Source organism: Phocoenobacter uteri (genome assembly GCF_900454895.1).
GTDB classification, from domain to species: Bacteria; Pseudomonadota; Gammaproteobacteria; order Enterobacterales; family Pasteurellaceae; genus Phocoenobacter; species Phocoenobacter uteri.
Genome location: NZ_UGTA01000001.1, coordinates 115343 through 346028, shown reverse-complemented (window position 1 = coordinate 346028; position 230686 = coordinate 115343). Strand labels below are relative to the sequence as shown.

The 230686-nt window shown below is 36.5% G+C and carries 204 protein-coding genes, 10 tRNA genes, 1 other RNA gene and 1 pseudogene (2 of these 216 cut by a window edge); 95 read left to right on the top strand and 121 right to left on the bottom strand.

The window, feature by feature from the left end:
- Window positions 1-145, top strand: partial view of a bifunctional 2-polyprenyl-6-hydroxyphenol methylase/3-demethylubiquinol 3-O-methyltransferase UbiG gene (ubiG, locus tag DYE60_RS01585; protein WP_115314880.1) — the end only. 566 nt of this gene lie to the left of the window's left edge; the window shows 145 of its 711 coding nt (coding positions 567-711); its start codon lies off the left edge, out of view; it ends in the stop codon at window positions 143-145.
- A gap of 61 nt (window positions 146-206) precedes the next feature.
- Here ubiG and DYE60_RS01580 read toward each other — a convergent pair whose 3' ends face one another.
- On the bottom strand, window positions 207-521 hold the full coding sequence (locus DYE60_RS01580) for a hypothetical protein (protein WP_218563608.1): 315 nt from the start codon (window positions 519-521) through the stop codon (window positions 207-209).
- A gap of 374 nt (window positions 522-895) precedes the next feature.
- Here DYE60_RS01580 and rsuA point away from each other — a divergent pair, with 374 nt between their 5' ends.
- Both rsuA and DYE60_RS01570 read left to right on the top strand, forming a co-directional pair.
- Window positions 896-1585, top strand: coding sequence for a 16S rRNA pseudouridine(516) synthase RsuA (rsuA, locus tag DYE60_RS01575; RefSeq protein WP_115316404.1), 690 nt, complete (start codon window positions 896-898; stop codon window positions 1583-1585).
- A 159-nt stretch (window positions 1586-1744) separates the two neighbouring features.
- Window positions 1745-2938 carry an aminotransferase class V-fold PLP-dependent enzyme gene (locus tag DYE60_RS01570; RefSeq protein WP_115314879.1) on the top strand — a complete coding sequence of 398 codons (1194 nt, stop codon included), beginning with the start codon at window positions 1745-1747 and terminating at the stop codon, window positions 2936-2938.
- 96 nt (window positions 2939-3034) lie between these two features.
- Here the strand turns inward: DYE60_RS01570 and lpxA are convergent, their stop codons facing one another.
- The 14 genes from lpxA to rpsB form a co-directional block, all read right to left on the bottom strand.
- Window positions 3035-3829, bottom strand: a complete 795-nt coding sequence (lpxA, locus tag DYE60_RS01565; RefSeq protein WP_115314878.1) for an acyl-ACP--UDP-N-acetylglucosamine O-acyltransferase — start codon at window positions 3827-3829, stop codon at window positions 3035-3037.
- A gap of 9 nt (window positions 3830-3838) precedes the next feature.
- Window positions 3839-4297: a 3-hydroxyacyl-ACP dehydratase FabZ gene (gene fabZ / locus DYE60_RS01560; RefSeq protein ID WP_172460404.1), complete on the bottom strand. Its 459-nt coding sequence runs from the start codon at window positions 4295-4297 to the stop codon at window positions 3839-3841.
- A gap of 28 nt (window positions 4298-4325) precedes the next feature.
- Complete coding sequence (gene lpxD / locus DYE60_RS01555) at window positions 4326-5354, bottom strand: UDP-3-O-(3-hydroxymyristoyl)glucosamine N-acyltransferase (RefSeq protein WP_115316402.1); 1029 nt, start codon at window positions 5352-5354, stop codon at window positions 4326-4328.
- A 15-nt stretch (window positions 5355-5369) separates the two neighbouring features.
- Window positions 5370-6041 carry an OmpH/Skp family outer membrane protein gene (locus DYE60_RS01550; protein WP_115314877.1) on the bottom strand — a complete coding sequence of 224 codons (672 nt, stop codon included), beginning with the start codon at window positions 6039-6041 and terminating at the stop codon, window positions 5370-5372.
- Window positions 6042-6126: 85 nt separating this feature from the next.
- On the bottom strand, window positions 6127-8520 hold the full coding sequence (bamA, locus tag DYE60_RS01545) for an outer membrane protein assembly factor BamA (RefSeq protein WP_115314876.1): 2394 nt from the start codon (window positions 8518-8520) through the stop codon (window positions 6127-6129).
- Window positions 8521-8565: 45 nt separating this feature from the next.
- Window positions 8566-9879, bottom strand: coding sequence for an RIP metalloprotease RseP (gene rseP / locus DYE60_RS01540; protein WP_115314875.1), 1314 nt, complete (start codon window positions 9877-9879; stop codon window positions 8566-8568).
- 17 nt (window positions 9880-9896) lie between these two features.
- The gene (locus DYE60_RS01535; protein WP_115314874.1) at window positions 9897-10766 is read right to left on the bottom strand and encodes a phosphatidate cytidylyltransferase; all 870 of its coding nucleotides are present in this window, start codon (window positions 10764-10766) and stop codon (window positions 9897-9899) included.
- A gap of 35 nt (window positions 10767-10801) precedes the next feature.
- Window positions 10802-11530: an undecaprenyl pyrophosphate synthase gene (locus DYE60_RS01530; protein WP_218563607.1), complete on the bottom strand. Its 729-nt coding sequence runs from the start codon at window positions 11528-11530 to the stop codon at window positions 10802-10804.
- Complete coding sequence (ispC, locus tag DYE60_RS01525) at window positions 11530-12720, bottom strand: 1-deoxy-D-xylulose-5-phosphate reductoisomerase (RefSeq protein WP_115314873.1); 1191 nt, start codon at window positions 12718-12720, stop codon at window positions 11530-11532. Before ispC ends, DYE60_RS01530 begins: the two co-directional genes overlap by 1 nt.
- A gap of 225 nt (window positions 12721-12945) precedes the next feature.
- Entirely contained in the window at window positions 12946-13503 is a 558-nt protein-coding gene (gene frr, locus DYE60_RS01520) for a ribosome recycling factor (protein ID WP_115314872.1), read from the bottom strand.
- Between the two features lie 173 nt (window positions 13504-13676).
- Window positions 13677-14300 (bottom strand): LysE/ArgO family amino acid transporter, encoded by a 624-nt coding sequence (locus DYE60_RS01515; RefSeq protein ID WP_115314871.1) that lies wholly within the window; start codon window positions 14298-14300, stop codon window positions 13677-13679.
- Between the two features lie 142 nt (window positions 14301-14442).
- Window positions 14443-15156, bottom strand: a complete 714-nt coding sequence (gene pyrH, locus DYE60_RS01510; RefSeq protein WP_115314870.1) for a UMP kinase — start codon at window positions 15154-15156, stop codon at window positions 14443-14445.
- Window positions 15157-15383: 227 nt separating this feature from the next.
- Entirely contained in the window at window positions 15384-16232 is an 849-nt protein-coding gene (gene tsf, locus DYE60_RS01505; RefSeq protein ID WP_115314869.1) for a translation elongation factor Ts, read from the bottom strand.
- A gap of 101 nt (window positions 16233-16333) precedes the next feature.
- Window positions 16334-17068 (bottom strand): 30S ribosomal protein S2, encoded by a 735-nt coding sequence (rpsB, locus tag DYE60_RS01500; RefSeq protein WP_115314868.1) that lies wholly within the window; start codon window positions 17066-17068, stop codon window positions 16334-16336.
- 376 nt (window positions 17069-17444) lie between these two features.
- Here rpsB and DYE60_RS01495 point away from each other — a divergent pair, with 376 nt between their 5' ends.
- Window positions 17445-18032: an opacity family porin gene (locus DYE60_RS01495; RefSeq protein WP_115314867.1), complete on the top strand. Its 588-nt coding sequence runs from the start codon at window positions 17445-17447 to the stop codon at window positions 18030-18032.
- 123 nt (window positions 18033-18155) lie between these two features.
- Window positions 18156-18725 carry an opacity family porin gene (locus DYE60_RS01490; protein WP_115314866.1) on the top strand — a complete coding sequence of 190 codons (570 nt, stop codon included), beginning with the start codon at window positions 18156-18158 and terminating at the stop codon, window positions 18723-18725.
- A 144-nt stretch (window positions 18726-18869) separates the two neighbouring features.
- Here DYE60_RS01490 and dnaE read toward each other — a convergent pair whose 3' ends face one another.
- The 10 genes from dnaE to nrfA form a co-directional block, all read right to left on the bottom strand.
- Entirely contained in the window at window positions 18870-22343 is a 3474-nt protein-coding gene (dnaE, locus tag DYE60_RS01485; RefSeq protein ID WP_115314865.1) for a DNA polymerase III subunit alpha, read from the bottom strand.
- 5 nt (window positions 22344-22348) lie between these two features.
- Window positions 22349-23416, bottom strand: a complete 1068-nt coding sequence (gene lptG, locus DYE60_RS01480) for an LPS export ABC transporter permease LptG (protein ID WP_115314864.1) — start codon at window positions 23414-23416, stop codon at window positions 22349-22351.
- Window positions 23417-23428: 12 nt separating this feature from the next.
- The gene (gene lptF / locus DYE60_RS01475) at window positions 23429-24517 is read right to left on the bottom strand and encodes an LPS export ABC transporter permease LptF (RefSeq protein WP_115314863.1); all 1089 of its coding nucleotides are present in this window, start codon (window positions 24515-24517) and stop codon (window positions 23429-23431) included.
- Window positions 24518-24741: 224 nt separating this feature from the next.
- Entirely contained in the window at window positions 24742-25794 is a 1053-nt protein-coding gene (gene nrfF / locus DYE60_RS01470; protein WP_115314862.1) for a heme lyase NrfEFG subunit NrfF, read from the bottom strand.
- Window positions 25791-26315 (bottom strand): DsbE family thiol:disulfide interchange protein, encoded by a 525-nt coding sequence (locus DYE60_RS01465; RefSeq protein ID WP_115314861.1) that lies wholly within the window; start codon window positions 26313-26315, stop codon window positions 25791-25793. The genes nrfF and DYE60_RS01465 overlap by 4 nt, the downstream gene beginning before the upstream one ends.
- Complete coding sequence (locus DYE60_RS01460; protein WP_115314860.1) at window positions 26312-28198, bottom strand: heme lyase CcmF/NrfE family subunit; 1887 nt, start codon at window positions 28196-28198, stop codon at window positions 26312-26314. Before DYE60_RS01460 ends, DYE60_RS01465 begins: the two co-directional genes overlap by 4 nt.
- Window positions 28199-28542: 344 nt before the next feature.
- Window positions 28543-29505: a cytochrome c nitrite reductase subunit NrfD gene (nrfD, locus tag DYE60_RS01455; RefSeq protein WP_115314859.1), complete on the bottom strand. Its 963-nt coding sequence runs from the start codon at window positions 29503-29505 to the stop codon at window positions 28543-28545.
- The gene (nrfC, locus tag DYE60_RS01450; RefSeq protein WP_115314858.1) at window positions 29505-30182 is read right to left on the bottom strand and encodes a cytochrome c nitrite reductase Fe-S protein; all 678 of its coding nucleotides are present in this window, start codon (window positions 30180-30182) and stop codon (window positions 29505-29507) included. Before nrfC ends, nrfD begins: the two co-directional genes overlap by 1 nt.
- A gap of 11 nt (window positions 30183-30193) precedes the next feature.
- A complete protein-coding gene (gene nrfB, locus DYE60_RS01445) occupies window positions 30194-30805 on the bottom strand; it encodes a cytochrome c nitrite reductase pentaheme subunit (protein ID WP_115314857.1) in 612 nt (203 codons plus the stop codon).
- 99 nt (window positions 30806-30904) lie between these two features.
- Window positions 30905-32404, bottom strand: a complete 1500-nt coding sequence (gene nrfA, locus DYE60_RS01440; RefSeq protein WP_115314856.1) for an ammonia-forming nitrite reductase cytochrome c552 subunit — start codon at window positions 32402-32404, stop codon at window positions 30905-30907.
- Between the two features lie 382 nt (window positions 32405-32786).
- On the opposite strand from nrfA, the gene DYE60_RS01435 reads away from it, so the two are divergent.
- Together DYE60_RS01435 and DYE60_RS01430 are read left to right on the top strand one after the other, a co-directional pair.
- Window positions 32787-34262: a leucyl aminopeptidase gene (locus tag DYE60_RS01435; RefSeq protein ID WP_115314855.1), complete on the top strand. Its 1476-nt coding sequence runs from the start codon at window positions 32787-32789 to the stop codon at window positions 34260-34262.
- A gap of 239 nt (window positions 34263-34501) precedes the next feature.
- Window positions 34502-36454 (top strand): bifunctional 2',3'-cyclic-nucleotide 2'-phosphodiesterase/3'-nucleotidase, encoded by a 1953-nt coding sequence (locus tag DYE60_RS01430; protein ID WP_115314854.1) that lies wholly within the window; start codon window positions 34502-34504, stop codon window positions 36452-36454.
- A 67-nt stretch (window positions 36455-36521) separates the two neighbouring features.
- Here the strand turns inward: DYE60_RS01430 and DYE60_RS01425 are convergent, their stop codons facing one another.
- Window positions 36522-37310 carry a MipA/OmpV family protein gene (locus tag DYE60_RS01425; protein ID WP_115314853.1) on the bottom strand — a complete coding sequence of 263 codons (789 nt, stop codon included), beginning with the start codon at window positions 37308-37310 and terminating at the stop codon, window positions 36522-36524.
- Window positions 37311-37709: 399 nt separating this feature from the next.
- Between DYE60_RS01425 and DYE60_RS01420 the strand changes: the two genes are divergently transcribed.
- Window positions 37710-39209 carry an aminoacyl-histidine dipeptidase gene (locus DYE60_RS01420; RefSeq protein ID WP_245942665.1) on the top strand — a complete coding sequence of 500 codons (1500 nt, stop codon included), beginning with the start codon at window positions 37710-37712 and terminating at the stop codon, window positions 39207-39209.
- Between the two features lie 66 nt (window positions 39210-39275).
- On the opposite strand, the gene DYE60_RS10365 is transcribed toward DYE60_RS01420, so the two are convergent.
- The 6 genes from DYE60_RS10365 to metN form a co-directional block, all read right to left on the bottom strand.
- Window positions 39276-44138, bottom strand: a complete 4863-nt coding sequence (locus DYE60_RS10365; RefSeq protein ID WP_172460346.1) for a YadA-like family protein — start codon at window positions 44136-44138, stop codon at window positions 39276-39278.
- Complete coding sequence (locus DYE60_RS01410; protein WP_115314850.1) at window positions 44131-45282, bottom strand: hypothetical protein; 1152 nt, start codon at window positions 45280-45282, stop codon at window positions 44131-44133. Before DYE60_RS01410 ends, DYE60_RS10365 begins: the two co-directional genes overlap by 8 nt.
- Entirely contained in the window at window positions 45272-45487 is a 216-nt protein-coding gene (locus tag DYE60_RS10405; RefSeq protein WP_115314849.1) for an ESPR domain-containing protein, read from the bottom strand. The genes DYE60_RS01410 and DYE60_RS10405 overlap by 11 nt, the downstream gene beginning before the upstream one ends.
- A 439-nt stretch (window positions 45488-45926) precedes the next feature.
- Entirely contained in the window at window positions 45927-46748 is an 822-nt protein-coding gene (locus DYE60_RS01400) for a MetQ/NlpA family lipoprotein (protein ID WP_115314848.1), read from the bottom strand.
- Window positions 46749-46799: 51 nt separating this feature from the next.
- Window positions 46800-47477, bottom strand: a complete 678-nt coding sequence (locus DYE60_RS01395; RefSeq protein WP_115314847.1) for a methionine ABC transporter permease — start codon at window positions 47475-47477, stop codon at window positions 46800-46802.
- A complete protein-coding gene (gene metN / locus DYE60_RS01390; protein WP_115314846.1) occupies window positions 47467-48510 on the bottom strand; it encodes a methionine ABC transporter ATP-binding protein MetN in 1044 nt (347 codons plus the stop codon). The genes DYE60_RS01395 and metN overlap by 11 nt, the downstream gene beginning before the upstream one ends.
- A gap of 159 nt (window positions 48511-48669) precedes the next feature.
- Here metN and DYE60_RS01385 point away from each other — a divergent pair, with 159 nt between their 5' ends.
- The 3 genes from DYE60_RS01385 to glnS all read left to right on the top strand — a co-directional run bounded on the left by DYE60_RS01385 (window position 48670) and on the right by glnS (window position 53228).
- Window positions 48670-50499, top strand: coding sequence for an ATP-binding protein (locus tag DYE60_RS01385; RefSeq protein WP_115314845.1), 1830 nt, complete (start codon window positions 48670-48672; stop codon window positions 50497-50499).
- Window positions 50500-50809: 310 nt separating this feature from the next.
- Complete coding sequence (locus DYE60_RS01380) at window positions 50810-51373, top strand: integrase (protein ID WP_115314844.1); 564 nt, start codon at window positions 50810-50812, stop codon at window positions 51371-51373.
- A gap of 187 nt (window positions 51374-51560) precedes the next feature.
- Entirely contained in the window at window positions 51561-53228 is a 1668-nt protein-coding gene (gene glnS / locus DYE60_RS01375; protein WP_115316400.1) for a glutamine--tRNA ligase, read from the top strand.
- 88 nt (window positions 53229-53316) lie between these two features.
- On the opposite strand, the gene DYE60_RS01370 is transcribed toward glnS, so the two are convergent.
- Genes DYE60_RS01370 through DYE60_RS01360 form a run of 3 tightly spaced genes read right to left on the bottom strand, consistent with a single transcriptional unit; the run spans window position 53317 to window position 54969 of the window.
- Window positions 53317-53697, bottom strand: coding sequence for a hypothetical protein (locus tag DYE60_RS01370; RefSeq protein WP_115314843.1), 381 nt, complete (start codon window positions 53695-53697; stop codon window positions 53317-53319).
- Between the two features lie 29 nt (window positions 53698-53726).
- Window positions 53727-54632 (bottom strand): EexN family lipoprotein, encoded by a 906-nt coding sequence (locus DYE60_RS01365; protein WP_115314842.1) that lies wholly within the window; start codon window positions 54630-54632, stop codon window positions 53727-53729.
- Window positions 54633-54642: 10 nt separating this feature from the next.
- Window positions 54643-54969: a hypothetical protein gene (locus DYE60_RS01360; protein ID WP_115314841.1), complete on the bottom strand. Its 327-nt coding sequence runs from the start codon at window positions 54967-54969 to the stop codon at window positions 54643-54645.
- A 65-nt stretch (window positions 54970-55034) separates the two neighbouring features.
- On the opposite strand from DYE60_RS01360, the gene DYE60_RS01355 reads away from it, so the two are divergent.
- From DYE60_RS01355 to DYE60_RS01335, 5 genes are all read left to right on the top strand, one after another.
- The gene (locus DYE60_RS01355; RefSeq protein ID WP_115314840.1) at window positions 55035-55304 is read left to right on the top strand and encodes a helix-turn-helix domain-containing protein; all 270 of its coding nucleotides are present in this window, start codon (window positions 55035-55037) and stop codon (window positions 55302-55304) included.
- 133 nt (window positions 55305-55437) lie between these two features.
- Window positions 55438-55866: a ribosome-associated heat shock protein Hsp15 gene (hslR, locus tag DYE60_RS01350; protein WP_115314839.1), complete on the top strand. Its 429-nt coding sequence runs from the start codon at window positions 55438-55440 to the stop codon at window positions 55864-55866.
- Window positions 55863-56756 carry an Hsp33 family molecular chaperone HslO gene (gene hslO / locus DYE60_RS01345; RefSeq protein ID WP_115314838.1) on the top strand — a complete coding sequence of 298 codons (894 nt, stop codon included), beginning with the start codon at window positions 55863-55865 and terminating at the stop codon, window positions 56754-56756. The genes hslR and hslO overlap by 4 nt, the downstream gene beginning before the upstream one ends.
- A gap of 279 nt (window positions 56757-57035) precedes the next feature.
- On the top strand, window positions 57036-58316 hold the full coding sequence (pepB, locus tag DYE60_RS01340; RefSeq protein ID WP_115314837.1) for an aminopeptidase PepB: 1281 nt from the start codon (window positions 57036-57038) through the stop codon (window positions 58314-58316).
- Between the two features lie 11 nt (window positions 58317-58327).
- Entirely contained in the window at window positions 58328-59239 is a 912-nt protein-coding gene (locus DYE60_RS01335) for a LysO family transporter (RefSeq protein WP_115314836.1), read from the top strand.
- 99 nt (window positions 59240-59338) lie between these two features.
- Here DYE60_RS01335 and upp read toward each other — a convergent pair whose 3' ends face one another.
- From upp to rplM, 3 genes are all read right to left on the bottom strand, one after another.
- Window positions 59339-59965, bottom strand: coding sequence for a uracil phosphoribosyltransferase (upp, locus tag DYE60_RS01330; RefSeq protein ID WP_115314835.1), 627 nt, complete (start codon window positions 59963-59965; stop codon window positions 59339-59341).
- Between the two features lie 118 nt (window positions 59966-60083).
- Window positions 60084-60476, bottom strand: coding sequence for a 30S ribosomal protein S9 (rpsI, locus tag DYE60_RS01325; RefSeq protein ID WP_115314834.1), 393 nt, complete (start codon window positions 60474-60476; stop codon window positions 60084-60086).
- Window positions 60477-60492: 16 nt separating this feature from the next.
- Entirely contained in the window at window positions 60493-60921 is a 429-nt protein-coding gene (gene rplM, locus DYE60_RS01320) for a 50S ribosomal protein L13 (RefSeq protein ID WP_115314833.1), read from the bottom strand.
- A gap of 295 nt (window positions 60922-61216) precedes the next feature.
- Here rplM and DYE60_RS01315 point away from each other — a divergent pair, with 295 nt between their 5' ends.
- Window positions 61217-61660, top strand: a complete 444-nt coding sequence (locus tag DYE60_RS01315; protein WP_115314832.1) for a Z-ring associated ZapG family protein — start codon at window positions 61217-61219, stop codon at window positions 61658-61660.
- 316 nt (window positions 61661-61976) lie between these two features.
- Here DYE60_RS01315 and DYE60_RS01310 read toward each other — a convergent pair whose 3' ends face one another.
- The 6 genes from DYE60_RS01310 to pheS all read right to left on the bottom strand — a co-directional run bounded on the left by DYE60_RS01310 (window position 61977) and on the right by pheS (window position 68438).
- Complete coding sequence (locus DYE60_RS01310) at window positions 61977-63419, bottom strand: DNA recombination protein RmuC (RefSeq protein ID WP_424450105.1); 1443 nt, start codon at window positions 63417-63419, stop codon at window positions 61977-61979.
- A gap of 57 nt (window positions 63420-63476) precedes the next feature.
- The gene (locus DYE60_RS01305) at window positions 63477-63899 is read right to left on the bottom strand and encodes a SoxR reducing system RseC family protein (RefSeq protein WP_115314831.1); all 423 of its coding nucleotides are present in this window, start codon (window positions 63897-63899) and stop codon (window positions 63477-63479) included.
- A 303-nt stretch (window positions 63900-64202) separates the two neighbouring features.
- Window positions 64203-64703: a C40 family peptidase gene (locus DYE60_RS01300; RefSeq protein ID WP_115314830.1), complete on the bottom strand. Its 501-nt coding sequence runs from the start codon at window positions 64701-64703 to the stop codon at window positions 64203-64205.
- Window positions 64704-64737: 34 nt separating this feature from the next.
- Window positions 64738-65025, bottom strand: coding sequence for an integration host factor subunit alpha (locus DYE60_RS01295; protein ID WP_115314829.1), 288 nt, complete (start codon window positions 65023-65025; stop codon window positions 64738-64740).
- 15 nt (window positions 65026-65040) lie between these two features.
- Window positions 65041-67428 carry a phenylalanine--tRNA ligase subunit beta gene (pheT, locus tag DYE60_RS01290; RefSeq protein ID WP_115314828.1) on the bottom strand — a complete coding sequence of 796 codons (2388 nt, stop codon included), beginning with the start codon at window positions 67426-67428 and terminating at the stop codon, window positions 65041-65043.
- A gap of 20 nt (window positions 67429-67448) precedes the next feature.
- Window positions 67449-68438: a phenylalanine--tRNA ligase subunit alpha gene (gene pheS, locus DYE60_RS01285; RefSeq protein ID WP_115314827.1), complete on the bottom strand. Its 990-nt coding sequence runs from the start codon at window positions 68436-68438 to the stop codon at window positions 67449-67451.
- Window positions 68439-68734: 296 nt separating this feature from the next.
- Between pheS and DYE60_RS01280 the strand changes: the two genes are divergently transcribed.
- Window positions 68735-68811, top strand: a tRNA-Val gene (locus DYE60_RS01280).
- A gap of 159 nt (window positions 68812-68970) precedes the next feature.
- Here the strand turns inward: DYE60_RS01280 and DYE60_RS01275 are convergent.
- Entirely contained in the window at window positions 68971-69696 is a 726-nt protein-coding gene (locus tag DYE60_RS01275) for a TerC family protein (protein ID WP_115314826.1), read from the bottom strand.
- A 12-nt stretch (window positions 69697-69708) separates the two neighbouring features.
- A complete protein-coding gene (mutH, locus tag DYE60_RS01270; protein WP_172460403.1) occupies window positions 69709-70380 on the bottom strand; it encodes a DNA mismatch repair endonuclease MutH in 672 nt (223 codons plus the stop codon).
- A 158-nt stretch (window positions 70381-70538) separates the two neighbouring features.
- Here mutH and rhlB point away from each other — a divergent pair, with 158 nt between their 5' ends.
- Entirely contained in the window at window positions 70539-71753 is a 1215-nt protein-coding gene (gene rhlB / locus DYE60_RS01265; RefSeq protein ID WP_115314824.1) for an ATP-dependent RNA helicase RhlB, read from the top strand.
- Window positions 71753-72331, top strand: a complete 579-nt coding sequence (locus tag DYE60_RS01260; RefSeq protein ID WP_115314823.1) for a 5-formyltetrahydrofolate cyclo-ligase — start codon at window positions 71753-71755, stop codon at window positions 72329-72331. The genes rhlB and DYE60_RS01260 overlap by 1 nt, the downstream gene beginning before the upstream one ends.
- 38 nt (window positions 72332-72369) lie before the next feature.
- On the opposite strand, the gene DYE60_RS01255 is transcribed toward DYE60_RS01260, so the two are convergent.
- The 5 genes from DYE60_RS01255 to DYE60_RS01235 form a co-directional block, all read right to left on the bottom strand.
- A tRNA-Asp gene (locus DYE60_RS01255) sits at window positions 72370-72446 on the bottom strand.
- A gap of 100 nt (window positions 72447-72546) precedes the next feature.
- The gene (dnaQ, locus tag DYE60_RS01250) at window positions 72547-73311 is read right to left on the bottom strand and encodes a DNA polymerase III subunit epsilon (RefSeq protein WP_115314822.1); all 765 of its coding nucleotides are present in this window, start codon (window positions 73309-73311) and stop codon (window positions 72547-72549) included.
- Window positions 73312-73345: 34 nt separating this feature from the next.
- On the bottom strand, window positions 73346-73594 hold the full coding sequence (yfaE, locus tag DYE60_RS01245) for a class I ribonucleotide reductase maintenance protein YfaE (protein WP_115314821.1): 249 nt from the start codon (window positions 73592-73594) through the stop codon (window positions 73346-73348).
- Complete coding sequence (nrdB, locus tag DYE60_RS01240; RefSeq protein ID WP_115314820.1) at window positions 73594-74724, bottom strand: class Ia ribonucleoside-diphosphate reductase subunit beta; 1131 nt, start codon at window positions 74722-74724, stop codon at window positions 73594-73596. The genes yfaE and nrdB overlap by 1 nt, the downstream gene beginning before the upstream one ends.
- A gap of 305 nt (window positions 74725-75029) precedes the next feature.
- Complete coding sequence (locus DYE60_RS01235) at window positions 75030-75968, bottom strand: AraC family transcriptional regulator (protein ID WP_115314819.1); 939 nt, start codon at window positions 75966-75968, stop codon at window positions 75030-75032.
- A 198-nt stretch (window positions 75969-76166) separates the two neighbouring features.
- Between DYE60_RS01235 and DYE60_RS01230 the strand changes: the two genes are divergently transcribed.
- The 7 genes from DYE60_RS01230 (at window position 76167) to DYE60_RS01200 (ending at window position 84689) form a co-directional block, all read left to right on the top strand.
- Window positions 76167-77066 carry a substrate-binding domain-containing protein gene (locus tag DYE60_RS01230; protein ID WP_115314818.1) on the top strand — a complete coding sequence of 300 codons (900 nt, stop codon included), beginning with the start codon at window positions 76167-76169 and terminating at the stop codon, window positions 77064-77066.
- A 90-nt stretch (window positions 77067-77156) separates the two neighbouring features.
- Window positions 77157-78644 carry a sugar ABC transporter ATP-binding protein gene (locus DYE60_RS01225; RefSeq protein WP_115314817.1) on the top strand — a complete coding sequence of 496 codons (1488 nt, stop codon included), beginning with the start codon at window positions 77157-77159 and terminating at the stop codon, window positions 78642-78644.
- A complete protein-coding gene (locus DYE60_RS01220) occupies window positions 78644-79633 on the top strand; it encodes an ABC transporter permease (protein ID WP_115314816.1) in 990 nt (329 codons plus the stop codon). The genes DYE60_RS01225 and DYE60_RS01220 overlap by 1 nt, the downstream gene beginning before the upstream one ends.
- Window positions 79634-79668: 35 nt before the next feature.
- The gene (locus DYE60_RS01215) at window positions 79669-80748 is read left to right on the top strand and encodes an alcohol dehydrogenase catalytic domain-containing protein (protein ID WP_115314815.1); all 1080 of its coding nucleotides are present in this window, start codon (window positions 79669-79671) and stop codon (window positions 80746-80748) included.
- 79 nt (window positions 80749-80827) lie between these two features.
- Entirely contained in the window at window positions 80828-82315 is a 1488-nt protein-coding gene (locus DYE60_RS01210) for an FGGY-family carbohydrate kinase (protein WP_172460345.1), read from the top strand.
- A 15-nt stretch (window positions 82316-82330) separates the two neighbouring features.
- On the top strand, window positions 82331-83923 hold the full coding sequence (locus DYE60_RS01205) for a xylulokinase (protein ID WP_115314813.1): 1593 nt from the start codon (window positions 82331-82333) through the stop codon (window positions 83921-83923).
- Between the two features lie 34 nt (window positions 83924-83957).
- The gene (locus DYE60_RS01200) at window positions 83958-84689 is read left to right on the top strand and encodes an SDR family oxidoreductase (protein ID WP_115314812.1); all 732 of its coding nucleotides are present in this window, start codon (window positions 83958-83960) and stop codon (window positions 84687-84689) included.
- 354 nt (window positions 84690-85043) lie between these two features.
- On the opposite strand, the gene DYE60_RS01195 is transcribed toward DYE60_RS01200, so the two are convergent.
- The 7 genes from DYE60_RS01195 to mfd all read right to left on the bottom strand — a co-directional run bounded on the left by DYE60_RS01195 (window position 85044) and on the right by mfd (window position 89304).
- A tRNA-Leu gene (locus DYE60_RS01195) sits at window positions 85044-85130 on the bottom strand.
- Window positions 85131-85159: 29 nt separating this feature from the next.
- Window positions 85160-85235: transfer RNA gene (locus DYE60_RS01190), tRNA-Gly, on the bottom strand.
- Window positions 85236-85266: 31 nt separating this feature from the next.
- A tRNA-Leu gene (locus DYE60_RS01185) sits at window positions 85267-85353 on the bottom strand.
- 29 nt (window positions 85354-85382) lie between these two features.
- Window positions 85383-85458: transfer RNA gene (locus DYE60_RS01180), tRNA-Gly, on the bottom strand.
- A gap of 38 nt (window positions 85459-85496) precedes the next feature.
- Window positions 85497-85583: transfer RNA gene (locus DYE60_RS01175), tRNA-Leu, on the bottom strand.
- Between the two features lie 28 nt (window positions 85584-85611).
- A tRNA-Gly gene (locus DYE60_RS01170) sits at window positions 85612-85687 on the bottom strand.
- A gap of 143 nt (window positions 85688-85830) precedes the next feature.
- Window positions 85831-89304 carry a transcription-repair coupling factor gene (mfd, locus tag DYE60_RS01165; RefSeq protein WP_115314811.1) on the bottom strand — a complete coding sequence of 1158 codons (3474 nt, stop codon included), beginning with the start codon at window positions 89302-89304 and terminating at the stop codon, window positions 85831-85833.
- Window positions 89305-89423: 119 nt separating this feature from the next.
- Between mfd and udk the strand changes: the two genes are divergently transcribed.
- A complete protein-coding gene (gene udk, locus DYE60_RS01160) occupies window positions 89424-90077 on the top strand; it encodes a uridine kinase (protein WP_115314810.1) in 654 nt (217 codons plus the stop codon).
- A 66-nt stretch (window positions 90078-90143) separates the two neighbouring features.
- Here the strand turns inward: udk and DYE60_RS01155 are convergent, their stop codons facing one another.
- Complete coding sequence (locus tag DYE60_RS01155; protein ID WP_115314809.1) at window positions 90144-90665, bottom strand: gluconokinase; 522 nt, start codon at window positions 90663-90665, stop codon at window positions 90144-90146.
- A gap of 274 nt (window positions 90666-90939) precedes the next feature.
- On the opposite strand from DYE60_RS01155, the gene DYE60_RS01150 reads away from it, so the two are divergent.
- From DYE60_RS01150 to glnD, 15 genes are all read left to right on the top strand, one after another.
- Window positions 90940-91950 carry a TRAP transporter substrate-binding protein gene (locus tag DYE60_RS01150; protein ID WP_115314808.1) on the top strand — a complete coding sequence of 337 codons (1011 nt, stop codon included), beginning with the start codon at window positions 90940-90942 and terminating at the stop codon, window positions 91948-91950.
- Between the two features lie 60 nt (window positions 91951-92010).
- Window positions 92011-92541, top strand: coding sequence for a TRAP transporter small permease subunit (locus tag DYE60_RS01145; RefSeq protein ID WP_115314807.1), 531 nt, complete (start codon window positions 92011-92013; stop codon window positions 92539-92541).
- Window positions 92534-93859, top strand: a complete 1326-nt coding sequence (locus DYE60_RS01140) for a TRAP transporter large permease (protein WP_115314806.1) — start codon at window positions 92534-92536, stop codon at window positions 93857-93859. Before DYE60_RS01145 ends, DYE60_RS01140 begins: the two co-directional genes overlap by 8 nt.
- Window positions 93860-94036: 177 nt before the next feature.
- Window positions 94037-94690, top strand: a complete 654-nt coding sequence (gene ccmA / locus DYE60_RS01135) for a cytochrome c biogenesis heme-transporting ATPase CcmA (protein ID WP_115314805.1) — start codon at window positions 94037-94039, stop codon at window positions 94688-94690.
- A complete protein-coding gene (ccmB, locus tag DYE60_RS01130) occupies window positions 94680-95345 on the top strand; it encodes a heme exporter protein CcmB (protein ID WP_115314804.1) in 666 nt (221 codons plus the stop codon). Before ccmA ends, ccmB begins: the two co-directional genes overlap by 11 nt.
- Before the next feature lie 12 nt (window positions 95346-95357).
- Entirely contained in the window at window positions 95358-96089 is a 732-nt protein-coding gene (locus DYE60_RS01125; protein ID WP_115314803.1) for a heme ABC transporter permease, read from the top strand.
- An 89-nt stretch (window positions 96090-96178) separates the two neighbouring features.
- Window positions 96179-96376 carry a heme exporter protein CcmD gene (gene ccmD / locus DYE60_RS01120; protein WP_115314802.1) on the top strand — a complete coding sequence of 66 codons (198 nt, stop codon included), beginning with the start codon at window positions 96179-96181 and terminating at the stop codon, window positions 96374-96376.
- Window positions 96373-96891 carry a cytochrome c maturation protein CcmE gene (gene ccmE / locus DYE60_RS01115; protein WP_115314801.1) on the top strand — a complete coding sequence of 173 codons (519 nt, stop codon included), beginning with the start codon at window positions 96373-96375 and terminating at the stop codon, window positions 96889-96891. Before ccmD ends, ccmE begins: the two co-directional genes overlap by 4 nt.
- The gene (locus DYE60_RS01110; protein WP_115314800.1) at window positions 96888-98831 is read left to right on the top strand and encodes a heme lyase CcmF/NrfE family subunit; all 1944 of its coding nucleotides are present in this window, start codon (window positions 96888-96890) and stop codon (window positions 98829-98831) included. Before ccmE ends, DYE60_RS01110 begins: the two co-directional genes overlap by 4 nt.
- 47 nt (window positions 98832-98878) lie before the next feature.
- Window positions 98879-99421 carry a DsbE family thiol:disulfide interchange protein gene (locus tag DYE60_RS01105; RefSeq protein ID WP_115314799.1) on the top strand — a complete coding sequence of 181 codons (543 nt, stop codon included), beginning with the start codon at window positions 98879-98881 and terminating at the stop codon, window positions 99419-99421.
- Window positions 99421-99888, top strand: a complete 468-nt coding sequence (locus DYE60_RS01100) for a cytochrome c-type biogenesis protein (protein WP_115314798.1) — start codon at window positions 99421-99423, stop codon at window positions 99886-99888. Before DYE60_RS01105 ends, DYE60_RS01100 begins: the two co-directional genes overlap by 1 nt.
- A 3-nt stretch (window positions 99889-99891) precedes the next feature.
- A complete protein-coding gene (gene ccmI / locus DYE60_RS01095; protein WP_115314797.1) occupies window positions 99892-100770 on the top strand; it encodes a c-type cytochrome biogenesis protein CcmI in 879 nt (292 codons plus the stop codon).
- Window positions 100771-100901: 131 nt separating this feature from the next.
- Complete coding sequence (locus tag DYE60_RS01090; protein WP_115314796.1) at window positions 100902-101813, top strand: OmpA family protein; 912 nt, start codon at window positions 100902-100904, stop codon at window positions 101811-101813.
- A gap of 56 nt (window positions 101814-101869) precedes the next feature.
- On the top strand, window positions 101870-102775 hold the full coding sequence (locus DYE60_RS01085) for a hypothetical protein (RefSeq protein WP_115314795.1): 906 nt from the start codon (window positions 101870-101872) through the stop codon (window positions 102773-102775).
- Window positions 102776-102859: 84 nt separating this feature from the next.
- Window positions 102860-105421, top strand: coding sequence for a bifunctional uridylyltransferase/uridylyl-removing protein GlnD (gene glnD, locus DYE60_RS01080; RefSeq protein WP_115314794.1), 2562 nt, complete (start codon window positions 102860-102862; stop codon window positions 105419-105421).
- Between the two features lie 38 nt (window positions 105422-105459).
- Here the strand turns inward: glnD and DYE60_RS01075 are convergent, their stop codons facing one another.
- A complete protein-coding gene (locus tag DYE60_RS01075) occupies window positions 105460-106533 on the bottom strand; it encodes a PhoH family protein (protein ID WP_424450104.1) in 1074 nt (357 codons plus the stop codon).
- 225 nt (window positions 106534-106758) lie between these two features.
- Window positions 106759-107598 (bottom strand): 23S rRNA (adenine(2030)-N(6))-methyltransferase RlmJ, encoded by an 840-nt coding sequence (locus DYE60_RS01070; protein ID WP_115314792.1) that lies wholly within the window; start codon window positions 107596-107598, stop codon window positions 106759-106761.
- Between the two features lie 61 nt (window positions 107599-107659).
- On the opposite strand from DYE60_RS01070, the gene ampD reads away from it, so the two are divergent.
- Window positions 107660-108211 carry a 1,6-anhydro-N-acetylmuramyl-L-alanine amidase AmpD gene (gene ampD / locus DYE60_RS01065; protein WP_115314791.1) on the top strand — a complete coding sequence of 184 codons (552 nt, stop codon included), beginning with the start codon at window positions 107660-107662 and terminating at the stop codon, window positions 108209-108211.
- A 347-nt stretch (window positions 108212-108558) separates the two neighbouring features.
- Here ampD and DYE60_RS01060 read toward each other — a convergent pair whose 3' ends face one another.
- From DYE60_RS01060 to DYE60_RS01050, 3 genes are all read right to left on the bottom strand, one after another.
- A complete protein-coding gene (locus DYE60_RS01060; protein WP_115314790.1) occupies window positions 108559-109299 on the bottom strand; it encodes an MIP/aquaporin family protein in 741 nt (246 codons plus the stop codon).
- 9 nt (window positions 109300-109308) lie between these two features.
- Complete coding sequence (gene glpK / locus DYE60_RS01055) at window positions 109309-110802, bottom strand: glycerol kinase GlpK (protein WP_115314789.1); 1494 nt, start codon at window positions 110800-110802, stop codon at window positions 109309-109311.
- Window positions 110803-110864: 62 nt separating this feature from the next.
- The gene (locus DYE60_RS01050; RefSeq protein WP_115314788.1) at window positions 110865-112427 is read right to left on the bottom strand and encodes a glycerol-3-phosphate dehydrogenase/oxidase; all 1563 of its coding nucleotides are present in this window, start codon (window positions 112425-112427) and stop codon (window positions 110865-110867) included.
- Between the two features lie 311 nt (window positions 112428-112738).
- On the opposite strand from DYE60_RS01050, the gene proC reads away from it, so the two are divergent.
- Window positions 112739-113557 carry a pyrroline-5-carboxylate reductase gene (proC, locus tag DYE60_RS01045; RefSeq protein WP_115314787.1) on the top strand — a complete coding sequence of 273 codons (819 nt, stop codon included), beginning with the start codon at window positions 112739-112741 and terminating at the stop codon, window positions 113555-113557.
- The gene (locus DYE60_RS01040) at window positions 113554-114696 is read left to right on the top strand and encodes a 3-phenylpropionate MFS transporter (protein WP_115314786.1); all 1143 of its coding nucleotides are present in this window, start codon (window positions 113554-113556) and stop codon (window positions 114694-114696) included. The genes proC and DYE60_RS01040 overlap by 4 nt, the downstream gene beginning before the upstream one ends.
- Before the next feature lie 68 nt (window positions 114697-114764).
- On the opposite strand, the gene DYE60_RS01035 is transcribed toward DYE60_RS01040, so the two are convergent.
- On the bottom strand, window positions 114765-115991 hold the full coding sequence (locus DYE60_RS01035; protein WP_115314785.1) for a uracil-xanthine permease family protein: 1227 nt from the start codon (window positions 115989-115991) through the stop codon (window positions 114765-114767).
- Window positions 115992-116199: 208 nt separating this feature from the next.
- On the opposite strand from DYE60_RS01035, the gene dapA reads away from it, so the two are divergent.
- Complete coding sequence (gene dapA / locus DYE60_RS01030) at window positions 116200-117099, top strand: 4-hydroxy-tetrahydrodipicolinate synthase (protein ID WP_172460402.1); 900 nt, start codon at window positions 116200-116202, stop codon at window positions 117097-117099.
- Window positions 117100-117233: 134 nt separating this feature from the next.
- Here the strand turns inward: dapA and ssrS are convergent.
- Window positions 117234-117413: non-coding RNA, 6S RNA (gene ssrS, locus DYE60_RS01025), on the bottom strand.
- Window positions 117414-117481: 68 nt separating this feature from the next.
- Window positions 117482-117793: a cell division protein ZapA gene (locus tag DYE60_RS01020; protein ID WP_115314783.1), complete on the bottom strand. Its 312-nt coding sequence runs from the start codon at window positions 117791-117793 to the stop codon at window positions 117482-117484.
- 69 nt (window positions 117794-117862) lie between these two features.
- Here DYE60_RS01020 and DYE60_RS01015 point away from each other — a divergent pair, with 69 nt between their 5' ends.
- A complete protein-coding gene (locus tag DYE60_RS01015; RefSeq protein ID WP_115314782.1) occupies window positions 117863-118414 on the top strand; it encodes a UPF0149 family protein in 552 nt (183 codons plus the stop codon).
- A gap of 179 nt (window positions 118415-118593) precedes the next feature.
- On the opposite strand, the gene DYE60_RS01010 is transcribed toward DYE60_RS01015, so the two are convergent.
- The gene (locus DYE60_RS01010; RefSeq protein ID WP_115314781.1) at window positions 118594-119493 is read right to left on the bottom strand and encodes a viperin family antiviral radical SAM protein; all 900 of its coding nucleotides are present in this window, start codon (window positions 119491-119493) and stop codon (window positions 118594-118596) included.
- A gap of 206 nt (window positions 119494-119699) precedes the next feature.
- On the opposite strand from DYE60_RS01010, the gene DYE60_RS10175 reads away from it, so the two are divergent.
- The gene (locus tag DYE60_RS10175) at window positions 119700-119849 is read left to right on the top strand and encodes a hypothetical protein (protein ID WP_172460344.1); all 150 of its coding nucleotides are present in this window, start codon (window positions 119700-119702) and stop codon (window positions 119847-119849) included.
- An 83-nt stretch (window positions 119850-119932) separates the two neighbouring features.
- Entirely contained in the window at window positions 119933-120856 is a 924-nt protein-coding gene (locus DYE60_RS01005; RefSeq protein WP_115314780.1) for an NYN domain-containing protein, read from the top strand.
- A gap of 245 nt (window positions 120857-121101) precedes the next feature.
- Here the strand turns inward: DYE60_RS01005 and DYE60_RS01000 are convergent, their stop codons facing one another.
- Window positions 121102-122646 carry a CAP domain-containing protein gene (locus DYE60_RS01000; protein WP_172460343.1) on the bottom strand — a complete coding sequence of 515 codons (1545 nt, stop codon included), beginning with the start codon at window positions 122644-122646 and terminating at the stop codon, window positions 121102-121104.
- A gap of 93 nt (window positions 122647-122739) precedes the next feature.
- A complete protein-coding gene (gene rng, locus DYE60_RS00995; RefSeq protein WP_115314778.1) occupies window positions 122740-124215 on the bottom strand; it encodes a ribonuclease G in 1476 nt (491 codons plus the stop codon).
- 175 nt (window positions 124216-124390) lie between these two features.
- Between rng and ycaO the strand changes: the two genes are divergently transcribed.
- Both ycaO and DYE60_RS00985 read left to right on the top strand, forming a co-directional pair.
- The gene (gene ycaO, locus DYE60_RS00990) at window positions 124391-126154 is read left to right on the top strand and encodes a 30S ribosomal protein S12 methylthiotransferase accessory factor YcaO (protein ID WP_115314777.1); all 1764 of its coding nucleotides are present in this window, start codon (window positions 124391-124393) and stop codon (window positions 126152-126154) included.
- A gap of 56 nt (window positions 126155-126210) precedes the next feature.
- A complete protein-coding gene (locus tag DYE60_RS00985) occupies window positions 126211-127260 on the top strand; it encodes a hypothetical protein (protein ID WP_218563606.1) in 1050 nt (349 codons plus the stop codon).
- A 45-nt stretch (window positions 127261-127305) separates the two neighbouring features.
- Here the strand turns inward: DYE60_RS00985 and hda are convergent, their stop codons facing one another.
- The 4 genes from hda to DYE60_RS00965 all read right to left on the bottom strand — a co-directional run bounded on the left by hda (window position 127306) and on the right by DYE60_RS00965 (window position 130544).
- Entirely contained in the window at window positions 127306-128019 is a 714-nt protein-coding gene (hda, locus tag DYE60_RS00980) for a DnaA regulatory inactivator Hda (RefSeq protein ID WP_115314775.1), read from the bottom strand.
- Between the two features lie 97 nt (window positions 128020-128116).
- Window positions 128117-129367 (bottom strand): lipoprotein-releasing ABC transporter permease subunit LolE, encoded by a 1251-nt coding sequence (gene lolE / locus DYE60_RS00975; protein ID WP_115314774.1) that lies wholly within the window; start codon window positions 129365-129367, stop codon window positions 128117-128119.
- Window positions 129367-130050 (bottom strand): lipoprotein-releasing ABC transporter ATP-binding protein LolD, encoded by a 684-nt coding sequence (gene lolD / locus DYE60_RS00970; protein WP_115314773.1) that lies wholly within the window; start codon window positions 130048-130050, stop codon window positions 129367-129369. Before lolD ends, lolE begins: the two co-directional genes overlap by 1 nt.
- Window positions 130051-130229: 179 nt before the next feature.
- On the bottom strand, window positions 130230-130544 hold the full coding sequence (locus DYE60_RS00965; RefSeq protein WP_115314772.1) for a surface lipoprotein assembly modifier: 315 nt from the start codon (window positions 130542-130544) through the stop codon (window positions 130230-130232).
- 160 nt (window positions 130545-130704) lie between these two features.
- Here DYE60_RS00965 and metG point away from each other — a divergent pair, with 160 nt between their 5' ends.
- The 7 genes from metG (at window position 130705) to arcA (ending at window position 137017) form a co-directional block, all read left to right on the top strand.
- A complete protein-coding gene (metG, locus tag DYE60_RS00960) occupies window positions 130705-132762 on the top strand; it encodes a methionine--tRNA ligase (RefSeq protein WP_115314771.1) in 2058 nt (685 codons plus the stop codon).
- Between the two features lie 11 nt (window positions 132763-132773).
- Complete coding sequence (ftsB, locus tag DYE60_RS00955) at window positions 132774-133061, top strand: cell division protein FtsB (RefSeq protein WP_115314770.1); 288 nt, start codon at window positions 132774-132776, stop codon at window positions 133059-133061.
- Window positions 133061-133750, top strand: a complete 690-nt coding sequence (gene ispD, locus DYE60_RS00950; RefSeq protein WP_115314769.1) for a 2-C-methyl-D-erythritol 4-phosphate cytidylyltransferase — start codon at window positions 133061-133063, stop codon at window positions 133748-133750. Before ftsB ends, ispD begins: the two co-directional genes overlap by 1 nt.
- On the top strand, window positions 133743-134219 hold the full coding sequence (ispF, locus tag DYE60_RS00945; RefSeq protein WP_115314768.1) for a 2-C-methyl-D-erythritol 2,4-cyclodiphosphate synthase: 477 nt from the start codon (window positions 133743-133745) through the stop codon (window positions 134217-134219). The genes ispD and ispF overlap by 8 nt, the downstream gene beginning before the upstream one ends.
- 9 nt (window positions 134220-134228) lie before the next feature.
- On the top strand, window positions 134229-135485 hold the full coding sequence (gene nadR / locus DYE60_RS00940) for a multifunctional transcriptional regulator/nicotinamide-nucleotide adenylyltransferase/ribosylnicotinamide kinase NadR (protein WP_115314767.1): 1257 nt from the start codon (window positions 134229-134231) through the stop codon (window positions 135483-135485).
- A 15-nt stretch (window positions 135486-135500) separates the two neighbouring features.
- Window positions 135501-136181, top strand: coding sequence for a metallophosphoesterase family protein (locus DYE60_RS00935; RefSeq protein WP_115314766.1), 681 nt, complete (start codon window positions 135501-135503; stop codon window positions 136179-136181).
- A gap of 122 nt (window positions 136182-136303) precedes the next feature.
- Window positions 136304-137017, top strand: coding sequence for a two-component system response regulator ArcA (gene arcA, locus DYE60_RS00930; RefSeq protein WP_115314765.1), 714 nt, complete (start codon window positions 136304-136306; stop codon window positions 137015-137017).
- A gap of 23 nt (window positions 137018-137040) precedes the next feature.
- Here arcA and DYE60_RS00925 read toward each other — a convergent pair whose 3' ends face one another.
- Together DYE60_RS00925 and ruvC are read right to left on the bottom strand one after the other, a co-directional pair.
- Complete coding sequence (locus DYE60_RS00925; RefSeq protein ID WP_115314764.1) at window positions 137041-137844, bottom strand: TatD family hydrolase; 804 nt, start codon at window positions 137842-137844, stop codon at window positions 137041-137043.
- Between the two features lie 2 nt (window positions 137845-137846).
- Window positions 137847-138425, bottom strand: coding sequence for a crossover junction endodeoxyribonuclease RuvC (gene ruvC, locus DYE60_RS00920; protein WP_115314763.1), 579 nt, complete (start codon window positions 138423-138425; stop codon window positions 137847-137849).
- Between the two features lie 211 nt (window positions 138426-138636).
- On the opposite strand from ruvC, the gene rlmN reads away from it, so the two are divergent.
- The gene (gene rlmN, locus DYE60_RS00915; RefSeq protein WP_115314762.1) at window positions 138637-139815 is read left to right on the top strand and encodes a dual-specificity RNA methyltransferase RlmN; all 1179 of its coding nucleotides are present in this window, start codon (window positions 138637-138639) and stop codon (window positions 139813-139815) included.
- A gap of 28 nt (window positions 139816-139843) precedes the next feature.
- Window positions 139844-140410 (top strand): type IV pilus biogenesis/stability protein PilW, encoded by a 567-nt coding sequence (gene pilW / locus DYE60_RS00910; protein ID WP_115314761.1) that lies wholly within the window; start codon window positions 139844-139846, stop codon window positions 140408-140410.
- An 8-nt stretch (window positions 140411-140418) separates the two neighbouring features.
- On the opposite strand, the gene DYE60_RS00905 is transcribed toward pilW, so the two are convergent.
- Window positions 140419-140823 carry a DUF2251 domain-containing protein gene (locus DYE60_RS00905; RefSeq protein ID WP_115314760.1) on the bottom strand — a complete coding sequence of 135 codons (405 nt, stop codon included), beginning with the start codon at window positions 140821-140823 and terminating at the stop codon, window positions 140419-140421.
- 77 nt (window positions 140824-140900) lie between these two features.
- The gene (locus DYE60_RS00900; protein WP_115314759.1) at window positions 140901-142292 is read right to left on the bottom strand and encodes an MATE family efflux transporter; all 1392 of its coding nucleotides are present in this window, start codon (window positions 142290-142292) and stop codon (window positions 140901-140903) included.
- A gap of 196 nt (window positions 142293-142488) precedes the next feature.
- Between DYE60_RS00900 and rpsF the strand changes: the two genes are divergently transcribed.
- From rpsF to typA, 8 genes and pseudogenes are all read left to right on the top strand, one after another.
- Window positions 142489-142854 carry a 30S ribosomal protein S6 gene (gene rpsF, locus DYE60_RS00895; protein ID WP_115314758.1) on the top strand — a complete coding sequence of 122 codons (366 nt, stop codon included), beginning with the start codon at window positions 142489-142491 and terminating at the stop codon, window positions 142852-142854.
- A 1-nt stretch (window position 142855) separates the two neighbouring features.
- A pseudogene (gene priB / locus DYE60_RS00890) lies at window positions 142856-143204 on the top strand (primosomal replication protein N).
- Entirely contained in the window at window positions 143179-143406 is a 228-nt protein-coding gene (gene rpsR, locus DYE60_RS00885; RefSeq protein WP_005598105.1) for a 30S ribosomal protein S18, read from the top strand. Before priB ends, rpsR begins: the two are co-directional and overlap by 26 nt.
- Window positions 143407-143422: 16 nt before the next feature.
- Window positions 143423-143872 carry a 50S ribosomal protein L9 gene (rplI, locus tag DYE60_RS00880; protein ID WP_115314756.1) on the top strand — a complete coding sequence of 150 codons (450 nt, stop codon included), beginning with the start codon at window positions 143423-143425 and terminating at the stop codon, window positions 143870-143872.
- A gap of 243 nt (window positions 143873-144115) precedes the next feature.
- Window positions 144116-144310, top strand: coding sequence for a hypothetical protein (locus DYE60_RS00875; protein WP_115314755.1), 195 nt, complete (start codon window positions 144116-144118; stop codon window positions 144308-144310).
- A gap of 569 nt (window positions 144311-144879) precedes the next feature.
- Window positions 144880-144955 (top strand) — tRNA-Gly (locus DYE60_RS00870).
- Between the two features lie 5 nt (window positions 144956-144960).
- A tRNA-Cys gene (locus DYE60_RS00865) sits at window positions 144961-145034 on the top strand.
- Between the two features lie 214 nt (window positions 145035-145248).
- Window positions 145249-147081 carry a translational GTPase TypA gene (gene typA, locus DYE60_RS00860; RefSeq protein WP_115314754.1) on the top strand — a complete coding sequence of 611 codons (1833 nt, stop codon included), beginning with the start codon at window positions 145249-145251 and terminating at the stop codon, window positions 147079-147081.
- Window positions 147082-147704: 623 nt separating this feature from the next.
- On the opposite strand, the gene DYE60_RS00855 is transcribed toward typA, so the two are convergent.
- Window positions 147705-149018: an NCS2 family permease gene (locus DYE60_RS00855; RefSeq protein WP_115314753.1), complete on the bottom strand. Its 1314-nt coding sequence runs from the start codon at window positions 149016-149018 to the stop codon at window positions 147705-147707.
- 296 nt (window positions 149019-149314) lie between these two features.
- Between DYE60_RS00855 and DYE60_RS00850 the strand changes: the two genes are divergently transcribed.
- Both DYE60_RS00850 and DYE60_RS00845 read left to right on the top strand, forming a co-directional pair.
- A complete protein-coding gene (locus tag DYE60_RS00850) occupies window positions 149315-150364 on the top strand; it encodes a GMP reductase (RefSeq protein WP_115314752.1) in 1050 nt (349 codons plus the stop codon).
- Window positions 150365-150591: 227 nt separating this feature from the next.
- Window positions 150592-151182, top strand: a complete 591-nt coding sequence (locus DYE60_RS00845; protein WP_172460342.1) for an opacity family porin — start codon at window positions 150592-150594, stop codon at window positions 151180-151182.
- A 79-nt stretch (window positions 151183-151261) separates the two neighbouring features.
- On the opposite strand, the gene DYE60_RS00840 is transcribed toward DYE60_RS00845, so the two are convergent.
- The 10 genes from DYE60_RS00840 to DYE60_RS00795 all read right to left on the bottom strand — a co-directional run bounded on the left by DYE60_RS00840 (window position 151262) and on the right by DYE60_RS00795 (window position 160572).
- A complete protein-coding gene (locus DYE60_RS00840) occupies window positions 151262-152125 on the bottom strand; it encodes an acyl-CoA thioesterase (protein ID WP_115314750.1) in 864 nt (287 codons plus the stop codon).
- Window positions 152126-152180: 55 nt separating this feature from the next.
- Window positions 152181-153332, bottom strand: a complete 1152-nt coding sequence (mnmA, locus tag DYE60_RS00835; RefSeq protein ID WP_115316398.1) for a tRNA 2-thiouridine(34) synthase MnmA — start codon at window positions 153330-153332, stop codon at window positions 152181-152183.
- A gap of 4 nt (window positions 153333-153336) precedes the next feature.
- Window positions 153337-153582, bottom strand: coding sequence for a (Na+)-NQR maturation NqrM (gene nqrM / locus DYE60_RS00830; protein ID WP_115314749.1), 246 nt, complete (start codon window positions 153580-153582; stop codon window positions 153337-153339).
- A 19-nt stretch (window positions 153583-153601) separates the two neighbouring features.
- Window positions 153602-154645 (bottom strand): FAD:protein FMN transferase, encoded by a 1044-nt coding sequence (locus DYE60_RS00825; RefSeq protein ID WP_115314748.1) that lies wholly within the window; start codon window positions 154643-154645, stop codon window positions 153602-153604.
- Window positions 154646-154767: 122 nt separating this feature from the next.
- Window positions 154768-155994: an NADH:ubiquinone reductase (Na(+)-transporting) subunit F gene (nqrF, locus tag DYE60_RS00820; protein ID WP_115314747.1), complete on the bottom strand. Its 1227-nt coding sequence runs from the start codon at window positions 155992-155994 to the stop codon at window positions 154768-154770.
- Window positions 155995-156006: 12 nt separating this feature from the next.
- Complete coding sequence (gene nqrE / locus DYE60_RS00815; protein ID WP_115314746.1) at window positions 156007-156603, bottom strand: NADH:ubiquinone reductase (Na(+)-transporting) subunit E; 597 nt, start codon at window positions 156601-156603, stop codon at window positions 156007-156009.
- Window positions 156604-156605: 2 nt separating this feature from the next.
- Complete coding sequence (locus DYE60_RS00810; protein WP_115314745.1) at window positions 156606-157232, bottom strand: NADH:ubiquinone reductase (Na(+)-transporting) subunit D; 627 nt, start codon at window positions 157230-157232, stop codon at window positions 156606-156608.
- Window positions 157232-158005 (bottom strand): Na(+)-translocating NADH-quinone reductase subunit C, encoded by a 774-nt coding sequence (locus DYE60_RS00805; protein WP_115314744.1) that lies wholly within the window; start codon window positions 158003-158005, stop codon window positions 157232-157234. Before DYE60_RS00805 ends, DYE60_RS00810 begins: the two co-directional genes overlap by 1 nt.
- Complete coding sequence (locus DYE60_RS00800) at window positions 157998-159230, bottom strand: NADH:ubiquinone reductase (Na(+)-transporting) subunit B (protein ID WP_115314743.1); 1233 nt, start codon at window positions 159228-159230, stop codon at window positions 157998-158000. Before DYE60_RS00800 ends, DYE60_RS00805 begins: the two co-directional genes overlap by 8 nt.
- Window position 159231: 1 nt before the next feature.
- Complete coding sequence (locus tag DYE60_RS00795; RefSeq protein WP_115314742.1) at window positions 159232-160572, bottom strand: Na(+)-translocating NADH-quinone reductase subunit A; 1341 nt, start codon at window positions 160570-160572, stop codon at window positions 159232-159234.
- A gap of 369 nt (window positions 160573-160941) precedes the next feature.
- On the opposite strand from DYE60_RS00795, the gene nfuA reads away from it, so the two are divergent.
- Window positions 160942-161523 (top strand): Fe-S biogenesis protein NfuA, encoded by a 582-nt coding sequence (gene nfuA / locus DYE60_RS00790; protein WP_115314741.1) that lies wholly within the window; start codon window positions 160942-160944, stop codon window positions 161521-161523.
- Window positions 161524-161606: 83 nt separating this feature from the next.
- Here nfuA and DYE60_RS00785 read toward each other — a convergent pair whose 3' ends face one another.
- The 7 genes from DYE60_RS00785 to lepB form a co-directional block, all read right to left on the bottom strand.
- Window positions 161607-162449, bottom strand: a complete 843-nt coding sequence (locus DYE60_RS00785; RefSeq protein ID WP_115314740.1) for an undecaprenyl-diphosphate phosphatase — start codon at window positions 162447-162449, stop codon at window positions 161607-161609.
- A gap of 1 nt (window position 162450) precedes the next feature.
- Window positions 162451-163272 (bottom strand): pyridoxal phosphatase, encoded by an 822-nt coding sequence (locus DYE60_RS00780; protein ID WP_115314739.1) that lies wholly within the window; start codon window positions 163270-163272, stop codon window positions 162451-162453.
- Between the two features lie 18 nt (window positions 163273-163290).
- On the bottom strand, window positions 163291-165009 hold the full coding sequence (recJ, locus tag DYE60_RS00775; RefSeq protein WP_115314738.1) for a single-stranded-DNA-specific exonuclease RecJ: 1719 nt from the start codon (window positions 165007-165009) through the stop codon (window positions 163291-163293).
- Window positions 165010-165160: 151 nt separating this feature from the next.
- Window positions 165161-166129 carry a tRNA dihydrouridine(20/20a) synthase DusA gene (gene dusA / locus DYE60_RS00770; RefSeq protein WP_115314737.1) on the bottom strand — a complete coding sequence of 323 codons (969 nt, stop codon included), beginning with the start codon at window positions 166127-166129 and terminating at the stop codon, window positions 165161-165163.
- A 101-nt stretch (window positions 166130-166230) separates the two neighbouring features.
- The gene (gene era, locus DYE60_RS00765; RefSeq protein ID WP_115314736.1) at window positions 166231-167136 is read right to left on the bottom strand and encodes a GTPase Era; all 906 of its coding nucleotides are present in this window, start codon (window positions 167134-167136) and stop codon (window positions 166231-166233) included.
- A gap of 20 nt (window positions 167137-167156) precedes the next feature.
- On the bottom strand, window positions 167157-167837 hold the full coding sequence (gene rnc / locus DYE60_RS00760; RefSeq protein ID WP_115314735.1) for a ribonuclease III: 681 nt from the start codon (window positions 167835-167837) through the stop codon (window positions 167157-167159).
- 12 nt (window positions 167838-167849) lie between these two features.
- Window positions 167850-168854 carry a signal peptidase I gene (lepB, locus tag DYE60_RS00755; RefSeq protein ID WP_115314734.1) on the bottom strand — a complete coding sequence of 335 codons (1005 nt, stop codon included), beginning with the start codon at window positions 168852-168854 and terminating at the stop codon, window positions 167850-167852.
- A gap of 314 nt (window positions 168855-169168) precedes the next feature.
- Here lepB and rlmKL point away from each other — a divergent pair, with 314 nt between their 5' ends.
- From rlmKL to betA, 9 genes are all read left to right on the top strand, one after another.
- Window positions 169169-171316 carry a bifunctional 23S rRNA (guanine(2069)-N(7))-methyltransferase RlmK/23S rRNA (guanine(2445)-N(2))-methyltransferase RlmL gene (gene rlmKL / locus DYE60_RS00750; protein ID WP_115314733.1) on the top strand — a complete coding sequence of 716 codons (2148 nt, stop codon included), beginning with the start codon at window positions 169169-169171 and terminating at the stop codon, window positions 171314-171316.
- A 265-nt stretch (window positions 171317-171581) separates the two neighbouring features.
- A complete protein-coding gene (locus DYE60_RS00745) occupies window positions 171582-172397 on the top strand; it encodes a transferrin-binding protein-like solute binding protein (RefSeq protein ID WP_115314732.1) in 816 nt (271 codons plus the stop codon).
- A gap of 63 nt (window positions 172398-172460) precedes the next feature.
- Complete coding sequence (locus DYE60_RS00740; protein ID WP_115314731.1) at window positions 172461-173270, top strand: Slam-dependent surface lipoprotein; 810 nt, start codon at window positions 172461-172463, stop codon at window positions 173268-173270.
- A gap of 63 nt (window positions 173271-173333) precedes the next feature.
- A complete protein-coding gene (locus DYE60_RS00735) occupies window positions 173334-174224 on the top strand; it encodes a transferrin-binding protein-like solute binding protein (RefSeq protein ID WP_115314730.1) in 891 nt (296 codons plus the stop codon).
- Between the two features lie 63 nt (window positions 174225-174287).
- The gene (locus tag DYE60_RS00730) at window positions 174288-175034 is read left to right on the top strand and encodes a transferrin-binding protein-like solute binding protein (RefSeq protein ID WP_115314729.1); all 747 of its coding nucleotides are present in this window, start codon (window positions 174288-174290) and stop codon (window positions 175032-175034) included.
- Between the two features lie 124 nt (window positions 175035-175158).
- A complete protein-coding gene (gene uriH, locus DYE60_RS00725; RefSeq protein ID WP_115314728.1) occupies window positions 175159-176106 on the top strand; it encodes a uridine-preferring nucleoside hydrolase UriH in 948 nt (315 codons plus the stop codon).
- 161 nt (window positions 176107-176267) lie between these two features.
- The gene (betI, locus tag DYE60_RS00720) at window positions 176268-176852 is read left to right on the top strand and encodes a transcriptional regulator BetI (protein ID WP_115314727.1); all 585 of its coding nucleotides are present in this window, start codon (window positions 176268-176270) and stop codon (window positions 176850-176852) included.
- A complete protein-coding gene (gene betB / locus DYE60_RS00715; protein WP_115314726.1) occupies window positions 176849-178312 on the top strand; it encodes a betaine-aldehyde dehydrogenase in 1464 nt (487 codons plus the stop codon). The genes betI and betB overlap by 4 nt, the downstream gene beginning before the upstream one ends.
- Before the next feature lie 13 nt (window positions 178313-178325).
- Window positions 178326-179996, top strand: coding sequence for a choline dehydrogenase (gene betA / locus DYE60_RS00710; protein WP_115314725.1), 1671 nt, complete (start codon window positions 178326-178328; stop codon window positions 179994-179996).
- Window positions 179997-180068: 72 nt separating this feature from the next.
- Here betA and DYE60_RS00705 read toward each other — a convergent pair whose 3' ends face one another.
- From DYE60_RS00705 to asnA, 12 genes are all read right to left on the bottom strand, one after another.
- Window positions 180069-180740 carry a thermonuclease family protein gene (locus DYE60_RS00705; protein WP_115314724.1) on the bottom strand — a complete coding sequence of 224 codons (672 nt, stop codon included), beginning with the start codon at window positions 180738-180740 and terminating at the stop codon, window positions 180069-180071.
- Window positions 180741-180858: 118 nt separating this feature from the next.
- Window positions 180859-181701 (bottom strand): S-formylglutathione hydrolase, encoded by an 843-nt coding sequence (gene fghA / locus DYE60_RS00700; RefSeq protein WP_115314723.1) that lies wholly within the window; start codon window positions 181699-181701, stop codon window positions 180859-180861.
- Window positions 181702-181764: 63 nt separating this feature from the next.
- Entirely contained in the window at window positions 181765-182877 is a 1113-nt protein-coding gene (locus tag DYE60_RS00695) for an S-(hydroxymethyl)glutathione dehydrogenase/class III alcohol dehydrogenase (protein ID WP_115314722.1), read from the bottom strand.
- Window positions 182878-182899: 22 nt separating this feature from the next.
- Window positions 182900-183175, bottom strand: coding sequence for a formaldehyde-responsive transcriptional repressor FrmR (gene frmR, locus DYE60_RS00690; RefSeq protein WP_115314721.1), 276 nt, complete (start codon window positions 183173-183175; stop codon window positions 182900-182902).
- A 138-nt stretch (window positions 183176-183313) separates the two neighbouring features.
- On the bottom strand, window positions 183314-184573 hold the full coding sequence (gene tilS / locus DYE60_RS00685; protein ID WP_115314720.1) for a tRNA lysidine(34) synthetase TilS: 1260 nt from the start codon (window positions 184571-184573) through the stop codon (window positions 183314-183316).
- A gap of 158 nt (window positions 184574-184731) precedes the next feature.
- Window positions 184732-185460 (bottom strand): 3-oxoacyl-ACP reductase FabG, encoded by a 729-nt coding sequence (gene fabG / locus DYE60_RS00680; protein WP_115314719.1) that lies wholly within the window; start codon window positions 185458-185460, stop codon window positions 184732-184734.
- A 15-nt stretch (window positions 185461-185475) separates the two neighbouring features.
- The gene (fabD, locus tag DYE60_RS00675; protein ID WP_115314718.1) at window positions 185476-186417 is read right to left on the bottom strand and encodes an ACP S-malonyltransferase; all 942 of its coding nucleotides are present in this window, start codon (window positions 186415-186417) and stop codon (window positions 185476-185478) included.
- Between the two features lie 183 nt (window positions 186418-186600).
- The gene (gene asd, locus DYE60_RS00670; protein ID WP_115314717.1) at window positions 186601-187491 is read right to left on the bottom strand and encodes an archaetidylserine decarboxylase; all 891 of its coding nucleotides are present in this window, start codon (window positions 187489-187491) and stop codon (window positions 186601-186603) included.
- 418 nt (window positions 187492-187909) lie between these two features.
- Window positions 187910-188410 (bottom strand): PTS glucose transporter subunit IIA, encoded by a 501-nt coding sequence (gene crr / locus DYE60_RS00665; protein ID WP_115314716.1) that lies wholly within the window; start codon window positions 188408-188410, stop codon window positions 187910-187912.
- A gap of 79 nt (window positions 188411-188489) precedes the next feature.
- Window positions 188490-190217 (bottom strand): phosphoenolpyruvate-protein phosphotransferase PtsI, encoded by a 1728-nt coding sequence (gene ptsI / locus DYE60_RS00660; protein WP_115314715.1) that lies wholly within the window; start codon window positions 190215-190217, stop codon window positions 188490-188492.
- Window positions 190218-190289: 72 nt separating this feature from the next.
- Window positions 190290-190547, bottom strand: a complete 258-nt coding sequence (locus DYE60_RS00655) for an HPr family phosphocarrier protein (protein WP_115314714.1) — start codon at window positions 190545-190547, stop codon at window positions 190290-190292.
- Window positions 190548-190833: 286 nt separating this feature from the next.
- Entirely contained in the window at window positions 190834-191826 is a 993-nt protein-coding gene (gene asnA, locus DYE60_RS00650) for an aspartate--ammonia ligase (RefSeq protein ID WP_115314713.1), read from the bottom strand.
- Window positions 191827-192128: 302 nt separating this feature from the next.
- Here asnA and thiP point away from each other — a divergent pair, with 302 nt between their 5' ends.
- Window positions 192129-193709 (top strand): thiamine/thiamine pyrophosphate ABC transporter permease, encoded by a 1581-nt coding sequence (gene thiP / locus DYE60_RS00645; RefSeq protein ID WP_115314712.1) that lies wholly within the window; start codon window positions 192129-192131, stop codon window positions 193707-193709.
- Complete coding sequence (thiQ, locus tag DYE60_RS00640) at window positions 193706-194347, top strand: thiamine ABC transporter ATP-binding protein (RefSeq protein WP_115314711.1); 642 nt, start codon at window positions 193706-193708, stop codon at window positions 194345-194347. The genes thiP and thiQ overlap by 4 nt, the downstream gene beginning before the upstream one ends.
- Before the next feature lie 54 nt (window positions 194348-194401).
- Here thiQ and grcA read toward each other — a convergent pair whose 3' ends face one another.
- The gene (gene grcA / locus DYE60_RS00635; protein ID WP_115314710.1) at window positions 194402-194785 is read right to left on the bottom strand and encodes an autonomous glycyl radical cofactor GrcA; all 384 of its coding nucleotides are present in this window, start codon (window positions 194783-194785) and stop codon (window positions 194402-194404) included.
- Window positions 194786-194976: 191 nt separating this feature from the next.
- Here grcA and ung point away from each other — a divergent pair, with 191 nt between their 5' ends.
- Window positions 194977-195648 carry a uracil-DNA glycosylase gene (gene ung, locus DYE60_RS00630; protein ID WP_115314709.1) on the top strand — a complete coding sequence of 224 codons (672 nt, stop codon included), beginning with the start codon at window positions 194977-194979 and terminating at the stop codon, window positions 195646-195648.
- 110 nt (window positions 195649-195758) lie between these two features.
- Here ung and sixA read toward each other — a convergent pair whose 3' ends face one another.
- On the bottom strand, window positions 195759-196262 hold the full coding sequence (sixA, locus tag DYE60_RS00625; protein WP_115314708.1) for a phosphohistidine phosphatase SixA: 504 nt from the start codon (window positions 196260-196262) through the stop codon (window positions 195759-195761).
- A gap of 128 nt (window positions 196263-196390) precedes the next feature.
- On the opposite strand from sixA, the gene pyk reads away from it, so the two are divergent.
- The 4 genes from pyk (at window position 196391) to DYE60_RS00605 (ending at window position 200956) form a co-directional block, all read left to right on the top strand.
- Entirely contained in the window at window positions 196391-197833 is a 1443-nt protein-coding gene (gene pyk, locus DYE60_RS00620) for a pyruvate kinase (protein WP_115314707.1), read from the top strand.
- A 56-nt stretch (window positions 197834-197889) separates the two neighbouring features.
- The gene (locus DYE60_RS00615) at window positions 197890-198918 is read left to right on the top strand and encodes a glycosyltransferase family 9 protein (protein WP_115314705.1); all 1029 of its coding nucleotides are present in this window, start codon (window positions 197890-197892) and stop codon (window positions 198916-198918) included.
- A 145-nt stretch (window positions 198919-199063) separates the two neighbouring features.
- Window positions 199064-199387: a thioredoxin gene (gene trxA / locus DYE60_RS00610; RefSeq protein WP_115314702.1), complete on the top strand. Its 324-nt coding sequence runs from the start codon at window positions 199064-199066 to the stop codon at window positions 199385-199387.
- Window positions 199388-199483: 96 nt separating this feature from the next.
- On the top strand, window positions 199484-200956 hold the full coding sequence (locus DYE60_RS00605) for an aminoacyl-histidine dipeptidase (protein WP_115314700.1): 1473 nt from the start codon (window positions 199484-199486) through the stop codon (window positions 200954-200956).
- A 61-nt stretch (window positions 200957-201017) separates the two neighbouring features.
- Here DYE60_RS00605 and DYE60_RS00600 read toward each other — a convergent pair whose 3' ends face one another.
- From DYE60_RS00600 to malE, 9 genes are all read right to left on the bottom strand, one after another.
- Window positions 201018-201332, bottom strand: coding sequence for a PTS sugar transporter subunit IIB (locus DYE60_RS00600; RefSeq protein WP_115314698.1), 315 nt, complete (start codon window positions 201330-201332; stop codon window positions 201018-201020).
- A gap of 132 nt (window positions 201333-201464) precedes the next feature.
- Window positions 201465-204035 (bottom strand): DNA mismatch repair protein MutS, encoded by a 2571-nt coding sequence (gene mutS, locus DYE60_RS00595; RefSeq protein ID WP_115314696.1) that lies wholly within the window; start codon window positions 204033-204035, stop codon window positions 201465-201467.
- 157 nt (window positions 204036-204192) lie between these two features.
- The gene (locus tag DYE60_RS00590) at window positions 204193-205392 is read right to left on the bottom strand and encodes a hypothetical protein (protein ID WP_115314694.1); all 1200 of its coding nucleotides are present in this window, start codon (window positions 205390-205392) and stop codon (window positions 204193-204195) included.
- Window positions 205393-205427: 35 nt separating this feature from the next.
- Window positions 205428-206378, bottom strand: coding sequence for a hypothetical protein (locus DYE60_RS00585; protein WP_115314692.1), 951 nt, complete (start codon window positions 206376-206378; stop codon window positions 205428-205430).
- Between the two features lie 23 nt (window positions 206379-206401).
- Window positions 206402-207805: a surface lipoprotein assembly modifier gene (locus DYE60_RS00580; RefSeq protein WP_115314690.1), complete on the bottom strand. Its 1404-nt coding sequence runs from the start codon at window positions 207803-207805 to the stop codon at window positions 206402-206404.
- 278 nt (window positions 207806-208083) lie between these two features.
- Window positions 208084-210099 (bottom strand): 4-alpha-glucanotransferase, encoded by a 2016-nt coding sequence (gene malQ, locus DYE60_RS00575; RefSeq protein ID WP_424450094.1) that lies wholly within the window; start codon window positions 210097-210099, stop codon window positions 208084-208086.
- A 10-nt stretch (window positions 210100-210109) separates the two neighbouring features.
- On the bottom strand, window positions 210110-211000 hold the full coding sequence (malG, locus tag DYE60_RS00570) for a maltose ABC transporter permease MalG (RefSeq protein ID WP_115314688.1): 891 nt from the start codon (window positions 210998-211000) through the stop codon (window positions 210110-210112).
- 12 nt (window positions 211001-211012) lie between these two features.
- On the bottom strand, window positions 211013-212569 hold the full coding sequence (gene malF, locus DYE60_RS00565; protein ID WP_115314686.1) for a maltose ABC transporter permease MalF: 1557 nt from the start codon (window positions 212567-212569) through the stop codon (window positions 211013-211015).
- Window positions 212570-212640: 71 nt separating this feature from the next.
- The gene (gene malE / locus DYE60_RS00560; RefSeq protein WP_115314684.1) at window positions 212641-213825 is read right to left on the bottom strand and encodes a maltose/maltodextrin ABC transporter substrate-binding protein MalE; all 1185 of its coding nucleotides are present in this window, start codon (window positions 213823-213825) and stop codon (window positions 212641-212643) included.
- Between the two features lie 322 nt (window positions 213826-214147).
- On the opposite strand from malE, the gene malK reads away from it, so the two are divergent.
- The 5 genes from malK to DYE60_RS00535 all read left to right on the top strand — a co-directional run bounded on the left by malK (window position 214148) and on the right by DYE60_RS00535 (window position 220981).
- On the top strand, window positions 214148-215263 hold the full coding sequence (malK, locus tag DYE60_RS00555; protein WP_115314682.1) for a maltose/maltodextrin ABC transporter ATP-binding protein MalK: 1116 nt from the start codon (window positions 214148-214150) through the stop codon (window positions 215261-215263).
- Between the two features lie 61 nt (window positions 215264-215324).
- Entirely contained in the window at window positions 215325-216524 is a 1200-nt protein-coding gene (locus DYE60_RS00550) for a maltoporin (protein ID WP_115314680.1), read from the top strand.
- Between the two features lie 118 nt (window positions 216525-216642).
- Window positions 216643-217515, top strand: a complete 873-nt coding sequence (malM, locus tag DYE60_RS00545) for a maltose operon protein MalM (RefSeq protein WP_115314678.1) — start codon at window positions 216643-216645, stop codon at window positions 217513-217515.
- Window positions 217516-217530: 15 nt separating this feature from the next.
- Complete coding sequence (locus DYE60_RS00540; RefSeq protein WP_424450103.1) at window positions 217531-219573, top strand: alpha-amylase; 2043 nt, start codon at window positions 217531-217533, stop codon at window positions 219571-219573.
- Between the two features lie 97 nt (window positions 219574-219670).
- Window positions 219671-220981: a Na+/H+ antiporter NhaC family protein gene (locus DYE60_RS00535; RefSeq protein ID WP_115314674.1), complete on the top strand. Its 1311-nt coding sequence runs from the start codon at window positions 219671-219673 to the stop codon at window positions 220979-220981.
- A 238-nt stretch (window positions 220982-221219) separates the two neighbouring features.
- On the opposite strand, the gene DYE60_RS00530 is transcribed toward DYE60_RS00535, so the two are convergent.
- A complete protein-coding gene (locus DYE60_RS00530) occupies window positions 221220-223691 on the bottom strand; it encodes a TonB-dependent receptor (protein WP_115314672.1) in 2472 nt (823 codons plus the stop codon).
- A 288-nt stretch (window positions 223692-223979) separates the two neighbouring features.
- Between DYE60_RS00530 and pgtP the strand changes: the two genes are divergently transcribed.
- Window positions 223980-225308: a phosphoglycerate transporter protein PgtP gene (pgtP, locus tag DYE60_RS00525; RefSeq protein WP_115314670.1), complete on the top strand. Its 1329-nt coding sequence runs from the start codon at window positions 223980-223982 to the stop codon at window positions 225306-225308.
- 123 nt (window positions 225309-225431) lie between these two features.
- Complete coding sequence (gene malT, locus DYE60_RS00520; RefSeq protein WP_115314668.1) at window positions 225432-228131, top strand: HTH-type transcriptional regulator MalT; 2700 nt, start codon at window positions 225432-225434, stop codon at window positions 228129-228131.
- A gap of 44 nt (window positions 228132-228175) precedes the next feature.
- On the opposite strand, the gene DYE60_RS00515 is transcribed toward malT, so the two are convergent.
- Window positions 228176-230686 carry the 3' portion of a type I restriction endonuclease subunit R gene (locus DYE60_RS00515; RefSeq protein ID WP_115314666.1) on the bottom strand. 654 nt of this gene lie beyond the right edge of the window, so 2511 of the gene's 3165 nt are visible here — the last part of the coding sequence; its start codon lies off the right edge, out of view; the stop codon is at window positions 228176-228178.

Below are 230686 nucleotides of genomic sequence, written 5' to 3'. Positions count from 1 at the left end.
GCCAGCTGAATTATTGAACTGGTGCGATCAAGCAGAATTAAATTGTAATGAAATGGTGGGATATCATTTTAATCCCTTAACCGAAAATTTTTGGCTAAATAACGATGTAAGTAGCAATTATATTGCGATGTTTAGCTGTTCATAATAGTAAACTGCGAATAATTGAGCACATTTATTCGCAGTTTAACCGTCTGTTTTTTCTCTTTTTAATCAATAAAAAATTGAATTGCTTTGTTAAGTGAGGCTATTTTTTCTTTGTCTTTATCTAGAATAGCCTGCTGTAATAACCCTGTTAATATAGCATTACGTGCTTTTTCAGGAATAACGCAAGGACTTAAAATTCCGTGAGAATTAGGATAAGTACCATACCAATGTACACCTAATGACTTTTCATTCTCATAACTATGTTTATGATTATAGTACCCTGCAATTAACGTAAATCCCTCATCTTCATAAATTTCTTCTGGTGTGTCATTTTCCATTCCAGAAACCCAGTAAGAAACCATTTTATATTCTGTCATTATTTTTCTCCTTATGTTAGTGAAGTGATTATTGTCAAATAATCTTTATATTCTCTTTGATTTATATAATACGTTCCATTTGGAAAAATATTACAAAATCAATAGAACTAATAACAGCCTATTATAGTGCAAAAAAAAAACAGCTATGCAAGAGGATTTTCTTAAAAAATGAATAAAAATAAGTAACAAAAAATCATTCGAAATAATATGATTGCACTCCATAGTTTTTTACGTACAATACCTGCACGTGAAACTAGGAATAGATGCAAAAACGAATAAAGATTGAAAAGATAAGCTTTATTGATAAGAAACAGATAACGCTTTATTTTTTATTTCCTGTCGTTATCACTATATTAAATTACTGAGAGAAAATGATGCGTTTAGATAAATTTATAGCAGAACAAACGGGATTAACTCGTTCCCAAGCAGTCAAAGCCTTAAAAAATGGCTGGGTTACTGTGAATGAAAAAATAGTTAAAAGTGGCTCAACTAAAATAACGCCACAAGATTTAGTGACCTTTGATGAAAAGCCATTGCAATGGCTAGAAGAAGGGCAATATTTTATGCTCTACAAACCACAAGGTTATGTTTGCTCAAATGATGACAGTGAATATCCAACGGTTTTTGACTTCTTTGATTATCCTTTAAAAGGTAAACTCCATTGTGCTGGGCGTTTAGATGCAGATACGACTGGACTTGTACTTCTAACTGATGATGGGCAATGGTCACACCGTATTACTTCACCAAAATACGAATGCGAAAAAACCTATTTAGTCACCCTTGCTGATCCTGTTGAGCCTTTTTATGAAGAGCAATTACAACAAGGTATTATGCTACGTGGCGAGAAAACACCAACCCTGCCAGCAAAATTGGAAATTATTGATGATTACAATGTGAATTTAACCATTTCAGAAGGGCGCTATCACCAAGTAAAAAGAATGTTTGCAACATTAGGAAATAAAGTGGAATTTTTACATCGCTGGCGAATTGGAAATGTGATTCTTGATGAGGCACTTCAAGAAGGTGAATTTAGAATGCTAACCCCAGATGAAATCTTAGATTAACCTTTTAATCCCACCATTTTTATATTAAATGGTGGGGTTTATTCCATCCAAACTATTTCTCCCCATTTTTATTCTTCATTACAAGCTAAAATTTTAATAAAGATCACCACTGAAATAGTGTAAAATTAAGTAATAATTTTATAATTAGAAGATACCTTAATGATCAATATTTTATTTCGTTCTCACTTCCCTTTTTTTGAAAATCAGCCTGAATGGGCTTATTTAGACTCGGCTGCGACCACATTAAAGCCCGATGTATTAGTCAATGCGACGCAACAATTTTATGCTTCCGCAGGCTCAGTTCATCGTAGCCAATATGATTTAGTACAAAGCAATGCTTATGAATTAGCAAGGGATTTGGTGGCAAAACGCTTTAATATTGAAGATCGACGTGCCGTTATTTGGACAAGCGGTACGACCCATTCCATCAATTTAGTCGCAAATGGTTTAATGGATAGCATTCAGCCTGACGATGAAATTATTGTCTCCGTAGCAGAACATCACGCTAATTTTGTGCCGTGGCAACAACTCGCCTTGCGAACAGGGGCAAAATTGATTGTGTTACCAGTCGATAAAAATTATCAAATCAAAGAGAAAGAATTAAAACACGCCTTATCGGATCGTACCCAAATTGTCGCCTTTAATTTAGTCTCCAATGTCACAGGTGTACGCCAAAATGCTGAAAAATTGATTCCACTTATCCGCCAATATTCCAAAGCAAAAATTCTGTTAGATATTGCCCAAGCGGTATCCAGTGAAAAGGTTGATGTACAAGGTTTAGATGCCGATTTTTATGCTTTTTCAGCCCATAAAATGTATGGTGCAACAGGTGTCGGGGTACTGACGGGGAAATTGCAAAGTTTAGAAAAAATCAGACCGCTTATGTTTGGGGGAAAAATGTTACAGCAGGTCAATGAACAACATCTTACCCTTGCTGACATCCCCTACTGTTTTGAAGCTGGTACGCCAAACATTGCTGGAATCATTGGTTTTGGAGAAGTATTACAATGGTTGGAACAGTGGGATTTTGAAGCGTTAAACGATCATCTTTATTCTTTAGCAAAACAATTTCACAAGCGGTTAAATTCTTATCCAAATTTGCAAATTTTACGTGGTAAAGAGATCACGCCTATTATTAGCTTTAATGTGAAAGGCGAACATCACGCTGATATTGGGACAGTACTAACAGAAAGCAAAATAGCGATTCGCAGTGGTGAACATTGTGCAAAGCCTTATTTGAATTATTTGCAAGAAAGCGGAACGGTGCGAGTTTCGTTAGCCCATTACAATTCTCAACAGGATATTGAGCAATTTTTTAAGGCATTAGATTTAGCGTTGGAATTATTTTCGTAGCGACAAGGCACGCCTTGTCAAAAATCTATCAGATTTTATAAAAATAGGCATAAAGGACAAAAAAACGACAGGGCATACCCTGTCGTACGATATTTATTAACGAATAATGCCTCGTGTAGAGCGTTTGAAAAAGTTTAAGAATAAACTCACTGCGGCTTCTGTTTTAGCATAATGTTCAATATCAGGTAGTGCTTCTTCGATGGTTTTACCACTGCGATAAATCAATTTATACACATTACGAATAGCGTGCATTGTTGGTTTTTCAAAACCACGACGTTTTAAGCCTTCAAAGTTTACCCCAAAAGGACGAGCGTGGTTGCCTTGAGCCATCACATAAGGTGGGATATCTTGGGTTACGATTGAGCCACCGCCTAACATTACGTGTGAACCAATCACTACAAATTGATGAATAGCAGACATTCCACCTACAATCACAAAATCATCTAGCACAACGTGTCCACCTAAGGTGGCATTATTTGCTAAAATGCAACGATTGCCGATTTCACAATCGTGAGCAATGTGGGTATTTACCATAAACAAGTTATCATTACCAATTTTAGTAATACTCCCGCCTTGAACTGTACCACGATGGATTGTCACACTTTCACGAATGCGGTTACGATCCCCAATGATCGTTTTTGTTGGTTCATCCGCATATTTAAGATCTTGGTTTTTCTCACCAATCGTAACAAACTGATAGATCTCATTTTCCTTACCAATTTGAGTACGTCCGTTGATCACCACATGAGAGTGAATTTTGGTTCTAGCACCAATCTCTACATCTTTACCGATAATAGAAAATGGACCAATCTCAACTTCCTTGCCAATCACAGCCCCTTCTTCAATAATTGCTAAAGGGCTAATTTTGGCGGTTGAATGAATTAATTGCATAGATACTCCTTATGATTTGCGTCTAGCACACATCAGCTCTGCTTCACATACGACTGTGCCATCCACGGTAGCCACACCATTAAAACGAATAACGCCACGCATTTCTTTAATTACTTCGATATGTAATTTCATTTGGTCACCAGGTAATACAGGCTTTTTAAAGCGTGCATTATTGATGCCTGCAAAATAGAAAATTTCGCCACCTTCTAATTGATGTGTTTTAAATGCCAATACCCCCATCGTTTGTGCAAGAGATTCCATAATCAATACACCAGGAAAAATTGGTAATTCAGGAAAATGTCCTGTAAAACACGGTTCATTAACACTGATATTTTTAATGGCAGTAATCCACTTCCCTTCTTCAAAATCTAATACGCGATCGACTAACAAGAAAGGATAACGATGTGGCAAAAGTGCCATAATTTCAGTGGTTTCAATTCTTCTAGGTTCTCTTGATTGTTGTTCTATATCCAACTCTACATTCCTCTTAAAATATTTACTTCTGTACTAATTTTTTTTCTAATTGTTTTAATCGTTTATTCATTTCATCAATATTCATTGTTAACGATGCCGTTTTACGCCACGCTTTATTTGGTTGCGCAGGAATACCCGATGAATAAACGCCTTTTTCTGTGATTGGTTTAACGACCATACTCATCCCTGTAATAGATACTCCATCACAAATTTCCATATGTCCGTTAATTGTACTCGCTCCGCCAATTAAGCAGTAGCGTCCCACTTTTAAACTTCCCGCTAAAATAGCACCACCTGCGATAGCTGTGCCTGTTCCAATGTGTACATTATGAGCAATTTGGCATAAATTATCAATAATCACATTATCTTCAATCACGGTAGAATCTAACGCACCGCGGTCAATACAAGTGCAAGCACCAATTTCGACATTATTACCAATAATTACGCCACCAGTTTGTGGAATTTTAATCCATTTTCCCTTGTGGTTTGCATAACCAAACCCATCGCTACCAATCACTGCAGATGATTGAATTAAGCAGTTTTGACCGATTTGTACATTATGATAAACCGATACATTTGCCCAAAGTTGTGTGCCTGAACCAATTTTAGTCTTTTTACCAACAAAACAACCTGCACCAATCACCACATCATCGCCAAGTTCAACATCATCTTCAATAACGGCATTCGCACCAACAGAAATATTGTTACCTAATTTTGCCGTTGCGGAAATCACTGCAGTTTCTGAAATATTATGAGCAGCTTTTGGCGTGCTATCCATATATTGTGCTAACAACGCATAGCTTACATAAGGATTCTCAACAATAATTAAATTTTGGTTTTCATTACAAAATTCAACATCATCTTGACTTACAATAATCGCCCCTGCTTGACACTCTTTTAACTGTTTACGGTATTTAGGGTTTGAAATAAAGGTAATTTGTGATGCTGTTGCACAATTTAAAGGTGCAATTTCTGAAATCACCAAATCGGCGTTCCCTCTAAGAGAACCGCCGATTTGTGTTGCTAAATGACCTAAAAGAAATTTATCCATCAATGTCATTCTCAATTATTTTGCTTCTGGTTGAGCTTGCGGAACAACGCCACCTACAGCTTTTAACACTTCATCACTTAAATCATTTTCTTGTTCAGTCGTAAACATAACAGCACTGCTGTCTAAAACGATATTGTAGCCTTTGTCTGTTGCGATTTCTTTTAATTTATCGTCAATTTGTTTCACTACTTGACCACGAACTTTCGCTTCCTCCATCGCTAATTTACGACGAGTCTCTTCCGCTTTTTGTCTAAACTCAGCCACTTTTTTACCAAATGCCATTCTTTTTTCTTGGAAAGCAGCCATTTTTTGTTGGAATTTATCCGCAATTTTGCTGATTTCATCTTGGCGTTTTTGAATATCTTTACTACGTAAACGAGGTGCATCTTTCTTTAATTTTTCAGATTTTGCTTGAATTTCCTTCACTACGCCATCTTCTTCTTTTTTTAATTTATCGCCTTCTTCTACAAGTGCTTTTTCTTCACCTGCTAATTTTTTCTCAATTTCAGCAAGTGCATTTCTTTCCTCTTTCACTCCTTTTGCAAAATCAGAAGAAGCAGAAAATAGCGGATGATTTTGAATCACAAACTCAGGTGTGATAAATCCAATTTTGTTGTCTGCTACTGCGATATTACTCGCTAATGCTAAACTAGTTACGATCGTTGCAATTTTAAATACTTTTTTCATTGTTTATTTTCCTTAAAAAATTAAAATTATTATTAAGCGGTCGTTTTTTGCAAATTTTTTACAAAATTTAACCGCTTATCTTCATTTAGAATGAACCACCAATGCTAAATTGGAATTGCTCTACGTCATCATTTTTATACTCACGCAATGGTTTTGCATAAGACAATAACAATGGACCAATTGGCGAATTCCATTGTAAACCAATACCTGCTGAAGCTCTAAAACGTTTATAGTCTCCATAATCTGGCTGTTTTAATTGTTTGCTTAGCTCTATATCTTTTCCTTTCCAGTTTGTATTCCAAACTGTACCAATATCCACAAATAATGATGTTCTTACTTTGTGTTGATATTTTTCAGCAACAAACGGGGTTGGCATAATTAACTCTAAATTCGCCACCGCTAATGCATTACCACCAATAACATCACTAGAAGGTTGATATTTTGAACCTTTTTCTTTAATGTAAATAGCATTCGGCCCTATTGAACCATAAGAGAATCCTCGAACAGAACCAATTCCACCTAAATTGTAAGTTTGGAAGAATGGTAATTCTTTACCACTCATACCATTTCCATAACCTAATCTAACACGTGAATTGATCACCCAAGAATGCTCTCTATTTAATGGATAATAATAAGATGCTTTTGCACTTAGTTTATAATATTTGTTATCTGAACCAGGTATAGTGACATTACCACCTAAACTTGCTTGTAAACCTTCTGTTGGCATAAAACCACGATCTAAACTATTATAGTTCCAACCAAATTTAAAGTTAAAGTCTGTCGTTTTGATTTTTTTATACTCTTCAGACATCGCTGGAATTTCAATATCCATCGCTTTAACATATTTTTCACGAGTATATTCACGACCTACATTTTGGATCTTGTCATTTACAGCACCTAAACCAAGATAGTAACTGTTATATTCATCAACTGGGAAGCCTAATGTGCCGTCAATACCGAAAGTTGTACGCTTATATTTTGATGATGAGTTCATTTTAGAGTAATCATAGTTACTATAATAAACACTACCACCTAAACTTACGCCATCTTTTGTGAAATAAGGTTCATTATAATCAACGCTAAATGTTGTACTATAATCGTTACGCACTCCATTCAAACCAATACTCGATCCCATTCCTAAGAAGTTATCTTGTTTAATTCCTGCTTGGTAGCTAAATCCACTGCCTGAACCGTAACCAATACCAAAGTTGATACTACCCGTATTACGTTCTTTGATTGAATAAATGATGTCTACTTGGTCAGTCGTATTTGGTACATTAACCATTTTCATATCCACAGATTCATAGAAACCTGTACGTTCTAAACGTGCTTTACCAGTTGATGCGGCGGTTGTTGATAACCAAGCACCTTCTTGTTGACGCATTTCACGACGTAAGGTTGAATCCGCTGTTACATCATTACCTTCAAAACTAATTTTACGCACATATAAACGTTTACCAGCTTCTATAATGTAAGCAACCGCAACCGTTTTTGCATTTTCATTAAACGATAATGACATTTGCACCTGTGCTGCACCATAACCATTTTCACCTAAGGTATATTCTAATTTTTCTTTAAGTGCATCAAGGTCTTTAGCACGGAATAAATCGCCTGGTGTATATTCCATTACAACACGCTTTAATTCTTTGTTTAGGTTTGCCATATCACCAATTAAACGGACACGGCTTACTTTATACTGGCTGCCTTCACTAACTTTATAAGTTAGTTTTACATCTTTCTTGCCATTGGTAAAATCAGTTTTTACGTCATTGATTGTAAACTTCACATAACCTTGATTTAAATAAAAATTACGCAATGTATCAACATCTTTTTTCAATGCTTGTTGCTCATATTTACTGCTTTGGAAAATATTCCACCAAGATACATCTGGCTGAATATCTAATTTTGAAATTAACTCATCTTCATCAAAAGCTTTATTACCTTTAAAATGAATTGCTTTTACATAAGAAACTTCATTTTCTGTGATCACTAACTTCACATCAACTTGTCCATTACTCAATGGCTTAATAACAGAGCTGATTTTTGCACTATAACGGCCAATAGAATGATAGTGATTGACTAATTCTTGTTTGAATTCTTCTAATTTTTTAGGATCGAAAAATTCACCCTTACTAATTAAATTCGTTTTTAAATTTTCTTCTAATGCCTTAGTTGGAACAGCTTTATTACCTTCAATTTTAACGTTGGCAATAAGTGGTCTTTCAACAACATTGATAACAATAGCATCACCATCTCTCTTTGCAGAAACATCATCAAAACGTTTTTGAACAAAAAGTTGCTGCACAATCTTAGTAAGATCATTATCTGTTACACGTTGTCCTACCTTAATAGGTAATTTTGAGATAATTGCCGCTTTAGACTCATCAAAAGCACCATTAACACGAATATCTTTTACAACAAATGGCGAAGCAATAACGCCATTTGCTAGCAAAAGACTAGAAAGTAATATTTTTTTCATCATAAATTCCTATTTTTTGTAAAATCTTAATAAAATATGACCGCTTTAAAAATGCACTAAGTCATTAAATAACGCAAATGCCATTAACCCTAATACAAAAAGCATTCCTATTTGTTGAAATGCCTGCTGTATTTTCTGTGATACTGCTTTACCTCGAATTGCTTCAAGGCTTAATAAAATAAATTGTCCACCGTCCAACGGTAGTAAAGGAAATAAATTCATCACACCTAAATTCACACTAATCAAAGCCATAAAACTAAGGTAATAAATAATCCCTGTTTCTGCACTAGCAACTGCACCTTTTGCCATTGATATCGGACCACCCATATTTTTTATCGATAGATCCCCTGTTATCAAATTACCAATAAATTGAATAACAGTATGAATAAGTGAAGCGACTTTTTCTCCAGCTTTTCCTAGTGCCGTAAGAATATCATATTTTAATTCAGTTCGGTACTTTTGAGCTAAAGGTTTGAATTCCGGCACGATGCCGATACGATATTTTTTATTTTTTTTATCTTGTCTTGGGGTTAATTCAACATTAAAAATCGTATGTTGTCGTTCAATTTGTAACTGTAATCGCTGTCCGGTTTGCACCATTTTAATTAAATTTATCCAATCAAAAGGTTGCTGATTTAGGGTTAAAATCTTATCACCCTTTTTTAAACCCGTTTTTTCAGAGACAGAATCTTTGACGACAGTTTTAATTATTGGTTCAACCACCGATCTTTTAGGAACAATCCCCAAAGTCGTAAGCGGATTATCTTCATTACCATCAAATTGCCACTGTGATAAATCTAACTGAAAACGTTGTGGATATTGACTATCAATTAAATGCCCTGAAACCTCAACATTTGACGATCCCACATTGCCAATAAAGGCTAACGCCACTTCTTCCCAATCTTGTACATTTTTGCCATCAATTTGAGTAAATTCAAATTCTGTCGGTACATTTGCCGTTGCGACAATACTATTCGGCACAACTTCGCCCACCACTGGTTTTACGGTTGGCACACCTGAAACAAACACCACCCAGTAAGCAAAAATCGCAAAAATAAAGTTAGCAACAGGACCTGCTAAAATGATTAACATTCTTTGCCAAACGGTTTTATTATCATAACGTTCGTGCTCAGCAAAGCCCTCTTCATCATTGAGCATTTTAACATAACCACCAAGCGGGATTAACGACACAACCCACTCCGTGCCTTTTTTGTCGGTTCTTTTCCATAGCACTTTTCCAAAACCAATAGAAAAGCGTAGCACTCGTACGCCACAAGCACGAGCAACTACAAAGTGACCGTACTCGTGTACCGTCACTAATACACAGATTAAAAATAGAAAAGACAATGTCGCTGTCACAATTTACCTACTTAATCCTATAAAAAGAACAAAAATGCCATTGCAAAAAATGGTACGGCAGCAGTTAAACTATCAATACGATCTAAAATCCCGCCGTGTCCCGGAATTAAATTACTGCTGTCTTTCACGCCCGCTTGACGTTTAAACATACTTTCCGTTAAATCCCCAAGAATTGAGATCGCAACGGTAAGGATAGAAACGGCAATAAAGGCAGCCATATTTAATTTAGCACTTAACATATCACTCGGATTCACTTGCAAGAAGACAAATGACACCACTCCAGCAGTCACTAAACCGCCAATCGCCCCTTCAATGGATTTACCTGGTGATACTTTTGGGGCTAATTTATGTTTACCAAAGGCACGTCCAAAGAAATACGCCCCTGAATCTGCCGACCAAACCAAGACTAAAACATAAAGCAATAAAAATGCCCCTTGATAAGGATTTGAATGGTAGTGATAGAAACGTAAGGCAGGCATTGCGATTAAAAATGGTACTAAGGTTAAAAAACCAAAAATAAATTTAGCACTGATTGATTTCGCCCAGAAACGTGCTGTTTTTGGATAACCGATCACTAAAAACAGGGCGACTAACCACCAAATAACGCCCACAAAAAGTAATGGCGTGGTGACATCGTTAAGGAAGTCCGCTTTTTTAATGGAATACGTCCCCGCCATTATCGGAAATAATAAAATACCTAAGGTCACTAATGCGACAATTATGCGTCCAATAGAGCGTTTAATGCCCGCAAATTGTGCCCATTCCCACATTCCTAATACGACTAAAACTGATATCGCCAAAAAGAAAGGCAGTGGTGAAAGAAAAAACAATCCCAATAAGGCTAATGGAATCATAATAAGTGCAGAAAGTACTCGTTGTTTAAGCATTGTGTTTCCTTAATTTTTTAATAGTTTGCATAGATTTAACAGCCACCAAAACGACGTTCACGCTGTTGGTAAGCCATTATCGCTTGTGCAAAAATTTCATCGTTAAAATCTGGCCATAATACAGGGGTAAAAAACAGCTCAGCATAAGCAATCTGCCACAATAAAAAATTACTGATCCGTTGTTCGCCACTAGTTCGAATCAACAGATCCACCTGCGGTTGTTGCTCAGTAATTAAATTCTGTTGTAACTGTTGTTCGGTAATCTCATCTAAACTGATCTCGCCTAATTTCACTTGTAATGCGAGTTTTTTCGCCGCCTGAGTAATATCCCACATTCCGCCATAATTTGCGGCAATATTAAGAATTAAACCGTCATTATTTTGGGTTAACTGTTCTGATTCAATAATTTTTTGTTGTAACTCATCACTAAATGCCGATTTATCACCAATCACCTTCAAACAAATATTATTTTTATGTAACTTTTTCACTTCACTGTTCAAAGCTTTCATAAAAAGTGACATCAACGCCGACACTTCATCTTGTGGGCGACACCAATTTTCGCTACTGAACGCATAAAGTGTTAGCACCTTAATTTGATGACGAGCTGCAAAATTCACCGCAGATCTGACCGCTTTCATCGCATTTTGATGACCAAAAACTCGCAGTTTTCCCTGCTGTTTCGCCCAACGTCCGTTGCCGTCCATAATAATCGCAACGTGTTGTGGCATTCTGTCTAAGTCAAAACCTACATCTAAGTCATTCATTATATTTGTAATATCTGTTGTTGTGCCAGCTCTCGTGCTAGCTTATCTATATGTAATACGTCCACAATTTCAGTGATTTTTACAGGTGCCACATTCTCAACGACCGAACGATTAACTTGCTCAATATCTGTAAAACGAATTTTATTATTCAAAAATGCGTCCACCGCGATTTCATTCGCCGCATTCATCGCTGTTGTGGCATATTGCCCTTCTCTAAATGCATCAATCGCTAATTTTAAGTTTGGGTAACGGGCAAAATCTGGTTCGATAAAAGTTAATTCTTTGAGTTTAAAAAAGTCCAGCGGTTCAACGTTAGAATAGATACGCTCAGGATACGCCATTGTGTGAGCAATCGGGGTTCGCATATCAGGATTTCCCATTTGAGCAATCACACTGCCGTCAATATAACGCACCATTGAATGAATAATGGATTGTGGGTGGATAATAATTTCCATCTCATCTTCGCTGGCATTAAATAACCAACGTGCCTCAATATATTCCAAGCCTTTATTCATCATCGTCGCTGAATCAACGGAGATTTTTTGCCCCATAGACCAGTTCGGGTGTGCGACAGCCTGTGCAGGCGTAATACTTGAAAATTCACTTAATGGCTTAGTTCTAAATGGACCGCCTGATCCCGTTAAAACAATTTTACTGATCCCAAGATCCGCCAACGGACAAAATCCGATTTGATTTTGTGCTTGTGGCGGTAAAGATTGAAAAATCGCATTATGTTCACTATCCACAGGCAACAATTTTGCCCCTGATTTTTTCGCCTCATCAATAAAAATCTGCCCACAGGTGACCAATGATTCCTTATTCGCTAACAACACTTGCTTACCTGCTTTTACCGCAGCAAGGGTCGACAACAAGCCCGCAGCCCCAACAATCGCCGCCATAACCATATCCACATCAGCGTGAGCCGATAATTCACAAATCGCTTGGCTACCCGCCAACACTTCGGTTTTAATTGAATGGGATTGCAAAGCGATGTTTAATTGTTGAGCGGCATTTTCATCGTCTAAAGCGACAAATTGAGGTTGGAATTTTAAGCATTGTTCAAGCATTAGCTCAACATTTCTGCCTCCCACAAGGGCAAAAATTTGATAACGCTCTGGGTTACGTTCAATCACAGAAAGCGTGCTTTTTCCGATCGAACCAGTTGAACCTAAGATAGTGATTTTTTTCATTGTTTTAATTTTAAATGTAGGGGAGCATTAGCAAACGTGTTTGCGTATATGCTCCCGCTCGTTAATCTACATTTTTCGGGAGGATATGCCATTTGCTACGCTCATTCAATCCTCCCCTACGGAATAATTTTTCTTATTAAGTTATTAAGCGGTAAGATTTTATATAAAATTTGCAAAATTCAAAAAAATTGCAAAAAATCACTAAAATCTGACCGCTTCAAAAAATTAGAAATCTAATAATTCTTTTTCTTTACCTGCTAACACTTCATCAACTTGTTTAATGAACTGATCGGTAATTTTTTGAATTTCGTCTTGTGCTTTACGCTCTTCGTCTTCGCTGATTTCTTTATCTTTTAATAACGCTTTGATTTTATCATTCGCATCACGACGCACATTACGTACCGCCACTTTACCTTGTTCTGCTTCGCCTTTTACGATTTTAATTAAATCACGACGACGCTCTTCTGTTAATGGAGGAAGTGGTACACGAATGGTTGTGCCCGCGGTTACAGGGTTTAACCCTAAATCTGAACTCATAATCGCTTTCTCAACGTCTGCAATTAAACTACGATCAAAAACGCTTACAGCTAAGGTTCTTGCGTCTTCTGCTACCACGTTTGCTAATTGACGAAGTGGTGTTAATGCACCGTAGTAAGACACTTGGATACCGTCTAATAAAGCAGGTTGAGCACGACCTGTACGCACCTTAGAAATGTGATCTTTAAACGCTTCTAAGCTTTTAGTCATACGTTGTTCTGCATCTTTTTTTATTTCAGTAATCATTTAATAATCCTTTTTGATAAATAGCTAAAAAATTACCGTAGATTGTACCGAATTCACCTTAATTTTCCTAGCGTTATTTTTGTAACACGACTAAAAACAAGTATAAATTTACAGCTTTTATTTCTAATAAATATAAATAAATCATTTACTTTATCAAATCATCTTTTTTATATTTAACTCAATGAATAATAAGCAAATTTAACCAATTGATAAGAAATAGAGAACATAATCACCGCAATAACAAGATCCAAAATTTTCCACATATATGGCTTAGCAAATAAAGGAGTTAATTTTTTACTCCCATAACCTAATCCGAAAAACCATATCAGCGAGCCGAGTAATGAACCAATTAAAAAATAAATTTTTTGTGTGAAATTAAGGTTTGCTGCAATACCACCTACGATGACAATAGTATCCAAATACACGTGCGGATTAAGCAATGTTACGGCTAAGGTGGCAGTAATCATCTCTTTTCGAGTACTTTTTTTCTTATCTGCGATCACTCGCATTGATTTATTCTGACAAGCGCTTTTCAATGCGGATAACCCATAACAAAATAGAAAAAGAGCACCGAGTAACGATAGCCCTAATTTCGCAATAATACTATCAATGATCAGCTTACCGATACCCAAAACACCTATACTTATCAATATAACATCACATAAAAAACATACTGAAGCGATGGTAAAAATATGATTGTTGCTAATTCCATTTTTCAAAATAAAAGCATTTTGCGCACCAATAGCAATAATTAACATTGCTGAAGTTAAAAAACCAGTGATTAAAATATCCAACATACCACTCTCATTTTTCAAAAAATAATGCACTAACACTAATCACAAAAAATAGAAAAATCAACTAAATTAAAAAATAAAACAGCCCTAGATATTAGACTATCTAGGGCTGTTAAAAATAAAGTATGTGTGCTAAAAAACGTAATTAAGCAATAGTTGTACCTTCTTCCGTACCTAAAATTACTTTTTTCAATGCACCAGCTTTACCCATATTAAATACACGAATCGGCATATTATGATCACGAGCTAATGTGAAAGCGGCAAGATCCATTACCTGTAATTCTTTCTCAATTACTTCTGCATAAGTTAATGAATTCAATAATTTTGCATCAGGATTTTTAGCAGGATCGCAATCATATACGCCATCCACTTTTGTTGCTTTCAATACAACATCTGCTTCAATTTCAATACCACGCAAGCACGCTGCTGAATCTGTGGTAAAGAATGGATTACCTGTACCCGCAGAGAAAATCACCACGCGTCCCTCACGCAGCATCTTGATCGCTTCAGACCAGTTATAATTATCACAAATACCATTTAATTGGAATGCAGACATCAATTTTGCATTCACATCATTACGGTGCAAAGAATCACGCATTGCTAAACCATTCATCACTGTTGCAAGCATTCCCATATGATCGCCTACTACTCGATTCATTCCAGCTTGTGCTAATTTTGCACCACGAAATAGGTTTCCACCACCGATTACAACACCAACTTCAACGCCCATCTCAATAAGTTCTTTAATTTCAACGGCCATTCTATCTAAGATAGATGGATCGATACCAAAGCCTTCTTCGCCTTGTAGAGCTTCCCCACTTAATTTTAATAAAATTCTTTTGTAAATTGGCTGATTCATACCTACCTCTTCTATACTCTCTAACAAATTTAAAATACTAAATACATAGAAACAGGGCTTCCCCTGTCTCTACAACTCCGAAAAAATATTCTGATAAGCGGTCTGATTTTTTTCAAAATTTGCAAATTTTTACTTAAATATAACCGCTTATCATAAAATTCTATTTTTAGAAAAACAAAAATCTAAACAAATAAAAGGCGAACATTTTGTCCGCCTTTTTTGAGCAATTATGCCTTAGCCATTGCTGCAACTTCTGCTGCGAAGTCTGTTTCTTGTTTCTCGATACCTTCACCCACTTCAAAACGGATAAAGCCAGAAACGTCTGCACCTTTTTCTTTTAATAAATCGCCAACTGATTTAGAAGGATCCATAACAAAAGGTTGTCCTGTTAATGAAACTTCACCAGTGAATTTCTTCATACGACCTTCAACCATTTTCTCAGCGATTTGCTGTGGTTTACCAGATTGCATTGCGATATCAATTTGAATTTGACGTTCTTTTTCAACAACTTCTGCTGGAACATCTTCAGGTTTAACAAACTCTGGACGGCTTGCTGCAACGTGCATTGCGATATGTTTAACTAACTCTTCATCTGCGTTTGTCGCTGCAACGATAACACCGATTTTAGCACCGTGTAAGTATGAACCTAAAACGTCACCTTCGATAGTTGCGATACGACGAATATTCATATTTTCACCGATTTTAGCAACTAATGCTGCACGTTGTTCTTCAAATTGAGCTTTTAGCACTTCAACGTCAGATACTTTGTTTGCGATTGCATAATCAGCGATTTCATTTGCTAAGCCTAAGAAACCAGCGTCTTTTGCAACGAAGTCTGTTTCACAGTTCATTTCAAGAGCGATAGCGAAGTTACCATCAATACGGTTGATGATTACACCTTCTGCTGCAACACGACCTGCTTTTTTAGCCGCTTTTGCTTGACCAGATTTACGCATATTGTCGATTGCTAATTCAATGTCGCCATTCGCTTCAACTAATGCTTTTTTACATTCCATCATACCAGCACCGGTACGATCACGAAGTTCTTTTACTAATGATGCTGTAATTTGAGCCATTTTTTTAATCCTCGTTATAAATAAGTTAAAATAAAGCAGGGATAACGCCCTGCTTCACTAATGTATTAAAGACTAGTGTTTAGGGCCAGTCTTTTGATGAATTACTCTGCCGCTGCTTCTGTTTCAGCGTTAAAAGTTTCTTCACTTACTTTTTCTTGTCCACGACCTTCTTTAACCGCTTCTGCTGCCGCTGTTAAGTAAAGTTGGATTGCACGAGTTGCATCATCATTTCCTGGAATGATGTAATCAACACCATCTGGATCAGCGTTAGTATCTACGATAGCAAATACTGGAATACCAAGATTGTTCGCTTCTTTAATTGCGATATGTTCGTAGTCTGCACCGATAACAAAGATTGCATCAGGAAGACCCGCCATATTTTTGATACCACCTAAGCTTAATTCTAATTTTTCAAGCTCACGAGTACGCATTAACGCTTCTTTTTTAGTAATTTTTTCAAATGTACCGTCTTGGGTTTGTGCTTCTAAATCTTTTAAACGTTTGATTGATTGACGAACAGTTTTCCAGTTAGTAAGCATACCACCTAACCAACGATGATTTACATAGAACTGTTGGCAATCTAATGCTGCTGCTTTAACCGCTTCACCTGCTGCACGTTTAGTTCCTACGAAAAGAACTTTACCATTGTTATGTGAAATACGAGTTAATTCGTTTAATGCTTCATTGAACATTGGTGCAGTTTTTTCAAGGTTTACGATGTGAACGCCGTTGCGTGAACCAAAGATGAAAGGTTTCATTTTTGGGTTCCAGTAACGAGTTTGGTGTCCGAAGTGAACGCCAGCTTTTAGCATATCTAGCATAGAAACTTGTGCCATAAGATTTTTTCCTTTAAATTGTTTGTTCTATATTTATGTTATAGAACGGGGTTTAGCCTCCACATATTCTAATAATCTGACATCAAAAAGCCTTTAATCACTTTTTTCAGCACCCCAATTATTAACGATAAATATGTGTGTGATTTTGAATTAAAAATAAATTTGTTTTGTTTGTTTTTTGAACGAATATTTTCGCACACAAAAAACGCCGTATTTATACCAAAGTTTGAAGAAAATTACTAGTATTTTTTTTATGGGAAATAAAATAATTTCACTCGTCTGACCTTTTAAACAACCATAATAATTTTATTGCCTTTCGTTTTTTTAAGCTCATAATATGCCCGCTTTTTAATTATATCAAACAAGGAGTAAATAAATGAAAAAAGCGTTATTAGTTTCTACACTATCCTTAGCATTGATTGCACCTGTGATGGCACAACAAGGATTTTATATTCAAGGAGATTTAGGTTATTCATCACTAAAATTTGGTAACAATAAAATAAAAAAATCAACTGGATTTTCGCCTCGCCTGAGTGCTGGTTATAATTTTGGCGATGTTCGTCTCGCTGTGGATTACACGGGTTATAATTACAAAAACAAATATAAGTCTAATAAAAATGTCTCAAAAAAAGACAGATATATTGATATAAATCGTAGCTTTGGATTATCTGCTATTTATGATTTTGATATGGGTTCAGCAATCAAACCTTATGTAGGTGCAAGATTAGCTCTCAATCATTTAAAATTAGATGGTAAAAAAATATCATCAAATAAAAAAGAAACAATAAAAGGTAGTTCATCTAAATTAGGTTTAGGTGTCGTAGTTGGGGCAAGTTACAGCTTAACAAAAAAATTAGATCTTGATGTTGGTTACCACTATAATCGTTGGGGTAAATTCAAGTCTATTGATAATGTTAAACCAATCTCTCACGAATTCTCAACTGGTTTACGTTATACATTCTAATTGTTCTATTATAGCCTCACAATTTGTGAGGCTTGATCTATTTTTATTTAAAAATCTGTTACTCTTTTATTTTTTTAGGCAAATAATATGGATGCTTTTTAACTTTTACACAGGAGTATATAAATGAAAAAAGCATTATTAGTCACTACCCTATCTTTAATCTTTGCTACCTCAGCAATGGCTCAAAATAATTTTTATGTTCAAGGCGACTTAGGTTATGCCAAAGTAACCGACGGAAAAGATCCTATAAAAGGTTTCTCACCACGTCTAAGTGCTGGTTATGATCTAGGCGATGTTCGTTTAGCGTTGGATTATACGCATTATAAAGGTAAGAAATTTATAGATCAGGATAGATACTCAGTTGAAACATCAGATGTGAAGTTCAATAGCATCGGTTTTTCTGCTATCTATGATTTTGATCTTCAATCGCAAATCAAACCTTATGTTGGCGTGCGATTAGGTTTAAATAAAGTAAAAATTAATGCTGAACTAAAAGCTCCAAATTATTATGAAAGCGATAAATTCAGCAAAACCAAAACAGGTTTAGGTATTTTATTCGGTGCAAGCTATAAAGTTGTACCTAATTTAGAATTAGATGCAGGCTACCGCTACAATTATTGGGGCAAATTTGCAGATGATGCTTTCAAAATTAAATCTCACGAATTCTCAACAGGTTTGCGTTATTCGTTCTAATATAATGAAAAACTAGATAAGAAAAAGGACTAACTTCTCAATAGAAATTAGTCCTTTATATTTTACGGGAAAAAGATAAAAAGAGTAGTTAATACCTTAACGCTATTCAGCTTTATTTCATACTAACTTTCAGTGGTTGCTAATTTAAAACTCCAATTCAACGGCATTTTCGCCAAGTAGTGCTTCTAATTTCTCAATCATTTCACTCTGTGGACTAACACGCCATTGCACCCCACCTTTTAGCAAGGCTCTTGCTTTAGGGCTTTGGTAATAGAAATGCAGCGGTAATGCCCCTTCTTTATGCGGCTCAATAATTTGGGTTAATTTTTTGATAAAATCTGGCGTCAGCTGATCTTGATTGATGGCTAGAGCTAAACTTTTTGCATAGCGAGAACGTGCAGCATCCAAGCTCATCATTTCTCGAACTAACATACGGAAACCACCGCTGAAATTATCCATTTGGATCGAGCCTGTGGCAATCACAATGGTGTCTTTTTCTAATAAATGCCCATATTGCTCTAAGGATTCAGAGAATAGCGTTAAATCTAATTTTCCCGAACGATCTTCAATAGTCGCAATGCCAATTCGGCTGCCTTTTTTCGTGGTTGCGATACGACAATCCATAATTAACCCTGCCACTGTCGCTGTTTTCCCCCTTTGGGTTGGCTGTAGTTCATTTAAACGTACAGGTGCATAATGAGTTAGCTCTTTCACAAAACGAGCCACTGGGTGTCCACTGATATACAAACCAAGCGTACTTTTCTCGCCATCTAAAATGACTTGTTCTGTCCATTTTGGTGTGTTTGCATAGGCATTTTGCACTTCTTCTGGGGTTTCGGTTAAAACTCCAAACATATCATCCTGCCCTAAAGCTTCCATTTTACTGTGCTGATCCGCCGCTTTCAGTGCATCTTCTAAGTTTTTCATCAGAGCTGCACGATGTGGACCTAAGTGATCGAACGCACCAGACATTATCAAGGCTTCAAAAGTACGACGGTTGATTTTTTTGAGATCGATACGAGCCGTTAAATCAAAGAGATCTTTAAAAATCCCGCCTTTTTGACGTGCTTCAAGTAACGCATCAACAGGACCTTCGCCAACCCCTTTAATTGCCCCTAATCCGTAAACAATTTCGCCTTTTTCATTCACACTAAAACGGTGTTTTCCCGCGTTTACATCAGGAGGAACAACGGTTAAGCCCATATTGATACATTCATCGTAAAAACCGACTAATTTATCCGTATTATCCAGCTCTGAACTCATTACTGCTGCCATAAATTCCGCAGGATAGTGAGCTTTCAGCCATAAGGTTTGATAAGACACTAACGCATAAGCAGCGGAGTGAGATTTGTTAAAACCATAGCCAGCAAATTTTTCTACCAAGTCAAAGATTTTCATCGCCAACTCGCCATCAACGTTATTTTTTTCTGCTCCCTCTTTGAAAACAGAACGTTGTTTTGCCATCTCTTCTGGCTTTTTCTTACCCATTGCACGACGTAATAAATCCGCACCACCAAGCGTATAACCTGCTAGCACCTGTGCAATTTGCATTACTTGTTCTTGATATAAAATAACGCCGTAGGTTGGCTCTAAAATCGTTTTTAAACTCTCGTGTTGATATTGTGCGTCAGGATAAGAGACCTCTTCTCTGCCGTGTTTACGATCAATAAAGTTATCCACCATTCCCGATCCCAAAGGACCTGGTCGGAATAAGGCTACCAATGCGATAATATCTTCAAAACAGTCTGGTTTTAAGCGTGAAATCAAGTCTTTCATTCCACGAGATTCCAACTGGAAGACTGCGGTAGTTTGAGCTTTTAACAATAAATCAAAGGACGCTTTATCATCAAGAGGAATACTTTCAATAAAAATCGGTGCTTTACCCTCTTTTTGTAAGCGAGCATTTACCATCTCTAACGCCCATTTGATAATGGTTAAGGTACGCAAGCCTAAGAAGTCAAATTTAACCAAGCCTGCGTATTCCACATCATTTTTATCAAAATGAGTAACAGGGTGCTGACCTTCATTATCACAATATAATGGTGAGAAATCGGTAATTGAAGTCGGTGCAATAACTACACCACCCGCGTGTTTTCCTGCATTTCTGATCACACCTTCTAGCTTGCGAGCCATATCAATAAGCGATTTTACTTCTTCATCGGCTTCATAAAGTTCAGGTAACTTTGGTTCAGCTTCAAAAGCTTTGGCTAAGGTCATACCCGGATCAGGTGGAATCAATTTAGAAATACGATCCACAAAACTATAAGGGTGTCCTAACACTCGCCCTACATCGCGGATTACCGCTTTTGCCGCCATTGTTCCAAAGGTAATAATTTGCGATACCGCTTGTGCACCGTACATTTGTGACACGTGTTCGATCACGCGATCTCGCCCTTCCATACAGAAATCAACGTCAAAGTCAGGCATTGAAACACGTTCAGGGTTTAAGAAACGCTCAAAAAGTAAATCAAATTCAAGGGGATCAAGATCGGTAATTTTTAACGCATAAGCAACTAATGAACCCGCACCTGAACCACGTCCTGGACCAACTGGCACGCCATTATCTTTTGACCACTGGATAAATTCCATTACGATCAAGAAGTAACCCGGAAAGCCCATTTGGTTGATTACATCAAGTTCAATTTGCAAACGTTCATCATATTCTGACCGCTTCTCAGCTCGCTCTTTTGGATCAGGGAATAAAAAAGCTAGACGATCTTCTAAGCCTTCTTGTGATTTTTTTACTAAAAAATCCTCAGGTGTAAGATCGCCCGTTGGAAAGTTAGGTAAAAAATACTCGCCCAAACGAATAGTCACATTACAACGTTTTGCAATATTTACGGTATTTTCAACCGCTTGTGGTAAGTCTGCAAACAACTCACACATTTCTTGTTCGGTTCTAAAATACTGTTTTTCTGAATATTTTTGCGGACGTTTTGGATCATCTAAAGTATAAGCGTCGTGAATAGCAACACGGATCTCGTGAGCCTCAAAATCGTCTTCTTTTAAAAAGCACACATCATTCACTGCGACCAGTGGAATTTGGTGTTTTTGGGAAAATTTTATTGCTGATTGAATATAACGTTCTTCATCCGTTCTTGCCGTGCGACATAACGCTAAATAATAATGATTTGGAAAATAACGCTGATAAAACGCCACTTTCTGCTCGGCATCTTGTTCATTTTCTTTAAGTAACGCTTGCCCTATATCACCATTTTTTCCGCCAGAAAGCACAATAATGCCTTCATTTAATTCTGCTAACCACTGTTTTTCAACGATAGGAAATTCAAAATAACCTTGCTGATAAGCTTTGGAAATTAACAGCGTAATATTTTGATAGCCCGTGTTATTTTTAGCTAATAAAGTGAGTTCACTATATTCTTCGGAGTCTGGGGTTTCACGAATAAGCACATCAGCCCCAATAATCGGTTTAACCCCTGAGCCTAATGCCTCACTGTAAAATTTCACCAAGCCACAGAAATTAGAAAAATCCGTTAAGGCAATAGCTGGCATATTGTTGCTAACACAGTTTTTAATTAACGGTTTAACCTTTGCTAAACCGTCAATCATTGAAAAATCACTGTGTACACGTAAATGAATAAAACGAGGATCTGCCATTGTTTCTAATCTCTTTTCTTAGTTAAAAGCCACCAAACGATGGTTACACATAAAATACTCGGCAACAACGCCCCAAACATAATCGGCATCCAAGGCACAACCAAACTTAAATTTCCAAACACGATATTCGCAACATAAAATCCAAAGCCTGCAATCACGCCCACCATAATTTTTGCCCCTGTGGTACTACTTCGTAAAGGACCAAAAATAAAAGACATCGCCAGCAACATCATTACCGCCATAGAAAGAGGCTCAAAAGCTTTACGCCAAAAGGTAATTTCAAAGCGTTTTGAATCCTGCCCTGTTTGCTTTAAAAATGCCACATAATCTTTTAATTCAGAAAGAGAAAGGGATTCCGCTTTTAATGACACTACGCCCAATTTACTCGGTGTAATGCTCGTTTTCCACAGCTTTGTTTTTTCTTTATTTCGCACAATGCCATTTTGGGTAATCTCTGCTTTTTCAATATTATTTAGCACCCAATGTTGTTTATCAAACACTGCTTTTTTGGCTTTCAGCACCGATTTTAAATTTCTGTTTTCAAACTCATAAATCAAAATATTACGCAAATCTTTATCGGTGTGAATACGTTGAATATAGACAAATTTATTATTATCTTTTGCCCAAAAACCACGCTTCGTCGCCAACATTGTGCCGCCTGTTTGAGCCACAGAACGCATATTTCTAGCAAATTGTTCCGTTTGAGGCACACCCCATTCGCCCATAATCATCGTGATTAACACCAATGGAATAGCCGTTTTCATTACCGCCACACCGATTTTAAAACGAGAAAATCCTGAGGCTTGCATCACCACCAATTCACTACGACTCGCAAGTCCGCCAAGTCCAACTAATGAACCTAATAAAGCAGCGATAGGAAAGAAGGTTTCAATATCACGAGGAATCATCAAAATGGTATAATAAGCCGCGTGCCAACCGTCATAATTACCTTGCCCCACCGCTCGGAATTCTTCCACAAATTTAATGATTGCACCTAATCCAACCAACACAAAAAGAGTAAGTAAAATAGCGGAAAGAATGGTTTTTCCAATATAGCGTTCTAATACATTCATTTTTATTTTTCCTTACCCTTTGATTTTTAAACGATGACGCAATGCGATAAAGCCTTTGGTATCCCACATATTCAAGACCGAACCAAACAGCAAAAAGCCGACAGAAACCAGTGGCATTAACAAGTTAATATTCAAACTGCCTGACGCCCCTGCCGATTTAAGGGAACTTTGTAATAAAAAGTAGATTAAATAGAGCAATAATGCGGGCAATAATTTTGCAAAACGCCCTTGACGAGGGTTGACACTGCTCATCGGCACTGCTAATAACGCCATCAACGGTACAGCAAAAATCAATGCAAAACGCCATTGTAATTCAGCTTGTGCTTTTGGGGATTCGTCTTTGACTAACTGGCTAAAGCTCGCTTGGCGAACTTCATCATCTTTAGCATCAATATCTTTATAACCTAAATAGGCTGAATATTGCTTAAAACTGGTTACTTTGAAATCAGCATTCTGTGGAGTGCCTTCAAAACGCGTACTATTTTTTAACATCAATACCTGATCGCCATTAGGCAAGCCTGTTAATTTTCCCGATTCTGCCGTCACCACTGACGGACGATTATTCTTTTTCTGGGTTGGCTGGAACACAAAAATATCATTGATACTATTACCTTTGATATTATCAATATATAAAACATAGCCCCCCGCAGACATAAATTGCCCTTCGGATAATGCGGAAAAACGAGGATTAACTTCGGCTTCAGCTAATAATTCGGACTGCTTTGCCATCGCCCAAGGGGTTACCCAAAATGCGTTATAAGCAGCAATCGCCGTAGTAAATAACGACAGGAACAGCGCTGATTTTACTAGCACGCTTGACCCAACGCCACAGGCTCGCATAACCGTAATTTCACTTTCCGCATAAAAACGCCCTAGCGTTAAAAGTAATGCCACAAAAAGCGATAAAGGTAACATCAACTGTGCCATTGTTGGCATTCCAAGCCCGAGCAAATGCACGACTAAATCGGTCGGAACTTTGCCACTGACCGCAGAGCTTAATACTCTAACAAGTTGCTGACAGAAAAAGATCAGCAATAAAATAAAAAGAATAGCAATCTGGCTTTTAAAAATTTCTTTGGTTAAATATCGGCTAAAAATCACAATAGTTATCTCGTTTGAATAATTTATGGTTACAATAAGCGGTCATATTTTTTTCTCTTTTTGCAAATTTTTTATTAAATTACACCGCTTATAGCCACAAAAAAATCATTTCATCACATTGAATAAAAGTAAATCCTGTAATAAATTATCTTTTCGCAGACTAGATCGAACAATGATACCATTTTACCATTCAGATTCAACAATGAAGTGCAAGGTTTTGAATATTATCTCGCTTTTCCTAATAAAAATTCAGCGGTTTTCATTCGCTCAATCACGGCTTTGCGATCTAAATTAGAATGATTGCTGTCGAGTAGTTTTTGCCATAATTCTAAGGCTTGTGGATAGTCTTTTTTGATAAAATAATCATTGGCAAGTAGAGATAAACTTGATAGCTCGTTTGGGTCAAGTTGTAATGCTTGCTCAATCAATGTGGCGACTTCTGGGGTTATTTTATTATGATGTTTGTAATAAAGCGTAGTTGCCATCAAGCCTAAAATATAGGCTTTTGTGCCTTCTAATTTTTCAGCATAAGAATAAGTTATCATTGCATCATCAAATTGATTTAGTGAGCTGTATGCCTGCCCTAATTCTATCCATTTTTGGCTATCATTAGGGTTTTGGCGTAACGCATTTTCAATCGTTTTGATGTAATGTTGTTTGGTTTGTAACGGCGTATTGCGTATCAAGGTCGCTTTTTGTTGGATAAATTTATCCGTTTCTTGCTCGGCGATATTGTAACGATCAAGGCAAAAATAAAGCACTGATGAGATCAACACTATACCACAAAACAATCCCATATATACCCATAATGAACCTTGCTTATTAGAAGGTAAATGAGTCACTAAACTTGCCTGTGCGGTAGTGATTGGCGATGTTGGGGTTATGTCTTGTTTTGACTTTCGGAATACTTGAAAAAGTAAAAATCCTATCGCTAGCAAAAGCAAAGCAATAGGCAAGCCCCACAATAAAAGGGTGGTGTATTTAAAAGGCGGTTTATACAGCACAAAATCGCCAAATCGCTGTGTCATTATTTGAATAATTTCATCATCGGATTTGCCTTGATTAACCAAATTATAAACTTCAATTCTTAAATTATAGGCAATGTCTGCGTTGGACTCGACCAAGTTTTGGTTCTGACACTGTGGACAACGCAACGATTTTGCGAGAGCAACGGCTCTGGCTCGTTCCTGTTCGCTATGAAATTCAAAGGTATCCACCATTTTGGCGACACTGGTTTGAAATAATAATATCGCAATAATCAAAAAAAGTTTTTTCATTGGTTAGCCTTATGTTGCTTAATCAGTGGCAAGAAATCCTGTTGCCAAACATCCATTGTTAATTCGCCACTATAACGTAGCTTGATTATCCCTTTGTTATCAATCAGATAAGTTTGCGGCGTAGCATTAACCCCAAGTTTATTCGCAAAAGTACCATCTTTATCATACAGATTAAAAATAAACGGATTTGCAAATTTTTGTAAAATTCTGACCGCTTGTTCTCGGTTATCTCGGTAATTTAATCCCACAATCGGCACACCTGTTTGAGCAATTTTTTTCAGAGTCGGTAACTCTTGCTTACAATAGTTACACCAACTTGCCCACACGTTGATAAGATAAAAAGTAGTCGGCATATCTTGATTGCCAAATTGCTTGCTTTCGTCCATTAACGCCACTTGATTAAACTGCGGTAAGGGTTGGTTTATTGTGGCTGGATTTTTGTTATTGTTTATCGCACTAAGTAACACGCCGATAAACAATACCAGCAACAATAAAGGTAAAAATATCAATGCTCTTTTCATTCTTTCTTTAACCTAAATCTTGTAAAAATCTCGCTGAATAAATGCCAGCACACGCCAAGTGCCATCAATATTCCGCCAATCCAAAGCCAAACAACAAAAGGTTTATATTGTAATTTAAAGGTAAATTCGCCTTTGCCCAGTTTATCCCCCATTACGATATAAATATCCCCTAAGTAGCTACGGTCTAGCCCAACTTCTGACATTTGGGTATCCGTGACTGCATAAAATCGCTTTTCTGTCACGAGCTTTGCTATTTCTTGCTTCTCTTTATAAACAATAAAATGGGCTTGTTCGCTAGTATAATTCTGACCGATTTCATTGCTAAATCGTGCATATTCAAAAGTCATTCCATTAAAGATTATTTCTTGTTGTGGAGCGAGTTTAACGCCTTTTTCAAGACTAAAATACCCCATCATTGTCGCTCCAAAAATCGCCAGTGCCACACCGCAGTGTGCTAATACAAAAGGGATTTTTGATAGGTTAAATTGTAAAATCGTGGTAAACAAGAGATAAAATGCAACACAAATAAAGCAAATTGCCACAAGGCTGATGTTTACTCTCTGAAAATATAATAATGTACTATTTAAGACGACAAAGGTTGCAACAAGCGATAACAATAGAATGATAATATGTTTATATTTATTGTTTTTAAAGGTAAACAGACAAATCATTAACACGCAAACCAAGCCGATTAACGGGAAAAAGAGTAAGTTAAAATAAGGCGCGCCAACGGAAATCGTTCCCCAGTTCATCACAGTATAAAACATCGGATAAAATGTGCCGATAAACACCACAAAAGTTGCAAGGCTGATAATGATATTAAAAATCAAGGTCATTCCTGTGAGAGAGCTTAATTTAATCGGATAATTTGTATTTGTTGGTTTTATTCTGACCGCATAAATCGTAAAAGAAATCAGGGTTAAGGTTGAAAACAGTAGCAACAACGCTAAGCCTTTATTACCCGTTGAAGTAAAGCTATGCACTGAGGTTAAAACGCCCGAACGTACAATAAACGTGCCAAGTAGCGTTAAAGAGAAACATAATAATGAGAGAATGATCGTCCAGTGGATAAATATCCCTTTTTTGTGATTGATTGAAAGTGTATGCAATAACGCAATGCCTAATAACCACGGCATTAAGGACGCATTTTCAACAGGATCCCAAAACCACCAACCGCCCCAGCCTAATTCGTAATATGCCCACCACGCACCCAGTAAAATACCTAAGGTTAAAAATCCCCACGCTATTCTGACCCACGTTTTCATCAAACGGATAAACTCAGCGTTAAATTTATTGGTTATCAAGGTTGCCATTACTAAGGCAAAGGTTACCGCAAAGCCGACATAACCAAGATATAGCAAAGGTGGGTGGAAAATCAGCCCAAGATCTTGCAACATTGGATTGAGATCGCTCCCTTCCATTGGAATCGGAAATTCTCGCTCAAATGGATTGGAGTAAAAAATTAAAAAGAGTGAAAAACAAAATGTGATAAACCCTAAAATAGCAAGGGTGTGAATAACAAGTTCAGATTTATTATTGCGGTTAGACAGTGAAAAAACCGTTGTCCATAAATTTAACGCAAAAAACCAAAACAGCATTGAGCCATTATGTCCGCCCCAACTTGCTGCGATTTTATAAAAAGTTGGTAATTGTGAATTGGAATGGGTTGCGACATAAAGCAGTGAAAAATCATCAATCGCAAAGCTGTACGCTAAAATGGTGAAAGAAAGCGTAATTGAGAGAAAAGCAAAATAGCTTAGCTTAGGCGTTGCATTTACAAAAGATGATTTTTGGGCATATAACCCCATCGCTGGAATAATTGCTAAAAATAAATTTGAAATACTAGCAATGATCAATAATAAAAATCCAACTTCTGGTAACATTTATGCTCTCTGTGGTTATAAAAAGTAAAAGTATAGTAAATTAAATTGAAATCAGCATTATAAATTCAATCTAGTTGCTGATTCGTAGGGGCGACATTAGCAAGCTTGCTTGCGTATATTCGCCCGTTGCTCGATACCAAATTTACCTAATAAAATCTAAAAAATAGCGGTCAAATAAAAGAAATAATTTCCAATATATTCTTAGCCCGTGCATTCGGAAGCATATACGTAAACTGCGTTTACTAATGCTCCCCTACAATATAAATCTCAATTTAATTTACTATAATATAAAATAAATAAACCTATCATATCTAAAAGAATGATAGGTTTATACTATTTTTAATTTATGCTAAGGTCATTTGACCTGCATATAAAATAAAGAAACGTAAACAAAGCACGCCTAACAGAGTTAAGCCTGTGGTTAAGTAGATAAATTTACGTTGATGTTTTAGTTTTTCATTCGCAATTAAGGTTAAACTTAACGGCAAAATTAAACCAATTCCTACCACACCGCTCCAAAATACATAAGACCAGAATCCACCACCAATGGCTGTGTACATTGATACGGTTTTTTGTCCGCCACCAAGATATAAACCAAAGAAAAAGGCAAACAATAAGAATAGCTCGCTACATACCACTGGAAATTCAAGGGAATGTAAATAGCTCATTGCTTTTGAGGTTGTTTTTTCTTTCGTAAATAATAGGGTAAATAGCATAATCGCCGCAATACCTGATGATGTTCCTGAAATTAAGAACAAAATTGGTAACACAGGATTATTCAACATTGGATAGCTGACTAATGCAGATAATAAGAACCCTGTATATGCCCCTAATGCGATACTAACCAATAATAAAATGGTTTCAATCACTGAATTAAATCTAGCAAAGAAATCAATCGCCTTAGCTACAAAATTTTCTAATTTAGGAACGATTTTTCTCACGATAGATAAAATCAGATCTTTAAAGATAATCGCAATCCACAAACATAGCATTGCCATATACACTTGGAATAACATTACCCCAATAGACATTATTGAATGCGGTTGATAATTAAACATTAAATACCAAAATGTCCACGGACGCACTAAGTGGAAAATCAATAAAATTAACCCGATCATTATGGTTACAGGGGCTAAAATCGCATTACAACGTAAAATATTACTTTCTGCTAAATTTTCGCCTAACAAACCACGACGTTTTAATAAGATTGAAATCATCGTTCCGCCAGCTGAAATACCTAATAAAAATAGGTAAATTGCGATACTTTCGCCCCAAACAAGTGAAGGGAAATGAAATGGACTACTCATTATTTTATCTCCCCATATTTACTTGGTACGTGGTATAAATTAGGTTTTGTACCTAAGGATACTTTTGTACGATAAGTTGGCATTGTTTTTAATTTCATTGAAATTTCACTGTTCGGATCATTCACATCGCCAAAGGTTAATGCTTTTGTCGGACAGCTTTCAACACAAGCAGGTAATTTACCCTGTGCTAAATTTGTATCACGACAGAAGTTACATTTATCAATGGTTTTCGTGATTGGATTAACGTAACGTACACGATAAGGACAGGCAGCCACACAATATTGACAGCCGATACATAAATCTTTGTTTACATCAACAATCCCCGTTTCTTTCTCAACAAATGATGCACCTGTTGGGCAAACTGAAACACAAGGTGCATCAGTACAGTGTTGGCAAGATTGTCTGAAAAAATCATATTTCACATCAGGAAATTCGCCGCCCACTTTGGTACGGAAAATTTCTAAACGAGAAACGCCTTCTGGCACGTGATTGGTTTCACGGCAAGCATCCATACAAGCGGTACAACCGATACATTTTTGTTCATCGTGTAACATTGCATAGCGTATTGGCTTGCCCGTTTCTTTCTTTTGTTTACTGGGTAACGTGGCAACTACGCTACTGGTTACCAGTAACGCTCCCACGCCTCCCATAAATTTTCTGCGAGAACATTCACTCATTTTCTGCCCTCTCAATGTGATTTCAACGGTGCGTGCTGAATTGTCGTACGCTGTTGCTGTTGTTTACTATGACAACTCACACAAAGTTTAACTTGTGCTTTTTTCTCAATGCCAACCATTGCCTCTTTTTCAGGGTGCAATGTATGACAAGCTGCACAAGGTAATTTCATTGCGTGAACATCGTGAGCCCATAATTTTTCACGTAATTTATCTGGATTATGGCAAGCAAAACAGACCTGATTTTGCTCTTCAACGGTGTACATTGTTGATGCTTTATTTTTCTGTGAGAAAATATCAGATTGAAAACGCATTACATCTTTCACACCTTTACGGTGATCTTCTGATATATTGCCGTGACAGCTTACACAAGTGATTGGTTTACCTGAATTAGGGCTTACTTGGGATAAATGCTTACCGTGAAATTTTCCTAAATGAAATTCCCCACCATTTTGGGTTTCATTGCTATCAAATTTATGACATTTCGCACAATATTGATTTGGATCTCGCTGATTTTCAAGCTGTGGCTCAAAACTCAACGATTCACTTGCATAAGCAGGCAAAACAAAAAGTAATAATGTTACACATACTATTTTTTGTAGAAAGTATTTTAAATTAAAAGTCATTTTTATTACCTCAATGTTGAATTTATATATCGCACCTTTATTCTCTAAATAACGATTAAATTATTATTTAATCGTAATAAAAGTGCGATTCCTTTTACATTATTTCGCTGGTGGCAATGTATCAATTAGGCCATTTTCCAACGCTTTTTTATTCCATTGAGGGATAACTTCTTTTAAGAACGCTGCTTTTTTCGCACGTTGTTTTTCAATATCAATACCCATTGCTTTCCACGCTTGTTCTGCGGTATCAATGTTTGGAATTTGAATTGGCAATTCAACACCGTGTTTAGTTAAAACAACTGCTAAGGCACTTCTTGCATCAGCAACACGATCTAAGCCAGAGCTGATTACTTTCAATAACACATCAGGAGCGTGCATATGACCACCGTGACTTGCTGCTGAGTAATCCCAACGCCATTGAGCGTGTCTAATTGCTTGTAATGCTTCTTTCATTTCTTCTTCTGTTGCACCCACTTCCCACGCTTTTTTCGCTTCAAAGTGTGCTTTCACAAGTTGATCTTCTAATTTAATTCTTGATTCTTGAACATCGTGTTTACGTGATTTCACGATAGCTTGTAATTTTTCTTTACTTTGATCGTGACAGTTTGCACAAGTGCTTTCAAAGGCATCAAATGGATTACCAATTTGATGGTCGGTATATACTTTACCATCTGCACCTTTCACTTTAGGCATATGGCAATCGATACAAGTTACACCATTTTTACCGTGCATACCCATTGACCAAATTTCAAAATCTGGGTGCTGTGCTTTTAACATTGGTGCTTTTGAAATAGAGTGCGTCCAGTCTTTGAATTTAATGTCATCATAGTATTTTTCCATGCTATCTACATCTGTACCATTAAACCAAGGGAACACAACGTTATTTACTGCTTTTGGATCAAAATAATATTCAACGTGACAGTTAGCACATACTGCGGTGCGTTTGCCGTCTCTGTCTAATTTATCAAAATCTTGACCAATCACCTCTAATGCACGTAAAACGTGTGGACGAGCAATATTTAAACTTGGTTTACCTTCGGCAAATTCCTTAGAGCGAGTGTCGTGACAGTCTGCACAACCCACAGAGTTGACGATTTCACTCCCCGCTTTGAACCATTTTCCTGAAAAATATTCTTTTTCACCCCATTTAGCAATTAAACGTGGTACATCAGGACCTTTACAGGTCCAGCAAGACATTGGCATTGGACCATCTTTGTCTGAACGAGGTGCACCTGTACGCAAAATATTACGCACATCTGTTACCGTATAAAAGTGACCACGAGGTTTGTTATATTCGTGAGAGAATAAATAACCGCCCCATAAAACAATCATTCGAGGATCTTCTTCAATCGCTGGAGTCGCTTCGGTGCTTTCTGAAGTTTTGTACCAAGAATTGTATTGTTTAGGATATTTTTCAGCAAACTGCTCATTTTTTGCTTGAATTTGAATGTCATTCGCTTTCGCGAGTTCTTCTGCTGGAACAGGTTTTTTACCACTTTTTGTCGTATATTCTGAATCTGCTGCAAAAGCATTCTGCATAGAAAAGAAAGTAAACCCTGCAATCGTTAATGTTAATAACGATCTTCTAAGTTTAGTCATAATAATCACCCCATAAAAAATTTTATATAAAACAACAATGAGAAAAATTCTCATTAAAAACAAATAGATAACCTATTTCAAATATGATAAATAAATTACTAATAAAATCATCTAGTATCTAAAAATAAATGCCCTTTTATTGTTCTATATCAGTTTTTAAGCGGTTTTATTTCTCAGCCGAGCAAAAACACATCAAAACAAGATGATAATTTATAATAAAACCGATGATAATAATTACGCTTTATGATGAAAGTAAAAGGGAAACCTTGTACTTATCCCTTAAATTATTCATAATAAAAATCGCTAAGATTCATTTTCTACTTGCAATTTAGTATAAAAAGAATACTTTTACTTCCGAACAAAAATAAATAAGGAAAATACAATGAAATTTCATTCAGAAAGCTTAAATGTTACTCAAAAAACCGACTGCCTTGTGGTTGGAATTTATGAAAATGCGGAATTCTCAGTAAATGCTGAAAAAGTCGATCAAGCAACAGCTCACTATTTATCTGATTTACTTAAAAGTGGCGATTTTAAAGGAAAGCTGGCTGAAACATTGCTTGTTCATACCCCAAATCAACCTTTTACTCGCCTATTATTAGTGGGTTGTGGTAAAAAAGCCCCTTTAAATGAAACCCAGTACAAAAAAATCATTAAAGCGGTTGTACAAACCTTAAAAAGCACCACTGCACAACATATCCATTTATTATTAAATGATATTGAAATCAAAGATCGTAATGAATATTGGGCGGTACGTTTTGCGATTGAAAGCATTTCAGAAGCCTTATACGACTATGATGAATTCAAAAGCACCAAAGCAGAACCAACGCAATTAGCAAAATTCTGTTTTAACAGTGAAAATCTCGCTGAAACAGAAAAAGCGATTCAACACGCACAAGCGGTCGCATTAGGGGTAAAATTTGCAAAAAATGTCGCAAACTGCCCACCAAATGTGTGTAACCCAGCCTACCTTGCAGAATTAGCAAAAGGATTAGACAGCGAATATTCTCAAATCAGTACTACTATTGTTGATGAAACCCAAATGGCAGAGCTAAAAATGAACAGCTATTTAGCCGTTTCTCGTGGTTCTGAAAACCCAGCTTATATGTCAATTATCGAATATAAAAATGCCCCAAATCCTGACGCAAAACCTATCGTGTTAGTGGGTAAAGGTTTAACTTTTGACTCAGGCGGTATCTCAATTAAACCTTCTGCGGCAATGGACGAAATGAAATACGATATGGGCGGTGCGGCATCGGTTTACGGTACAATGAAAGCTGTTGCTGAATTGCAATTACCGATCAACGTTATTGGTGTATTAGCAGGATGTGAAAATATGCCTGATGGCAAGGCTTATCGCCCGGGTGATATTCTAACCACAATGTCAGGAAAAACCGTTGAAGTATTAAATACGGATGCCGAAGGTCGCCTTGTACTTTGTGACGCATTAACCTATGTTGAACGTTTTGAACCTGAATGTGTGATCGACATCGCAACCCTAACAGGTGCTTGTGTGGTTGGTTTAGGTCACGTAAATACTGGCTTGATCTCAAAAGACGATCAATTTGTGGATCAACTACTTAACGCCTCAAAACAAGCTCACGACTATACTTGGCGTTTACCGATGAATGAAGAATATCAAGATGATTTAAAATCTAACTTTGCGGATTTGGCAAACGTGGGTAGCCGTGCGGGTGGTGCAATCACAGCGGGAATTTTCTTGTCTAACTTTACCGAAAACTACACTTGGGCTCACTTAGATATCGCGGGAACAGCGTGGCAATCAGGTGCAGCAAAAGGGGCAACAGGTCGCCCTGTACCACTTTTAACCCAATTTTTAATCAATAAAGCACAATAAACCTTGCTTATTTTCCCCTTAAAATTGTTCTAATTTTGAGGGGATAGCAACAAAAATAACAACATACCACCTTGAAATTGCTATATTTTTACCCTTCTTAACAACTATTTTTTAATTTTGTGATCTTTCTCACACAATCTTATATAGAAAAGATAGCTTTTTCCCTTATTTAAAGTATAAAATCCTCTCCTGAATTCAATTCACCCTTTTTTATCCTCAATGTTTGATACGGAGAAGTTATGAAAACAACATTAAAACCATTAGCCCTAATAACCCTTGCGATGTTTGGTACAGCCTACGCTGAAACCTTAGATTTGCGTATTATCGAAACAACGGATTTACACACCAATATTATGGACTATAACTATTATCGTGATCAGCCAGCGTCCGATCTTGGTTTAGTTCGTGCTGCTTCTTTAATTAAACAAGCTCGCAGTGAAGTTGCAAACAGTGTACTTGTTGATAATGGCGATTTATTGCAAGGTAGCCCAATGGGGGATTATGTTGCGGCAACAGGCGTGAAAGAAGGTTCTATCCACCCAGTTTATAAAGTGATGAACGAACTTAATTATGACGCAGCAAATATCGGTAACCACGAGTTTAACTATGGTTTAGATTATTTAATGAACTCTCTAAAAGGGGCAAACTTCCCTTATGTGAACTCAAATGTATTTGACGCAAAAACAGGTAAGCACTTATTCACCCCTTATGTTATCAAAGAACATAAATTTAAAGATCAAAAAGGCAATGAACAAACCGTTAAAATCGGTTATATCGGTTTTGTACCACCACAAATTTTAGTGTGGGATAAGAAAAATCTAGACGGCAAAGTGACCGTTAAAGATATCAAAGAAACCGCCGAAGAATTAGTACCAAAAATGAAAGCCGAAGGTGCAGATGTCATTATCGCTATCCCACACTCTGGTGTTTCATCACAAAAACATTCTCAAAAAGCAGAAAACTCAGCGGCATACCTTGCTGACGTAAAAGGCATTGACGCGATCACATTCGGACACTCTCACGCGGTATTCCCAAGTGCTGATTTTGCTAACATCCCAAATGCAGACATTGAAAAAGGCACAATCAACGGCGTACCTGCTGTAATGCCAGGACGTTGGGGAAGCCATATTGGTGTGGTTGATTTAACTCTTTCTAACGATTCAGGCAAATGGGAAGTGAAAGACGGAAAAGCAACAACACGTGCGATTTACAATAAAAAAGAGCGTAAAGCATTAGTAGAAGGCGAACAGCATTTACGTGACGTGATTGCAGAAGATCACAAAGGCACGCGTGATTTCGTAAACCAACCAGTGGGCGAATCTGACGCACCAATGTACTCTTTCTTAGCCCTTGTACAAGATGATCCAACAGTTCAAATTGTCAACTTAGCACAAAAAGATTACGTTGAACGCTTTGTTCAAGGCGATGCAAACTTAGCAAATATCCCTGTATTATCAGCGGCAGCACCGTTTAAAACTGGTGGACGTAAAAACGATCCAACCAACTATACCGAAGTAGAAAAAGGTAAATTAACATTCAGAAATGCAGCGGATTTATACTTGTATCCAAACACCTTGACCGTATTAAAAATTAACGGTCAAGAATTAAAAGAGTGGTTAGAATGCTCTGCGGGTATGTTCCACCAAATCGATCCAACCAATAAAAATGAGCAAGCACTGTTAGATTATGACGGTTTCAGAAGTTATAACTTTGACGTGATTGACGGCGTGAATTATCAAATTGATGTAACGCAACCAAAACGTTATGACGGAAATTGCAAACTTCAAAATGAAAATGCACAACGTATTGTAAACCTGACTTATAAAGGTAAAGCGATCGATCCAAAACAAGAATTCTTAATGGCAACCAATAACTATCGTGCCTTTGGTGGAAAATTTGCTGGAACGGATAAAGCACACCTTGCATTCTCATCACCTGATGAAAACCGCACAGTGGTTGCTGACTACATTCGTCGCGTATCAAAAGAGAAAGGTCAAATTTCGCCATCAGCAGATAAAAACTGGAGCTTTAAACTTATCAACACACCTGATTTAAAAATTATGGTAGAAAGCTCACCAAGTGAAAAAGCAGCGAAATTCATTGAAACTAACAGTCGTTACCCAATGAAACAAATGGGAACAGATGAAAATGGTTTTGCTCGCTACTATATTGATTTAAGTCGTGAAAAATAAAACTAAATTTATCTCAAATTGATAATAATAAGGCATCTTAATGATGCCTTATTTTTTATACCTATTACTAAAAACTATACAAATAGCTCACACCTACTTGATAAATATGATCAGCTTCAACCAAAGGACTCTTCTTGATCTTATCAGAAAGTTTTTTGTAGTCTAACGAGCTAACAATCATTGAATGATCATTGATAGGATAAATAGCTGAGACTTGAGCCACACTGCTCCAACTTCCTTTTGCATTGTACGCTTTTCTATGCACTGTCGCTTCACTGTCTGCCACACCATAACGATACTGACTCAATTTATCATTTTCATATTCAGCACCAACCTGCCCTTGAAGTATCATTGAACCGATGGTAACAAACTGGCTTACCCCCAGAGTTGTTCCCCAGCCTTTATGGCGATGAGAAATATCTTTAGAAACTCGCATTCCTAAAGTCAATATATCACCGATTTGATAACCTGCCTCAAGACCAAAATCCACATAGCTTTTACGTTTTAAACCCTCAAATTTATCATTCTTAGGAAACTCCATACCCGCTTGGTAAGAAATATGGGTAGATAATTCAAAATCATCATTTCCAATCATATCGCTAAAATCATAACCAACGCTACTCGTATCTATAAAAAAATTATTCCAACTCATCGTTCCAGTAAATTGTGGTTTGAACTTTGCTTTTTTCTTATAAGGCGAATTTTCAGATAATACGCCCGCACCGACCATAAAATGAATGCCATCATCATTATTGGCATTTAATAGTGGATTTTTAGCAATAACTGAAGTTGAAAGAGAGGCAAATAAAGTAGTGACAAATGTTGCTTTTAACAAAGCAGAATGTTTTCTTTTCAAGGTATACTCCTTATACAAATGAATGAAATCCAAACATAAAAATAAGCGTCATATTTTGCAAATTTTCACAAAAAAATGACCGCTTAGGATAGGAATTATATTCTTTTTCACTCACCATAAAAAACAAGTCCGACGAGCTATCCTCGTAAATTGCCGTAATTTTGCATACATACCCTCTTAGCGAATAATTCGCTCTCCACTCCATCAATTCAGGGCAACGGCTTTTCATATAGACCAAATATTATGACAAAATTAAAATCATATATTAGTGCGAGAATTTGCAAATTTTCATAAAAAAATGACCGCTTCGGAACAAATTATATTGTTTTACCACAATGATAAAACGGTTCTATTTTATAAAATATTGACTATAATCCTTGTTATCCAACGCTTCTAATAATGAGAAATATTATGCATCACAACATCAAACAGACAGACATAGCCAAGCTTCAGCCAACCTTGCTCTGGCAATGGTTTGACCGCATTTGTGCGATTCCCCACCCCTCCTATTATGAAGAACAACTTGCTTGTTTTATTGTTGATTGGGCAAAATCTCGTTCGCTTTTTGTGGAGCGTGATGAAGTCGGAAATGTGCTGATCCGTAAACCTGCAACGCAAGGAATGGAAAATCGCCAAACGGTGATTATTCAAGCTCATATTGATATGGTGCATCAATCCAATGACGGCACAAATCACGATTTTCACAAAGACCCTATTCAGCCCTATCTTGATGGCGACTGGGTAACCGCCCAAAATACAACCTTAGGAGCTGATAATGGCATTGGTATGGCATCCTGTTTAGCGTTGTTAGAAAGCACCGATATTGCTCACCCCAACTTGGAAATTTTGCTGACCGTAGAAGAAGAAACCTCAATGCGAGGGGCAATGCTATTGCGTAAGGATTGGTTACAGGGGGATATTTTAATCAATACTGACACCGAAGATATTGGCGAAATTTATATCGGCTGTGCGGCAGGCACAAACGTGAGTTTTAATATTCCTCTTCAATACGAAACCAATCGATTTGATGATGGGATTCAGCTTTCTCTCAAAGGGCTAAGCGGTGGGCATTCAGGCTTTGATATCCACACCACAAAAGCCAGTGCGATTAAACTAATGGCTCGTTTTTTAATGGCATTAAAACAGCATTTTGATTTTCAACTTATTGATATTCAAGGAGGAAATGCTCATAATGCGATACCTCGTGAAGCGGTGATTTTTTTAGCATTTTTTGCAAAAGATCGAAAAAAAATGACCGCTTATATCAAAAATTTTGAAGCTATGTTACAAAAAGAGCTTGCGATTGCTGAGCCTAAGTTACATTTTCTCATTGAAGAAATATCGTCTAAAACACAAAGTAAGCAAATATTTACATCTAATTCAACGCACAATGTAATCCACGCATTAACACTGTTACCCAATGGCTTAATACGTAAAAGTGATCATTTTGACGGTGTAACAGAAAGTTCATTAAGTACTGGCGTGTTAAAAACTGAAAATAATCAAGTTTGTGCGATTATTCTGATTCGTACTTTGTTTGACAGTGGTCGATTGGAAATTCAAGACAAGCTACAATCCTTAGCAGAATTAGTCGGGGCAGAACTGGATTATTTTGGACATTATGCAGGTTGGACACCCGATCTTAATTCCAATATCACTAAAATAACCAAGCACGTTTATGATAAATTACTCGGTGATGAGACAAAAATAAAAGTGGTTCACGCAGGCTTTGAATGTGGCTTTTTAAAACAAAATTATCCGCATATTGATATGGTTTCCATCGGCCCAACCATTCGCTACCCTCACTCGCCTGATGAAAAAGTGCATATTCCATCAGTCAAAATTTATTGGGAATTATTAGTTAAATTGCTTGAAAATATACCGTTAAAATCGAACTAAAAAATAATCCCCTCCGAAACCAGAGGGGATTAGCTCATAAAATAAGAGACTATCTTACTTTTTTATTTACCATTGGTATCCAGCACCGAATGTTGCACCAACATCTCCGCTAGAGCTTGAGTTGATCGATCCTTTAATGATCCATTTACCACTATCTGAAATAGTTGAAAGACCAATTGCAAGACCGGTTTCACCTTTATAAGTAGATCCAGCAGCTGACACCATACTATGACCCGCTAGGTAAGCCTGAGGTAATCCCGCTGTTGCCATTGCAGATGAGATACCAGCCTTCGTATATTTTTCAATACTACCGACTTTATTTTCGATATTTGTGATTGACTCCTTAACTTCATTAAGTTGAGAAACATTCACTGCATCGCCAGGTGCTTGACCTCTCGCCACGCCTTGGATTCTATTGCCCCCCATATTGATATTCATCTTAACCCCTTCTTTAACAGTTATACTATTTTTAGAAAGAGTAATAGCACCATTGCCTTTGTTACCAATACGACCAATAGAGATCTTATCAAACTCAACTCTTGATGACGCAGATGTAACTAATGCCGAATTGTGTCCTTTCAGTTCGGTTAGGAATTCATCTTCTGACTTATTCGCATTACCGGCTTTGCCTTTCCAAATCTCATAAGCAGATTTACCATCTTTTCCATTAACGCCATCCTTACCGTCTTTACCTTTTAATTCAGCTAGGAATTGCTCTTCTGATTTACCAGCGTTGCCTGCTTTTCCTTTCCAAATTTCGTAGGCTGACTTACCGTTTTCTCCGTTAACGCCATTTGATCCATCTTGACCTTTCAACTCAGCGAGGAATTGCTCTTTTGATTTACCAGAATTACCGGCTTTCTCTTTCCAAATTTCATAGGCTGACTTACCGTTCTGTCCGTTAATGCCGTTTGAGCCATCACGTCCATCTTGACCTTTCAATTCAGCGAGGAATTGCTCTTCTGATTTACCAGCGTTACCTGCTTTTCCTTTCCAAATTTCATAGGCTGACTTACCGTTCTGTCCGTTAACGCCGTTTGCACCATCACGTCCATCTTGACCTTTCAATTCAGCAAGGAATTGCTCTTCTGATTTACCAGCGTTACCTGCTTTTCCTTTCCAAATTTCATAGGCTGACTTACCGTTTTCTCCGTTAACGCCATTTGATCCATCACGTCCATCTTGACCTTTCAATTCAGCTAAGAATTGCTCTTCTGACTTACCAGCATTGCCTGCTTTTCCTTTCCAAATTTCATAGGCTGACTTACCGTTTTCTCCGTTAACGCCATTTGCTCCATCACGTCCATCTTGACCTTTTAATTCAGCTAAGAATTGCTCTTCTGATTTACCAGCGTTGCCTGCTTTTCCTTTCCAAATTTCATAGGCTGACTTACCGTTCTGTCCGTTAACGCCGTTTGAGCCATCTTGACCAGCTGCTCCGGTATCGCCTTTTTCACCTTTTAATGAAGCAAGGAAATCTTCTTCTGATTTATTGGTGTTGCCATTTTTAGCTTTCCAAATTTCGTAAGCAGATTTACCGTTAGTTCCTGCTGTACCATTTTGACCATCACGTCCGTCTTGACCAGCTGCTCCGGTATCACCTTTTTCACCTTTTAATGAAGCAAGGAATTCTTCTTCTGATTTATTGGTGTTGCCATTTTTAGCTTTCCAAATGTCATAAGCAGATTTACCGTCTTGTCCATTAGTTCCAGCTGTACCGTTTTGACCGTCACGTCCATCCTGACCAGCTGCTCCAGTATCGCCTTTTTCACCTTTTAATGAAGCAAAGAAGTCGTCTTTGGATTTACGCTCATTACCTTTTTTATCTCTCCAAATTTCATAAGCGGATTTTCCATCACGTCCATCACGACCATTTGCACCAGCTTGACCTGTTTCACCAGTATCACCCTTGTCACCTTTTAATGAGGCTAAGAAGTCGTCTTCCGATTTACCCTTATTGCCATCTTTTTTCAACCAGATATCATAGGCGGATTTACCGTTTTGACCATTTTGTCCATTTCCAGCAACACCATCTTGACCATCGCGTCCGTCACGTCCCGCAGGTCCTCTTTCGCCAGTATCTCCTTTTTCACCTTTCAATGAAGCAAGGAATTGCTCTTTTGACTTATCAGTATTACCAGTTTCCTCTTTCCAGATGTCATAGGCGGATTTACCATCTTGTCCAGCAGCACCGTCTTGTCCAGCAGCACCGTCTTGTCCATCACGACCTGCTTGACCAGCTTCACCAGTATCACCCTTGTCACCTTTTAGTGAGGCTAGGAAGTCGTCTTTGGACTTACGCTCATTACCTTGTTTATCTCTCCAAATTTCATAAGCGGATTTTCCATCGCGTCCATCACGTCCGTCACGACCATTTGTACCAGCTTGGCCAGTTTCACCAGTATCGCCTTTTTCACCTTTCAATGAAGCAAGGAATTGCTCTTTGGATTTATCTCCATTACCTGCTTCCTCTTTCCAGATGTCGTAGGCGGATTTACCGTCTCGTCCGTTAGTACCGTCTCTTCCTGCTGTACCATCTTGACCATCTCTTCCTGGTGCACCGTCACGTCCGTTTTGACCTGGATCGCCTTTTTCACCTTTTAATGAGGCTAGAAACTCATCTTCCGATTTATCATTATTGCCATTTTTGCCTCTCCAAATTTCGTAGGCAGATTGGCCATTTTGTCCAGCAGCACCGTCACGTCCGTCACGACCAGCTTGACCAGTTTCGCCAGTATCACCTTTGTCACCTTTCAATGAAGCGAGGAAATCGTCTTCTGACTTACTGCCATTGCCGTTTTTCTCTCTCCAGATATCATAGGCGGATTTGCCGTTTTGTCCGTTAGTACCGTCTCTTCCTGCTGTACCAGCTTGACCATCTCTTCCAGCTGCTCCGTCACGTCCGTTTTGACCTGGATCGCCTTTTTCACCTTTCAATGAAGCGAGGAATTCTGCTTTTGATTTACTATCATTGCCAGTTTCCTCTTTCCAAATGTCGTAAGCGGATTGACCATTTTGTCCGTCAGCACCGTTTTGTCCAGCAACGCCATCGCGTCCGTCACGTCCAGCTTGACCTGGATCACCCTTGTCACCTTTAAAATTCGGATCATTTTTTAGTGCCTCTTTATCAAGCGTAATTAAAGCAATTTCTTGATCATCTTTAATTTTTTTCTCAACTTTTAAGCCGTCACCAAAATCAAAGGCTAGTTTTTTCAAGTCGAAATCACTCACTTTTTGACCTTGAGTATAAGTATCACTTGAAGAATGACCGCCACTAAAGAATGGTACAGAAGAGAGGGCTAAAATAGAATCTTTATTAAACTTGATCGCATCGTGAATGGTGGTTTGTCCTGTATCACCAATATTGTTGAAAGTCAGTATGCCGCCTTCACCTAACTGAGTATTTCCACCAAAAATAGTTTTGACAGAATTTGCCACGTTTCCGATCACTTTTTGGGTAGCAAACAGTTGTGAACCATTGATTGCATCGGTTGACTCAGCTGAAATAGCCCCCGCTGCCACATTCACAATTTGTTTTTCTTTTCCTTTTTTACCAATAGAAAGCACGCCATCAGGTTCGCCGGCAAAAGTGCCATATTTGATGCCCTCTACGGTAACCTCATTCACGTCTGCAAATGCTTTTGTTTCGGCTTCACTACCCAGTGCCACCGATTTAGCGTGGTTAGCCACAGCATCAAAACCTAGTGAAAGGGTTTTATCTTCAAGAGCTTTAGCACGATAACCCACAGCCACCGCTTCTTCACCCATCATTTTTGTGTTGAAGATGAAATTAGCAAGTTCTCCTAATGGATTAGGCATACTATCAAACAGTTCATCCAAAACCGCCATCGTTTCATCCGAAACACGACCATATTCTAAACCCAATGCCATATCTTCTGTCACTTCTGTACGAAGTGAAATACCTTTACTTGCAACAAATGCATCAATGATTTTTTTAAAGGTACCTGGTTGCCCCAATACATCTAATATACCGAGCTTAGCATCCCATCTTCCAGAGCTAACGATAAAATTAGCCAATTCTTTATTTACTTCTTCAGGAGTCGGTAAACCTAACTTATCAGATAGGTTTTTCAATATAGCTATTACTTCCTCGTCAGCCTCAAGTGTATAGGCATTCAAAGACATCTCATCTGTTACTGGCACATCAAGTGAGATACCTTTGCTTGCAGCAAATTCGTCAATAATTTTTTTAAATTCACCTTTTTTACTAAGTACAGATAATGCACCTGCATTGCTTATCTGCTTCGGTAGTAGAGAGCCGACAATTGGTGAATAACTTTCCATTTCTAGATATTCCATTAAGTTGTAATAAAACTCAGGAACTGATTTAGATAGCTCCTCAATCACAGCTCTAGATCCTCCCTGAAAAGTTTGTGCATGAAGGTCTGCAGACATCTCATCATTCAGTGGTGTCTTAAGTTCAATACGCTTCAGTGTCGCAAACTCCTCAATGATTTTTTTAAATTCACCTTTTCGAGTGAGTGGTTCCAATAAATCAATACCTTTGTCATATGTTTTTTGACTATTAAGCATAAAAACAGACAGCTCTCTCAGTAGAGGTTTATCTAGCTTCTGTTCTAACTCCCAGAATACCTCTTCTGCCCCATCTTCAGACTTACGCTCATGAACGTCAATAGCCATACTTTCTGTTACACGGTGTTCAAGTATAATGCCTTTACTTGCAGCAAAATCTTCAATAATTTCTTTAAATACGCCTCTTTGACTCAATCCACCCAGAATACCAAACTCAGTTTTAGGTGATGTTATTTTACCTGCGACTGTCTCAAGACCTAAAGCAATTGAACCGGGAGTATAAGCTGTTCCACCTTTTTTGATTGAGTGAAATATTTGATCAGCATGGTATCTGGGGTCAACATAGCCCCCCAAACCAGCAATAGCTCTATGCATTATCACCGGTGGTGCAGGCATAGGTATAAGAACACCAATCCCCCCCCCCCGCAATTGATCCTGAACCAATAGCAAGGGAATGTGCCCCAAATGCCGTTGAAGTATCCCCTAATGCTTCAGTTGAATGCCCTAATGCTGTAGAAACATCCCCTCCTGCGATAGTTTCTACTCCACTTGCTGTAGAAGCTGTTCCATAAGCAAGAGACTCCATACCTCTTGCTATTGATGCTCTGCCTACTGAAGCGGAGGCCTCTCCTATTGCCATTGAGTTGTGGCCAAAGGTTGTTGCCCAATTTCCCATCGCCATAGAATAGTCACCTAACGTTCTAGCATGCAATCCTGTCGTCATTGATGCTTCCCCCCACGCACTAGTATCAAAACCCGCTGCTAAGGTATATAAACCACCAGCAAGTGTCTGTTTCCCTATTGCGGTAGAAGCATGAGCAGCGGCTCTTGTTCGTATCCCCATCGCCGTAGCAGCTGAAGAATCAGCAAAGGTGCTTTCCCCCATAGCAACAGCATAGGAACCACTTGTTCTATTCCCTACGCCACCAAGTACTGCAGAATATGCCCCAGTTACTACATTTCCTGCACCACCGCCAATAAAACCGCCACCACCAGTTTTAATTATATTGTTGTATCCTCCAACAATGGTTGAACCAACATTTTGAGTATAAATTGATTGGTATCGTGGTCGCAGAGGATCATACTCATCAAAGAGTAAATTTCCCATATCATCATATTCGAAGATGTCAGTAGTACCAATATAAGGTTCATCTCCGTCACGTATTAAATTTTTATTACCACCACCAATAAAAGAATATTTTCGGGATATACTATTGTTCATCCCTCCCACAATGGCAGAAGATCGACCATCAATCTGAGTGATTTTATGTGTTTTTTCCCCACCAAGTATCGTCGAATCTTGATCACCATCGTATGTATATGCGTGAAACTGAGAGTGTGGGTTCACAATAGCAATCATTGTAGGATCGGATAGTTCGAGGTTACTGGCTAGTTTTACTAGTTTTTCTAATTGTTCTTTTACTTGTTCAAGCTCCTGAACTTTTGCTTTAAGTGCATTTAACTCGGCTTGCTCATCATCAGTAAGCGTCGCCATCGCCGTGCCTGCACTAAACAGCATTGATACAATTAACGCAATTTTTGTAAATTTTGGAAAAAATGTAACCGCTTGTGTGGGTGAAGAATGAGAAGATGAGGAAGTTTGAAGATGAGGAAGTTTGAAGATGAGTTGATGTTTGAGATTTTGTTCTGCCTCTTGTTAATTCCGAAACAGCTATAAAGGTTTGAGTGGTTTTATTAAAAATCACTTTATATATTTTATTCATATTATTTTATCCTTATAGAAAACCCTCTCCTGAGAATAAAAAAACTCAAATAAATCCATTTAAAAAATTGAGATCTTTAGTTATAAAGACAATATAAATTATAATTATAAATAAAATTTAGTAAAGATAATCCTTTGAATATAAACAATAAAAAATAAATAAATATTCATTTGAAAATCAAAAAACATACAAAAAAGTTATTATTATTTTGCCGTTTTTTCTATATTTTTTCTTTATGAAAAATAAGGTGAATATTGTTAATACAAGGTTATTAAAAATTGCTTGTTATTATAAATTTTTTCTTTATATTAACCTATTCTTTTGAAGAAAGTAGATGATTGATAATTAAATAGAAAAATGGTCAAAAATTGATTTTTGACCATTGAAATATAAAAGATGATTCTATGCTTTCAACAGAAAATCTCTTATTTGTAAAAAACTAGTTCCAGCCTTTCGCTACGCCATCTTTGAAGAATTCACGTGCTTTGTTATACACTTCTTCGGTTTGGTAGGCTTTGACAAAATCTTGCACCGCTTTGCTGTCTTTGTTGTCCGTACGAGCAACCACAAGGTTTACATAAGGCGAATCTTTCCCTTCAACAAACACACCGTGATCCTGTGCGTTTAAGCCGATTTGCAATGCGTAACCGCTGTTGATAATGCCTAAATCCACATCATCTAATGCACGAGCCGCCAAAGAGGCATCAACTTCTTTAATTTGTAGATTTTTAGGATTTTCAACGATATCGTTTGATGTCGCAAATAAATTGGTGTTGTCTTTTAATTTAATTAAGCCTTGTTTTTCTAATAAGATCAACGCACGAGCTAAGTTACTTGGGTCGTTTGGTACAGTTACCACCGCTCCGTCTTTTAACTCAGCAAGGGTTTTCACTTTTTTAGAGTAACCCGCTAGCGGATAAACAAAGGTATTGCCGACTGCCACCAAATTATTTAAGCCTTTTTCCTTAGATTCTTTCTCTAAGTAAGGTTTATGCTGGAACGCATTTGCGTCTAAATCGCCTTTTGACGTTGCAGTATTTGGTAAAGCGTAATCATTGAATAAAACAAACTCAACATCTAAGTTGTATTTTTCCTTAGCCACTTTTGCAGCCACTTCCGCCACTTCGTGTTCAGGACCTGACATTACGCCTACTTTAATAGTGTTGCCCTGTGCTTGCTCTGATTTTTTCTCATCATTACACGCTGTTAATGCAAAAACAGATACTAATGCTGCTACGCCTAAAACTTTTGAAATTTTCATCATTTCTCCTTATTGTTTTTTATGATTTTATGTTGTGTTTTTGTTTGATAATTAGCGATGATCGACTTTTTCAGCTAAACGATCGCCGAGTTTTTGACTGATCATTACGATTAACACGATAATGATGGTCGCCAGCCATTTTACGTAGATCATATTTCTATGCTCTCCGTAGCTGATAGCAAGGTTGCCTAAGCCACCACCGCCCACAGCCCCAGCCATTGCAGAATAACCAATTAACGACACTAAGGTTAAGGTCACGCCATTGATTAAACTTGGCAATGATTCTGGTAAATAGAATTTTGTTACCACTTGCCAATTTGTTGCCCCCATTGATTTTGCGGCTTCCGTTAAGCCTGCTGGCACTTCTAATAATGAATTAGCCGTTAAGCGTGCAAAAAATGGAATGGCTGCCACACTCAGTGGCACGATTGCTGCCGTTGTGCCAAGCGTGGTGTGAACCACCCAGCGAGTAAAAGGCAACAAGACGACAAGTAAAATAATAAACGGAATTGAACGCCCAATATTGATAACCACATCAAGCACTTTGTTTAACAGTGCATTTTCTAAAATCTGTTCTTTGCCCGTTAAAAAAGCTAAAAATCCCAGTGGTAAGCCCACAATAATCGCGATTGCCGTTGAAACAAAGCCCATATAAATGGTTTCAAAAGTTGAGCTTGCCACTAATTCCCACATTTTTGGGGTTAATTCATTTAAAAAATCATTCCACATAACCGAGTACCTCAACTTTGACTTTATGTTCTCTTAAAAATTCTTTTGCTTGTAAAATTTTCTCGTGTTCGCCCACAACTTCGGCAATCACAAAACCAAATTTCACCCCACCAGCGTAATCAATTTGTGACATTAAGATACTAAAATCGATCCCAAATTGTTTAGAGGCTTGTGAAAGCAACGGTGCATCAATGGATTTCCCTGTAAATTCAAAACGAATAATCGGTTCTGATTTATCATCAGGGTTTGGGTGTAATCTGTCCAAATATTCCTGTGGCAATTCATTATGAAAGGTTGAAGCAATAAAGCGTTTTGCCAATGCCGTTTTTGGATTAGAGAACACTTCACTTACTGTGCCTGTTTCAATCAATTCGCCTTTATCAATCACCGCCACACGATCACAAATACGTTTTACCACTTCCATTTCGTGGGTAATCAATAAAATGGTTAGCCCTAAACGTGTGTTGATCTCTTTTAATAATTCTAAAATGGATTGTGTCGTGGCTGGATCTAACGCACTGGTTGCCTCATCACATAATAAAACTTCTGGATCATTAGCTAACGCACGAGCAATCGCGACACGTTGTTTTTGCCCACCCGATAAATTGCTTGGATACGCCTCTTTTTTATCCGCCAAGCCCACTAATTCCAACAGATCGTTTACTTTATTTTTAATCTGATCTTTTGAAAGATGACTTAATTCCAACGGCAATGCCACGTTTTCAAACACGGTACGAGATGACAATAAATTAAAGTGTTGAAAAATCATCGCAATTTTACGGCGAGCTAAAATCAGCTCTCTTTCTTTTAATTGGGTTAATTCTTTATCGCCAATCACAACCTTGCCACAAGTTGGACGCTCTAATAAGTTTACGCAACGAATAAGGGTACTTTTCCCCGCACCTGATGAACCAATCACGCCATAAATCGTGCCTTTTGGGACATTCAGCGTGACATCATTTAAGGCTTTTATGGTTTTTATGGTTTTTCCTTTGACCTCAAATTCTTTGCTGACATTTTCCAGTGTTATCATAATTTTGCTTTCCTAAACCTGAATCGTTGAATAGCATTCTAGCCGTCTAGATTGCTAAATGTCAATACTAAAATATTCTTTTTTTATAAAATTTTTTAAATTCAAAAACTAACCTTGATTGTGATAAACTTTGCCCATCTCATTTTAGTAGGAAAAACAATGACAAACATCAGACATTACAACCAAAGATATATTAACTGGGTATTACGATTAGGGCGTGTAAAATCTGCTATTCTCGGCTTTTTCGTTCTCGCCGTTTCTGCCATTTTTGTACAATGCTTGCTGAGTATGGTTTTTACTGGGCATATCAATCCGCAAGATATTCTGCGTTCAATTATTTTCGGTTTAATTTCTGCCCCTTTTGTACTCTATTTTTTCAATTTAATTGTGGAACGCCTTGAAAAATCACGTATAAAATTAGAACGATCTTTTCACGATCTTTCTATCTATAAAGAAATCATTGAAAAAAATAATCAACATAAAACCGAACTAATGGCAACCATCAGCCACGAATTAAGAACGCCTTTAAACGGCATTATTGGGCTAAGCCGAATTCTGTTAGAAAGCAATCTAACCAAACAACAACACGATTACATTCAAACCATCAACATTAGTGCGATCTCGTTAGGGCATATTTTTAGCGATATTATCGACCTTGAAAAAATTGACAGCCAACGTATTGAGCTATCGCCAACCCAAGTCGCTTTTTCAGATATTATCAATAATATTACCCACTTTGCTAAAATTATGGCGGGGCAAAAAAAGATTAAATTTCAGATTAGTTATGATGATGACTTGCCTGAATTTATTACTGTTGATAACACACGTTTAAGTCAAATTTTGTGGAATTTAGTCAATAATGCCGTCAAATTTACCCCACCAAATGGCGATATTCATTTAACGATTTCTCGCCAAAGTGCCAATAAATTTAGTTTTAGCTTAAAAGATTCAGGGGTTGGCATTCCAAAAGCAGAACAGAGCAAAATTTTCACGATGTTCTATCAAGTCCAAAGTTGCGATAAAAAAGCACAAGGAAGCGGCATCGGTTTAGCGATTTCTAAAACGATCGCGCTGCTAATGAATGGCGATTTAACCGTTGAAAGTGAAGAAGGCAAAGGGGCGACCTTTACGCTATCAATCCAAGCGGAAGAAACCACAATGCAACAAACCCAAAATATTCAGCACCATAATTTACGCGTACTATTAGTTGAAGATATTGAGGTGAATGTCGTGGTTGCTCGTGCCGTATTGGCTAAATTTGGGTGTCACGTTGATGTGGCGATGTCAGGGGCAGAAACCTATCCTCTCATCAAACAGAATAATTACGATCTGATTTTACTTGATATTCAACTGCCCGACACCACTGGCTTTGACATTGCAAAAAATCTGATTGATGATTATGAAAATGACAAAATGGATTACTTGCCAATTTTGGTTGCTTTAACCGCAAACGTGATGCATACCAAAGAGGAATATCAGCAAAAAGGAATGGACGATGTGTTGCGTAAACCGCTTTCTATTGAAGATTTATCACACTGTTTAAACACTTACTTTGCGGATGATTTTTTGCAAAATGATCATAAAATTGAACCGCTTATCGAACAGAAACCAACACAAGAGTTATGTTTTGATCCGCTAATTTTACAAGAGTTTTTAGATATTATGGGCAAAAATGCACTGCTTAAAAATATTGATTTATTCAGTGAGCTAATGCCAAATTATATGCAAAACCTCACGAATTATCATCAAGCGTGGTTAAACACAAATACCGCAGAAAGTAGAAAATTCATCACCCAAGAAGCCCATAAAATCAAAGGGGCGTTATCTTCTGTCGGATTATCAAAACTCCAAGAAATCGCCCAACTTTCCCAAGTGGATACTGGCGATCAATGGGAGCAAAATATCGAAAATTGGATTAGCACGTTAAATTCTCAATGGCAAACAGACTTAAAAGAAGTCAAAGTTTGGATTGGTGGGAAGGAAAAATAATAAGAACATAGAGCATTATCTTAATAAAATTCATACAAATTAGTAATAAAAACACTGTTGCCGAATTGTTTTTTTTTTGTACAATTCTGCTGGTTTTATAAAAACCATTTTTATTAACTATTTTTTATTAAGGAGCTTTTATGACTAATAAAACTGGACAAAGTAACCCAAATTGGCCTAGCCGTACTGGTAATCCTTCTGGTGGTGGTAGAGGAAATAATCCATCTAAAAAATAGAAATTATGGCGAAGAGATAGTGCAATAGTGCTATCTCTTTTTATTTAATTTAAAATTTGAAGAGGTTTGAATTTATGAAAAAATGGATTGTATATTTAAGCATATTTTTTACAGTAGGTTGTGCTCGTTTACCTGTTGCATCTTATACTCCACAATATGAAGGCATTACAACCAAGATAAATGGACAAGCTAATATTGGTGTATTTAGCTATATTCCTTTTGAACAAGGTAGAGTTAGAAGTAATCAAATTGAAAATACAGCAGTAGGTAATATATATTTAGAAGGAAATATTGCTGAATTAGTTCAACGAGGCACTTTTATTGAATTAGAAAGATCAGGAGTTGAATTTGGTAAAGGAAATCTAACAATAGTTGGAAAAATAAAAAAATTCAAAGCTGATGATCTTGGGTTCAATGTAGATTGGAATTACACAATCAATTATAAGATTATTGATCAAAATAGTACAATCAAATTAGATAAAGATTATATGGCTGATCCTTTGAGAGTAAGTAAATTTACTATAACTTTGCAATCTATTATCAATGACGTAAATAAATTGATTTATAGCGGATATAAAAAATTTATTGATGATCCTGATGTAAAAATTTTGTTATCTAAACCTAACAAAATGAAATAACTAATTATAAAAAAGTGAGTTTGGCATAAGCTCACTTTTTTATTCCTAAAAATTTGCAAATTCTCCCCAAAATCCAACCGCTTATTTTACGGATGGATTGAGTTAATTCCTAAATTGTGTAAAATAACAAGATTACTATTTTTTTACTATTTTTTAAGGCAAGGTTACCCAAATGAGCAATGAAGAGATGAGCAACGAAAGTTTAACAGCGGAAACAAATACAAGAGCAAATTTTATTACCCATATTATTGATGAAGATTTAGCGTCAGGCAAACATACTCAAGTTCATACTCGTTTTCCACCAGAACCAAACGGTTATTTACATATCGGTCACGCAAAATCGATCTGCTTAAACTTTGGGCTTGCTCAGGATTATAAAGGGTTATGTAATCTACGTTTTGATGACACAAACCCAACCAAAGAAGATGTGGAATATGTGGATTCAATCAAAGAAGATGTGGAATGGTTAGGTTTTAAATGGCACGGTGATATTCATTATGCGTCAGATTATTTTGATGCTCTTTATGGCTATGCGATTGAATTGATCGAAAAAGGTTTAGCTTATGTTGATGAGTTATCGCCTGATGAAATGCGTGAATATCGTGGTACATTAACCGAAGCAGGTAAAAATAGCCCATACCGTGATCGTAGCGTAGAAGAAAATTTAGCCTTATTTGAAAAGATGAAAAACGGTGAATTTGCCGAAGGTAAAGCGTGTTTACGTGCTAAAGTGGATATGGCATCACCATTTATGGTTATGCGTGATCCTGTGCTTTATCGTGTGAAATTTGCAACCCACCACCAAACAGGCGATAAATGGTGCATTTATCCGATGTACGATTTTACTCACTGTATTTCTGATGCGATTGAGCGTATCACACACTCAATTTGTACCCTTGAATTCCAAGATAACCGCCGTATTTATGACTGGGTGTTAGAAAATATTTCAATTGAAAGACCGCTACCTCATCAGTACGAATTTTCTCGTTTAAATTTAGAAGGTACGCTAACCTCAAAACGTAAATTATTAAAATTAGTGGAAGATAAAATCGTGGACGGTTGGGACGACCCTCGTATGCCAACCATTTCAGGCTTACGTCGTCGTGGTTATACCCCTGCTTCATTGCGTGAATTCTGCCACCGCATCGGTGTAACTAAACAAGATAACGTGGTGGAGTACAGTGCGTTAGAAGCTTGTATCCGTGATGATTTAAACACCAACGCACCACGTGCAATGGCGGTTATCAACCCAGTTAAAGTCATTATTGAAAACTTTGAGGGCGATGAAGAAATCTTAAACGCACCAAACCACCCACAAAATGAAGAAATGGGTAGCCGTGAAGTGCCATTCGGACGTGAGCTTTATATTGATGAAGCAGACTTCCGTGAAGAAGCAAACAAAAAATATAAACGCTTAGTGTTAGGCAAAGAAGTGCGTTTACGTAATGCCTATGTAATTAAAGCAGAACGTGTTGAAAAAGACGAAAACGGCAACATTACTACCATTTTCTGTACTTACGATCCTGAAACCTTAGGCAAAAATCCAGCAGACGGTCGTAAAGTGAAAGGTGTAATCCACTGGGTAAGTGCAACCAACAACAAACCTGCTGAATTCAGAGTTTATAATCGCTTATTCACTGTGCCGAATCCAGGTGCAGAAGAAGATGTGAATGCAGTTTTAAACCCTGAATCATTAGTGGTAAAAAATGGTTTTGTTGAGAAATCATTAGCGGACGCAAAAGTGGGCGTAGGTTATCAGTTTGAGCGTGAAGGTTACTACTGCTTAGACAGTAAAGACAGTTCACAAGATCATTTAGTATTTAACTTAACAGTGAGCTTAAAAGAAGGATTCTAATTCTTTTTTAACAATGATTAAAGCGGTCATATTTTGCAAATCTTTTACAAAATATGACCGCTTGTTTATTGAATGGCATTAACAAATTTTACTCTGATTTTGCTAATTCTTTTTCTTGCTTGGAGTGATAGAAATAAAGATAAGCCAAGCCGATTGGAGCAATCGCAAATGAAAAAGCCCAGCAAATAAACATTGTAATAAATTTAATAATTAGAAATAGTTTAATATCTGTAAAAAAAGCATTTTCGCCCATAATATAGTTGACCGCACTCTCATAAACAAAACGAGAATAAGGATAAAGTATATTTAAAACCAAACAACCAATAGTACTTGCAATAATTTGATCCATTTTTCCTGTTGAAAATACACCACTTCCCAACATCACACAAAAAATCAAACCAAATAAAAATTGTCTGATGTAGTAAGCTCGTGATAATCCACCAAATGTTTTTGATAAAAAATTGCTCATAATTTTCTCCTATTTTTTAAAGTAAAAAGTTAATCCATCAAAGTTTTAAAATTATCAAAAGGTAAGCCCAATTTGAGACGAGCCAAATGTGCTTGGGGGCAAGGATAATTTTCCGCTATTTCCGCTCGTTGTTTATAAACTTTATAGCTATCACCAATCTTGGCAAGTTTTGTCACGCATTGATTGTAATCTTTCTTTAAGGATTCATAATTTTTAACATATTGATCTATAATCATATTTTCTTTTTCTCTTGCCACCTCTTCGAGCGTTGAACAAGCGTCATAATATTGAGAGCCATAGTTACAATATTTATTACTTTGACGATGTAATTGATCAAAATCTAATGCTGAAAATTCCACCTTACTCTGCTCTTTCACGGCTGATTTCCAAATATCACAAGCTGAATAACGTCTTTGATCTTTTGAACAATACGCTTTCTTTGAGGTAACTAACTGCTCTAATGAATTTTTTAATAATTCCTGTTTACCTTGCTCTGCTTTTTCATCATATATTTCTTTAAAAGCTCGGCATTCATAATTATTAGGGGCAATAAAAAATTTCTTCGCACAATCGCTATTCACATATTGATAAGCGGTCTCTTTCCAATCTAAATTTGCAAATTTTTTATCGAGCTGTTTACGAGCTTTGGAAACTTCAGCTTTCTGTAATGCCTCTTCTTCCAAACGTTTTTTTTCCGCTTGAATTTTGCGATCTTCACGAAGTGCTTGTTCAGCTGCTACACACTCTTTATCTTTTCCTACGGCTTCAAACTTTTCCTGATCTCTTGAAGACATTGCTTCAAACATCCGTTTTTCACACTGTTTAAATTTAGTTTTCGCATCATCAATATGAGATAAATAATAAGCTTTATCCTTTTCAGAACAACCAGTAAGCACCAATGTTGACAAACCCAAGAATAAAATTGATTTTTTCATCGCTTTCTCCCTAACAACGTCCCGCTGCACGTAATAACGCATTACAGTTTGAATTATGCTTTTGTTTTACACTACGACTTCCCGAGCAAATTGCATCAGACGACACAACACCTGCTACTGTTGTGATGTAGCACTGATAAGATTTTCTCCCTACACTCGCCACAAAACGAATATCATCAATCCCACCATTACGGTGGGAGATTTTGACTTTATCACTTGTGGTGTTTAAAGCGAAAGCAGCTTTATCTTGTAGTGACTGATCAGAAATGATCGTGTTTCCGATTGTTCCACAAGCCGTTAGCATTGAAATTGCTGTAAGTAACGCTAATTTTTTCATAAATTCTCCTTATGATTTTTGCACCTAAAACAGGTGCGTTTTAACTTGAACCTAAAATAGGTGCAATGAAAAAATTACGATCATCTATACATTCTTACGAGCAACAATGGTTACGGGAATTATTTACCGACCAGAGAAAACAGCTCGGTCTTTCACAACGTGCATTAGCAGAAAAAATGGGCGTGGTTTATTCTTTGATTGGAAAAATAGAAACAGGGGATCGCCGCTTGGATATTATTGAGTTTATTCAATATTGTGAAGTGTTAGAGCTTGACCCTAAAAATATCATTGATAAACTAACCCAAATCTTAAATAAGCCAACAACGAAAATTTAGTTCCTGTTTTATCGGCAGTTAAGCGGTAGAATAAAGATCAAAATTTACAAATTGTCTGATTTCTAATAAGATCCCAAAACGATTGATTCTGATAACTAACACGATACTTTTACATTATGCTATATGGACAATTATGAGAAAAGCACAGCAAAAACAGAAAAAAGGCAGAGAAATTCCTGATGAGATCCGCTTAGATAAATGGCTTTGGGCGGCACGTTTTTACAAAACTCGAACCATCGCAAAATCGATGATCGAGGGCGGGAAAGTGCATTATAATGGGCAACGGATTAAATCGAGCAAAGCTGTGGAGATTGGTGCAAAAATCATTTTACGTCAAGGTAATGATGAAAAAGAGGTAGAAGTGCTTGAAATCAGCGATCAGCGAAAAGGTGCACCAGAAGCCCAAAAATTGTATCAAGAAACAGCTCAAAGTATCGAAAAAAGAGAAAAAATGGCATTGGCTCGAAAAATGAATTATCTTTCAATGCCACACCCTGACAGACGCCCTAACAAAAAAGAGCGTCGTGATTTAATTAAATTCAAACACTCGGAGATAGAATGACTTTAACACAACAAGATTATATTCAAGATAATGATAAACTTTATCGCTATTTATTCCAAAATCGTGCCGTGCGTGGGCAGTGGTTACGTTTAAACAATACTTTTACGGAAACCCTAAACACCCACCATTATCCAAAGCCAGTCCAAAATTTATTGGGCGAAATGTTGGTGGCAACCAGTTTATTTACAGCAACATTGAAATTTGAAGGAACGATTACCGTTCAAATTCAAGGCGGCGATGGAGCTTTAAAATTAGCGGTCGTAAATGGCAACGACAAACAACAAATGCGTGCCTTAGCACGTGTGGACGGCGAAATTGCTGACGATGCAACGTTGCAACAAATGGTTGGCGAAAAAGCAGTATTGATTATTTCTGTAATTCCTGAAAATGGCGAGCGTTATCAAGGTGTTATCGCATTAGATAAACCAACAATCACAGAATGCTTAGAAGAATATTTTACACGTTCAGAGCAACTGCAAACCCAGTTAATTATTCGTGTTGGCGAGTTTAATGGTCAAGCAGTCGGTGCCGGAATGTTACTTCAAATTATGCCAGATGGCACAGGTACACCTGATGATTTTGATCATCTAGCCACCCTAACATCAACCATTAAAAATGAAGAAATTTTTGGGCTACCAGCACAAGAATTATTATTCCGTTTATACCACGAAGAAACCGTTGAAGTATTCGAACCACAAAGCGTCAGCTTTAAATGTGGCTGTTCAAGAGAGCGTTCTGGCGGTGCATTATTATTAGTATCTGATGAAGAAATCTCAGAAATGCTCGAAGCCAAACAAGGCGTAATCGATATGCAATGCGAATGCTGCGGCACACAATATTTCTTTGATGAAAAAGCGATTAAAGAATTAAAACAGCAAGCGAGCGAGTAATTATTATTTTAAAGTACTGTAGGGGAGCATTGAGTGAGCATAGCGAATGGAATATACTCCCGTCAATCATAGCATTAGATTTTTTCTAAATTGAAGTATCGAGCAACGGGAGCATATACGCAAACAAGTTTGCTAATACTCCCCTACGTTAATGAACAAATAGAATAATAAGTAAATGAGTAATTATTATTTTAAAATATTGTAGGGGAGCATTGAATGAGCGTAGCGAATGGAATATGCTCCCACCATATCTGCTAGGAATATAAAGGGAGGGGAACAATGAATATTTATTTATCACAAGATGTCGCACCAGAACAATGGGGCAATAATGCGTTAGTATCCTTTAATGATAAAGGGGCGACAATTCACTTGAAAAAAGACGCTTTAACGAGCATTCAACAGGCAGCGAGAAAAATTAAAAATCAAGGTATTAGCCTTGCGATGTTAATGGGCGATGAGTGGAAATTAGAAGAATGTTGGGCATTTCAACAAGGTTTTGTGAGTGTTAAAAATAAAGGCGAAATTCAGTTCCCTGAACTTGTTGAACAAGAACAACAAGAATTAAACGCACGCATTAAATGTAGCCAGTTTACCAAAGAGATCATCAATGCCCCTTCTGATGTGGTTACTCCTGAAGTTTTGGCAAGCAAAGCGGTTGAATTTATCCAAGAAATTGCAAATCCAGAGAATGTATCTACAAAAATTATTTGTGGCGATGAACTGAAAACACAGGGCTATCAAGGCATTTGGAATGTCGGTAAAGGGGCGGTTAATCAACCTGCGATGTTGCAACTAGATTACAATCCAACAGGCGATGAAAAAGCCCCTGTCACAGCGTGTTTAGTAGGTAAAGGAATTACGTTTGATACAGGTGGTTACAGTTTAAAACCGAGTAGTTCAATGGAAACAATGCGAACCGATATGGGGGGAGCGGCCTTAGTCACAGGGGCGTTAGGATTAGCTATTTCTCGTGGTTTGAAACAGCGTGTAAAACTCTATTTATGCTGTGCTGAAAACTCAATCAATGGTCAAGCAATGAAATTGGGCGACATTATCCATTATAGTAATGGCGTGTCTGTGGAAGTGTTAAATACTGACGCCGAAGGACGTTTAGTGTTAGCGGACGGTTTGATTGAAGCGGATAAGCAAAATCCAAGCTATATTATTGACTGTGCGACACTAACAGGTGCAGCAAAAGTGGCAGTGGGCAATGATTATCACAGTGTGTTATCGATTGATGATAATTTAGTTGAAAAATTATTCGATTCAGCGAAAATAGAACACGAGAAATTCTGGCGTTTACCTTTTGAAGAATTCCATCGAAATCAGACCGCTTCCTCTTTTGCAGATATTGCAAATGTGGGCTCATTACCTGCTGGTGTTGGGGCTGGGGCGAGTACAGCGACCGCATTCTTATCTTATTTTGTGAAAGATTATGCTCAAAACTGGCTACACATTGATTGCTCAGCCACTTTCCGTAAATCGCCAAACGATTTATGGGCAACCGGGGCGACTGGCATTGGGGTAAAAACGCTAGCAAATTTATTGTTGAAATTATAGTGAGCTAAAAAATGTTATACGGTTTATCTATTGTCTTTTTTCCACTTTTCTTTGGCTATTTAATTAAATTTAACCAAGCTGAAAAACTGGTGATAATAAATCGTATTTTAATGACCTGTCTTTATTTTATTCTATTTTTTATGGGCTGTTCACTTGGACAGCTTGATAATCTTACTACCATTTTACCCCAAATTGGTTACACCGCTTTTATGATGAGTGTAATCGTTCAAGGTTGTAACATTACTTGTTTATTACTCTTTGAATTTTTAATGCCTTATCGCCTAGAAATTCAAAGTAATGAACCACTTCCTTCTCGCTTAAAACTGCTCTTTGAATCAAGTTTACTCTGTTCAATGGTGTTACTGGGCGGAATTGTTAGTTTTCTATTAAAAGATTTCATCACATTTTCATCGCATTTAAGCGTCTATCCTTTGGTTATAATGATTTTCTGTGTAGGCATTCAGCTTAGAAACAGTGGCATTCCACTAGCAGAAGTTTTTATGAATAAAAGAGGTATTCAACTGTCTATCGTGATGCTGATTAGTGCGATGATAAGCGGTGTAATTATTGCTACTTTTTGCAATTTTTCATTGATAAAAGGCTTAACCTTTGCGTCAGGCTTGGGCTGGTATTCCCTTTCCAGCACCTTAATTGGCGATACTTGGGGAGCAATCGCTGGTTCAACCGCTTTTTTCAACGATCTTTCTCGTGAGCTTTACTGTTTATTTACTATCCCTTTCTTTATGTCACGCTTTCCTTCTACTGCTGTGGGATTAGGGGCGGCGACGTCTCTTGATGTCAGTTTACCAATAATCCAAAAATCAGGTGGCACACAAGTTGTTCCGCTAGCGATTAGTTTTGGATTTATTATCAACATTGCCGTGCCACTTCTTCTTTCTTTTTTTATTGGACTCAGTCAATAAAAAGCGGTTTAATTTTTATTAAAATTTGCAAAAAGAATAAAAAATTTAACCGCTTATAATTATAGTTTTGTTAATTTTAATTTATGGTAATTATTGAGATTATTTTGTACCAAAAATCTTATCACCAGCATCTCCAAGACCAGGAATGATATATCCTTGCTCATTTAGATGATCATCAATAGAAGCTGTATAAAGCTCAATATCTGGGTGTGCTTTTTCAAGAGCTGCGATTCCTTCTGGCACAGCAACTAAAACCAATACTTTAATATTTGTACAACCAGCTGCTTTTAGCAAATCAATAGTAGCAATCATTGATCCACCTGTTGCAAGCATAGGATCAACTACAATTGCTAAACGCTCACTCACATCATTTGTTAGTTTTTGAAAGTAAGGAACTGGTTCTAAGGTTTCTTCATTCCGATACATTCCTACAACACTGATTCTTGCACTTGGCATATGTTCAAGCACACCGTCCATCATTCCAAGACCAGCACGTAAAATAGGGACAACTGTTACTTTTTTACCTTTAATGCGATCCACTTCTACATCGCCATTCCAACCATCAATGGTTACTTTTTCAGTTTCTAAATCCGCTGTTGCTTCATAAGTAAGTAAACTACCAATCTCTGTAGCAAGTTCACGGAAATGTTTAGTGTTTACGTCTGCTGCACGCATTAAACCTAATTTATGTTTAACGAGTGGGTGTTTGACTTCAACAATTTTCATAATTAACCCCTTTGGTTTAGATAATATTCGGTTGGATATTTTAACAGATTTTTTACATAAGAAAATAAAGATATAAAAAAAGCAGAGATTTCTCTCTGCTTCGAAAACGAAAATAATATTAACGTTTTGAGAATTGTGGACGACGACGTGCTTTGCGTAAACCCACTTTTTTACGTTCAACGCAACGAGCATCGCGAGTAACGAAGCCTGCTGCACGTAATGCTGGGCGTAAAGACTCATCATATTCCATCAATGCACGAGTGATACCATGACGGATCGCACCTGCTTGACCAGAAATACCACCACCTTTAACAGTAATGTAAAGGTCTAATTTATCAGTTAATTCAACTAACTCTAATGGTTGACGAACAACCATACGTGCGGTTTCACGACCGAAATACACGTCTAATGAACGGTTGTTGATTTCAATTTTACCGCTGCCCGGTTTGATAAATACACGAGCTGAAGAGCTTTTGCGGCGACCTGTGCCGTAGTTTTGATTCGCTGTCATTTTCTATGCTCCGTGATTAAATGTCTAAAACTTGTGGTTGTTGTGCTGCGTGGTTATGTTCAGAACCTGCATACACTTTTAATTTACGATACATTGCGCGACCTAATGGACCTTTTGGCAACATACCTTTAACCGCAATTTCAATCACAGCTTCAGGACGACGTTGAATCATCTCTTTGAAGGTAGCTTGTTTAATACCACCTACATAGCCAGTGTGCCAGTAGTAGATTTTATCGCTTTCTTTTCTACCTGTTACTGCCACTTTGTCTGCATTGATTACAACAATGTAATCACCTGTATCCACGTGTGGAGTATATTCAGGTTTATGTTTACCACGAAGACGGCGAGCAATTTCAGTCGCTAAACGACCTAATGTTTTGCCTTGTGCATCTACTACATACCAGTCACGTTGTACTGTTTCTGGTTTTGCTACAAAAGTTTTCATTTATTTAATACCAATATTATTTAATAGTTATTAACCCAATACTCAACATGAGTATTACCTAGTAGTTCAAACATAACCCCTTCGAGTTTGTTTCAACAAAAGCTTACTTGGCGGGAAAACCAAGCAAAAACAGGGTTTGTAAATTGTACAGATTTTAGTGACAAATCTCAACAGATATTTTATTTTTGTGGGTAATGTCACAGAATTAAAGATAAAATCTTCATTTTAGGGAACAAATTATGTTATTGTAGCGTCTGTATTGCAGTTTTTATTTATTCAAATTGAGGAGACACCTATGCAAAACTGGACAAACGAAATGTGGACAGCTGTTGTTATTGCTTTTATTATTGGTCTAATTATTGGCTATGTTGTATTAGGCTTAACAAAAGGCAGTGTTAAAAAACATGTTAAACTCGAAAAAGAGTTTAAAAAAGTAAAAGCAGAAAAAGAAGTTCAGAAACAGCACCTAGAGGCTCATTTTTCTGAAAGTGCTGTTCTTTTATCAACTCTTGCTAAGGATTACAAAAAATTGTATACCCACTTAGCAGAAGGTTCAGAAAAATTATTACCTGAAGCTCATAGTATTGAACTTTTTAATCAACTACAATTAGAAAATGATAAAAAAGAAGAGCAACCAGCAGAAACTAAAGTTGAAGCCGAGATTGAGGTTGATCAGAAGAAAGATGAAATAGATACAGCAACGGTTGTTGAAGAAAAATCTGAAACTCCCGCTAAATAAATATTCTTAATATTGCTATGATTATTTATAAAGGTCTGTAATTTTTGCAGACCTTTCTTTTTCTTGAAAGATACTCTAACTATCTCTAATTAAATATATCTTTTCCCAATAAGCTCACGGAAGTCAGCTAAAAGCTTTAATATCATATCTAAGTGAGGCTAACAATAGTTGCTTCACATTTTCAAGTAAATTGGTAAAAATCAACAAATAATTAACCGCTTAGTTTCTTGCCACTTAATCTTTTCATTCGATAATGTAAAATAAAAAAGTTGGCAGAAATATAAACTCTCACCAACTTTTTACATATCTTATAACGTTACAATTCAGCTCGATGTCCTATCTCTTGCTGTTCAATCAACAACTCCAAGCGCGCTGTATCAAAATCATTATTTAGTGGTTCTAGCTGCATTGGTTCTTTTTGCAGAGCTTTGGTTGAAAGAGTTTGAAAACGCTCTACTTTACCCACTAAACCTTGTTGACCAACCACTGCAGTAATAGCACTATTATAATGCTTATTCACAGTCGTTAAGGTTTTTCCTAAGCTATTTAAACGGTCTGCTATCACACAAACTTGATTATAAATATCGCCTGCTTTTTCACTGATTTCGCGAGCTTCCACATTACCTCGTTCAATTCGCCACAAATTCGCAACGGTGCGTAGAATTGGCATTAAGGTTGTATGAGAAACTAAAATCACGTTGCGTTCATAACCATAGTTAAAGAGTTGTGGATCGTGTTTCATTGCTTCAATATAAGCAGGTTCAACAGGCACAAACATCAGCACAAAATCAGGGCTTTTTATACCTAATAACTGGCTATAATTTTTCTTAGATAAACCATCAATATGGGTTCTTAATGAACGGCAATGTTCATCAAGGGCTTGTGAAATAGCAAAGTTTTCCGTCGATTTAACCGCTTTATCATAAGCCACTAACGAGACTTTACTATCTAAAACTAAATGCTTATTATCCGGTAATTTAACCACAAAATCAGGAGCAAAGCGTTTGCCTTCTTCATTGTGATAACTTTCTTGGGCAAGATAATGCTCTTGTTTCAAAAGTCCCGCTGATTGTAACGCACTCTCAAGCTGAATTTCGCCCCAGTTCCCTGCAACTTTATTATTCCCTTTCAACGCCGTCGTTAGATTCTGTGCTTCTTGAGACATAGAAAGCCCGATCTCTAATACACGTTTGATCTCTAACTCTAAATTCGTATTGCCTTTCAGTGCTTCGCTATGCACTTCATTGACACGTTTTTGGAATTGATCAATCTGTTCTTTGAAAGGTTTCAAAAGTAAATTGATCGATGATTGATTAGTTTCATCAAAAGATTTTGTTTTTTCATCTAAAATCTTTTGAGCTAAATGCTGAAACTCTACATTCAATTGCTGTTTTACTTCCACAAAATTACGTTGTTGCTCTTCGAAATTCGCTTGTTTTTCGTGTAATGTGGTTCGTAATTGTGTCAGCTCTAACTGCGTTTGCTTTAATTGAGAAGACAATAATGCATTTTGTTTTAGCCCATCTAAAATCGAGTTGTCACGTTCTTTAACACGCTCAAGGGTTGCTTCTAGCTTAGTGCTTTGCTGAATACCCCACTGCTCTAAATTGGTTTTTTCATCAACTAAATTATCATATTTAGATGATATTTCATCTAACTGTTGTTGAAGACTATTTCTAGAAAAAAATAGCCAGCTAATAATTAAAACAATGATAATAAGAATGGCACATACGCCATAAAGTGTTTCTGTATTCAAAATAAGATCCTTTAATAAAATAAGTGTTGCGATTATACCTAACAAAAGCACAATTTTATGCTAAATTTTTCTTAAAAAAGTAACTTGATAATCATTATGTCTATCAAATTTCTGCTTTATTAACCAAAAGCTACTTAAAGTAGTCAAAAATGAACACAATGCAACCAGAAGTTCATTTGCAAAAAGTTGTGAAAATCCGACCGCTACACAAATTAACACGAAAAGTGGTAGGCCATATAGCCAAATAACTCCCGCTAAAAGAGTCGCTTCTTTCAACCCAATTTGGACAATATCACCTTGTTTTAATTCTTGGTTTACATCAATTTCCAACAGAATTTGATTTTTTTTGCCCGTTAATTCAGAGAGTGATTGTGTACCACAACCATTTTTAGCAGAACAGCCACCACATCCTGATTTTGAATAACACTCAATCAAAGCCTTGCCATTACTATATTTCAAAACCGTTGCTTGTTCAATTAACATCGTTTTCCTTAAAAAGATATCATAATAAATTAAAACCGAAGAATTAAGTATTACTGATTTTATCAGTAAGCTAAGTAGACACCTACAATATTTTAGTAATAATTTCAATTTATTATATTGAAAAATCTCACATCCTAAAAACAAAAAAAGCCCCTAAACTAAGGGGCACTCGGAAAGCAAATTATGAAAAGGTTGTTAAACACAACACTTATTTTTTATGCTCATAAGATAAAATAAATCTAACTATTTTTCAAACACTTCTGTTATAAAATATTCAATTTTGTGAGCTACTTCATACTTTTGCTATAAACGTCGAGCTTGCCAATATACTTTTTTCCAATATGGAGAATTCAAGTTTGAATAAGTCACCCCTTTTTTAGATGAGGCGTGCAAAAAAACACCATTTTTTACATAAATCCCAACATGATTTCCAAAAGGTCCTCGCCCTGTTTTAAAGAAGACTAAATCGCCTGCTTGCAGATTATGTTTAGGAATATAAAAACCTTGCTTGGATTGTGCAACAGTTGTTCTTGCAATACGCAATCCAAAAAGATCTCTGAATGTAACCAAAGTGAAACCTGAGCAATCAACACCTCGCTTACTCATTCCACCTAGCTGATAACGTGTTCCTTTCCAACTATTATATTGTTTAATAAGGTTCGGAATCGTAGATGATGAACGATTCAGATGTCCATTTCTAGACTCAGAATGATAACCTGATGTTGAACATCCTGTTAAAAACAGAACTAAATAACAGCAAACTACACCTAAAAAAAGGAACTTCCTATGTTTGTAAAATACCATTATTTAATCCTATTCATTATCATTCTTCGTTATTCTAATTGACCTTTTCAATACGATCTTTTAATTTCTGACTTGGTTTAAACACCACCACTCGTCGAGCAGAAACAGCAACATCTTCCCCTGTTTTAGGGTTGCGTCCTGGACGAGCTTTCTTTTCTCGTAGTTGGAAATTACCAAAACCAGATAATTTAACCTCTTCACCTTTTTCCAAAGAGGCTCGAATTTCTTCAAAAAATAGCTCAACAAACTCTTTTGCCACAGCTTTATCTAAATCAAGCTGTTCAATAAGATTTTCTGTTATTTCAAATTTGGTTAGCGTCATACGTTATTCCTCAAACTAATCTCTCAAATATGCTCTAAAACATTGTTCAAGTTCGCTCAATACAGATTTAATTACAGTATTGATCTCTTCTTCTTCAAGGGTTTTTGAAGTATCTTGAACAGTTAAGCTAATTGCTAAGCTCTTCTTATCGCTACCAATATTTTCACCTTGATAAACATCAAAAAGATTTACCGCAATTAGATTCTCTCCACCTGCTTTTTGACAAGTAGATAAAATATCTGCCACAGCCACATTACGATCAACCACAACCGCAATATCACGTTTATTTGCTGGGAATTTAGAAATTTCTTTCGCTTGTGTAACCGCACGCTCATCAATCGCTGACCATAAAATTTCAAATACGACTGCTGTACCTGAAATATCTAATTTTTGTGCAACTTTTGGGTGTACTGTACCGATAAAACCCACTTCTTTTTCATCAATTAAGATCGCTGCTGATTGACCTGGATGTAATGCGTCATAGGTTTTAGCCACAAAACGTACTGATTTCGCTTTATTTGTTAGAGATAAAACTCGCTCTAAATCGCCTTTTAAATCAAAGAAATCAACGTTATCTGATTTACCCGTCCAGTGTTCATTATGTTTTGCACCTACAATAACCGCCGCTAACATTTGTTCTTGGCGAATACCCATTTCCGCATTTTCATCAGGCACAAAACGTAAACCAGTTTCAAATAAACGTACTCGGCTTTGCTGACGTTTTTGGTTATAAACGACCGCTTCTAACAAACCACTTAACAACGATAAACGCATTGCTGACATATCCGCTGAAATTGGATTAGGTAACACAATAGATTCTTGATTTGGGTGTAATAACGCCTGTGTTTTTGGATTAACAAAACTATAAGTGATCGCCTCTTGGTAATCGCTGTCCACTAATGCCATTTTGACACGCATTAAATCTAAGTTCGCTTCACGGTGTTCATTCATATTTAAGTGTGCTAACGGTGCATTATTTGGAATGCTGTTATAACCGTAAATGCGAGCCACTTCTTCAATTAAATCTTCTTCAATTTCAATATCAAAACGCCAGCTACAAGCGGTCACTTTCCATTCATTATTTGCAAAAATTGGCGATAAACCTAAACGCGTTAAAATATCAGTGACGGTTTCATCAGGGATATGATGACCTAATAAAGCGTCTAACTTTTCACGACGTAACGTCACTTGATTTGCTTTTGGTAAATGCTCATCACTTTTCGCTTCCACGATTTCGCCCGCTTCACCACCACAGATTTCTAATAATAATGCGGTTGCACGTTCCATTGCATTGCGTGTATTTTCAAAATCCACACCACGCTCAAAACGGTGCGAAGAATCCGTATGTAAACCATATTGTCTTGCACGTCCTGCAATGGCCAATGGTGCAAAGAATGCTGCCTCTAAAATAATATCTGTTGTCGTATCACTTACGCCACTTTCTTTACCACCGAAGATCCCCGCCATTGCAAGCGGTTGATTTTGATCGCAAATTAGCAAGGTATTTTCTTTTAATGCAACTTCATTACCGTCTAATAACACTAATTTTTCATTTTCTTTTGCTAAACGTACTTGAATTGGTGCGTTCACTTTTGCCATATCAAAGGCGTGCATTGGCTGACCTAATTCTAGTAACACAAAGTTTGTGACATCAACCACAGGATCGATAGAACGCATACCACAACGGCGTAATTTTTCTTGTAACCAAAGTGGCGATTGTGCGTTTACATTCACATTTTTAACCACACGAGCTAAATAGCGTGGGCAAGCCTCTGGATTGTGAATTTCTACGGCAACTTTATCTGAAATTGTTGCTGAAACTGGCTCAAATGTTGGTGCAACCATTTCTAACTGATTTGCAACCGCCACTTCACGTGCAATCCCTGAAATACTTAAACAATCCGCACGATTTGGCGTTAAGCTGATTTCAACAATACTATCTTCTAAATCTAAATATTCACGGAAATCTTTACCGATAGGTGCGTCTGCTGGCAATTCAATAATACCATCTTGCTCAACTTTAATGCCTAATTCAGTGAATGAACAAAGCATTCCTTCAGACGGTTCGCCACGTAATTTGGTTTTCTTAATTTTGAAATTACCTGGTAAAACTGCACCATCAACAGCACAAGCCACTTTTAAACCTAAACGGCAGTTTGGTGCACCACACACGATGTCTAATAAACGCTCGCCACCCACATTTACTTTGGTGACACGTAATTTATCTGCATTTGGGTGCTGACCACATTCAACCACTTCACCCACAACAACGCCTGAAAAGGTATCTGCAACCGCCTCAACGCCGTCCACTTCTAAACCAAGCATTGTGATTTGATCGCATAATTGTTCCGTTGTAATCGCTGGATTTACCCACTCACGCAACCAAGATTCATTAAATTTCATTATTCTTTCCTCATCCTATCTTATTTGTAATCAAATTGTTTTAAAAAACGTAAGTCATTCTCAAAGAATGCACGCAAATCGGTCACGTTATAACGCAACATTGCTAAACGCTCAACCCCCATACCCACAGCAAAGCCTGAGTACTCATTCGGATCGATACCTACATTTTTCAACACATTAGGATGAACCATTCCACAACCTAACACTTCTAACCATTTACCATTTTTACCCATAACATCCACTTCTGCCGAAGGCTCTGTGAATGGGAAAAAAGATGGACGGAAACGTACTTCTAAATCTTCTTCAAAGAAGGCACGCAAGAAACTATGTAACAAACCTTTTAATTCAGTAAAATTCGCTTTTTTGTCCACAAATAATAATTCGATTTGATGGAACATTGGTGTGTGCGTTTGATCGTAATCATTACGATACACGCGACCCGGTGCAATAATGCGAATTGGTGGCTGAGTTTGTTCCATTGAACGAATTTGTACACCTGATGTTTGTGTTCTTAACAAACGTTGTGCGTCAAACCAAAATGTATCGTGATCCGCACGTGCAGGGTGATGTTTTGGAATATTTAATGCATCAAAGTTATAATAATCTGATTCAATTTCAGGACCATTTTCCACAGAAAAACCTAAATCCGCAAAGAATTTGGTCACGCGATCAATCGTGATAGATACAGGGTGTAAACCACCAAGTTCTGTTTTACGACCCGGTAAACTCACATCAATACTTTCACTAAATAATTTTGCATTTAATGCTTCGGTTTCTAATGTCTCTTTTTTCGCATTTAATGCGGCTTGTGCTTGTTGCTTCGCTTCATTGATTTTTTGCCCTACTTTTGGACGATCTTCTGGTGAAACATCACGTAATCCTTGCATTAACGACGTAAAATGCCCTTTCTTACCAAAATACTCTACTCTAATATTTTCAAGACTTGTAACATCTTGTGCAGATTCCACCGCTTGTAACGCTTGATCTACGATCTTTTCTAGGTTTTGCATCCCTATCCTCTATAATTTGCTTTTAAAATAAAAATAACCATCAAAATGGCATAAACACCTGAAATGATAATACTTTTAAGCTATAAAGTAAATGTGAAGAAAAGGATAAAATAAAGAAAAACCCTATTTAAAATAAGTGAAATTTGAATCAAAATAAAGACTAATTAAAGCAAATTCGTTTTTATTTTAAGCAGTTACATATAAATAAGCGGTTAAATTTAAAAAAATTTTTACAAAAAATTGCATCATCGTATTTTTATGATAAAATACGCCACGTTTTCAAAGCATATAAAAATGCGACCATAGCTCAGTTGGTTAGAGCACTACCTTGACATGGTAGGGGTCGGTGGTTCGAGTCCACTTGGTCGCACCATTCCTGTTTATTTTCTCCTTACATATAATCTAAAAATCAATTCATTGATCTATAAAATACTTATTTAAATATCTTATTTATGCTATTTGTAAATTACACACATAAAAAAACCAGATATTCTTTTTCATTTAATATCTGGTTGTAAATATGCGATATGATTTACTTATTCTTTTCCATATTTTTTCGCATTTTAATATTCAATAATTCCACAATTACTGAGAAGCCCATTGCTGTGTAAACGGCGATTTTTGGAATGTGGGTTTCAAAGCCTTCACCGACTAAAGCAATTCCAATTAAAATCAAAAAAGCTAAGGCTAAATTTTTAATAGTTGGATGGCGATCTACAAATTCACCAATTGTATTTGCAGCAAGCATCATTATTCCTACCGCAATGATAATCGCTAGCACCATTACTGGAATATCATTTGCCATTCCTACAGCAGTGATCACAGAATCCAGCGAGAACACAATATCAATCACGGCAATTTGAAAAAGAGTCATTACATAATTAGCTGTACGTGCTTTAATCGACGTCTCGTGATGTGACTCGCCTCTAATAGCCTCTTTCAATTCACTTGCACTCTTAATAATAAGGAAAAATCCCCCTAAAATTAAAATTAGATCGCGTCCTGAGATCTCGTTGCCTAATAATGAAAATAATGGATCAACTAAGCGAGCCATCCACGCAAGAGAAAGCAACAGCAAGATCCTTGTGATCATTGCTAAACCAAGCCCTAAAATACGTGCTGATTTATGCTGATGTTGCGGTAATCTTGATACTAAAATTGTAATTACAATAATATTATCAATCCCTAATACAATTTCTAGCCCTGACAGAGTTAATAATACAATCCACGCTTCTGGATTTACTATCCATTCAAACATATCTATTCCTTTTTAATTAAAAAATTGCTGTAAAATTTTTGAAGTAAATTCTTTTCGAAGATAAAATCCCAAAGGCAGAGATTGTACCTGTTCTCCCTCTTGATTAAAAGCATTTGCAAGAGAACGGCTGTTTTTTCCTTTGGGACGAAGCTGTAAAACCTCACCTATTTTTGCATTGATTTCATTTAATCTCCCCAGTACGATCAATTCCATCAATTCTTCCCAATCTTGTTGTAATTGTTGCTCTTGTTCTGGCGTTGGTGACCATAAAATCGGTTGTCCAATACGACGTTCACTTAATGGAATTTGTCGCTCCCCTTCCACTGGAATCCATAACACTCGCTGTAATTTATGGCGAACGTGAGAGCCTTGCCAAGTAATACCACTATTTTGAGTAAGTGGCGCAAGGCTAACAAAAGTAGTTTCTAAGGGCTGTCCTTGACGATTGATAGGTATTGTTTTTAACTCTATTCCTAAATGTGCAAAGTCCTGTTCAGCTTTACTACCCGCTTTTGCACCGAGAGCAGTTTCTATCAGCATTCCAACCCAGCCTTTATCACGACGTAAATCTGGAGGAACAATAATATTTAAAGATTCTGCGATCTCGCCTAAGCTAAATCCTGATAACCATTGTGCTTTGGATAATAAGACTGTTTCCGTTTCTGAATATGTTGTTAGTTGTATCATTTTTATTGTTTAAAATAGGATGTTTTTCATAATATATCACGCATAATGAAATAGAATTCTACTAAAATTCCTTTATTTATGGTATCTTTTACACAACTTTATCTTACCTACAAGCGGTAAGATTTATTTTAAAATTTACAAATTTGAGAAACATAATGTCAAAACACCTTACAGAACAACAATTTAAAGATCTTTCTATTCATCAAGATGTGCTAAATGCACTTGATAGCAAAGGCTTTAATTTTTGTACCCCTATCCAAGCCCAAACACTTCCTCATACGCTTTTAGGAAAAGATATCGCAGGGCAAGCTCAAACCGGTACAGGTAAAACAATGGCGTTTTTAGTTGCTACTTTTCATCATTTACTGAGCAACAAAACGAAAACCAAACCTAATCAGCCAAGAGCGTTAATTTTAGCTCCAACTCGTGAACTTGCGGTTCAAATTGGTGCTGATGCTGAAATTTTTGTTAAAAATTGCCATTTAAACGTGGCTCTTGCTTATGGTGGTGATGGCTACGATAAACAGGTAAAAGCGATTGAACAAGGCGTTGATATTTTGGTAGGAACAACTGGACGTGTGATTGATTATGTTAAACAAGGCATCATCAACCTTGAACAAATCCAAGTAGTTGTTTTAGATGAAGCAGATCGTATGTTTGATCTTGGTTTCATCAAGGATATTCGCTATTTAATGCGTCAATGCCCTGCTCCAACACAACGCTTAACAATGCTGTTTTCTGCAACACTTTCTGAGCGTGTTCGTGAGCTAGCTTACGAAGATATGAACGAAGCAACTTATATTGAAGTTGAACCTTTACAACGCACAGGACATCGTATTAAAGAAGAATTATTTTATCCATCAAATAAAGATAAAATGGCACTACTTCTAACTTTAATTGAAGAAGAATGGCCAGATCGCTGTATCGTGTTTGCAAATACAAAACAAAAATGTGAAGACGTATGGCGTTTCTTAAAAGCAGATAAACACCGTGTTGGCATTTTAACAGGCGATATCGCACAGAAAAAACGTTTAGCACTACTAGAAAGCTTTACAAATGGTCAGCTTGATATCCTAGTTGCAACAGACGTCGCAGCTCGTGGTTTACATATTCCAGAAGTTACTCACGTCTTTAATTATGATTTACCTGACGATTGTGAAGACTATGTACACCGTATCGGTCGTACAGGTCGTGCTGGGGAAAGTGGACATTCAATCAGTTTTGCTTGTGAGCGTTATGCAACAAACTTAACCGCGATTGAAAACTATATTGGACACGCAATTCCTGTGAGCCAATATGATGTTGAAGCATTATTACCTTTGCCAAAACGTCCTCGTCCACAACATTATAATAAAAACCGTAGAAGATAATTAGATTGCAAGAAAGCATTCAATCACAACGCCAACAGCTGCGTCAAATAATGCGAAACAAACGCCTGAATTTATCAGAACAAGAGCAAATTCAGGCTTCAAACTCTATTATCGTCCCTGCAATGGCGTTAATAGAAAAATATAAAGCGACTAACTTCGCTTTTTATTTACCTTTCAATAATGAAATATGCCCTCTCCCTTTAATAAATGAACTCTCTGCACAACAGAAACAGATTTACCTTCCCGTATTGCATCCTTTTTCGAAAGGAAATCTACTTTTTATTCGCTATGATAATTGCAAAAAGTCACTAAAATTAAACCGCTTTGGTATTTTGGAACCCGTATTAAACGTGCAAAAAATCTTACCGTTAAATCAACTAGATATAATTTTCACCCCTTTAGTTGCTTGTGATAAATCAGGTAATCGCTTAGGAATGGGGGGAGGTTTTTATGATAGAACTCTTGCACAAACTTCATCAAATTTAATTAAAATTGGATTAGGATATAAATTTCAACAAGTAGATAAATTACCAGTAGAACACTGGGATATGCCATTAGATTATATTATTTTAGGATAACAAAAACCTCTGATAAAAATCAGAGGCTTAAAATTTGTTGGCGGAATGGACGGGATTCGAACCCGCGACCCCCTGCGTGACAGGCAGGTATTCTAACCAGCTGAACTACCACTCCGCTGTGAACGAGGCATATAATAATGATTTATAGTTTATTCGTCAAATATTTTTTTATAAAACAACATCAAATGTTGTTAAAATAAACAATATGATAACTTTTAATTCAGTTTGTCTGAACTCGTCGCAATTTCAGATAACCAAATGCAATTTCCTTTCGATTTTTTATCAATCAATTTTAAATACTCTAAATGAGCTTGTTGCTCTTCTGCTGTGGGCTTTAAAAGAATTAAATCACTCGTATTAAAATCCATTGGAATAGCTAAAACTTCATCTACTACCTGCTCTTTTACTTCATCAGAATCGCTTAATAATGCAATTTGCCCGCCCGTCATCATTAAATAAACATCAGCAAGAATTTCCGCATCCAATAATGCTCCATGAAGAACACGCTTGGTATTATCAATGCCTAAACGAGAACATAACGCATCTAAATTATTACGCTTACCTGGATACATCTTTTTTGCCATTAGCAATGTATCCGTAACCTCACACATCTCAGCAGTTTTGGGTGGAGGATTTTTTAAGAATGAAAACTCATGATCCATAAAGCCCACATCGAAGGGAGCGTTATGAATCACAAGTTCTGCACCTTTAATAAAATCAACAAATTCATCAACTATTTCAGCAAAAGTTGGCTTGTCTTTTAAAAATTCATCGGTAATACCGTGAACTTTAATCGCTTCTTCTTCAACGGCACGAGGTGGCTTGATATAAACGTGGTAAGTTCGACCAGTTAATCGTCTATTGATAACCTCAACTGCACCAATCTCAATAATATTATGCCCAATATATGGTTTGCCATCAAAGTTCATACCTGTCGTTTCAGTATCAAGTACCACTTGTCTTTGAATTGGTTGTTCCATTGTTCTATCCTAATAGTTATTTAACGAATAATAATTAAAACTCAATCTCTAAATCCTGCTCTACCTGACAACAACAAGTTAAAATTTCATGTGACTGTATCATTGCTAAAGGGGGCTGTTTGTAGGAAACACGCCCACTTTTTAAAGTTACTTTACACGCACCGCAAAAGCCCATGCGACATTGATAGCGAGGATAAAAGCCATTTTTTTCTAAGGTTTCAAGTAAAGAATTATCCGAGCTATGTTTTAAGGTCGTTTGGCTTTTAATTAACTTGATTTGCATTATAGATCGAAATCGCCAAAATCTTGTGTATCCACTTTTGCGTCAATTTGCCCAACTAAGTAAGAACTTACCTCAACTTCTTGTGGTGCAACTTGCACATTATCTGATACTAACCAAGCATTGATCCAAGGAATTGGGTTTGAACGTACTTTAAACGGCAGATCTAATCCAACCGCTTGCATACGGATATTCGTAATATATTCCACATATTGCACTAAAATATCACGGTTTAAGCCGATCATTGAACCATCTTTAAATAGATAATCCGCCCACTCTTTTTCTTGTTCTGCAGCGGCAACAAATAAATCATAAGCTTCCTGACGGCACTCTTTGGCAATTTCTGCCATTTCAGGATCATCTTCCCCTGACGCCATAATATTTAAAATTTGCTGTGTGCCTGTTAAATGTAACGCTTCATCACGTGCGATAAATTTAATAATTTTTGCATTTCCTTCCATTAACTGACGCTCTGCAAAAGCAAATGAACACGCAAAAGAGACATAAAAACGAATCGCTTCTAATACATTTACGCTCATCACACAAAGATAAAGTTGTTTTTTCAACGTACGCAATGAGATCTTATGATCCTTCCCATCCACTTTATAAGTACCCGCACCATACAAGCTATAAAGTTGCGAATCGCGGATTAAATTATCGTAATAAACTGAAATATCTTTGGCACGCTTAATGATTTCTTCATTGGTCACGATATCATCAAAAACAACGGAAGGATCATTCACGATATTACGGATAATATGGGTATATGAACGAGAGTGAATCGTTTCTGAGAATGTCCACGTTTCGATCCACGTTTCTAATTCAGGAATAGAAACCAAAGGCAATAGTGCCACATTTGGGCTACGTCCTTGAATAGAATCTAATAAGGTTTGATATTTTAAATTACTGATAAAAATATGTTTTTCGTGTTCTGGTAATGCCGCATAATCAATACGATCCTGCGATACATCCACTTCTTCTGGACGCCAAAAAAATGAAAGTTGTTTTTCAATTAACTTCTCAAAGATTTCATATTTTTGCTGATCATAACGTGCAACATTAACATTTTGACCAAAAAACATTGGTTCTTTTAATTGATCATTTTTATTCTGTGAAAAAGTAGTATACGCCATAATTATTCCTATGAAATGTTGAAAAGTGGGTTATTTTATAAAAAGTATTGTAAAAACAAAGCGCTATATAAGCGGTCATTTTTTACTAAAAATTTACAAATAAAAAATGACGTGGCTTGAATACCACGTCACTTTGATTTTTGTCTATTCTAAAAGATCAGACTGACTAAATCAAATCATTAAGATAAGATTTTAAACAATAGGGCTGCGATGACACCGCCCACAATTGGTGCTGTTAATGGCACGATACCATAAGCCCAATCTGGTTTTGCACTAATAATATTCCTTAATATCCTAAGAACTTATTATGTATCTAATTGTTTTCCTAATTTATCAATCTCTAAAATATTTTTATAGAATTCTTTTGGTGAAAGATTAAAAAACCCCTTAACATTTCTAGAAAAATTTTTATAGTTGCTATAGCCTGCTTCTTCTATAATTGATGTCAAACTCATATTAGGATATTTAACAATATAATTCATTGTTAAAACTAATTTTTGTAATAAAATAAATTGATGTATAGATATATATAAATAATTTTTAAAATAACGTTGCATTGTTTTATCATTACAATTTTGAGCATTTAATAATTCAATGATATTTTTTATTGGCAGTTTAATATTTTTACGTATTAATTTTATTGTATTTAATAAAGCATCTAGCTTTATTTCCGTACTACTATAATCAGCTATATTATGATATGAATAATATCTCTTATTATTATCCTTTAACATCATCAAAGAAATTTGTATAAACGAGGATAGCATTGACATAAAAGTAAAACCATCAAACTGAAAACATTCCCGATCTAATGTATAAGAAATTGATAATACTTGCTTAAGTGTTTGTGGAGAAATTGTTAAATGAGATTCATTTTTACTAAGTAACTTCAGTTCACTTAACAGCCCCTTTATATGAACTAAGTTATTACTAAGATATTCCTCATTAAACACAATATTGAATAATAGCATTCTATGAGTAAATACATACCCATGAGGAGTTGAATTTCCAATAAAAGCAGCATCACCTAATGTCAATAGATCAAACATTCCTCTATGATAGTGGATACAAAATCCCTGCCTAACAATTGCAAACTCCTTAAAATCAATATGCTTATGTAATTGATAAACTGGGTGGTCTTTCCACCATTCAATTATAATAGGAGAATTAGGTTCTCTTTTAAAAACTTCTTCACGCACTAGTTTTTTTGGAGGTAATTTTAAAAAATCATTAAAATCGAACACCTTTATCTCCTATATTCTGATATTTATCATACTGTTATGTATTTTAGCGTACTGGACATAAAAAGACAATTAAATGTATATAATGTCCTAAATAAGACTTTAAAAAACATAAATATTTATTAATAATTAGCTTGTGTTCAGAATTATAGAGCACATCACAACGATTATGTAAATCTAAGATTATATAGGAGAACTATTATGAAAAAGTTAGTACTATCCACTCTTATTGCAGCAAGTTTTTTCAGTGTTGCTTCATTTGCCAAACCTCTTAAAGTAGGGGTATCTTTTCAAGAAATGAATAATGAATATTTTGTCGTAATGAAAGAGGCACTAACTGATGCCGTAAATTCTATTGGAGGGCAATTATTCATCACTGATGCAGCCCACGATATTGTAAAACAAAATAATGATGTTGAAGATCTAGTGAGTAAAGGTATTGATATATTGATCCTTAATCCAACTGACTCTGAAGGTGTTAAAAATGCAGTTGAATTTGCAAAAGCAAAAAATGTTACTGTTATCTCTGTAGATGCTCAGGCAGCAGGGCCAATAGATTCTTTTGTAGGTTCAAAAAACTATAATGCAGGTGTACTTGCTTGTGAAGCCCTCTCTAAAGAAATAAAAGGAAAAGGTGAAGTCGCAATTTTAGATGGTATTCCGGTGGTGCCAATTTTGGAACGTGTAAGAGGCTGTAAAGATGCATTAGCAAAACACCCTGACATTAAATTAGTTGATATTCAAAATGGAAAACAAGACAGAACTGTCGCAATGGGGGTTACTGAGAATATGATTCAAGCACATCCTAATTTAGCAGGTGTTTTCAGTGTTAATGATGGTGGAGCTATGGGATCTTTAGCTGCTATTGAAGGTTCAGGTAAGAATATTGTATTAACGAGTGTTGATGGTGCATCTGAAGCAATTGCTGCAATCTTAGAAGGTGGTCCATTTAAAGCTACTGCGGCACAATATCCTAGAGATCAATTAAGACTTGGATTTGCTATAGCGTTAGCTAAACACTGGGGAGCCAATGTACCTAAAGCAATTCCTGTTGATGTAAAATTAATTGATAAAACAAATGCAAAAGGATTTTCTTGGTAGTTATATAATTTAATATTTTTTAACATAAGTGCCAAGATTTTAATGGGCTTGGCACTTCCTTAAATTTCATAATTCAGAAAGGTTTTATTTATGTTAGAAATGAAAAATATTACAAAACGTTTTCCTGGCGTAACCGCTTTAAGTAATGTTTCTTTAACCCTAAAACCTGGTGAAATACATTCAATAGTTGGAGAAAATGGTGCTGGGAAATCAACATTAATGAAAGTATTAAATGGTGTTTATCAGGCATCTGAAGGGAATATTTTAATTGATGGAAAAATTGTTACTCCGAGAGGAACTAGAGATGCTCAAAAACTGGGCATAAATATTATTTTCCAAGAATTTAGTTTAGTTCCTTACCTCAATGCAGTTGAAAATATTTTCTTAGGTCGAGAAATAAGAACTATTGGAGGCTTCTTAAATAAACGAAAAATGCAACAAATAGCACAACAAACGCTAAATAATATCAATGTTAGTATTCCTCTTAATGTTCCGATAACCCACCTAAGTGTCGCTGAACAACAATTTGTAGAAATAGCGAAAGCATTAGCCTTTGATTGTAAATATTTAGTATTAGATGAGCCTACCGCAACATTAACTCCTAAAGAAGCAAATAAATTACTTTCGGTAATGAGAAGATTAAAAGAAAAGAATATTGGTTGCTTTTATATTTCTCATCATTTAGAAGAAGTTTTTGAAATTTCAGACTGTATTTCCTGTTTGAGAGACGGAGAATATATCGGTACATATCCTACGGCTGACATCAGTGAAGATGAGATTATTACTCATATGGTTGGTCGTTCTCTGGAACACTCTTATCCACCAAAACGTACTCAAGATTTAACTCAGAATCCTATTGCATTAAATGTCAAAAAGCTAGTAGATATCAACGGTAATGAGAATTCCTTTGAGTTTCATGTTGGTGAGATTGTAGGTATTGCGGGGCTTGTTGGTTCTGGTCGTACAGAAATGTGTAAAGCTATTATAGGTGCATATCCTTATAAACATAAAGATATTTATTTAGATGGAGAACCTATCAATTTCACTCATCCAGCTGATGCTTTGGAGCAAGGTGTTGGTTATTTATCGGAAGATAGAAAAAAACATGGATTATTTTTAAATTTTAGCATTAAAGACAATATTACCATTTCTTCATTAAAATCATTACTGAACAAAAGTTATTTTGTATCAAAGAAAAAAATTGAAGAAAAAAGTTTAGAGTATGTTAAACAATTAGGTATAAAGACTCCCTCTATAGACAAGGTTGTTAGTGAACTTAGTGGGGGGAATCAGCAAAAAGTGATTATTGCTAGATGGTTATTAACACGCTCAAGATTACTTTTCTTTGATGAACCCACTCGTGGTATTGATGTTGGTGCTAAACTTGAAATTTATAACACAATTCAAACATTGGCTAATTCTGGGGTATCTGTTGTGGTTATATCTTCAGATCTCCCTGAAATAGTTGGTATAAGTGATCGTGTCTTTGTTATGCGAGAAGGTAAGATTACAGCAAATTTAGTCGGAGATGATATTAATCCCGAAACTATCATGCAATATGCAACAGGAGGAAAATAATGGAAAATAAATCATCTATTCTACATGTATTTAGTAAACGCTCAGAGTTTATTCCACTTGTAGGACTCATTTTACTGATTATCATAATGTCATTTCTTATTGATAACTTCTTTGCTTGGCAAACATTTGTCAATATATCTAGACAGGTATCTGTTAATGCTATTATAGCAGCAGGTATGACTTTTGTTATATTGACTGGAGGTATTGATTTATCTGTAGGAGCAGTAATGGCTTTTGCTGGAACTATTCTAGCAAGCGTAGTGATTCATTTTACACCCGAAGTTAATGCAGGTGATACATCTATAATAACTGTTTTATTGCTTGGTTGGCTAGGGGCTATCTTAGTTGGAATTATTTGTGGTGCATTCAATGGATTCTTCGTGGCACGATTTAAATTACCTGCAATTATTGTTACTCTGGCTGTAATGACTGCTGTTAGAGGTGTTTCATTAACTTATACCGGTGGTTATCCTATGCCAATGGCAAGAATGTTTTCTGCATTAGGCCGTTCCGACTTTCTAAGTATTCCAATACCGGCATGGATTATGTTTGCTGTATTTTTACTTAGTTATATTTTATTAAATCAATTGAGATTAGGGCGTTATATTTATTCTGTTGGTGGTAATGAAGATGCTGCAATTTTATCTGGTATTCGAACAAAATGGATTCATTTCTTTGTTTACGGTTATTGTGGGTTTACAGCAGCTATAGCAGGTATCATTTCAACATCTAGAGTTTCATCTGGACAGCCTGCTTCAGGTGTTGGGTTTGAGCTAGATGCAATCGCAGCTGTAGTATTAGGAGGAACTAGTATTATGGGAGGAAAAGGTTCAATAATAGGAACGCTTATCGGAGCATGTATATTAGGTGTACTTAATACTGGACTAAATATTTGGGGAGTTCCGCCTTATCCTCAAAGTATTATTAAAGGCGGAATTATTTTGGGTGCTATATTAATTAGCGTTTTTCAAAAACAAAGTAAAAATTAACCTATATTCCTTCAATATACAATAGGAGTAATAAAATGTCAGAAAAAATGAAAGGTGTTGTGTGTTATGGTCCAAGTGATTATCGTCTAGAAAATAATATCCCAAAACCAAAAATTGGACCAGGAGAAGTTTTAGTCAAAGTTAAATCTTGTGGAATTTGTGCGGGAGATATTAAAGCATGTGCTGGAGCACCGATGTTTTGGGGAAATGGTAATCTAGAAGATAGTTGGGTTAAAACACCAGTAGTTCCAGGCCATGAATACTGGGGGATTGTTGAAGCATTAGGTGAAGGAGCAGCTGAACTACACAATATTGAAATTGGTGATCATGTTATATCTGAACAAATTGTACCTTGTAGAAAGTGTCGTTTTTGTCGCAGTGGAAAATATTGGATGTGTGAAACACACAATATTCGAGGTTTCCAAAAAGATGTTGCTGATGGTGGTATGGCTGAATATATGAAATTTTATGCTCATGATTATGTTCATAAAATCCCTAAAACGATGTCATTAGAAGATGCAGCATTATTAGAACCAATGGCTTGTGCTATACATGTTGTTCGTCGAGCAAAAATAGACTGGGCTGACATTGTAGTTCTCGCTGGTGCTGGACCACTAGGTTTATGTATGGCTCAATTAATACCATTACTAACACCGAAGAAATTTATTGTCATTGATATGGATAATGAACGGCTTAAACTTGCTAAACAATTTGGTGCAGATCTAACTTTAAACCCTACAACAGATAATGTACAAAAAATTGTTAAAGATCTAACCGGAGGGTATGGCTGTGATGTTTATATTGAAGCAACAGGTAATCCAAAAGCTGTAACTCAAGGTTTAGAAATGATCAGAAAATTAGGTCGTTTTGTAGAATTTAGCGTATTTAGTCATGAAACAACTACTGACTGGTCTGTCATTGGAGATCGCAAAGAGTTAGATATTATGGGGGCTCACTTAGGACCTTATGCTTATGATGTTGCTATTGACTTATTTGATCGGGGATTAGTTACCTCAAAAGGAATAGTTACACATCAATATTCTTTAGATGATTATAAGGAAGCTTTTAAAATGGCTGAAAAACTTGAATCAATTAAGGTATTGTTGAATCCATAATATTGATACTAGTAGGTTGAGTTGAGCTTGACCTACTAATTTTATTATTAAATAAATAATAAAAGTAATGGAGAAAAGTATGTACTATTTAGGTATAGATATTGGCGGTACCATAACTAAAGCAGGGCTTTATACCTCACAGGGTAAAGAAGTTATAGTTTCAGAAAGAAGCAATAATATTTTTACACAACATCCGGGTTGGGTAGAACGTGACTTATATGATTTCTGGGATAGCGTTTGTTGGTGTATCCAGAATTGTATTAATAAGTCAGGCATCAAAAATACTGAAATTAAGGGGTTGGGGTTTTCTGCTCATGGTAAGGGCTTATACCTTATAGATGTAGAAGGTAATCCTGTACGAAAAGGAATAATTTCTAGTGATACTCGAGCAATATCAGTTGTAAAAGAATGGGTTAAACAAGGTATTGATAAAAAGACATACAAGCTTGGAAGACAACAACTTTGGACAGCTCATCCAGTTTCCTTATTAGCGTGGATTAAAGAGAATGAACCCGAGAATTATCAAAAAATTGATACTGTATTGATGGCTCATGATTATATCCGGTTTAAATTATCTGGTAAAAAATATGCTGAAATTACCAATATTTCAGGAAGTAATGCTTATAATATTAATCAAAATTCTTATGATAAAAATATGTTAGATCTATTTGGATTAAAAGATGCCATATCTTTTTTTCCACCTATTATTTCATCATTTGAACAGGCTGGCACAGTGACCACTGAAGCAGCTCAATTAACAGGGTTGGCAAAAGGTACCCCATTATATGGTGGTTTTTTTGATGTTATCGGTGGAGCTATTATTTCAGGTGTTACTAATGAAGAAATATTAAACATAATTGCAGGAACTTGGGCTATCACAACTCGAATAAAAAATAAAATTATTGATAATGAATATCCATACATTTGGGGACGTTACGCTCTAAATAATATGTTTTTTGTACATGAAGGTTCACCAACTTCTGCTAGTAATTTACAATGGTTTATTGATAATTTTATGGAGCAAAACAATAATATATTCTCTGAGATTGAATCGTGTTTAAATAAACTAGAAGAAAATAATGATAACTTATTCTTTTTTCCATACTTATATGGTTCTAATATATCTCTAGATTTAAAGGGACAATTTTATGGCATACAAGCACATCATAAAAAAGAACACTTTCTTAAAGCTATTTATGAAGGTGTTGTCTTATCATATTTAATACATCATGAACGTATTATTACTTTAGAACCAGCTATAAAGAAAGTCCGTTTTACGGGCGGTCCTTCTAATTCAAAATATTGGATGCAACTATTTTGCGATGCGATAAATATACCTATTGAAACGATTGAATTACAACAACCAGGATGTAGTTCAGCAGCTTTCTGTGCAATTGTAGGGAGCCAACAAGAAAGATCTATAGAACAATTATTGAATGATTTTCAACCTTCGTATACATATTACACACCTAGTATAAACCGACATAGAATTATTCAAAAACGATTTGAAAAATATAAAATCATTGGCAATTCACTCGCTGATATTGCTCAAAAATTACAAAAATAATATAGGAGAAATAAAATGAGCAAGATAACAATTACAACAGGAAAGGCTGTTCTTGGTATTGAATTAGGTTCAACCCGAATTAAGGCAGTTTTAATTGATGAGGAATATAAACCCATCGCAACAGGAAGTTTTAGTTGGGAAAATCAGCTAATAGATGGAATTTGGACATATTCTTTAGAAAAGATCTGGTTAGGAATACAAAGTGCATACAAAGATCTTACTTTACAGGTATTTAATGAATATGGTATTTACATTGAAACATTAAAATCAATTGGTATTAGTGCAATGATGCATGGTTATATGGTTTTTGATAAAAATAATGAGTTATTAGTACCATTTAGAACATGGAGAAATACCATCACATTACAAGCAGCAGAAGAATTAACAGAACTCTTTAATTACAATATTCCACAACGTTGGAGCATTGCTCACCTTTATCAATCTATGCTCAATAAAGAACCACATATTAAAGATATTGATTATCTTACTACACTTTCTGGTTATATTCATTGGATGTTAACGGGTGAAAAAAAATTGGGGATTGGTGATGCCTCAGGAATGTTTCCCATTGATACACAGAAAGGTAATTACTATGCAGATATGATTATGAAATTTAATACATTAGCAAAAAAACAGTCATTAACTTGGGAACTAGAAAAAATTCTTCCTCAAGTCATGTGTGCTGGTGAACCTGCTGGCGTATTAACAATGAATGGTGCAAAATTATTAGATATAACAGGACATCTTAAATCTGGTATTCCAATGTGTCCACCTGAAGGAGATGCAGGAACAGGAATGGTTGCAACCAATAGTGTGGCTCAAAGGACTGGTAATATATCGGCTGGTACATCTATTTTTGCTATGATAGTTCTTGAGAAAGAGTTAAAACGAGTACATCCTGAAATAGATATGGTAACCACTCCTGCGGGAGATTTAGTTGCTATGGCTCATGCTAATAATTGTAGCTCTGATTTGAATGCTTGGGTAGGAATTTTTAAAGAATTTTGCCAACTTAAAGGTGAAGATATTGATGATGCAACATTATTTAATCTATTATTTAAATCTTCATTGAATGGTGATTCGGACTGTGGTGGTCTATTATCATATTGTTTCTTATCAGGAGAAAATATTTTACCATTTGATGAAGGAAGACCTATCTTTGCACGTTTACCTAATAGTAAATTTACATTAAGTAATTTTATTCGAACTCATTTATTTTCCACATTAGCAACCACAAAAATTGGTTTAGATATATTGTTTGATGAAGAACAAGTGCATTTGGACAAAATCACAGGACATGGCGGTATTTTTAAAACTAAAGATGTTGCTCAAAAACTTATGGCAGCAGCTTTTAATACCCCTGTTTGTGTGATGGAAAATGCAAGTGAAGGTGGTGCATGGGGAATTGCTATTCTATCTGCTTATATGTCAGAGAAAAAAGAAGATGAAACCTTAGCTTCATTTTTATCGGAACGTGTATTTATACAATCAAAACAATCTACTATACAAACCGACCCATCTGATGTTACTGGATTTAATATATTTTTGAAACGATTTAAAGATAGTTTAGCGATTGAAGAGAGTGCAATTAAAACGCTAAATAAATAAAGTTACCTATCAATATCATTAAAGGAGAAATATTATGTCAAATACTATGCAAGGCAAAAATATTGCAATTACAGGTGCAGCGTCTGGTATCGGTTTAGCTTGTGCAACTATTTTAATTGAAGAAGGTGCAAAAGTTGTTCTAATTGATAGAGCAGAGGAGCAATTGCAAAAAATTTGTAAAAATTTAGGCGATAATGCATTTCCATTTGCGATTGATTTATTTGATGGACCTAAGGTATCTACTATGTTGCCTAAAATTGAAGAGTTAGTCGGTGGTCCTTTGGATGCATTTCATGCAAATGTCGGATCCTATATAGGAGGTGCTGCTGCAGAGGGAAACCCTGATGAATGGGATCGTATGTTAAACTTAAATATTAATACAACATTTCGATGTGTACAAGCCGTTCTCCCTGCAATGATAAAGAGACGTAAAGGTGATATTATATTTACTAGCTCTATTTCTGGTGTTGTACCAGTCGTTTGGGAGCCAATATATACAGCATCAAAATTTGCAATACAAGCTTTTTTACACAGTACCCGTCGACAAGTATCCCAATATGGAATCCGTATGGGGGCGGTATTACCAGGTCCAGTAGTTACAGCTTTACTTGATGATTGGCCTAAAGCAAAAATGGAAGAGGCATTAGCTAATGGCTCATTAATGCAGCCTCGAGAAGTTGCTGAGGCTGTTTTATTTATGCTTACACGTTCTCCAAGCGTAGTTGTTCGAGACTTGGTCATCTTACCAAATACTGTTGATTTATAATCTATAGTTTCATAAAAATTGAGGTATAGTAATAAAATGAGTTGGTTTTTATTATCTCATTGATAATCGCCAACTCTTTTTATTAAAAAATCTTTTATAAAATAATGTAATGATTCTTTATCAGCCCATTACCATATATAATATTCGTTTAATAGTCTAAATAAACTTTCTAGTTCATTTATCACTTTTTCCCTACCTAATTAAGGGAGACCTTCAAAAAATAAATGGTAGATAACTATAAGAAATAATAAATCTGTTATAAGAAAGTATACAAGATAAATTTTAGGTAATAAAAAAGCACCTTAAGGTGCTATCTTCTTTTCTATAACCTTTCGACTTCAAATAGGTTATGAATGGTGCCCGAGGGCGGACTTGAACCGCCACAGCCCGAAAGCCGAGGGATTTTAAATCCCTTGTGTCTACCGATTTCACCACTCGGGCAATGCTTTGAAACTATCTCTATAAAAGAGTGGAGCGGGAAACGAGGCTCGAACTCGCGACCCCGACCTTGGCAAGGTCGTGCTCTACCAACTGAGCTATTCCCGCAATATTTTAAATTTGGTTTTGTGTTTTAAAATGGTGCCCGAGGGCGGACTTGAACCGCCACAGCCCGAAAGCCGAGGGATTTTAAATCCCTTGTGTCTACCGATTTCACCACTCGGGCAACGCTTTAAAACTATCTCTATAAAAGATTGGAGCGGGAAACGAGGCTCGAACTCGCGACCCCGACCTTGGCAAGGTCGTGCTCTACCAACTGAGCTATTCCCGCAAAACTTTTATTTGGTACGCTTTTATAAGTATTTTAAATGGTGCCCGAGGGCGGACTTGAACCGCCACAGCCCGAAAGCCGAGGGATTTTAAATCCCTTGTGTCTACCGATTTCACCACTCGGGCAACGCTTTAAAACATCTCTATAAAAGATTGGAGCGGGAAACGAGGCTCGAACTCGCGACCCCGACCTTGGCAAGGTCGTGCTCTACCAACTGAGCTATTCCCGCTAAAAAACGCCACTTATTCAGTAGCGTTTCAATGACTGCGTATTTTAGAGATTTCTTGTTTGATGTCAAATGCTATTTTTGATTTTTTTTTTGTTAGCCTAAGGTTTAGTCAATTTTTGCAAAAAATAGATAAAATTATACCGCTATTTGTTCATTATGCTACTAAGTAGCTGACTAACGAAGGCTAATCTCTCATTTGGTTCTGTTAATTTTTTCTTAAATTTAAACTTAAATGGCCCATCAAATTGGTAAATTTCTTTATGTTCTTGTATCAATTTTAAGAATTTCATTGGATCTGGCGTGGCATTTTCTTTAAATTCTAAATAACCGCCGTTTATTCCTGCATCCACTTTTTTCAATTCAAGCTGTTTTGCGATATGGCGAAGCTGAGTGATTTCAAATAAATTCTTGGTCGCATTTGGTAGCAATCCAAAACGATCGATCAGTTCTATTTTGAGATCTTTTAATTCTCGGCTATTTTCAGCACTGGCAATACGTTTATAAAAAGATAATCGCATATTTACATCTGGCACATAATCATCAGGTAGCAAGGCGGAAATTCGCAATTCGATTTCAACTTGTTGTTGCGTAATTTCATCTAGGGTTGGTTCTCGCCCATTTTGTAGGGCTTGCACCGCATTTTCAAGTAAATCCATATACAGAGAAAAACCGATGGAGCTGATTTGTCCACTTTGCTCGCTCCCAAGCAATTCCCCCGCCCCACGGATTTCTAAATCTTGGGTAGCTAACATAAAACCTGCCCCTAAGCTATCTAATGTTTCCAATGCCTCTAAACGTTTCTTGGCGTCTTTGGTTAAGGTTTTAATCGGTGGTGTTAATAAATAAGCATAGGCTTGATGGTGCGAACGCCCTACTCGTCCTCGTAATTGATGAAGTTGGGCTAAACCAAATTTATCGGCACGTTCAATAATAATGGTATTCGCCGTTGGAACATCAATCCCTGTTTCGATAATGGTTGAGCAGACAAGTACGTTAAAACGTTGATGATAAAAATCACTCATCACACGTTCTAGCTCACGTTCTCGCATTTGTCCGTGTCCGATCACAATGCGTGCTTCAGGAATTAACTCTGCTAATTTATCGGCACAATTTTCAATGGTGGCAACATCATTATGTAGATAATACACTTGTCCACCACGTAAAATTTCACGTAATACCGCCTCTTTGATCACACTCTCATCATTTTGGCGTACAAAAGTTTTGGTACTCAAACGACGAGCGGGTGGGCTTGCGATAATAGATAAATCACGAATACCATTAAACGCCATATTTAAAGTACGTGGAATCGGTGTCGCTGTTAGCGTTAAAATATCCACATTGGCACGTAACTGTTTAATCTTCTCTTTTTGTCGAACCCCAAAACGGTGTTCCTCATCAATGATCAGCAAGCCAAGATCCTTAAATTCAACATCATTTTGCAATAATTTATGGGTGCCAACTAAAATATCTACTTGCCCTTCTGCCACTTTTTCCAAGACCGCTTTTTGCTCTTTTGCGGTTTTAAAGCGAGAAATCATTTCAACATTAACAGGAAAATCGGCAAAACGATCTTTGAAATTTTCAAAATGTTGTTGAGCAAGTAAGGTTGTTGGCACTAATACCGCCACTTGTTTGCTGTTCATTACCGCTAAGAATGTGGCTCTCATTGCCACTTCTGTTTTACCAAAGCCCACATCACCACACACTAAGCGATCCATTGCTTTTGGCTGACACATATCGCTGATAACCGCATTGATCGCGAGTTGTTGATCTTCGGTTTCTTCAAAAGGAAAAGTGGCACTAAACTGCTTATAAAGGTCTTTATCATATTGATATGCAAATCCTTTTTTAGTTTCTCGTTTTGCATAAACATCAAGTAATTCTGCCGCTACATCACGAATTTTCTCAGCCGCTTTTTGACGTGATTTCGCCCAAGCTTCACTGCCTAATTTATGCAATGGTGCGTTATCATCGGTTCCGCCAATATAACGGCTAATTAAATGCAATGATGAAACGGGCACATACAATTTAGAATCGCCTGCGTATTGCAAAATCAGGTATTCTGCGGTTATGCCACCCGCGTCTAAGGTAACTAAGCCATTGTAACGACCGACCCCATTTTCTAAATGTACAACAGGTTGTCCGATTTTTAGTTCGGCAAGGTTACGAACGACAGTATCAGGATTGACTGTGCTACGCGTTTTTTCTCGGCGTGCTTTCTGATGAACTTTTTCGCCGAGTAGATCCGTTTCGCAAATTATTGCTAAAAATTGACCGCTTGTATTTTCACTGTTTTTTTGTTCTAAAATAAAACCCTGATCCAATGAACCAATCATTAAGCTAAATGGTTCGCTGATTTCATCAAGGGAAGAAATCTGTTTTGGTTTGATATTTAACGGTGCAATCAAATCGAGTAAAGTTTCACGTCGTCCCTGTGTTTCCACTGAAAAGAGAATCTTGCCGTTAAAATTCGTGTAGAAATCTTCAAAATTTTTAAAGATATTTTTTTGGCTAGACGTTATCGCAATATCCGGTAAAGCGGTCACATTTGCATTAGTTTTTGCAACTGATTGACGGATTTTTTCTGTGGTTAGCGTTAAACGTGGATAATTTTTTAAATGACGGTTGATCTCGTCCATTTTAAACCACAATTCGCTCGGTTCAAGTAATGGTCGCATTGGATCAACCCGATGATTTTCAAAACGATTTTGGGTATCCTTTTGAAATAGTTCTGCTTTTTCAGCGATTTTATCAAAGGTAATAAACAGGCTATTTTTTGGTAGATAATCAAAAAGTGACGCCATTTCTTCAAAAAAGAGGGGCTGCCAATATTCAATCCCGGCATTTAATACGCCTTTGCTCACTTGCTGATAAATATGCTCTGGCTCTCGGCGAATTTCTGCAAAGGTTTCTCGGAATTTTTTTCTAAAAAATTCAATGCCTTGTTCATCGGTTGGAAATTCATGGGCTGGCAATAAATCTATTTTTTCAATTTCTTTAATCGTACGCTGAGTATCCACATCAAAGGTGCGGATAGAATCAATTTCATCATCAAAAAAATCTAATCTAAATGGCTCATCACTTCCCATTGGATACAGGTCAAGAATTGAGCCTCGCACCGCATATTCGCCATATTCTAACACCTGTTCCACCGCACGATAGCCTGCATTTTCTAGCTGTAAGCGTAATTGGTTAATAGAAAAACGGTCGCCTTTTTTGATTAAAAAGACATTATTTCCTAAATAACTTGGTGGGCAAATTTTTTGTAGCAAGGTGTGGATAGGCAGTAAAAAAATCTGTTTGTTGCCCTGTTGCAGTTGGAATAATGCGGATAAGCGATTGGAAATAATTTCTTGGTGAGGTGAAAAATTATCATAAGGCAAGGTTTCCCAATCAGGAAAAAGCTGAACAGGTAGCGAACTAAATTGGGGCAATGCACTTTCTAAGCGTAACGCTGTTTGAATATCCGGTGTCACCACCACGCTCACGCCATCAAATTGCTGTGCGGATTCTGCAATCGCAAGAGTATCAGAATGCCCGATCAGATTGCCCAGCGTTTGATGATCTTGGTGTTTTTCGGTAATTTTAGGTAGCTTAAAGTGTAGATTAAATGTCATAGCGGTACGATTTTGTTAAAAATTTGCAAATATTTTACTAAACTACGCTATATCTATCCACAAAAGAACTCATTTTGCGTTATAATCTTAGAAATTTTAGCTACAAAACGGATATACCTATGTCAAATTCAACTCAAAAATCTTCTTGCATCGTCATTGCGATTGCAGGAGCTTCCGCTTCAGGAAAGAGTCTTATCGCCTCTACTATCTACAATGAATTAAAAGCCGAGCTTGGCATTGATGATATTGGCATCATTTCAGAAGATGCTTATTATCGTGATCAAAGCCATTTAGAAATGGAAGAGCGTATTAAAACAAACTATGACCACCCAAATTCGATGGATCACGAATTACTTGTTGAACATCTGCAAGCATTAAAATCGGGGAATGCGATTGAAATTCCAGAGTATAGCTATGTAGAGCATACTCGTCTGCCAACGGTTCGTGCTTTTGAGCCAAAACGCGTGATTATTCTTGAAGGGATTTTATTACTTACGGACGAAAAAATTCGTAATGAAGTAGATATGTCAATTTTTGTGGATGCACCTTTGGATATCTGTTTTATTCGTCGTTTAAAACGTGATATGGAAGAGCGTGGACGTACAATGGATTCGGTCATTTCACAATATAACAAAACTGTTCGTCCAATGTTCTTACAATTTATCCAACCTTCTAAACAATATGCGGATATTATTGTACCAAGAGGCGGAAAAAACCGTGTCGCGATCAATATCTTAAAAGCCCAAATCAGACAATTATTAGGTCAAAAATAAGAAAGTAAGCGGTTATATTTTTCCAACTTTTTACAAATAGTGTGAATTTTTATTCACACTATTTTTTTATATAAAAGGTTTGATTTTTTCCACACACGCTTTGACGACCTCATCAAAACTTGTATCAATATTGATATGTAAAACATCCTTTTCATCAGATGAAGGCACTTCCAAAGTAGAAAATTGACTTTTTAGCATATCCGTTTTCATAAAATGCCCTTCTCTTTTTTGCATTCTCTCTAAAATCAGTTCAAAGCTACCCGATAAGAAAATAAATTTAATATTTTTATTTCCATCACGGATTAAATCTCGATACTGTTTTTTTAAGGCTGAACAAATGATAATCCCCTTTTCTGATTTTTGCTCAAGACTAAATGCGGCATCGCGGATACGCTCTAACCAAGGTGCTCGATCAAGATCATTCAGTGGTTGACCTTCTCGCATTTTTATTATATTTGCTCTTGGATGCAGATCATCACCATCAATTAACTTTAAGCCGAGTTGTTGTGCAACAGCCGTTCCAACACTGGTTTTTCCGGTGCTAGAAACCCCCATTAAAATAAAACTTTTCCCTGTGTTTGACACCATTAACCTCCTAGAATTAGAAATTCTAAAAATATTCTACCCCTTTATGTTATCGGTAACAAGACATAACAGAGTAAAAATGCCATTTTTATTCAGGTTTTTAGATGAAAAATTCCTTATTTCATGATAAAAATCTTTATTTGTGAACTATGTCACAAATTTTAAAAATAGCATTTGCAACAAATGATTGTTACTGGTAACTTTAAAATAACAGAAGTAAGAATAATGACTTATTATTGCTTACTTTCTTTTCATCACTTTCATTGAGGGTATTCTTATGAACAAAAAGTTAATTTCTCTTTTAGTTGCTGGTGCATTTTCACTTTCCGCGTTATCAGCGTCAGCAATTACATTAAAAATGCAATCATCAGATCCATCTGGTGATCAAAACTTCCAAATTCAGAAAAAATGGGTAGAGAAACTAAAAAAAGACTCTAACGGTGAAATTGAAATTGATTTATTGCCAGCTGGAAGCGTGGTAAAACATACGGAAACCTTAGATTCTATCAGAATGGGGATCATTGATGGTCATGTCACAGCATTGAGCTACTTCTCAGGAAAAGATCCTGCATTTGGATTATTAGGTAATATGGTAGGGGCTTGGTCTGATACCTCTCAATTATTAGATTATATGAATAATGGTGGTGGTAATGAATTACTTACCGAATTATATAAACCTTATGGCGTGAAATTTGTAGGGGCTTCAACAACGGGTGTGGAATCTTTTGTTTCAAAAGTACCACTTAATGGCGTTGAAGACTTAAAAGGCTTGAAATTACGTGCGCCTGAAGGTTTAATTCAACACGTATTTGCAGCAGCGGGAGCAGCACCTGTTAATTTACCTGGTTCAGAAGTATTTACGGGATTAAGTAAAGGTGTGATTGATGCAGCCGATTATACGGTATTCTCAACTAACCATAAAAATGGGTTAAATGATATTGCACCACACCCTGTTCAACCTGGTTTCCACTCATTGCCTTTAATTGATGTATCTATCAGTCAGAAAAAATGGGATGAAATGACAAAAGAGCAACAAGCATTGTTAACCCAGTCAGTTAAAGACTTTGCAATTGATATCACTTCAACCTTGAAAAAAGCTGACGATGAAGCGGTTCAAGAAGCAATGAAGAATCCAAAAATCACCATTCATAACTGGTCACCAGAAGAACGTAAAAAATTCCGTGCAATTGCAAAAACACAATGGGAAAAATTTGCGAAAAGTTCGCCAAATGCACAGAAAGTGTATGACTCTGTGACAGCATATCTAAAATCAAAAGATTTGTTGTAAACGCTTAATATATAAAGTGGGAGATAACTCTCCCACTTTTAGACTATTAGGAATAATATTATGGAAAACACGCCTGAAATTAAAACTCGTTTAGATAAAGTGATTGAATGGATTGGGGAAAAGCTCAGTCTTATTTTTTTATTTATTGTCGCCATCACTTTTCTTGAAGTTTTTCTTCGCTATGTACTAAATTCGCCAACGATTTGGGTTCACGAAACCGCCATATTTTTGGGTGGTTCTCTCTTTATTTTTGGTGGTGCTTACGCCCTTGCCACCGATAAACACGTTCGTGTTGTGCTGATTTATGATAATGTCACCACAAAAACCCGCCACTGGCTTAATATTTTTCATCATATTATGGGGTTAACGTTTTCATCAATGATGACTTGGGCGGCGTATAAAATGGCAAAAGAATCTTGGATAAAACCTTGGGGCGATTGGCAATTAGAAACCTCAGGCACAGCGTGGAATACCCACTTTCCCGCCTATTTAAAAGCCATTATTCTGATAACAATGATCATCGTTTCAATCCAATTTATTCTAAAACTTATCGCTGAAATACGTTTATTACTTGGAGGTAAAAATGTTTGATTTAGCCTCACTCGGATTAGGTTATGGTAGCCTGTTAATGTTAGTAATGATGATTGGATTATTACTAACAGGGATGCAACTGGCTTTTGTCACTGGTTTTGTTGCGTTATTTTTCCTCTTCGGTTGGTTTGGTATGGACGCTGTGCCATTGATTACCAGCCGAATGTACAGTTTTGTAACGGATTTTGTTTTCCTTGCTGTGCCAATGTTTGTGTTAATGGCTGCAATGCTCGACCGCTCTGGTATTGCTCGTGATCTTTTTGACGCAATGCGATTATTTGCAAAACGCTTACGTGGTGGTTTAGCGATTCAAACATTAGTTGTTGCCGTCATTTTAGCGTCAATGTCAGGAGTGATCGGTGGCGAAACAGTCCTACTTGGTATGCTTGCCTTACCACAAATGCTTCGTTTAGGTTATGATAAAAAATTAGCCATCGGAACCTGCTGTTCAGGTGGTGCATTAGGTACGATGTTACCGCCAAGTATCGTGTTAATCATTTATGGTTTAACTGCCAGCGTTTCTATCGGCGATCTCTTTAAAGGTGCATTTATTCCAGCACTTATTTTAGCCTCATTCTATATTATTTACGTTTTAGTACTTTCTTACTTAAAACCACAGCTTGCCCCCTTACCGTCAGCAGAAGAAGTAAAAGCAAACGAAGAGCAACCCGTTAATTATTTTAAAGCCTTATTCTTCCCTATTCTCTCTGTTGTAGTCGTTTTGGGTAGTATCTATGGTGGAATTGCGTCCGTTACTGAAGCCTCAGCACTGGGAGTGGTAGGTATTATGATCAGTGCGTTAATTCGTGGCGAATTAAGCAGAGAAATGTTAAAAGAAAGTGCCTTAGCCACAATGCGAACTTGCGGAATGATCATCTGGATTGGTATTGGTGCAACCGCATTAGTCGGTGTTTATAACTTAATGGGCGGCATTAAATTTGTAGAGCAAACCATTCTTGCATTAAGTAATGGTAGCCCGATTGGCACATTGCTAATTATGATGGTTATCTTACTTGTGCTTGGAATGTTCCTTGACTGGGTGGGGGTCGCACTTTTAACAATGCCAATTTTTGTACCTATTATTACAGGACTTGGTTATGATCCCGTTTGGTTCGGCGTGGTATTTTGTATGAATATGCAAGTTTCCTTCTTATCACCACCATTTGGACCTGCGGCGTTTTATCTAAAATCCGTCGCACCACCGGATATTTCATTAGGGTTAATTTTTAAATCACTAGTACCATTTATCGTACTACAAATTATTGCCTTATCGTTGTTAATTATCTTCCCTGATTTAGCGATTTGGTGGAAACAATAAAAAACAAAAATGGCGAATTGATTTCGCCATTTTTTATTACTCTAAATTAGTTCAATAAATATAATAAGTTAACGCCTCTTTTTACAAAATAATCCCGATAAAAAAATCCTATAACGTATCACTAAGCCTTACTTTTTGATAAACTAGCGGGATTTTGATAAAACACCTATTTAATAAATGATAAATAATCGATTAAAAGTAGTACAACTCACTTGTCAGCGAGGCAATAAAATATTATTCAGCAATTTAGATTATTGTTGGAAGTCTGGCGATTTTGTGCAGATTGAAGGGCATAATGGGATTGGAAAAACCAGTTTATTACGCATTTTAGTCGGACTGGCTCAACCGTTAAGCGGTCAAATTTTTTGGAATAATTGCGAAATTAAAAAAAATCGTGAAGAGTATCATCATAATCTGCTCTATTTAGGACACCTTGCAGGAATTAAGCAAGAATTGACAGCTTGGGAAAATTTACAATTTTATCAAAAAGTGACAGATTGTAAGCAAGGTGATGATATTTTGTGGGATGTTTTACAAAAAGTTGGTTTGTTTGGGCGAGAAGATATTATCGCAAGCCAACTTTCAGCAGGGCAACAAAAACGTATTGCATTAGCGAGATTATGGTTATCCAATGCTCCGTTGTGGATTTTAGATGAACCTTTTAATGCGATTGATAAACAAGGTGTTCAAGTTTTAACGCAATTATTTGAGCAACATACTCAGCAAGGCGGAATCGTGATTTTAACCAGCCATCAAGAAATTCCGAGTGAAAAATTAAAAATACTTCGATTAGAAAAGTATAAATATCAGGATAACAATGATGATATTTAATCAAATTATAAAAAGAGAATTACAAATCGCAATGCGAAAACAAGCAGAAATTTTAAACCCATTATGGTTTTTTCTGATTGTTTTAACCTTATTCCCACTCACTGTGGGGTCAGATCCTGTATTGCTTTCAAAAATAGCCGCTGGTATTGTATGGGTGGCTGCGTTGCTTTCAGCGTTGCTCTCTTTTGAACGCTTATTCCGAGATGACTTTATCGACGGTTCATTAGAGCAAATAATGTTACTTTCTCAACCGCTACCTATCATCGTTTTAGCAAAAGTGATCGCCCATTGGTTATTAACAGGTTTGCCCCTTATTTTATTATCACCGATTGCCGCTTTGCTACTCTCTCTGGAAGTGAATGTTTGGTGGGCGTTGGTGCTCACATTATTAGTCGGCACCCCTATTTTAAGCTGTATTGGTGCGATAGGTGTCGCCTTAACTGTGGGATTAAGAAAAGGTGGCGTGCTATTGAGTTTACTGGTTTTACCGCTGTTCATCCCTGTGTTAATTTTTTCATCATCAATATTAGACGCGGCAAATTTACAGTTGCCTTATCACGGACAACTTGCTATTTTAGGTGCCTTTTTGGCGATCGCAATGACCTTATCGCCCTTTGCTATTGCAGCATCATTAAGAATTAGTTTAGATCAATAAAGGAAAGAAAGAATGTGGAAATGGTTACATCCTTACGCTAAATCAGAAACGCAGTATCATTTATGTGGAAAATTTATTCCATTTTTTGCTGTGTTAAGCGTTATTTTATTAGCCGTAGGCATAGTTTGGGGACTGGCTTACGCACCTGCTGATTATCAGCAAGGAAATAGTTTTAGAATTATGTATATTCACGTCCCAAGTGCGATTTGGTCAATGGGTGTTTATGGTTCAATGGCAATCGCAGCTATCGTGGCATTGGTTTGGCAAATCAAACAAGCCCATATTGCGATGATCGCAATGGCTCCCATTGGGGCTGTTTTAACCTTTATTGCACTGGTGACAGGTGCGATTTGGGGCAAACCAATGTGGGGAACTTGGTGGGTGTGGGACGCTCGCTTAACCGCTGAACTTATTTTATTTTTCCTTTATATTGGCGTTATTGCACTTTATTCTGCTTTTCAAGACACCAATGTCGGTGCAAAAGCTGCAGGAATTTTATGTATTGTTGGCGTGATTAACTTACCCATTATTCACTTTTCAGTAGAATGGTGGAATACATTACATCAAGGTGCGAGTATCACAAAATTTGAAAAACCGTCTATTGCTGCACCAATGCTAATGCCACTTATTTTATGTATTTTTGGTTTTATGACTCTTTATATTTGGTTTAGCTTAGTGCGTTATCGAGTAGAATTAGTCAGCAATGAACGCCATCGCCCTTGGGTACAAAATTTAGTAAAATAAGCGGTCATATTTAATCAAAAATTTACACATTTTTATAATTTATATTGTAGAGACAGGGAATGCCCTGCCTCTATGTAGTAGGAGCAACAATGTTTTTTCAATCTTGGAGTGATTTTTTCAATATGGGGGGCTATGGTTTTTATGTCTGGCTCGCTTATGGGATTTCTTTTGTGGCAATTTTAGCCTTAGGTGTACAAAGTATGACGAGCAAAAAAGCCTTATTTAAAGAAATAAAACGAGAACAACAGCGTAAACAACGCCAACAAACAGCAAGAGGAAGTTTATGAACCCGAGACGTAAATCCAGACTAACTATCATTATTTTTGTGCTATTAGGTGTAACCATTGCATCAACCTTAATGCTTTACGCATTACGCCAAAATATTGACTTATTTTATACACCATCAGAAGTGATTTATGGTAAAAATAATGACGCTTCAACCAAACCAGAAGTAGGACAACGTATCCGTGTGGGGGGAATGGTTGTTGTTGGCACGGTTGAGCGTGATAATAATAGCTTAAAAGTAAAATTTGATTTGAACGATATCGGTCCATCAATTACGGTAAAATATGAAGGAATTTTGCCTGATTTATTCCGTGAAGGGCAAGGTATTGTGGCACAAGGGGTATTAGTTGAACCAAAAGTATTACAAGCGACCGAAGTGCTTGCAAAACACGATGAAAACTATGTGCCACCAGAGTTAGGCGATCAAATGAAAAAAGTCCATAAACCAATGGGCGTATCAAACTTAACAGGTGAAAGCGAAAAAGATCGTCAGCAATTAAAAGAAGGTTCTCAATGATCGCTGAGTTAGGAAACTATACGTTATCGCTCAGTTTAGCGATTTCATTATTATTAGCCATTTTCCCTCTATGGGGAGCAGAAAAAGGCAATGCTCAGCTAATGGCGTTGGCTCGTCCAATGGCATACAGCTTATTTTTAAGCTTAACCTTATCTTTTGGAGCATTATTCTATTTATTTGCGACCAATGATTTCTCAGTGCAATATATCGTAAACAATTCCAATACGAATTTACCTTTGGAATACCGTTTATCCGCAGTGTGGGGATCTCACGAAGGCTCACTATTATTATGGATTTGGTTGCTTTCTCTTTGGAGTACAGCGGTTGCCTTTTTTAGCAAACCGTTACCCCAAGAAGCTGTTGCTCGTGTGTTAGGTATTTTAGGTATTGTCGCGATTGGATTTTTAATCTTTGTATTATTTACCTCAAATCCTTTTGATCGTACCTTCCCTGATTTTCCAGTAAATGGACGAGAGTTGAATCCTTTATTACAAGATGTTGGCTTAATTTTCCACCCGCCATTGCTCTATATGGGCTATGTGGGATTCTCGGTTGCCTTTGCCTTTGCGATTGCGTCATTGATGACAGGACGACTTGATACCGCTTGGGCAAGATGGTCTCGCCCTTGGACAATGGCTGCGTGGATTTTTCTTACATTAGGAATAGTGTTAGGTTCTTGGTGGGCATACTACGAACTTGGCTGGGGTGGCTGGTGGTTTTGGGATCCAGTTGAAAATGCCTCGTTAATGCCTTGGCTTGCAGGAACGGGATTATTACATTCTCTGGCAGTAACAGAAAAACGTGGTTCATTCAAAGCGTGGACAGTGTTACTCGCAATTTTAGCGTTCTCACTCTGTTTATTAGGCACATTCCTTGTGCGTTCAGGCATTTTGGTTTCCGTACACGCCTTTTCATCAGATCCTACTCGTGGGCTATATATCCTTGCTTACTTAATAGTGGTCATTGGTGGCTCGCTTGGATTATATGCTTATAAAGGCAGTCAAATTCGCTCACGTGATAATGCGGAACGCTATTCTCGTGAAACAGCTCTCTTTTTGAATAATATTTTCTTAATGACCGCATTAACAGTAGTCTTTCTTGGCACATTATTACCCCTTGTTCATAAACAATTAGGACTAGGCTCGATTTCAGTTGGTGCACCGTTCTTTGATCAAATGTTCTTATACATTATGATTCCATTTGCATTGTTACTTGGTGTAGGACCGTTATTAAAATGGCGACGTGATCAATTCTGTGCAATTCGTAAACCTGTGATAATTAGCTTGATAATTATGCTAATTTCAGGATTTATTTTACCGCTTGTGTTACAAAATAAAATCACAGTAACCGCAGTAATCGGCACAATGATCGCCGTATTCATCGTGCTATTAAGCCTATATGAATTACAGCAACGCTCAACCCACAGACACAGCTTTTTTGTTGGAATGACAAAACTTTCTCGTTCTCACTGGGGAATGTTATCCGCTCACTTAGGTGTCGCAATGACGGTTTGGGGAATTGCATTTAGCCAAAATTACAGCGTTGAACGTGATGTGCGAATGAAAGTGGGAGAAAGCGTACAAATCGCCGATTATAACTTTACCTTAAAAGGCATTTCAGACGCTAACGGTGCAAACTATATTGGCGGTAAAGCTCAAATTGATATTACAAAAAATGGACAACCTGAAACAACATTATTCGCTGAAAAACGTTTTTATACGGTCAGCAAAATGTCAATGACAGAAGCGGCAATAGATTGGGGATTTAGCCGTGATCTATACGTTGCATTAGGCGAACAGCTTTCAGATGGTGCGTGGGCATTGCGTTTATATTACAAACCATTTATCCGTTGGATTTGGTTTGGTGGCGTATTTATGGCTCTTGGTGGCATTCTTTGTATTTTTGATCGCCGTTATCGTTTTTCTCGCTTAGTAAAATAAATGTAGGGGCGTATTGCATACGCCCAAATATAATGTAGGTTAATTTTATGAATAAAAAACTTTATATTCCTTTGATCGTTTTTTTAGTCTTGATAATTGCTTTTTTTGTGCAATTACAACGTAATGCACAAGGCAATGATCCACGAGCCTTAGAAAGTGCCTTAATAGGCAAGCCTGTGCCAGCAAAAACCTTAGCGGATCTTTTTGAAGATAAAAATCACGATAATACGTTATTTAAGCAAGGCAAACCGCTATTAGTGAATGTGTGGGCAACGTGGTGTCCAACTTGTTATGCAGAACATCAATATTTAAACGTGTTGGCAAAACAAGGGATTAACATTATTGGTGTAGATTATAAAGATGATCCTAAAAAAGCACAGCAATGGCTAAGAAAATTGGGGAATCCTTATAAAACTGTCGTAAAAGATGAAAAAGGCTCATTTGGATTAGATCTCGGGGTTTACGGTGCACCAGAAACCTTTATTGTGGACGGCAACGGCATTATCCATTATCGTCATACAGGCGATGTTAATCCAAAAGTTTGGCAAGAAAAATTACAACCCATTTATAATAAATTAATTGAAAAATAATGAAAAAAATACTCTATTTATTCCTTTTTTGTTTTAGCCTTTCAGCTTTCGGTGCGATTGACGCACTTGATTTTTCATCGGCACAACAAGAAGAAGATTATCATACGCTTACTCAACAACTGCGTTGCCCACAGTGCCAAAATAATAATATTGCTGACTCTAATGCAACCATTGCGGTGGATATGCGAGCTAAAGTGTTTGAGCTACTACAAGAAGGCAAACAAAAACAAGATATTATCGGCTATATGGTAGAACGTTACGGTAATTTTGTCACTTACGATCCGCCAATGACGACGGCGACGGCGATCTTATGGATTGCTCCTATGATACTAATTTTGTTTGGTCTTTTCTTTGTGATAAGCCGTCGTTCAAAAAAAGTAGCAGTACAAAAAATTGCAAAAAATGAAGAAAATCTTACCGCTTCGGAACAACAGCGTTTAGAAGCGTTACTCAAAAACAAGGAATAACAAATGACATTTTGGCTAATCGCAATTCTGATAACCTTGATTATTGGCATTGTCGCCTTTTATCCTTTTTTTCGCTACACACTGAAAAATAAAGGAATTGATCGTAACGAATTAAATAAAGCCCTTTATCTTAATCGCGTGCAAGAACTAAAAGACGATGAAAATCAAGGCTTAATAGAAAATAGTACACAGGTTAAAACAGAGCTACAACAAGCATTATTACAAGATATTCCTGAACAGGAAGAAATCCGAGAAAATAAAAAAAGTTTTGGCAAAATTTGGGGCGTTTCAGGTTTTTTAACCTTGCTTATTATTGCTGCCTTAGGTTATCTCAAAGTCGGTTCGTGGCAACAACAAATGATGTTAGAAAAAACTTATCAAAAATTGCCTTATTTTTATAGCCGCTTACAAGACGAAACCAAGCCAATGGATCAAAGTGAATTACAACAATTTACGATTGCGTTACGTCTAAAATTGCAAAAAGATCCAAAAAATGCACAAAATTGGTGGAAATTAGGCGAGATTGCCTCATTACAGGAAAACGGACAGCTTGCGTTTGATAGCTTTGCACAGGCACATAAACTTGACCCAGATAATGTAAGATATAAAATTGCTTACGCACGCTTCTTGCTTTTCTCTCGCGAGCAAATTGAAAATATGCAAGGTAGAAAATTATTAAAAGAAGTATTGCGAGTAGAGCATACGAACCTTGACGCATTAAGTTTACTCGCCTTTCACTATTTTGAAAAAGAAAATTATGAAAGAGCAATCGCAACTTGGGCGATGATGTTACAACTTATCCCACAAGATGATCCAAAAGCTGAAATTCTAGAAAAAAGTATTTTAATGGCGAAAGAACAGTTAGATAATAAGGCAAAATAAGCGGTTAAATTTAATAAAAAATTTGCAAAAAGTGATCAAGATCACAAAGTCTATTTTTTGTTATTTACAACATTATTTTTATGTTACAATCGGAAATATTTTCTTATAATTTACAATAAATAGGTTATTTTATGAAAAAAATTATTGCATTAGGACTCACTCTTCCTTTGCTAGCAGCTTGTGTTTCAAGTGATTTGAAATCAAGTGCTAATGGAAAATTAGAACAATGGACAACCTTTGATGGAAAAACTGTCCCAATGGCTAAAATGGGAGATAAACAATCATTAGTTTATTTTTTCAGAGAAAGAGGGGCGTTTGAAGGACCTGCAGTAAACGTATTTATTGATGGCGATTATTTTGCTTCAATTTTAGATGGTAGTTATCGTGGCTCTTTGGTCTGCTCAACAGGTGAAAAATTATTACCTACTTTCTCTCATAAAGATCGTTTTGCTGCTCGTGATACAGGCATTGATTATAATTTTGTCTCAGGCACAACGGAATATATCAAAATTCTCCTCAATGATAAAAATCAACCTATCTTTCAGCGAGTATCTGAATCAGAAGGAAAAAATGCCATTCAAAATTTAAGACGTGTTTCTCAAACATTATCAAGAGTTAAAAATAATGGCTTATGTGACCAACCTGTTTTGGGTAAATTAACATTAGAATCAGGTTCATTATTTGCGTTTAATCGCTTTGATTATAACAATATGTTGCCAAAAGGACGTGAAGAAATTAAAGCACTTGGACAGAAAATCAATTCAGATAAATTTAAGATTACCAGCTTAAAAATTCTAGGGTATACCGACCCAATGGGTTCAGAAAGCTATAACTTAACGCTATCAAAACGTCGAGCAGAAACGGTAAAACAAGCATTATTATCATCAGGCGTAAAAGCGAAAATTGATCTTATTGGCTTAGGCGAGAAAAACTTACTAGTTCGAGATTGTTTACAACGATTCCCACACGATAGAAAACAACGTATGCTATGTAACCAACCAAACAGACGTGTTGAAGTCGTTGTTTACGGTTATCAAAAGTAATTCAATACCAATAATCTATTAAACTAAAATTTACATTTTTTATAAAGGAACAAGAAATGAAAAATATTCAAATCAAACTTAAAGATAGCGAAAAAGTAGTCGAAACTTTTGATTTAGTTGATGGCGAGTTATTGATTCTTGATGCTCAACGAGGAGTGAATTATGAATTACTTAATACTCTTAGTGGTTTAGCTCCGCAAAATATTATTACTAAACGAATTGACCAAGATTTGCTTATTATTCTAGATGAAGGAGAAGGCGGTGGCTCTCCTGATGAAATTGTTCCTGATGTAGTAATAAAAGGTTATTACGGTGAAATGCAAGGTGAAGCTGGTAATACTGATGCAACGGGTGTTTTAGTTGGCTTGCACCAAAATGGTAAATATTATGCTTATATTCCTGAATCATCAGATCCAACCAATGCTGTCAGTGTATTAGAAGATAATATGGCTGAACCACAAGCGATTGGTGGACAAGAAATTGAGAATGGAACATTCACTTTCTCGCCTTGGTATGTATTATTCGGTGCTACCGCTCTTTATATTTTAACAGCGGATGATGATTCTAGTGGTGCAACAGCTGAGCCTAACCCAATGGATTATTCTATTGGTGGTGATGACATTGTTATTTCAGATAATAAAGCAACAATTACTGAATCAGGAAAATTAGATTTATCATCTGAAAATATTCAAACCAAACTTCACGGAGCTGACATTCTAGATTTAACACAAAATAATGTATCAGTGAAAGATTTAATTATTGATAATGCAATTATTGACAAACTTGTTGGTAAAGATGAAGGATTAGTTATTAACGCTGATGATAATGATATTGTGAAAGTTAAAGGTGGCGTATTTCTAGGCGATGTTGAAATGGAAGGTATAACCTACCATCAATATGATTTAAACGGCGATAAAATAGAAGATCTACTCATCTCTGGTATTACACCTGAGATTATCTAATCAAGTAAAAATACACCAACGAGGCTTTATGCCTCGTTTTTTATAATTTGCAAAAAGTTATTAAAATTTAACCGCTCTTTTCATATGAACATAACGAACCTCAGACAGCAACTTGCCGCATTTAATCAAAGCCAACAAGATACTTTTTTACAAGTAGAAACCCTAACTCTTATTCATCAACGTAGCGATTTTTATGATCGGTTATTATTAGATTTGTGGAAACATTTTGGATTTGATCAAAGGAATGATCTGACTCTTATTGCTGTTGGCGGTTATGGTCGCCGTGAAATGTTTCCACTATCTGATTTAGACATTTTAGTACTAACGCAATCGACCTTAGATAATGACACGCAGGCTCGATTTAACCAATTTTTCACCCTGCTTTGGGATCTAAAACTACAACTTGGTTCAGCAATTCGTACCTTAGATGAATGTGTTGATATGGGAAAAGCCGAAATCTCAGTGGCGACAAATATGCTAGAAGGACGCTTTTTAGTTGGAAATAGCCGTGCATTTTACGATCTTTTAGAACATATTCATCAACCTGACTTTTGGAAAACTGACGATTTTTTACAAGCTAAAATAGCCGAAAAAAAACAGCGTTATGCTCGTTATCACAATACTAGCTACAACCTTGAGCCTGATTTAAAACATAGTCCAGGAGGACTACGAGATTTACATTTATTGATGTGGGTAATGCTTAGACATTATGGTATTTATTCATTATCAGAACTCTTTGAACAACAGCTACTTTTTGCAGAAGAATACGCTGAATTGCAACAAGCCCAAGCCGTTTTATTCAAAATGCGTTTTGGATTACATTTACAGCTTAAACGCTACGATAACCGTTTGAGATTTGATCGACAATTAGTATTAAGTGAACGCTTAGGCTATCTAGGGGAAGGTAATAAACCCGTCGAGACAATGATGCGAGACTATTTTCAAGCGACACAATCCATCGCTCAGTTAAGCTATTTATTATTAGCTAACTTTGAAAAAATCGTACTGAAAAAAGAAAAACGTACAGGTGAGAAAACCCCCTTAGATCGCTATTTTTATTTACAAGATAATATTATTTCAGCACAGAAAAATTACCGCTGTTTTAACGATGATCCCAGTTCTATTTTAGATCTATTTTATCATTTAACCCAATATCCGCAGGCAAAAGCCAGTGTGTCCGCATTAAGATATCTACGTCTAGCTATTGGAAAATTAACATTTTCGCTCAGTGAATTACCCCAAGCAAGAAAACGCTTTATTGAGCTATTTTCCCAACCTAATTTTGTCGCCAGAGCAATCAAACCAATGCACTATTTTGGGGTACTCAAAGCCTATTTACCACAATGGAAAAATATTACAGGGCTAATGCAATTCAATATGTTACATATTTATACTGTTGATGAACACACTGCTCGAGTAATGCAAACCTTAGAAAATTTATTGAATACGAATAATGAAAGCTATTCACTCTGCTCTCAGTTATTCAATAATTTTGATGACCGAACCATTATATATCTCGCTGCGATGTTCCACGATATTGCCAAAGGACGCGGTGGTAGTCATTCTGAGAATGGTGCTGTTGAAGCTTATCAGTTTGCAAAGTTACATCATTTAAGTGAAGAACAAGCTAAATTTATAGCGTGGCTAGTCTCTGAACATTTAACGATGTCCATGACAGCACAACGAAGAGATATCTATGCTCCTAATGTCATTATAGAATTTGCAAAAATTGTCGGAAATCAGACCGCTTTATCCGCATTATTATGCTTAACTTTTGCAGATATATCCTCAACAAATAAAACCTTTTGGAATAAATGGAAAGAGCAACTTTTCACACAACTGTTTTATGCCACTCAATCCCAGTTACAACGAGGAAAAGAAAAACCCGTAGATTACAAGCAATTAGGATTATCTAACCGTAACAGAATCAGTGAAAAATTATCTGAATACTACACTGAGAATCAAATCATACAAATCAATGATTTTTGGGATAATTGTCCCCTCAGTTACTTTATTCGCCATACTCCAGAGCAACTGGAGTGGCATATTCAAGGGTATTTAGAAGCTAAAATCCCACAAATATTTGTGTTAGTCTCAAGTGATGAGCAACAAAATTTAACACAACTTTTTGTACATTGTCTGGATATGCCAAAGTTATTTTCGACTATCGCACAATTATTAAGCCAAAAGAAAATATCTATTTTAGAAGCTCAAATTTTAACAAATAATAGACTAGTCTTTGATAGTTTTGTTATCGCAGAATATAACGGACAATCACTATCAAAAATACGCTGTGAACAACTACAACAAGCCCTATTTAAGCTTTTAACACAACCTCAAACACCATTTAAATTGATAAAAAAATCAATGAAATTTACACCATTTAATAAAAAAACAATCATCACATTTTTAGAAAATGCTCGTTTGGATCAAACTGAATTTGAATTTAAAACCCTTGATCGAGAAGGGCTGCTTGCACATATTAGTGAGATTTTTAATGAACTTAATTTACAATTATTAAATGCAAAAATAACCACTATTGGCGAACGTGTGGACGATTTTTTTGTGGTTTCTACACAGGAAAATAGAGCCTTATCAGAAGAACAAAAGCAACGCCTAAAACAGCGATTACTGGAAGAATTCTAATCAGACTTTATTTCGGTTATAAGTAATATTTACGGAATTTAGCTAAGCTTAGCTTGTTCCAACATCAATTTTTCTTGTTCTAAAACTAATTTTTCACGCTGCTGTTCTATTTGTTTTTGAGCTTTATATTCTGCCTTACGTCTTTCATCCTCTGCTTCCCATTCTTCATAAGCACGTACTACTTTGGCAGCCACAGGGTGACGAACCACATCGTGACTATCAAAGAAATTAAAGCTTAAATCTGGCACATTGCTCAACACCTCTTGAGCATGTTTCAAACCTGATTTTTGGGAACGCGGTAAATCCACTTGGGTGATATCCCCTGTGATTACCGCTTTGGAATTAAAACCAATACGGGTTAAAAACATTTTCATCTGCTCAATGGTGGTGTTTTGACTTTCATCTAAAATAATAAAAGCATCATTTAAGGTACGACCACGCATATAAGCAAGAGGGGCAATTTCAATGATATTTCGCTCCATAAATTTTTGGGCTTTTTCAAAACCAAGCATTTCAAATAAGGCGTCATAAAGCGGACGTAAATATGGCTCAATTTTCTGCCCTAAATCACCGGGTAAAAAACCGAGTTTTTCCCCCGCCTCAACCGCTGGGCGAGTTAATAAAATACGACGAACCTCCTGACGTTCCAACGATTCCACCGCAGCAGCTACCGCCAAAAAGGTTTTTCCCGTTCCCGCAGGACCAATTCCAAAACTGATATCGTGAGTTAAAATATTATGTAAATAACGTTGCTGATGCTCGCCTCTTGGTTTGATCACACCACGTTTGGTTTTAATCGCAATATTGCCAATACTACTTTTTTTCTCGCTTTTTTTATCTGTGGAATTTTGTAGTAACATTCGGCTTTCTTGGATCATCAAATGCACATCTTCAAGATCCAATAATTTCACTTTCCCTTTAATCGGAGCGGTTTCGTTATATAATTTTTGCAATAATTTTGCGGTGTTTTGCAACACAAAATCTGCCACAGGATCTTCATCGTCAGGCTCAATCACAAATTCAAAGCCATTACGACTAATAATCACATTAAAACTTTCTTCAATTAAATCTAAATGATCATCAAATGCACCACAAAGTGATTGTAAACGCATATTATCTTGTGGCTCTAAAATTAAATTAACCTGTTCCAATGTTGTTCCTTAAATGTGTTTTTTTAATTAACGTAGGGGTGGATTGAATGAGCATCGCGAATGGAATATCCACCCGTTACTCAATATAAAATTTAACCAACACAAAATAAAACCTAAAATATAGCGGTTAAATAAAATGAATAATTTGTAAATTATTTCAGAAATATAACCGCTTGCTTTCAACTCTTATTCAGGGGTAATCCAACTTACTTTAAAACTCCCTGTTCCTTCTGGTACAAGGGTTTTGGTTAAGTAAGGGAGGATTTTCTTCATCTGTTTTTCTAACTGCCAAGGTGGATTGATCACAATCATTCCACTTGCTGTCATTCCACGTTGATCCGAATCAGGACGCACCGCCAATTCAATTTGAAGAATTTTACGAATACCGCTTTCTTCTAATCCTCGCACCATTTTTCTGACGTGCTGACGCATTACCACAGGATACCAAATCGCATAACACCCTGTCGCAAAACGTTTATAACCTTCACGGATCGCACGCACCACTAATTCATAATCTTCTTTCAATTCATAAGGAGGATCAATTAACACCACGCCACGTCTTTCTTTTGGTGGCAAGGCGGCTTTTAATTGCTGAAATCCGTTATCACGTTTAGTCACTACGATTGCATTTTTTGCAAATTCATTGCGTAATAACGGATAATCGCTCGGGTGTAATTCTGTTAATAAGGCACGATCTTGCGGACGAAGTTGTTGTACAGCAAGCAAAGGTGAGCCTGTATAAAAACGTAATTTTCCTTTATTGATTTTTTTGATCTCGGCAATATATTTTGCCACTTCCTCAGGAAGATCATCACGATCCCAAAGTCTTGCGATCCCTTCAATAAACTCCCCTGTTTTTTCCGCTTCACGGCTTAATAGACTATAACGTCCTGCACCTGAGTGGGTATCTAGGTAGAAAAAAGGTTTCTCTTTCTTTTTAAATGACTCTAAAATAAGGGTTAAAACGATGTGTTTTAGTACATCAGCGTGATTTCCAGCATGAAAGCTGTGTCGATAACTTAACATTTTGATTCTCTTTTATATAAAATAGACGACATTTTAACGTAATATAAGGTAAATTTATACAATGAAATCGGATTTAAAAATAGAAAATGGCTGGCTTGCGGATACCAAACGAGTGATTTCACCTCACTTTTCCCCTCGTCCTGACACAAATGATATTTCATTGCTTGTGATCCATTATATTAGCCTTCCCCCTGAGCAATTTGGGGACGATTTTATTGATCGTTTTTTTGAAGGGACGCTTGATCCAAATTTGCACCCTTATTTTGAAGAAATTAAAGATTTAAGGGTTTCCGCTCATTGTTTAATCAATCGTAAGGGTGAAATTACGCAATATGTTAATTTTAATGATATGGCGTGGCACGCTGGGGTATCGAACTTTCAAGGACGAGAAAAATGCAATGAATTTTCGATTGGCATTGAATTAGAAGGCAGTAACGAACAACCTTTTACAGAATTACAATATCAAAGCCTTGCAAAATTAACTCAAACTATTCAGCAGAGCTATCCAAAAATCGTAAAAGATCGTATTGTTGGACACTGTGATATCGCCCCAGAAAGAAAAATCGATCCAGGACAATATTTTGATTGGGATTATTATAAAGGTTTGTTGTAACCTATTAGGTTATAAAAAACACACGTAACTATAAGCATAGAAATAGAACAATATATTCATTTTTAGCATCTTCCACTCAAACTAAATCTCTGAAATATCTTGATTTAAAAGGAACAAGCTATAATAATGGTGATCATTTTTATTCTGTGAAAAAGTAGTATACGCCATAATTATTCCTATGAAATGTTGAAAAGTGGGTTATTTTATAAAAAGTATTGTAAAAACAAAGGGCTATATAAGCGGTCATTTTTTACTAAACATTTACAAATAAAAAATGACGTGGCTTGAATACCACGTCACTTTGATTTTTGCCTATTCTAAAAGATCAGACTGACTAAATCAAATCATTAAGATAAGATTTTAAACAATAGGGCTGCGATGACACCGCCCACAATTGGTGCTGTTAATGGCACGATACCATAAGCCCAATCTGGTTTTGCACCTACTTTTTTGCTTAATAATGTTAAGACTATGCGTGGTCCGCCATCACGAGCAGGGTTAATTGCATAACCTGTGGTTCCGCCTAAACTTAAACCAATAACCCAAACTAAAATCGCAACAGGTAATGCACCGATTGAACCTAAACCGATTGGTGCGGCTGTTTCAACATTTGGTAAGGTCACTGATGCCCCTGTAATGTAGAAGATAACGAACATCAATACAAATGTGCCGATAACTTCATTCATATAGTTCACTTTAATATTACGAATGGCAGGCTCAGTTGAGAAGCACGCACGTTTTGCCCCTTCATTATCCGTTGCTTTGAAGTGATCGATGAAGAAACAATAGACTAATGTCGCCCCAATCATTGCACCAATAAATTGTGCGATGATATAAGGTACAACGCTTGCCCAAGAGAATAAACCCGCAACAGCTAAACCAACCGTTACCGCTGGATTCATATGTGCACCTGAGTATGGTCCTGCAACCACAACCCCAATAAACACCGCAAATGCCCAAGCGGTGGTAATGACCATCCAGCTTCCGCCACCGGTTTTAGTGTCTTTTAAAACACAGTTTGCAACCACGCCGTTACCGAGTAAAATCAATAAGGCTGTGCCGACAATTTCTGCAACAAATGGACTCATAATAGCCTCCTATTCTTCAATCCAGTGACGCGCAGCATTTACTGCTTTGTGCCAATATTTCAACATATGATCAACTTTTTGTTGTTCTAATTCTGGGTTGAATACACGATCTTTTTTCCATTGTGCTGAAATATCATCGGTATCTTTCCAGAATCCCACCGCTAAACCTGCAAGGTAAGCCGCACCAAGCGCTGTGGTTTCTAATACTTGTGGGCGCACCACATTAAATTGGAAAATATCTGATTGAATTTGCATTAATAAGTTACTTGCTGCTGCACCACCGTCCACACGTAATTCTTTGGTTGCAACGCCTGAGTCTGCTTCCATTGCTTTTACAATGTCATATACTTCAAATGCAATACCTTCTAAGGTTGCACGCGCAATGTGAGCGTCTGTTGTTCCACGCGTAATACCAATAATCGTACCACGAGCGTATTGATCCCAATATGGCGCCCCCATACCTGCCAATGCTGGAACGAAGTAAACTCCGCCGTTATCTTCTACCATTGAGGCTAAACCGTTGATTGCATCAGCAGTACGAATTGAGCGTAAACCATCACGTACCCATTGAATTGCAGCACCACCAACGAACACACCACCTTCTAGTGCGTAAGTAGTTTTACCGCCAATTTGCCACGCCACTGTGGTTAATAGGTTATTTTTAGATTCAACTGCTTCTTCGCCTGTGTTCATCAATAAGAAACAGCCTGTTCCATAAGTGGTTTTAACCATCCCTTTTTGGGTACACATTTGACCGAATAATGCTGCTTGTTGGTCGCCCGCAATACCTGCAATAGGCACTTTTCCACCTGGAATGTAACGAGAATCTACATAACCATAAATTTCACTGCTTGATTTTACTTCTGGTAATAATGATTTTGGAATATCAAATAATTTTAATAATTCTTCATCCCATTGCATATCGTGGATATTATAAATCATGGTACGGCTTGCGTTGGTGACATCTGTAATATGAACTTTTCCTTCGGTTAAACGCCACACTAGCCAAGAATCCATTGTACCAAATGCTAATTCGCCTTTTTCTGCACGTTCTCTCGCACCTTCAACATTATCTAATAACCATTTAATTTTACTTGCAGAGAAATAAGCATCAATTACTAAACCTGTTTTTTTACGAATCACTTCGCCATATTCTTCTTTTAAAGTATCGCAATAACGAGCGGTACGACGGTCTTGCCACACGATTGCACGTGCAATAGGTTCACCGGTTTTTCTATCCCAAATCATAGTGGTTTCACGTTGGTTTGTGATCCCCACAGCAGCAATTTCATCTTCCTTAATTCTTGCTTTTGTCATCGCTTCACTCATTACAGAAATTTGGGTACTCCAAATCGCTTCTGGGTTATGCTCTACCCAACCACTTTGTGGAAAATGCTGTGTAAACTCTTTTTGAGCAACATTTACAATTTCGCCACTGTGATTGAAAATAATCGCACGAGATGAGGTTGTACCTTGATCTAAAGCAATAATGTATTTTGACATACTGTACTCCTATGTTTGAGATTGAATAAAAAGGGCTAACAAAATGTCAGCCCTAAATTACATTATAATAAGTATTGTTTAACTAATTGAGTAAACGCACTTACTTCTTGGTTTACACGTTCTTCACTCCAACCTAAATGTGTAGCCATAAACTCAGCTACGCTTTGAGCTACTTCTCCTGCTGCACGAGCGTCAAGGAAAAGTAAACGTATACGTCTTGCTAACACGTCTTCCAACGTGGTTGCTAATTCATTATCCATCGCCCATCTAACTTGTGCGTAGGTATAAGGGTGATCTTTATGGATCAGTGCTGCATATTTTTCATCACTTTGTGCTAATGCTTCGATTTCTTTCGCATCCGTTCCATAAGGAGAAAGATGGGAATCATCTAAGTGAATATTTTTATCATACCCGTGCAAGCGTAAATCAACGGTTTTACAAGGTTTTGCAAAAATTAGACCGCTTTCAATTGCTGCATCCACAGTATCTTCCGCCATTTGACGGTAAGTTGTCCATTTACCCCCAAGAATATGCACAAGCCCTGAATCAGACACTTCTACTTTATGGCTACGAGACACCTCTTTAGTTGATTTACCTTCTTCTTTTGGTGCGGCAAGTGGACGCAAGCCAGCAAACACACTGCGTACATCTTCACGTGTTGGGGCTTTGGTAAGATAATCTTTTGCCGTATCTAAAATAAACTGTACTTCTTGATCGATTGGTTTTGGCTCATAATCGGCATCTTTCACTAAAGTATCTGTTGTTCCAACCACAATTTTATTATGCCAAGGCACAGCAAATAACACACGACCATCGCTTGTTTTTGGTACCATTAACGCATCATCATTTGGTAAGAAATCACGATCTAAGATAAGATGGATTCCTTGACTTGGTACGATACGGGCTTTACTACCGGGTTCGTCCATTGCCATAATATCATTCGCAAATACACCTGTTGCATTCACAACGGCTTTTGCTTTTAAGGTATATTCTTTACCGCTAATCGTATCTTTACAACAAACCCCGCTTACTTTGCCCGCAGCATCTTTTTGTAAATCTGTCACACGGCAATAATTTAATACTGTACCGCCATTATCGACAATAGATTGTGCTAATGTTGTTGCTAAACGAGCATCATCAAACTGACCATCGTAATAACAAACACCTGCATTTAATTTGCTTTCTTTCACCCCTTTTAAGCGTTTACGAGATTCACCTTTTGAGACATAACTCGTGCGACCAATACTTAATTTACCCGCCAATAAATCATAAATCATTAACCCAAAAGTATAGTAAGGTGCTGTCCACCATTTTTCACCCGGAATAATAAAAGGCTGTGTTTTAAATAAATGCGGTGCATTTTGTGCTAAACGACCACGCTCTCTCAATGCCTCACGAACTAAAGCGACATTACCTTGTGCTAAGTAACGCACCCCACCGTGTACTAATTTGGTTGAACGGCTTGATGTTCCTTTCGCAAAGTCATTTGCTTCTAATAATAATGTTGAATAACCACGAGTAACGGCATCTAATGCAACCCCTAATCCTGTTGCACCACCACCGATAACAATCACATCCCAAGCATCCTTATTTTCAATATTTTGTACTAGATCTACTCTTTTCATAATTTCATTCTCCAAAAACAAATAATCTCTAAGTGATAAAATATGCCATAAAAAAAACAAAAACAACCTTCTTTTTTCGTTTTTGTGACATTTATCGCAATTTTTTGAGCGAAATAGAAAGTAAAGTTAAACATAAATGTGATAAAAGAATATTTAGTATCAAATTTAAAATAACCTTTTTATTTCTTTTTCCTGTTAATCTAATGGAGAATATTCCTTTTTAAAATTGATTGTTCACGACACATTTTATTCGCTTTTTTTTACAAAAATGCTAATATTCGCAAAATTCAAACTTGCAGAAAAAGGATGTTATGAAAGATAAAAAAATAGCCTTTATTGGGGCTGGAAATATGGCTTTTGCGATAATTTGTGGCTTAATAAAAAAAGGCTTCTCGCCTGCTCAAATTATCGCTTGCAATAAAAGCAATCAAACTCGTCGCCAAGAATTATCTGAGTTAGGGATAACCGTTAATTTAAGTAATAAAGAAGCAGTTAAACACGCGGATGTTATTATTCTTGCCGTTAAACCGCAAATGATGAGCGATGTGTGTAGTGAATTTTCAGAAATTGATTTTTCAGATAAATGGATTATATCTATTGCTGCTGGCATTTCAATTCATCGTTTGGAAACCCTATTACCAAGTGCAAAAAATATTATTCGAACAATGCCAAATACACCTGCTTTAATCGGGGAAGGGGTAACTGGATTATTTGCAAAATCTCATGTAAATCTAACCGCTAAACACTTTACGGAAACCTTAATGAATGCGGTGGGTAAATGTTATTGGGTTGAAGAAGAATGTAAGTTAAACCAAATTACAGCAATCACAGGCTCAAGCCCAGCATACTTTTTTAGCTTTATGGAAGCAATGCAACAATCAGCTATCCAAATGGGATTTAGCGAGCAAGATGCTCGTGATCTCGTGCAATCAGTAGCACTTGGGGCAACAAAGTTAGTTGCACAAAATCCTGATGTTTCCCTTTCTCAATTAAGAGAAAATGTAACGTCAAAAGGGGGAACAACCGCAGAAGCACTGAATGTATTTAATCAACATAACCTTACTCAAATTGTGAATGAAGCAATGCTTGCTGTTATTACGCGAGCAGAAGAAATGGAGCAATCATTATGATGAAACTTTCGCCTTTTCAATGGACATCTTTTAACTTTTTCGGCTATTTCTGCACCTATGGTGTGCTGATGCCATTTTTTCCTATCTGGTTAGAATACAATGATTATTCCAGTGAAATTATCGGTTTTTTACTTGCTTCTGGTTATCTTTTCCGTTTCTTAGGTAGCATTGTAACACCTCAAATCGTCACTCGCCCTAGCCGATTATTAAATGTAGCACGACTATTATCCGTGTTAATGTTAATCGCTTGTATTTTAATGGCATACACTGTTAGCTCAATCTGGTGGTTATTGCCTGCTTTCGCTTTCTTCCATATCGTAAATGGTGGTGCGATGACAATCGGTGATGCAATTGCCTCTACGTGGCAAAAACAAGTGGGAATCGATTATGGTAAAAGCCGTTTATTTGGCTCTATCGCTTTTGTCGTTGGGTCGTTGACAACTGGATATATCGTAGGTTGGTTTGGTGAACAAACTATCATTTGGTTAATGACAGGCTTTTTTGTGTTTCTGTTAAGCGGTCAAATTTTAGGAACAAATTGCAATTTTGTCGATCCTGAAAAAAGTAAAACCACATCAAAAATAAGTTATATATCTTTATTAAAAGATAAAACTATTTTGAGAATGTTGATTGCAACCTCGCTTATTCAAGCTGCCCACGCAACATATTACACATACAGCACATTATACTGGAAATCACAAGGTATCGATCCGCAAACAGCAAGTTTATTATGGGGATTATCTGTTGCCTCTGAAGTGGCCATATTCTTTATCTCTGGCAAATTATTTGCGAATAAAAAAATACATCATTTAATTATAATTGCAACCACGCTGGCAATTATCCGTTGGGTTTTATATGCCTCAACCGTTGCGATACCATTATTAGCATTAGGACAGATTCTTCATGCCTTCACCTTTGGATTAGCTCACTTTGCAATGATTCGTTATATTTCAAACCAAGATTCAGAATTGATTCCTAAATTACAGGGCTTATATTTTGGTTTAGGATTTAGTGGTGTCACTGCGTTATTTACGCTCTTCGCAAGTTTAACTTATGGCTACTCGCCAAGTTTAAGTTTTCTTTTGATGGCTCTTTTGGTTGCACCTGCGATTATTGTTGTGCCTAGATTGAAAAACTAAAAAATGCAAAAGGACGCTTCATCAAATAAAGCGTCCTTTTTTGTAAATTTTAATAAAAATTTAACCGCTTACTCTTCTGATTTAGAAGTCTCTTTCGGTAATAATAAATTCATTAAAATCGCTACAATCGCACATAAGCTGATGCCTTTTAATGAGAACATCCCCACATCAATTAACATTCCGCCAATACCAAAAGTCATCACAACAGACACAATACATAGATTACGGGCTTCGCCTAGATTAACTTTGGCACGAATTAAAGTACTCATTCCCACCGCTGCGATAGAACCAAATACTAACATCATTATTCCGCCCATCACAACATTTGGGATAGTCTGTAAAAATGCCCCAACTTTACCACAGAAAGAAACCGCGATAGCCCAGAATGCAGCCCAAGTCATAATTTTAGGATTGAAGTTTTTCGTTAGCATTACTGCTCCTGTTACCTCAGCATAAGTGGTGTTTGGTGGGCCACCTAAAAATGCTGCGGCTGATGTTGCTACACCATCACCCAACAACGTGCGATGCAATCCTGGTTTTTCTAAATAATTTTTCCCTGCAACTGAACTAATTGCCATAATGCCACCCACGTGTTCTACGGCTGGGGCAAGTGAAATAGGAAGTAAATATAAGATAGCTTCCAACTTAAATTCTGGTGTCGTGAACTCTGGTAAGCTAAACCATTTTGCATCAATAACTGGCTGAAAATCTACTAATCCCATAAAGATAGAGAGAATATAACCTACAACGATAGCAAACAAAATAGGAACAAGTTTCATCAATCCTTTTGCAAATACGGCAATCACTAAAGTCGTAACTAGGGTAACCATTGAAACAATCACAGCTTGCTCATAAGGTACGTTACTGGTTTTACCAATCGCCATATCAACCGCCACAGGTGCTAATCCTAAACCAATAATAATAATGATCGGGCCAACAACAACTGGAGGAAACAGTTTATCTAAAATAGCTGCGCCTTTAAATTTTACTAAAGCACTTAATAAAAAATAGGTGAGTCCAGTAAAAACTAGCCCACCCATTGTTACAGAAATACCCCATTGCTGTACGCCATATTGTATTGGGGCAATAAAAGCAAAGGAAGAAGCAAGAAAAATCGGAACTTGACGTTTAGTACAAAGTTGGAAAAGAAGTGTGCCGACGCCAGCGGTAAGTAATGCGGTGTTAGGGTTAAGCCCTGTAATCAATGGCACAAGAACCAATGCCCCAAAAGCAACAAATAACATCTGTAAACCAATGAATGATTGCTTTGCAGGGCTAATATTTTCAGTTGTCATAATATCTCCGAAGTTAAAAAATCTGGAAAATTATACAGAACTGACACAATTACGCAAACGTTTTCGTTTGTTAGGGATAAATTTTTTGTAAAGATTAAATGATATAACGCATAAAAAGATCAAAAATCACTTGCATATTCCCCCTAATTTTTGGCAAGCTAGCCTCAATTTTATGCCAAACACATTCTAATATTAAAAAGCAGGAGTCATAACAATGAATGCACCTTTATTTTGCGGTAGTATCACCGCCCTCATCACCCCAATGAAAGCAAACGGCGACGTTAATTTTGATGATTTACAAAAATTAGTTGAATACCATATTCAATCTGGTACTGATGCCATCGTCGCAGTCGGCACAACAGGCGAATCCCCAACGCTAAATATCAAAGAACACATCGAGGTTGTTAAAAAAACCGTTGAGTTTGCACAAGGAAAAATTCCTGTCATCGCAGGGGCTGGTTCAAACTGCACTCGTGATGCAATGGCAACCGCAAAATTACTAGAAAATATTGATATTATCGGTTGTTTAAGTGTTGCACCTTACTACAATAAACCAACCCAAGAAGGTTTATATCAACATTATAAAACTATCGCAGCAAACACTGATTTTCCTCAAATTTTATATAATGTACCAGGTCGAACTAGTAGTGATATTCTGCCTGAAACAGTAGCACGTTTGGCAGAAATTCCCAATATTATCGGAATTAAAGAAGCAACAGGCGATGTAAGTCGTTTAGCTAAAATAAAATCCCTTGCAGGCGAAGATTTTATTTTCCTAAGTGGCGATGATGCGACAGGCTTTGAAACAATGAAATTAGGCGGACAAGGTGTCATTTCTGTAACCAATAATATCGTTGCCAAAGATATGGCGATTATGTGCGAATTAGTTCGTGAAGGGCGAATCGAAGAAGCGGAAACGATCAACCAACGTTTAATGCCATTGCATAAAAATCTTTTTGTAGAATCTAATCCAGTGCCAGCAAAATGGGCTGCACACAAATTAGGATTGATTAGCGATCCAAGTGTTCGCTTACCGCTTGTACCACTTTCAGAAAAATCACAAGAAATTATGCTAGATTCATTAAAACAAGCAGGGTTGCTCGACTAATTTATTTTATCTTCTCAGAATAAAACCACTTTTGACTTCATCCTTAAAAGTGGTTTTGCTTTTTGTAAAACAAAATTTACCTTAAAAGCAATATATGAATTTTTATTGAAAAGTGACAAAAGGAAAGAAAGTTGAAAGTACCCGAAGTGCCGTTACCGGAGTGGTCCTGAACCATAAGGTTCAAGGGAGTCAAAATAATTATTTTTAGGCTTCTCGAACAAGCGAGCATGCTCACCAATAATGGAATTTCAGACTCAAAAGGTTTTAGATATCGGCTCAGGGACGTAACCAGCGAGCGAACACCTCAGGTAGTGCAAATACTAACGGAATTTTTTAAATATTCCTAGTCTTTATTGTTCTAATTTACTAATTTTTCGCCTTTTTAAGGATTTATTTGCTCTTCGTCATTAAATTTTAAATTTCCTAACGACGAATCTAGTTTTTTCAAGCAAGAAACTAACCCTTCTTGCACTTCATTACTTTTCTCTTTTTCCTGTGCTAATTCAAATTGTAGATTTAATGCCACAATCGTTAATATCTTTTCAAGCTGAATAATTTTCGATTCTTGTTTTAGTTTTGCAACTCGTTCTTCTAGCAGTTGTGCATATTCAAATAGTGATTCTTGTTGTTGCTCTGGACAATAAAGTTTGATTGATTGTCCTAAAATTTGAATTTCAATATTATTCTTTGGCATAAATCCTCACGCAATCTTAAAATTTTTGCTATTATGCCATTCTTTGAGACAATGATAAATAACACAATTATGGCAATAACAAAATTAAATGAATTTAAACAGCTAATCGCTGAATTACAAATCGAATATACCCCTGCAGAGTTTCATGGCTTCCTCAGTGGCTTAGTCGCTGGTGGCATTAAAGATGAATCTTGGCAGACGCTGACTTATCAATTTACCAATGATGGACATTGTTTTTCACAAATTCCGTTAAAAAAATTGACTGAGTTTTACCAACAGCTTACAGAGAGCTATTCTCAGGCGGATACACAATTCCAACTTTGTTTTGATGATAATGATGACGGATTTAAAATGGCGGATAAGATCGCAGATTGGACAAGCCATTTTATGCTCGGTATCGGCTTAGCTCAACCAAAATTTCAAACAGAAAAAGATGAAGTGGGCGAAGCACTTGATGACTTAAATGAAATTTCAAAACTAGGTTATGACGAGCAAGATAACCCAGCTGAACTTGCTAGTGCAGCCGATGAAATTATTGAATATCTGCGAGTTGTCGCACTATTTTTACATAGCCATTTTGCGTTATCAGTAAAAGAGAGTGATAAAAAGCAACTGCATTAACTCAATATCCGTAGAGCATTTTGCTCTCTCTAGCATAATATAGCGGTCAGATTTTTATCAAAATTTACAAATTGCAAAAATTAAATAAAATCTAACCGCTTATTTTTATCGTACTTTTTCGAAAAGATCCACTCCATTTCTACAACACCTTTTTTATATCCTTTTACCCACTACCATTTTTAATACTCACCTGATACTTTTTGTTTAAAAATTAACGTTGATTCATATCGCTTTTTAAATTTATTTATATCAAATTGAATATCTTGCAAAGCCTCAATCGCTCCTACATCTAAAATAGCGCGAGAATAGTCATAATCCGTTAACCGTTCACCATTTTGATAAAACGCTCCCTGTGGATTTATCATTAAATAAGATTGCGTCATCGTATCATTATCCTCCACCGAGATAATCTCTTGCAAAGATTGATGCCGATCCAAAAAATGTTTAAATTCAGTATCCGTAATTGATAAATTACTGTGTTTAACTTCCAGCATTTTCAACACTTTCCAACGACTGGGTGAAAATTTTTGAATAAGTGGTGTTGAATCTTCATTACAATTATAGCTATTTACCACCGTATTAATTTTTATTTTAAGATAGCTATTTCTCGCTCTCAGTTGATTGATATGATGAAGTCGATCAAGATCGAGGGTTCTCTTGTTTTGAGCTCTACCTATTTTGAGATTTGTTTCATCACATGCTGAATCTAAACTAATGCCAATCAAATTCAATGTCTCTGCAAATGGATATAATTGTTCATCAATGTAAGAGCCATTGGTAATAATAGAGGTTTCAAAGTCCATTTCTTTAGCTTTCAATAGCACATCATAAAAATCTTTGCGAAATAGCATCGGTTCGCCACCCGCAAAGTTGATGCGTAATTGTTGAAATTCGCCCTGTTTTTGATAATGCCCTAAAAGATGTTGTAATTCTTGCAGAATACGAATCGCTTTATGGCTCTCCCTGAAAACGTCCTTGACTTGTTTTTTCTGGTTATCCCACTTGGCATAGCAATAATCACATTTGTAATTACAAAGTTCCGTTAAATGCCAATTCACTACAAGTGTATTTGTTTTCATAAACCGTCCTCAATAAATAAAATGTTTATTTTTCATTCTAAAAAATTGAGAGGGAATAAAAGGGACAAAAAAATAACAGCACATTGAAAAATGTCCCTTTTTTTCCCTTTGTCACCACTAAAATAACCTTATCAAGCAGGTCAATGCTTGATAGCCATAAAGCAATGGTGCTTATGTGGTTATATTTTTAATCTAAGGAGATTTTTATGAGTAAATCAAAAGGTATTAGCCCAGCGAATAACAGTGCTAATCAACAAAATGCAAATCGTGGAACAAGTGGCACTAATCGTCAATATTCACAAGTTCACGGCAATCGAGGTGCCCAAATGAATCCTAACAATAAAGCTTCAAAATAAAGGATAAGGTGCAATTCCTTATATTGATTATTATCTAACAAGCACTCTGGGAGTCTGTCTAAGAGTGCTTTAAGGAGAATAGAATGGCTCAACAAGTTGCATTACTTATCGACGCTGAAAATATTTCTTATAAATCAATTCCCCTGATTTTTAACAAATTATCGACACTTGGTACGGTCGGAATAAAAAGAGTTTATGGTGATTTTTCCAGTGACACCTTAAAATCTTGGAGCGATACAAATAATGAATATTCGTTGAATGCTATTCATCAACCTAATTATGTAAGCGGTAAAAATACAGCCGACATTCGTATAACAATGGATACGATGTCATTATTCTTTGAAAATCCAAATATTAACGCCTTTGCATTGGCTTCAAGTGATAGTGATTTTACGCCACTCGTGCAATATTTAACGGAAAAAGGCTATGCTGTTTATGGTTTTGGCGATGGCAACAAAACTAAAAATTGTTTTGCGAATGCTTGCTCACAATTTTTTGATGTGAGTCAGCAAATAACCAACGATGAGAACATTGATATTACGTCATCATCTAAAAAAGTACCATTTACTGATATTTTTAAAGCCATTGAAATTTGTAAATCGAGAAAAAATAATCTTGGTGATGGTTTTGCTTATTTAGGTGAGGTTTCATCAGAGCTGAAGAATATCAATCCTAATTTTAAGTATAAAGACTTTGGTTGCTCAACACTGGGAAAATTTTTTGAGAAATATCCTGAATTTGAAACCCATACAATAAAATCATCAAAATACATTCGTAAATTTGATTACCCAGCACTTTTAACCTCCCTTGAATATTTATTGATTGCTTTTCCAAATAAAAAGGGAACAGACATAAAAACATTAGCGATTAAGATGAAAGAAACCTTTGGTTCTGAGCCTTTTTTACAATATTGTACCGAAGAGGATCTGATCAAACGCCTACAAAGCATCACGAATAAAAATTTTATTATTGAAAACAACACGATTAAACTTTCAACGTCAAACTAGGAGAATGTTTACTCATGCTCAAAACTTTTAGAGCGATGAATGATATTAATGCTTTTCACAGTTTTGAGCATAACCAAATTTACTATTTTGCTTTATCAGATCATTGAATAACAAAAATGAGGAATTATAAATTTGAACCAAAGTAGTAAAACAGAAAAATACTGCCTATATTTATAAGTCCCCATTTTAATCATGAATTTACTATAATAGTTTTTAAATATGCTTATACCAATATTCCATAGCATCTACTGTTTTTTTGCACCAAAAACACCATTATAGCGTCCAAGTTTCTCAACATCTCGGCTAAATTGCCCACCAATCTCTTCACCTTTTGGTCCATAGAAATGGCTAAAGATATGATTTCCTTGATCATCTTGTTTTTCAAAGCGTTTATTTGCACTATTCCATTGCATATTTTTTTCAGTAAAATTTAAGCCTCGCCCTTGTATAGAATCAGGTGTGAAAATATAAACTTCCCCCTCTCCTTTGTAATCAAAACGTGTATTGCTTAAACTAACATCCATTTTTTTATCTCTAATTGTTGCAGTAACATCGGCATAATAATGCTCTCCTTGTCTTACACTTCCTAATGAAGCACCTTTATACGTTGCTTCCATAATATCAATATTATCAGGTACAGTAGGTTTTCCGATGTTTACATATTGTACAGGAGCTTGGTTACTATCAACTATCTCTCCAAAAGTTTGATAAACAAAATTTGCTTTTGTCGGATCTTGAAGAATCGCTCTGAAACTATCATCACTAAATTGTAAGCTTTTACTATATATTGAATGTGCTAATCGTCTTTCTTTATAGGCTTTACTTGCATTGCTGACAATTTCTTGTCCATTTTCTAACTGTAATTTATTACCATCAAGCAGAACAATATTTTTGCCTAAAAGGTTAATTACTTCAGGCTCTTTCGGTTGATGATTTTTATCAAAAGTATATGAGCTTTCAGCATTCCCGCCAGCAAAAGTTTGTGTCCAGTAATAGGTATAACCTTGTGGATCAGATTTGTTCGGTACTCGGACAAAGCCAATACCAATTTTATCAAAATGATCGCTAATTATATTTTGATAATGCCCAGCACTATTTTTCCAACCAAGTGAAACTTCTTCTGCATTACCCTGCCCTGCAGCTATATTTTCACCTACAGAACCAGCTGTAATTTGAATTTCGGAGTAAGATTCTGTTCCATTAGGTCTAGTATGAGAATAGTGTTGAACTAATTCTTGAGAACGCATTTGAGCATAGGCAGCTAACTTTTCATCCCATACTAACGGCTTTTTGCCCACTGCTTTACGATATTCATTTGTTTTCTCTAAAACTTTTAATACTTGTGCTTTATCGTAAGCAGATAATGCAGCAATTTTCTTATCTGATTTGGAATTCCATAGGCTACTTGACACCATACTTGGTGAAGCAATAATAAAGTCTTTTTTATCTATAGCTGCCTCATTTGAATGAGGTTTTTCTATTTCAGCCTCAGAGATATCATTTTTATCATTTAATATCTCTTCAACATTTATAGAATTCTCTTTTTTAGGTTTTTCCTCTGATTTTACAATTTCAGATTCATTCTTGGATTCTTCTGATTTTGACGTATTACTCGAATTCTGAGGCTTACCAATATTCGGAATATTTTCCTCTTTCCGTGAGTTATCTGAATGTGAAGCCGCATTAGAAGGTGCTACATTAGGTGAATTATCTTGTGAACTAGATCCTGAACCAGAACCACACGCTGTTAGTAACGCAACAACAGATAAAGTAAATAATTTAATTTTCATACTCATTTCCTATAAATAATAAAAAATTTGTTAATTTGGTTATTTAATTCCACTTTTATATTATTGCCGTAGCTATTCAAGTAGCTATAAAAATCACATCATCACTACATCAAATTGCTCTTGGCAATAAAATGGTTCGATTCGAATCTCAATCTTCTTGCCGATGAAAACCTCTAGCTCAGCAAGCAAGGCATGCCTTTCTTCTTTAATGAGATAATCAACCACATCTTTGGCTGCATAAACAATAAAAAGTTCAGCAGAAAATAAATGATGTACTCGTACAATTTCACGCTGAATTTCATAGCATACGGTTTCTACCGTTTTTTGCACTCCCTTGCCTTTACAAGAAGGGCAATCTTCGCACAAAATATGCTCTAAACTTTCGCGAGTACGTTTACGGGTCATTTCAACTAAACCGAGTTGCGTAAAGCCGTTCACATTGGTTTTTACTCTATCTTTGCTTAACGCCTCTTCAAGTGATTGCAATACGCGTGCTTTATGTTCTTCATCTTGCATATCAATAAAATCAATAATGATAATACCGCCAAGATTACGTAATTGCAGCTGGCGAGCTATTGCTTTGGTCGCTTCAATATTAGTATTAAACACGGTTTGTTCTAGGTTACGATGCCCCACAAATGCTCCCGTGTTAATATCAATCGTCGTCATTGCTTCTGTTTGATCGATAATTAAATAGCCACCTGATTTTAGATCGACGCGTTTTTCCAGCCCTTTTTGAATTGCCTCTTCCACACCATAAGCATCAAAAAGTGTTTGAATACCACTATAAAGTTGCACGTTTTGAGCAAGTTCTGGAATAAATTCACTTAGAAACTCTTTTACCTGCTCATAAGTCGTTTTAGAATCAATAATAACAGAGCTAATTTCCGTTCCCACAAAATCACGCAAGACTCGCTGTGCAAGAGCCATTTCGCCATAAATCATTGATTTAACTTTGTATTTTGATTTACGCTCCATTACTTTTCGCCATAAGCGTTTTAAAAATGCAGCATCTTGTTGCAAACTTTCTTCTGATACATCTTCGGCAGCAGTACGCACAATAAATCCGCCAAGCTCATCACAATAAGGCTCAACAAGTGCTTTTAAGCGTTCTTTTTCCGCTTCACTTTCAATGCGTTGCGACACACCTACGTGACTATTTTCAGGCATAAATACCAAATAACGAGAAGGTAACGTAATGTCTGTGGTTAGCCTCGCACCTTTTGTTCCAATCGGATCTTTTACAACCTGTACAACAATGCTCTGCCCTTCTCGCACCAGCTCACTAATATCTTTGACGATAAATTGTTTCTTCTCATTTTCATCAATACATTCGGTATGCGAGACAATATCAGAGGCGTGTAAAAACGCCGCTTTTTCTAATCCGATATCCACAAAAGCTGACTGCATACCAGGTAGCACGCGGGTAATTTTTCCTTTATAAATATTCCCAACAATACCACGTTTGGATTCTCGCTCAATATGAACTTCTTTTAAAATACCGTTTTCAACCAATGCGACTCGTGTTTCACTTGGCGTTACATTGACTAATAATTCTGCACCATTCATTTTTTTATTCTTCGTTAAAAATCTATCAGTTAAGTTTATCATTAAATATCATTCTAGAGAGTAAAATTTACTTTGTATCTAGCAATAAATTTGCTAATCTGAGACGTATTTCACATAATTTTAAACATTGTATAGATAAGCCATACGGTATCTGTACATAAGGAACACAATCATAATGACAACACAAACCTTTATTCTAGGCAAAGACAAAGCCCTAGAAGAAAGTATCACCACTTTCCAACATAAATTAACCCAACTTGGCTTTGATATTGAAGAAGTTTCTTGGCTCAATCCTGTACCTAATGTTTGGTCGGTGCATATCCGTGATAAAAACTGCCCACAATGTTTTACCAACGGTAAAGGGGCAACAAAAAAAGCCGCGTTAGCTTCTGCTCTCGGTGAATTTTTTGAACGTCTTTCAACCAACTATTTTTGGGCTGATTTCTACTTAGGTCAGCAAATTGCAAACAGCGATTTTGTCCATTACCCAACAGAAAAATGGTTCAAAATTGAAGATGAAGAGCAGCTACCAAGCGGTCTATTAGATCCTTATTTACGCAACTATTTTGATCCAAACGGTGAATTAACCCCAGATTTATTAGTCGATTTACAATCAGGTAATGAAGAGCGTGGTATTGTTGCTGTGCCTTATACTCGTTTAAACGACAATGCAACAGTTTATATTCCACAAAGTATCATTGCTAACTTATTCGTTTCAAATGGTATGTCAGCTGGCAACACCAAATTTGAAGCACGAGTACAAGGTTTATCAGAAGTATTCGAACGCTATGTAAAAAATAAAATTATTAGCGAAGCAATCAGCTTACCTGAGATTCCACAAAGTGTGATTGACAGTTATCCAAATATCAAAGCCTCCATTTCTAAATTGGAAGACGAGGGATTTCCGATCCTTTGTTTTGATGCCTCACTTGGTGGAGAATTCCCTGTTATTTGTGTAATTTTATTAAATCCACAAAATGGCACTTGTTTTGCGTCTTTTGGTGCTCACCCAAACTTTGAAGTTGCCTTTGAACGCACTGTGACCGAATTATTACAAGGCAGAAGTTTAAAAGATTTAGATGTTTTCACACCGCCTTCTTTTGATAATGATGATGTCGCAGAACACAGTAATATTGAAACCCATTTCATTGATTCAAGCGGTCTAATTTCGTGGGATTTATTCAAAAAAGATCCTGATTTTGATTTTGTTCACTGGAATTTTTCAGGCTCAACGCAACAAGAATTTGATAACTTAATGGCGATCTTCAACCGTCTTGAACAGCCTGTTTATATTATGGATTATGAACATTTAGGTGTTTATGCGTGTCGTATTTTAGCCCCAAGTATGTCAAATATTTACCCTGCTGATGATTTGATTTATGCCAATAATAATATGGGAATGCAATGGCGTGAAATTTTATTAGATTTGCCCAATTTCCACCACGATAAAGCAACTTATCAAGAATTACTCGAACAGCTTGATGAACAAGGTATTGACGATTTCACGCGTGTACGAGAGTTTATCGGTTTAGTTGCAGATAAAAATTCAGCCTTACAAACGCTACGAGTCGGCGAATTAAAATCAATGCTGAACCTTGCTGTTGGCAATTTAGAAGAAGCATTAGAATGGGCAAACTGGACAGTGGATATGAATGCAAGCGTGTTCAGTGATGAACGCAATAATTACTACCGTTGCTTAATTCAATCCCTTGAACTCTTTTTAGATGAAGAGCGTGACTCAGAGCAATATCGTGCTGTATTTAATAAAATGTATGGCACAGAAACCGTTGAGTTTGTATGGAATGCCATTTCAGGCGGTAATCCATTCTTCCAATGGCAAGCCTCTGATGAAAACTTAACAGGTTTAAACGCACATCAAAAATTGCTTGAGGCTTATTTAAAAGTGCAAAACGCCAAGGTTAATCCGATTCAAAATTAAAATATAAGCGGTTATATTTTATATGAAATTTACACTTTTTATAAAATGTGTAAAAAATGAAAAAAATTCGACCGCTTCATTTTCCTAAAATTGAGATAAAAATGTACTCTGATCAAGATCTTAACAATGCTATCAAAAAAGGTATTTTTTCCCAGCAATCAGTCAATGAATTTCGTCAATTCATCCAAACTAATCGCAACACAGCATTGGTTGATGAAGAAAATTTCAAGCTAATCACCAGCTTTAATGATATTTTTGTGTTAATTGCTTGTGGCTTATTACTGACTTCGCTTTCCATCTTTCTTTTTACAATAACCGACGACAGTGCTGGAATAATTGGAATAACAATCACCAGTGTATCTTGGCTATTGGCAGAATATTTCGTGCGTAAGCGAAAAATGGCATTACCCGCAATCGCATTACTCATCAGCTTTTTAATCGGTTTAGCGATTAGTTGCATCCCGACCTTAAATTTAGCAAATCTCAATTTTGGTCTGACAACGATTATTATCATCTTCGGGGCTATTTTACATTGGCTTAGATTCAAAGTACCTATTACCATTGCCGCAGCAACAGGCATCGTTATTTTCTTGATTATTCAATCAATCAACGTCAACAGCTCTCTTTTGGCAGGGGTGATTTTCGTTTGTGGTATTTTTACATTCTTATTCGCGATGTATTGGGATTGTAGTGATACTAAACGTGTTACCTATAAAACTGATGTCGCATTTTGGTTGCATTTAATTGCCGCCCCGATGATTGTTCACTCAGTTTTATCTTTGCTTAACATATGGGAAGGCTCAACAAGTTTAGTCACAATGGGGCTAGTTATTTTATTGTATCTTGCTATGACACTGGTTTCTTTAATCATCGATCGCCGTGCTTTAATGGTTTCCGCATTAGCTTATGTCATTTACGCTTTAACAAATGTGATCGATATTTTCTTTGAGCCAAGCTTATCAAAGCAAGGATCAAATTTTACAATTACGGGAATTATTGTAGGCTCAAGCCTATTACTCTTAGCGGTTTACTGGCATTCAGTACGCCAGCATCTTTTAAAAATAATGCCAAATTCAATACTTAAAAAAGTACCGAATTATAAATAAAAGTGTAAATATAAGCGGTTATATTTTGCTGAAAATTTGCAAAAATTAAAGATGTAAAATCTCTTTCACAAAAGGCACAGTGATTTTTCGCTGTGCTTGTAAAGAGGCTTGATCAAGCTCATCTAAGGTATCAATCAGTGAATTTAGATCTCGATCGAGGCGTTTTAATAGGAAGTTAGCCACTTCACTGGATAGCTCTAATCCTTTTTGGTTCGCTCGTTGCTGTAAAATAGTACATTTTTCTTCATCTGTGAAACTTTTAAGTTGATAAACCTCACCCCAATTTAAGCGTGAGCGTAAATCAGGTAATTTAATATTTAACTGATTAGGCGGGCAATTTGCACTAATTAACAACAATGTTTTACGTTGTTGATTGCTACTTTGCTGCTCTCTTAAACGATTGAAAAGATCAAATAATGCTTCTTCCCATTCGCTATCGCCTACAATAAGTTGAATATCATCAAGGCAAATCACATCGAGGAAATCAGTATTTTCAAGCACCACAGAGGAAAAGTAACAAGATTTTTGTAATGGAATATAACTGGCATTGCGTTGTTCCATTAGAAAATGATTATTGACCGCTTTAAGCAAATGGCTTTTGCCACAACTTTCATTTCCCCAAATATAGAAAAAAGGTTGGGTCACCTGACCAAAATTTTGGCGTAGCGAATCTAACAACACGAGGCTGTTTTGTGCATAAAAATTCTCTAAGGTTTCATCATTTACTTGATGAATTGGCAATGGTAACTGAGAAATCATAATTTACAGAATAACGGAAAAAATCAGAAATTTCATCATAAATTTGTGATAAATCAAAAAATAATTTCCGTATTTTTACTAATCCTTTATTTTCTTTCTAATATCCACTCAACACTTTTGCTGGTTCTAATTTAGAGGCTCGAATAGCTGGATAAAGACTCGCCACTAAACTAATAATAATCGTTGCAACCAGCACCCAAACAATATCTAACCAATGTAGCTCACTTGGTAAAAAATTCACAAAATAAATACCATCTGAGAGCAATTTTATTCCAATGATATTTTCTAAACCTTGAATCATTGACGTTAGATTAACAGACACTAAAATGCCTAATAAAATTCCTGCAATCGCTCCTTTTAATCCAGCAAGCAATCCATAACAGAGAAAAATCTGCTGAATAAACCGATTATTTGCCCCCAGCGTACGTAAAATCGCAATGTCGCCTTGCTTGTCTTTAACGGCCATAATTAAGGTAGAAATAATATTAAAACACGCCACACCAATCACTAACACCATCGCAATATACATTATTGTTCGCACCAAATGAATATCATTATACATATAACCAAATTTATCAATCCACGTTTGCATATATAATGGTTGCTCAAAATAATTAAGTTCTGGTAGCGTAATTTTTTTAATCTCAAAAGGCTGGTTGACCGAAAACTCGATCCCTGAATATTGATTATTCGTATACCCAAGTAGCTCTTGAGCAGTCGTAAGAGGTAATAACGCATAGCTATGATCTAGCTGACCATCCAATCTTAAAATCCCCGCCACATTGATATTAAAACGCTGTGGCTGACTAAATTTTCCATCATCACTGATTTGAGGTAATAATAGTGTGACTTCATCACCTTGTTTAACATTTAGATCACGAGCAATTCCTGCCCCTAAAATCAATCCGCCCTCTTTTTTAAAGGCTTGCCACTCCTGTGAAGGGATAAATTTATATAACTGACTTGCTAACTGTTCTTTTTCAGGTTCAATGCCTTTCACTTGAGCAATTTTCAATTTTGCCCCATTCTCAATCAAGGCAGAAAAATTGACGAAGGGAGATATAGCGGTTATATTTTTATTACTTTTTACTAATTTTTCTAATTTGCTTCCATCATCAATAGGCTGTTGCTGTCCGTTTTCATAAGATGTCAATTCAGCGTGCGGTACAACAGAAAGTACTCGTTGATTAAGCTCTTTTTCAAACCCATTCATCGCACTTAATCCAACAATCAACACCATCACACCAAGTGCAATACCGATACTTGAAAATGCTGAAATCAACGAAACAAGGCGATTTTTTTGTTTTGTTTTTTGATATCGCCAGCTAATAAAAAAAGGATTATTCATTAGCATTCCTCTTGCAAAATTCCGTCTTGCATACGCAATTTACGGCTAAATTGACCCGCAAGGGATAAATCGTGAGTAACCAATAAAAAAGCGATATTTTGTTCTGCATTTAACTGCTTAATTAACTCAAAAATACTTTCTGTGGTTTTATGATCTAAATTCCCTGTTGGCTCATCCGCTAACACTAAGGCAGGATTATTCACCAACGCACGAGCAATCGCCACTCGCTGACGCTCACCACCTGATAACGCAGAAGGACGATGTTTAATACGATGGGAAAGCCCCACCGCTTGCAACATTTTCTCTGCACGATCCATTGCTTCTGCTTTATTGGTTTTCCCAATCAGCAATGGCATCATCACATTCTCAATCGCACTAAAATCTGCCATTAAATGATGAAATTGATACACAAACCCCAAATATTGATTACGTAGCTGTGCCAAATTATTGCTTGAAAGCCCTTGTAATAATTTCTGATGAATAAACACCTTACCTTCGCTCGGCTGATCTAATCCGCCAAGTGTATGAAGCAACGTACTTTTTCCCGAACCAGAGCTTCCCACTATCGAAACCAACTCGCCCTTATTCATTGAAAAAGAAACATTATTTAGCACTTGGGTTTTCAAATCCCCTTCTTGATAAAATTTACTGATATTTTCACAGCGAAGTAATTCTGTTGTCATTTTTGATTTTCCTAACTAAAACTTGTGCTATTTTGCGAAATTTCATCATAGATTACAAATAAAAAGTGCTTAAATATAAAAATATCTTTTTTCATAAGAACAAGCGGTTAGATTTTTACTGAAATTTACAATTTGCAAATTTTGATAAAAATTTAACCGCTTGTTTAACCATTAAAAGACTAAAAAGATTTTTCAAAAATTAAATGAACATTTTTTTCTTTATAGGAATACATTGTAGATAAATTACTTTTTTGCTGTTTCCAAGAAAATTTTAATTTTGGTGTCACGCCCAATAAATGCCAATCTCGTTTCCACAGCATTAAATTAGTAGAATAGATTTTATCTTTTCTTTGCTTACCGAGATAAAGTCGCAAACTACTTCCTGCGGGTAAAAACGCTTCATCATCATAATGACGCAATGCAAAATTGAGATTTAACTGTGAAGAAATCCCCTTTCCCCATTCTTGTACCCAACCTGCATAAACACTTTTCATTTTGGATGAAATGATACCTTTTCTAAATTTTCTAAGAAAGGTTTAGCATAAAACTAATTAAATGTTTTAAGGTATATTTACTTTACATTAACTAGAAAATTTTCATTATTTACGCTACAATCACCACAATTTTTCGTCCAAATTTTAACAGAGAATAATAATGTCAAATCAAAATCGTAAAATGTTAGTCACTTGTGCCTTGCCTTATGCAAATGGGGCGATCCATTTAGGGCATATGCTTGAACATATTCAAGCGGATATTTGGGTTCGTTTTCAACGTATGTGTGGTAATGAAGTCTATTTTGTGTGTGCTGATGACGCACACGGTACGCCAATTATGTTGAATGCTGATAAACTTGGGATTACACCTGAGCAGTTGATCGAGCAAGCAAAAGCAAGCCATACCGCTGACTTTGAAGGTTTTAATATCAGCTTTGATAATTATCATTCAACTCACAGTGATGAAAATCGTGAGATTGTGGCAGATATTTATGGCAAATTAAAAGCGAATGGCTTTATCAAAACCCGCGTGATTTCACAGCTTTTTGACCCTGAAAAACAGATGTTCTTACCTGATCGCTTCGTGAAAGGCACTTGCCCAAAATGTAAAGCAGAAGATCAATATGGCGATAACTGTGAAGTCTGTTCAGAAACTTATAGCCCAATGGATTTAATCAATCCACGCTCTGCGGTTTCAGGTGCAACACCGATCACCAAAGAATCAGAACACTTTTTCTTTGATTTGCCAAGTTTTGCAGAAATGCTAAAAGAGTGGACACGTTCAGGTTCATTACAGACTGAAATTGCTAACAAAATGCAAGAGTGGTTTGAAAGTGGCTTGCAACAATGGGATATCAGCCGTGATGCCCCTTATTTTGGCTTTAAAATTCCGGATACCGAAGATAAATATTTCTACGTTTGGTTAGACGCTCCTATCGGTTATATGGCGTCATTCAAAAACTATTGTAATCGCACAGGCGTAAATTTTGACGAGTTTTGGAATAAAGACAGCGAAGCCGAGCTTTATCACTTTATCGGTAAAGATATTGTTTACTTCCACAGCTTATTCTGGCCAGCAATGTTAGACGGTGCAGGATTGCGTAAACCAACTAATATTTTCACGCACGGCTATGTGACCGTAAATGGCGAGAAAATGTCAAAATCGCGTGGTACATTCATTCAAGCAAGCACCTATTTAAAACATATCGATCCAGAATGTTTACGTTATTACTACGCCGCAAAATTACATAATCGTATTGAAGATTTAGACTTAAACCTAGAAGACTTCGTTCAGCGTGTAAACAGTGATATCGTCAATAAATTAGTGAATTTAGCTTCTCGTAATGCAGGTTTTATCAAGAAACGTTTTGATAACAAATTAAGCGGCAAACTTGATGATGAAGCCCTTTTTGCTGAATTTACTGAAAAATCACAGCAAATCGCTACATTTTATGAAGATCGTGAATATAGCAAAGCGATCCGTGAAATTATGGCATTAGCGGATAAAGCGAATAAATATGTTGATGAAAAAGCCCCTTGGGTGTTAGCCAAAGAAGAAGGTAAAGAGCAAGAATTACACGACGTTTGCTCGATGGGAATTCAATTATTCCGTGTGTTAATGACCTACTTGAAACCAGTAATGCCAGTGCTTGCTGAAAAATCAGAAGCATTCTTACAAACAGAATTAACGTGGAATAATATTGCAACACCATTACTAAACCACGAAGTGACACCGTTTAAAGCGTTATTCTCTCGTTTAGATCAAAAACAAACAGAAGCAGTAAAAGAAGAAACCAAAGCGCTGTTTGAAGCAACGCAAAAACAAGAAATTGCAAAAAATGATCAAAAACAGACCGCTTCGACAAACGCAAAAGTAGAGCCTATTGCCCCTGAAATTACCATTGATGATTTTGCAAAAATTGATATGCGTGTGGCGAAGGTCTTGAAATGTAAAGAAGTGAAAGAGTCTAAGAAATTATTACGTTTCCAATTAGACTTAGGAGATCATCAGCGTGAAGTGATTTCAGGCATTAAAGCGGCTTATTCTAATCCACAAGAATTAGAAGGACGTTTTGTGATTATGGTCGCTAACCTTGCACCTCGTAAGATGAAATTTGGCACCTCAGAAGGAATGATTTTATCAGCGGGAACAGGCGGTTCAGATTTATTCTTACTCTCGGCAGACAGTGGCGTAACTGCTGGTATGCAAGTTAAATAATAGGATATAAAATGCGTTTATTGATCGTCTTTCTTGGACTGTTATTGCTCATTTTTCAAGGGCATTTTTGGTTTGGTCAAAATGGCTGGACGGATTACCAAGATGCTCAGGTTGCGGTTGAAGAGTTAAAAAAAGAAACACAGCAACTACTTGATCGTAATAATAAAATTTCAGCAGAAATTGAAGATTTAACCAATGGTGTTGATGCCTTAGAAGAGCGTGCCAGAATGGAATATGAGCAAATCAAGAAAGATGAAGTATTTTATCGTGTGGTTGAACCAAATATGAAGGGAAGATAATGCAACGTCAAATTATTGCGATTATACCCGCCTCTGGTGTTGGCTCACGAATGAACGCAACGTTGCCAAAGCAATATATGAAATTGCAAGGGAAAACCATTTTAGAGCATTCCCTTGCACTTTTCTTACAGCACGAAAAGATCCAAAAAGTGATCGTTGCCGTTTCACAAGCGGACGAATTTTATCAGGATCTTGCAATTTTAAAATCAGATAAAATTCAGATTGTGTATGGCGGAGAAACCCGTGCAGATTCTGTATTTAATGCGTTAAAAGAAGTGAATGATGAGACTTGGGTGCTGGTTCACGACGCAGCTCGTCCTTGTTTAAAGCGGTCAGATTTAGATAAAATTTTGCAAATATCGGATCTTAATGGTGGGATTTTAGCAACCCCAGTCGTGGATACAATGAAACGTGCCAATACTCAATCTCAAATTGTGAAAACCGAAGATCGTAGCACCCTGTGGCGAGCCTTAACCCCACAATTTTTCAATGCGGGCTTATTAAAAAAAGCGTTGATTTCAGCATTTCAAAATAATGAAACAGTTACCGATGAGGCGTCCGCAATGGAATTATTAGGTTACGCACCACAACTGGTTGAAGGACGTTCCGATAACTTAAAAATTACTCGCCCCGAAGATTTAGCTTTGGCTGAATTTTATTTGGCACAAGAAGGAAGAAAAAATGATTAGAATTGGACACGGCTTTGATGTTCACGCTTTTGGCAGTGATAATCCGTTAATTATTGGCGGTGTCACAATCCCTTATGATAAAGGTTTTATCGCTCACTCAGATGGCGATGTTGCCTTACACGCGTTAACAGACGCATTGCTAGGTGCAGTAGCCTTAGGTGATATTGGTAAATTATTCCCTGATACCGATCCACAATTTAAAGGGGCGGACAGCCGTGGATTGTTGATTGAAGCCTATCAACAAGTGCGTGAGCAAGGTTATAAAGTGGGCAACGTTGATGTCACAATTATTGCTCAAGCACCTAAAATGCGTCCTTATATCGACCAAATGCGACAAACGATTGCAGAGGATTTACAGTGTGATGTGATGCAAGTCAATGTAAAAGCGACCACCACTGAAAAGCTTGGTTTTACAGGTCGTGGCGAAGGTATCGCTTGCGAAGCTGTGGCTCTTTTAGTAAAAATTTAAGGAATGAGTATGAGTGATTTTGCTTACCTTCAACAAAAACGTAAACAATTAAAACTTAAAGTAAATGATATATGTGAGCAAGCAGGTGTGACTCGTGCTTATTTCAATCAATTAGTCACAGGAAAAATCAAAAATCCGAGTGCGATCAAATTAAAAGCCTTGCATACGGTGTTAGGCATTAAAGAAGAAAATAATCAACGTGTTGGGGTTATTTTTGGAAAATTCTACCCTGTTCATACAGGGCATATCAATATGATTTATGAAGCGTTCAGTAAAGTGGATATTCTACATATTATTGTGTGTACCGAATCTGAACGTGATTTAAAATTATTTGAAAGTAGCAAAATGAAACGTATGCCAACTAATGAAGATCGCTTACGTTGGATGCAACAAATTTTCAAATATCAACAAAAACAAATTTTTATTCATCACCTAGAAGAAGACGGTTTACCAAGCTATCCGAATGGCTGGGAAGGCTGGGCGGATCGCGTGAAAACCTTGTTTGAAGATAAGGGAATCAAACCAACGCTTGTATTTAGCAGTGAGCCACAAGACAAAGATCCTTATGAAACTTATTTAGGTTTAGATGTGCATTTGGTTGATCCTGATCGTGAATCTTTTAATATTTCTGCGACTCGCATTCGTAACCACCCATTCAAATATTGGCGATTTATTCCAAAAGAAGTGCGTCCTTTCTTTGTGAAAACCGTTGCCATTTTAGGGGGCGAAAGTAGTGGTAAAAGCGTACTTGTTAGCAAATTAGCCAATGTGTTTAATACCACTTCGGCGTGGGAATATGGGCGTGAATATGTATTCGATGAGCTCGGGGGCAACGAACAAGCGTTACAATATTCTGATTACCCACAAATTGCGTTAGGACATAAAAACTACATTGATTTTGCAATGAAACATGCCCATAAAGTCGCTTTTATTGATACCGATTTTATTACCACCCAAGCATTTTGTATTCAATATGAAGGCAAAGCACACCCATTTTTAGATTCAATGATCAAAGAATATCCTCTTGATGTGGTTATTTTACTTTCCAACAATACCAAATGGGTAGACGATGGCTTGCGTAGTTTAGGTTCGGAAAAACAACGTCAAGTATTCCAAGATCTGCTGAAAAAATTACTGAAAAAATATGATGTGCCTTATATTGAGATCGAATCGCCGAGCTATTTAGAGCGTTATAATCAAACTAAAAAAGTGGTGGAAGCCATTTTGAATGATGAAAATTTACCTTTGCCCGATACAACAAAATAACGAGAATAAAAACGAATGATACTTTTTGCAGGCGATCCGCACGGCTCTTATGACCACCTTTATCCCTTTGTAAAAGAAAGGGATAACGTTGCGTTAGTGATTTTGGGCGATTTACAACTGACCAGCTGTGAAGAGCTCGATAAACTGGCTCAGCATTGTGATATTTGGTTTATTCACGGCAATCACGATAGCAAAACCGTCGCCTCTTATGACGCAATTTGGGGAACGCACTGGCAAGAACGTAATTTACACAATCGTGTCGTTGAAATTCAAGGTGTTAAAATTGCAGGGCTTGGCGGCGTTTTTCGTGGGCATATTTGGATGCCACCTAATCGCCCAATGTTTTTAGATCATATTCACTATTGTCAATATAATCCAAGTAAAGTGTGGCGTGGCGGTATCCCATTACGTCATAGAGTGTCTATTTTTCCGTCTGATATTGAAATCTTAGAACAACAAAAAGCGGATATTTTGATTTGTCACGAAGCACCACGTCCCCATTTAAAAGGCTTTGGCGTTATCAACAAATTAGCGGAAAAAATGCAAGTAAAAAAGATTTTTCACGGACATCATCATGAAAATTTTGATTATAAATCAATAAATAAGAATAATTATGAAATCCATAATATCGGTTTTCGTAGTTTAGCGGATATCGATGGCAATTATTTGCACATTGGTGTTGATAATAGAAAATAGAAGTTGTAATATTTGTTAAAATTTTGATCCAAAATAATAAATTGATTATTCAATTGATTGTTTAAACAGAAAATAACCTTATAATAATATTTTGTAACATCAGATAAAGAAAAGAGATAAAAATGCAAGAGCCACAAATTTTAATTGTTGAAGACGAAGCGGTTACCCGTAATACATTAAAAACCATTTTTGAAGCTGAAGGCTACAATGTTTTTGAAGCGACAAATGGTAATGAAATGTCGGTAATATTGAAACAGCAAGTTATCCACCTTATTATTATGGATATCAATCTGCCAGGTAAAAATGGGTTAATCTTAGCAAGAGAATTGCGTGAGAATACCAATATTGCACTGATGTTCTTAACAGGACGTGATAATGAAATTGATCGTATTCTGGGTTTAGAAATTGGTGCGGATGATTACATCACCAAACCTTTTAACCCTCGTGAATTAACCATTCGTGCAAGAAATTTGTTACATCGCACAATGTCAGAAAATAACAAATCCAACCAAGATATTAGCATTGAAAGTTACAAATTTAATGGTTGGACGTTAGATATCAATAGTCGCTCGTTAATCACTCCTGATGGCACGGCAACAAAATTACCTCGTAGTGAATTCCGCTTATTACAACATTTCTGTGAAAACCCAGGCAAAATTCAAACCCGTGAAGCATTGCTCTATACAATGACAGGACGTGAATTAAAACCCCACGACAGAACTGTTGATGTAACAATTCGTCGCATCAGAAAGCACTTTGAAGCCTATCCAAACACACCTGAAATTATCATTACTATTCACGGTGAAGGCTATCGTTTTTGTGGGACATTAAGCTAATTAAAGTATTATTTATGTAGTGACTAGCGGTCAGATTTTTGGTAAAAATCACTAAAAATCTGACCGCTTGTTTGCCAAATCTGTTCCGCTATTTCTTCTCTACTTTCTGATCTCAATTCACACAAAACCTCAAAAATTTCAATTATCCGCTCAGGACGATTTACTTTTCCCTGCTGTTGATAAATCGGCATATCAGGACTATCCGTTTCTAATACTAAGGCATCAAGGGGTAATTTGGCGATGGCTTGGCGAGTTTTATTGGCTCGTGGATAAGTAATTGAACCACCCACACCAATTTTATACCCCAAATCCACAAAATTTTTTGCCTGCTGAAAACTGCCATTAAATGCGTGGATCACACCTGTTTGGGATAATTGAGCTTGGTTTAAAAAAGCATACAGTTCGCTGTGGGTTTTCACACTATGCAAACTCACAGGTAAATTAAACTGCTTTGCTATTTCTAATTGAGAAACTAAAAAATCACACTGCTTTTGCCATAATTCAGGGGCTAAGCGTTTATCTAAGCCGATTTCTGCAATGGCAACACATTGGGAATTTCTATTGCTTAATGATTTTTCTAAATAATCTAAATCGCTCTTTTGATGTTGCTCAATAAAATAAGGGTGTAAACCAAAACCATACACAAGTTGTTGTGAAAAAGGCTCGCTATAAGCGGTGATTTTTTCAAAATCTTTTGCAAAAATAGTGGGGATCAAAATTTTCTCAACACCCACTAATTGAGCATTTGCAATTAACTGCTGTGCTGTTTCTTCAGTTTTTAAGCCTAATAAATCAAGATGGGCGTGGGTATCAAAAAATCGTAACATATCTAACCCTTTAAACGAAAACGTCCCCGAGAATAGCGAGTTTTCATTAACGCTAAAATTTCTTCTTTCTCTGAGCTCACTTTTTGTTTAGTCTGCTTTGCGATCGTTAAAGAATGTTGAATTGAATGAGCGTGAGTAATCGCAATCGCAAGAGCGTCTGCCGCATCAGCTTGTGGTGTAGCTGAAAGTTTGAGAATACGAGTGACCATATCTTGCACCTGTACTTTATCCGCCGAACCTTTTCCAACAACGGTTTGTTTTACTAAACGAGCCGCATATTCAAACACGGGTAAATCGTGATTAACCGCTGCTACTATGGCTGTGCCACGTGCTTGTCCAAGTTTTAAGGCTGAATCCGCATTTTTAGACATAAAGACTTGCTCAATCGCAAACATTTCAGGTTGAAACTGAATGATAATTTCACTCACACCTGCATAAATATATTTTAAACGTGTTGGAAGATCGTCCACTTTGGTACGAATTGCTCCACTGCCTAGATATTCTAAATGTCGCCCTGTTTGACGGATCACGCCGTAGCCAGTTACACGAGATCCGGGATCTATTCCTAAAATTATTGCCATAATAAAAAATTAAAATACTAAATATGAGATCTTGTTGATTGTACAGCAAAAAATAATCGTTTTGGGATCTTAGTCGCAAAATATTTTTTTAAATATTGGCAAAAAAGTAAAAAAGCACTAGCATAAAAGAGTTGAGATGAGTACAATTCACGGTTTTTATGCTTTCGCAAAATACTCAATTTTGCCATAAACCGTGTAATAACGAGGCTATATGTCAGACCAAACAACATTAGAACAAACAACTCAACCAAATAAAATCGCTGTACAGCACCCAAAATCAGATAAAATCAATCTGATGAATTTAACGCGTGCAGAAATGCGAGATCTTTTTAAAGAAATGGGCGAAAAACCCTTTCGTGCCGATCAATTGGTAAAATGGATTTACCATTTCGGCGAAGATAATTTTGATAATATGACCAATATCAATAAGGTATTGCGTGAAAAATTAAAAGCGATTGCTGAGATTAAAGCACCAGAAGTGGCGGTGGAACAACGCTCTGCAGACGGTACGATCAAATGGGCAATGCAAGTGGGCGATCAGCAAGTGGAAACTGTTTATATTCCTGAAGGCGACCGTGCAACACTTTGTGTTTCATCGCAAGTGGGCTGTGCCTTAGAATGTACTTTCTGCTCAACGGCTCAACAAGGCTTTAACCGTAATTTAACGGTATCTGAAATTATCGGTCAGGTATGGCGTGCAGCAAAAATCATCGGAAACTTTGGTGTCACAGGCGTACGCCCTATTACCAATGTGGTAATGATGGGAATGGGTGAGCCATTGTTAAATATGAAAAATGTGATTCCAGCAATGGAAATTATGTTAGATGATTTTGCTTATGGTTTGTCAAAACGCCGCGTTACCCTTTCAACATCAGGGGTTGTACCAGCATTAGATAAATTGCGTGAACAGATTGATGTGGCTTTAGCGATTTCATTACACGCCCCAAATGATGAAATTCGTGATGAAATTGTGCCGATCAACAAAAAATATAATATTGAAATGTTGATGAATTCGGTGAATGAATATTTAAAAGTATCCAATGCCAATCACGGCAAGGTGACTATTGAATATGTCATGCTTTCACACGTTAATGATGGCGTTGAACACGCTCATCAGCTAGCAGAGGTGTTGAAAAATACCCCTTGTAAAATTAACTTAATTCCGTGGAATCCGTTCCCAGAAGCACCTTATCAAAAGAGTTCAAATTCTCGAATTGATCGCTTCCAAAAAGCGTTAATGGAATATGGATTTACCGTTATTGTGCGTAAAACACGTGGCGATGATATTGATGCGGCTTGTGGTCAGCTTGCGGGTGACGTGATTGATAGAACAAAACGTACAATGGAAAAACGTAAATTTGGTCAAGGAATTAACGTTCGACAAAATTAAACCATAACCAAAAAATAGAGAGGTTTATATGAAATTTGCAAAATTCTATAAAAATTTAACCGCTTACTTAACGGTTTTCATTTTAGCTGGCTGTGTTTCTACTCAAACAGACCTCTCTATCAATCGTACTGATGCAATGAAAGCAAGGTTAAACCTTGCTTTGGCGTATCTGAAAGAAAATAATTATCCAAAAGCCAAGCTAAATATTGATAAAGCTATTGAACATAATGCTCAGGATTATCTGCCTTATTCCGTGTTAGCTTACTATTATCAGCAAACAGGTAATGTTGCCAAAGCGACAGAAACCTATCAACAAGCGGTCACTTTTAGTCAGAAATTTACTAAAAATCAGCAACCGCGTCCTGATGTATTAAATAATTATGGGACATTCTTGTGTAAACAAGGGCAATTTGAACAGGCGTATTCTCAATTTGAGCAGGCTCTTAGCAGTGAACAGCCTTATTATCATCAAGCCGATACCTTAGAAAATATTGTGCTTTGTGCCAAAACGGAAAAAAACCTTGCTCAAATGAACAAGGCTTTAAATCAGTTAAAAATGGTCGATCAGGCAAGAGCTGAAAAATTAGACCTATAGTTTAAGGTTTAAGATAACCACTCTGTCACTAATTCTTCCGTTACTTCCTTATGCGTCCACATTGTTTCAGGTTGTGGCTCTGGGAATTTATTATGGTTGTAGCCCACTAATCCGCTAAAATCAAAACTAGCGTGTGGATAATCATTCACTAATAAATAAGCCTGATAGCCTGTTTCGTCCCAACAAATTTGTAATTTACGCGGTTGCTCACGCTCTTTGGTGGCATCAACATTATAAATATGCAATGAATCCACCACTGGCTGACCAACATTCTTTAAATCTAACGCATAAAAATAACCTGTTTCGCCGTCATCTTCAAAAATAACCACTAAATTATCGTGCTGAGTTGAATGCACACCAACTTGTTTGGTTTTACCAATCAATAATTCATCTTCAAGAGCTAAATGTAACATTATGTTTCCTTTATCTTATATTGTACTTCTGAATTTTATCACAAATAAGCGGTTAAATTTATTTATGAATTTGCAAATTATTTAATATTTTCCAATCGTTCAATCAACTCATCTGCAGGCACTTGCTGAATTTTATAAACTTGATAAAACAATAAAATCGCAACGGTCACAAGGGATACACAGAATATCACCCAAAATCCTTTGGCTGCCATTGGTTCTACAATCCAGTCTGTTCGCGATAAAATATAACCGAACGGCATACCAATTCCCCAATAACCGAACATTGTGATATAGGTAATTGGCTTGGTATGTTTATAGCCTCTTAAAATACCGTTACATATAGCTTGAACCGCGTCAGGTAATTGATAAATTGCTACAAAAATAAGTAATGAGGCTGCCATTGTAATAGATGCCGTATTTTGTGTGAAAAGATGTGGAATGAGATGTCTAAATGACACAATGAATATTGCGGTAATTGTCGTAAACAGAAGTGCTGTACCGATAGAGTAATAACTTAAGTATTTTGCTTCTTCAACATCTTTGCGACCTAAAGCTTGCCCAATCATAATACTCACCCCAATGCCCACTGAAAGCGGAATCATAAAGAAAAACGAACTTGTTTGTAACGCAACTTGATGACTAGCCACTACCTGAGATCCTAACGGAGAAAGTAAAAGTGCAGAGGTTGAGAAAAGCATAACTTCTGTAAATGTGGCGAAGGCAATCGGCAAGCCTAAACGCGTAATCTTACATAATGTGTCTTTATTTGGTCGTTCAAAGACAGGGCTAAAAAGCTCAATATCCTTTTGCGTTGTGGTTGTTTTACAATAATGCAATAACATCAAAAACATTGACCAATTCACAATTGCTGTTGCCACACCACATCCAACCGCCCCTAATTCAGGCAGTCCAAATTTACCAAAAATAAAGATATAATTTAAAATAATATTTAATAGTAGCCCAATAAATGTGATAAACATAGCTGGTTTTGTCGTCGATAATCCGTCATTTAAACAACGTAAATTAACCATTAGTAATGCAGGAATCACGGCTAATGCCATCAGCGTTAAATATTGCTGAGATTTAAGTGAAAATTCAGCCGGAGCATCCATAAAATCTAAGATCCAATGGCTATTAGTAAAAATAAGAATCAGTGGAATGCTTAAGGTAAATACGATCCAATAACCTTGACGGATCTGATGTGCGATAAGTTCACGCTGCCCAGAGCCATTCAGGTATGACACAATTGGCGTAATGGCATAAATAATCCCTAATACAAACAGAAAGAGAGGAAAATAAATAGAATTACTCACTGCGATTGCAGACACATCGTTATCACTGACCAGCCCTGCCATCACAATATCGGAAAATCCCATTCCTGACATTGATAACTGAGAAATAAAAATAGGGGTGGATAACTTGAATAATTTTTTAATATTTTCTAAATAGTGTTGACGGTTAAATTTCATTTTGGGCCTCTTTATACTTGATGATATATTATACTCCCAAGCGGTCAAATTGACTAAACATTTTGCAAAAATTTACTTGTTAAATGCAAAATAATCCGTATAATGTCGCCCTTAGCCACATTTTATTTTTTATCCTTGCTTTCGAAGGCTTCGTGGCTGGTCTATCTCGAAGGCTGATTAACCCGTAAGGATCAATATGCGTCACTACGAAATCGTTTTTATGGTTCACCCGGACCAAAGCGAACAAGTACCTGGTATGATCGAACGTTATACTACTTCTGTTAAAGAAGCTAATGGTCAAGTTCATCGCTTAGAAGATTGGGGTCGTCGTCAATTAGCGTACCCAATTAACAAACTACACAAAGCACACTACGTGTTAATGAATGTAGAAGCGCCTCAAGCAGTAATCGACGAGCTAGAAACAAACTTCCGTTTTAATGATGCCGTTCTTCGTAACGTTGTCATTCGTACTAAGCACGCCGTAACAGAAGCTTCACCAATGGCTAAAGCAAAAGACGAGCGTAAAGCTCCTGAAGCTAAAGCTGAGGAAGCGGGCGAGTAATTTGTTCGTTGAGAATTGTTTAATTCTAGCAGGCTATGTTGCCACAACAGTTAAACAGAACTTAAGCCCTGCAAAGATACCGACTTACAGTTTTTATTTAGAACACCGTTCTAATCAAACCGAAGTCAATTTACAACGCCAAGTGTGGTGTAAAATAAAAGTAGTATTAGCAGGCGAACAATTTAGTACACAAACAAAACATATTACGGTCGGTTGTAAAGTGAGAGTTAAAGGTTTTATCCATTCTCACAAAGACTATAACGGTTTAAACCAATTAGTTTTACATACCGAACAAATTGAATTTATAGATTAGGAGAAGCCAATATGGCACGTTATTTCCGTCGTCGTAAGTTCTGCCGTTTTACAGCGGAAAATGTTGTTGAAATCGATTACAAAGATATCGCTACATTAAAGAACTACATTTCAGAAAGCGGCAAAATTGTACCAAGCCGCATCACTGGTACTCGTGCGAAGTATCAACGTCAATTAGCACGCGCAATCAAACGCGCACGTTACCTTGCGTTGTTACCATACACTGACAATCATCAGTAAGAAGAGGGATCAGTAAATGCAAGTTATTTTATTAGACAAAGTTGCACACCTAGGTAGCGTGGGCGACCAAGTAAATGTTAAATCAGGTTTTGCACGTAACTACTTAATCCCACAAGGTAAAGCAGTTATGGCAACTAAAGCAAACATTGAACACTTCGAAGCACGTCGTGCAGAATTAGAAGCAAAAGCAGCAGCAGTATTAGCTGAGGCTCAAGCTCGTGCAGACAAAATCGGTGCATTAGAAGTTGTTACTATCGCATCAAACGCTGGTGAAGATGGCCGTTTATTCGGTTCAATCGGTGCTCGTGATATTGCTGACGCAGTATCTAAAGCAGGCGTTGAATTAGCGAAAAGTGAAGTACGTTTAGGCGAAGGTCCACTTCGTACATTAGGCGAATTCACTGTTAAAGTTCAACTTCACGCAGAAGTTGCTTCACAAGTAACTATCGTTGTTGTTGCAGAGTAATCTTTAACAAAACGTAACGATTTTAAACCGCTTAGTTTATTGACTAAGCGGTTTTTTATTTCTTTTATTCTCCTCATTAAAATTAAAAATTTCACTAAAAACTTGCTTAATTGTTTTTTTGCATAATACTTCCTCGTTTTACACATAATAAAAATATGTATTTTAAAAAATGGAAAACAACTATTAGTTACCAAGCAAGGAAATAACTGTGTGTATTCTTGTAGTCGGCAAGGAAAGCCTAAAATGGTATTTAAAAATAAGATAGAGCGAGTTAATATCGGTGCCAAAATACACATAATATATCCTGTAATAAAAAATAAAGGTATTGAGTATTGGATATGGAAGAATTTTAAAAACGAAGATAATGTGAGTGTGAATATTTCAGTTCTTAAAACAGGTAAACGCCTTATAATTTATGCCTTGAAATATATAGCTTAGGCAATTATAAACAGAAACTAATAAAACTAAGCGGTCATTTTTAAACGAAATTTTACCATTTTAGAAATAGTTTTTTCTATACATCGGGATCTATTTCTACTTACTTTCTCTTTTTTAAATCTCTCTCGGCTCTAGTGAATGTTTTTGGATAAAACATAACCTCATATTAGAATATAAAGTTCTCTCATCTCTTCTGATTTTTTATCGAATAACAGTTTGTATATTCTCTGAATATCGTAATTTAATCACTAAACTAAAAATGGAAAACAGCCTTGAATTAGCAACTCAATCAGAAATTGAACACTTTAAAAAGAGAAGTTAAAATTAAAGGATGAAATGTATCAGATTTTAAGATATCAGTAATCATTCTAAAGTATAGAGAATTTATATAAACATTAAGTTAAGAATGCTCTATATTTTCTTATTCAACGCCTTTGTTTAAGCATAACTTACAAACAATGATCTTTTTTTAATCATACGACATAAATTATTTAAAATTTATTTGACACACATATAAAAATCCGTAAAATGCGTCCCTGTTACGGTAATTATTACCGACTCCTTAATATGCGGGAATAGCTCAGTTGGTAGAGCACGACCTTGCCAAGGTCGGGGTCGCGAGTTCGAGCCTCGTTTCCCGCTCCATTATTGGTACGCTAGCAAAGCGGTTATGCACTGGATTGCAAATCCATGTAGCTCGGTTCGACTCCGGGGCGTACCTCCATTTATTTCCTAATCTATTGAAACTAAAAAATTATTTGATTTTTTCTTTCTGTAAACGAAATATTCTGTATGGCTTTTACTAAAAACATCTCTTTTTTATAAAAGAATAATTATTAAAATAGCTATCTATTAAGCAAGATTAACAGTATAATTAACCGTTTTTAGGAAAATAAAAGCCTAAAAAACATTTTTAAATAAACAATGAAGACAATAAAATGACACAAAATTTAGATATAACAAAATTGCGTAATATCGCAATTATTGCTCACGTTGACCACGGTAAAACGACCCTTGTAGATAAACTTCTACAACAATCAGGTACCTTTGAAGAAACACGTGGTGACGTTGATGAACGAGTTATGGACTCAAACGATCTTGAAAAAGAACGTGGAATCACAATTTTAGCAAAAAATACAGCGATTAACTGGAACGACTATCACATCAATATCGTAGATACCCCAGGACACGCGGACTTCGGTGGCGAAGTTGAACGTGTACTTTCAATGGTTGACTCTGTATTACTTGTTGTAGATGCTTTTGATGGCCCAATGCCACAAACTCGTTTTGTAACCCAAAAAGCATTTGCTCACGGTTTAAAACCAATCGTTGTCATCAATAAAGTTGACCGTCCAGGTGCACGCCCTGATTGGGTAGTAGATCAAATCTTTGATTTATTCGTGAACCTTGATGCAACCGATGAACAATTAGATTTCCCTATTATTTATGCATCAGCATTAAATGGTGTTGCAGGTTTAGAACACGAAAGCTTAGAAGCGGATATGACACCATTATTCAAAGCTATCGTGAAACACGTTGAGCCACCAAAAGTAGAACTTAACGGTACTTTCCAAATGCAAATTTCACAGCTTGATTATAATAGCTATGTAGGCGTTATTGGTATTGGCCGTATCAAACGTGGTTCTGTAAAACCGGGACAACAAGTTACTATCATTGATAGTGAAGGTAAAAAACGCAACGGTAAAGTTGGACAAGTTTTAAGCCACTTAGGTTTAGAGCGTTATGAAGCAGAAGTTGCAAATGCAGGCGATATCGTTGCAATTACTGGTTTAGGCGAATTAAATATTTCTGATACTGTTTGTGATACTAACAATGTTGATGCACTTCCAGCATTAAGCGTTGATGAGCCAACAGTAACCATGTTCTTCTGTGTAAACACTTCACCATTCTGTGGTAAAGAAGGAAAATTTGTGACTTCTCGTCAGATCTTAGAGCGTTTACGTAAAGAGTTAGTTCACAACGTAGCATTACGTGTTGAAGAAACAGAAGATCCAGACGCATTCCGTGTATCTGGTCGTGGTGAACTTCACTTATCAGTATTGATTGAAAATATGCGTCGTGAAGGCTACGAATTAGCCGTATCACGTCCAAAAGTAATTTTCCGTGAAATTGACGGTCGTAAACAAGAGCCTTTCGAGCAAGTGACTGTGGATGTTGAAGAACAGCATCAAGGTGCGGTAATGGAAGCTTTAGGTCTTCGTAAAGGTGAAGTAAAAGATATGTCATCAGACGGTAAAGGACGTACTCGTATCGAATACATCATCCCAAGTCGTGGCTTAATCGGTTTCCGTAGTGACTTTATGACGATGACATCTGGTACTGGTTTACTTTATTCAAGCTTCAGTCATTATGATGATATTAAACCTGGTGAAATCGGTAAACGTAAAAACGGTGTATTGATTTCAAATGCAACAGGTAAAGCACTTGCGTTCGCATTATTCGGTTTACAAGAACGTGGTAAATTATTGATTGATCACGCTGTTGAAGTTTATGAAGGTCAAATTATCGGTATCCATAGCCGTTCGAATGACTTAACCGTAAACTGTTTACAAGGTAAAAAATTAACGAATATGCGTGCATCTGGTAAAGATGAAGCGATTTCATTAACAACACCTGTTAAATTTACCCTTGAACAAGCGATTGAGTTTATCGATGATGATGAATTAGTAGAAGTAACGCCAACTTCTATCCGTATTCGTAAAAAATTCTTAACAGAATTAGACCGTCGTCGTGCGGCACGTAATAGCTAATTTCATAAAAAATTAGACAACTAAAAATAAAAGCAGATTTCTAATAATATAGGAATCTGCTTTTTTGTTTTCATTTATTGCTCTACCTTGTTAAATTTATCGATAAAAACAACTAGTTAAAACATCAATAACAGTTCCAACACTGCCTCAAACTTTCTAAGTTAGATAAAAAAATATGTAAATTGTTATAAAAATATCACCGCTTCACAAATGATTTATATGAGCATTGATAATTATATTAACACCTCAGAATGCATTTATATTGATGCTGTAAATTAAGAGTAAGTAACTTCTTTATCTAAAAAAATCAACGTACTATTTTATCTGCTTTTTAGTTTTTATTTATAACTCGACTTTGTTAGATGTGCCGATACAAGATACCCCTATTCAAATAATCAATATCAGTTTCACCTCAACTCCAACATTTTTAATTAGATAAAAATATGTAAATTTTAATAAAAATATAACCGCTTCATAAATAATTGATAATGATTCACTTATCTTCGTAGATCTATGCTATCAATAAAATTTATCAATTAGTGACATCTTTATCTAAAAAATAAAAGCAGCACTCTATTTAAATAGAGTACTGCTTTTTTACATCTTTTTATAATACTATTTGGCTAAATTGCCCAGTCAAAAGCATAAAATGAAACAAGGATAACCGCAATAATTACTGTACCAATATTAAGTTTTTTGAACTCACTGGCAACAATTCTTCCTATCACAAGTGTTGCAAAACCAAGCATAATACCTGTTACTATGTTCGCTGTTAATACAATAAACACTGCACAAACTAAGCCTGACATAGCTCCGATAAAATCATTAAAATCTAATTTTGAGACATTACTTAGCATCAACAATCCAACATACATTAACGCGGGTGCTGTTGCATAACCAGGTACTAAAAAAGCAAGAGGCTGAAAGCACAGCATAACAAGAAAGAGTATACCAACAACAACCGCGGTTAAGCCTGTTTTACCACCTACGGCTGTTCCTGCCGCCGATTCAATATAAACCGCAGCTGGGGCTGAGCCAAATAATCCTGATAAAATACTGCTTAATGAATCAGACGTTAATGCCTTGCCACCATTGATGATTTGATTATCTCTATCTAATAGTTCAGCCTGCCCTGCAACTGCTCGAATCGTACCTGTGGCATCAAATACCGCCGTCATCACTAATGCAAAAACCACTGGTAAAATTTTAGGATCTAATGCCCCTATCACATCTAATTTTAATAATTGCGAATTTTCGCCAAATGTTGGAAGTTTAAAAATCTCACCATTGAAATGTACATTAGGATCGAAAGCTAAGCCGATCGCGGTAATGCCTATAATAACCCATAAAATACTACCCTTCACTTTTAAGCGTTCTAGACCAATAATGGTGGTTAATCCTAACAACGACATAATGACAGGAAAAGAAGCAAAGTCTCCCATTTTTACTGGTAAGCCAGCTTGATTAGATACCACTAATCCAACACCGTTAGCTGCGATGAGTAATAAGAATAATCCGATACCAATGCCTGCACCGTGAGCAATACTAATCGGTAAATTACGTAAAATCCATGCACGAATGCCCGTTACAGAGATTAAAGTAAACACAACCCCCATTAAGAAAATTGCCCCTAATGCCACAGGCACAGAAACACCTTGTCCCAATACTAAGCTAAATGCAGTGAATGCAGTCAGGGAAATTGCACAACCTATCGCCATTGGCATATTTGCCCACACACCAATAATAATTGAGCCAATCCCTGCCACTAAGCAAGTCGCTACAAAAACAGAATCTGCGGGAAATCCAGCCTTACTTAACATATCCGGAACAACAATGACTGAATAAACCATTGCAAGAAAAGTGGTAAGCCCTGCAATTACTTCTTGACGAATAGAAGAACCACGCTGTTTCATTTGAAAAAATGAAGAAAGAGACATAAAAAAAAGATCCTTAGTTAAAATTTAAGGCTATATTCTACTGAATAAACACAATCAACGCAAACGATTGCTTTGCAATTTTAATGAAAAGTAACCGTTTGCTATTTATTTTGTAAATTTTTTGTAAATTACTGTGGTTGTGATTTGACGTAAAAAAATTTTATGCTAAATTCCGTGAGTAATTGCGATCGATATACAAGCAATTCATAATCTGAATTCTCATTTTATGCACTCCAATCGTATCATTGCATTACAAATCTAGTCTTTTTTTTAACTTTATTATTGGGATACATATTATGCTCATTGAAGAACAAGAATACCTAGATTTTGATAATGTCTTAATCAAACCAAAACGTAGTACCCTCAACTCACGTAAAAATGTGACCTTAACTCGAACTTTCAACACCAAAAATAGTAAACTTGAAGTTGAAGGTATTCCTATTATTGCCGCAAATATGGACAGTGTGGGAACATTTGAAATGGCAAAATCCTTAGCTCAATTTCAAATATTTACGGCCATTCATAAATTCTATGAAATCGAAGAATGGGAAAATTTTGCCAAAGAAAATCCTGAAATTTTAAAATATGTGTTTGTCACTATCGGTTCAAGCGATACCGAAATTGAGAAATTACAAAATATTCTTCAAAAAATACCTGAAATTCGAATGATTTGCGTCGATATTGCGAATGGATATAGCGAACATTTCTTAAATCAAGTCAAAAAAGTCCGAGCATTATTTCCTGACAAGGTTCTAATGGCAGGCAATGTCGTTACCTATGAAATTACCGAAGAATTGATTTTAAGTGGTGTCGATATCGTTAAAATTGGGATTGGACCAGGTTCTGTATGTACTACGCGTAAGATGACAGGCGTTGGCGTACCTCAACTTTCGGCAACCATTGAATGTGCAGATGCTGCCCACGGTTTAGGCGGATTAGTCTGCACGGATGGCGGCTGTGTCAACGTTGGCGATATTTCCAAAGCCTTTGGGGCTGGGGCTGATTTTGTTATGCTTGGAGGAATGCTCTCAGCACACAAAGAATCCAATGGTGAAATAATTTTTAGAAATGGCGAACAATTTATGGCTTTCTACGGTATGAGTTCCAGCAAATCGATGAAAAAACACTATGGAAAAGTCAATGATTACCGAGCAAGTGAAGGAAAAGAGGTGCTATTGCCCTATCGTGGCGAAGTGAAACATACCGTGCAAGAAATTTTAGGCGGAATTCGTTCAACCTGCACCTATGTCGGAGCAGATAAATTAAAACATCTCCCTAAACGCACTACTTTTATCAAAGTTAGTCGTCAAATAAATACCGTTTATAATAATTTTGAACGCACTTAAGCACTCTCCCCCTCTCAATTTACAAGTTGAGAGGGCTTCTCTTATTTTTGCAAAAACCTTCCAAAATATAACCGCTTACACTACACTTTTTTGGTTAAATTTTGTTGACTAATCATTTTTTTTTTGCACTATAATGCCGTTTTTTCTTAATAAAAAAACAATGCCAATAATAATACTCAATACTTATTAGGCAGCTTACCTATCAATTTTTCAAGAGGATATGAATGATGAAAAAAATGTTAATCGCAGCGACACTTATTAGTCTAACATCAATGGCAAATGCTGGAATAGCCGATGACCGTGGTTTTTATATTGAAGACAATGGCAAAGGACTTTATGTTCAAGGGGATATTGGTTTTTCGCAAATTCATATTGATGAATTAGGAAGTGAGTCAACTCCTGTACAACGTCTTGCTGTTGGATATGATTTTGGTAAATTCCGTTTAGATGTAGATTATACTCGTTATACTGCATTTAAAGAAAAAGAATGTTCTAATGATAGCTGTTTAGATGCTTCGCTTAAATTTAGTGGTGTAGGAGTTAATGCAATCTATAATTTTAACACAGAAGAAGATTTACAACCTTACTTAGGTATCCGTGTTAGTAATAATGAAGGCAAACTTTCTGCGAGTGCAAAAAATGGAAATTCTTCTGCTTATGCAAGTGGTTATGATTCAAGCTTAGGTGTTGGTGCATTGCTTGGTTTAGAATACAGAACAACAAGACATTTATTTATTGGCGGTAAAATCTCTTATGATAAGTTATTCAGTAATGCCAACCAATTTGGTGCAAGTGTAACAACACGTTATAAATTCTAAAAAAGAAAAAAGCAAGCGGTCATTTTTTGTAAGGAATTTACCAAAAATGACCGCTTAAATTTTCAAAAAAGAGACTACTTTACAAATCAGTATATCTGATTGCCCCTTCCTGCTGTACTGTCGCTAATAGCACTCCTTGCTGATTAAATACTTGCCCACGTGTTAACCCTCGCCCACCGAACGCATTTGGACTGTCTAGTGAAAATAATGTCCAATCATTGAGGTTAAAATCACGATGAAACCAAATGCCGTGATCGAGTGTAGCGAAACGAACGCCTTGTTGCATAATCCCCTTTTCGTGAGGATAAAGAGCTATCGGTAAGCAGTGAAAATCAGAAAAATAAGTGAATAAGCATTGCTGTAAACCTTGATTCGTAAAATCTATTTCCCCCATTGTTTTAAACCACACCGACTGTTTTGGCGGTAATTTAGTGCCATTAAAAGGATCGTTCACATATTTAATACGAACATCAAAAGGACGCTCAGCTTGAAATTTTTCTTTTAGATGAGATGGCATTAACGAGGCCATTGCTTTGATCAATTCATTTTCAGAATACAACGAAGTCGGTTCTGCGACCTCAGGCATTGCATTTTGATGTTCAAAGCCCTGCTCTAAAACTTGAAAAGATGCAGTCATTCTGCATAACAGTTCATCGTGTTGTTTGGCAAGAATACTCACACAACTGAAACTTTTGCCTTCTCTCAACAGTTCAGTTTCATAAATAATCGGTAAATGAATGTTTCCTGCGTTGATAAAATAGCAATGAAAGGAGTGTAATTGACGTTCTGATTCAACCACTTGTATTGCAGCACTTAAACCTTGTGCCATTATTTGCCCACCAAAAACCTTTGGTAAACCAAGATCTTCCACGTCACCTTGAAATTTATTTTGTTCAAGTTTAGTTAAAGTTAGAAGCTTAATAAGATTTTTTAATGCGTCCATTTGCTATCCTTCCCTTACATTAAAGGTGTCAATCTGACACCTTTTACTATTAAAACTATTTTAACTGCTCTTCAATAACACCACCACCAAGACAGACTTCATCAAGGTAGAAAACAGCAGATTGACCTGGTGTTACGGCAATTTGTGGTTCATCAAAAATCACTTTGATCGTATTATCATCAATAGGTTGAATTTCACAAGGTACATCAACCTGACGATAACGAGTTTTGACTGAACAGCGTAAATTTTCACGAATTGGCTGGCGATTCACCCAGTGTAATTGCTGAGCAATTAAACCTGTTGAAAGCAATGCACTGTTATCGTGTCCTTGTGCCACAATCAATTCATTATTGATTAAATCTTTTTCAACCACATACCACGGCTCTTCGGATTTATTTTTTAATCCACCAATGCCTAAGCCTTTACGCTGTCCTAAGGTGTGATACATCAAACCTTGATGTTGTCCGATAACTTCACCATCAACGGTTTTAATATCACCCGGTTGAGCAGGTAAATAGCGGGCTAAAAAATCTTTAAATTTACGTTCACCAATAAAACAGATCCCCGTAGAATCTTTTTTCTCAGCAGTGACTAAACCTAAATCTTCGGCAATTTGTCGAACAATCGGCTTTTCAAGCTCACCCACAGGGAATAAACTTTGTGCCACTTGCTCTTTGCTTAGGGTATATAAAAAATAGCTTTGATCTTTGTTGCTGTCTAAACCACGCAACAATTGAGATTGCCCATCAAGATCACGGCGACGCACATAATGCCCTGTTGCAATATAATCCGCACCAAGATCTTCTGCAGCGTATTCCAAGAATGCTTTAAATTTGATTTCTTTATTACATAGAATATCAGGATTTGGCGTTCTGCCCGCTTTGTATTCTTCTAAGAAATGTTCAAAGACATTGTCCCAATATTCTGCGGCAAAGTTGATTTTATGTAATTTAATGCCTAATCTGTCACACACAGCTTGTGCATCAGCTAAATCTGCCGCTGCGGTACAATAATCCGTGTCGTCATCTTCTTCCCAGTTTTTCATAAACAAGCCTTCTACTTGATAGCCTTGTTGTTGAAGAATAAATGCAGACACCGACGAGTCAACCCCACCCGACATACCACAAATTACTTTTTTTGTAGCATTTTCTGCGAGCTGACAAGCGGTCAAATTTGGAAAGGTTTTTGCAAAAGTTTCTGATTTCATCATTTTATTTCACTTCATAAAAAGACGATTCTTTATTAAATCGTTCAAGTTCTTCAGGCTCTGCTTCACCCTTAGCGACTTTATCTTTTAAGTTGTCACAAGGTTCTTCACAATCGCACATTTTTTTCATACCAAGTGCGGTAATTCCCCCACAGCTCCCTTTAATACTTTTACCTTTTACAATATACCCAATAGACATTGCAAAAATAATGGCAATAAAAAAGCCAAAGGTTAATAAGATAGTTTCCATTTTTCACTCCAAAATTAAATTATAAATTCGTTAATTTTTTAAAGGCACTCGACATTTTAGTCTTATAGCCACCTTTCTCTTTAATAATTAAAAAGACGGGTAATTTTTCTTTCTCTGCGATTTCTAACGCTTTATCTGAACCAAGCACAAACAAGCCTGTTGCTAAACCATCTGCTTTCATCGTAGTATCCGCTAAAACAGTCACAGAAGCAAGGTTATGACTAATTGGTTTTAATTTTTTAGGATCGATAATATGAGATAAACGCTTCCCATTTTTATCTTCAAAATAGTTACGATAATTTCCCGATGTTGCCATGCCTAAATCGTGTAAAGGAATGATAATTTGTACTGATGCAGCTTGTTCAAATTCAGGTTTTTCAATCGCAATTTTCCAAGGTTCTTCCTGAATGTTCTCACCTTTCGCTTTTAACTCACCACCAATTTCAACAAGGTAGTTCTTCACGCCCAATTTTTCCAAATAATTCGCTAATTTATCCACACCAAAGCCTTTTGCAATAGAAGATAAATCAATATACACATTTGGATTCTTTTTTAATAATGCTGGCTCATTATCTTTTGATACCAATTTTACTTTCTCAATTCCTACCGCTTTAATTTTTTCCGCAATCTGATCTTGAGTTGGCTCGCGGTTGACTTTTTTATCTGGCCCAAATCCCCACAAATTAACCAAAGGACCAACAGTAATATCTAATGCACCTTCTGTCACTTTATTTAAGTGTACTGCAGTTTTAAATACAGTCGCAAAATCTTCTGAAATAGTAAAAGGTTTATTTACTTCTTTTGATTGATTAAAGCGACTAATTTCAGAATCTCTTTGATATGTGGACATTGAATTATTCACATCAATCAATAAATTATCAATGTCGTCTTTCACTTCTGACGGAGAGGGTAATTCTTTATTTTGATTATCAATATATTTAATATGATAAGTCGTCCCCATCGTTTTGCCTTCAAAGCTAATTTGTTCAGGCTCTTTGCTACAACCTGTTAATAAAAAAACTATAGTTACTATTAAAGTAACTATTTTAAATTTTGCATTCATTATAATTCACCCCACATAAAAATTTATACTGTGCCTATTTTAACACAAAATAAAAAAGCGGTCAGATCTGTAAAAACATTTACATATTTGACCGCTTATAAACTGATTTTATTTAACTACAATTAGCCACCAAAATCATCAAGTAAGATGTTTTCATCTTCAACACCTAAATCTTTTAGCATTCCAATTACAGCTGCATTCATCATTGGAGGTCCACACATATAGTATTCACAATCTTCTGGTGCTTCGTGATCTTTTAAGTAGTTTTCATAAAGCACATTATGAATAAAGCCTGTATAACCCGTCCAATTATCATCTGGTTGTGGATCTGAAAGTGCCACATGCCATTGGAAGTTTTCATTCTCTTTTGCAAGAGTATCAAAATCTTCAACATAGAACATTTCACGTTTTGATCTCGCACCATACCAGAATGACATTTTACGTTTTGATTTTAAACGTTTTAATTGGTCAAAGATATGTGAACGCATTGGCGCCATACCAGCACCACCACCGATAAATACCATTTCAGCATCAGTGTCTTTCGCAAAGAATTCACCGAATGGACCAGAAATAGTTACTTTATCACCTTCTTTTAATGACCAAATGTATGATGACATTTGACCTGGTGGCACGTCTGGATTACGTGGTGGAGGCGTTGCAATACGTACGTTAAGCATAATAATGCCTTTCTCTTCTGGGTATGAAGCCATTGAGTAAGCACGTACGATAGGCTCATCCACTTTAGATACATAACGCCATAAATCAAATTTATCCCAATCTTCGTGATACTCTTTTGGAATATCAAAATCTTTATAAGCAACGGTATGTGGCTCAGCTTCGATTTGGATATATCCACCCGCACGGAATGGTACGTCTTCACCATCAGGAATCGCTAATTTAAGCTCTTTGATGAACGTTGCTTCATTATTGTTAGAAATAACGGTACATTGCCATTTTTTCACACCAAAAATTTCTTCTGGTAATTCAACGTCCATATTTGTTTTAACATTAACTTGGCAAGATAAACGATAACCTTCTTGTGCTTCACGTTTTGTAATGTGTGAAAGTTCAGTTGGTAAAATTTCTCCACCACCACTTTTTACTTTAACTACACACTGACCACAAGAGCCACCGCCCCCACAAGCTGAAGAAACGAAAATCCCTTTGCTACCTAAGGCGTTTAATAATTTACCGCCTGCTGGTAAGGTAATCGCTTTTTCAGGATCATCATTGATTGAAATAGTAATGTCGCCTGAATCCACTAATTTTGATTTTGCAAACAAGATCAGTGCTGCTAGTAAAAATACAATCGCAGTAAATACGACAATACCGAAAATAAAATTACTCATTCGATATGCTCCTTATAGTTGAATACCTGAGAATGACATAAATCCTAATGCCATTAAACCAGCGGTAATAAAGGTAATTCCTAAACCACGAAGTCCTGCTGGAATATCAGCATATTTTAACTTCTCTGTGATCCCTGCAAGAGCAACGATTGCTAACATCCAACCTGTACCAGCACCAATACCATAAACCACTGATTCTGCGAAATTATATTCACGTTGTACCATAAATGATACACCACCAAAAATTGCACAGTTTACGGTAATCAATGGTAAGAAGATCCCCAAAGCGTTATATAATGCTGGGAAAAATTTATCTAATACCATTTCTAAGATTTGTACTAATGCTGCAATTACCCCGATAAAGGTAATAAAGTTGAGGAATGTTAAATCAACCCCTTCAATAAGTGCATTTTCTTTTAGTACGTGAACATAAACCAATTGGTTTACAGGTACAGAAATACCTAAAACCACGATTACCGCAATACCTAAACCAAAAGCAGTTGATACTTTTTTAGATACCGCAAGGAATGTACACATACCAAGGAAGAAAGACAGTGCCATATTTTCAATAAATACGGATTTTACAAATAGACTAATATAATGTTCCATTGTTATTTCTCCACTTGTTCAGGTTTGAGAGTACGAATACCCCAAATTAAGAAACCGATGATAAAGAACGCACTTGGAGCAAGTAAGAACAAGCCATTTGTTTGATACCAACCACCATCTTGAACAGTTTGAAAAACTGTCATTCCAAATAATTTTCCTGAACCAATAAGTTCACGGATGAAGGCAACAGTAATCAAAATTGCACCATAACCTAAACCATTTCCGATACCATCAATAAAGCTTTCTAATGGTGCAGATTTCATTGCAAATGCTTCTGCACGTCCCATTACGATACAGTTTGTGATAATCAAACCAACGAATACGGAAAGCTGTTTAGATAGACCATAAGCATAAGCACGCAAGATTTGGTCAACCAGAATTACTAATGATGCAATAATTGCCATTTGTACAATAATACGCACACTATTAGGAATATAGTTACGGATAATTGAAATAAACAAGTTTGAGAATGCTGTTACAAAAATAACCGCAAACATCATTACTACTGCTGTTTCTAATTTTGTGGTTACCGCTAACGCAGAACAGATACCCAAAATTTGCAATGCAATTGGGTTATTATCCATTACTGGCGATAACAATAACTTTTTCACATTTGATTTATTTGCCATTAGTTAGCTCCTGCTTTGAGTTTTGCTAAATATGGACCAAAGCCATTTTCACTAAACCAATATTTGAATGTACCATCAACACCTCGAGAGGTTAATGTTGCACCAGATAAACCATCGATACCGTGTTCTTTATCTGCTGATGCACCTTTACCAATAGTAATCGCAGACTCACCTTTTTCATTTAGTAATTTTTTACCTTTGAATTGAGCTTGCCATCTTGGGTTTTCAATTTCACCACCTAATCCTGGCGTTTCACCTTGATCATAGTAAGTGATACCATTGATTGTATTACCATCTGGTTGAATTGATACGAAGCCATACATCACTGACCATAAGCCCGTTCCATAAATAGGCACAATCACTTGTTTTAGTTGATTATCTTCGCCTTTAACAAGATAAACTTCAGCATATTTTGCACGAGTACGAAGACTTGCTTTATCATCTTGTGGTGCAATAGCAATGCTTTGAGCAGGATCTTTTGCAGCCACTTTTGCGTCAAAGTTTTTAATGCCTTCAACATAGTCCCCTGTTGCTAAATCAACAATTTTAGGTTCAATATTTTTAGCATAAATTTCTTTAACTACTTTTTTATTAGTCGCACCGTTTAATAAACCTGCTACATTCAAAATGTTTTTTTGTTTATCTAATGCTTTTTGCTCTTCTTGTGCTGATTTTAACAATACTGCCGAACCAGCTACGATAAGAGAACAAACTAAACTTAACAGAACAACGATTGAAATTGTTCCGCCAATGCTATCTTTATTCTTAAACATTACGAGCTCTCCGACGTTTGATATTAGCTTGAACAACAACATAGTCAAATAATGGTGCAAATAAGTTAGCGAATAGAATTGCTAACATCATACCTTCTGGGTATGCTGGATTTGCCACACGAATAATGACACACATTGAACCGATTAACGCACCGTACCACCATTTACCTTTATTAGTAAATGAAGCTGATACAGGGTCAGTTGCCATAAAGAACATACCAAGTGCAAAGCCACCTAATACTAAATGCCAGTACCAAGGCATAGCAAACATTGGATTAGTATTTGAACCGATAAAGTTAAATAGGGTTGAAGTGATGATCATACCGATCATTACACCTGCAATAATACGCCAAGATGCAATACGAGCGAATACGATCATTGCCGCACCAATCGCTAGCATTAAGGTTGAAACTTCACCCATTGAACCTGGAATGTTACCTAAGAAAGCATCCATCCAAGTGATAGATTGACCCGTTACTGCATTGGTTAATGCGCCTTCGCCACCTTGTGCCCACTGTGAAAGTGCTGTCGCACCAGAAAAGCCATCTGCCGCCGTCCAAACAACATCACCTGAGATTTGAGCTGGGTAAGCAAAGAATAAAAACGCACGACCCGCTAATGCTGGGTTCATAAAGTTTTTACCTACACCACCGAATACTTCTTTTGCAACAACCACACCAAATGTCGCTGCTAATGCCGCTTGCCATAATGGTAATGTTGGTGGAACGATCAACGCTAAAAGAATTGAGGTTACAAAGAAACCTTCATTGATTTCGTGACCACGAACCATTGCAAATACCACTTCCCAGAAACCACCTACTAAGAAAATAGTTAAGTAAATTGGCAAGAAGAATGTTGCACCAAGTAGCATTTTGCTAAGAATACCAGCATCAGGGCTTAATGTTGCACCTAATAAATCTGATAAACCATAGTGCCAGTTATTTGCAATACTGTCTGTTAATGAACCTAAATGATGAGTCGCAGCAATTGCTTGTGCCCCAACATTATACATTCCATAAAACATTGCAGGAAATAGAGCTAACCAAACAAAAATCATCATTCGTTTTGAATCTAACGCATCACGAACGTGTGAATCTTTATTGGTCACTGTACCTTGTGTATAGAAAAGTGTATAAGTTGCTTCAAATAAAGCGTACCACTTTTCATATTTCCCACCTTTATGAAAGGCTGGTTCCATTTTTTCAAAAAGATTTTTTAATCCCATCTTAACCTTCCTTCTCGATCTTTTCTAACGCCTGACGTAAGAGAGGACCGTACTCGTTTTTACCTGGACAAACAAAGGTACAAAGAGCTAAATCTTCTTCATCTAATTCTAAACAACCTAAATTCTGTGCTGAATCAGTATCACCTGCCGCTAAATCACGCAACAATAATGTTGGAATGATATCTAATGGCATCACACGTTCATATGCACCGATTGGCACCATTGCACGCTCACCACCGTGTAAAGCAGTATTGAAATTAAATAATTTCTTACTGAAATACCCTAATGTAGTACGTGTAATAGAGAATTTCTCCTTACCTGGCATAATCCAGCCAAATAATTCTTTCTCACGACCTTCTGTAATCACTGAAACTTGCAACGCATAACGACCTAAATAATCAACAGGCCCTTCTGCTTTTGCACCGCTTAATACAGAACCTGAAATCACACGGTTATCCCCTTCTTTTAACTCATTTTGAGTTAATTGAGAAAGATTTGCACCCACACACGTTTTTACTAAACGAGGTGTTTTAACCTGTGGTCCAGCTAAAGAAATAATGCGTTCAGCACATAATTCACCTGTTGTGAATAAACGACCGATAGAGATTACATCTTGATAGTTGATATACCATACCGACTTAGTGATGCTTACAGGATCAATAAAGTGAATATGTGTACCACTTAACCCTGCTGGGTGTGGGCCATCAAATTCGTGAATTTTTAAATTTGGTAAATCAACCGTTGGAATATTACTTCCGCCCGCTTTACAAAGATGAACAGGACTTTCATCTAAATGACCTAACACAGTTAAACCATTGATAAAATCTTGCCAGTGTGCTTTTAACACCACTTCTGGATTTGCAGCTAATGGATTGGTATCCATTGCATTAACAAAAATTGAAGATGGTTTGCTGTCGATCGCAGGCACTTTACTAAATGGACGACTACGAAACGCAGCCCACATACCTGAATCTACTAAATTTTGTTTAACTTGCTCTGCGTTCAAAGAAGCTAACTCTGAAACCTCATAGCGAGAAAAAGTAATCTGCTCCGAACCTTCAACTTTAATTACGACGGATTGAAGAACACGTTTTTCACCACGATTGATCGCAGTAATCGTTCCGCTTGCAGGTGCAGTAAAAATCACGCCTGGGTTCTTTTTATCTTCAAAAAGAACTTGACCTTTTTTCACTACATCGCCCACTCGAACTTTCATTGATGGACGCATTCCCACATACTCTTCACCCAGTATCGCAACTTCACTGATGGCATTGCCATCGTGGATTACTTGTTCTGGTTTTCCAGAAATTGGAAGATCCAAACCTTGTTTAATTGTAATCATAATTATGCACTACTTTTATTGGGTTAATACAAATAATTGCAAAAGTTTGCAATCGCTTTTATTGAGCCAAAGTAAAAATAAGAATAAACATTTCCCCACTTATCCTTAAATCACTTTGTTAATTTCTCAAATTCTGAATTTGTTATTCAACTATATTTTCCTTTTATAGCTAAATAAAAATAAACACTCTATTTTACCCAAAAATGCCCCTTGAATTCCACCTAAAAACTGTTTTTTTTCTCTTTTCTCGCTATTTTATTTAACAAAATGTAACAATACTTCAACAAAACAGCCTAAAATTTGATACTAGTCAAATTTAGTAATCACAGGTAGAATAAGCAAGTTTTTAAAAATAATGATGGAATTCAAATGAACATTACAATCTCGGAAAATGCCCAAAACCATTTTAAGAAATTATTAGACCAGCAAGATGAAGGCACCAACATTCGTATTTTCGTAGTAAATCCAGGTACACCTCGTGCAGAATGTGGCGTATCATACTGCCCCGCTAATGCGGTTGAAGAAAGCGATACAGAAATGAAATTTAAGTTTTTCTCGGCTTTTATTGATGAAATGAGTATCAAATTTCTTGATGATGCTGAAATTGATTATGTTACCGATGAATTTGGGGCTCAACTTACCATGAAAGCACCCAATGCCAAAATGCCAAAAGTTGCTGATGACGCACCTTTAATTGAACGTATTGATTACGTCATCCAAACGCAAATTAACCCGCAGCTCGCTAATCACGGTGGAATGGCAACATTAACAAAATTAACTGATGACGGTATTGTGATTCTGCAATTTGGAGGTGGCTGCAATGGTTGTTCAATGATTGACGTTACCTTAAAAGAAGGGATTGAAAAGCAGCTAATTAGTATCTTTGGCGATGAAATCAAAGGTGTACAAGACGCAACGGAACACCAAGCAGGCGAACATTCTTATTATTAAGCTTTATCAAATTATTATGTTTAGCTAAAAATAACGACAGGGTTTGCCCTGTCGCTACAACAATATTGTACAAGTCTAAAATATTATCCCTGAATATTATAATTAAACACCCAGCTTGCAATTAAAACGGCGACACCCGTTGTAATTCTAAGCCACGCAAAAAGCGTGAAATCTCGGCGACTAACCCAATCGACTAGCCAACGAATGCATAGCAATGCCACAACAAAAGAAACCAATGTCCCAATACCTAAAATCATTAAGTCTTGACTTGATTGTAACAATGCTTTGTGTTTGAGTAAATCTAATAATCCTGCTCCAACTAGTACTGGAATACCTAAGAAAAAAGAAAACTCAGCGGCCGCTTTCCGAGATACCCCAAGCCATAACGCACCAATGATAGTCGAGCCTGAACGAGAAGTTCCAGGAATAAGAGCTAAGCACTGGAATAAACCAATTTTTAATGCTGTTTTGATATTCACGTCTTCGGCTTCGTTAGCAATAATCGTTTTCGGTAATTTTTCAACATAGAAAATCAGTAATCCACCAATAATCAACATTACCGCCACTACAACAGGGTGAAATAAATAAGATTTAATCTGATCCGCAAAGGTAAAGCCAACGATCATAACAGGAATCGTAGCAACAATTAAACTTAGCCCTAATTGACGTGGATTACTCAATCCTTCAGCTTTCCCTGTCAATAAACCGATCAATGCGTGCCACAAGCGTCCCCAATAATCATAGATTACGGCGAGAATTGCCCCTAATTGAATAACAACAACGAACAAATCTGATTTTTCAGGCGTCCAAAAATCCATTAAATCAGCTGATAAAATCAAATATCCAGTGCTTGAAATCGGCAAGAATTCCGTAATGCCTTCAACAATCCCCATTAAAATGGTTTTAATTAGCAATAAAATATCCATTCTATGCTAATCCAAATAACTGCTCTAACTCTGTTGCAATGCTATCTTCATTGTTAGAACCAATTACTTTATTTGCTTTATCTTGTACTTCTTGTTCACAGCCACCCATTGCAATACCTAATCCTACAAACTCTAACATACTGATATCATTAAAATTATCTCCAAATGCTACCGTTTTTTGTGGATCAATACCTTCAATTTTAAGCAATTCTTTTAAACACGCCCCTTTGGTATTTCCTTGATGAGTAATATCCACACGATCGACCCAAGACCACTCAGGGCTTACTTGTTCAAGCGGTAATTTTTTTACAAAGTTTTGCATTTTTTGTAGATCTGGATCGCTAATTAACACTTTCCATACCGTTGTACCTTGATCAATCACATCTTGATATTTTGCTACTTGATGTACATTCGGACGCACGCTTTCATCACACGAATTTACCCATTTTAAAAAACGTTCAAAATGAGGATTAAGTTGCTCATAAGTCATTGCATCACGAAAATAAACAGATACATGAATACCTTCAGCCTGTGCTGAATTGATCAATTCAGACGCTAATTGCGGAGGTAACGGATTAGACACTAATGCTTCATCTTTATGGAAATCATAAAGATAAGTACCATTACAACAAATCACAGGAGTATCTAATCCCAATTCGGCATAATAAGGGCGTACCGCTGTATGATGGCGACCTGTTACAATGTAAACTTTCACGCCTTTTTCTCTAGCCAGCTGAATCGCCTTTTTACTTGATGCTAAAATCGTACCATTACTGCTTAATAATGTACCGTCTAAATCAAATGCAACTGCTTGATATAACATAGTATTTACCTTCTAAAATTAAACAAAAATTTCTCGTACAAGTAATTGTAAACTTGTATTTCCTCTAAATTCGTTGATGTCTAAACTATAAACTAAACGTGCCACTTTGACTGATAAATCAGGGAATAATTTCAAATCTACATTGAATAAAATCGCATCAAATAGCTGGTTATGAATTTCAACCATCATTTTTAAATGCTGTCCCCCTACAAGACGTTGCTGAATAATTTTAAATTCACCTTCAAACAACGGTTCTGGAAACATCTGTCCCCAAGGACCAGCTTCCTGTATCAAGCGAGCGGTCTCTAAATTAAATTCATTACTCAATAATTCGCCATCAGTATAAATGATATTTTGTAGCTGATCAGCACTGATCGTTTGATTGATTACCTCATCAAATACACGTTGAAACTGTAAAAAATTATCCTGATGAATAGTCAAGCCCGCCGCCATTGCGTGTCCACCAAATTTTAAAATTAAGTTCGGATGCTTTTGATCAATAAGCTCTAACAAATCTCGCATATGCAAGCCCGCAATTGAACGAGCCGATCCTTTAATAAACTCACTATCTTCACTTTCTTGAGCAAAAGCAATCACGGGGCGATTAAATTGATCTTTAATACGAGAGGCTAAAATACCAATCACACCTTGATGCCAATCAGGCTGATAAAGCACAATTCCATAAGCTTCAATATTCTGCATTAAATGAGGTAATTTCGCACAAATTGAAAGTGCCTCCGTTTTCATTTCTTGCTCAAATTCTTTACGAGTTTGGTTAAGACTATCCAATTCAAAAGCAATTTGGCGTGCCTTATCCATTTCTTCACAAATTAGTAATTCCACTCCTAACGCCATATTTTCTAAACGCCCAGCGGCATTTAAGCGAGGAGCTATCGCAAAACCAAGATCGCTTGCTTTTAACTTTGAAAGATCTCGCTTAGCAATTTCCACCAATGCCTTGATCCCTGCTCGACAGTAACCTGAACGAATTCGGTTGATCCCTTGATGAACTAAAATTCGATTATTGTGATCCAAAGGCACAACATCTGCAACCGTACCTAATGCCACTAAATCCAGCAGCTCGGCCAAATTCGGCTCAGAACCTGCTTCAAATAAATTTAGTGCTCGCATTTTCGCTCGCAATGCCAACATCACATAAAAAATAACCCCCACTCCCGCTAAGGATTTTGACGGAAAACCACAATCATTCAGATTAGGATTCACAATCGCATCAGCACAAGGTAATTCCTCTGGAGGCAAATGATGATCGGTAATAATGACTTGAATATTATGCTGTTTCAACAACGCAACCCCTTCCACAGAAGAAACGCCATTATCCACCGTGATGACCACTTCTGCACCGAGATCAATCGCCATTTGCGAAACGCTAGTGCTTAAACCATAGCCCTGAGAAAAACGATCAGGGATTAAATAATCGACATTTAAAAAACCAAGTTGCTTCAAAGCAATAAGAGTTAATGAAGTACTGGTTGCTCCGTCTGCATCAAAATCCCCTACAATCACAATTTTTTTCTTCTGATGATAAATATCAATCAAAAGATCCGTCACTTTTTCGATATTAGCGAATTGCATTGGGGAATGTAAAAACTTCAGACCATACTCTAACTGCTGGGCAGTCGTTATACCTCGAGCCTGATAAAGACGGTTCAATAAAGGATCGTCTGAAAGTTGGGTGTTAGTTACTAACTCACGTTGCTTAATAATTTTGTTTGACATAATTTGCGATAAAAGAAGCGGTCAGATTTTTATAAAAATTTGCAAAATATAATTTTACTATAAAATCGACAAACCACTGATTAAAAATATAATTGTAACTGAAATAAGAGCCAAAAAGCCCTCAAGAATTTTCTTCCTGAGAGCCTTTATTCTATTTGACAAAGCCTAATGCGGTTTCAACAACCTCAATGCCTGCCCCTTGTTTATGGGCATTTTCACTTAAATGGCGTCGCCACCGTTTCGCACCACGACAACTCTGAAACGCATTTAGCATCGGACGAATCATATGATTTAAAAAGACGCCTTGCGACAATTGTTGTTCAATATAAGGAAACATTTTTTCTACAGCTTCAATCGGTGTAACCACTGGGGCTGTTTCATCAAATAATGCCTGATCGATATAACCTAATAAAGTTGGATTCTGAAATGCCTCTCGCCCAACCATCACTCCATCAACAAAATCTAAATGCTGCTTGATTTCCTCAATAGTTTTAATACCACCGTTAATACTGATATTTAAGTGCGGAAAATCACGTTTTAGCTGATAAACACGTTCGTAATCTAAAGGCGGTACTTCACGATTTTGTTTTGGACTTAACCCTGAAAGCCACGCTTTACGAGCGTGTACGATGAAATCATCACAAACTGGTTGCACTTTTTCAATAAAATCGCATAAAAACTCGTAGCTATCCAAATCATCAATCCCAATACGATGTTTAACCGTCACAGGAATTGCCACTTCATTTTTCATCGCTTCTACACATTGTGCTACCAAATCAGCTTTCGCCATTAAACACGCCCCAAACATTCCATTTTGAACCCGATCCGAAGGACAACCAACATTCAAATTGATTTCCGTATAGCCTCTTTGTTCAACTAATTTCGCACATTGAGCAAGCTGTTGTGGATCGCTTCCGCCAAGCTGTAATGCAACAGGATTTTCTGCTTTATCAAAAGCCAATAAGTCATATTTTGCATTTAAAATAGCTGGAGAAGTTATCATTTCACTGTAAAGTAAAGCGTGTTTTGTGAATTGTCTATGAAAGTAACGACAATGAGGTGTTGTCCAATCAAGCATTGGGGCAACAGAAAAGCGACCACGATAATTTTTATTTAGCATTTTTTAGAATTGTTTTAAAAGGTAGAAAAAAATAAAGCGGTCTAATTTTGATCATTTTTTGCAAAATCTGATCAAAATCCTACCGCTTATTCGTATGAATATTACTCGTCGATATAGCCTAAACTACGTAACGCACGCTCATCATCAGCCCAACCTGCTTTTACTTTAACCCAAAGTTCTAAGTAAACTTTGCCGTCAAATAAGCGTTCCATATCTTGACGAGCCTCTGTGCCGATCGTTTTAATACGGCTACCACCATTTCCGATCACCATTTTTTTCTGACCGTCACGTTCCACTAAAATTAAGCCGTTGATTTCATAAATACCACGCTCATTTACGTGGAATTTTTCGATTTCAACTGTTACCGAATAAGGCAACTCTTCACCCAAGAAACGCATTAGTTTTTCACGGATGATTTCTGATGCCATAAAACGTTGTGAGCGGTCAGTAACATACTCTTCAGGGAAGTGATGCGTACCTTCACGCAATGATTTTCTCACGATGCCTTTTAACACATCAACGTTATTTCCACGTTCAGCAGAGATCGGTAAAATTTCTTTAAAATCAAATTTTTGTGATAATTCTGCGATATGTGGCAATAACTCTTCTTTCTCTTTGATATTATCCACTTTGTTGATCGCAAGAAGCACAGGGGCTTTGGTCGCACGCAACTTGTTTAATACCATTTCATCATCGTCATTCCATTTCGTGCCTTCAACCACAAAAATCACCAAATCAACATCGCCAATCGCACTGCTTGCAGCACGGTTCATTAAACGGTTAATCGCACGTTTTTCTTCAATGTGTAATCCCGGTGTATCCACATAAACCGCTTGATATTGCTCTTCGGTATGAATACCTAAAATACGGTGACGAGTGGTTTGTGCTTTACGTGATGTAATTGAGATTTTTTGCCCTAAGATTTTATTTAATAGGGTTGATTTTCCTACATTTGGACGACCGACAATGGCGATAAATCCACAATAGCTTTTGTTTGTTTCTGTCATTTTATTTCTTCTATAAATAATTATTTTTTTAAGTTTAGCTGAGTAATAATTTGCTCAGCAGCGTTTTGTTCAGCCTTACGGCGACTGGTTCCTACACCAACAAATTCTTGTGCCATATTTTTGATCTGGCAGGTTACTTTAAAAGTTTGGTTGTGGGCTTGCCCTTTAATATCAATCACTTCATAGGTTGGCAGTGGCAATTTTCTACCTTGAAGATATTCTTGTAAGCGAGTTTTCGGATCTTTTTGTGCGTCACCTGGTGAAATTTCATCGAGGAAAGTTTTATACCAAGCCCAAACACATTCGGTGACTTTATCCATATCCTTATCGCAATCAAGAAAAATTGCCGCGATAATCGCCTCAACGCAATCCGAGAGAATGGAATCTCGTCTTGCTCCGCCACTTTTTAGCTCGCCTGAACCTAATTTTAAATATTCCCCTAAATTAAATTCACGGGCAATAATGGCTAAGGTTTTTTCACGCACCAATGTTGCTCGCATACGACTTAATTCGCCTTCTGGTGATTTAGGGAATTTATGGTATAACGCACGTCCGATCGCAAAATTCAAAATCGAATCGCCTAAAAATTCTAAGCGTTCGTTATTTTTGGTTGCAGCACTGCGGTGCGTTAAAGCCTGTTTTAAGTAATCAATTTGGGTAAATTGATAACCAATTTGTTTTTGTAATCGTTCTAATTTCATTTTTGATAATAGCTATTTAATTTTAGTGAAAAATCTATTCCATCGTAATCCAGTTGGGTATTCATCTTGTTTTTTATCTAGACTCATCCAAATAAAGACTGCTTTACCCACGATATTTTTTTCAGGCACAAAGCCCCAAAAACGACTATCTTGACTATTATCTCGATTATCACCCATTACAAAATATTGCCCTTCTGGTACTTTCCATTCTCCATAAGACATTCCTTTTTGTTCATAGAAACATTCATAATCAGGAACAATTTGATTTCCTTTTAAATTACACTCAATATAAGGGTGATAAGGAAGAGTTAAAATATTATGAGATACACTCCCTTGTTCAATATGCTCAATAGGAATAAGAATGTTATTTCTGATATTACGCATAAATTCAAGATTTTCTCCCATATTAGTATATTGATAAGCAATCTTTTTACCATTATGAGTTACGGTTAAGGTTTTATTCAGGTAATCATATTTAATTAAATCGCCTCCAACACCGATAACACGTTTGATATAATCAACATTTGGGTGTTCAGGAGCTTTAAATACGATAATGTCTCCATTTTTAGGGTGTCCTGTTTCAATTAAAGTATTTTGCCAAATCGGATCTTTAATACCATAAGCATATTTTTCTACTAACAGAAAATCCCCAACACGTAAGGTGGGTTCCATTGAACCTGACGGAATTTGAAACGGCTCATAAATAAATGAACGCACAATGGTCACAATGGCTAAAATGCCAAATAGTGATGAGAAAAACTCAGTAAATACAGGTTCTTTTAAGATTTCTGCTTTTTCTTCTTGGGTAAGCGAGCGTTTTAATAGCACTTCTTGCTCATCAATTTTTACTTTACGACGTGGCATTAGACAAAAACGATGATAACACCAACACAGTCCACAAATGACTAATAAACCAACAAGAATAATAGAAATTGTGTTAGGTAGTTGTAACGCGTCTAATCCTCGCCAAACACCGTATAAAACAGCAATAAATCCAATAAGCACCAAGTTTTCCATTCATTTTCTCCAAAAAATTTTAATTTATATAATAGATTAAGACTAAAAAGTTTATCAAAGTACCATTACTCAGCACGGTTGTTGAGCCTGTCGAAACATTAGTGCTTTTAAATAATAGTCCCTTCGACAAGCTCAGGGAGCGAGAGTAATAGCCTTATCTTATATTTAATTTATCGTAGTGCGATCAATTTGCAAAAAGTTAAAAAAATATAACCGCTTAACCGAACTATTGTACGTTATTTTTGACATTAGAGAAACATTCACGTTCATTTTATATTATACTATCCACAATTCTTTTTACTGATGAAACAAAAATGACGAAACAAACAACTTATTTTGCCACCACAGCACGTGGCTTTGAAGAAATGCTGAAAACCGAATTGACCCAAATGGGCATTGAACAATGCAAAATCGCACAGGGTGGCGTGCATTTCACCACAGATCAAAAAGGGGTTTACACCGCCTTATTATATTCTCGCCTTGCGTCACGTATTTTATTACCACTAACCCAAGCAAAAGTATTTGATGATATCGATCTTTATAGTGCAGTAGTAGGCTATGCGTGGGAAGATCTTTTTGATGAAAGAGATACCATTTTTATTGATTTTAACGGCACCAACGACGCAATTCGCCACTCTCAATTTGGGGCAATGCGTGTGAAAGATGGTATTGTGGATCACTTTGAGCGTGCAGGGTTTAATCGTCCAAGCGTGGATAAAGATCAAGCGGATATTCGTATCCACGCTTACTTAAACCGTGAAGAACTGATTCTTTCATTAGATTTAAGTGGTGACGCTTTGCATTTAAGAAATTATCGTACCGATACCGGTAAAGCGCCATTGCGTGAAACCTTAGCAGCAGCGATTGTGTTGCGTTCAGGCTGGCAAAAAGGCACACCTTTGGTTGATCCAATGTGTGGTGCAGGGACATTGTTAATTGAAGCGGCTCAAATGGCACTGAATATTCCCGCTCAAATCAATCGCTTACACTGGGGATTTGATTCGTGGAAAGGACACCAACCCGCAGTATGGCAAGCGGTCGTTTCTGAGGCAAAAAATGCTATTTTATCTTCTGATGAAATTCAATTTTATGGGTTTGATTTAGATCGCCGAGTAATTGAAAAAGCGAAACAAAATGCCGAAAATGCCGGTGTAGGTGATGTTATCCAATTTAAACACGGCGATGTAGCCGCCCTTAAAAACCCTGTTGAAAATAAAAAAGGCACGCTTATTTGTAACCCTCCATACGGTGAACGCTTAGGCACAACACCAGAACTTATCGCCCTTTATACAGTATTCGGACAACGTTTAAAACAGCACTTTGCAGGCTGGAATGCCTCAATATTTAGCAGTGAAGCGGATTTATTAAACTGCTTACGTTTACGCTCACACCGTCAATTTAAAGCAAAAAATGGACCATTAGACTGTATCCAAAAAAATTATTTATTAAGTGATCGTAAACGTGAAGAAAGCGAAATCACACAGCTTAAATTTGACGCTGACGCACAACTTGCCCCTGATTTTGCGAATCGCTTAAAGAAAAATATCAAAAAAATTGATAAATGGGCAAAACAGCAAGGCTTAGATTGCTACCGTTTATACGACGCTGATTTACCCGAATATAACCTTGCGGTGGATCGTTATGGCGATCATATTGTGGTGCAAGAATACGCTGCACCAAAAACGATTGATGAACAAAAAGCCCGTCAGCGTTTATTAGACGCAGTGGCAGCAACCCTTTCTGTAACGGGGATTGAAACTAATAAATTAGTGTTAAAAGTTCGCCAAAAGCAAAAAGGCACTAATCAATATGAAAAATTAGCCAATAAAGGCGAATATTTCCACGTGACCGAATACGGTGCGAAATTGTGGGTAAACTTAACGGATTACCTTGATACTGGCTTATTCCTAGACCACCGTTTAACTCGCAGAATGGTTGGCGAAATGGCAAAAGGCAAAACATTCTTAAATCTTTTTGCATACACAGGTTCAGCAACTGTTCACGCAGCCTTACACGGTGCGAAAGCAACTACAACAGTGGATATGTCAAATACCTACTTAAACTGGGCGGAACAGAATTTAGATTTGAATGACTTTGACCTGCGTAATCACCGTTTAATTCAAGCGGATTGCTTGCAATGGTTAAGCGAATGCCGTGAACGTTTTGAAGTGATCTTCGTTGATCCACCAACCTTCTCAAATTCAAAACGAATGGAAGATAGCTGGGACGTACAACGTGATCATTTAGAACTGTTTACAAAACTAAAACGCATTTTAACCAAAGACGGAACCATTATTTTTTCAAATAATAAACGTAATTTTAAAATGAATATAGACGGCTTAACAGAGCTTGGTTTAGTGGCTGAAAATATCACTGAAAAAACCATTCCACTAGATTTTGAACGTAATAAACACATTCACAATTGTTGGATTGTTAAAAATAGCGAGAGTGTAAGCGGTTAAATTTTAATTAAAATTTACCAAATTAGTACAGATTTAAGGGGAAATATTTTCCCCTTATTTTTTTATTTAAAATCTAGCCAAAGCTCATTTATTGTCTTAAAATAGCCGAATTCAACATCATTCTTATTTATCCAATCTTCAATTTATATAACACGGTGACCTTATAGATACACTCAAAAAGCAAACGATTGCTAACGCAAGGTAAAGCGGTCATATTTTTATCAAGATTTACAAAAGTTCTATTCACTCACAAAAGGATTTAACAATGAAAAAATTAGCATTAGTAACGGTGATGTCTTTGATTTTAACAGCTTGTGGAAGCGGTGGTGGCAGTAGCTCCGCTGATAGTACAAAACCAGAAAAAATTGAAGGGGTACTTTTAGCCTTTGATTTTGAACATCCTATTAAAGAAGAATCAACGTATCCTGATGGAAAAACCGAATACTTTAATGATTATGAATTAGCAATGACTAGATTTTCTAAAAATAACGATATTAACCATATTCTAATTAACAGTGTATCAATTGCTTTAAATCCTAATGGTGATGAGCAATATACTGATTATTATAATGAGGATGGAATAAATACCATAAAAGTAGGAAAAGTTCTCAAGTCTGCTGTTAATGGTAAAGCATACAAATATATGCGTTTTGGTATCCATGATGTTTATAATTATAATCCAGAAAAATTTGATGAAGAATCGTATAACAAAAGCCAAAGGGAAGTTGGGGTTTTTGTTCAAGGTTATGCAACTGAAAATATGCCAAGTTCAGGAATAGTTACATATAAAGGTGATGCTTATGGTGGTTCAGAAGCTTTAACTAAAGGAGAAAGCAGAATTGATGTCGATTTTGGTCATAAAACCTTAGTAGGAACATTATCTGATTGGCAAGATTATGAGTTCCTTGAAGAAAATGACAAAACTCAAACAATCACTTTTGGGGCATCTATTAAGGGGAATCAATTTGATGGTAAAAATGTGAAAGGTGCTTTCTTTGGTCATAATGCAGCTGAAATAGGTGGTATTTATTATGATAAAGAAAAAGGCGAATGTGCTGTTTTTGGAGCTAAAAAACAATAACCAAGCGGTGACATTTTTATAAAAATTTACAAAAACTCTATTCACTCACAAAAGGATTTAACAATGAAAAAATTAGCATTAGTAACGGCGATATCTTTGATTTTAACAGCTTGTGGAAGCGGTGGTGGCAGTAGCTCCGCTGATAATACAAAACCAGAAAAAATTGAAGGCGTTTTATTCGCATATGATTTTCTTCATCCTGTTGAAAAAGAATCAAAAGATCCTGCTGGAAATATAATTACATATGATGATTATGAAATAAAAACAACGAGATTCTCTAAAGATGATGACATAAATCATATTCTAATCAATAACGTATCTATTCCTTTAAATCCTAACGGCGATGAAAAATATACTGCATATTATCAGGGAGTTGGAGATGATGCCGTCGAGGTAGGGCAAGTTTTAACGTCTATTGTGAGCGATAAGACATACAAACATATGCGTTTTGGTCAACATAGTACTTATGATTATGACCCAAATTATCACGAATCCCATCTTAAAGATCAGCTAACCTTTGGTATGTTTGTACAAGGCTATGTCACTGAAAATATGCCAACATCAGGAACGGTTACCTATAAAGGCGATGCTTATGGTGGACTAGAAGCATTGACTAAAGGAAAAAGTAAACTTGATGTCGATTTTGGTCATAAGACACTAAAAGGAACACTGTCTGATTGGCAAAATTATGATTTCCTTGCAGAAAAAGATAAACTTCAAACAATATCTTTCGATGCATCTATTGAAGGAAATAAATTTGAAGGCAAGAATGTAAAAGGCTCTTTCTTTGGTCGTAATGCGGATGAAATTGGGGGAATCTATCATGATGAGATCCGACGTGAAGGGGCTGTTTTCGGAGCTAAAAAACAATAACCAAGCGGTGATATTTTTATCAAAATTTACAAAAACTTCATTCATATAAAACAGGATTCCAAAATGAAAAAATTAGTTTTAGTAACAGCGATTTCTCTGGTTTTAGCGGCTTGTGGCAGTGGTGGCGGAAGTGGCTCTGCTGATAATAGTTATGTAAAAGAGGGAAAGCTAGAAGGTGTATTAACCTCTTATGATATGTATCCTGATGAAAATGGAAAACTAATATCAAAACTGGAAGAAATAACAGATGTAAACCCTGATGGCACAACAGATACTTTTACAACAGAAAAAGAAATTACTCGTCCTGTTTCTGGTGGTAAAGATCTTAATCATATTATGATCAATGGTACAAATGTTCAGCTTTTACCTGATGATTATAATAAACAAGAAAATTATGAGAAAAGAGTAAAGGAATATGATGAAAAAATTACTGTAACAATAAATCCAGATAAAGTAGAGAAAGAAGTAATTGTTGAAGGGGAAAGATTAAGTAATGTAATCAGTGGATTACAATATAAATATATGCGTTTCGGCATACATGATGATTACGTTCCAAATCCTGATGATTTATCTAATGACACGGTAGAAGATGCAACTTTTGGAAAATTTGTTCAAGGTTATGTAACCACAAATATGCCACAAAAAGGGAAAATCACTTATTTAGGCGATGCTTACGGTTACTCTTATTCTCCCCTTAGAAAGGGAAAAAGTACCATTGATGTCGATTTTACAAATAAAACATTGAAAGGAACATTATCCGATTGGCAAAACGATGATTTACTCAATAATCCTCTTTCAAAAACAATGATGTTTAATGCAAAAATTGACGGTAATCAATTTGAAGGGAAAGATGTTCAAGGTCGATTCTTCGGGAGCAATGCAGCGGAAGTCGGAGGAATATACGACAGTAAAGAAAGAGGAGAGAGTGCAGTTTTTGGAGCTAAAAAACAATAACCAAGCGGTGATATTTTTATCAAAATTTACAAAAAATTCATTCATATAAAAAAGGATTCCAAAATGAAAAAATTAGTTTTAGCAACAGCGATTTCTCTGGTTTTAGCGGCTTGTGGCAGTGGTGGCGGAAGTGGCTCTACCACGCCTAGTGAAAATTCCCTAAATACACCTCATCATTCCAACGCAAGAAATCTTGCTGCCAATATTATATTTTCTGAAAATTATAATAAAATTGACTCTGAGACCTCAGAAGAAGATATCGGTGAAAATGATGAATATAGCACTAATATGGATCTCAATAAAATTGAAATTGAAGGACGTAAAATCACCTTGATACCAGTAGGTATTAGCACTAAAAAATTACTAATTCAACAACCTGACAACCTTAATAAAGCCAAAGTTGTTAGTGGAACTCAATTCCAATATTCTCGTTTTGGTTTTGTCGATAAACATTTCTTCGCACAAGGTGATATAACCCCTGTAAACGATTTACCAACAGGGAAAGATGTCAAATACTCTGGTTTCGTGGTTGCAACAGCTGTTGAAGATGAAAAAAACAGTGGAGTTGTAACTGGTGATAGTTCATTTACAGTAAATTTTGATGATAAAACCTTAAGGGGCAAATTTAGTAATTTTGAAGATGGAAAAATAGCTGATTTTTCACAAAATGCACGATTTCAAAGTAACTTTTTTTATGGTGGTATGTCAGGTAAATTTTATGGAAAAAATGCGACTGAGTTAGCCGGTGTATTACAAACAGCTATTGATAGCAAAATGATTTTCGCTTCTTTCGGAGCTAAAAAACAATAACCAAGCGGTGATATTTTTATAAAAATTTACCAAAATCTGTCTTTTGCTTGTTCAGTATTAGGCAGATTTTTTATATTATTAGTCATTGTATTTATTGTTTAATACTGACACTTAGGAGTGAATAATGACGACTAAAATTATTTTAGATTGTGATCCAGGTCACGATGATGCAATTGCCATAATGTTAGCTTATGCAAACCCTAAGATTGAATTATTGGGCGTTACCACTGTTGTTGGTAACCAGACACTAGACAAGGTCACGCGTAATGCTCTTTCTGTCGCGAAGATGATTGGAATGAAAGGCATACCTTTTGCTAAGGGCTGTCCTCGCCCTTTGATTAAAGAAATTGAGGTTGCTCCTGATATTCACGGCGATTCGGGTTTAGATGGCCCAAAACTTCCAACGCCTGAGCAACAACCTATTGATAAGCACGCTGTTAATTTTATTATTGATACCATAATGTCTCACGAGCCAAAAACTATTACCTTAGTGCCAACAGGTGGTTTGACGAATATTGCAATGGCGATACGTTTAGAACCTAGAATTGTGGAACGAGTCAAAGAAGTAGTGCTTATGGGCGGTGGTTATCACGAAGGAAATTGGAGTGCAGTGGCTGAATTTAATATCAAAATTGATCCCGAAGCCGCTCATATTGTGTTTAATGCAGGTTGGGAGGTTACGATGGTAGGTTTAGATTTAACTCATCAAGCCCTCGCTACACCAGAAGTGATCGAAAGAATTAAAGCAATCAATACTAAGCCATCTCAATTTGTCGTTGAATTATTGGATTTCTTTGGAAAAATGTATAAACAAAGTCAGGGCTTTGACTATCCACCAGTCCACGATCCTTGTACCGTTGCTTATTTAATTGATCCAACGGTAATGACAACAAAACGAGTACCTGTTGATATTGAATTGCGAGGTGAATTAACGGTCGGTATGACGGTGGCTGATTTTAGATATCCAATTCCAACAGATTGTAAAACCCAAGTAGCGGTAAAATTGGATCACGCTAAGTTTTGGGGAATGATCTACGAAGCACTCGAAATAATCGGGAATCCTGATGAATAATTAAACAATGGTTTAATAATAATTAACTTATTAAACCGTTTTTTATTGATAATAAATAATATCCACACCGCCACCATAACCAATACTTTTTATTTTAATTGAACGTTCAATAAAAATAAATTAGAATGAAATATGAACAAATTTTAGAAAAGGACATTTGAATGCCAAAAGTTGGAATGCTAGAAATTCGGCGACAGCAACTTATTCAAGCAACATTGGTTTGCGTTGAAAAGTATGGGGTTGCAGATACCACCATTGTGCAGATAGCTCAACAAGCGGGGTTATCTTCTGGCATAATTAGCCATTATTTCGGCGGTAAAATGGGATTGCTCTATGAAACAATGAAAGAGTTAATGAGAGAATTACGCCTTTCAATTATAGAAAAAAATAAAGTTGAAAAAGAACTATCCCCCCAACGAGCGATTGAAATTATTATTGATTGTAATTTTGATCCGAATACAGATTCCGCAAGAATGAAAGTGTGGCTCTCCTTTTGGTCGATGAGTATGCACCAAGAAGATCTTAATCGTTTACAAAAGATCAATGATAGCCGTTTACATTCCAATTTATTATTTCATTTCAAAAAATTATTACCCAATCAACAAGCCAAAAATGCAGCAAGAGGATTAGCTGCTTTAATCGACGGATTATGGTTACACGGTAGTTTACGCAGTAAAGAGTTCGATCATTATCAAGCCCGATCGATCGCAAAACAATTTCTAAATAACTTATTGGAGGAACAATGAAATTTCCCACTCAACAACTTTATATCAATGGTAAATACTACAACGCCACGAGTGGACGTACTTTTACCACAACCAATCCAGCCACAGGCGAGACCTTAGCAGAAATTCAAGTTGCTTCAAAAGAAGATATTGATTTTGCAGTAGATTGTGCCGTTAAAGCTCAAAAAAAATGGGCTGCATTAACCGCCGTAGAACGTGCAAGAATTTTAAATAAAGCCGTTACAATTTTGCGTGAACGCAATGATGAATTAGCACTTTTAGAAACCTTAGATACGGGTAAACCGGTAAGTGAAACAATACATGTGGATATTGTGACTGGGGCTGATGTGATTGAATATTATGCTGGCTTAGCCACCTCGATTGAAGGTACGCAAATTCCGCTTCGTGAAGATAGTTTTGTTTATACTCGCCGTGAGCCATTAGGGGTGATTGCAAGCATTGGGGCATGGAATTATCCGATCCAAATTGCAATGTGGAAATTAGCACCAGCCTTAGCAGCAGGAAATGCCGTTGTCTTTAAGCCAAGTGAAGTCACCCCTTTAACCACCTTAAAATTAGCAGAAATTTTAACGCAAGCAGGCGTGCCAGATGGTGTCTTTAATGTGGTAAACGGAACGGGAGCTGATATTGGCGATTTCTTAACGCAACACCCAAGAATTGATAAAGTCTCTTTCACAGGCGGATCGCATACGGGTAAAAAAGTGTGTGCCAGTGCGATTACGTCTAATCTAAAAGAAGTGACAATGGAATTAGGTGGAAAATCACCCGTTGTGATTTGTGATGATGCAGATTTAGATCTAGCAGCAGACATTGCCGTAATGGCGAATTTTTATAGCTCAGGTCAAGTGTGTACGAATGGTACACGTGTTTTTGTCCCTGCAAAACTTAAAGCCGAATTTGAACAAAAAATAGTTGAGCGTGTGCAACGTATTAAAATGGGTGATCCACAAGATCCTGACACAAACTTTGGCCCATTAGTGAGCGAACCCCATATGAACCGAGTGCTAAATTATATTGAACTCGGTAAAAAAGAGGGGGCAAAATGCTTAATCGGTGGCGAACGTGATTTAACTTTCCCACAGGGCTACTATGTACAACCAACGGTCTTTACTGATTGTACCGATGAAATGACCATTACCAAAGAAGAAATCTTTGGCCCTGTAATGAGTATTTTAAGCTATGAAACGGAACAAGAAGTGATTGAACGTGCAAATAATACGGAATATGGCTTAGCAGCTGGCGTAGTAACCAAAGATCTAAATAAAGCTCACCGTATTATTCATCAGCTTGAAGCGGGTATTTGTTGGATCAACACTTGGGGGGAGTCTGACGCTAAAATGCCTGTGGGTGGTTACAAACAATCTGGTATTGGACGTGAAAATGGGATTGAAACCTTAAAACACTATACGCAAACAAAATCTATTCAAGTTGAATTAGGCAGATTTGAATCTGTATTCTAAAAAGGAGAACACAATGAGAGAATTTGATTATATTATTATTGGTGCGGGATCTGCTGGTGGTGTATTGGCGGCTCGTTTAAGTGAAGACAAAGAAACGAACGTCTTATTATTAGAAGCGGGCGGCCCAGATTATCGCTTAGACTGGCGTACTCAAATGCCAGCAGCTTTAGCTTTTCCTATCCAAACTAAACGCTATAACTGGGGTTATGAAACAGATCCTGAGCCACATATGAATAACCGCCGTATGCAATGTGGACGTGGTAAAGGGCTTGGTGGTTCATCGTTGATTAACGGTATGTGTTACATTCGTGGTAATGCGATGGACTATGATAACTGGGCTAAGCAAGATCCATTATTAGCTAACTGGACATACCTAGACTGTTTACCTTATTTCAAAAAAGCAGAAACACGCGATATTGGTGGTAATGATTATCACGGTGATAATGGACCGTTGCACGTCACTACGCCTAAAACAGGAAACAATGAGTTATTCCACGCAATGGTCGAAGCAGGCGTGCAAGCAGGCTATCCAAGAACGGAAGATTTAAACGGCTATCAACAAGAGGGTTTTGGACCAATGGATCGTACCGTCAGCCCAAATGGTCGTCGTTGTAGTACGGCTCGTGGCTATTTGTCTGATGAAGTCAGAGCGAGAGAAAATTTAGTGATTGTAACCGATGCCACCACAGATCGTATCTTATTTGAAGGTAAAAAAGCAGTTGGTGTGTGCTATTTGAAAGCAGATCAGAGCATTAAAGCATCTGCGAAAAAAGAAGTACTACTTTGCTCTGGTGCGATTGCATCACCAACCATTTTGCAACGTTCGGGTATCGGTAATGCAGAACTTTTAAAAGAATTAGACATTCCACTGGTTCACGAATTAAAAGGGGTGGGCGAAAACTTACAAGACCACTTAGAACTTTATGTTCAGTTTGAATGTACTAAACCAGTAAGTATTGCCCCAAGTTTGAAATTACACAATCAAGCAATGATCGGTGCAGAGTGGATGTTTAAAGGCACAGGCTTAGGAGCAAGTAACCAGTTTGAAGCGGGGGGCTTTATCCGTTCTGATGAACGCTTTGAATGGCCAAATTTACAATATCACTTCTTACCGATTGCAGTAAATTATGACGGCTCAAATGCCATTGAAAGTCACGGCTTCCAAGCCCACGTGGGTTCAATGCGTTCGCCAAGTCGTGGACGAGTCAGAATTAAATCAAGAGATCCATACGAATATCCAAGCATTCTGTTTAACTATATGGCAACAGAGCAAGACTGGGAAGAGTTCCGTGCAGCAATTCGCATTACGCGTGATATTTTCACCCAAGACGCACTAAAACCTTATGTGGGCAAAGAGCTTTCACCAGGCATTGAGTGTCAAAGCGATGAAGAATTGGATAAATTTATTCGTGAACACGCAGAAACCGCCTTCCACCCATCGTGCAGTAACAAAATGGGTTCTGGCGAAGATGCCGTAGTAGATAATTTTGGACGAGTACACGGTGTAGAACATTTACGTGTGGTTGATGCATCAATAATGCCGATTATCACCACTGGTAACTTAAATGCCCCAACCATTATGATGGCAGAGAAAATCGCCGATCATATTCGTGGCATTGAGCCATTACCACGTGCAGAAGTGCCTTATTTCAAAGCAAATGGTCTTCCTGCTAAACATAAATAATCGTTAACTGATTGATTTATTAAGGCTAAGTTTTACCTCAAACTTAGCCTTTTTCTTTTAAATTCTTTATTTTTATTTACGATATAACTTATTACAAGGAATACCATCATTATTTCCGTCTAAATGCTTCCCCCAAGCACATTGATGAAAATATTGAACCGCTAGGTTATAGCTTGATATTTTTTTACAACTTAAACGGTGTTTACAATTCACAGCACCATTTTTTAAAGAGTTTGCTCGTGTTTTCTTCGTATTTTGATGTCTTAGTTTTTGACTTTTACGCCATTCATAAGGCTCTATTGGCGACTTATCTCGCCATAAACCTAAACCGTGAGATTTCGCCTTTTGTTGAGCATTGCGATAAATATCTTGAGAATTATAACGGTACGCCCACGCAAGTCCTGCCTGTACCATTTTTAAATTCACATTAAGATTTTTATCATAAATTACCCCTAGCACACGATTATAACGATCGTAGCCTTGTATTTTTAAGGTGACATATTTTTTGAATACTAAACGTGACAGTAATTGCATTGATTTCTTACCAAATGGCTGAGAAGATTCTGGAGCATCAATATAAAGTAAACGGACTTTCAACGGCTTATTATTGTATAAACAACGTACTGTATCGCCATCTGAAACGCCAACAATTTTACATTGCAACGAACGAAATGGCTTCGCATTTACAGGTAATGATATAAAAATTAGAGCCTGTAATAAGACGAATAATATTAGTTTTTTCATTTTATTATTTAATTTATTAAACTATATAAATTTTGAAAGAAAAGAAGCGGTCAGATTTTATAAAAAATTTGCAAAATTTAAAAAAAATCTGACCGCTTCAATTAAAAAGATAATCTTGTTATTGTGATAAGCTCGCATTCAATCTTTCAGAATGATATCGAACGTGATCTTCGATAAATGACGCAATAAAATAATAACTATGATCGTAATTTTGATGGTAACGAACATCAATGTTTACATTCATTTGTTTACACGCATTTTCTAGCAATTCTGTTTTAAGTTGCGATTGATAAAAATTATCCGCAAGCCCTTGATCCACAAGAATATGCTCTACGCTATTTCCCTCTAAAATCAAATTTACTGCATCATATTTTTTCCAATCTTGTTTATTTTCCCCTAAATAATGCCCAAACGCTTTTTCTCCCCACGCAACTGAACTTGGAGACACTATCGGCGAGAAAGCAGAAACACTCACATATTTTTCAGGATTTTTTAACGCCAATACCAATGCACCATGCCCGCCCATTGAATGCCCCATAATTGATTTTTTCCCTGTTACAGGAAAATTATTTTCAATTAAATGAGGTAACTCATTGAGAATATAATGGTACATTTGATAATGTTTATTCCACGGAGATTGAGTCGCATTGACATAAAATCCCGCACCTTGACCTAAATCATAATCAGGGCTATCTGCCACCTGCTCACCACGTGGACTCGTATCAGGCATCACAATAATTACGCCCTGCTCTGACGCGTAACGCTGAATACCCGACTTGGTCATTACATTTTGTTCTGTGCAGGTTAAACCCGATAAATAATATAATACCGGTAATTTTTTTTCTTTGGCTTGTTCAGGCAAATAAATTGCAAATTTCATTGAGCAATCTAATGTTTCAGATGAATGTGACCATACTTCTTGCCAGCCACCATAAAGATAATAACTTTCTACTTTTTCCATTTTTATATCCTTCGCTTTATTAAAAATAATTTAGACAACATTACCGTTGCCTAAGTTTATCTCTTAATAGTTAATCACCGTACGAATGGATTTTCCTTCGTGCATTAGCTCAAAAGCTTCGTTGATTTGCTCAAGTTTCATCGTATGTGTCACAAAAGGCTTTAATTTAATTTCGCCTTTCATTGCATCTTCAACAATATTTGGCAATTGACTACGCCCTTTCACCCCACCAAATGCAGAACCACGCCACGCACGTCCTGTCACTAACTGGAATGGACGCGTTGCAATCTCTTGCCCCGCACCCGCGACACCAATTACGATAGATTGTCCCCAACCTCGATGAGCCGCTTCAAGTGCTTCACGCATTACATTCACATTACCGATACATTCAAAAGTATGATCAATACCCCATTTATTCACTTTCTCAAATAGAACATCTTTCATTGGCTTATCATAATCTTTTGGATTAAAACAATCCGTCGCACCGAATTCTTTCGCTAATTCAAACTTAGCTGGATTCGTATCGATAGCAATAATACGTCCTGCTTTAGCTTGTTTCGCCCCTTGAATAACAGCTAAACCAATCGCTCCTAATCCCCATACCGCAACTGAATCGCCTTCTTGTACTTTTGCCGTATTATGCACCGCACCAATTCCTGTTGTCACACCACAACCTAATAAACAAACGTGTTCGTGATTCGCTTCTGGGTTAATTTTTGCTAATGATACTTCTGCAACAACTGAATATTCACTGAATGTTGAACACCCCATATAGTGATAAATTGGTTGCCCGTTATAAGAAAAACGAGTCGTCCCATCTGGCATTAAACCTTTACCTTGTGTATCACGCACTGCCACGCAAAGATTCGTTTTTCCAGATTGACAAAATTCACATTCACCACATTCTGCCGTATAAAGAGGAATAACGTGATCCCCTACGGAAACACTTGTCACTCCCTCACCAACTTCAACAACAATCCCCGCACCTTCGTGTCCTAAAACAACAGGAAAAACGCCTTCTGGATCATTACCCGATAAGGTAAAAGCATCAGTATGACATACGCCAGTATGAGTATTTCTAATTAACACTTCCCCTTTCTTTGGTGGTGCAACATCAATTTCAACAATCTCTAATGGTTGATTTGGTGCAAAAGCAACAGCGGCACGAGATTTCATAATTACTCCTTTTGTAATTTTATTATTTAAGATACGATCGAACTAATGTAATCGCATTATTCACAGATTCATTTACTTTTGCATCATAACTTTCATCTAAATTAAACGTTTCACGCATATGGCTTTCTAAAATTTCAGCCATTAAACCATTTGTTGCACCACGAATAGCCGCAACTTGTTGTAAAATAGCTTTACACTCAACTTCATTTTCTAATGCAAGTTCTAATGCATTTAATTGCCCTTTAATACGTCTTACGCGTGTAAGTGCTTTCTTTTTTTCTTCTGGTGTACTTGGCATTATTTATCCCTCATCAATCCTTTATACTATACCCCAGTATAGTTTTGGAAGCAACAATAAATTTATATTTATCATCCTTGAATTCGGAAACAAACATTTTATTTATAAAAAATGATTATATAACAATATGTTATATTTTTAATTTAATAGAGTGATCAACTGTTCTTGCCAAAAAACTACAGGCGTTTGAGAACGTAACCAAGTGGGAATTTGATGGTGTTGCCAAATTTTTTTCATTTCTTCACGCTGTGATTTACCATAAATTTTCACTTTTCCCGTGCAACCTAACTTTATCGTTAAAGGCTGATTTTTCAGTTCTTCGGGTAAATTGAAGCGGTCATTTTTTTGTGAAAATTTGCAAAAAATCTGCTCACCTAAATGAGTGATTTCAGCGAGATTATTTGGCAAAATGATCCTTTGAGCTGGTTTGATTTCCACAGAAAATGGCGAGATTTCAATTAGTTCATCGGTGATAAAAAGTTGAGATTGATAACGACGAATAATATGTTTTCCCAATTTTAATTGGGGATTTTTATCATTCTTAGCGTGAACAAAATTAAGCAACTGATCAAGCTGTACCATCGTTGGTGTGACTACCCCACATTTTTCTAACCACAAACGTAATAATTGTTGTTGTTTTAAGATTGAAAATTGTGAGAAAGCGGTGATATTTAAGGATTTTTTTGCAAAATCCCCCCATTTATACAATTCATCATTGAGCAATTCTGCTAATAATAATTGCTGATTTTCACAATGTTTCGCACTGCGAGATACCATTTTAGCAAAGTGTTGCCAGCGTTGATTTAGTAATGGCAGAATTTCTTGGCGTAAAAAATTACGGTCAAAATGGGTGTTCTGATTACTCTCATCTTCAATCCATTTTAGCTGATTTTGCTTTGCATAAGCGGTGATATTTTGCTTAGAAAATGCAAGTAATGGGCGTAATAAGGCAAAACCGTGCGAGTGACTGATTTGTTGCATTGCAGACAGCCCATTTAAACCACTGCCACGCTTTAATGCAAGAAAAAAGGTTTCCGTTTGATCGTCTAAATGATGTGCCGTCACCAACATTTCATCACTTAAAATGGTTTCTCGGATTGCTTGATAGCGTGCGGTTCTCGCACTGTTCTCAATGTTTTTTATCCCATCAACGGTGACTTTTTTGATGACTAATTCAATGCCATATTGATCGCAAAGTTGCTGACAAAAATCCGCCCAGCTATCAGCATTTTTACTTAAACCGTGATGAACATAGATCGCTCTCAGTGTAGATTTATTGTATGTTTTACAAAGTAAATCTAACAGCACAACAGAATCCACGCCACCACTTAGTGCGACAAGAAGCTTTTGTGAAGGTGTGATAAGTTGTTGTAATTGCTGTTGAAATTGAGAAAGCATTGTATTTTATAAAAACATAATGATGAAAATGTAGAGGAGCATTAGAAAGCTTGTTTACGTATATGCTCCCGAACAGTTTATTGATAAAAAACGGGCGGATATTTCATTCGCTTTGCTCATTCAATCCGCCCCTACCCTAATCAATCAGAATTTGATGATTAGCTCATATATAAACCGCCGTTTACATTCAAGGTTTCCCCAGTGATGTAACCTGCGTCTTCTGAAGCTAAGAAACTTACCGCTTTGGCGATGTCTTGAGCTTGCCCTAATTGACCTGCTGGGATTTGACTTAAAATAGCATTTTTTTGCTCTTCATTAAGCTCATCCGTCATATCTGTGGCGATAAAACCTGGAGCAACGACGTTTACGGTAATACCACGTGCTGCCACTTCTTTGGCTAATGATTTTGAAAAACCGACCAAGCCCGCTTTTGCTGCACAATAGTTGGTTTGACCAGGATTCCCCATAGCCCCAACTACTGAACCTATGGTGATAATACGTCCAAAACGTTTTTTCATCATCGCACGTAATACTGCTTTTGATAAACGGAATACGGAGGTTAAGTTGGTTTGCATAATGTCAAACCACTCATCATCTTTCATTCGCATTAACAAGTTATCACGCGTGATCCCTGCGTTATTAACCAAAATTTCAATATCGCCAAACTCGGTTTTAATTTGTTTTAACACGGCTTCAATAGATTCAGCGTCCGCTACATTTAGCACTAAGCCTTTACCATCTTCACCTAAATAATCCGAAATTGAGTTTGCTCCATTTTCAGACGTTGCTGTGCCGATCACGAAGTGTCCTTTTGCCACTAATTCTTGTGCAATCGCACGCCCAATACCACGGGTTGCCCCTGTAACTAATGCTATTTTTTTTGTCATTTTTGTAAATCCTTATTATTTTTTAACCGCTTCTAATGAAGCAATATCATTCACTGCCTGTGCATTTAAGCTTTTAACGATACGTTTTGCTAAGCCTGTTAAGACTTTATTTGGTCCCATTTCATATAAAGTTTCCACGCCTTGCTGAGCCATTTTTTCAACGGTTTCAGTCCAACGTACAGGGCTATAAAGTTGCTCAATTAACGCTAAACGAATATTTGCCACATTCGTTTCAACGGCAACATTCACATTATTGATCACGGGAATTTGTGGTGCTGAAAATTCAATTTTTACTAATTCTTCCGCTAATTTATCCGCTGCTGGTTTCATTAACGCACAATGTGAAGGTACGCTTACTGCTAATGGCAACGCTCGTTTTGCACCTGCTTCTTTACATAACTCAGCCGCTTTTGCCACAGCGTCTTTTGAGCCAGCAATCACAACTTGTCCAACAGAGTTAAAGTTTACTGCTGAAACCACTTCGCCTTGAGCAGATTCACTTTGAGCCTGTTCACAAGCCTTGATGATAGCATCATTTTCTAAGCCAATAATTGCATACATTGCCCCTGTACCCGCTGGCACGGCTTCTTGCATAAACTGACCACGTAATTCCACTAATTTCACCGCGTCTTTAAAAGGAATCACACCTGCACACACTAATGCTGAATATTCCCCTAAACTATGCCCTGCCATTACGCTTGGCTGTAAGTCAGGATATTGCTGTTGCCATACACGGAAAATCGCCACTGAGCTCGTTAAAAGTGCAGGCTGAGTGCGATGCGTTTCATTTAATTGTTCTGCTGAACCATTTTGAACAAGATCCCATAAATCATAACCCAATACTTGTGATGCTTCTTTAAAAGTCTCTTCTACAATTGGAAATTGTGTTGCTAAATCGCTTAGCATACCGATTGATTGTGAACCTTGTCCGGGAAAAACCATTGCAAAATTTGTCATTTTTTCTGTTCCTTTGTTTTATGCTGAGAACGTTGGATTTGAGCCAGTATTATAAAATAAATCCTTGTCTTTTTACGATAAAAAAACCAAAGCTCAAACCAGTTAAATTTTTTGTAAGAAATAGCGGTAATATTTTGACTAAAATTTGCAAATTATGTTCAAAATATTACCGCTTGATTAACATTATAGCTGTGTACCGAGCTGTTTACCCATTCTAGTAACACTGCCCGCTTCAAGCGTTTTTTCTAATTCAATTTTATATTGTGGGAATAGGTTGATTACCGTTGAACCTAAACGGAATGCACCCATTTCTTGTCCTTTTTTCAATGAAATTGCCTCTTCACCCTCTGTTGCATATTCCCATACTTTCACTTCTTTTGAGCGTGGTGGATTGATAACGCCCGCCCAGACCGTACTCATACTTGCCGTGATCGTTGCCCCAACAAGAATTTGCACCATTGAACCAAATTCAGTATCAAATTCACAAATAACGCGTTCATTACGTGCAAATAAATTCGGGATATGCTCTGCTAAAAATGGATTTACAGAGAAAAGCTCACCTGGTACATAAATCATTTTACGCAATACGCCATCGCACGGCATATGCACACGGTGATAATCCTGTGGCGATAAATAAGTGGTAATAAAGTCTCCATCACGGAATTTTTCAACCAATTCGTTATCGTTAGCAAGTAATGTTTCTAGGGTGAAATTATGCCCTTTTGCTTGCAATAATTGGTTATCTTTGATTTGTCCTAATTGGCTTACTTTACCATCAGCAGGGAAGCAAAGTGCATTTTGCTCTTCAATAATAGGACGAGCATCCGCTTTTAATGGACGAATAAAAAACTCGTTAAAAGACGCGTAATCCTGTGGCTTTTCTTTTTCTGCTTCGGATAAGTTAATCTCATAAAATTTTGCAAATAAATTGATAATGCTATGGGTTACCACGCCCCATTTTTTTTCTGCAAACCAACCTGCAATTTGAGTAAGTGCCAGCTGTGGCAAAATATAATGCACCGCAATTTTTAATTTTTGTGCATAACTTGGTTTTGGGTAAGATTGATGATTCATTTTATTTCCTATGTAGAAATATATCACATACGCTTTTGATATATCTAAAATGTTAGAGTGAATTAAATTGAAATTAGTATTAGGGATTTACACAAATAGTTATTTGAATCGTAGGGGCGACATTAACAAGCTTGCTTGCATATATTCGCCCGTTGCTCGATATAAAATAGTCTAAAACACTATAATATCTAAAAGATAGCGGTCAAATAAAATGAATAATTTTCAAAATATTTTATTCTGTGCATTCGGGAGCATATACGTAAACTACGTTTACTAATACTCCCCTACAAATCATAGTGCTAATTTCAATGTAATTTAGTATATTTATGAGCGTATATAATACGCTCATACATTCCAATTTAAAAGACAAAAACCACAGCCTAAACTGTGGTTTATAATTTTTTTAATAATCAGTAAATTACTTAGTTAAAGTTAAAACAACTGTTTCGCCTTCAACAACAGAACCTGATTTTTTCACTAAGTTGCTGATTTCGTCCATATTTGAAATTACAACTGGTGTTAATACTGATTTTGCTTTTTCTTCTAATACTGCTAAATCGTATTTGATGATAGGTTCACCAACTTTTACTTTTTGACCTTCTGTTGCGATACGAGTAAAGCCTTCGCCTTTTAATTCAACAGTATCTACACCAAAGTGAACAAATAATTCAACACCTTCTTCTGATTCAATAGAAAATGCGTGGTTAGTTTCAAAAATTTTACCAATTGTACCATTTACAGGTGCAACTAATGTATCGCCAGCTGGACGAATTGCAACGCCATCACCTACGATTTTTTCAGAAAAAACAACATCTGGCACATCTTCAAGGCTTACAATTTCCCCTGTAAGTGGTGCATAAATTTTTACTTCTTTTGTTTCTGGTTTTTTTGAACCAAATAATTTATCTAATAAACCCATAACTTAATCTCCTGTATGTTGGGACTTAAAACTGAAAACTCTCCTATATTCTATACAAAAATAGAATATTTGTAAGTATTTAGTTCAATTTTTCATAAAAATCGTCAACAAGCTGTTCGATTTCTTGTGCTGTTGGACAATCAAGTGCTTTATCAGCTAAAGCTTTTGCATCAGCAAAATTCATATTACGCACTAATTTTTTAATGCGTGGCATTGAAATTGCACTCATACTAAACTCATCCAATCCCATACCTAATAACAACGCAGCCGCACGTTCATCACCTGCAAGCTCACCACACATACCCGTCCATTTACCTTCTGCGTGAGATGCATCAATCACTTGTTTGATTACATTTAATACTGATGGCGCTAATGGATTGTAAAGATGTGCGATATATTCATTACCACGATCCACTGCTAAGGTATATTGTGTTAAGTCATTAGTACCAATACTGAAGAAGTCCACTTCTTTCGCCAAATGACGTGCATTCATTGCCGCTGATGGTGTTTCAACCATTACACCAATTTCAAGATTTTCATCAAATGCAATCCCTTCAGCACGTAATTCAGCTTTAAATTCTTCAATTAAGCCTTTTAAGATACGAATTTCTTCAACAGAAATGATCATTGGGAACATTACCGCTAGTTTACCAAAGGCAGAAGCACGTAATACCGCACGTAATTGATCTTTTAAAATGTGGCTGTATTCTGCCGTTAAACCAATACGCACTGCACGCCATCCCAAGAATGGCTTCATTTCTTTCGGGAAATTCATATATGGCAATTCTTTATCGCCACCGATATCCATCGTACGTAAAATAACTCGCTTACCGTCCATTGCTTCTACAATTTCTTTATAAGCTTCAAATTGCTCTTGCTCTGTTGGAAGAGCTGAACGATCCATAAATAGGAATTCAGTACGATATAAACCTATCGCTTCTGCACCATTGCGTAATGCACCATCAACATCACGGATAGTCCCAATATTTGAAGCGACTTCAATATGATGACCATCTAAAGTTTGTGCAGGTAAATCTTTTAATTTTGCTAATTCTGCTTTCTCTGCTTCAACTTTTGCTTTTAATGCTTTAAATTGCTCAATCGTTTCATTTTCTGGATTGATATGTACGGCATTATTTTCCGCATCAAGAATTAACATATCGCCAGTTTTCACCAAAGAGGTAATGTTATTTGTTCCAACGATTGCAGGTAATTCTAATGAACGAGCCATAATTGAGGTGTGAGATGTACGTCCCCCAATATCAGTGATGAAACCAAGTACTTTATCAAGGTTTAATTGAGCTGTTTCAGATGGCGTTAAGTCGTAAGCAACTAGGATTACTTCTTCTTGAATATCACCTAGATCGACAATATTCATACCTAAAATATTACGTAACAAACGGTTACCGATATCGCTAATATCTCCCGCACGCTCTTTTAGATATTCGTCATCAAGATCCGCAAGCATTGAGACTTGCATATCAATGATTTTACTTGTTGCAACATCTGCTGTAACAAGATTTTCTTCTAAATAAGCTAAAATTTCTTCTTCAAGCTCTTCATCTTCTAAGATCATCAAGTGACCTTCAAAGATTGCTTCTTTTTCTTCACCAAGTGTGCGTCTTGCTTTCTCTTTAATTGCTGTTAATTGTGCCGCAGCTTTATCACGACCTTCAAAAAACTTCGCTTTTTCCGCTTCAACTTGATCAGCTAAAATTTTGTGTGTATTAAGAACGATTGGTTCTTCTTTTAAAACAAGTGCTTTACCAAATACAACGCCTGGAGAGGCTGCGATACCTGAAATCATAATGTATCCTTTATGTTTAAATATAACAAAACAACTTTCTGTTTCCAGAAAGCTGTTTTTTAAATAGAAAAATTATTCTAAAGTAGGAACTAATTCCACTAAGAAATCTACTGCTTTTTGCTCATCTTCGCCTTCCGCAGAGATAGTAATCACAGTTCCTTGAGTTAATCCTAATGTTTGAAGTTTGAATAAACTTTTAGCACTTGCAGTTTTACCCGCCGCAGTTACTTCAATTTTTGACTCAAAACCCTTTGCTGCTTTTACAAATTCAGCAGCTGGACGAGTATGTAAGCCATTAGCCCCAATAATTTTTACATCTTTTGAATACATAATAAATCCTCATTTATTATCAAAACAATAAAATATGCTTTGACTTTGTTTGTTAAAACCCTATAACTTTACTATAAATAAAGAAAAAAAACATTCAAAAATATTTAAAAATCTTTAATTAGATCAAAATTTATAGTGAAAAATAGTAATTTTTTATAAAAAAAGCCATTTTGGCTCCATCTCAAATTTTCTTTCTTACAAGATACTTAATATAACACTCATCATTTTTTATTCAAAAACTAAATAAAAACAAGGCTAAATATTATTTAGCCTTATCTATATCTATTTATAAAATATGTTCGAATTCATTCAGTACAGATTGTGGCCAAACGCTTGATTGCACTTCACCAACATGTTTTTTCTGTAACAATAGCATTACCAGTCTTGATTGACCAATACCCCCACCAATTGAAAGAGGTAAACGTCCATTGATTAAATCTTGGTGCCAATCAAATTTTAAACGATCTTCATCATTTGTTAATGCTAATTGTTTACGTAATGCGACTTCGTCAACACGAATACCCATTGATGAAATTTCTAATGCACGATCTAAAACAGGATCCCAAACTAAAATATCTCCATTTAAGCCTTTATAATCCCCTTCTGAAATTGTTGTCCAGTCATCATAATCTGGTGCACGTACATCGTGTGGTTTACCATCTGATAACTCGCCACCAATACCAATTAAAAAGACCGCACCAAATTCTTTACAAATCGCATTTTCACGCTCTTTATCGCTCATATTTGGATAACGTTGCACTAACTCTTCACTTTGAACAAAAGTAATTTCTTGTGGTAAAAATTTCTCAATACCAAATTTTTGATGTACCGCTTCCGCTGTTTCTAAAAGCCCCTGATAGATAGAACGAACTGTTTGTTTTAAGAAATCTAAATTACGTTGCTCTTTGCTAATTACTTTTTCCCAATCCCATTGATCTACAAATACTGAGTGAGTTTGATCTAAGCTATCTTCATCAGGACGTAATGCTTTCATATGCACAAACAAGCCTTCCCCAACCGCAAAATCAAATCTTGCTAAAGTATGGCGTTTCCATTTCGCTAAAGAATGTACCACTTCAAAAGTCGCATCTTCAATTTGTTTCACATTCACTTGAACCGCTTTTTCAGCACCAGAGAGATTATCTTGAATACCATTTCCAACTTGGCTTAATATAGGTCCTTGAACTTCAACAATACCTAAATGCTCAATTAATTTTTCTGTAAATGTGTTTTTAGTAAAACTAATTTCCTGTTGTTGTAAAATAAATGATTTTTTCATAAGAATAACCTCTAAGCTAAAAATAAAAATAGCAGACCAACGCCTGCCTAGTGATAAAGATTATTCAATATAAAAACAAAAAACACAACACGAAATCAAAATAAAACAACATAAGTTAAATACAATATAAAAAAACAGCATTATTTTAGATAAATCCTAAAAACACAAAAGTTTATCTTGTAGAATAAATAAAAATCATGTTTAGAATGGTAAACATCCAATCTTTTTAGTAAAAGTAGAAAAGAGATTTAATTGCAAAAAACTGTTAAAATCCTACCGCTTACATTTTTATTTTTAAGGCTATGTCTCATTATTTTACAAAATATTCTGCTTGGTTAATTTATATTCTGATTCTGTCACTATACGGAATTAGTTTTTATGCCTTAATATCTTTTAGTAATAACACAACTTTTTGGTCAATTTCAGAAAGTATCAATATAATAAAATATAGCTTATTCCAAGCTGGAATTTCTGCCCTGCTTTCTACTTTTTTAGGCTTATTACTCGCTCGAGCCTTTTTCTATTTAGAGTTTAAAGGTAAATCCTTCCTTTATAAAATAATTAGTTTCGTATGGTCACTACCTGCCGTCGTTGTTATTTTCGCAATTGTAGGGGTATGGGGAAATTCAGGTTGGATCGCCCAATTTTTTGCGTTTTGGGGCATAAAATGGAAATTTTCAATTTATGGCTTACAAGGGATTTTATTTGCTCACCTATTTTTAAATATTCCTTTTGTGACGAAATATGTACTTGAAGGACTCAACTTAACTTCGCCAAATCAGCATAAACTTGCAACACAACTTGGTTTAACACGCTGGCATTATTTTAAAATTGTTGAATTTCCACCACTTAAAGGCATTCTACCTTATGTGTTTAGCTATGTATTTTTACTCTGTTTTACCAGTTTTCCCATTGTGTTAATGCTCGGAGGAAGCCCGAAATATAGCACCTTAGAAGTTGCTATTTATCAAGCGGTTACTTTTGAATTTGATTTTGCAAAAGCGGTAATTTTAATTGGTATTCAATTAGTTATTGGATTATTTTTACAATTTATGATGGATATCGCCTCTCGCTATGCTTTTCATTCAAAATCAACCACAACTCAAATTCAGCACTGGATACCCACACTTTCATCTGGCTCTAAACGCTTTTTGCAACTAATCCTATTTTTGCAAATTTTTATGATTTTTATACCGCTTATAAGTATCTTTTGGGAAGCAATTAGGGTATCGAATTTTATTGAACGCCTTTTAAACCCAATGCTTTGGCACGCCTTTTATTATTCTGTGATAATCAGCCTGATTGCATCATTGAGTGTGATTTCTATTGCTTATCTCATCACATTAGAAACAAGAAAACTCGCCTTTCAACACAAAAAAATTGCTCAAAGTATACTTTCGGGGGTAACGACCTACCCTCTGATTTTGCCTGTATTTTTATTGGCAGTTGGATTATTTGTCTTCTTCATTGATATTGAATTAACTAAATTACAATTATTATTTATTTTGGGAGTGTGTAATGGTTTAGTGTTATTACCCTATATTTACAGACTGATTTTCTCACCAATGTATCAGGCTTTCATTCGTTTTGATAAACTTGCTCATAGCCTAAATTTAACAGGTTTTAACCGCTGGTGGATTGTGGAAAAACCCTATTTAATTCGACCGCTTCTCAATGCCTTTGCTCTTGCAATGTCAGCAAGTTTAGGTAGTTTTTCTATCATTGCTTTTTTCGGAACGCCTGATTTTAGTACACTTCCATACCTACTTTATCAGCAACTCGGTAGTTATCATACAGAAGATGCTGCTGTTACGGCGTTAATCCTAATGTTATGTGCTTTATTACCTTTTTTATGTATTAACAAAAATAAGAGTGAACAATGATAAAACTAGATATAATCTTTGATTACCCACAAATGCCTATGCACTTTGATCTTCAGATCAAAAAAGGAAAAAAAGTAGCGATTATTGGTGAAAGTGGGGCGGGGAAAAGTACGTTATTAAACTTAATTGCAGGCTTTGAACAAGTAACGACGGGCGAAATTTGGTTGAATAATAAAAATTATACAACAACCTCTGTTGCTCAACGCCCTGTTGCAATGCTCTTTCAAGATAACAATATTTTTCCCCATTTAACAGTAAGCCAAAATATTGGATTAGGGCTTGCTCCTCGTCTAAAACTACCCGAAGTACAACAACAAAAAGTTTTCGATATTGCACAACAAATGGGAATCGGCGATTTACTTGAACGTTCTTGCGAACAACTTTCAGGTGGACAAAAACAACGTGTCGCTCTAGCCCGAACCTTGCTACAACACAAACCAATTTTACTGCTTGATGAGCCTTTTTCTGCTCTCGATCCACAGCGTCGCCAAGAATTACAGATACTTGTCGCTGAAATCTGCCAAAAACATAATTTAACCTTGTTAATGGTTACTCATCAATTTGATGAGGTTTGCGATTTATTTGATGAAGTGATTGAAATAAAAAATGGAAAAATAGTTGAGCGAAGAGTTTTATAATTTTCATACATAAAAAAAGCATCTCGAAAGATGCTTTTTAATATAAAGTAGTAATTATAGACTTTCAGTGAAAGTACGAGTAATTACATCACGTTGTTGTTCTGGTGTTAATGAGTTGAAACGTACTGCGTAGCCAGAAACACGAATGGTTAATTGTGGGTATTTTTCTGGGTTGTTTACTGCGTCTTCTAATGTTTCACGACGTAATACGTTTACATTTAAGTGCTGACCACCTTCAACTTTGATAGTTGGTGCAACATCCATTTGAACTTCACGGTATGCGATTTCGCCTAATTCACTTAATGCAACAATTTGGTCTTCTGCATAATCACCTTTTGCACATAAACAACGTGCTTCATTTTTTTCTTCGTCTAATAACCAAAAAGAATTTACTAAATTGCTATTTGAAGATTCTGTAATTTGTACACCTTTAATCATAGTGAGTTACTCCTGTGTTTTATAAAAAAATTTGATATTTTAAAAAATATTTTATCATTCTACTTATTTTGAGAGATAATGCGAGAAAATTTAACCATATTTTTGTAAATTTTGCTTATATGCTATTATATGACAAGAAAATGTTAACAGAACACCTTATTTATACACAACTTTAACAAAGGTTTAACAAGATGAAAAATTGGTCAGATGTCATAGGGAGTGAAAAATCCCAACCCTACTTTCAAGAAATTTTACAATTTGTCAAAAATGAACGTTTAAAAGGAAAAGCGATTTATCCCCCGCACAATGAAGTATTCAGTGCATTCTCATTAACCAATTTTGAAGATGTGAAGGTTGTGATTCTAGGGCAAGATCCTTATCACGGAATCAATCAAGCACACGGTTTAGCCTTTTCCGTAAAACCTAATATTGATCCTCCTCCTTCTTTGGTTAATATGTATAAAGAATTAGCCGATGATATTGACGGGTTTCAAATTCCTCAACACGGTTATTTAATTGATTGGGCAAAACAAGGTGTCTTTATGCTTAATACGGTTTTAACCGTTGAGCAAGGCAAAGCTCATTCTCACGCAAATATTGGCTGGGAAATATTTACCGATAAAGTAATTGAAAAACTCAATAATGAACGTGAAAACCTTGTTTTTCTACTCTGGGGAAGCCACGCCCAACGCAAAGGACAATTTATTGACCAAACCCGCCATTGTGTTTTAAAAGCACCACATCCATCGCCACTTTCTGCCTATCGTGGTTTCTTTGGCTGTAAACATTTTTCTAAAACCAATGAATATTTAAGATCAAAAGGCATAACTGAAATAAACTGGCAACTGCCTGCTACAGTTTAATATAACCTAAAAACAGGCTGACTGAACTTTTCAACATACAGTCAGCCCATTTGTTAAAATGAATCTTCTAATTACTGCTACCTAACTTATCAAAACAATGTTGCTTTTATTTACTCAGGCTTCTCAGAAATAATCAATTTTCCATTATCCGTCGTCCAATCGATCTCAGCAATGACTGCTGGATAGAAATGAACCTTAGACTGATGTTGCGTAAAATAAGACACCAATTCATACACTAAAGGTAAATGAGAAATAATAAGTACGTTTTTCACACCACTTTCACGCAATACTCGAATATAATCTAATACGCTATTCGGTGTGCCGTAAGGCGTAACCCCTTCCCAACTTTCTACTTTTTCTTGTATAGAATTTGTAAATTTTTGATCAAAATTAACCGCTTGTAGTCCTTTTAAAACTTCTTCAAAAGTTTGTTGAGCACGCAAAAAAGGGCTGACTATAATTTTATCAATTTGTTGCTCTTTATTAGCCAATCGTTTGCCTAGCCATTCACCCTGTGATCTTGCTGTTTTTTTACCATATTCAGTTAAACTTCTTTGATGATCAACACCGGCATTAAATCCAGCTTCACCGTGTCGCATTATCCAAACATTCATATTTTTCTCCCTAATTTTATATAAAACAATAAAAATTATGTGTATAATGCACTGGGTTTTATGTGGACACAACCACAAAAAAGATTTTCAATTTCTATAATAAATTAAGTAAAGAACGGAGTAAATAAATGTCTAGAAAGATCAGAAGAACCAAAATTGTTTGTACTATGGGACCAGCAACCGAACGTGGTAATAATTTAGAAAAAATTATTCAAGCAGGTGCTAATGTGGTTCGTATGAACTTTTCTCACGGTTCACCAGAAGATCATATCGATCGTGCTGAAAAAGTACGTGAAATCGCTGCAAAATTAGGTAAGCACGTTGCAATTTTAGGAGACTTACAAGGTCCTAAAATCCGTGTTTCAACATTTAAAGATAGTAAAGTTTTCTTAAATATTGGTGATAAATTCGTATTAGATGCAGAACTTCCACGTGGCGAAGGTACTAAAGAAGCTGTTGGTTTAGATTATAAAACATTACCAGAAGATGTTGTTCCTGGTGATATCTTATTATTAGATGACGGCCGTGTTCAATTAAAAGTACTTTCAACTGAAGGTGCTAAAGTATTTACAGAAGTAACTGTCGGTGGACCACTTTCAAACAATAAAGGTATTAACAAATTAGGCGGTGGTTTATCTGCTGATGCTTTAACTGAAAAAGATAAAGCAGACATTAAATTAGCAGCAAAAATCGGCGTTGATTATTTAGCAGTTTCATTCCCACGTTCAAGTGCAGATTTAAACTACGCACGTGAATTAGCAAAAGAAGCTGGCTTAGACGATGTTAAAATCGTTGCTAAAGTTGAGCGTGCTGAAACTGTTGCAACAGAAGAAGCAATGGACGATATTATCAACGCATCAGATGTAATCATGGTTGCACGAGGCGACTTAGGTGTTGAAATTGGTGATGCTCAATTAGTGGGTGTTCAAAAACGCTTAATCAAACGTTCACGTCAATTAAACCGCGTTGTAATTACTGCAACTCAGATGATGGAATCAATGATCAATAACCCAATGCCAACTCGTGCAGAAGTTATGGACGTTGCAAACGCAGTATTAGATGGTACGGATGCAGTAATGCTTTCAGCAGAAACCGCGGCAGGACAATACCCAGCAGAAACGGTAAAAGCGATGGCTGAAGTGTGTGTTGGTGCAGAAAAAATGCCTAACGTAAATAACTCAAAACACCGTTTAGATCGTAAATTCAGCGATTTAGAAGAATCTGTGGCAATGTCTGCAATGTATGCAGCAAACCATATGGAAGGTGTTTCAGCAATTATTGCATTAACAAGCTCTGGTAACACTGCTCGTTTAATGAGCCGTATCAGTTCAGGTTTACCAATCTTTGCACTTTCTCGTAATGTTAAAGCATTAAGCCGTTGTGCATTATACCGTGGTGTAACACCTGTTCTATTTGAAGAAAATAGCCGTTCTATTGAAGGTGCTAAAAAAGCAATTCAATTATTAAAAGAGCAAGGTAGCTTAATGAGTGGTGATACCGTGCTATTAACTCATGGTGATGAGTTGCAATCAGGTGCGACAAATACAACTCGTATTTTAATTGTGGAATAATTTACACATAATCATAAAATCCACGCAATCGCGTGGATTTTTTATAGGTAAAAAAGATGAATAAACCACTTTCAATTTGTGTACTTCGATTATCTGCAATTGGTGATGTGTGTCATACCCTAGCAGTGATACAAGCTATTCAAAAGCATTATCCAGATTGTAAAATTAGTTGGATTATTGGCAAAACTGAGTCTCAGCTAATGCAACATGTTCCAAATGTTACACTTATTCCCTTCGATAAAAAACAAGGTTGGAAAGGGATTTTTTCTCTTTGGAAGCAGTTAAGAGACCAGCAATTTGATGTGTTACTAAATATGCAAACGGCATTGCGTGCATCCGTACTTTCTTTGGGAATTAAAGCACATAAGAAGTTCGGTTTTAATAAAGATAGAGCAAGAGAAGCTCAAGGATTTTTTACAAATTTTAAAGTAAAAATGACCGCTTCACCTCACGTATTAGACGGACAAATGATGTTTGCTGAAGCGATCGGTGTAACAAATCTGATACCAACTTGGGATCTTAATATTCAACAAGCTGATCTTGAATTTAGCTCGCAGTTTATCAAATCAAATACCAAAAATATTTTAATCGCCCCTTGTTCTAGCAAGAAAGAAAAAGATTGGTCTGCAAGTAATTATGGACAAATTGCCCAATTTTTAATAGAAAAAGGAGTGAATGTAATTATTGCTGGTTCGCCTTCAAGCTATGAATTACAAACAGCGACTAAAATTCATGAACTTGCACCTAACAGCCTTAATCTTGCAGGAAAAACAAACTTACAACAATTAGCTGCATTGATCTCACAAGTGGATCTTGTTATTTCATCAGATTCAGGCCCTGCTCATATTGCTACAACACAAAATACGCCTGTTTTAGGGCTATATGCTATACATAATCCTAAACGAACAGGTCCTTATAATAGCTTAGATAATGTAGTTTCTGTTTATGATGAAGCTATTTTAGAAAGTTATGGAAAAACGTGGCAAGAATTACCTTGGGCAACAAAAGCAAAAGGAAAAGATTTAATGGCTAGAATTAGCATTGCAGAAGTTAAACAAAAATTAAGCGTTATTTTAGAGATATAAATTTAACCAAATAACAAAATTTTAATTATTATAATAGCCGTCAGCTATTGCAATTTAGTACAGAAAATCTTATCTTGTATTCCACATAACTATTCTAAATGAGAGTAGTTAATATTTACTAAATAACAAAAGGAAAAGTAATAGAATGAGTAATTTAATTCAAACAAACGACGCAACATTTGAACAAGATGTTTTAAAATCAGATACACCTGTTTTATTAGATTTTTGGGCTCCTTGGTGTGGTCCTTGTCGTGCAATCGGTTCTGTATTAGAAGAGCTAGCACAAGAATTTGATGGCAAAGTAAAAATCGTAAAAATGAACGTAGATGAAAACCAAAGCACGCCAATGCAATTCGGCGTTCGTAGTATTCCATTTTTACTTTTATTCAAAGATGGCGAAGTTATTGCTCAACAAGTTGGTGCATTACCAAAAGCACAATTAGTTAAATTTGTAGAGCAAGCACTTTAATTTTTAGATTACACAAAGATGGTTCGATAAGAGCCATTCTTTTTGGGATCAGATTATCAAATACAGATTTTGCAATAATTCAAGTAAGGAAAAATTATGTCTCATACATTTACCCCATCAGAAATATCAACTCTCTCTCCTACTTTACTTTGGCAATGGTTCGATAAAATCTGTGCGATTCCGCACCCTTCTTATCACGAGGATCAACTGGCTAACTTTATTGTAGATTGGGCAAAATCACAATCCCTTTTCGCTGAACGTGATGAAGTAGGGAACGTACTTATTCGTAAATCTGCAACCAAAGGAATGGAGAATCATCAAAAAGTTGTTTTGCAAGCCCATTTAGATATGGTGCCACAAGCAAATGAAGGCGTAGACCACGATTTTGAAAAAGATCCAATTCAACCTTATATTGATGGTGAATGGGTAACTGCAAAAGAGACCACTCTTGGGGCTGATAATGGTATCGGTTTAGCCTCTTGCTTAGCGATTTTAGAAAGTAATGATATCGCTCATCCAGACTTAGAAGTGCTACTTACAATGACTGAGGAAACAGGAATGTTTGGTGCAGTTGGACTACGTCCAAACTGGTTAGAAGGTAATATTCTAATTAACACTGATACCGAAGATAATGGCGAAATCTATGTTGGTTGTGCAGGTGGAGAAGATGCGAACTTCAATATTCCTGTACAATATGAGCAAAATAACTTTGATTCAGCAATGCAAATTTCAATCAAAGGATTACGAGGTGGACACTCAGGTTGTGATATTCACACCACAAGAGGTAATGCCATTAAACTAATGGCTCGTTTCCTAGCAGCCTTAAAACAGCAAGCTGAGTTCCAAATTGCTCATATTCAAGGAGGAAGTATTCGTAATGCGATTCCTCGTGAAGCGATGACCAATATTGTATTTTCTGCAAAAGATTATGAAAAAATAACCGCTTTCACAACGCAATTTGAAGCAATGTTACAACAAGAACTGGCGATGGCTGAGCCTGAACTCGTTTTCTTAATGGAAAATATTGAACCAAATGCACAGGTATTCGATCGTCATACGACACAAATCGTCATCAATGCTCTAACTATTTTACCAAATGGTATTATTCGTAATAGCGACGTTGTTGAAGGCGTTGTGGAAACCTCATTAAGTGTCGGCGTACTAGAAACTGAAAATAATCAAGTTTCAGCAATTATTCTAACTCGCTCGCTCATTGAAGAAGGAAAAAAAGAAGTTCAAGGAAAATTAAATGCGTTAGCAGAGCTTATTGGTGCTAATGTTGAATTTTCTGGCGATTATCCAGGTTGGAACCCTGATCCTCATTCAAAAATTACCCCTATCACAAAACAAGTATATGATAAATTATTAGGCTATGAATCGAAAATTAAAGTGATTCACGCGGGGCTTGAATGTGGTTTGTTGAAGAAAGTTTATCCGAATATGGATACGGTTTCTATTGGTCCAACAATTCGTAATGCTCACTCACCTGATGAGAGAGTGCATATTCCAGCAGTAGAAATTTATTGGAACTTGTTGATAGAATTGCTAAAAAACATTCCAACTAAATAATAGAAATACAAAAAGTCGGTTAAATCATTAAAAATTTAACCGACTTTTTATTACAAATAAATTAAAGTTTTGTTCTCATCACTTCCGCAAGTGGAATGGCTTTTGAACCAATAATAACTTGCAAACCAAATTCACCTACTTTTACATTTCCTTTTGAACCCAGTTCATTTAATCTAGTTTTATTAACAAGACTTCTATCTTTTAGAACTAAACGTAAGCGCGTGATACAAGTATCAAGAACCTCAATATTACCACTACCACCGAGAGCTTCGATAAATTTTTCAGCCTTATCTTCCAAAGATAAAGCAGATGAACTACTTTCCGTTGTGGCTTTTTTGGTACAACAACGATTTTTTAAAGAATCTAGAATGCCCATTTGTACTCCTTAGTGAGAAAAAATAAATCATAAAATGAAGATGTTTTGAACACTTTATTTTGCCACTTAATCATCCAAAAGCATAGCTGTACAAAAATAATTCTTATTATTTTGTGATACAGCTCACACTTTTTAAAGGCTTTCTTTTAGTTTATATAAAATTTCTAAGGCTTGCTTTGGCGTTAAATCATCAGGGTTAATTTCCGTTAATAATTCAATCGCTGGCGAGACAGTAGCGATTTCTTCCTGTGGCTCAATCATCTCAAATAAACTTTCTTGTGGATTTCTGCCCAAATCAGCAGTTTGATATGAAATCTGCTCTAAGGTGGCTAATTTTTGTTTTGCGAGTTTAACTACTTGTTTTGGCACGCCCGCCAAAGAGGCGACTGCTAAACCGTAACTTTTACTCGCCGCCCCATCTTGTACTGCGTGCATAAACACAATATTATCATTATGTTCACGTGCGTCTAAATGTACATTTGCCACGCCTTTTAATTGCTCAGGCAAGCTGGTTAATTCAAAATAATGAGTCGCAAATAGGGTTAAAGAACGTGTTTTTTGAGCCAACCATTCCGCACACGCCCAAGCGAGAGATAAACCATCATAGGTTGAAGTACCTCGTCCGATTTCATCAATTAGCACCAAACTATTTGCCGTTGCTTGATGAAGAATATTTGCCATTTCGGTCATTTCCACCATAAAAGTTGAACGTCCAGAGGCAAGATCATCAGAAGCACCGATACGCGTAAAAATACGATCAATAATCCCAATTTCGGCACTTTCAGCAGGAACAAAGCTACCAATATGTGCCATTAAAGTAATCAAGGCAATTTGTCGCATATAGGTACTTTTACCGCCCATATTTGGACCTGTGACTACTAATAAATGGCGTTGCTCATTTAAGAAAACAGGGTTCGCGATAAAAGGGGCTTTCAGTACATTTTCCACCACGGGGTGGCGACCTTGTTTAATATTAATGGTGCGATTCGCCGTAAAGGTTGGAGCAACATAATTTAAACTTTCTGCTCGCTCGGCAAGGTTGGTTAGCACGTCTAATTCGCTTAAAATCATACTCGCCAACTGCAATTCGCCCAAGCGTGGCAACAGCTGATCAAACAACTCTTCATAAAGACGTTTTTCTAACGCAAGAGATGCTCCTTTCGCTTTCAACACTTTATCTTCATAGGTTTTCAATTCAGGGATAATATAACGCTCGGCATTTTTTAGGGTTTGACGGCGAACATAATGAATCGGTGCGTTGTCGCTTTGCCCTTTGCTGATTTGAATATAGTAACCGTGAACCGCATTAAAACCAATTTTCAAGGTATCAATGCCTGTCGCTTCACGCTCACGAATTTCTAAATCATCAAGATACTGTGTCGCACCGTCCGCAAGGGAACGCCATTCGTCCAACTCAGCATTATAGCCTGTCGCAATCACACCACCGTCTCGCACTAACTGTGGCGGAACATCAATAATGGCTCGCTCTAACAAAGAATGAAGATCGCTAAAATCCGCAATTTGATTGATATTTTGGGTTAAGCTAGCGGTCACATTTTGAGTAAAATTTACAATTTCTGGGATTTGAGCCAACGCAGTACGCAAACGTGTTAAATCACGAGGACGAGCTGAACGCAATGCCACGCGAGCTAAAATACGTTCCATATCACCCACTTGTTGTAACAAAGGTTGCAACGTATCTATCAAATTATGATCTAATAAAGTTTGAATATTTTGCTGACGATTTTTTAATTTTGCGACATCACGAATTGGCTGATGAATCCAACGTTTTAATAAACGACTTCCCATTGGCGTCACACAGTGATCCAACACGTGAGCAAGAGTATTATCCGTACCACCGGCTAGATTTTGAGTTAATTCTAAATTACGGCGAGTGGCGGCATCTAATAAAATAGTATCGCTATTTTGGATTAAATGAATACTGTTAATATGTGGTAAGGCGGTGCGTTGGGTTTCTTTGGCATATTGCAACACACAGCCCGCCGCACATAACGCCACGATAGATTTTTCTACCCCAAAGCCTTTTAAATCTTGTGTACCAAATTGACGATTTAGCAAGTTAATCGCCGTGACTAATTCAAATTCCCAAATCGGACGACGACGTAATCCTTTGTAATGCTCAATCAGCTCCATTTCAGAAAAGGCTTCAGGGTATAGCAATTCCGCAGGTTGAGCACGTTGCAATTCGGCACTTAAACTTTCACGGCTTGGCAATTCATTGATTAAAAAACGCCCTGATGTCATATCCAATAACGCCAGTGCATAGATCCCATTTTCTACATAAATACTCGCTACAAGATTATCCTGACGTTCTGGCAATAACGCCTCATCGCTGACCGTTCCCGGCGTCACAATTCGCACCACTTTACGCTCAACAGGACCTTTACTCGTGGCAGGATCGCCAATCTGCTCACAAATCGCCACTGATTCGCCCAAATTAACTAACTTTGCCAAATAACCTTCCACCGCGTGATAAGGTACGCCCGCCATTGGAATAGGCTCGCCTGCTGATTTTCCTCTCTTTGTTAAAGAAATATCCAGCAATCTTGCGGCTTTCTTGGCATCATCAAAAAATAGCTCATAAAAATCCCCCATACGATAAAACAGCAACACTTCTGGGTGTTCTGCTTTTAAACGAAGGTATTGTTGCATCATCGGTGTATGAGAATCTAAATTTGTCATTGCGAGTATCCATTTATAATAAAAACCTATTTAATTCAATAGGTTATTTTTAGAAAAATTTGTAAATTATATAAAAAATATGACCGCTATAATAACATAAAAACCCACAACGATGTGTGGGTTTTGTTAAGAAGGAGCATTATTAAACTAATCTTAATTATTTTTCTTTTTCTAACATATAAACAGCATCATAACTACCGCCTAATTTTATTTCTCCTATGAGTTTTGATACTTCATTTTTTTCCCTATCTCTCACAAAAATAGGCATACTTGGTTGGTTATCTGATGGTAAGTTCAACTCATTATCTTCCAGTGTTTTAAAATTTAGTGTGTTTGCTTCAAGATTACCACTTACTTCTAATACATATCCCACATCATCGCCTCTTACATCGCCAACGATATGTCCTTTATTAAAATCAACGCTTATATCAAGTATATGTGCAAAAGTTGGGTTTTCCTTAGGCTTTAAAATAAAGCCATTTGCTTTACTAAATCTACCTGTTAAATCACTTAATTTTGCATCTGGTTTCACTAGCGTTTGCTCAACATTAGAATGTAAATCAATCTCTAAATTTTTACCATATACATCTAATTTGCGTGTATAGCCAATATAGCCATCATTAAAATCGCCTAATGCAATAAAATAATAATTATTTTTTCCTTCGCTCTTAACTTCTTGTCCTAATAACTTAACATTTTCGCTCTTTTCAACAAATTTATTTTTATCATATTTATCTTCTTCGCCATAAGGTATATCGTTTGGCTCTTTATAGTTTGGGTTATCAACGTAAATTTTAACAGAAATAGTTTTGCTTTCTGGGCGGTTTTCTTTTTCTGCCCCCATATCATTTTGAATACCTTCAACATTTGGCTTAGACTGTCTTTCATTAGGAATTTCCTGTTCTTTTTCTATTTCTTTGCTATTAGGTTTCTCCACTTTGTTACTTTCAGGCTGTTTTCCATTAGCATTAGGATCTTCCTGATCCTTTGACATTCCTTTGCCATTCGGCTCTTCCTCAGCCTTCTTGCTTTCACTATCCATCTGCGGTAGCTTTTGAACATTCTTCACTTTTTCAGAATCTCCTCTTGGAGCTTGAGGCTGTGGCTTTACAACCTCTTTATTTTCAGACTGTTTTCCGTGAGCATTAGGATCTTCCTGATCCTTTGGCATTCCTTTGCCATTCGGTTGTTCCTCAACCTTCTTGCTTTCACTATTCATCTGCGGTGCTTTCTGAATATTCTCCACTTTTGGCTGTGTATTTGAAGCTTGGGATGAATTACCACCACCGCCACTTCCACAAGCTGTCAAAATAAAAGGTAATGTGATTAAAGATAATTTGCTGATTGACTGTTTCATAATGGCTCCTAACACCCCAAAATTTTTATAAATTATTATTTTTCTGCTTTATCTAATACATAAACAGCATTGTAGCTATCACCTTGTATTTTACCTATCATTCTTGAAACGTCTTGAGAATCCTTGCTCTCTTTAACAAAAATAGGTGTACTCGCCTGCTTGTCTCCAACAGAAATTCCTAAATTATTCTTCTGCACATCAAAAATCAAATTGGTTGCATCTCCAGTAATCTTAATAGCTTCAGATCTTGTATCATCAAGAACATAACCATCCGCATTCCCCTTGCTAAAAGTGATTGTTGCCTCAAGTCGTTTTACAATATTCTGATTCTGTTTAGTTGTGTTTACAATAAATCCATCTGTTGTGTCAAACTTGCCACTAAGTTCTCCCAATTGCTCTTGAGGTTTAATCAATTCTTTTTTAACATTATAAAACAAACGAGCTTGCAATGTTTTATTGTCTGAAGATTGTAAATAGTAGCCCACATAACCATTTTCAAAATTTCCTAATGGCGAAAAATAATAGCCTTTTTCTTCATCTATTTTAGTTGACTTATCTTTCAGATTAACCGTTATATTTTTTGATGTAAGTTCCGCATCACTATACTCACTTCCTGTACCCTCATAAATTTTAAAGGTTAATTTTTGTTTATCTTCGTGAGCATCTAAACCAAAGGACGAAGGTGTAGCGTTTAAATTATCTTCTGGAACATTTCCTTGTAATTGCTCCTCTTTTCCTTGATCTTGACGCTGTAGCTTTTCAGCTTTTCCATTAACCTTAGGAGATTCCTTCTCCTTTGGCATTCCTTTGCCATTCGGTTGTTTCTCAACTTTCTTGCTTTCATTATTCATCTGCGGTGCTTTCTGAATATTCTCCGCTTTTGGCTGTGTATTTGAAGCTTTAGATGAACTACCGCCACCACTTCCACAAGCAGTTAAAATAAAAGGTAACGTAATTAAAGATAATTTGCTGATTGACGGTTTCATAATAGACTCCAATTCTTTATCAATTAAAAATATTTACTTAATGTAAGATATACTTGTTTTTTGCTATGATTTTTAAATAAATTATTGCTGTGCAATTTCTTATATTCAAAAGTAAGTTTTGGGGTAATCCCCTTAAAATTCAAATTGTTATGCCATAAAGTTAAACTTGCCGTATATTCTTTATCTTTTTGTGGTTTACGATAAAAAGAGGGAATAAAAACAGACTTACTCTGCGATCTCGCTTTATCGTAATGACGATCCAAATAAGATAAATAAACTCGGCTCACTAGCCCAAATTTAAAGGCTTTCACTAAATTAGTATTTATTTGAAGCTGATCAAACGAATTATGTTCAGTATCTGATTCTTTAATTTTATAGTTTGTTCCTAAATTAAAATAGAAATCAGGTAACTGATAGCCAACGCTTAATCCAACTTGATAAATATCGCTATTAAACTGCTTTTCTTTATTGTATTTTTGCTGTTCATAATGCACAAAACTGGATAAAGAAAGTGATTTTGTAAAATAATAATCTGCTTTAAACTGCGAGCCATATCCAAAATAATTTGGTTTTAAATGGGTGTTTTTATCTTCGCCCCCAGCATAAAAAAACTGTTCCACAAAAGGCGTTATCTGCCATTTTGTTTTTTGATAACGTCGCCCAATCGTGCTACTAAAATTGAGATTTAATTCATCATATTTGTGATTATTCCAAAAATATTTACCGCTTGTCGTTAAAGCTAAATCAACAAAATAGGGCTTTTTCACAAGATCCTTAGCAATACGCCCAGAATAAGAAAAACCTTGTGCATTTTCAGGTGCTTGTATCGTCTTTAAATGCTCTATTTTTGTGCCTTTTGGCACAACCTGATTGATATTTTTTTCATTCAAATAACTTAATGAAAAATCATAATGCCACTTTTTCGGCTCATCAGAATTTAGATAAAACTGTGCAATTCGCTGGTAATCCGAGCGTTCACTTATTTGCACTTGCTTAAATAAATCCTGTGCTTGTTTCTGATTATTCTGCTCAACAAAAAGTAATGCGAGTTGTAACTTTGCTGGCGATAAATTCGGCTGTTTTTGCAATAATTTTTCATAAAGTGCAATCCCTTGCTCAATATCTCCTTGTGACTTTGCAAGCATTGCGTCCGACCATAACAATAAAACATCATCTTGCTGTTTTAACTGTTGGTACAGCGGATAAATGCTCTGTAATTTTTTCTCATCATTTAGATTTAATGTCGTAATCATTATTTTTGATAGCAACGTAGGACGCTGTAACAGTGCATTTTCATCAAGTTCAATTTGAGTACTTTTTCCTGTTTTATCCACCATTTCAATAGAAAATTGATAAGGCTGTGCATATAAAAAAGGGATAGAAAATATCCCTGTAAAAAACAGAATAACCCCACGATGATTAAACATTTAACTACCTGAAAAATAATGATAAAAATAGAAAATTCTCAGAAAAAGAACTTTGTAAAAATAGGTCTAAATAATAAGCGAGGCGAATTCTATACTTTTTTTTCTAAAAGCCAATATAAATCGCTGTAAGATAAAGCTGGTTCGACCAGTCATTAAGTGAATGTGATTTCCATCTAAAAAAACTTACGCTATTTAGAATATATAAAGCCCAATATAGCTAAAAAAACAATATGTTATTTAGCTATATTGGGTTAATTTTATAAAATGTTAAATTACTATTAACGCTTTTTATCAATCTCACTTAACAATGTGATAATTTTTTCATCTTCAAAAATCTCATCAACTGTTTTGCTCAATTTTCTTCGCCAGTTTGGATACTCTGTGCTTGTTCCGGGTATATTGACAGGGTCAAGCATATTTAACCAGTCTTCTGGTTGCGTGCCAAATAATGCACTGTTTGTATCCGCCACATAATGTTGTAATTGATGTGTGAAAGTTTGGCTCACATTTTTGCAAGTTTCTTCCAAAATATGACCGCTTTCTTCTACGGCTTGACGGATTTTTTGTTTCGCGACAAGACGATCTTTTCTTAATTGTGCTAGCAATTCTTCATTCGGATAGATCCCAAATTTTTCACCGAGTTCAAAATCGTAATCTTGCCAGTAGCCTTTTACTGTCGCTAAATCGTGAGTACTTAACGTTGTCATTGCTTGATATGGATAATCTTTTAAACGCTTGCTCCCATTCTCATCAAATTCAAAATAGAAAATGTTATACGCCAAAATGCCCTTTTCTTCTAAGGCTTCAAGCATTCCATCAGGTACAATCCCCAATGCTTCGGCAATAATTAAGCATTGATGACGTTGGCTTTCAAGGGCTAAAATTCCTAATAAGTCATCGAGTGGATAACGTACATAAGCTCCATCTTTGGCTGGTACCCCTTTGGTCGCCCACCATAAACGTGCAAAACCTAAAATATGGTCAATTCGCAATGCACCGCAATGTTGCATATTAGCACGCAATAAATCAATAAAAGGCTGATAACCACGCTGTTGCAGAACTTCTGGATGCATTGGGGTTAAGCCCCAGTTTTGCCCTTGTGGTGCCATAATATCAGGGGGTGCACCAACGGACGCATCTAATACATAAAGCTCTTTATCTGCCCACGTTTCTGCCCCATTCGCTGACACACCAACCGCGAGATCACGATAAAAACCAATCGGCATCTTTAATTGTTTCGCTAATTTATCGCATTCGGCTAATTGCTGTTGAGCAATAAATTGTAGCCACATATAAAAACGCACTAAATCACTGTGATCTTGTTGGAATTTTTTAACAGCAGGGGAGTGATAATCGTGATATTCACTCTCCCAAGAGTCCCAACCCCATTGATTTTCTAACTGTTCACAGCGGTATTGATGAAGTGCGTCAAAGGTGGCTTGAATAAGTAAACTTTCACCACTTTGTTGAATAAAGTCTTCAAAATCCGTTTGATTTTGGGTTTTAAAGGTTTCAAAAGCAAGTTTTAAACCTTGTAATTTTAGCTGTATGACAGTGCTATAATCCACATAATCTGCTTTTCTGACATCTGTCAGCTGCTGCTGAATTTCTTGTGAATTAAACCAACTTTGTGCTTTTTTGCTTTGTTGAAAAGCGGTCACTTTGTTTACGTCAATATAGATAATATTTTGCCATAAACGAGAAGATGGGCTATACGGACTCGCACTTTCAGGATTAGCGGGGAATAATGAATGAATAGGATTTAATCCTACAAAATCGCCCCCTTGCTGTGCAATTTTTGTTAAAAATTGTTGTAAATCCCCAAAATCGCCAATCCCCCAGTTCTCTTTAGAACGTAAGGTATAAAGCTGTAAAATCGATCCCCACAGTTTTTTATCCTGTTGTAATTCAGCTGGTTGAAAGGCTTTTTCAGGGGTAACGATAATCTGGCATTCAAAGGTCTGTTTTTCCGTTTTAATGGTTAAAACGTGATAACCCAACGGAAGATTTCTTGGTAAATTGACCGAATAATTAAAAATATAACCTGAACGCGTTTCGCCATTTTCTAATTTCAGTTGCCAATAGTCGTCCACTTTTTCATTTTTGGTAAAATTAAGATCAAATGTGACCGCTTGATTTTGTTTGACGACTTTTACAAAAGGCACGGCTCGTTGCGATTGTGGTTCACCTAGCAAGTTAGCTATGCGTTGATACACATCTGGGCTTGAATAACTACGCTCTCCTTTTTCATCAATAAAATAAGGGTAAATATATGGGTGTTGTTGTTTTATCATTTTTATTCTCCTAACCTTTTACACCACCAGATGTTAAACCACCCACTAACCAACGTTGTGCCAAAATAAAGACTAAGGTAATTGGAATAGCAGAAAGAATGGCGGCAGCGGCAAAATCACCCCATAAATAATTTTGTGGGTGTAGATATTGTTGCATTCCCACCGCCAACGTATAGTTGCCCACATCTCGTAATAATAAAGAGGCCACAGGTACTTCAATAATTGATGAGATGAAAGATAAAATAAAGACAACCGCTAAAATAGGTACAGACAATGGCAATAAAATTAAGCGGAATGTTTGCCAAGGGGTTGCACCGTCTAAGGCCGCAGCTTCTTCTAATGATTTATCAATGGTTTCAAAATAGCCTTTGATTGTCCAAACGTGCATTGCAATCCCACCCAAATAAGCAAAAATGACTCCGCCGTGTGTATTCAATCCTAAGAATGGAATGTAATCACTTAAACGGTCAAATAAGGCATATAATGCCACTAATGAAAGTACCGCTGGGAACATTTGAAAAATCAACATTCCTTGTAATAACATACTTTTACCGGCAAATTTCAAGCGTGCAAAAGCATAAGCGGAAGTGGTAGAAAAAATTAAGGTTAAGACAGCTGTCACCGTTGCCACTTTTACAGAGTTCCAAAGCCATAATAAGACAGGAAAAGGTGGTGGCGTGATTGAACCGTCCGCTTGGGTAACAGGGATTCCCAAAGCCAACTTCCAATGCTCAAAAGAAATGGTACTTGGAATAATTTCGCCAATCGCTAAATTACCTGGTCTTAATGAAATGCCGATAATCATCAGCATTGGGAATAAAATCAACGCACAGAATAAAATCAGAAATAAATGTGCTGAAAATAAACGTACTTTTATCGATTTTTCTTGAACCATTGCCATAATCTATTCCCCCTAATCTTGCTGTAATTTGGTTAAACGAATTTGGAATAACGCGAGAATGCTGACCAGTAAGAAGATGATAACTGCAATCGCTGCCGCTAAACCAAAGTCTTGTGATCCGCTACCTTCAAAGGCGATACGATAAGTATAGCTAACCAGTAAATCAGTATGCCCTGCTGGGGTGGTTGTGCCGACCATATTTGGACCACCTAAGGTTAATAATTGAATCAGTACAAAGTTATTAAAGTTGAACGCAAAGCTGGCGATCATCAATGGCATTAACGGTTTTAATAACATTGGCATTGTGATTTTTGTGAAATTTTGCCACATTGTTGCACCGTCAATGGCGGAGGCTTCGTACAAATCATTTGGAATCGCTTTAAGCAAGCCCATACATACAATCATCATATAAGGGTAGCCCAACCACGTGTTTACAATTAACAGCATTGATTTTGCTAAGGTTGGATCGTTAAACCACTCAGGGCGAATACCAAATAATTGATCAAGAATTAAGTTGATTTCCCCAAAACTTTGGTTGAATAACCCACGAAAAACTAAGATTGAGATAAAACCTGGTACGGCGTAAGGTAAAATCAGTAATAAACGATAAACAGCTTTCCCTTTTAACGGTTCCCACTGCACCAGTGAAGCAAAAATCATGCCTAAGAAAGTGGTAAAAATCACGGTTAAAAAGGCGAAAATCACTGTCCAAATAAAGATTTTTACAAAAGGTTCTTGTACACCTTTATCCGTTAAAATTTTAATATAATTCTGCCAACCTGTTGCGACGACATAACCCGGTTCTAAACGCTGTTCAACGAAGTTTCCTTGCTCATCAATTTTTTGGAAGAAACCAATTTCATCATTTGCTTTATATTTTTCACCTGTTTCATTATTAGTTAAAATTTGCAAATTTTGATCAAAATCGTACCGCTTCTTCTGCTCGGTAAATTGGCGTAATGAACTCATTGTTAAGCTTTCATTGGAAGGTAACACCACATTTATCGCTTGTAAATTTGTGCGATTTTGAATAACAGTTTTTAAAGGTGCAGCCTTAGCCTGTGGCAGTTCAACAACTTCATTAACCCTTAATTCTGTCGGTAATTTTGTAAGATCAAGCGGTGCAGAAAGATAGTTTTTTTGCAATTTTTTATTATCAAGTGCCAGCTGATATTGATTATTTTCAGCTTCTAATAATTTAAAATTAAAACGTTCCCCAAACGCAAATTTTTGCGATTGTAACTGCGACACCACTTGCTCGAAGTTTAATCTGTTTGATCCGCTATAATTCGTAAAAGCAATCACAACGGTCATCAATAATGGGAATAAAATAAAAATCCCAATAGCGGATACACCTGGGTAAAGATAACGCCAGCGGTATGCTCGCCCACTGCTAAACACATAAATTCCAGAGGTTAAAACAACCAACACCAGTAGGGCAAATAAAATCTCGCCTTGTAAATAAATAGTAAAAACAAGATAAAACGCTAATAAATAAAGTAAACCGACACAAAGTCGTTTTCCCCAAATTTGGAATGGTGTTGGTGGTGTTTCAATGGAAGTGAGCATAGTGTTATCCTAACCTGTCAATAAAATATTTGTAGAGACAGGGAATGCCCTGCCCCTACGGTTTATTCTAATTATTCTTTTTCGATCTTCGCTTGTGCTTCATCAAGTGCTTCTTTCACACTTTGACGACCGGTTACCGCATTGGTAATCGCTGCTTTTTCTGAATACCAGAAACGGCTCATTTCAGGAATATTTGGCATAACTTCGCCGTTTTCCGCATTTGCCATTGTTGCCGCAATACGAGGATCTTTTGCTAACACTTTTTGATAGCTTTTCAGTGCAACTGCACCTAATGGCACATCTTTATTCACGGTTTCTAAACCACTGTCTGTTAATAAGTAGTTTTCCATAAATTCTTTAACAAGATCTTTATTTGGACTCGCTGCGTTCACACCGGCACTTAATACACCCACAAATGGTTTGCCCGCTTTACCGTCTAATTTAGGTAATACCGCTACACCATAGTTGATACCGCTTTTCTCAATATTTGCCCAAGCCCAAGGACCGTTAATAGTTAATGCAGTTTGCCCTTTGTTAAAGCCTGCTTCTGCAACGGCATAATCGGTGTCTTTGTTGATTACTTTTTGTTTTACTAAATCAACCACAAATTGTAAGCCTTTTTGTGCCTCTTTATTGTTCACACCGATATCTTTTACATCATAACCTTTATCGGTTAATTTGAATGCGTAAGCACCTTGTGAAGAGATAATTGGCCAAGTGAAATAAGGTTCAGCTAAGTTCCACATAATCGCAGATTTGCCGTCTTTTTTAAGTTTTTTATCTAACTCAATTACTTCTTTCCACGTAGTTGGTGGGGTTGGAACTAAATCTTTGTTATAAATTAAAGAGAGTGATTCCACCGCAATTGGATAAGCAATTTGTTTACCTTTATAGCTTGTTGCTTTCCAACCGATGTCTGATAATTTAGCTTTAAACCCTGCACTTGGTTGAATTTCTGCCAGTAAGCCCGCTTGTGCATAACCACCAAAACGATCGTGAGCAAAAATAATCACATCCGGACCATCACCAGAAGCAGCAACTTGAGGATACACTTCTTCTAATTTAGAAGGGTGTTCAACAACGACTTTTACACCGGTATCCGCTTCAAATTTTTTACCTACTTCGGCTAATCCGTTATACCCTTTATCTGAGTTGATCCAAATGTTGATTTGACCTTCAACCATTTTCGCATACACGCCTTGTGCCACAGATAAACCTGCTAATACAGCAAGGGCAGTTTTTGTTAAATTTCTCATAACATTTTCCTCTTTGTTGATGTATAAAGTGAGATAATTCGAGCTGTATAATGAAATAATTATCTTGAAAAGAACTCCTCCCCCTCTCTCATACCCCAAATACTTTTTTGTGAACTAGATCATACTTCTGCCATTATTATTGAATATTTGTGATGGTGATCACAAAAAAACTATTTAATTTCGTGACAAAGATCACAAAAATTTGCATTTTTCGAATAAAAAACGACCGCTTAAATTTTGAAATTTTTTTTATCTAGGTATGATGTTTTCTTGAAATGAAATCATTATGCTAGCCCACAATAAAAAAGAGAGGATACACACAATGGCTGATGTTAGATTAGTAAATGTAAGCAAATCTTATGGCAATGTTCATATTTCAAAAGACGTTAATCTTGAAATAAAAGAAGGCGAATTCGTGGTGTTTGTTGGTCCTTCCGGTTGCGGAAAATCAACCTTACTACGTATGATTGCTGGCTTAGAAGATATTACCTCTGGCGATCTGTTTATCGGCGAAACCAGAATGAACGACATTCCACCAGCTAAACGTAATATTGGTATGGTGTTTCAATCTTATGCCCTTTATCCCCATTTAAGTGTTGCTGAAAATATGTCTTTTGGGCTGAAATTAGCCAAAGCCAGCAAGGCAGAAATTGATAAACGAGTTAATCAAGTGGCAGAAATCTTGCAACTCGCCCACTTATTAGAACGCAAACCCAAAGAGCTTTCAGGGGGACAACGTCAGCGTGTTGCGATTGGGCGAACCTTAGTGTCTCAACCAGAAGTGTTTTTGCTAGATGAACCTCTTTCTAACTTAGACGCAGCGTTACGTGTACAAATGCGTGTTGAAATTTCAAAACTTCACAAACGTTTAAATCGCACGATGATTTATGTTACTCACGATCAAATTGAAGCGATGACCCTTGCCGATAAAATTGTGGTATTACAAGCGGGCGGTGTTGCTCAAATCGGTAAACCATTGGAACTTTATCACTACCCTGCTAACCGCTTTGTGGCAGGCTTTATTGGTTCGCCAAAAATGAATTTCTTGCCTGTGAAAGTGATTGATGTACGTGAGGACGGCGTGAAAATTGAATTACCAGATTCTACGCACCTTAATTTCTGGGTACCTGTGGAAAGTCGTGGTGTGAAAGTGGGCGATAATCTTTCATTAGGACTTCGCCCTGAACATTTACTCCCTTGCGATCAATCGAATATTTGCATTACAGGTAAAGTCAAAGTGGTAGAACAGCTCGGTAATGAAACACAAGTGCATATAGAAATGCCACCGATTAAACAAGGGCTTGTTTATCGCCAAAACGATATCGTACTCGTCAACGAAGGTGATGAAATGGCGGTTGGAATTAACCCAAACCGTTGTCATTTATTTAAAGAGGACGGTACTGCCTGCAAGCGATTATTTAAGGAGCTTGGGGTTTAACCTTTTTTCATAGTAAATCACTCAAACTTTATTTCACTTACTTAATCATAAGGAGTTCGTTATGAATAAAAAAACTTTACTCGCAACAATTATTTCTAGTGCAATTCTATCAAGCACGGCTTTTGCCGTCGAGTTTCACGGTTATGCACGTTCAGGTATTGGTTGGACAAATGGAGGCGGAGAGCAAATCACCTTTAAAGCTGACGGCGCTGGTGCTAAGTATCGTTTAGGTAATGAAAACGAGACCTATGCAGAATTTAAACTGGGTCAAGAATTATATAAAGAGGGTGAAAAAAGTATCTATTTAGATACGAATGTGGCTTATGGCGGTATCTTACAACAAAATGACTGGGAAGATACTAAACCAGCACTTCGTGAAATCAATGTTCAATTTAAAAACTTTGCAGATAGCTTACCAGGGGCAACATTATGGGCAGGTAAACGTTTCTATCAACGCCACGATGTCCATATGAACGACTTCTATTATTGGGATATTTCAGGTCCTGGTGCTGGGGTTGAAAATATTGATTTAGGCTTTGGTAAACTTTCTGTTGCGGTCACTCGTGATACTGAAAATGGTGGGGCTAAACTGGGTAATGATGATGTTAAAGTATACAACGATATTTATGATGTACGTTTAGCGGGTATCAAAACTAGTGAAAATGGTTCATTAGAATTTGGTATTGGTTATGGTAATGCCCACGCAAAAGATGGTGCTAAATTTGCTGATGGTGCTTCTAAAAATGGTTATATGCTAACGGCAGAACACACTCAAGGTAACTTCTTTGGTGGTTTCAATAAATTCACTGTTCAATACGCAACAGATGCGATGACTTCTTGGAACAACGGTCACGCACAAGGGGCGAGTGTCAATAATAACGGTTCAATGTTGCGTTTAATTGATCAAGGTGTGGTTAAATTAAGTGACAAGATTGAAACAATGTACGCGTTAATTTATCAAAAAACAGATTTAGATAATAAACAAGGTAGCACGTGGTATTCAGCGGGTGTACGTCCAATGTATAAATGGAACAAAACAATGAGTACATTGCTTGAACTTGGCTATGATGTTGTTAAAAAACAGTCAAATGATGAGAAAAGTAAAGTGTTTAAAACTACTTTAGCTCAACAATGGCAAGCAGGCGACAGCATTTGGGCAAGACCAGCAATTCGTGTATTCGGTACTTATGCTAAAACAGATAATGCCGGTGTGAAAGACAACGACTTTGTTTACGGTGTTCAATTTGAAGCGTGGTGGTAATTTTCCACTTCATTTAAAAATTTAAAAAACTAATCATAAGCGGTGATATTTTTCCAACTTTTTGCAAGAAATTGAAAAAATTTAACCGCTTATTTTTTTAATAAGGATCGGAAATATTATGAAAAATAAAATTGCTATTTTTATCTCAACACTCTTTGCCGTTTCAACCTTTGCCACCGCTCAACCTCAACTTGATAAAACAGCATTAAGCACATTAAACTGGCAAAATATTAATTTTTCACAAAAGCAACACGCTGATTTAACCTCAACTCAAATTAAATCATTTATTACCTCTATTGCAGGTTTTGAGAGTGCGGTAGTCGGTTATAAAATCCCTGCAAACCAAGGCACAATAAAAGCAAGTATCAGCAGTTTAGTGGTGGATAATGATCATATTTTTGTTCCTAATGTGCTAGTGCTTGATGCAAATTTTAATCCGTCTGTTACATACCCTGCATCAAGTTTTAAACTTACTGAAGCTCGTGGCCTAGATGAACCTCAACTGACCGCACAATTAAATTTAACCCCGACCGCCAATCAAGATTATCTTTACTTATTAGTTTATACAACCAAACAAGATTTAGAAAAAACCACCACAATTACGCACCCAGCTAAACTTTACGCCAAAGCGAAAGGCAATCAGCCACCAGCAATCAATGATATTCAAGTTAAACATACCAATATGGGTAAAATTAAAATTGATGTGGAAGGCGTACAAACCAGTCAATTTATCGGTTTAAATAGCCCTCTTTTTGAAGCGAAACAGCCACAGGCGACAGTGGTCGGTGAAACAAAAACAGTGTCAAAACCAACCCCAAAAACCATTCAAAAAGTAGAAAATAGTACAGAGCAATATTTTAATAATGCGGTGCTAAGTGCGTTAAAACAAAATGACATTAGCAAAGCGATGAATCTTGTGACTGAAGCAGAACAGTTGGGCTTAACGCAACCTCGTCAATTATTTTTGAAAAAAGTCTCCGCCAAAAAATAGTCCTAAAGGAGTAGCATAATGAAAAGATTGTTATTATTGCCTCTTGCTCTTTCTAATATTGCTTATGCAAACCAATGGGAAAATGCGTCGTTCTCTCATTTTGAAAAACAGCAAGATCATCTGTTTCAAGCACAAGCAAATTTGGAGAAAGGCAGCTATCCACTGCAATTTTATGTTGATAAAAAATGCTATCAACCCACTGGAAATATCAAATTAAATACGGATCTTTCACTGATTCCCTGTGATGATAAAAAAGTCAATTTGCGTATTTTTAGAAAGGGGCAATATATTGCAACAATCAATGCTCAAGAAGCTACGCCTAAATTAAAAATAACGGTTAAACCAACAAAAGCCCCTCAAAAAAGTGTAAAAACCTGCCCTGTTTGGAATAAAAAGCCCATCACTGTTGATGTTTCTTCCACATTTAAAAATGGGGAAAAAGTCCGTGATTTTTATTCAGGGCAAGTGGCAACCGTAGAGCAAGGTAAAATCACAATATTGCCTGATCCCAATGCCAACGGATTGTTACTTTTAGAGCCAGCTAATTCAACGGTTCAAGCCACCTTTGACTGGCATAATGCCATTGTTTATTTTGTTTTAACGGATCGTTTTTACAATGGCGATCCGAGTAACGATCACAGCTATGGACGTAAAAAAGACGGTATGCACGAGATTGGTACGTTTCACGGTGGCGATCTCAAAGGCTTAACACAAAAACTTGATTATTTATCGGATCTTGGCATCAATACCATTTGGATCAGTTCACCGTTAGAGCAAATTCACGGCTGGGTTGGTGGCGGATCTCAGGGGGATTTTCCACACTACGCTTATCACGGTTACTATCATTTAGATTGGACAAAAGTTGATGCGAATATGGGAACAGAACAAGAGTTAAAAGCCTTTGTTGAGCAAGCCCATAAAAAAGGGATTCGCGTACTCTTTGATATCGTAATGAATCATACTGGTTATGCCACCCTTGCAGATATGCAGGAATTTAATTTTGGTCAGCTTTATTTAGATGATAAAGAAGCAGAAAAAATCTTCGGTAAAAAATGGACAGATTGGAGACCAAAAGCGAATGAAAATTGGCATAAATTCAATGAATATATTCATTTTGGTCATAAAGATGGCTGGAAAAATTGGTGGGGTAAGGCTTGGGTGCGTTCCGATATTGGCGATTATGATGGTGCAAAATTTAATGATCTGCAAATGTCCCTTGCGTCATTGCCAGACTTAAAAACAGAAAGTGAACAAGCGGTCAAATTACCTGAATTTTTTGCAAAAAAAGCAACAAATGCCAAAAACTTAGATAATGCCAAAGTGCGTGATTATCTGATCACTTGGCTGAGTGATTGGGTGCGTAAATATGGTATTGACGGCTTTCGTGTTGATACCGCCAAACACGTTGAGAAAAGCACGTGGCTCGCCTTAAAAAAAGCATCATCACAAGCTTTAAAAGAGTGGCAAAAAAATCACAAAAACTTTGGTGATGATTTTTGGATGACAGGAGAGGCGTGGGGCTTAGGCGTGATGAAAAATGATTATTATCAAAATGGTTTTGATGCGATGATCAATTTTGATTTCCAAAATGAAGCCCAAAAATCCTTAGATTGCTTTGCGAATATTGGGGAAACCTATCAATCAATGAGTGATAAATTAACGGATTTCAACGTGTTAAGTTATCTTTCTTCCCACGATACGCTACTCTTTTTTGATAAAGCAAGCGAGAAAGATCTTAATAAACAGAAAATCGCAGGCAGTTTATTACTACTCTCGCCAGGTGCGATACAAATTTATTATGGCGATGAAACGGCACGTCCATTTGGTGCAACAGGCTCAGATCCATTACAAGGCACACGCTCAGATATGAACTGGGAAGATCTCATCAAGCCTAATCATCAAGCATTATTTAACCATTGGAAAAAATTAACCCATTTCAGAAAAAACCATATTGCGGTTGGAAAAGGGAAAAATATCACGCTAGAAACCCAAAATTATTTTGCATTTAGTCGTCAGTATGAAGGAGATAAAGTGATGGTCGTGTGGGCGGGAAAGTAAAAATTGCAGCTTGATTTTAACGCCATTTTTGACTATCTTGTAAGGCTTTGATTTAAACATCGCTTTAAATTTAATTTCATCAATGGAGACAAATAAAATGCCAAATGGCTCAGGTTTGAATAAAGGAAATATCAAAGGTTTATTTCCTTTATTCGCTTTTTTAATCACTTATATCCTCGTTAGGGTAATCTCGGGAAGCTTTGAAACAATGCCGATTATGGTCGGTATTTCGATCGGTTGCTTAGTTGCATTTTTCTTAAATGACAAAAATCACAAAATTTCTTTTACCAAAAAAGTGACAATTTTTTGTAAAGGTGGCGGCGAAGAAACCCTTATTTTAATGGTCATTATATTCCTATTAGCAGGGGCATTTTATAGCGTTGCTAATTCAATGCACGCCGTAGATTCTATCGTGAATATCGGATTAAGTATTTTACCTTCAAATATCATTTTACCGGGTTTATTCGTGGTGTCTTGTATCCTGAGTTTTGCGATGGGAACGTCAATGGGAACGGTCTCAACCTTAGCTCCGATTGCGATTGGTATTGCTACAAAAATCGGCGTAGATATTCCATTAGTTGCAGGGATCGTAATTGGCGGTGCAATGTTTGGGGATAACCTTTCTTTCATCTCAGACACCACCATTGCGGCAACCCGAACCCAAGAAGTGACAATGAAAGACAAATTTAAAGTCAATTTCTTAATGGTACTGCCAGCAATTATTATCAATATCGCCCTATTATTGCTTGTTGATGTCAATGCAAGTGCGGTAACAGAACACCTTGATTTTAACTTACTGAACATCTTACCTTATGCGATTATTATCGTGCTTTCTTTGGTGGGTATGCACGTGATTCCGGTTATGGGATTGGGGATTTTATCTGGCTTAATTATTGGCGTTATGCACCAAGATTTTACGATTCTTGAAAGCTTTAAAGTGATTCACACTGGAATGGTTTGGATGGAAGATATGGCGTTAATTGCCGTCTTAGTGGGCGGTATGGTTGCGTTAATGAAATATTTAGGTGGCATTGATTATCTGCTTTATCACTTAACCAAAAATGTAAAAAGTGTTCGTGCAGGCGAATTTAGTATCGCAAGCCTTGTGAGTTTATTAGATATCGCCACCACCAATAATACAATTTCAATCATTGTTTCAGGTCCAATCGCTAAAAATATCGGTAATGAAATTGGAATAAATAGAAGTCGTATTGCGGCGATTTTAGATCTCTTTTCATCGGCATTTAGTGGCTTATCGCCATTTGGTGGACAATTACTTGTTATGGCTGGATTATGCTCTATCTCGCCAATCGATATCATCCCTTACGTTTGGTACTGTATGCTAATGCTTGTTTTTGGGATTTTCTTTATTATCATTGGCAAACCAATGCCTAAGAAAGTGAACTAAATGATTTCCTATAAATCATATAATTTATAATTATCTAGTGGCTGTTTTGTTACAATCATAGTATTGATACTATATAAAGCAATAAAAAAACAGTCACTAGAAAATCGCTTTTTAATTTTAATAAAACGAAAGCTCTTATTAGTATATGTATTATTATGGTAATTAAAATGACCAAATGCCCTACAGAAACCATTACATACCCTAAAAATCTACGAATTCTAATAGAGTAAAAATATTCTTAGAAAGAAAAATTCACTCCCATAGTAATATTTCGTCCCATTTGAGGGACAAAGGATAAATATGATGTGTGTGAGTAAACTTTTTTATTAAATGCGTTATCTACTTTCATAAAGATTGAGTAATCAATATCCTTATAAAAATGATCATATGACAAGCCTAGATTTAATAATTGATATCCTTCCGTTTTATTTTCAAGAGGAGCTACTTTTCTTTGTTTAAAGACATAGGTATATTCTAAATCACTTGATAACGCATCTGTTATATCCCATTTAATTCTTAATCCTAAACGAGCAGGTGGTACACGTGGAGCATTTTGATCTGGCTGAGCAACATATTCAACAAATCGACCATCTGTTCTTGTTTGCTTTGGTGCTAAATCAAATAATTTACCTCGAACATAATCACCAAAAACACCAACATCTAAATGATTATTTATTTCATAATCAAGACGTCCTTCAATACCATAATATTCTGCTTTTGATTGTGCATAACGATTTAAAGATAAGTTTCCTAATTTAGATAATGTTTGATTAAAAATACGATTTTTAAAATAACTATAATATAAGCTTATACTATAGCGTAATTTATCTCCTTGATAAGCTGAATTAATCTCATAACTATCAGAAATTTCTTTAGTTAAATTTTTATTACCATGTTCATATGATGAAGTCGCAATATGATTACCATGATAATACAGTTCCATTGGAGTTGGATGTCTCTCATTATGAGAATAAGCTAATGTAACTTCATATTTTGGTTTAAATCTCCATAAGGTACTAAAAGCATAAGATGTTGCTCGCTCGTTGTAATTAGATAAACTTGGAAGTGGTTCTATTTTGTCAATTTCTACATCGCAAGCTATTTTATCATAATCTGGATTTGGATCACCAGACCAAGACCAAGGACTAGATTTTTTCTCAGGTGAACAAACTTTTTTTAATGGATTAGAATCACTCCATCGATCATATTTAATACGACGATTGTTTTTTAATTGCTCTACATCATAATCAATATGAATACGCTGTTTTTCAGTACGAATTGCTGCATCAAATACAAAATCTTTATATTTAAATTTTTCTGCTATAAAAAAACTAGTTTGTACATTTTTATTAGGAATAAGAGCCCAGTGAACCCTATCTTGTTCTGTTATTGGCTTTAAAAATTCATTAGGATTAAGACTTTTAGAACAAGGATGTCCATAGAGTGTACTACACGGTGTTCGACGTGGAATATTGGCATCCATTGATTTTTTCTGATACTGCATACCTATAACACCAGAAAAACCTGAAGTAGGAGTATGGAATAGCTCTATTCGTGTATTATTACCATTATTATTAAATAAATTAGTAACAACAGCACCATCTTTTTCATCATGATGATACTTTGTTGTTGTATAATATATCCGAAGTCTGTCTAGCCCTCTAAGAGGTTTGTTTAATTGTGCTTTAATATCCTTTCGACGAGAAAAAGAAACAACATTTGGTCCTTTTGTACCTAGATGATGAGAATGTCCATAAGGATGTTTGTGACTATGCTTGTGATCTAATGAAATTTGCCCACAACCATCAAAATGAGCATTCAAAAGATCTGTATCATCCGTTAAATGTGGATACATTCCAAGATAATAACCATGATTATCATTTTCTCCTTTAATATGTGCATGGCAGGTATCCATTTGATGATCATGCCCTGGTATACCATAATTTTCAGAGCGTTCCGTTACTGAGGCACCAATAGAGCCCTTACTTCCTATAAAATTGAAACCGAAGCTTCCTAATTTTGTATGATTTTGTGTATCAGGGACATAATCAATTTTTTCACCTAAATTAAATTCTGGTACTTTATAGATATCTGAACCACGGTGTAAGCCTTCAATTCTAACAGCTAAATACTTACCAACTCCACCTGTTAAGCCTATTGTTTTCAATTTCTCATTACTATTTGAATTATAACGAATTGCACCTTCACCAACTAAGAGATCAGGAACTTCTGTTGGAATACGTTCATCAATGACATTAATAACTCCAGCACTTGATGCATTTGCATACAATAATGTAGTGGCTCCCCTGATAATTTCAACTTTACTCGATAATAATGTATCTACTCCATGATTATGATCAGGAGATAACTCTGCCATATCTATTACATCAGATCCATTAGATAAAACTTTTAGTCTAACACCTTCTTGCCCTCTGATAATAGGAGAACTTGCTCCTCCTCCAAACTGACTAGAGTGCACCCCTAATTCACTTGATAATGCATTTCCTAAAGTACTAGATTTCGATCTTAATTCTCTTTTAGTAACAACAATATCATTAGATTTTGGTTTATATGATAATGGATCTGTATTATCCTTAGATATATTTCCAATAACGTTAATTTCATCAAGAATAATACTTTGATTTTGCGAAAAAGCACTATTCATACCAAATCCGATGGCAATATAAACTATTGTAAGTTTTAATTTCATTTAATTTCCTTAAAAAATAATCTCAGAATATCGAAGATGCTAGATAGTATACCAATACACACAAAAAAAAAAGGGGAATTTAAAAAATAAATTAGATATACCTCCGTAAGAGAATACAAACAAGGTAAAAATCTTGAATGCTTTTTTTTTGCTATTTATTTTTAATAAGATGACCGCCTATTGAGAATAGAAAACCTCTAGACGAGCAATTATCACACTAAAATAGATTGAAAAATATTTTTTTTGATTGATAATAGCACTTCCATTATTTCATAAGGAGTTATAAATATGTTTTCATTCTTGAAAGCATCTGCTCCAGCCCCAAGGATAGATGAGGCTCGTACAGATGCAGAGTATAAAAAATTACGTTGGCAAGTATTCGCAGGTGTATTTATTGGCTATGCCGCTTATTACCTAATCCGCAAAAACTTTTCCCTCGCCATTCCCTACTTAATTGACGAATATGGATTTACCAAAACCGATCTCGGTAGCGTTGGCGTTGCGTTATCCCTCGCTTACGGTTTTAGTAAATTCATTATGGGCAATGTGTCAGATCGCTCAAATCCACGCTATTTTATGACATTAGGATTAATCGGCTCAGCGATTGTTAGCTTAGTGTTCGGGCTAGTCCCAGGCGTGTTATCTTCCATTCCAATCATGATCATCTTAGCAGCCTTAAATGGCTGGTTCCAAGGAATGGGTTACCCACCAGGCGCTAAAACGATGACAAACTGGTTCTCAGTGTCTGAGCGTGGTTCGTGGTGGAGTTGGTGGAATGTGTCACACAATCTCGGTGGTGGTTTAATCGGACCACTTGCCATTTTAGGTTTATCTATTTTTGGCGTATGGCAATCACTCTTTTACTTGCCGGCTCTTATCGCTATTCTACTTGCTTTTGTTATGCTCTATTTATTACGTGACACCCCTGAATCACAAGGCTTACCGCCTGTTGATGAATGGAAAAAAGAAAAAGTTATTGAAAAAGTGGAATCAGCAAACACCCTCACCGCTCGTGATATTTTCTACAAATATATCATCAATAATAAATTCCTATGGGCGATTGCGATTGCCAATGTGTTCGTTTATTTTATTCGCTACGGCATTATCGACTGGGCTCCGACCTACTTAAAAGAAGTAAAACACTTCTCTGTGGACAAACAAAGCTGGGCATATTTTATGTATGAATATGCAGGCATTTTTGGAATGCTTGCAAGCGGTTATTTAAGTGATAAAGTTTTCAAAGGACACCGTGCACCACCAATGTTGCTTTTCCTTGTTGGCGTATTAATTGCAATTATTGTTTATTGGAAAAACCCAGCAGGCAATCCACTTGTTGATGAAATCAGCTTAGTTGCGATTGGTTTCTTAATCTATGGACCTGTGATGATGATCGGCTTACAAGCGGCTGATTTAGTGCCTCGTGTTGCAACAGGGACAGCAACGGGCTTAACAGGTTTATTTGGCTATTTTTTAGGTTCAGCAAGTGCAGGCTGGGTAATAGGTAAATTAGTGGATTTATACGGCTGGAACGGTGGATTCTATGCGTTAATTATCGCCTGTTTCTTAGGCTTTATTTTCATTGCAGTAACCCTATTCCACAAACCAAATCAAGGTTAAGTTCAGAAATAATATCATAGCAATCAAGAAAATAGATAAATAATTTCTAACAAATTGTCTTATTTATAATTGTCTAGTGGCTGTTTTTTGTTACAATCATAGGGTTGATACTATGGAGGTAATATGCAGTCACTAGCAAAATTGATTCCAACAAAACTTATTTCAAGCAAACAAAATCAAACGCATTCTAATCATAATATTGAACGAACACAGTTATTAACAGAGCTTGATAGCATTCATCACTATCCCCTCACTCTGATTACCGCCCCCGCTGGCTATGGTAAAACTACACTAATATCTCAATGGAAAGAGCGTCAATCACATACGGGTTGGTATGCGTTAGATAAAAGTGATAACAAAACAGAGCAATTTTCTCGCTATTTTACTGCTGCATTAGTCCAAGCCTGTGGGATGGAAACCGATGATTTAAACTATCAAAATGACTTAACCGATTATTTCTCACAATTACTGGTTAAATTAAATAAAATCGACACAAATTTTAGTTTAATTATTGATGATTATCATCATATTGAAAACGCTGAAATTCACAACGCACTCCGCTTTTGGTTGAAGAATCAACCTGCTACGATGAATTTAATTATTCTTTCTCGCTTAACGCCCCCACTTAGTATCACAAACCTACGCATTCACGAACAGCTTTTAGAAATCAATATGAGCCAGCTTGCTTTTACCCACAACGAAGCAAAGCAATTTTTTGAATTAAAATTAAATGATACTTTTACCCAAGAAGCGATATTTACCCTGTGCGAACAAGTGGAAGGTTGGGCAACAGGATTACAGTTAATCAGCTTTATTCTGAAACAAAATAGCGACTTGATCAAAAGCCCACAAAAATTATTTGCGAAACTGAATCAGCACCACATCGCTGATTATCTGAACGAAGAAATCTTCCATTATATTGATCCTGAACTCAAACAATTTATGCAACGCTGTGCGATTTTACACTCCATAAATGAAACCCTCGCAACGGCAATAACCCAAGATAAAAACAGTGCTAAGAAACTTGATGAATTAGAAAAACAAGGGCTTTTTATCCAACGCATTGATAATAATGATGGCGATATTTGGTGGAAATTCCATCCTATTTTATCCTCTTATCTCACGCAGAGTTGCCGTTTAGAATTGCCTGATGAGTGGCAAAAGCTCAATCAACGTGCCGCAATGGAATGGTTAAAATTAGGGTTCTGCCAAGAGGCGATTTATCACGCCCAACAAATTACTGACACCCAAACTCTTTATCAAATTCTCCAACAGCACGGTTGGTCTTTGTTTCATCAAGGGCAATTAAAATTACTTGAAGACAGTTTAAACCATCTTCCCCCAGAGCTAATGTGGCAAGATCCAACCTTAGTCTTACTTAAAGCGTGGGTGGTTCAAAGTCAGCACCGTTATCAAGAAGTCAGCGGAATTTTGCAAAAATTTAATACAAATTCACCGCTTGCAGAACACTATCAAGGAAAATTTGACGCACTGCGTGGACAAGTTGCATTAAACGAAGGCGATGATGAACTGGCTTATAAGCTCGCCAGCAACGCTCTATTAACCATTCCCCAAGAATTTAGCTACGCCAGAATTGTCGCCATTTCAGTTATCGCAGAGGCTCAACATTGTCGTGGTAATTTGCAAGAATCAATGGTACAGATGAAACAAGTAGAAAAAATGGCACTTTCACAACATACTTATCATCACTGGTTATGGTCTAAATTACAACAGGCTGAAATTTTATCTGCACAAGGTTTCTTACAATCTGCTTATGATCTATTGAAAGAAACGACCTTACAAGCAGAAAGCTTTCATCAAATTCCAATGCACGAATTTTTATTGCGTCTAAAAGGGCAAATTCAATGGGAATGGCATAATCTTGACCAAGCCGAAGCAATGGCAAACGCAGGAATTGATATTTTAGAAAAAGAAGATGAAAAACTACAATGCTTGGCATTGCTTGCTAAAATCTCATTAGTGCGTGGCGATTTGAATAATGCCAAACGCTTAATTGAACAGTGCCAACATTCTATCGGACACTTTCCTGCACACAAAGATTGGACGGCAACCCTTGATGAAATTCAAGTGATTTACTATCAATTAACCAAAGATAATTCACAATTTGATAGCTGGTTAATTAAAAAAAGCCTGCCAAGCCGAGCATCAAACCACTTTACGCAACGCCAATCTCGTAATATTGCACGTGCTTATTTATTACAAAATAAACCTGAGCAAGCACTCAGTATCTTAAAAAATATTTTACATACTGCAGAGGAATTGAAACTAACCAGCGATATCCAACGTGCATTAATTTTAAGAAATCTTGTTTTTATTCATCAAAATAAAAAAGAACTGGCACAAAGAGATCTGATCAAAGCCCTAGAAATCAGCCAACAAACGAATTTTATTAGTGCATTTGTGATTGAAGGCGACATAATGGCACAACAGATCCGCCAACTATTGCAAATAAATGTCCTTGATGAACTTTCACTTCGCAAAGCACAATTTATTTTACGCAGTATCAACCAACATAACCGCCACAAATTTGCCCATTTTGATCAGGAATTTGTGCAAAAACTCCTTGAAAATCCCCAAGTCCCTGAACTACTCAAAATCAGCCCACTTACAACGCGTGAATGGCAAGTATTAGGGCTAATTTATTCAGGTTATAGCAACGAACAGATCTCTCAAGAGCTTGTGGTCGCAATGACAACCATCAAAACCCACATTCGTAATTTATACCAAAAAATCGGTGTCAATAATCGCAGCGAAGCCATTGAATATACGAAAAATTTATTGGTTTTGATGGGGTATCATTAGAACAAAAAATGCCAGATACAATCCTGGCATTTTTATCCTTCTATTTACAACATCTCCGCAATCGCCTCTGCCTGCTCTAACACATACTTAATGGCATCTTCTTGTTTATCCGGTGGATACTTATAAATCATCAGCATTCGGCGCACTAAAATTCGCATTTTGGCTTTTACGCCTTCTTTATATTGCCAGTCAATCGTGGCAGATTTGCGTAGTTTATCGGTGATTTCTCGTGCCAACTTGATTAAAGTTAAATCGCCCATTAGTTCTTTGGCACTGTCATTTTTAGCAAGGGCGTCATAAAAGGCTAATTCTGCCTCGCTTAATCCTAATTTTTGCCCACGTTTGCTCTGTTCATCAAACTCTTTCGCCAAGCCGATCAGTTCTTCGATTATGTCTAACACCGATAAGTTATGGTTGTGATATTGATTCATCGCTTCTTTTAAACGTTGCTCAAAATCTGCTTTGGTGGTTAAATTCGTACCGCTCAATTCATTGATTTTAGATTTCAAATAACGCTCAATCGCAGATGTCCACAAATCTTTGGTCGGGCTTTGGCGGATCACATCTAAAAACTCATCGGATAACAAGTTGATATTTGGACGTTCTTGTCCGAGTAAATCAAAAAGATCCACTACGCCATCAGAAGTAACCGCTTGATTGATCAAGGAGACTAATTTTAATTGCTGTTCATTTTTGCCTGTTTTCGGATCTTTGGTGGCACTGTTTTTGATAATGGTCGCTCGAACAGCATCATAAAACGCAAGTTCTTGTTTATAAGGTGTAGCTTCTGGTAATGCACCGCATAAAGAAAGCCCTTTTTTGGCTAATCGCACCGCTTCTAAAAAGGCTTTTTTGCGTGGAGTTGCCTCTTTTTTATTTGGATCTTGTTGTGATGAATTTACACGATCCAAGCCGACAATATGGTTTGCAGCATTTAGAATTTCTGTCAATAATTGCGATGGATTTGTGATTTTTAATACATCGTCCACACTAAATTTTTTGCCATCCACCACGCTTGCGAATTGTCCACGAATAATAGAAATATATTCACACATTTTTTCAAAAACAGCGTTAATGTCTTGCTTAACCGAGCCTTTGCCGTTTGCGTTGGTGTAATTTGCGGTTGCTTCTCGCAATTCTTCCGTTAGCCCTACATAATCCACGATCAATCCGCCATTTTCACGGCTTTTATTACGAAACACACGGTTTACCCTTGCGATCGCCTGCATTAAATTATGCCCTTTTATCGGCTTATCGATATACATCGTATGACAACAAGGAGCGTCAAATCCTGTGAGCCACATATCACGCACAATCACTACTTTTAACGGATCATCAGGATCTTTAAAGCGTTTTTCTAACACTTTTTTATCTTGATTATGGATCTGCCACGCTTGTGGATCACTTGCATTGCTTGTCATAACAATTTTGATCGCCCCTTGATTAACATCTTCACTGTGCCATTCGGGGCGTAAAGCGGTGATTTTTTGATAAATTTTTACACAAATATCACGGCTCATCGCCACCAACATCGCCTTACCCTCAAACACCGTATTACGTTCTGAGAAATGATGAATAAAATCATTCGCCAATTTATCCAAACGCTCGTCCGTCCCCATCAGTTTTTCACGCAAGCGAAATTCAGGGCTATCCTCATCATCGAGCAAATCCCTCGCTTCTTTCATCAAGCGATCAAACTCGTTGCTTTCATTTAAACTGATTTGACGTGCCTCATAAATAATCGGCACTGTCGCACCGTCTTCCACTGCATCTTGAAAATCATAAATCGACACATATTTTCCAAAAACTTCTTGCGTATCACGATCTTCCATTTCAATCGGCGTCCCTGTAAAACCTAAAAAAGAGGCATTCGGCAACGCACTGCGTAAATGTTTAGCAAAGCCCGCTCGATATTGCCCCTGTGCGTTAATTTTTTGATTGAAACCATATTGCGAGCGGTGGGCTTCATCGGTAATCACAATAATATTTGAGCGAGAATTTAAAACAGGGTGGCTTTCTTCTTCATCGCTCAATCCAAATTTTTGAATAGTGGTAAAAATCACACCGCCCGCTTCTCGTTTGGCGAGTTCTAGGCGTAATTCCTCGCTGTTTTGGGCTTGGATCGGTACTTGTTTTAAAATCGCTTGCCCTTCACAAAAGGTTTTAAATAATTGACCATCAAGATCATTGCGATCCGTTACTACCACAATGGTTGGATTGCCTAACATTTTTTGAGATAACACTTTGCCCGTATAAAACAGCATTGATAAAGATTTGCCACTGCCTTGGGTATGCCACACCACACCGATTTTCTTATTCCCCTTGATCGCAATTTCAGTGGATTGCACCGCCTCATTTACGCCATAATATTGATGATAAGCGGCAATTTTTTTGATGATTTTTCCTTTTTCATTTTTTTCAAACACCGTAAAATTTTGGATATAATCCAACAAAATCTCAGGCGAGAATAAACCATTAAGCAAACTTTCTAATTCATTTTCAAAATGCACTCGCACACTGTTTTGCTTCTCATTTACCACTCGCCACGGTGTAAA

Bases quoted from the DNA above. Each gene is read 5' to 3' on its own strand.
- hslR (WP_115314839.1), top strand. From the start codon at position 55,438: ATGAGAAAAGCACAGCAAAAACAGAAAAAAGGCAGAGAAATTCCTGAT.
- ycaO (WP_115314777.1), top strand. From the start codon at position 124,391: ATGACAACACAAACCTTTATTCTAGGCAAAGACAAAGCCCTAGAAGAA.
- glnS (WP_115316400.1), top strand. From the start codon at position 51,561: ATGAGCAACGAAAGTTTAACAGCGGAAACAAATACAAGAGCAAATTTT.
- DYE60_RS01225 (WP_115314817.1), top strand. From the start codon at position 77,157: ATGTTAGAAATGAAAAATATTACAAAACGTTTTCCTGGCGTAACCGCT.
- bamA (WP_115314876.1), bottom strand. From the start codon at position 8,520: ATGAAAAAAATATTACTTTCTAGTCTTTTGCTAGCAAATGGCGTTATT.
- DYE60_RS00900 (WP_115314759.1), bottom strand. From the start codon at position 142,292: ATGAAATTTAACCGTCAACACTATTTAGAAAATATTAAAAAATTATTC.
- DYE60_RS01275 (WP_115314826.1), bottom strand. From the start codon at position 69,696: ATGTTTGAATGGATAGTAAATCCAGAAGCGTGGATTGTATTATTAACT.
- DYE60_RS01515 (WP_115314871.1), bottom strand. From the start codon at position 14,300: ATGTTGGATATTTTAATCACTGGTTTTTTAACTTCAGCAATGTTAATT.
- nrfC (WP_115314858.1), bottom strand. From the start codon at position 30,182: ATGAGTGAATGTTCTCGCAGAAAATTTATGGGAGGCGTGGGAGCGTTA.
- nrfA (WP_115314856.1), bottom strand. From the start codon at position 32,404: ATGACTAAACTTAGAAGATCGTTATTAACATTAACGATTGCAGGGTTT.
- DYE60_RS01230 (WP_115314818.1), top strand. From the start codon at position 76,167: ATGAAAAAGTTAGTACTATCCACTCTTATTGCAGCAAGTTTTTTCAGT.
- DYE60_RS01385 (WP_115314845.1), top strand. From the start codon at position 48,670: ATGACAAACATCAGACATTACAACCAAAGATATATTAACTGGGTATTA.
- DYE60_RS01550 (WP_115314877.1), bottom strand. From the start codon at position 6,041: ATGAAAAAAGTATTTAAAATTGCAACGATCGTAACTAGTTTAGCATTA.
- DYE60_RS01570 (WP_115314879.1), top strand. From the start codon at position 1,745: ATGATCAATATTTTATTTCGTTCTCACTTCCCTTTTTTTGAAAATCAG.
- DYE60_RS01075 (WP_424450104.1), bottom strand. From the start codon at position 106,533: ATGCGTTTACAATCACTTTGTGGTGCATTTGATGATCATTTAGATTTA.
- DYE60_RS10175 (WP_172460344.1), top strand. From the start codon at position 119,700: ATGAGTAAATCAAAAGGTATTAGCCCAGCGAATAACAGTGCTAATCAA.
- grcA (WP_115314710.1), bottom strand. From the start codon at position 194,785: ATGATTAAAGGTGTACAAATTACAGAATCTTCAAATAGCAATTTAGTA.
- DYE60_RS01200 (WP_115314812.1), top strand. From the start codon at position 83,958: ATGTCAAATACTATGCAAGGCAAAAATATTGCAATTACAGGTGCAGCG.
- frr (WP_115314872.1), bottom strand. From the start codon at position 13,503: ATGATTACTGAAATAAAAAAAGATGCAGAACAACGTATGACTAAAAGC.
- tsf (WP_115314869.1), bottom strand. From the start codon at position 16,232: ATGGCTCAAATTACAGCATCATTAGTAAAAGAACTTCGTGATCGTACC.
- pilW (WP_115314761.1), top strand. From the start codon at position 139,844: ATGAAATTTGCAAAATTCTATAAAAATTTAACCGCTTACTTAACGGTT.
- DYE60_RS01295 (WP_115314829.1), bottom strand. From the start codon at position 65,025: ATGACGCTAACCAAATTTGAAATAACAGAAAATCTTATTGAACAGCTT.
- ccmI (WP_115314797.1), top strand. From the start codon at position 99,892: ATGACATTTTGGCTAATCGCAATTCTGATAACCTTGATTATTGGCATT.
- DYE60_RS01530 (WP_218563607.1), bottom strand. From the start codon at position 11,530: ATGAATGACTTAGATGTAGGTTTTGACTTAGACAGAATGCCACAACAC.
- rpsR (WP_005598105.1), top strand. From the start codon at position 143,179: ATGGCACGTTATTTCCGTCGTCGTAAGTTCTGCCGTTTTACAGCGGAA.
- betI (WP_115314727.1), top strand. From the start codon at position 176,268: ATGCCAAAAGTTGGAATGCTAGAAATTCGGCGACAGCAACTTATTCAA.
- DYE60_RS01145 (WP_115314807.1), top strand. From the start codon at position 92,011: ATGGAAAACACGCCTGAAATTAAAACTCGTTTAGATAAAGTGATTGAA.
- DYE60_RS01305 (WP_115314831.1), bottom strand. From the start codon at position 63,899: ATGTTAATTGAACAAGCAACGGTTTTGAAATATAGTAATGGCAAGGCT.
- lepB (WP_115314734.1), bottom strand. From the start codon at position 168,854: ATGGAAAACTTGGTGCTTATTGGATTTATTGCTGTTTTATACGGTGTT.
- DYE60_RS00840 (WP_115314750.1), bottom strand. From the start codon at position 152,125: ATGGACGCATTAAAAAATCTTATTAAGCTTCTAACTTTAACTAAACTT.
- fghA (WP_115314723.1), bottom strand. From the start codon at position 181,701: ATGGAAAAAGTAGAAAGTTATTATCTTTATGGTGGCTGGCAAGAAGTA.
- arcA (WP_115314765.1), top strand. From the start codon at position 136,304: ATGCAAGAGCCACAAATTTTAATTGTTGAAGACGAAGCGGTTACCCGT.
- ccmB (WP_115314804.1), top strand. From the start codon at position 94,680: ATGATATTTAATCAAATTATAAAAAGAGAATTACAAATCGCAATGCGA.
- DYE60_RS00825 (WP_115314748.1), bottom strand. From the start codon at position 154,645: ATGAATGCAAAATTTAAAATAGTTACTTTAATAGTAACTATAGTTTTT.
- DYE60_RS00905 (WP_115314760.1), bottom strand. From the start codon at position 140,823: ATGTTACATTTAGCTCTTGAAGATGAATTATTGATTGGTAAAACCAAA.
- ccmD (WP_115314802.1), top strand. From the start codon at position 96,179: ATGTTTTTTCAATCTTGGAGTGATTTTTTCAATATGGGGGGCTATGGT.
- DYE60_RS01435 (WP_115314855.1), top strand. From the start codon at position 32,787: ATGAAATTTCATTCAGAAAGCTTAAATGTTACTCAAAAAACCGACTGC.
- DYE60_RS01090 (WP_115314796.1), top strand. From the start codon at position 100,902: ATGAAAAAAATTATTGCATTAGGACTCACTCTTCCTTTGCTAGCAGCT.
- tilS (WP_115314720.1), bottom strand. From the start codon at position 184,573: ATGCTTTCTCAATTTCAACAGCAATTACAACAACTTATCACACCTTCA.
- pheS (WP_115314827.1), bottom strand. From the start codon at position 68,438: ATGCAAAACCTAGAAAAGATCGTAGATCAAGCGTTACAAGCGGTGGAA.
- rpsI (WP_115314834.1), bottom strand. From the start codon at position 60,476: ATGACAGCGAATCAAAACTACGGCACAGGTCGCCGCAAAAGCTCTTCA.
- DYE60_RS01150 (WP_115314808.1), top strand. From the start codon at position 90,940: ATGAACAAAAAGTTAATTTCTCTTTTAGTTGCTGGTGCATTTTCACTT.
- DYE60_RS01380 (WP_115314844.1), top strand. From the start codon at position 50,810: ATGAAAAAATGGATTGTATATTTAAGCATATTTTTTACAGTAGGTTGT.
- sixA (WP_115314708.1), bottom strand. From the start codon at position 196,262: ATGAATGTTTGGATAATGCGACACGGTGAAGCTGGATTTAATGCCGGT.
- DYE60_RS01535 (WP_115314874.1), bottom strand. From the start codon at position 10,766: ATGCTTAAACAACGAGTACTTTCTGCACTTATTATGATTCCATTAGCC.
- DYE60_RS01040 (WP_115314786.1), top strand. From the start codon at position 113,554: ATGATGAAACTTTCGCCTTTTCAATGGACATCTTTTAACTTTTTCGGC.
- DYE60_RS01420 (WP_245942665.1), top strand. From the start codon at position 37,710: ATGAGAAATATTATGCATCACAACATCAAACAGACAGACATAGCCAAG.
- DYE60_RS01205 (WP_115314813.1), top strand. From the start codon at position 82,331: ATGAGCAAGATAACAATTACAACAGGAAAGGCTGTTCTTGGTATTGAA.
- mfd (WP_115314811.1), bottom strand. From the start codon at position 89,304: ATGACATTTAATCTACACTTTAAGCTACCTAAAATTACCGAAAAACAC.
- DYE60_RS00805 (WP_115314744.1), bottom strand. From the start codon at position 158,005: ATGTTTAAGAATAAAGATAGCATTGGCGGAACAATTTCAATCGTTGTT.
- ftsB (WP_115314770.1), top strand. From the start codon at position 132,774: ATGCGTTTATTGATCGTCTTTCTTGGACTGTTATTGCTCATTTTTCAA.
- nqrE (WP_115314746.1), bottom strand. From the start codon at position 156,603: ATGGAACATTATATTAGTCTATTTGTAAAATCCGTATTTATTGAAAAT.
- pgtP (WP_115314670.1), top strand. From the start codon at position 223,980: ATGTTTTCATTCTTGAAAGCATCTGCTCCAGCCCCAAGGATAGATGAG.
- DYE60_RS01395 (WP_115314847.1), bottom strand. From the start codon at position 47,477: ATGTGGAATGATTTTTTAAATGAATTAACCCCAAAAATGTGGGAATTA.
- DYE60_RS01355 (WP_115314840.1), top strand. From the start codon at position 55,035: ATGAAAAAATTACGATCATCTATACATTCTTACGAGCAACAATGGTTA.
- DYE60_RS00810 (WP_115314745.1), bottom strand. From the start codon at position 157,232: ATGGCAAATAAATCAAATGTGAAAAAGTTATTGTTATCGCCAGTAATG.
- malQ (WP_424450094.1), bottom strand. From the start codon at position 210,099: ATGATAAAACAACAACACCCATATATTTACCCTTATTTTATTGATGAA.
- rplM (WP_115314833.1), bottom strand. From the start codon at position 60,921: ATGAAAACTTTTGTAGCAAAACCAGAAACAGTACAACGTGACTGGTAT.
- pyk (WP_115314707.1), top strand. From the start codon at position 196,391: ATGTCTAGAAAGATCAGAAGAACCAAAATTGTTTGTACTATGGGACCA.
- ung (WP_115314709.1), top strand. From the start codon at position 194,977: ATGAAAAATTGGTCAGATGTCATAGGGAGTGAAAAATCCCAACCCTAC.
- nqrF (WP_115314747.1), bottom strand. From the start codon at position 155,994: ATGAGTAATTTTATTTTCGGTATTGTCGTATTTACTGCGATTGTATTT.
- DYE60_RS01100 (WP_115314798.1), top strand. From the start codon at position 99,421: ATGAAAAAAATACTCTATTTATTCCTTTTTTGTTTTAGCCTTTCAGCT.
- DYE60_RS01410 (WP_115314850.1), bottom strand. From the start codon at position 45,282: ATGCTGTTTAGTGCAGGCACGGCGATGGCGACGCTTACTGATGATGAG.
- pheT (WP_115314828.1), bottom strand. From the start codon at position 67,428: ATGAAATTTAATGAATCTTGGTTGCGTGAGTGGGTAAATCCAGCGATT.
- DYE60_RS01490 (WP_115314866.1), top strand. From the start codon at position 18,156: ATGAAAAAAGCATTATTAGTCACTACCCTATCTTTAATCTTTGCTACC.
- nrfB (WP_115314857.1), bottom strand. From the start codon at position 30,805: ATGACTTTTAATTTAAAATACTTTCTACAAAAAATAGTATGTGTAACA.
- DYE60_RS01465 (WP_115314861.1), bottom strand. From the start codon at position 26,315: ATGAAAAGAGCATTGATATTTTTACCTTTATTGTTGCTGGTATTGTTT.
- asnA (WP_115314713.1), bottom strand. From the start codon at position 191,826: ATGAAAAAATCATTTATTTTACAACAACAGGAAATTAGTTTTACTAAA.
- DYE60_RS01430 (WP_115314854.1), top strand. From the start codon at position 34,502: ATGAAAACAACATTAAAACCATTAGCCCTAATAACCCTTGCGATGTTT.
- crr (WP_115314716.1), bottom strand. From the start codon at position 188,410: ATGGGTTTATTAGATAAATTATTTGGTTCAAAAAAACCAGAAACAAAA.
- malG (WP_115314688.1), bottom strand. From the start codon at position 211,000: ATGGCAATGGTTCAAGAAAAATCGATAAAAGTACGTTTATTTTCAGCA.
- ruvC (WP_115314763.1), bottom strand. From the start codon at position 138,425: ATGGCAATAATTTTAGGAATAGATCCCGGATCTCGTGTAACTGGCTAC.
- DYE60_RS00655 (WP_115314714.1), bottom strand. From the start codon at position 190,547: ATGTATTCAAAAGATGTAAAAATTATTGGGGCTAATGGCTTACATACT.
- DYE60_RS01070 (WP_115314792.1), bottom strand. From the start codon at position 107,598: ATGTTAAGTTATCGACACAGCTTTCATGCTGGAAATCACGCTGATGTA.
- DYE60_RS01210 (WP_172460345.1), top strand. From the start codon at position 80,828: ATGTACTATTTAGGTATAGATATTGGCGGTACCATAACTAAAGCAGGG.
- DYE60_RS10365 (WP_172460346.1), bottom strand. From the start codon at position 44,138: ATGCATAGAGCTATTGCTGGTTTGGGGGGCTATGTTGACCCCAGATAC.
- DYE60_RS00985 (WP_218563606.1), top strand. From the start codon at position 126,211: ATGAAAAAAATTCGACCGCTTCATTTTCCTAAAATTGAGATAAAAATG.
- ampD (WP_115314791.1), top strand. From the start codon at position 107,660: ATGAAATCGGATTTAAAAATAGAAAATGGCTGGCTTGCGGATACCAAA.
- betB (WP_115314726.1), top strand. From the start codon at position 176,849: ATGAAATTTCCCACTCAACAACTTTATATCAATGGTAAATACTACAAC.
- DYE60_RS01360 (WP_115314841.1), bottom strand. From the start codon at position 54,969: ATGAAAAAATTAGCGTTACTTACAGCAATTTCAATGCTAACGGCTTGT.
- DYE60_RS01300 (WP_115314830.1), bottom strand. From the start codon at position 64,703: ATGGTATTTTACAAACATAGGAAGTTCCTTTTTTTAGGTGTAGTTTGC.
- DYE60_RS01060 (WP_115314790.1), bottom strand. From the start codon at position 109,299: ATGAGTCCATTTGTTGCAGAAATTGTCGGCACAGCCTTATTGATTTTA.
- ptsI (WP_115314715.1), bottom strand. From the start codon at position 190,217: ATGATTTCAGGTATCGCAGCCTCTCCAGGCGTTGTATTTGGTAAAGCA.
- ispC (WP_115314873.1), bottom strand. From the start codon at position 12,720: ATGAAAAAAATCACTATCTTAGGTTCAACTGGTTCGATCGGAAAAAGC.
- DYE60_RS01370 (WP_115314843.1), bottom strand. From the start codon at position 53,697: ATGAGCAATTTTTTATCAAAAACATTTGGTGGATTATCACGAGCTTAC.
- DYE60_RS00855 (WP_115314753.1), bottom strand. From the start codon at position 149,018: ATGTCTCTTTCTTCATTTTTTCAAATGAAACAGCGTGGTTCTTCTATT.
- nfuA (WP_115314741.1), top strand. From the start codon at position 160,942: ATGAACATTACAATCTCGGAAAATGCCCAAAACCATTTTAAGAAATTA.
- DYE60_RS01125 (WP_115314803.1), top strand. From the start codon at position 95,358: ATGTGGAAATGGTTACATCCTTACGCTAAATCAGAAACGCAGTATCAT.
- DYE60_RS01005 (WP_115314780.1), top strand. From the start codon at position 119,933: ATGGCTCAACAAGTTGCATTACTTATCGACGCTGAAAATATTTCTTAT.
- DYE60_RS01365 (WP_115314842.1), bottom strand. From the start codon at position 54,632: ATGAAAAAATCAATTTTATTCTTGGGTTTGTCAACATTGGTGCTTACT.
- nadR (WP_115314767.1), top strand. From the start codon at position 134,229: ATGAGTGATTTTGCTTACCTTCAACAAAAACGTAAACAATTAAAACTT.
- DYE60_RS00875 (WP_115314755.1), top strand. From the start codon at position 144,116: ATGGTATTTAAAAATAAGATAGAGCGAGTTAATATCGGTGCCAAAATA.
- lptG (WP_115314864.1), bottom strand. From the start codon at position 23,416: ATGAATGTATTAGAACGCTATATTGGAAAAACCATTCTTTCCGCTATT.
- DYE60_RS01315 (WP_115314832.1), top strand. From the start codon at position 61,217: ATGCAAAACTGGACAAACGAAATGTGGACAGCTGTTGTTATTGCTTTT.
- DYE60_RS01050 (WP_115314788.1), bottom strand. From the start codon at position 112,427: ATGAAAAGAGTAGATCTAGTACAAAATATTGAAAATAAGGATGCTTGG.
- nrdB (WP_115314820.1), bottom strand. From the start codon at position 74,724: ATGGCGTATACTACTTTTTCACAGAATAAAAATGATCAATTAAAAGAA.
- fabG (WP_115314719.1), bottom strand. From the start codon at position 185,460: ATGACAAAAAAAATAGCATTAGTTACAGGGGCAACCCGTGGTATTGGG.
- rsuA (WP_115316404.1), top strand. From the start codon at position 896: ATGCGTTTAGATAAATTTATAGCAGAACAAACGGGATTAACTCGTTCC.
- dusA (WP_115314737.1), bottom strand. From the start codon at position 166,129: ATGCTAAATAAAAATTATCGTGGTCGCTTTTCTGTTGCCCCAATGCTT.
- rnc (WP_115314735.1), bottom strand. From the start codon at position 167,837: ATGAAATTAGAACGATTACAAAAACAAATTGGTTATCAATTTACCCAA.
- DYE60_RS00580 (WP_115314690.1), bottom strand. From the start codon at position 207,805: ATGTTTAATCATCGTGGGGTTATTCTGTTTTTTACAGGGATATTTTCT.
- thiQ (WP_115314711.1), top strand. From the start codon at position 193,706: ATGATAAAACTAGATATAATCTTTGATTACCCACAAATGCCTATGCAC.
- lolE (WP_115314774.1), bottom strand. From the start codon at position 129,367: ATGAATAATCCTTTTTTTATTAGCTGGCGATATCAAAAAACAAAACAA.
- DYE60_RS01460 (WP_115314860.1), bottom strand. From the start codon at position 28,198: ATGTTACCAGAAGTTGGATTTTTATTATTGATCATTGCTAGTATTTCA.
- frmR (WP_115314721.1), bottom strand. From the start codon at position 183,175: ATGCCAAGTACACCAGAAGAAAAAAAGAAAGCACTTACACGCGTAAGA.
- thiP (WP_115314712.1), top strand. From the start codon at position 192,129: ATGTCTCATTATTTTACAAAATATTCTGCTTGGTTAATTTATATTCTG.
- DYE60_RS01015 (WP_115314782.1), top strand. From the start codon at position 117,863: ATGGCAATAACAAAATTAAATGAATTTAAACAGCTAATCGCTGAATTA.
- DYE60_RS01140 (WP_115314806.1), top strand. From the start codon at position 92,534: ATGTTTGATTTAGCCTCACTCGGATTAGGTTATGGTAGCCTGTTAATG.
- pyrH (WP_115314870.1), bottom strand. From the start codon at position 15,156: ATGAATCAGCCAATTTACAAAAGAATTTTATTAAAATTAAGTGGGGAA.
- DYE60_RS01020 (WP_115314783.1), bottom strand. From the start codon at position 117,793: ATGCCAAAGAATAATATTGAAATTCAAATTTTAGGACAATCAATCAAA.
- DYE60_RS01000 (WP_172460343.1), bottom strand. From the start codon at position 122,646: ATGAAAATTAAATTATTTACTTTATCTGTTGTTGCGTTACTAACAGCG.
- DYE60_RS00850 (WP_115314752.1), top strand. From the start codon at position 149,315: ATGCTCATTGAAGAACAAGAATACCTAGATTTTGATAATGTCTTAATC.
- ccmA (WP_115314805.1), top strand. From the start codon at position 94,037: ATGATAAATAATCGATTAAAAGTAGTACAACTCACTTGTCAGCGAGGC.
- recJ (WP_115314738.1), bottom strand. From the start codon at position 165,009: ATGTCAAACAAAATTATTAAGCAACGTGAGTTAGTAACTAACACCCAA.
- DYE60_RS01035 (WP_115314785.1), bottom strand. From the start codon at position 115,991: ATGACAACTGAAAATATTAGCCCTGCAAAGCAATCATTCATTGGTTTA.
- DYE60_RS00800 (WP_115314743.1), bottom strand. From the start codon at position 159,230: ATGGGATTAAAAAATCTTTTTGAAAAAATGGAACCAGCCTTTCATAAA.
- malF (WP_115314686.1), bottom strand. From the start codon at position 212,569: ATGCTCACTTCCATTGAAACACCACCAACACCATTCCAAATTTGGGGA.
- era (WP_115314736.1), bottom strand. From the start codon at position 167,136: ATGACAGAAACAAACAAAAGCTATTGTGGATTTATCGCCATTGTCGGT.
- malE (WP_115314684.1), bottom strand. From the start codon at position 213,825: ATGAGAAATTTAACAAAAACTGCCCTTGCTGTATTAGCAGGTTTATCT.
- mnmA (WP_115316398.1), bottom strand. From the start codon at position 153,332: ATGAAATCAGAAACTTTTGCAAAAACCTTTCCAAATTTGACCGCTTGT.
- DYE60_RS00535 (WP_115314674.1), top strand. From the start codon at position 219,671: ATGCCAAATGGCTCAGGTTTGAATAAAGGAAATATCAAAGGTTTATTT.
- malM (WP_115314678.1), top strand. From the start codon at position 216,643: ATGAAAAATAAAATTGCTATTTTTATCTCAACACTCTTTGCCGTTTCA.
- metN (WP_115314846.1), bottom strand. From the start codon at position 48,510: ATGATAACACTGGAAAATGTCAGCAAAGAATTTGAGGTCAAAGGAAAA.
- DYE60_RS01495 (WP_115314867.1), top strand. From the start codon at position 17,445: ATGAAAAAAGCGTTATTAGTTTCTACACTATCCTTAGCATTGATTGCA.
- DYE60_RS00740 (WP_115314731.1), top strand. From the start codon at position 172,461: ATGAAAAAATTAGCATTAGTAACGGCGATATCTTTGATTTTAACAGCT.
- DYE60_RS00795 (WP_115314742.1), bottom strand. From the start codon at position 160,572: ATGATTACAATTAAACAAGGTTTGGATCTTCCAATTTCTGGAAAACCA.
- DYE60_RS00730 (WP_115314729.1), top strand. From the start codon at position 174,288: ATGAAAAAATTAGTTTTAGCAACAGCGATTTCTCTGGTTTTAGCGGCT.
- fabD (WP_115314718.1), bottom strand. From the start codon at position 186,417: ATGACAAATTTTGCAATGGTTTTTCCCGGACAAGGTTCACAATCAATC.
- pepB (WP_115314837.1), top strand. From the start codon at position 57,036: ATGAATATTTATTTATCACAAGATGTCGCACCAGAACAATGGGGCAAT.
- DYE60_RS00600 (WP_115314698.1), bottom strand. From the start codon at position 201,332: ATGGGCATTCTAGATTCTTTAAAAAATCGTTGTTGTACCAAAAAAGCC.
- udk (WP_115314810.1), top strand. From the start codon at position 89,424: ATGTCAAATTCAACTCAAAAATCTTCTTGCATCGTCATTGCGATTGCA.
- betA (WP_115314725.1), top strand. From the start codon at position 178,326: ATGAGAGAATTTGATTATATTATTATTGGTGCGGGATCTGCTGGTGGT.
- DYE60_RS00705 (WP_115314724.1), bottom strand. From the start codon at position 180,740: ATGAAAAAACTAATATTATTCGTCTTATTACAGGCTCTAATTTTTATA.
- dnaE (WP_115314865.1), bottom strand. From the start codon at position 22,343: ATGGCAGATCCTCGTTTTATTCATTTACGTGTACACAGTGATTTTTCA.
- rng (WP_115314778.1), bottom strand. From the start codon at position 124,215: ATGAATGGTGCAGAATTATTAGTCAATGTAACGCCAAGTGAAACACGA.
- rpsB (WP_115314868.1), bottom strand. From the start codon at position 17,068: ATGGCACAAGTTTCTATGCTAGATATGCTAAAAGCTGGCGTTCACTTC.
- malK (WP_115314682.1), top strand. From the start codon at position 214,148: ATGGCTGATGTTAGATTAGTAAATGTAAGCAAATCTTATGGCAATGTT.
- DYE60_RS00550 (WP_115314680.1), top strand. From the start codon at position 215,325: ATGAATAAAAAAACTTTACTCGCAACAATTATTTCTAGTGCAATTCTA.
- DYE60_RS00935 (WP_115314766.1), top strand. From the start codon at position 135,501: ATGATACTTTTTGCAGGCGATCCGCACGGCTCTTATGACCACCTTTAT.
- nrfF (WP_115314862.1), bottom strand. From the start codon at position 25,794: ATGAAAAAACTTTTTTTGATTATTGCGATATTATTATTTCAAACCAGT.
- DYE60_RS01010 (WP_115314781.1), bottom strand. From the start codon at position 119,493: ATGAAAACAAATACACTTGTAGTGAATTGGCATTTAACGGAACTTTGT.
- DYE60_RS00745 (WP_115314732.1), top strand. From the start codon at position 171,582: ATGAAAAAATTAGCATTAGTAACGGTGATGTCTTTGATTTTAACAGCT.
- DYE60_RS00845 (WP_172460342.1), top strand. From the start codon at position 150,592: ATGAAAAAAATGTTAATCGCAGCGACACTTATTAGTCTAACATCAATG.
- nrfD (WP_115314859.1), bottom strand. From the start codon at position 29,505: ATGAGTAGTCCATTTCATTTCCCTTCACTTGTTTGGGGCGAAAGTATC.
- uriH (WP_115314728.1), top strand. From the start codon at position 175,159: ATGACGACTAAAATTATTTTAGATTGTGATCCAGGTCACGATGATGCA.
- DYE60_RS00585 (WP_115314692.1), bottom strand. From the start codon at position 206,378: ATGAAACCGTCAATCAGCAAATTATCTTTAATTACGTTACCTTTTATT.
- mutS (WP_115314696.1), bottom strand. From the start codon at position 204,035: ATGACAAATTTAGATTCTCATACACCGATGATGCAACAATACCTTCGT.
- DYE60_RS00735 (WP_115314730.1), top strand. From the start codon at position 173,334: ATGAAAAAATTAGTTTTAGTAACAGCGATTTCTCTGGTTTTAGCGGCT.
- asd (WP_115314717.1), bottom strand. From the start codon at position 187,491: ATGAATCATCAATCTTACCCAAAACCAAGTTATGCACAAAAATTAAAA.
- metG (WP_115314771.1), top strand. From the start codon at position 130,705: ATGTCAAATCAAAATCGTAAAATGTTAGTCACTTGTGCCTTGCCTTAT.
- ispF (WP_115314768.1), top strand. From the start codon at position 133,743: ATGATTAGAATTGGACACGGCTTTGATGTTCACGCTTTTGGCAGTGAT.
- DYE60_RS01580 (WP_218563608.1), bottom strand. From the start codon at position 521: ATGACAGAATATAAAATGGTTTCTTACTGGGTTTCTGGAATGGAAAAT.
- DYE60_RS00615 (WP_115314705.1), top strand. From the start codon at position 197,890: ATGAATAAACCACTTTCAATTTGTGTACTTCGATTATCTGCAATTGGT.
- rhlB (WP_115314824.1), top strand. From the start codon at position 70,539: ATGTCAAAACACCTTACAGAACAACAATTTAAAGATCTTTCTATTCAT.
- ispD (WP_115314769.1), top strand. From the start codon at position 133,061: ATGCAACGTCAAATTATTGCGATTATACCCGCCTCTGGTGTTGGCTCA.
- DYE60_RS00780 (WP_115314739.1), bottom strand. From the start codon at position 163,272: ATGTTATATCAAGCAGTTGCATTTGATTTAGACGGTACATTATTAAGC.
- typA (WP_115314754.1), top strand. From the start codon at position 145,249: ATGACACAAAATTTAGATATAACAAAATTGCGTAATATCGCAATTATT.
- dnaQ (WP_115314822.1), bottom strand. From the start codon at position 73,311: ATGGAACAACCAATTCAAAGACAAGTGGTACTTGATACTGAAACGACA.
- DYE60_RS01110 (WP_115314800.1), top strand. From the start codon at position 96,888: ATGATCGCTGAGTTAGGAAACTATACGTTATCGCTCAGTTTAGCGATT.
- upp (WP_115314835.1), bottom strand. From the start codon at position 59,965: ATGAAAATTGTTGAAGTCAAACACCCACTCGTTAAACATAAATTAGGT.
- proC (WP_115314787.1), top strand. From the start codon at position 112,739: ATGAAAGATAAAAAAATAGCCTTTATTGGGGCTGGAAATATGGCTTTT.
- rplI (WP_115314756.1), top strand. From the start codon at position 143,423: ATGCAAGTTATTTTATTAGACAAAGTTGCACACCTAGGTAGCGTGGGC.
- DYE60_RS00785 (WP_115314740.1), bottom strand. From the start codon at position 162,449: ATGGATATTTTATTGCTAATTAAAACCATTTTAATGGGGATTGTTGAA.
- nqrM (WP_115314749.1), bottom strand. From the start codon at position 153,582: ATGGAAACTATCTTATTAACCTTTGGCTTTTTTATTGCCATTATTTTT.
- lpxA (WP_115314878.1), bottom strand. From the start codon at position 3,829: ATGCAATTAATTCATTCAACCGCCAAAATTAGCCCTTTAGCAATTATT.
- glnD (WP_115314794.1), top strand. From the start codon at position 102,860: ATGAACATAACGAACCTCAGACAGCAACTTGCCGCATTTAATCAAAGC.
- DYE60_RS01220 (WP_115314816.1), top strand. From the start codon at position 78,644: ATGGAAAATAAATCATCTATTCTACATGTATTTAGTAAACGCTCAGAG.
- DYE60_RS10405 (WP_115314849.1), bottom strand. From the start codon at position 45,487: ATGAATAAAATATATAAAGTGATTTTTAATAAAACCACTCAAACCTTT.
- DYE60_RS00590 (WP_115314694.1), bottom strand. From the start codon at position 205,392: ATGAAACAGTCAATCAGCAAATTATCTTTAATCACATTACCTTTTATT.
- DYE60_RS01335 (WP_115314836.1), top strand. From the start codon at position 58,328: ATGTTATACGGTTTATCTATTGTCTTTTTTCCACTTTTCTTTGGCTAT.
- DYE60_RS01105 (WP_115314799.1), top strand. From the start codon at position 98,879: ATGAATAAAAAACTTTATATTCCTTTGATCGTTTTTTTAGTCTTGATA.
- malT (WP_115314668.1), top strand. From the start codon at position 225,432: ATGCAGTCACTAGCAAAATTGATTCCAACAAAACTTATTTCAAGCAAA.
- DYE60_RS00695 (WP_115314722.1), bottom strand. From the start codon at position 182,877: ATGAAATCTCGTGCCGCTGTTGCTTTTGCACCAAATCAACCATTAGAG.
- ccmE (WP_115314801.1), top strand. From the start codon at position 96,373: ATGAACCCGAGACGTAAATCCAGACTAACTATCATTATTTTTGTGCTA.
- yfaE (WP_115314821.1), bottom strand. From the start codon at position 73,594: ATGCAAATCAAGTTAATTAAAAGCCAAACGACCTTAAAACATAGCTCG.
- DYE60_RS01085 (WP_115314795.1), top strand. From the start codon at position 101,870: ATGAAAAATATTCAAATCAAACTTAAAGATAGCGAAAAAGTAGTCGAA.
- DYE60_RS00605 (WP_115314700.1), top strand. From the start codon at position 199,484: ATGTCTCATACATTTACCCCATCAGAAATATCAACTCTCTCTCCTACT.
- DYE60_RS01215 (WP_115314815.1), top strand. From the start codon at position 79,669: ATGTCAGAAAAAATGAAAGGTGTTGTGTGTTATGGTCCAAGTGATTAT.
- DYE60_RS01155 (WP_115314809.1), bottom strand. From the start codon at position 90,665: ATGGTGTCAAACACAGGGAAAAGTTTTATTTTAATGGGGGTTTCTAGC.
- rlmN (WP_115314762.1), top strand. From the start codon at position 138,637: ATGTCAGACCAAACAACATTAGAACAAACAACTCAACCAAATAAAATC.
- lpxD (WP_115316402.1), bottom strand. From the start codon at position 5,354: ATGGATAAATTTCTTTTAGGTCATTTAGCAACACAAATCGGCGGTTCT.
- DYE60_RS00965 (WP_115314772.1), bottom strand. From the start codon at position 130,544: ATGAAAAGTGTTTATGCAGGTTGGGTACAAGAATGGGGAAAGGGGATT.
- hda (WP_115314775.1), bottom strand. From the start codon at position 128,019: ATGATTTCTCAGTTACCATTGCCAATTCATCAAGTAAATGATGAAACC.
- hslO (WP_115314838.1), top strand. From the start codon at position 55,863: ATGACTTTAACACAACAAGATTATATTCAAGATAATGATAAACTTTAT.
- rlmKL (WP_115314733.1), top strand. From the start codon at position 169,169: ATGACGAAACAAACAACTTATTTTGCCACCACAGCACGTGGCTTTGAA.
- DYE60_RS00530 (WP_115314672.1), bottom strand. From the start codon at position 223,691: ATGAAATTAAAACTTACAATAGTTTATATTGCCATCGGATTTGGTATG.
- lolD (WP_115314773.1), bottom strand. From the start codon at position 130,050: ATGACAACAGAATTACTTCGCTGTGAAAATATCAGTAAATTTTATCAA.
- DYE60_RS00925 (WP_115314764.1), bottom strand. From the start codon at position 137,844: ATGTTACGATTTTTTGATACCCACGCCCATCTTGATTTATTAGGCTTA.
- trxA (WP_115314702.1), top strand. From the start codon at position 199,064: ATGAGTAATTTAATTCAAACAAACGACGCAACATTTGAACAAGATGTT.
- glpK (WP_115314789.1), bottom strand. From the start codon at position 110,802: ATGTCAAAATACATTATTGCTTTAGATCAAGGTACAACCTCATCTCGT.
- rpsF (WP_115314758.1), top strand. From the start codon at position 142,489: ATGCGTCACTACGAAATCGTTTTTATGGTTCACCCGGACCAAAGCGAA.
- DYE60_RS01400 (WP_115314848.1), bottom strand. From the start codon at position 46,748: ATGAAAATTTCAAAAGTTTTAGGCGTAGCAGCATTAGTATCTGTTTTT.